Below are 230,686 nucleotides of genomic sequence, written 5' to 3' on the forward strand. Positions count from 1 at the left end.
CCCGATCCCGGCGAGGCCACGTGGAACACCGGCATTGGCTCGGCGGTGTTTGTCGCCCATGCCCGCGATGCGGCAGATTTATTTGGTAAGGTGGAGGCGTCTGGCGTAAAAGTCACCCGCGATCTGTTCAGCCGCGCGGTGCCCAAAACCGGCGGCCAGGGCGAAACCAAAATGCACTCCATGGGCTTTCACGATCCGGATGGTTTTGTCTGGGAAGTGAATCAGCGGGAGGCTTAGAGAGTCAAAATATGTCCAATAAATCTCCCCGCATCGAAGAGTTCCCCTGGGGTCGCATCGAATGGCTGGCGGATCACGCCTCTCATCCCGGCGCGAAAACCAGCCTGGCGAAAATGATCGTGAAGCCTGGCGCGGACACCCCGTTGCATCGCCACGATAACTGTTCCGAGGTCATTCATGTGCTGGAGGGCGCGGTCGCCGTTCAGGTGAGCACCTATGCGCCGGTCTCTCTGGGCGCAGGCGAAACCTACCTGTTTCCGGCCTACACCCCACACAGTTTGCAAAATGTGGGAGACGGCGAGGCCGTGCTGATGTTGTCGTTCTCCAACGCCAATCGCAGTTATAAAGCGATTGCGGCCTAGGCGGCTCCGGTGAGTCTGCGTTAGGGTTATCTCTCAAGAAACAGGGGATGACCGCTATGCGTTACACAGCAGCGTGTTTAACGGCCAGCACCAAACCCGCAGAGGGAAACTGGGCCGCGCGTATCGCAGACCTCGCTGCCGACTACGCTGATCTCAAGTTGGTTGCCGTGCCAGCCTTGCAGCAATCGCCAGAGACAGATGTTCACATCTTTGCAACTGCCGCGCAAAGTCACGGACTTCATATCGCCGGTGCCATAGGCACACAGGCGTTCTTGATCTCTCCTGAAGGAATCGACCTGTTGGTTGATGCGGTAGATGAAGATGACTTTCCCGTGGTGAAGTCCGCAATAGGTGATCTGGCGGTTGTGGTTGGTGATGATCTGCGCATCCATGAGGTGGTGCGCGGTCATATGTTTAATGGCGCCGAGATTATTCTCAATCCCATCTGCGAACGGCCTGACGCTTTATCATCACAGCGAGATTTAGCACGGTCCGCGCGCGCGTATGAAAACCTCGTTGCGGTACTCACGGCATCTGCGGGTGGTACATCAGGGGCGTGGGACTCGCGTGGGGAGTGCCTGGTTTCTGGCGGGCCAGAGCATGATGCGGTTTGCGCCAAGATTGATCTTGAAGCGCTGCGCGCCGAGCGCATGGTGGCGCCGCTCAATTTTCCGGCGCAATTGCGCACCAAACTGTATTCCAATGAATACCTTCAGGCCGCCGAACGGGCGCAGGGATGGGCCACGCGCAACACCCCAACCGTCGCTCCTTATCAGGCGCTGATTGTGCAAGCCCACATCACCACCGTCCCCAGCATTGAGCAGGCTGACGAAGTGATTACGGCCAACATGGACCGCAGCCTTGCACTGGCCGGGAAGTTTGCCGCCGGGCCGAACATCAAGTTGGTGGTGTTTCCAGAGTATTGGATGACCGGTGTGCCCTTCGGGCGCTCGGTGGATGACTTCTGGCCCAAGGTGGGGATTCGCATGGATGGGCCGCATTTTGCGCGCCTGCAAGAATTTGCCCAACAGACCAAAACCTATGTCGGCGGGGCCATGTTTGAATATGATCCCGACTGGCCGCGCCGCTGGTTTAACACTGCGTTTATTATTAATCCGTCCGGCGACGTCATTCTCAAGTATCGCAAAATTCAATGCGGTGACATCAACGGCATGCTCAACAACACCACGCCGGGCAATGTCTATTCAGACTATGTGCAGCGTTATGGCGAAGATGGCCTGTTTCCGGTTGTGGATACAGACATCGGTCGTCTCGCGGCCTGTGTCTGTTACGACACCAATTTTCCAGAGTTGTGGCGCGCGCTCACTTTGCGCGGCGCTGAGTTGATCGTTTACCCCACCGGTGAGCCTCATCATGTCTGCCGCACTGCCTGGGAGATTGCCAAGCAAGCCCATGCCGCTGAGAACCAGATTTATATCGCCAGTGCCAATGCGGGGTGTGAGGCGTCGGCCCCCGGATCGCCCACCACCTATTTTCATCGCGGATTTTCTAAGCTTGTCGGGCCGGATGGCCGCATCGCCGGTGTGGCAGATACAGCGGGTGAGGTGCCGTTGATCGTCAATGTGGATATTGAAAACCTGCGCCGTCTCCGGGCCGATGCTGATTTATCTTTAATAGATAAAATCGATTTTAATGCGGCAGCCAAAATCTACACCACGCACGATGGCTTCCCGCTGAATTGGGCTTTAGAGTCACCCACCGAGACCGCGTTCGAGGGGATTGGGCATGTCATGAAAACCATGGAACGCTATCGCGAAACAGGCGTGTACCGCGCACCGTCAGAAGCGGCCTAATACGCCAACATTAAACTTCCTCGCTTTATGATGACGAAAGCCGCGCACCGAGCGGAAGACATTTTACTTCTGTTGCGCGGCGAAGGCGGCTTTGGCGGCCATAATGGCACCATACAATTCCTGGGCACGTCCGCCGGCAGCCTCAATCACATCCTGATGCGTTGATAGGCCAACGGCGCGCCAGGCAGAAAGCTGTGCGTCCGTTGGCTCAATCAGCGTGACATGGTCTGCGGCAGCGGCGTTGAGAATACGATCTTCATCGGCGCGCATTGCTGCGGCCGCGTCGACCGCACTGGGATGAGACTTCAAAATCAAGTCCTGTTGCTGAGGGCTAAGGCTTTCATGCCATTGCTTGTTCGCCAACAGCGTAATCACACTCGGGGTGTGATGTGTTTGTGTGTAGTACGGAGCATCAATTGATGTCCCCGTCATCGCGTAGACAAAAGAGTTGGTTTCCCCTCCTTCAATCAGGCCAGTCTGAAGTGACGTCACAACTTCGGGCGATGCCACCTGAAAGGTGTCCGCGCCAAGGGCTTGGATGAACAGTTGTGAGGCTGGATCAATCAAAGCGCGAAAGCGTTTTCCGGATACGTCTTGCGGATGATGGATCGGCGCGTTGGCGTAAATGCCGTGCCACGCCGCCCCATAGAGACGCAAACCAATAACGCCGTGTTCGGCCAGCAGATCATTGCCAAAGGGTGTAATCACGGCTGTGTTGACGTAATCAAATTCTTCCCAGGAGTCGAACAGATAGGGCGCATTAAGGACTGTAAATTCCGGCACGGCTGTGGCGGCCGACTGCGCCCCGACAGCAGCGATTTGTATGCGCCCGCGTCGCAGGGCAAAAAAGTAGGATTCGTCTGACCCTAGCTCTCCTCTGACCATAAGTTTTACGTCAAATGGTTGACCTGGTGCCGCACTCAGAACTGCACCCATGTCCTGATAAAATTTGTCAGACGCAATGGCCGGGCTTGAAACGGCGCCCAAGGTCAGCGGAATTTTATCTGCCGCTGCGACAGGTACACACCAAAGCACCATCCATAGTGCAAGAAGTCTCAGAGTCACATTTTCTGTCCGGTTGTTTGAATCACGTCACGGTTCTCACAGTTGTTCCGATGTCTTCAAAGACTTCCAGAAAATACCCGTCCGGATCTTGCGCCATAAACAGTTTGGCCGGAACAAACGCGCCGCTTTCATCGCCGAGGTTCCGCGCTTCTGTGACAGGCATCAAGACGGTTCCCCCCAGTTCTTCGACCTGCGCAGCAGCCTGCTCCGCATTTGAGGTTGAGAGAACCAACGCAACACTGCCGATGCCGAGACGGCGGATGTCATGATCTGGCTCTGGCAGGGGCGGGTCACACAGTTCCATCAGGCCGATCATACCCACCAGTGGGTTCTCGCCTTTGAGGATCAGGAAACGCCCATTCCCACCGCGCGGTTTTGTGCCCACCGGAAAGAAAGGCACGCGCGCCAAATCCACACTCAACTCAGCATAGAGGGTGAGTCCAAACACGCCTTCATAAAAAGCCTGCGACCGGTCTAGATCACGAACCAACAGGGTTGCGCGCCGTAAAACGCTGGTGACGTCGCCCGGGGTGTCAACCATTCAGCGTGCTCCTCAATCGGCTTTCAATGGGCTGTTATCCTTCAAGGAAACTCAAAATCGTCCGCGCCCGGGCAGCTTGATCAGCAGGCCGCGCAGCAACGCTACTATTGGAGAGCATCTTTGCAGCTTCTCTGGCCCAGCGATAACGCACGTCATCTTCCGTTTCCAACACCAGGGTCGGCGCGGTAATTTTTGGCAATAGCGCGCGACCATCTACATCAATGGCGGCTGCAATGGCATCGCCCGCCGTCTTCCACTGCTTCAGGGTATCGATCAAACGCATGTGCAGGGTGTCGGTATCAAAGTCTGGTGAGATTTTGCGAATGGCTCCAACGCCGCCGTCATACCAGGGCCACTGCACCGATTGATCCCGCAGCATATGCCAGCAGCGATGTAGGTGGGTGCCGTCCAGTTGCGGTCGCAAGTCCGGTACGTAGTTCACCTTCATTTCAGACTGTAATTCCGGTTCGGGCAAAGCAACCGCGTCCAACACAAGCTTGCGCACCCGCGCACCATGACTGGCGGCGAGCGCCAGGGCAATCGGAGTGCTCAGGCCGTTCGCGACCAGATCCACCTGATCCAAGCCCAAGGCGTTCAGCGCAGCAACGAGACTCTGCACGTACGCGTCAGTTGTGGGTTTTTCTAAGGCATCAGAATCATTGCAGCCGGGCAGGTCCAAGCCAAAAGCTGGGCGGCCCCGGCCAAGGGACTTTAGGTAGGTTTCATCCGCGCGGGCGCTGCCGGGCAGATCATGGAGGAAGACGATGGGCGTGCCTGTGCCATGTCCCGCACGACGCACCAGAATCTGACCATGTCTGGTATCTACATAGCCGCGAGTCACACCAGAGCTAAGCGGGTTTTTCAGCGGATCAGGGGGTGAGAAATCACCCGCGCCCTCAAAGTCCGCATGGTCGCTGAACAATTCCTCAAGGCGCGCTTTCCACGCATCCCGATCCGGGCTCAAGCGTTCAACGGTGCTGCCGGCGGGTAGGGGGGTGGGCAAGCTATCGAGGAACGCATAGAGCACATCATCTTCGCGCGCCATAAACACGCAGCGGGCGGATAACGTTGGGATCACCGGCATGGCTTTGTAGCGCATGGCTCCCGAGTATGCGTCCGAGAAGTTGGGCCCGGCCATAAACAAATCCATGCTGTAGTCCTGCAAGTAGGTCATGTCGCGCTGGGCGGTTGGCATGCGCGTCGCTTTGCTTTTGGCAAACCACGGGAACCAGCGCTGAAAATCACGCACGCGGGTCCATTCTTCTGCCAGGTAACTGCCCGAAGCGGTTGGTTTGAAGGGGTGCATGTAGCTTTCAATAAACGCATAGTCGGTATCGCCAGGGGGTAAAGACAACCCATCCATAATGGCAACGGCCACCCGTTCTGGATGGTTGGCGGCAAACTCCAACAGAATTTTCGAGCTGGTATGAAAGCCATACACAGGACAGCGTTCAACCCCAAACCCCAGAATGGTATCGGCCAGAGCCCCGGCGAAGTCGCCAATTTCCGGACGCGGTTCAGAGGGCAGCGCGGTCGAATTGCCATAGCCCGGCGTGTCGATGGCAATCGCCGTGAAGCGGTCTGAGAAATGTTCCACCAGGGGAATATGCAGCACCGACGAGCGCGGAGAATCATGCAGCAAAATAACCGGCGGGCCAGACCCGGCTGCCCGGTAATGCACTTGGCCGTTGCCGGCGTTTACGAAGCCCTTGCGGATAGCTGCCGCCATATTTTCTCTCCCGAATCAAATGAGAAGAGAGATTAACCGTCTCAGGCGGCGGGCGCGAGGGTCGCTTTGCGTAAAATGCGAAGACACATCATCAAACTGATGAAGACGAAGAGACTGGACGCATAAAACGGGGCGCCGGGCACATACATCGGTGCGCCGTCCTCGGTAAACACACGAAACAACTGGGTCATTCCCAGCGGCGCGAGCATCGCCGTTAGGCTGAACAAACTGGTGATCGCCCCCTGCAACTCGCCTTGGGCGTTGGCGGGCACCTGATTTGAGACAATGGATCGCAGCGCCGGCATGGCCAGTCCCGTAAACCCAGCGGGAATCAACCACGCATAAATCATCCAGCCTTGGGTCGCGCTGCCAAAGCCGAAGAAGCAAATGGTACCCACGGTCAGGCCAATAAAGACCGCTTTTTGTTCGCCGATTTTCTTGACGATACGGCCAAGGGCAAAGCCTTGCACAAACACGGTCATGCAGCCGAAGACCCCCAAAGAAATGCCGACCTGCTGCACCGTCCAGTCAAACTTCAGCATGGTGTAAAACGACCATACGCTGGGGTGGGTAAACTGTGCCGTCTGCAAAAAGAACATAACGCCGATGAAAGAGATCACCACCGGGTATTGCCGCATCTGCATGACCGCGCCGAGGGTATTGGCGCGCGCCCAAGAGAACGCCCGGCGGTCGTCTTCCTTCAGCGTTTCGGGCAGGATAACAGCGCCATATACAAAATTCGTAAAGGCCAGACCGGCGGCAAAGAAGAAAGGGACACGTGGCCCGTACTCACCAAGAAATCCCCCAATCACGGGACCGAGAATAAAGCCAAGGCCACCCGCTGCGGTGATCAGACCAAAGTTCTTGGCGCGATTCTCCGCAGTGCTGATATCGGCCATGTAAGCATTGGCGGTGGTGATGGTGCTGCCGGCAATGCCGGCGATCAAACGCCCGGCAAACAACCACGCCAGGGTCGGAGCAAAGCCCATAATGATGTAATTGGTGCCGAGCACCAGCATGGACATCAGCAACACCGGACGTCGCCCATAACGGTCACTGACGTTGCCCATCAGCGGCGCAAACAGAAACTGCATGAAAGCATGGATAAACATCAACATGCCGCCATAAGCCGCGGCTTGGCCCAACCCTTCGCCGGTCAGGTCGGTGATCAGGGCGGGCATCACCGGCACAATGATGCCGAAGGTGATGGCATCAAGCAGAATACTGAACAGAATGAAGGCGACGGCATACCGCCCAGGTGCACGATCTAACAAAATAGAGATCCCCGCAGGAGAGAAGGGCGAATACCCTTTAACTTTATAGAGCGTCGCGTTTTGGCTGTGTATGCCCATTTCAGGTGGTTGCCACACAGCGGCTGTGCCGCTTTTCAAGACGGGGCTGTGCCGCTTCTCAAATAATCGGTTGAAATGCCTTTAATAGGGTAGGGTTAAATCAGGGTTCTCTTGCAGAGTGTCTGCCAGTCCCTCGGGGAGTTGCGGCGCATAAGGGGAATCCCAGGGCACCGGGTAGCTTTCCTCAGACCAGTCTGTTGTCAGTGGCCCACCTTTGCAGCGGAATAAACCGAGTGCGCCCGTTCGGGTGCCGACGGGGCCGTGGGGAATGCCGGGCGGACGCCAAAAATACGCGCCGCGTTTCAGCACACCCATGGGCATATGCATTTCACCGGATAGCAAAAAGACTTCCTCCACCACCGGGTGGGTTTCCAGGCGATTGACCTCGCCGGTCATGCCCGTCTCATCAATATCCAGAAGCCAGGTGCTGTCACCGGTTTTTGCGTCTTTGCGTAGACCCAGGCGTTTAACCCCGGGCGCGGCCACTTTAGGGTCGGTTGCGCCACCCCAGGGCACGGATTTTGTTGAAATACGTTCTATCAGGTTATCCGCCGTGTAAAAACCATCCGGCGCGGGGCCGGCAACGCGTTTGTGCGCGCCCTCATAAAAGGTCATGACGTCTGCGCCCTCTGGTGCGGTCATGGAATTGCGCTGATAACCTGCGGGCAAATAGGCGTAATCACCTTCACCATAGAGGATGTCGTTGATTTTCAGCGTGCCCGACAGCACATAAAATTCTTCGTCACTTTCAAGATGGTGCGCCTGATCTAAACGCCAGCCTGGGGCATAGCGTATAATCTGGGTGACGGCTTTGGAGTCCGGATCGTAACTGAGGGGTTTAGCAGCGGCACCGGGGCGAGAAGAGTTAGGCCCTAACGTGCGCCAATCCACAGCTTGCGCCTGAATGAATTCAATATGTGGCCGGGCCACCTAGGCGTCCGTCTCGTCGGATGCATGACCCTCAAGCGCCGTACGGGCTTCGCGTACGCTGCGGAACAAACGACGGATGAGCGCCTCTCTGTTCTCCCGTCGTTCGGCCCATTCGTCTTCATTGGGTTCCCAGTTCTCAATGTCGGCCCGTGTCAGGGTGCCTTTTTTATCAAGCACGCGTTCAATGGTGTCAAAGCGATCCGTCAATACAGACACTTCCGTGGCCAGCGCAATTATCATGGCGTGCATTTGATCCATGTTGGGATCATTGAAGTACTGAGGCCGCTTTCCTTTGGCGGGGCGGGGCGTGGATATTTTTTCGGTCATCAATCAGGCAATGCTATGCCGCAGGCTTGGTCATATGGGCGTACCACGCTTTGCCGCCGCCACGGGTAGACCCCATGAACTTTTTGTTCTGCACTTCCACAGCGCCGGTCAACGCGTTGGCTTCTGCAATGCCAGGACCTGTCCCTTGCCAATAGCTTTCTGGGTCAAACCCGGCGCTGGCTGCAACCTCTGCAAAGTCCATTTCATGCACCGTGCCCCAGAAGGGCTCGTTGTTATTATAGGTGTCCCAATCCCGCACAAACTGGGTCCACGGATCGTCGCCGTCATAGGGCGGCAATTCCGAGAGCAGGAAAACGCCACCGGGTTTCAGCACGCGACAGGCTTCTTTGAAAACGTTATAGACGGCGCTGCGCGACATTTCGTGCAGCGAGGCCGGGCAGTTGACCAAATCAAACGTGTTGTCGTCGAAGGTCATGGCTTCACCGCTCATCTGATGGAAATGGATGGCCATGCCCAGACTCTCGGCGCGGGCGTGGGCGTAGCGCAACACGGCGGGGCCAACGTCAATGGCGTGAATTTCAGTGTCCGGAAAGCCCATCTTCAGTCCTGTGGTCGAGCCTCCAGCGGTGCAGCCAATCTCCAGCATCTTCTTGGGTTTCAAATCTGGGAAGGTTGCCGCAATCATCAATGCGGTGGCCTTGCCGATGCCATCCATGCGCGGCCCAAACAGACCTTGCGTGTAAATAAATGCCCCTTTGTCGTAAAGCGCCCCCGCTGTGATGTCATCGTCGATCAAGTCGCCGGAGTATCCGCCGGGCATGCAATGGTGATCGTTTTCTGCGACGTAAGCGGGCACTACAAAATTTGGTTCAATATGCAAAGACCCGAGCGTTTTGCCCTCGCGAATGGATTTGGCTTTGGCAATCAGTTCCGGCAACTGGCGTTGAATCGTGTCATCCACCGAATTCCACATCATTTCCTGCACCGTGCGCTGGAAAGAACTGGTCATTTGATAATAGGGGTCGCGCACCATCTCTTTGCGAATTTCATGGCGGCTTTCCGGATCACGGCCTTTAGCGGCTTTGATCTTCGGCAGTACACGCTTTTGATACGCAGCGATGTTTCCGGGCGTGATTTCATTCAACACATGCTTGCCGAGCTGGTTGAGAAAATCTTGCCGCGCCTGCTCATTGACCGAGCTTTTTGGCAGAACCGCGTGTTGATCTTGTTTCAGCATGACGAAATCCCAAAGCCTTGGTGTGTTGTTAAAATCTTACCTAAAGACTACCGCCCGAACGCCCAACGGTAAAGCAGACTCAGGCTTTATGTTAAACACAAGTTCATTGAATCGCGTTGGCGCGTTCCAACGAGTCGATGAGTGACGACTCCCGCAGAAACGCTTTTGCCTTCATCGCGTCTTTGGCGATGTCCTGCATTTCTTTCAGGTTCGATTGACGTTTTGCGCTGTCTTGTTCGCGATGGCGTTTATAATTGGCGTCAGAGGTTTTTTGAATGTCCGCACTCGCCGCATAGTGCCGTTGCCGGGAATACAGGTCGAGCAAATGATCGCTTTCGCCGTGCCAGACCTTGATCAGTTTATCCGTCAGGTTAAACGCATCCTGCACGCCGCCATTCATACCAAACCCGCCGGAGGGGCTGTTCAAATGCGCCGCGTCGCCGGCCAGCAAAATGCGGCCCACGCGCATCCGCTCCACCAGTCGCCGGTGAACCCGATACAACCGTGCGGTAATCACTTCAAAGGGGCCCTGGGTTGGCAAAATCAAATTCAGGCGGCGTTGCACTTCTGCGTCAGAAACGGCAGCGTCATCGTCCAAATCCTCCGGCGGGGAATAGCCGACCCGCCACATGTTTTTGGTGTGGAACATGCTGAAAGACCAGCCCTCCGCCCAGAAGTAGTTAACTCCACAAATGCCGTCGATGTGTTTTTCAAACGGAAACGGCGTGCCAATGGAAATGGACGACGACGGATAGGTCTCTCCTTTAAAGCTTAAATCTAAATCACGACGCACAATGCTATTTGCGCCGTCTGCCCCAATCAGCCACCGGCCATGAAGGGTGAGGGTCTCGCCGTTAATCTCGGCGGTGACCGATGCACCGTCTTCATCTTGGTCGACCCCGGTCACGTTAACGTTAAACATCAGTGTGCCTGGCCGTTCCTGCTCCAGCATTTTTGCGGCTTCAATTACCAGGTTAAGCTGCTCACACTGCAGCCGGTAAGGATGGCGGGTTTCACCGGCCAACACACCCAGATCAAACACCGCCCGTTCACCGGACTCAAACATGCAATACTGCCAGGTGCGGGCCGGACGTCCCAAAGCCACCAGCTTTTCGCTCAGACCAAGCTCGTCCAGCAGGTCCAGTGTTGAAGGATGAAAGGTCGAAGCCCTCGGTTCCGCATGGGGTTCGCTAGCTGTTTCAAGCACAGTCACGGGAATACCGGCTCGCACCAGTCTCAGCGCAGCGACCAGGCCAACCGGCCCCGCGCCAACAATAATAACCTGGTCACGGTGATGGAGATCAAAATCTGTCATATTATAATAACCACGTAACTGTGAACGAAGAGCGACGGACAATGTTCATCTATTATGGAATATTTTAGTCTCTTCCGGGGCGCTAAATTATAAAGAGGTTTTTACGCAATGCTGTTCGCCCGTTTCCTGAAGCCGCTGATGAAGCGCGGCACCCTTGTCATTATCGATCATACCGGGCGCCGCTATGATGTGGGCACCGGTGAGGCGCCGACGGTGACGGTCACGTTTCATGATCCACAGCTGGGTACAAAGCTCTTTCTCAACCCGGCACTGCATGCGGGTGAGGGCTATATGAATGGCACCCTGACGATTGAAGATGGCGACCTTTACGACATGCTGGACTTGGTGATGTCCAATATTCGCGCCATCCACGGCCATTGGGCGGCGCGCACCCTAAAATCCATCGAGCGTTTTGGCGGGTTGGTGCGCACCTACAATCCGGTGTCGCGTGCGGCCAATAACGTCGCGCATCATTATGACTTGTCGGCCACCTTGTACGAGCGGTTTCTCGACGAGGATATGCAGTACTCCATGGCCTATTACCGTTCGCCAGACGACTCCCTGGAACAAGCGCAACGCAACAAGGTCGATCACATTGCCCGCAAGCTCTGTCTTAAACCGGGCATGCGTGTTCTCGATATTGGTTGCGGTTGGGGCGGGTTAGGTCTGGCCTTGCACCAACGCCATGGCGTTAACGTTACCGGCATCAGTCTGTCCGAGGAACAGCTAAAAGTCGCCCGCCGTCGCGCCGACGCGGCCAAGGTCGGCGAGGCTGTGCAGTTTCTGTACAAGGATTATCGTGAAGTCGAGGGCATATTTGATCGCATTGTCTCTGTCGGTATGTTCGAGCACGTCGGTCTGCCTATGTACCGGACCTTTTTTAAAACCATGAAAGACCTATTGTCCGAGGATGGTGTTGCCCTGCTCCATACCATCGGTCGGGCCGATGGGCCGGGGGCTTCAGATTCCTGGACCTTGAAATACATTTTTCCAGGCGGGTATGCCCCTGCTCTGTCTGAAATTGTGCCTCATGTGGAGCGGGCTGGGCTGTACATTACTGATGTTGAAACGCTGCGTTTGCATTACGCCTACACGCTCCGTGAATGGCGCAAGCGTTTCATGGCCCATCGTGATGAAATGGAAAAAATTTATGACGCGCGCTTCTGCCGCATGTGGGAATTTTTTTTGGCCAGCGCCGAATCAAGTTTTCATCACGCCTACCACGTGAATTTCCATATTCAGATGAGTCCAAGCCTTGAGACCGTGCCCCTCACCCGCGATTATATGTATGAGTCTGCCTAGGCCGCTTTGAAGGCGATGACCGCACCGCAGGCTTGCGAGGGCGGCACCCAAATCGTTTGTTTAGTGGTTCGCACCGTCACGCCATTGTCTTCAAGCCAGACGCGCGTGGTCTCAAGATCAGCTACGAACACGGTGAAGCCAGCCAGTGCTGGCGCTGACAGAGGGTCGATTCCTGGGTAGGTGTCACGAAACCCTGGATCATCCAGAAAAGTCAGCGTCTGATGATCGAAAGTCACGGTGTTGGCTTTTTTGACTGTCGCGCCGGGATAAGACGCAAACCGTGTCATCGCCGCATCTACGTTCTCGGCAAGAACGGTCACACCCGCAACGCCCAGCGCGCCGTTGGGGTGCCCCTGAGGTGGCGGCTGAAACACTAACTCTGGTGTGAGTTGCTCTACCAAGCATACAAAGCCTTCCTCGCCCAGGGCATCGGGGGCTTTGAACCATTTGAACTTGGCGTCGCCATGATTCTGCCCAGAGCGGACGTAGCGGCCTGCGTTTTGCACCGCTGGCACCTCTAATCCTTGGCTCGTTAGAGCCGCGTGGCTGGCCTCCGCATCTGAACTGCTGAACGCCAGAATGTGCAGCCCCTCATGTCGGGCGAGCCAGGGGGCCAGATGATGGGCGGGATCGGTCGACGTTACGCCCGTCAATTCTACGTAGCTGTCTTTAAAGATGAGGTGGGCTGAGTCCTGGCCGAGCGGCACAGACTTTCCGTCCACCATACCCATCAGGGGTTCCGGGTCGGTGGGTCGAAACCCAAGACGCGTATAGGCTGCGGTCATCTTGGCGATGTCCCGGCCAACCACGCCTAGGTGATCAATCGCGGCAGGTGTGATTTGTGGGGCCGACTTCATGACAGATTGGTGCCATACTTCACCCCGGATTGAAAAGGTTATGACGACAAAACCGAGACTTAATTAGAATTTAAGGAGGGAAACACAGCTATGGAAAAGAACGCCACTTATCCCGGATACATTGGAATCTCTGACGTGACCTCACAGTCTTTCGAGCAAATGCGCGTCGAAGGCTATTTTGAAGGTCAAACGTCGATCATGTACGACGAGCCCGAAGGCTTCGACATTGGCGACCCGCCGGATCTCCAGGGCCGGTCCCGCGGCTGGTCGCCGGTTCATGCGCAACTCAGCGCCCTGGTGGCCTGCACATCCATTACGGTACGAGTCGTCGCCCGCGATCAGGGATTTAAATATCAAGGTGTTCGGACTGATGTGCGCTCGCTCATTGATATTCGTGGCTTCTTTTTCGATCTGCATTTGCAACCGAAGTACGAGCAGATCAATTTTGATCTGTTTGTCGATAGCCGTGAAAAAGTTGAGCGGGTAAAGGAACTGGCCCGCGAGACCGACCGCCGCTGCCCACAAATCGGACTGTTCCGCTTGGCTGGCATCCCCATGGTGATGAGTTGGTATCGTGAAGGCAGTAAAAAGCCGCTGTTTGAAGAGCGCTTTCATATCGGGCGTGGTAAAACACCGGAAGAAAAATTGATCGAGACAAACAAAAAGCTTGCAGCCCGCAAAGCTAAGTCACGGGCGTGACAGTCGGAACGCCGTCGACCGTATCGCTTCTAAGACCGGGGCAGAAATACACTCTCTCCACAACTCAAAACGTAGCTTAACACCCACCCGTAGAGATTTATGGCGCTGTGGGGTAAAATCTTAAGCTCACCATCGGCTTTCTGAGAGTTTTTATGTCTCCTTCCTCTTCTGGCACTACGTCTGGTCACGACATTTACCTGGATCGCAGCGGTCCGCACGCCGTGCTGCGCCTCAACCGGCCAGAAAAGCGCAACGCTCTCACTCTGGCCATGTGGCAGCGCATGATCGAATTGTTGAAAGAAGCCGAGGCCGATCCCTCCATTCGCGTCCTCATTGTTGCCGGCGAGGGCAAGGCCTTTGCGGCGGGCGCTGATATTGATGAAATGAAAGCGGTCTTTGCAGATCCGGAGATCGCAAAAAGCATTGCCGAGATCACCTATGAGTCGCAAAAGGCGCTGCACCGTTTTCCCAAGCCGACCATCGCCATGATTCGCGGCGCTTGCGTCGGCGGCGGGTGCGGTATTGCGCTGTGTTGCGATCTGCGTTTCGCCGACACTTCAGCCAAGCTGGGCATCACGCCGGGCAAGTTGGGGTTGATCTATAGTCTGGCCGACACCAAACGGCTGGTCGAGGCGGTTGGTCCTTCAACGGCCAAGGACATTTTATACACCGGTCGCATTATTCCGGCGGCGGAGGCGCATGGCCTGCATCTCATCGACCGCCTGATTGAGCCCGACGCTTTGGAAGCGACCGTCCAGGCTTTTGCCGATGAAATTTGTGCCACGTCGCAGTTTTCAGCGGAATCCACCAAACGCATCGTGCATATGATTCTGGATGGCGAAGCCGATGACACCGCCGCCACCCGGGATCTGTTTATTCACTCTTTCTCGGGCGAGGACTTCCGCGAAGGCTTTACCGCGTTTACGGAAAAACGCGCGCCGAACTTTGACAAAACCTGATTCCGCCACGGGCTCCAAGTGTTGATGTGACCGCCTCTCTTGAAACAGCGTTCACCGCGGGCCTGGCGGCTTTGCAGCGGCGCGACTACGGCGCAGCCGTAAAACATTTCCAAGACGTGTTGGGGTTTGACCCACACCATCCCGCCGCCACCTATAATATTGGCGCATTGAAATATCAGGCGGGTCAGTCAACAGAAGCGCTTACATATCTTGAGCAAGCCGCAGTCCTGCGGCCCGACCATCTCGACACCCTGTCGTTGTTGGCGGCGGTCCTTGTTGATCTCAACCGTCTCCCCCAGGCCGTGCCATATGCCCGGACCATCACTGCCCACGCGCAGTCTGATGCGACCACTTTAAACACCGCTGGACGTGTGTTGGCCTTGGCCGGTTGGGCCGAAGAGGCCGAGAGCGCCTATCGCAAGGCGCTTGCCCAGGACGCCAGCTATCGCCCGGCGGCAGACGCTTTGGTCACACATCTTTTTGCCCGCCGAGCGTTCACAGACGCAACGGACGTATGCGACGCCGTATTGGCGCGGCACCCGACAGACCAAGAGTTTCATCTCAAGCGCTCTCAAGCGTTGTGGGAAAGCGGTCAGACCGCTGCCGCCTGGGACGCGCTGCAAAACCTGTTGGACTTTGCGCCCGATCACATCACCGCGCATCACAATCTATCTCTCATTGAGTCCGACGCGGCGGCGGCACCAACCTTTCAGCGTCTTGCCGCCTTGATAGCTGAGAACACGTTAGAGGCAGCCGATCTCATCAAGGCGTGGTTTGCCCTTGGTAACCGCTTTGCCCAACACCAGAGCTATGCCGACTCCCTCACCTGCTTTGCTGAAGGCAACCGCTTGCGTGCTCACGGCGCACACGCGGATCACGCCCGTTCTGCGGCAGCCTTTGAGGCAAGGGTTGAACACCTGCTTGGTGCTCCCCTTACGCCACCGCCCGCGCAAATGGGGGTGAATCACCCGACGCCGTTAATTATTTCTGGGCCGTCACGCGCTGGGAAGTCGCTGCTGCAATCTTGGCTGTCCGTGCATCCCGACATCGCCGCTGCCGATGAAGTGGGGCTTCTCCCGCGTTTGAACGATATTGATTTTTCAGCTGACCCGCATCGCTTGGCTGAGGCGGCTGACACCTACCGCACCACGCTCAAGCGGCTTGCGGGCGCAAAGGGACAAACCGCAAAATTTGTCATCGACACACATCCCACCAATGCCCTGTATTTTGACATTCTGCTCCGCCTCTGCCCGGATGCGAAGATCATTCAAATCCAACGCGATCCGCTTGATCTGGCGGTGAGCTTGTACGCCCGCAATTATGTTACCGGTGGGCATTGGGCGGACTCCTGGTCGGGCATAGCCAAGCGTCTCACATGTTATGATCGCCTCCGATATTATTACGCCACCTGGTCTCCGGTGATCGCGACCATCAGCTATGAGGATTTGGTCAACACCCCAGTTTCCCAATTGCAATCCCTTGTCGAAGCTCTTGGCCTGGTATGGACAGATGATCTGTCGCCGCCCGCTCCAGACCCTCAAGACCTCACACCTATGCCGTGGGCCAGCTTTGCTGATCGCCCACCGGTGCAGACTCACGGCATTGGTCTATGGCGCAGTTATGCGCCTTGGCTCGCCGAATTTGCTGATGCCTACGGGCGTTCCGCCCTGAAAACCTACGGGCGTTCCGCCCTAAAAACCTATGGCCGGGACGCGCTTCAGGAGGACAACGCCATTCCCGCGCAGGCATCGCACCTCTCCATGGAGTCTCTTGAAATTCTCAAGAAGGTGCCCGCATTTCATGCCCGTGTGGCGGCACAAGCCGAGACAGACGGCCACTGGGACGCGGCAGTATCTGCACGCTGGCGGGCGGTGTCGTGTCGTCCGTTCACCCATCACGTGCGCCACCATGCTGAAGCGTTGCAGCAAACTCTTCAGGCGTCACCACAGCACACAGACCTCGCGCATCTCCATCAAGAAATCGCCAAGCTCTGGGCCGCTTACCGGGAAACCCCCAACATGCGGTTCGGCGATTTTGGCCTGCCCTATCAAAGTTTCACACCGGCCTATATCGCGGGCAGCCGTGATACTGATGTTCGCGCTGCCGCTTATGATTTGGAGCATCTTACCAGCGGGCGGCGTGTGCTTGATCTTGGCGCCAACAGTGGGTTTCTGACTCTTGAAGCCGCGAAGTTTGCCCGCCAAACAATAGGGGTCGAACATGCGCAAGCACTCGTCGATATCGGCAGCCGTGTCCGTCAGTTTATGAATCTCGATACGTGCCAATTCCTCTGCGGCGATGCTGCGACATTCACCGCAGATGAACCATTTGATGTGGTTATTGCCACCGCCGTGCATGGCTGGCTTGATCTGCCAGTGCCCAACCTGGCCCGTCACCTGGCGCACCTGACTGCTCCAGGGGGGGCGGTGTTATTTGAAAGCCAGGGGCAGCGGTCCACGTCTAAAATCGAGCCGGGTTTTGACGCCACCGTAAAAGCGATTGCCCAAGGCGGATTTACGGTCGAACGCGATGGCACTCTATGTGATGATGCGGTCAACCTGCGCGCTTTTGTCGTGCTGCGTAAAACCCTATAGCGAAAGAACAGCTGATGGCCTCTCGCGGATACTGTGATCATGTGCTCGATCTGCTGTCCCATGTTGAGGGCGTCTCGGCGCGCGGCATGTTTGGCGGATTCGGTTTGTACAAAGGCAGCGTCATGTTCGCTCTCATTGCCGATGATGTGCTGTATTATAAGGTCGGACCGGCCAACCAACCGGATTATGAAGAGGCTGGGTCCGAGCCCTTCACCTATTCGGGTAAAGGCAAGCCCATTCAAATGTCGTACTGGCAGGTGCCGGAAGATGTTCTGGAAGATCAGGACGCCCTGCGCGATTGGACCCTGAAAGCCTTTGATGTCGCCCTCAAGGCCAAGAAACCAAAAAAGCCTAAAGCCAAAAAACTCTAGTCAGGCTCACTCATTCCCCATAGGGCGTCAGGCTGTAGACCTCGGTCATTTCAATAACGTTGCCGTCCGGGTCCTGAAAAAACATAATCGCACCTTCCTTGCGGCCATTGACGGAATTGGATGTATAGGCGCGCGGCGGTTTGAGTATGGTTGCGTTGATCGCCAGCAGGTTTTCATAAGCCTGCGCAATGTCGTTGGTCACAATCACCAGCACGGCGTCCGAGGTGCCGATGGTTGGGTTGTCGGGGTCACGGGTCCAGGGCAGGGGCGGGTTGTCGTACTGCAGCAGCCCAATCATGGCCCAGTCTTCATGCTGGCCCTGCATGATGGCGATTCGGGACTGTGTGGGCTTGGCATTCAAGGGCAGGTCGCCGCCCTCTGGGTCACGGTCTCCGCCACGGTCCAGCCAGACGGAAAAGCCAATGGCTTCGTAAAACACCATCGACTGTTCAATGTTCGATACCAGCAGCGTGGTGCGTTTGACCACAGACTCTAACGCCTGCGTTGGCGCGCAGAGCAATACGCTTGCCATTATAGAAAGGGCGATGGTCTTTCTTAAGCGGTTCAGGCGCATCACGTTGTCTCCTTATGAGGGGAGCGGTTACTCCGGGTCTTCCTCTTGGACCGCGAAGGCGGCTTTGCCGTCCTGTACTAAATCCCAGATGCGTTGGGCGTCGCCCCCAATGGAATCGATCAGTTGACGTGACACGGGCGCGGTTGCGTTTTTCCACATCGTGCGTTGCTCCGGCGTCAACTCATGGGTGGTGAATCCCCACTTTTCTTTTTCATCTAAAAACGTTTTCCACTCGTCGCGAGTCCACTGCCGTCCGTCATTCACATCCACGAAGGAGTCCAAGAGCAGCTTGCTTTGCGCATCGGGCAGGCTGTCTAACCAGCTTTGTTTCATCACAATAATTGAGGTGGCAAAGGAATGATTGGTCAGCGTCAGGTGCTTAGCCTCGCCGGAAATGCCCGTCGGCACATACATGATGATCGAACTTTCGCCCGCGTCCACCAGTCCGGTTTGCAGGCCGGTTACAATGTCGGTGAAGCCGAGCGGGATGGCATCCGCGCCTATGGCTTCGGCAAACAATCGTGCCGATTCACTAGACGAGGTGCGAAAACGTACACCGGTGGTGTCCGCCGGTGTAATCAACGGGGTCTTGCCGTAAACCTGGTTGAAGCCGATCTCGTCCCATTGAATAAACCGGATGTCCCGTTCCGCCAGTAGCGCCGCATAGGCGGCAAACAGGTAGTTATCCATAATAAAGTCGGCTTCGGCGTAACTGTCGAACAGAAAGGGCGTGTAGAGCATGGCCATTTCCGGCACCACGGTGGTGGTTGCCAGCCCCGACCAGTTGGCCACTTGAATCCGCCCCCGGCGAATGCCGTTGACCAAATTCTCTTCCGGCCCCAACTCGCCGTAGATCAGCATGCGCATCTCAATCTCGTCGGTGGCCGCTTCAACGTTGCTCTGAAAGGTCAGCCACTTTTTGTCCCCGGCGGTGTCCTTCACGCCGGTGCCGCCCACGGTAACTGTGACTGCCGCAGCTGAGAACGAGAGCACCAGTGCGCTCAATAAGCTTATCAAGACGGAGAGTTTTTTGATCATAGAGTACATGCGCCCTTAGGTTTTATAGCGTTGACCAATCTTAGCACATGGCCAGTAAGACTCCCTAAAATGGCTCAATTGTGGCTCACTCAGCCGGTTGCGGAACTTTGCGGCCAAACCCAAGACTGGCTTTCAAACCCAACGCCTGAATCATCGTCAGTGCCGGCACCAGCAGCAATTGCACCGCCGTGCCAAACAGCACTCCGAATCCAATACTGCACGCCACCGGCACCAGAAACTGGGCTTGAATGCTGCGCTCAATAATCAGTGGGAACACGCCCAAAAAGGTGGTCAGCGCCGTCAGCATGATCGGTCGAAAGCGCGACTTCGCGCCGTCTACAATCGCACGGCGGGCGTGCTTGCCATTGGCCCGTTCTTCATTAATGAAATCAATCATCACCAACGCGCCGTTCACAATTACCCCGGCCAGGCCAACAATGCCGAAGATGCCGGGCAGGGTCAGATTAATGCCCATAATCAAGTGGCCGATGATGGCCCCAATCGCGCCAAAGGGAATCGCCGCCATAATAATCAACGGTTGCATATAAGACCGGAACGCGATGGCCAGCAGTGCATAGATGGCGAACAACGCCAGTATGAAGTTGCGGCCCAGCACGGGCAGGGTTTCGCGTTGCTCACGCTGCTCGCCGCCGAAGTCATACTTCAAGCCCGGCAAAGCCTCTGCCAGGCGCGGCAGAATTTCAGTTTCCAATTGCGCGGTGACTTCCTGCCCGGTGATCGACACGTTGTCCACATTGGCGGTGATCGACACAATGCGCCGTCCGTTGCGGCGTTTGATCATCGACGGGCTCAGCCCTTCGGTCACGTCTGCCACAGCCCCCAGAGGCACAAATCCACTGCCCGGTACCTGCACGCGATAGTTCAGCAGATCGGCGATGGAATCCCGCTCCGACTTCGGCAGCCGCACATACACCCGCACTTCTTCCCGCCCGCGTTGCACGCGCAACGCTTCCGCGCCGAAGAACGCGCCGCGCACTTGCTGCGCCAGGCCGTCCAGTGTTAGGCCGTACACGCGTGCTTGCGGTTTGAGGCGCAGTTCCATCTCGCGCTTGCCTTCATCGCGGTCATTGCGCACATCAAACACACCGGCGATCTGGTTCAGCTGATTCTGAATCTCATTCACCGCCTGACCCAAGGTCTCGTCGGTGTCGGCGGAAATTTCCACCTGTACCGGCTCGCCCAAGTTGAAAAGTTGCGACGAGAAAAACAGACGCCGCATACCCGGTGGTTCACCGACGCGATCTCTCCAGGTGTCTTGAAATTCCTGTGCCCCGAACGAGCGCAGCTCCGGGTCAATCAACTCCATCACCACCGAGGCTTTGTTGGCATCGGGCAGAATGCTGACACCGCCAAACGGCGGTGCGGCAAAATCCTGACTGCCCACGAGAACGTATGTGGCTGTAACGAGTTTCTCGCTATCGTCCGGCAAGCGCGTTTGGAACTCGGCCTCAACCGTGCGGCCGATGTCTAAAATTTGCGCGGCCATGCGCTCGGTTTGTTCCAGCGGCGTGCCCGGCTTCATCTCCATAGTTGCCGTTACGTAGCGGCCTTCGACCACCGGAAAGAACTGAATTTTAACATAACCCCCGGCGACGAATCCCACTGACAGCAGAATCATCGCGACGCTGGCCGACACCGCCACCCACGGGTGCCCGGTGACAAACACCAGGGCGCGGTCCAGCGGTCCGTTGACGAAGCGCATCAACGCCTTGGAAAATTTTTCTTGTACGGTCTTAACGCGATTCAGAATCGAACCCGGCTTTGGTTTATCGGCGAAATTCTGGTGCGACAGGTGATAGGGCAGCACCAGCATGGCTTCCAGCAATGATAGCAGCAGCAGAATAATCACCACCGTTGGCATCTGGCCGAGAAACTTACCGCTGGTTCCGGGCACCAACAGCAGCGGCGAGAAGGCGGCAATGGTGGTTGCCACCGCAAACAACACCGGCACTGAAACCCGCTGCGCCCCCTTGATGGCGGCCTCCAACGGCGAACCGCCTTTCATGTTCTCTGAGTAAATATTTTCGCCTATGACAATGGCATCATCCACCACAATCCCAAGCGCCAGAATAAAACCGAACAGCGCAATCTGGTTGATGGAATTGCCGATCAAACTGATCACCGCAATGGCGGCGACGAAGGCCACCAGAATCCCCAGCGACGTCCAAAACGCCAGGCGCACATCCAGAAACAAGGTCAGCGTGACAATCACCAGAATCAGCCCCAGCGCGCCGTTTTTCAGCAACAGACTAAGGCGGCTCTCCAATTCTTCCGCGTCATTGCGCCACACAATGGCGGCAGTATCCGGCGGCAGCAAGGGGGTCAGTTCTTCATCCAGATATCTCTCAACGGCATCTACCACCGTCAGTACTTGTTCATCACCGGTGCGAAACACTTTGACGAACACCGCAGGCTTGCCGTCAAACAGGCTGATCAAATCCTGATCGCGAAATCCATCGTTGACCGTTGCAATGTCACTCAGCTTCACCTGCGCGCCGTTGCGCCCGGTGACCACCACAATCTCTTCGAAGTCTTTGCCGTCGTAGTTCCGCCCTAGCGTCCGCAGCACCACATCTTCATCCAGGGATTCAATTTCGCCGCCGGGCAGATCCAGACTTTCCTGACGTATCGTGTTCGCCAGTTGCGGCAACGACATCCCGTAAGCACGCAAGGTGGCGTTATCGACTTCGATGGAAACTTCGTAGTCCCGCACCGAACCCACTTCCACCAGCGAAATCGCGTCGCTCAGGCCCAGGTCGTCTTTGACCTTGTTGGCTAGTTCTTTCAGCGCCCGTTCACCGATGTCGCCCACCAGGGCAATCTCGATCACCCGCTGCCGGTTCGAGGCTTCGCTGATCTCGGGTTTCTCGGCCCCCGCCGGAAAGGTGGTGATGCGGTCGACCTCAGATTTTATTTCGTCCAGCTTGCGCGCGCTGTCTTCGCCGAGCGCCAGTTCGATGGACACCGTGCCGCTGTTTTCGATGGCGGTCGATGTGATGTTGCGCAGACCATCAATGCCTTCCACCCGCTCTTCGATGCGTTGCAGAATGGACTCTTCAATTTCTGCCGGAGACGCCCCCAGGTATTCCACCTTGATATTGACAGTCTCAAGTTTCAGTTCGGGAAACACCTCAACCGGAATGGTGAGGGCGCTGACCAAACCAACGGCGACCATGAACACCATGAGGAGATTGGGCGCGACCCCGTGCCGCGTCATCCATTCAATCGCGGTTTTCATGGTGAGTCCTGGTTGGGTGTGCTTCGGTCTTCTGCCACCTGCACCGGCAGCCCGGTGGTGCCGATGCTCAACTCGCTGGTGATCAACCGTGCCCCATTTGTAAGGCCCTCGCCGCTGATCACCACCGCATTGCCTTGGTCTTGCAACACGTCAACGTCAACAACCTCTAAGGTATCATCAGCGCGCGCCAGCCAGAGGGTGTTGCCGGTGCGCAAGCCGGCGCGGGGGATCACCGCATGGGGCATCACCACCCCTTCAATCTCGATGGCGGCGTAAGTGCCCGCCAGAAACGGTGGCGCATCTGCAATAGCGCTACCGCGGGGCGGCCCAATCAAACGGCCCCGTTGCAACGGGTTTGGCACCCGCACCACCACGTCGATGGTGCGCGTCTCCGCATCAATGCCAGCTTCCACCCGGTCCACATAACCGTCCCAGGTATACAGTCGGCCACGATAGGAAAGTGTGGCCGTGGCGGACGGGCGGTTGGTGATAACCGGATCCCAAATGCCAGGAATTAGCGCGGCGTCACGGTCGGACAACGGCACCACAATTTCATAGATGTCGGTGGCAAAAATACGCGCAATTTCCGCACCCGGCTGTACCACCGATCCTTCATCCACATTTTCCGACAGCACCTGGCCGTCAAAGGGTGCGGTCAGCGTTGTGCGTTCAAGGTCAATCTCCCGCAGAATAATTTGTGCCTTCAACCCGTCGATTTGCGCCTTGGTGCGGTCGCGTTGGTTTTGTGTTTCATCCCGCCGTCGCTCACTGGCTGCTCCGCTTTCGCTGAGTTGCTGATCCCGCTGCAATTGCCGATCGGCCAAATCTAAATCCGCTTGTCGTGCGCTGTGTTCGGCGTTGGCTTGCGCGAGAGCTGCTTCATAAGGTCGGGCGTCAATTTGGGCCAGCACATCGCCGTGTTTGAACGTCCCGCCGGTCACCAGAGCCGCACCGGTGTTCACCACGGTGCCGGACACTTGTGCGATCAAAGCCACTTGCGCCCGAGGACGCACCGGGCCGTCACCCTGCACGCGCAACGGCTCATCCTGAATCTCAATCGGCACCACCTGCACCAAGGGTGCGCGGGAGTCGCGGGCCACCTGCGCCGGGTCGCTGGAGAGGGCTTGCAGCAAAATGAAGCCGAGAATCCCCACGCCCAAAATACCACCAGCGATCAGGCCCCATTTGCCCTGTGGGTCCACTGGGGCGTCCAAAGCGTCCCGGCCTGAAATATCCTGCGGTTCAGTCGTGCGGGATGTGTCGTTCATACAGAATACCCTTTGTCGCGATAAGTTCTTGCTGACTGACTAGTTAGTCAGTAAAATAGCTCATATCAGTCAGAATGCAATGAGGAAGTTTCCAGAATGCAGACCAAGGCGAGGCGCAAAAAGGGCGTGCGCGCGGCCCAGAAAGAGGCGCGGCCTAAGGAAATCGTCGAGGCCGCCCTGGCTGTGTTCGCCCGCGATGGCTTTGCCGGCACCCGTCTGGAAGATGTGGCCGAGCGCGTTGGCATCAGCAAAGGCACCATCTATTTGTATTTTGAAAATAAAGAAGAGGTGTTTAAAGCCTGCGTGCGTGAAACCATTGGCAGCCATCTCAAAGAGACCATGGCGATGGCCACACGCTTTGAAGGATCAACCGCAGACCTCCTCCGGGAAATCTTCCGCCGCATCAGCTCTAGCTTATCGCTGCCCGCCTATCGCACAATTTTGCTGCTGCTGATTTCCGAAGGGCAACGTTTCCCCGAACTGGTGTCCTTCTACTATGAGGAACTGCTTGGCCCTGGCGTCGAAGGCTTAGGCGCAATTATTCAGCGCGGCGTTGATCGTGGTGAGTTTCGAGATACGGGCCTGGCCGCCTACCCCATGCTGATTATGAGCCCGGTCATCGCCTCGGTGATCTGGAACCACCTGTTCTCAGACAAAAAATCTTTTGCGCTGAAAGACGCCCTGCAGGCGCATCTGGATACCGTACTGGACGGTCTCGTGCAGAAAGCCTAACAGGACACAATCTACTGGCTAACATCTACAGCGTGTTCTGCAGCACCATCCAGGTAAAGCCATCCGGGGCGGCAAACGAAAACGCGGGCACGCCAAATTCATCGTTCATCACAGCCGTCACCTGTGTCGCCTCAGAGCCTGACACGCGCGCGTGCATGGCCTTCACATCTCTCACCCGCACGGAATATAGCGTATACCCTAAATGTCCTGGTTGCGCGCGCGCTAACCGGTCATCGGGCGCGGTGTTAGAGCGCATCAGAAAACAGCGCAAGCGTCCGGGCAGATGCTCGGTGGGGTGATCCCCGGCGTCTGGGTCGTCAAAGTCGACTTCCGAGAAACGCTCCCCTTCGCTCAACGCAAACATATCGCTGGGCATATACCCGGGTTGATAAGTCACATCGGCCTGGTGGTAGCGTTTGAAGCCGATGACATCTTCGTAAAAATCAAACACGGCCACGTCATCGCCCTGAAGGACGAGCGCCATATGGCAGCCTTCGGTTGTTCTTAAGGGTGCGCCTTCATGGATGGTGCCGTACTTAGGCACTGGGAAATTCATCCGCGTCATGGCCACCAGTTGTGCTTCCGGCTGAAACATCAACACATCACCGGACACGGGCAGGTGTTCTTCAAAGGGCTTCTTCTCGGTGAATTTACGCGCGAGATTAAAATTGTAATGGGGCCCCACCAGATAAATCGGCTTGCCCTGGCGTTTCAGAATTTCGCCATGGGCAGCGGCATTGGCGATGTTATCGGTGCGATGGACCGACCAACGGCAACCATGGGTGCGCAGCGGTGCCATGTTCAGGCCCGGTCCGATGGGCGTGTCCCATTTCATCAAACGGATCAATCCCGCCGTTGCGTTTTGATGCAGCAGGCGCACACAGGTTACGGCAGAGTCGACGCCATAGAGCGCTTTCGCCGCTGCAGCATCCAGTTTGCCTTCGGGGCCAGGACGATAGCCGCATGAGGCCCAAAAAGTTGTCGCGGCCTCAAGGTCACTCACCCCGACCCCAATGTCGTAAATCCCGCCCACTAAGTTTGACTGTGTCGTATTCATGAAACGCTCCTTGCTCTGACTGTGCGTTCCTTGGATGTAGAGTCAAGACTCACACACATAACCGACCCCTGTCTTGACAGGTTTCTTGTGGACCGGTCTGCTGCGTGATCAAAGTAAAGGACGTTTATGGTTTTTCCGGTCATTCATTCCACGCTTGATCCCGATGCGCTCAAAGACGAAGTGATGCGCCGCTATGACCTCCCCACGCCCGTGCGCTGTCAGTTGGTCAATCGCGGCAATAACGACTTTTATGAAATTCTTGCCGGGTCCGATCGTTATGCCCTGCGGGTGGCCAAGGCCAACTTCCGCACGCGCGAGGCTTACGTGTATGAAACCACCTATGTGCGCCACTTGCATACCCAAGGCTGTTTGGTTCCGGCTCCAATTCCAGCCAAAGATGGCCGTCTGTGTTTTGAAGTCGAGGCCCCGGAAGGCGTGCGCTCTTTGACGCTGATGCTCTGGCTCGATGGGGTCGTGTTCGACAAAGATTTAAGTGTGGATGATGCCCGGGATATCGGCGCGGCCTTGGCCGCACTCCACAGTGCGGGCCAATCGTTTACACCGGCCACACCGCGTCCTCTCAGGGCTACGGTGATGATCGATGAGCGTATGCCGCATCTTCTGAAGATGCTCGAGTCCGATCCAGACCAGCGTGCGTTTTATGAGCAGGCGACACAGGTGGTCAAAGCTGGGTACGCTGCGCTTGACGGCGCTGACGTCCCCCGTGGTCCGGTTCATGGCGATTTCCAGTATGCGAATGTCATGCGAGTTGCGGCAGACGCTTCGGGCAACAGCATCGCCGCGTTGGATTTTGATACCTGCGGCACGGGGTATCTGGCAGAAGATATTTTCACCTTCATGTGGCGCAGTGATCTCGACATTCAAAACGAAAACATCAACAGCGCTTTTTTACAGGGCTACACATCAACCCGGCCTTTGACACCCATCGAGCAGTCCAATCTGGGGCTGTTCCGAGTCGCGCGGGATTTAGTCATGTCCTCCACCTTCGCCATGCTCATCAATCGCATCGGGCCAGTGCCGGGGTTTGATGGCGACTTTGCGCCCTTCACAGCACTGGCCAAAAGCCATCTGGTGGAGTCCGGTCTGCAATGACCTTTCCCGTCAGCCAGTCAGTTCTGGACGCCGATGCCTTGGCCGCAGAGCTCAAACGCCGGTATGGGGTCCGTGGCGATGTCCGATGCAAGCTGCTCAGTCGTGGCATGAATGATATTTATCGTATTGAGCACGACGACGGACCCCATGCGTTGAAAGTGGCCCGCACGGGCAAAAGCACGGATGACGAATTTGCCTACGAGCAGGACTACATTAATCATCTTGCGGGCCGTGGAATCGAAGTGCCCACCGCCATTCCGTTGGCAGATGGGTCTTTGTTTTTTTCAGTCCAAGCACCGGAGGGTAAACGCCAAATCGTCATGATGCGGTGGCTCGAAGGTCAGCCTTACGATCTGGACGTCAACGCGCAAGACGCCCATCGTCTCGGCGCGATGCTGGCGCAGCTGCATCTGGTCTGTGCGGATTTCACCACATCCCACACCAAGCATGTGTCCTCTGAGCCTAAGTTGACGCGGCGTCTGCCGTTCTTGCTGGAGCTTGTCAAAGCGAACGACAGTAACCGTGAAGCTGACTGCGCTTTCTTAGAGCAGGCCGGAGCTAAGGTGCTCGCGCGTATGGCCGCGCTTGATCCCGTCGCTGTCCCATCCGGAGCCTGCCACGGCGATCTGCAATGTGCCAATGCCATGCGGTTGGCCGATGGCTCTCTGGCGGTGTTTGATTTTTCAGATTGCGGCACAGACTATTTTGCCAAAGACATCGCCGCTTTTTACTGGCGCAACGATTTTGACGGGCGGCCCGAGGCCATCAACCAGGCGTTTGTCGAGGGCTACGACAGCATCAGACCCTTATCGCCGGAGGAAAAAGCCGCGCAGCCGTTGTTTCGCCTGATGCGCCATTTGCTGATTACCTCCAGCATGGCCGAATTCGTTAACCGCATCGGCCCCGTGCCCGGCTTCGACAAAAACATCGATCATTATGTCGATATGATTCGCCGCTTCGCCGGTGAGGCGGGTGTGTAAGAAGCCTCGGTATCACGGTGAAGATGGTTTTCTGGTTACCAACAGGCATAACTCAGTCCACCCTCATCCATCCAGGCGAGTTTTCCGCTGACCATTGCTGTTTAGCTAACAGCAGATTTATGCCATAACGATTCAACATCACAGCTTTAGAGGCTGGTAAATTTCACTATGCGTGCGAGAAAGAAACAGCCTTGTCGTCTTTAACTAAAGAAATTGACACTGCGCTTACGGCGCGTGTTCGAGAGTCTCTCGACTCATCTTTGCGACCACCTTCGGTCCCCACGGTACCTTCGCCACATTTTTATCAGACCGGCGCCTTTCATCCAGACCTGTATTCGGACATTCGAAGCCACCTGCCGACCAGTAATTTATATGGCGGCGTTCATGGTCGAACAGGAAATGTACGTGCTAAAAAGTCTCGCTTGGCCCTGCCGCTGAGAAAAGAGACTCTCGAACGCCTTCCAGATGAGATTCGGTCGTTTTGGGTGAGCATGACTTCCTACTTTATGTCGGCTGAGTTTTTGAGACTTGCGCTCACCGCTTATCTGCCGCTCTTGAGCACCCAGCGCCCTGACTTGATCGGGCAGGACACGTTCGACATCAGATTTGAACTGCTGAGGGATTCCACCGCCTATGGGATCGGTCCTCACGCAGATAATCCGCGTAAAATCATGACCCTGCTGTTCTACCTGTCTGCGGGCGAGACAAGTGAGGCTCTCGGTACGTCTTTTTACACGCCAAAACAAAAAGGTTTTACGTGTCAGACCGGGCGGCATCACACCTATGAAGATTTTGATTTATACAAGACCTATGCTTACGCGCCGAATGCGGTGCTGTCCTTTTTAAGAACCGACACGTCATTTCATGGCGTTGAAGTGATCGAAGAACAAAACGTTCAGCGCGATGTTTTGCGTTGGATGGTTTGGAAACCGTGAGCCAATGACACAGCCGGAAGGCAAATAAAGACTCAGCATTCGACATGGTGATGTTTATCAGTTGTAAGGAAAGTCAAATGTCTAAAGAAGGTTATTACGACGGCAAACCTTCAGATATGCCGAGACTTGTCTATCGCAATCTGTTGGCAAGCCTTAATGAGCAAGATACGCCTGAGCAACGAACTGTCGTTATCTCTTCATTTCTAGAGAGTCTTAAGAAAAGTCATGGCAGCGGTGAATTTTTAAAAATGAAAATGACATTGCCCGAAGCTCTCTGTAACGCCCTTTCGTCGACAGAATTGGATGTGATAGAAGCGGAACTAGCTAAGCTAAGAGCTGTGCGTGGCTCAAGGCTTCATTCTGTTTTCCCCGTATGTTCAGACGAATTCAAATTTAGTCAGGATTTTTATTCTTCTGTTTTTCGAGGTGAGCCAGATCCAGCTTTTAATCGCAGCAGTCAAATATTTACGATTGGATCGTGCTTCGCTGTAAATATATCGAGATATTTGTCTAAGAAAGGGTACAACATTGAGGCGTTCCGCAAATCTGAGACTGTAAACTCCATTTTTGGCAATGCGCTGCTATTCGCAGTTTTGTGTGAAGACGATGCAACGATCCACGATTTCATTCATCAATCGCTTAGCTCTCTTTTCCCGTCTGATGTCACTGAAGCCCAATTCGATAATGAAATCACTCAGCTTAAAAATGTGAAGGATAGGTTGATATCAAGCGATGTCCTGATCGTCACGCTCGGCAATACAGTTGACGCGTTTTACGAGTCCACGACCGCAAAATTTTCTTGCCCAAAAGTTTTTCCGCGGTTCTTGAATGCGCTACAAGATACCTCTGTCAAAGGGCAAAGTAAAATCAGTGCAGCTTTACAATCACGTGGCGGCACTTTTAAGCTTGCCGGGGTATCTGATACTCTACCAGTTCTAAAACAAATGTTTTCGTCCCTTAGGTCATTAAACCCAAGCGCCAAAATTTTTACGACAGTGTCTCCGGTCGCTATTCACAATGCGATGGGTATATCTGATTATCTTAAGCGCGGACCAATAGAAGCAGATTGTGCTACTAAATCTATCTTAAGGGCCTGCATTGAAGACGTGTTGGTGTCAAATTCCGTCGAAAATCTGAGTTACTTTCCATCTTTTGAAATTGTTCGGTGGTTGGGGTCAACGATCGGCAAGGCCGCATATGGACAAGAAGATGCATCTTCTACTCATGTATCAGATGAAGTTCTGTCATCTATTTATGATTATTTTGAGCATCTTTATGCGGAGAAATAATTGAGAGCTAACCTGTTGGCGGCATAATTGGTGACTCGTTAAACTCGCTAAAATTGAACAACACTTATAATTTGCAAGTGGCCTGTATTTATCGGCGATTTCAACTGGTTGTAAGGTGCTTCCAAAATACAATCTTATCAGCACCGGCCTCATAAAACTCACGAATGCGGGCTTCCTCGGTGTAGCCGCTCTTTTTGTAGAACGCGCGGGTCCGTTCGAATTCTGGAAGACCCATGGTTTCTACCAGCAACACCCGCTGGCCCTCTGTGGCGAGGCGATCTTCTAAATACTGCATCATGGCTTTGCCCAAGCCCGCACTTTGGTGTGCGGGCAATACCCCAATGGCCAGCAAATTCCAGGTGCCGTCAGTCATGCGTTCCGGTTCACAAAATCCGAAGGCTACGGTTTTTCCATCCATAACGCCCACAAACCAGATGTCGCGATTGGACCCGTCGAGATATCCCGCAATCATATCGTCGAGCATGTTTGATGGAAACAAGTCAACCGCATCGGTAATCGCTTTGATGTCAGAAATGTCTTGCATTTCAGCGAGCCGAATGTGGGCAGCGGGGGACATATAGGGTTAGTACCCTCGCTCGACGTCAACGACCGAGAGCATTTTTTCGCCAGCCACATAGCGGCGGAGGTTCTCGCGCAGGATCACCCAGAACATATCGCGCCCGGCATCATTGAAACCCGAGATGTGCGGTGTGATCAACAGGTTGGGCGCCTCCCACAGTACGTGATCGGCGGGCATAGGTTCCTGGTCCTGCACATCCAAACCGGCGCCGGCCAGGGTGCCGTTTTTAAGGGCGGCCACAAGGTCCGCACTGACCACACTGCCGCCGCGCCCGACATTGAAAAACAACGCGGTGGGTTTCATGCGGGCCAACAGCGCGGCGTCAAACAGGTTTTCCGTGTCCGGGGTCAGAGGCAGGGCGTTAACCACCACATCCGCCTGACCCAATAATTCCGGCAACTCATCAGACAATCCCACATAGTCCACGAAATCAGGGCCATTGCGGCTGGAGTTGCGGGTGGCTATGACGCGCATGCCCAAACCCGCAGCCAGTTCTGCGGTTTGTGTGCCGATACCGCCCAAACCTGCAATCAGCATGGTTTTGGTGTTGATGGCCCATAGCTCATCGTTGGGGGCGGCGGCACGGTCCCATTTGCGGTCGCGCTGGGCGGCGGCGTAATGATCCAGGCCGCGCGCGAAATACATCATCATGGCAATCACATGCTCAGCGATTTGCGGGGCCGAGAGCCGTTGCATGTTGGTGATCAGATACCCGCCTGCAGCCACCTGCGGAATAGACACACACTGCGACACGCCGGCAAACGGCATATGCAGCCATTTGATGTTGGGGCCTGCATCCACAATGCGTTGGCTGCAAAAACCGACGACCGCCATCACGCTGTCTGCATTGGCGGCGGCCAGTTCTGCGGCTTCGCGGTCAGAGCGCGCAGGCAGGAGAGTTACATCATCGGGAATCACCTCCTGAAACCACGCGAGCCGCCCGTCGCCCTGGGCGTTAACGATCACCGCTGTGGGTTTTTGCCAGCCGGGCATGTCGCGCGCGACAATGTCACTTTCTTCCAGGCCGAGGGTTTTAATCACCTCGGCAGCGGTTGGTTCCGCCTGAGCCGACGTGAGCGGGGCGAAGGCGGCGGATGAAATGACAACCGCCACACCCAGGGCGTGACGTAAAAACATAACTGAGGGCATCAAAAACTCCGGCTATGGTGGGTCAGGGTCGGGTCCAGTCTAGGGACGCATCATCATAGTAAGCCTGACCCTTCCGGGCCACCGAAACCGGAGGCTCGGCAGGATACATCACAGAGCTGTCATGTTTTTCTGAACGCGCAGAAATTTGATGTTCGGAGAATCGTATGATTTTGCGCTCAGACGCCTGAACCCCCTTTAAAACGTCCAAAAAACCGTGATTTTCTGTCTGCTCTGAGGGAGACTTGTTACACATACCCCTAAGTCCTTGTTTTTAAAGGAAACTGAGGGTCGTGCATGGGCTCGTTCCGAGGTCATCCCCAGACAACAAAAAATCCATCCTGCTCAAAGTCGCTTTTATTAAGTGCAGCCTGACGTTCGAAAAGCGTGCGCCCGTCACAGCCCTTCTGTGAGCTCCACCAGTTCGTAGTGGGTTTGCATATAGCCATCGACCTGACCTTTGAGGAAAATGTAGTCGCCGTCTGTGGTGGTCCACACGTTGTAAATCGGGTGTTCCTCCGGCAGGCCCTCCACCGCAACGAATTGGAAGTGATGCGCTGTAAACGTTCCTGCGCCAACGGTGATCTCTTCATCGCCGACATAAATCACGCTGGGCCGCGCCTCGGCAATCATCGGTCCTGTCGCGCCACGATGATCAGTTGAGGAGATCAGTTGCACAAAAGTCTGTGGAATGCCGGGTTTGCTGAGTTCAACCGCAGCGCATACCCAGCCATCGTTTTGAATGGCATGTCCCCCGAAGCCTGGACAAATACCTGTGTAGGGCACGCGCTGTGAAATACGGCCTTCCAGCTTGGTCACGGTCTCGCATTCGGCCATGCCATCGGCAAAGCGGAACCAGCCCGAGCCCCGAAATTCATCGCCCACGGTGATGCGCACAAACGCATCCACCGGCGACCAGTCCGCGTTGGCGGTCACCTGCACGAAGCGCAACACGCTGGGACGATCATCAATCTCGCCGTGGGACATGATCGACCGTCGCCCGTCTTGATGCCGGGTCATTGTCCAGCGTTCGCGGCCCCGTTCTTCGTCCATGCGATCTGGCTTTTTGGAGGTGTACAGCAGGCGTCCGGTGCGCGTGATATGATCCCGCTGGTGATAGTCTTTAACCATATGAAGCTGTCCTGAACTGTGCGTTTAGCCGACCGTTTTTTCAAATTCGACCAATTCGTAGTGGGTCTGCATGTACCCTGCGACACCGCCTTTCAGGAAGGTATAGTCGCCGTCGGCTGTGGTGTAGACCTCATAGGGGGGATGTTCTTCGGGCAGGTCCGTGTTGGTCGGCACCTGAAAATGATGGGCCTCGAAGGTGCCAGCCCCGACCGTGATTTTTTCGTCGCCCACATAGGCCATATCCAGTCGCAGCGGATACAGCATCGGCCCGGTCGCGCCGCGATGATCTGGCGAGCACAGCAGCAGCTCATCAATGCTCTGGATGCCCGGACCTTTGCTCAGGTCGTAATGGGCGAAATGCCAACTGTCGCAGGCAATGGCGTGGTTCTGGAACGACTTTAACCGGCCATGCTTATGGTTCATGCGCTGTGAGATGCGTCCTTCCAGGGCGGTGAAAGTTTCGCATTCGGTGTAATCTTCGTGCATCTTGAACCACCCAGTGCCCATAAACTTATCCGCCACGGTCAGGCGCACAAAGCAATCCAGCGGATTCCAGTCCGCATCCACAGAATAGGTGGCATCGCGCATCACCGACGGGCGGTCATCGATTTCTGTATGGACGCCAATCGTCCGTCCCCCGGAGCCATATTTCGTGATGGTGTAAAATTCACGACCGCGCTCCTGATCCAGGCGCTCCGGCTTTTTTGAGGTGTAGGCAATGACGCCCCGAATAACGGTATGGTCGATCTGGGTGATCGGTAGATTTGGGTCGGCTTGTGACATCATGTCCCCCACACATATTGGCGTTACAGTTGAACAAGCTTATGGGGCATCATACGCTGGGTAAAGGTGTTGTTCACGCCAACATATTTGAACCGCAGACGGCCCCGAAGACGGCCCGAAGACGTTTCGTTTTGAAAGGATGCTGCATGGCTTATCTGTTGAAAAATCTCATCGTCAGCCTCGTCATCCTCTCTGCTGGCCCCGTTTTCGCGCAGAGTCCGCTGACCGGTCGCGCAGCTGGGAACGTCCCACAAGGGTCGATCTGGGAAGAGCACTGGCTGTTCCGCAAAAGCACGCTCACCGCCAATTCAGAGATCGATATGGAGTATTATCTCTATGGCGAGCTGGGCAATGAAGAAAACATGATCAACAGCCTGCGCCGCAACCGCGTGCAGATTTCGTCCGCGTCGCTGTGGGGGCTGTCGGCGACAATTCCCGAAGTGGCTGTGCTGTCTTTGCCCTACCTCTTCGAGTCTCCAGAAGAGGCAGATTACGTTTATGACTGTTGCGCGGGCGATTTGATTCGCCCTTATCTGGAACAAATCGGAATCACGTTTTTGGGCTGGTCAGAAGCGGGTTGGACCGGGTTCTACGGCCCGCAACCTTACCTTGACCCTGCTGCCGTCCAAGACCAAACCTTGCGTACACCCTCCACACCATCAGTGGCGTTATTCTTCCAGTCTTTGGGTGTTGATACGGTATTTCTCGGCATTCAAGATGTGGTGCCCGCCTTGCAAACTGGCATGGTCGAGGGCGGAGCCTCCAGCCTGCCGTGGTACTTAAATGCGTTTAAGGATCACGCACCGCACTACACGCTGACGGGTCACCATTATGAAACCACAGTGCTGATGGCGGCGAAGCCCTGGCTGGATGCCGCCACAGAAGCTCAACGGGCCGCGATTGATCAAGTCTTCAATGTGTTTCCCTCTCAGCGTCAAACCGTGCGGGAAGATGCGGCCCGAAAGATTGAGCTTTTGCGTGAGCAAGGCGCCTTTGTGTATGACCTCACACCACAGCAGCGGGCCCGATGGATTGTGGCCGCCCAGGCAGTTCATCCGGCTATCTTGCGGGATATCGGCGGCGACGCAGAGGCAATCTATGTTCAAATTCAGGCAGCAAAGGCGGAGTTTAAAAGTCAACAAGCTGGAACATCCTCCACAGATTAAACCCTTATGTCTGATACTCATACCGCAAAGCCAGATGTTATGATTTCCCGTCTTGCCGCCGCGCGGGTGTTTGTTGCCAATGTTGAGAAGGCGACGCGCTTTTATCGCGATACGCTTGGCCTGACATGTGTCGGACAGACCAAAGGCGCGGCTGTTTTCCGGATCAATGACATTGATTTCATTGTTGAACATGCCAATCCAGCAGACCCGGAGGCGGCAGAGATGATTGGCCGTTTTACAGCGCTCTCCTTTGCGGTCGAGGATTGCCTTGCTGCGGTTGGAAAATTGACCGGCTTGGGCGTACAGTTTTTAGGGCCAGCCCAGAAACAAGCATGGGGCGGCACGCTGGCGCATCTGTTAGACCCAGACGGCAACGTGCTGACCTTGGTTCAGTACCCGCAACCGACGTGATGTGAACTGCGTATGATTCCGGTGTTAGGTCTTCATTGAAACGTTTACTCTCAAATCTTCTGATCACACTGATTTCGCTTGGGCTGACGACCCTGGCGGGGCTGGTGGTATTAGAGCTTTTTCTGCGCAACGGTGGTTTTTCTCAAACGTCTGTGCTGTGGCAAACGGCAGAAGACGTGCAGAATGATCGCGTGATAGATCGTTTCAGTGCTGTGCTGTCTGATCTTCACCCTTATGGCTTCACAGACCTCATCGATACCCCCGCCCACGAGCCCAACGATGTGTATACCGTTGCGGTGATCGGCGATTCATTTGTGTGGGGCGATGGCCTTCTCCCGGGTGTAAGTTGGCCGCATGATGTTCGGCGGCGGCTTGTCGACGCGGGTGTTCCTGCGCGCATTCTGGCCTGGGGCATCAACGGCTGGTCGACGCAGGATCAGCTTCATTTTCTTCAAGCCATGGCCCGCGACAATAGCTTAGTCGGCGTTGACGAGATTTGGTTCGGTTTTGTCACCAATGATCCAGATGTCGGACGCATCGAGCAGAAAACCTCACCTGCGTTCCATTTTCCTATTCCGGCTTTGGTCGATGCATTTCCCAATGCGGATGGATTTATGTCCGGCCTATTGCAAACGCTGTATGAAACGCGGATTGATCCTGAATCGGGGTACGCCGCCTGGGAAGCGGCGCTCTGGACCAATCAAAACCTGGAGGCATATGCACGCGTTTTGGCGGAGCTTAAGTCGTTCTCTGACTCACAGGGCATTGCCGTTAAATTTGTTCTGACACCTCATCGCCCAGACGCCGCCTTTTTTGAGCCGAAGTATAAAGCGCTCAAGACGCTGCTAAATGACGCGGGCATACCCGTTGTTGATGTGTTGCCAGCCGTCTTAAAAGCATTAAGGGATAAGGGCACGCCGCCGCTGTATCGCGAATTGTGGGCCAACCCAGGGGATGCGCATCCAGGTCAACCTCTCATCAATGTCTACGCGCAGGAAATGACAGCGCTCCTCACAGAGCAACTCTCTACAATGACGGCGGGTTCCGCTCAGGAAAATTTGCCACGCTGTGCCTTTGGTGATGTTGTGGCCGAGGTGCCGCAACCGATTATGTTTGCCTTCGGTGACGAGTCCTATCTCCGTCTCAAAGGCCAGGTTACGCCGGCGGTAGGCTTGAACGAACAGTCTATCCGTTCCGCCTTTGTGACATGGCCGGGCGGGCGCAGACCGGTTTTTCAGCGTGACCTTTTTGCTGGCGACTCCTCCCGTGTTTACGATGCGATAAAATTTGAGCGCCGCGCATCCGCATCAACGTTCTGGGCTGATGTGCCAGACGGCGTTGATTTGGACCGCCTCACTCTTCAGCTGATCCTTGCGTCTGACTGTGTGCTGGACGCGCCGATTATCGTCAAGCAGTCGGCGACCTTTTTGCATGTTGCGGAATAAACGCAGTCTGTGATTGACGTTTTTTTGCATCCAAAGTGGCGTAGCTGTGCATCTAAGATGTAAGACGGTTGATCCCGAGCGGCTGTTGCCACTCATTAATCAGGAGCGTGCGTTATGAAATGGATATTGATTGTGGCAGCGCTGGCGCCCGGCAGCGATGAAAAAGGTGTGGACTCCCTGACCTTGCAAACCATCGGGTTTGGCTCTGAAGCGTCTTGTGAGGCCGCGCGAGAGGGTGTGATACGTCAGGTCGAAGAGGTGATGGAGCCTGACCTGATCAAGCAATTCGTGACGGAAGAAATTCGCAAGTCTGGTGATGTGGCTAATCCTGAGATGGTTGCAGATTTGTTCCTGGGTCGGGTCAGTGCGGCGTGCTATCGCGGCGACTGATATCAGCGCTTATCTCTCTAACGCAGCCCCAATGCGCAGTGCGGTCGCTTCTTCACGCTTTGGAGTGACAACCTGCACGCCCAGCGGCAGGCCGTCTTCGGTTTTGCCCACAGGCACCGACAGCGCCGGGCAGCCTGCGTAATTAGCGAACGCGGTAAAAGTTGTGATTGTTTTTGGCATGTCGGCATCAAACGAGAAGGCTGTGACCGGCGTCGTCGGTGTGATCAACGCTTGAACCTCTGAGAACATGCGGCGTGCCACGGGCCTGACTTCTTCTATCAGGCGCAGAGCCTTCGCCAACTTAGGTGCGGATTGGGAAGCGCCAAAAGCGATTCCGGCCCGGAACGTGTCGCTAAAGCCGTCCGGGTTTTGCGCAAGACCATCCGCATGCGTATTGGCGAGGTCGGCTTCGATCAGCAGCAGCGCTTTCGATCGCAGGCTGGCGGGCTCATAACCATCCCACCTGACACTGACCATGTCTGCGCCAAGGTTTCTCGCTCTATCGATGGATTTTGCGTAAGCCACTGAAACTGCAGGGTCAACAACGTCGCCGCTGACTTTGTTTAAGTCCGAAAAATATCCAATGCGTAACCCTGTCAATGAAGTGGGTTCATCCAAGGCGGTGGCGAACGTGGTTGGCCCATGACGACCCGCCGGATCGTTGGCATCAAATCCTGCCATCGCTGTCAGCAGTATGGTGAGGTCGTGGCACGACCTTGCCATGGGTCCCACATGATCAAGCGCATAAGCCAGCGGCATCACGCCGCGCGCGCTGATCAGCCCATAGGTTGCCTTCAGTCCGGCGACCCCACAGAACGATGCAGGGATGCGGACTGATCCTAAAGTATCAGTCCCCAACGCCCCAGCGCAAAGCCCTGCCGCAAGCGCTGCGCCAGACCCACCAGATGATCCACCCGGTGTGTAGCCAATTTTGTGTGGGTTCTGACAGAAGCCATAAACTTCGTTTGCTGTTGTCGCGCCGTGAGCGCCCTCATGCATATTCAGCTTACCCAAGATGACGGCCCCTCCGTCACGCAGGCGGCGGACCACATCGGCATCTTCATCGGCTGTGCGAGTCCGATAGGCTTCAATGCCGCCTGTGGTGGGCACGCCTGCGACGTCAATATTGTCTTTCAAGGCAATGGGGATGCCGTCAAGCGGCCCCAGACTCTTGCCGTTGGCACGGCGCTTATCTGACGCGAGGGCCGCCTGCCGCGCCGCATCTGTCATCACGGTGATAAATGCGTTTAAGGTTTCGTTCTGCGCAGCAATCTGACCAAGGTAAAAGTCTGTAGCCGCCATGGCTGTGGTGTCCCCGGACTCCAACGCCCGGCTGAGCCCGGCAATGCCGAGTGCTATGAAATCTGTCGCCATCTTCTAACCTGAAACATTTTGGGGCGTGTTATTTCGGAAGGGCCTTTCCAGAACCCTTGGTTGTCCATAGCACACTGTCTGGTCCATGGCGTCGCCAATCAACATATCGATCTGGCACGTCGACAATTTTGACGCTGTTGCCTGAATCGGCGGCGAGAAATTTATGCCGTGCGGCGAGCAACGCCATTTGATCTAGCGACCAATGAGCGGTGCCTTTGCGCTCAAAGTACTGAATATAGGCGGCGACAGCGTCGATATATTTTTGTGCTGCTGAAGTTGGTGCCAAGGTGAGAAAAGCTGCTGAGGCGCGTTGATTGAGGGAAATCTCATTCTTTTGATAGCGCATGGCGACATCAAAGGGCGGCAAACCTGTATTGGCTGTGGCGATATCTTTATTTGCGATGGAATCCATATCGATCAATACAAGAGGCCGGTCCATCACCCGCATCAACGCGGCAGCGCGCACAAAACGACGGGTCGAAAACGTGACGCGGTTTGCGTGGCGCTCAACTTCCCAGGTCAGGCTGTGTCCGGGCATGTCAGCGGGCAGGGGCGGCGGTTCCCCCTCCAGTCCTGGAATGACCACGTGCAGATGCAGGTCTGAACCCGGAGAATTGGCGGCGACGGAGCGCGCCAGCGCTGGTCCATACCGTCGCACGTACATCGGATCGCCACTGGCGACGATCAGTGGCACGCCCATGGCTGAGGGCAGTTTGCCTTGCAAGTCTGGTAGACTGCTCAAGTCTAAGGCTGATATGGCATCGTCAAATGCGTCCCCGAACAATCCGTTGACGCTGTCGTCCAGAGCTTCGAAGGCCGCTTCAATATTGCCCAGATCAAGCTGGGCTGCCGCTTTCATCAGCCCAATCTGTTTCCCTGTATCTTCTGAGTCGACAGCCTGTTGCCGGAATTCCGTCGCGTCGGTTGGTTTATGGCCTTCATCACAGGCCCGGGCCAATTGGCACAGGGCCTTCACATACCCCGGTTTCCATTCGATGGCTTGGCGCAGAACTGTCTCAGCTTCTTGAATACGATCCAACTCAAACAGAACGTCGGCAAAAATTGAGGCGCCGATGGGGTCTGAAGAATCCGCGACATGACGGCGGTACGTATCTGCGGCGTCAATGAGCTGGCCGCTGTCGCGCAACGCATGTCCCAGTTGCAATCGCACAGCGGGACGGCACTTCGGTTGGGCCAGAGCTTGCCGCAACAATGTAATGGCGGTTTTGTAATCGCCCTTTTTGTTGGCGCGTGTCCCAAGATAATCCAGCGCCAGGGGCTCGTTTGGTTTGGCTTTTAAGAGTTTTTCAAAAACGGCAGCCGCCCCGTCTTCATCACCTTGACGATGCAAGCTCATGGCATGCGCGACGACTTCCTTTATGGACGACATGACGATCGACTCTTTGTGTCATTTGGCATTAAGTAATCTGGGGTGCACATTGTGATCTGGCGGAAAGAATACGTTCAACATTTAAAGGTGAGCGTAGTATTCCGTATAGTGCTATGCAAACTCCACGTCCTAACGCGTGTATTGTTCGCTCAGTGAAGGATGTTGTTAGCTAAATCGCCGACTAAAACCGTTCGTCGCTGAGGCGCTTAGGCTTTTGTCGTTTATCCACTTCAGTCAAATCAGAGAGTCCACCCGGCTTGTAAAACTCTATGGGCATATCGACCCCAATGCGGGTCTTGATCAGTTCCTTGTAAGCTTTTTCTAAATCTGGCGAGGGGTCGGTATTGATCTCAACCATCACAATCATATCATCCCGGCCATGTTCATCACGAACCGCGCGGCAGAAAAACTCGCCGTCGAATTCAGGTCGTTCAAGCAAAACGCCGCCGATGCCATGAGGGAACACATTGATGCCGCGCAGCTTGACCATGTTGTCAGAGCGGCCAAAAATTCCCTGCATGCGTTTAAACACCAGACCGGTATCGTTTGCGCCTGTGTGCAACGCAGATACATCATGGGTGTTAAACCGGATCATCGGATAAAGATCATCTTTGTAGAGAACCGTGTCGATGACATCGCCCTGTTCACCGTCTTCTAGGGGTTCGCCGCTGTCGACATCCGTGATCTCGACGTAGTGTGCATCTTCCCACACATGCATGCCGGTGTGATCGGGGCCTTCGCTGCAAATGATGCCAGTGTCGCCAACGCCATACCAGTCGAAGCATTCCGCGCCGCCCCACAGGCGCGATATTTCATCGCGATCCTCACGGCCAAAGTGGCCTGAGATCATGCGGATGGGAATGTCTTTGCCGGGTTCTAGACCTTCCTCGCGTGCGACTGTGGCGAGGCGTTTGAGGTAATCGACAAAGCCAACGATCACGGTCGTCTTGAAGCGATTCATGATCTGCACTTGCTGGGCCGAGCGCGTCTCGACGCCTGTGCCTGCTGAGCAGAACATCGCGTTGGTAAAGTGCAGCACGGCCTCACGCATATAGTGTCCGGCGTTGACCATGCCGTGACCGTAGATGGAGTGAACTACGTCCGACCCTTTCAGGCCCTGGAAGAGGTAGGCCCGCGCCACCAGAAGGTTCTGCATCTCCCGGGTTTTGGGGCTGAACAACAAGACTTGCGGCGTACCTGTTGTGCCGGATGTGGTGTGCATCACCGCATGCCTGTGGTTGTCATCGGAAAAATCAGTGCCTGCAAAATCCCCGAATGGGGGATGGTCTTCAATCGACTTCATCAGGTCGGATTTTCCGAAGACCGGAATTTTCTTGATGTCGTCGAGCGAGGAGATGTCGCCGGGTTCCAAACCAACAGCGCCCCAGTGCCGTTGATAAAAAGGGATCTCCCAGGCCCGCTTTACGCAAGACATGAAGCGATCACTTTGCAGCGTATGGAGTTCGTCGCGGCTCATCTGTGTAAAGGTTGGCAGGAAGTCATCACCGATGGGGTGATCGGTCAACATCTGGTCGATGTCAAAACCAGCGAAGTAGGGCGGGCGTTTTGCCATGGGGCGGATCAGTTTCTAGTAGGAGCGTGGCAGGCCAAGGACGTTTTGCCCCAGGTAGGCCAAGATCAAATTTGTGGAGATCGGCGCCACTTGATAGAGCCGCGTTTCGCGGAATTTACGCTCGATGTCGTACTCTTCCGCGAAGGCAAATCCACCATAGGTTTGCACACACATTTCTGCCGCTTCCCAAGAGGCTTCAGAGGCCAGCATTTTGCCAATGTTGGCCTCCTCAGCGCATTTCTCACCGGCATCAAATTTTGTGGCGGCTTCGTTGACCATCAAAGCGGCGGCACGGTAAGACGCGTAGGCTCGTGCGATGGGAAACTGAACGCCCTGATTTTTGCCAATAGGGGACCCAAACACGTTTCTCTCATTGGCATAATCTGTTGCCTTTTTGATGAACCATTGCGCATCACCAAGACATTCAGACGCGATGAGCGTGCGCTCGGCATTCATGCCATCAAGGATGTAGCGAAAGCCTTTGCCTTCTTCACCAATGAGGTTGGTGGCCGGCACTTTGACATCATCGAAAAAGACTTCGGTGGTGGCGTGATTCATCATCGTGCGGATTGGGCGGATGGTCATGCCGTCTTTCAGGGCGTCCCGCATATCGACCATAAACACAGACAGGCCATCGCCTTTCTTCTCAATTTGATCTTTAGGCGTGGTGCGGGCCAACAGCACCATGTAGTCGGAGTGCTCGGCGCGACTGGTCCAGATTTTCTGGCCGTTGACGACGTAATGATCTCCACTTTTCACCGCCGTTGTTTGCAGCGATAAGGTGTCGGTGCCAGAGGTCGGTTCGGTGACGCCAAAGGCTTGCAAGCGAATTTCACCGGAGGCAACTTTCGGCAACCAGTCGGCTTTTTGCTCGGGACTGCCGTGCTTCAATACTGTGCCCATGGTGTACATCTGGGCATGGCAGGCGCCAGCGTTACACCCGCTTTTGTGAATTTCTTCCAAAATGGCGCAGGCGGCTTTGAGGCCCAGGCCAGACCCGCCGTACTCTTCCGGGATCAGCGCCGCCATAAACCCGGCTTCGGTCATCGCGGTGACGAAGGCTGTTGGATAGTCGCGTTTTTCGTCCAGCTCCCGCCAGTATTCGCCCGGGAAATCCTGGCACAGGGCGCGAACCGAGTCGCGAATGGCTTCGAGTTCTTCCTCAGAGAGGGTTGAGGCTGCGTGATCGTCCCGCATGGACAATATCCTTTTTTCACGATGATGGATCGTGTTTAGCAGCGATTGAACGATACTACACACACCAATAAGATAAGCTTTTGTGCACTTTAGTCAGCGTGCTCAGCACTTTAGTCATAGGGAGAAGTAGCGCAACGGCCTTGGTCGAGGTGCACGCCCAGCGGTCGCTGTTCATCACTGCTGTGACCAAGGACCGGACGTTCCAGCCCATATTCCGAGCTTCGTCGCAGTTAGTATGCGCCAGCGTTGATGGTTTCCGCGTAGGCTTTTGCCACATTCAAAATCGGGAGAGGTAAGTATGTCTAAGTCTTGGATCTCTGGTCTTAAATCTACAGCTGCAGCGCTTGCGGTTTGTGCCATGGTTACGCCAGCAAATGCGCATGTGATCATCGAAGGATTCGAAGGGCGAGCCAACTATAATGAATTCCTTAATCTGATGGTGCCGCATGGCTGCGGCCTTCTGGATACCACGGAAGTCAGAATGAAAATTCCGGCTAGCGTTCCCCTGTTTGCGCCGGAACAAAAAGACGGCTGGGAAACCGAACTTGTGATGCGTAAATTGGATGAGCCGATCAAGCGCGGCAACCAGACCATCACGGAAGTCTACGATGAAGTGATTTGGCGCGGAAACCTGCCAGCCTTACATCTTGGTGTATTCAAATTTCTGGCGCGCATCACAGGACCGATTGATTCCGTCGTGCCCTTTAAGGTGATCCAGACCTGCGGCGATAAAGAAGACCGCTGGGTTGACGTTGTCGACGACGGTGAACCGGGATGGAAAATGTGGGCTCTTGAAGCGCCAGCGCCATTTGTAGTGGTTGTTGAGGGAGATGGCCCGCAACTCGGCGCATCCATGCAAGACATTGGGGCCGAACGTCAACGTCTCGGCAGCGCCACAAAGCAATAGCGTTTTATTTCTCTGCGCTCCCCGTCTGGCTTTGCGTCATTGTGTCGTAGAACCAGGCGGGCGCACGTTCGAATGATCCGTCCAGTTTGTAAAGATCAACCCGGTCAATAGTGATGGCGTCGAACATGCCTGCCCGGGTGTAGGGGTCTTCATAGACAAATCGCGCCGCATTTTCCCAGGAGCCATAGTCGCCAATAGCCATGCTGCGGAGAGTCTTGCTGTTTTCATCTTTGACCGAGGCTGAGACGACATTGGCCCCATAGGTCCTTAGGTGTTCGTAGTGCGCGTCTTGCAGACGTTCAATAATGCCATCAACGACATCTCTGTCCGCATAGCTTTTCTGAATCAGATACATGACTGTGGCTGGCGCATTGCCAGTCGGCTTGACGGGGAGATCGTACCCGTTGGCTTTTTGACGGCGTTCAAGCTCTGGCGCAAACCATGCGGGTGCCCGGTTATAGCGGCCATCTATTTTATATACATCTAGCTGTTCGATGGTGATGTCTTTGTAAATCCCTCCCTGTGTGAAGGGATCGTCGTACACATAACGCTGAATGGTCTCCAAATCAGCGATGTCACTGATCGAGACGCTGCCGATCCGCGTGCCGTCATCGGCCAGCAAAGCGGATGAGACGATGGTTTGGCCGAATTGAAGAAGGTGCTTTTGATGACCCGGTTCGTTGGCCGCGCGAATGGCGGGAATATCTTTGGAGAAATCATACAGACGCCGCACCATCGACATACGCGTGACGGCAGCGGGGCCTGAGTTGGCCGCCAATGCTTGAGGTTCAGTGTTTAACGTATCGGCACCAACCTCAGCAGCAGGATGGACAATGATTGAGAGAAGGGTTAACGCCAAGAGGACTTTCATACTTACCAGCCTGTTTAATTCAAAGCGTTCGAATGACTAATATCCTGCCTTCTCTTCGACGTTATTGTCACGTCCCATCACCAGAACCGTACGCTCATACGTGCAAATGATGTCTTTATGTTGATTAAAGCCGGTGGTTTTAACTTTAACGATTCCCTGCCCAGGCCGGGACTTGCTTGGTCGTGTAGAAAGCACTTCTGATTCTGCGTAAATCGTGTCGCCTGCATAAACTGGGTGCGGCAACATAATGTCTGTCCACCCCAGATTCGCGATCGCCTTCTGACTGACATCTGAAACACTCATGCCAGTGATAATCGCTAGCGTCAGGGTGGAAACAATCAACGGCTGGCCAAATTCTGTGTGCTTGGCGTATTCGGCATCAAAGTGCACCGGGTGTGAATTCATGGTCAGCGTAGTAAACCAGATGTTGTCGGTCATGGTCACGGTGCGTCCAGGGCGGTGCTCATAAATGTCGCCCACTTTGAAATCTTCAAAGTAACGGCCACCACGTTCTCGGTAGCGGTTTTCTCCAACCTTGGCGGCTTCTACGACCATGTCATGCTCCTTAGTATCTGTGACGGATGTAAAGGGTTAGAATTTAAATGGGGGCGGGAACCTGCGCCGCGTAGGCATCAGCAATTTGGGCGCGGGTCGCAAACCAGACGTCTTTTTTGGATGCGGCGTGGGTGAGGAAGTTTTGAAACGCTTTCATGCGTCCCGGGCGCCCAACAATGCGCAGGTGCACGCCCACGGACATGAGCTTGTTTGGGGATACAGCGCCTTCTTCATAAAGCCAGTCAAAGGTATCGATCAGATAACGCTCCCACTGATCTGGTGTATAGGCCGGATCCATCCACATTTTCATATCATTGGTGTCCAGCGCATAGGGGGAAATCAAAATGGGTTTTCCATCCACAACATCCCAGCGCGGGATGTCGTCAGAGTAATCGTCCATATGATAGCTGTAGCCTTCTTCCAACAGTAGACGCCGTGTGTTCTCGGTCAGCACATAACGCGACAACCATCCCTGTGGACGTTTGCCACAGGTTTTTTCAATGGACTCGGCAGCCTTGCGGATGAAGTCGCGTTCCATGTCTTCCTTCATCCAATGCTGGTGGGCCCAGCGATAGCCATGCGCACATACTTCATGGCCGTCGGATACGATTTCTTTCGCGAGGTCTGGGGCGCGTTCGAGGGCGAGGGCGGCTGCGGTGAAGGTGGCGGTGATGCCTTGATCGCGTAGTAGTTTTAAAACACGCGGCGCGCCGGCGCGTATGCCGTATTGGTAGTTGGACTCGTTGCCCAGGTTGCGGCCTTTTTTCATGATGACTTGCAGCTCATCAACGGGCTCGGGCATGCGGTCGCCGTCGGCGATGCTTTCTTCTGCACCTTCTTCAACGTTCACAACAACAGAGACGGCCAGGCGTTTAGTGTCGGGCCATGTAAATGTAGGAGCTGACATGTTTAGTGATACTCCTCGCCGCCGGACACATTCATGGACTCTGCCGTGATGTAATCTGCTTGATCAGAACACAGGAACGCACAGGCGTTGGCGATATCTTTCACCAGGCCGACACGCCCCATGGGAATGCGGGCGCGCATGCCGTCTAAGTATTCCTCTTCAGTTTTGCCTTGAGCCTTCGACATGAAGTCGTTTTGCCAGGCACCGAGCCCAGTGGTGACGTGGTTTGGACAAATTGCATTGACGGTAATTTTGTGCGAGGCAAGCTCAATACCGGCCACCCGGGTCAGGCCGACGAGACCATGCTTGGACGAGGTGTAGGCTGCCGTGTTGCCAAAGCCCGACTTCGCAGCTTGACTGGCGATGTTGATGATGCGGCCGCCGTTGCCTTGTTTGATCATCTGCTTGGCTGCGTGTTTGATGCCAAAGAAACAACCGCGCAAGTTTACACCCAGCACGGCATCCCATTGCTCTTGGGTCATCTCGATCAACGGACCGAATAGATATCCAATCCCGGCGTTATTCACCAGAATGTCCAGACGGCCATAGGTCTTAACGGCAAAAGCGATCAAGCCCTCGACTTCGGATTCCACTAGCATGTCTGCGGCATATCCAACAGCATCACCGCCAGTGGCGTTAATGCCATCAACAACCTGGTCAATTTCGTCGGACGTTCCAACGCCGTGCTTCGGCGCGATGTCTCCTTTGACCTGACCAATATCGTGAATGACGACTTTGCAGCCTTCCTGGGCCAGGCGCACAGCCATAGCTTCGCCTAAACCTTGAGGGCGGCCCGCACCCGTGATGATCGCCACTTTGTCTTTAAGGTCGTACATACTTAGTCCTCCTTCGCGTGACTTGATCGTTTGCTTAGAACGGTTTCCAAAGACCAACTGCACCGGCAATCGCAACCAATCCCCAAATCATGAAAATGGGAATGCGGGTGGTGTAAAGCGCACTTTTCATTTGCGCTATATCTTCCGGCGTCTCTTTTTCATTCATGACCCGGCTAAACGCTGCACCGAAAGGCTTCATGGTATAGCGAGACGAAATACCGCAGAATACCGTGCCCGCCCAAATCAGGAGTTTAGCGGCCAGCCACTTGTCTTCGGTAATGCCGGTGCCCATCAAAGAGGTGACGCCGAGCGCGGTCACGGTCAGCGCGATCACCCACCGCATCGCTAAATCAACACGGCGGACCAAGGCTATAGTGTCCGGGTTGCCATTGCCGAGAAACAAATAAATGACAAAGAACACCCAAATGCCCGAGATCGCCCAGATCAACCAGAGCCAGAGACTGGCGATCTCGAACCAGAGCATCATGTTGCCCATGGTAAAGCCCAGCGCAATCACCAGTGGCATGCAGACCCGTGGGAATTGATCGAGCCAGTGCATCACTTTTCGCACATAGGTCCGAGCCTCCGGCGTTAAACCGGGTTTGATGAGAATGCCAGACGAGTAGTAGACTCCAAGATCACCCCCCAACCAGTAGACGAAGCACAACAGGTGCAAGTACACCAACACCTGATACAGATCGATTTCCAAGACTTTCTCCCCTCGGACGTTTAGGACGCAGCCGTTTGCGCAGGATTTTGACCCGGGGTATAGCATCCCCTCTTAGGGAGGACCAAGGTGCGACGGTTAAGTTACCTGATTTTATCTGCGTTTGTTTGGACGGCACCGGCCGCGGCCACGGATGTCACCTCAGAGGTCATTATTGGGTGTGATCGCCTGGCTGCGAATCCGCCAGACCCTGATCGCGTGACGGAAGGTGTGCTCCGGGTTGAGGTCGATCTCCCCGCAGCGATCATGGCATGCCGTTTCGCCGTCGCAACCTATCCGGAGGAGGCGCGTTTTTCCTATCAGCTGGCGCGGGTGCTTTTTTACGATGGTCAGACAGAGTTGGCTTTAGCGTCTTTCGAGCGCGCAATTCAGCAAGATTACCGGCAAGCTAAGTTTCTGCTCGGCTTAATCATGACGCGCGGCTATGCAGGCGTGCCGCAAGACATCTGCCGAGTCGAGCAGCTTTGGCGGGCTGCGGCACAACAGAATCACGCTAATGCTCAAGTCAGCTATGTCGATATGGCTGTTCAAGGCCGTTTTGATACCTGCGCGCAGCGTGTGTCTGAGGTGGCCATGTCTGCTTTTTTAGATCAGGCTGCCCCTCAATTAGACTATGTGGGTGGTTTGCTCATTGCCAATCTGCGTCAAGACCTTGAAACTATCCCCTAATTCACAATGACGCGCATTTACGCTAACGGGAGGGACATGATGCGACTGTTACTTACGACCCTACTGATGATGGTGGCGGCAGCTCCAGCCAACGCCGCACCAGATCCGGAGGCCGTGACTGAATGTGACCGTCTGGCATCGCATGGGTCTGATCCCGAACGGGTTGCACCTGGCATCAGCCAGTCAGACATGCGGAAAGCGGCCGCTATTGCCGCCTGCACCGCGGATACGGATATGCAGCCTGAAAATCGCCGGCTGCGCTATCTGTTGGGGCGTGCGTATTTTTATTCCGGCCGTGGTGAAGAAGCACTTCCGCATCTTATTTTTGCAGCAGACGCTGGGCATCGCCAGGCGCAGTTTGTGCTTGGCTACATCTATGGCGGCGGCCTTGGTGGCATTGAACAGGACCTCTGTAAGGCCGAGGAGCTTTGGCTCAGATCAGCACGCCAGGGCCGGTTTGCTGCTTTGGTCAGTTATCCTCATCACGTTGTGCGCGGCAGGTTTGACGACTGCACGGTTCAGGCCAGTGCCGATGAAATGGCAGGCTTTTTAGAAACAGCCAAAGGCATGGCCTCGGACTATTACCGCAGCATGTGGACAGCAGATGTCACAGAAGATTTCAACATTTATCGAGAAGGAAATTAAGTATGAAAGCTCTTAACTTTACGGTCGCAGCCGTTGCCCTTGCATTTGCCGCCCCAACGCTTGCGGAAGATGAAGTTGTCACTGAGTGCGATATTTTAGTGTCTCATCCGGAAGATCCTGAGCGTGTTGCGCCTGGCGTTGATGATGTGCTTCTTCTGGCCGGGCAGGCGGCCTGCGAAGCGGCGGTTGCTGCCGACCCAGAAAACCGTCGCCTTCGATATCAATTGGGCCGAGTTTTATTCTACAGTGGCGATGGCTCTCAGTCTCTACCGCACCTTGAGTTTGCCGCTGAAGCGGGATCGATGCAGGCGCAGTTTGTGCTCGGCTACATCACCGATGAAGCTTTTCAAGGCATAAAAAGAGATGCGTGCAAAGTTGAAGACCTTTGGGTGCGATCCGCCCGTCAGGGACGGTTTGCAGCGCGCGTGAGTTATCCGCGTCATGTTGCAAACGGCAAATTTAAAGGCTGTGATATTCAAGCCAGTTCTTCTGAAATTATGAGTTTCATTGAGTCTGCCCGCGGTCAGGCGGATGGCTACTACCAGCAAATATTGGTTGACGAAGTTGCGGCAACCTACGCGGCCTCTGACCATGCCAAATAAGGTGCGAACAACAGCATGTATTTTAACCGTCTGCGGTTTGGCCTTGGGCGGTGTTGCGCCGACAGCGGCAATGGCACAAGAGACGGTCACAACCTGTGATCGTCTTGCGTCCCATCCCGAAGACCCGGATCGTATTATTGCCGGTGTTGCAACAGCTGATGTCGATCAGCCAGCGGCAATTGCAGCCTGTGAAGCTGACCTCAAAGCCGATCCCGGCAATCCACGACTGACCTATCAGTTGGCGCGCGTCTATTTCTATAACGGCCGCAGTGCTGATGCAGTGGCGACGATGGACAAAGCCGCGCGGGCTGGCCACCGGCAGGCACAGTTTGTTATGGGCGCTTTGATTACCAATAATCGCCCGGATGCATCCGATGATATTTGTGATGCAGAAATGTGGTGGTCGAAGTCTGCCAAGGCCGGGCGTCTGGCGGCACAAGTCTCTTACGTTCGCCATGTCACGAAAGGGTTATTTGACGGCTGCGCGTTAAATGCTTCAAAAGAGGAGATGAGCTTTTTTCTGGACAATGTACGGGCCACGGGTGGCGGCGATTACTATTTGCGCCTGTTGCTTGCTGATCTGACCGAAGACCTAGCCGCTTACACAGGGGGATAAGGCTTAAGTGTTGCAAAGACTTACTTATGACAGAGTATAAATACACAACACTTATCAAATAATTTGCCAACGGGGATAACATGGCCACCAACAAACAAATTCAACTCGCCCGCCAACCAGAGGGTGAACCTAAGATCAGCGATTTTAAAATCGCGGAAATGGATATCTCCACACCTGGGCCAGGAGAATTTCTTGCCCGTAATATTTATCTGTCTTTAGACCCCTATATGCGCGGGGCAATCGCCGGGCGTCATATGGGGCATAGTCGTTTGAACCAAGGGGATTTGATTGGCGGGCGGTGTGTGGCGCAGGTCACAGACTCCAAACATGCTGATTATGCGGAAGGCGATTACATCGTCATCGAATCTGGTTGGCAGCAATACTGTGTCTCTGACGGTGGTGCGAAAGACGAAGTGCGCAAGATTGATCCAGACGCCGGTCCCTTGTCGTCTGCTTTGGGCGCGTTGGGCATGCCAGGCTTGACGGCCTGGGCTGGCGTTGAGCGTCTAGCTCAGCCTGGTCTTGGCGATACGTTTGTGGTGACGGCCGCCGCCGGGCCTGTCGGTGGGACAGCGGGGCAACTGGCGAAAGCTAAGGGCTGCCGTGCGGTTGGCATCGCGGGCTCTGACGAAAAGTGCCGAATCGTTGTTGAAGAATATGGCTTCGATGCGTGCGTAAACTACAAGAATGAAAATTGGGCTGAGGACCTCAAAGCCGCCTGCCCAGATGGCGTTGACGTCTATTTTGACAATGTTGGCGGACCCGTTCTCGACACCATCACACAGCAGCTTAACTTGTACGGCAAAATTGTGATGTGCGGTCTGGTGTCACAATACAATCGCAGTGACGATGGCGGCTGGAATGGTCACAATATGGGGCCGTTCGTTGGCAAGCGGGCGCAATTGCTTGGGCTCGTCGTGTATGACTATTACGATAAGATTGATCAGTTTCTGAAGGCCGCTGTGCCGTTGGTCAAGGCGGGCAAATTGCATTTTCATGAAGATTGTGTTGATGGAATTGAGAAGGCTCCGGCGCATTTTGCTAAACTGATGAGCGGCCAAAATGTTGGCAAAGCCATGGTCGCGATCGGTCCGGAGAAACTCTAACGCTCAGTGTTCGGGGTGTAGGCCAACTATGGCGGTGAACCTTCAAGTTCAATTGGCGCGGCAACGCGATGGCATGCTCGATGAGTCTGACTTTCGTGTCGTTGAAGCGCCCATGCCGCGCCCGGTGCCGGGGCAACTTCTGGTGCGGACGGTCTACTTGTCGCTTGATCCGTATGTGCGCAAGGCCATCCGTGGCGACCATCCCGGCCATACCATGCTCACAGAGGGTGATGTGATTTATGGCCGCAGTGTCTGTCGTGTGGTGCGCAGTCACGATGACACCTATCAAGCTGGTGATTATCTGGTCGCTGAAACGGGTTGGCAGCAGCATGCCGTGATTGGTCCTAAGAAAGTGGTGCAACGTGTTGACCCATCGGTGGGGCCGTTGTCCACTGCAGTTGGTCCTTTGGGAATGCCGGGCCTCACGGCCTGGGGGTCGGTTGAGCATCTTGGCAAGCCTATGCTCGGGGAAACATTGGTTGTGTCTGCGGCGGCCGGTCCGGTTGGCGGATGTGTCGGACAGTTGGCCAAGTTACGCGGCGCGCGCGTTGTTGGTATTGCTGGCTCGCAGGAGAAATGTGATCTCGTCACCAAGTCTTACGGCTTTGATGCATGTGTGAACTACAGAAAATCCGGCTGGCAAGATGCCTTGAAAGCGGCTTGCCCTGACGGCATCGACGTTTATCACGACAATGTTGGCGGGCCGCTTTTGATGGAGCTTGCGCCTCATTTGTCGCTGTATGCGCGGGTGGTTATGTGCGGGCGTCCAGCGGATTATCATTCTAAAACATTTCAGGGTATCGGACTGGGTCCGTTCATTGGGCGCAGAGCAAAAATGTTCGGCCTTGTGGTCTATGATTACGAAGGCGATTTAGAACGCTACTTGCATTTAGCGTCAGGTTGGATGCGCGCCGGGCATCTGAAAGTGAAAGAAGACCGGGCGGAGGGACTTGCTGCTGCGCCAGCGCAGTTCTTGAAACTTATGCGCGGCGAAAACGTTGGCAAAGCGATTGTCGCGGTGGGGCCGGAAAGGGCCTAGACACACAGTTATCATCTCAGACTTAGGAGAAAATTTATGACGGTTTATGTCATTGGTCAGGCGCGCGTTACAGACCCGGTCGGATTTAAAAAGTACTCGGAAACAGTCGCTGGTTTGGCAGAGCAGTTTGGCGGCAAGCTTATCGGGGCCGGTGGTCCGGATGAAAAAACCCTCATCGAAGGCGCGCAGTTTGAAAATGGCCGCGTTGTGATTTTTGAGTACCCGTCCTTAGAGGCGTATCAAAAGTATGTAGCGTCAGATAAATATCAGGAAGCAAAAGGTTACCGCATGGGCTGTGGTACGCTGGATGTGTGCGTTATTCCGGCTGTGTGAAATGAGGTAGCTCAACATTTTTAAGTGCGGTGGGTTTGCTGAAGGAGAAATCGTCAAGCGCCTTTCTTCGCCATCATATTCACTGATAATGGCGTGTCGTTCATCATAAGGTTGCTACTATCATCAAAAAGCTCGAAAAAATGCACTTGTTCAATATCTTCGAAGCCGGAGGTGTTCAGCAGAAGATGTAGGAGTTCCGGGTCAAATCCACACTTATAGAAATCATAGTGATCAGTCTGCCCACCATAGGTAAATTTAAGAAGTTCTAATCGCGCTTCCGCATTACTGCGTGGGTCATTATAAAACCGGAAAAGCACAGATACGTCTGGCACGCTCACGCGTAGAGTTCCGCCCGGCGCAAGCAAGCGATAGAATTCTTCTACTGCCTGGGTTAATTCACCTGCGAGCGAGAGGTGCTCTATGACATGTGAGCAGTAAATATCGCTGCAGCACCCATCTGGGAAAACAGACATATCTGCGCAGGTGCCAACGAAATCGACGATGGGTTTATTTTCAGCATCGAAAATAAACCCATCCTTCTTTGGCTTCTTTTCCTCCGACATGAAGTTTTATGAGTGCCTTGAAGTCGATTGTTGAGCTTCTACGACGGAAGGTGTTTTTCAGCGAAGAATGAAGTTGTTTGAGCGACATATGCTGATTGGTTTTTATCTGAGTGAATGAAAAGCCTAAAAATCTAATTCAGCGCGGCCGAAAATCTAAAGGCTTGAGCTGTTCTAGTTGTGCTCCGTCTCCAGTTTTAGGCAACTTTTCGATCAACCGCGCGCAATGACATTCAGTGAGATGTGTTGATGCAGGAGCACAATCTCGCTTGAATCGTTGAAGAGGCCAAAAGGTGTAACACGCATAAACTTTGGTCGGTTTCTAATCTATCAAGAACAGCGACAGAGATGGCACAAACATCACAATGATCAGACACAGCAGCATCAAGAGAATGAAGGGGATTACCCCTTTGACGATGGTCAGGAAATCCTCGCGGAAAGCTCCCATGGCAATAATGATGTTGAGTCCCATGGGCGGTGTGAGGTAGCCGATTTCCAAGTTCACAATCATCATGATGCCGAAGTGGATGGTATCCATGCCGTAATCTGCGGCCATGGGTGGCAGCAGCGGGCTCAAGATCAAAATGGCGGCGCCGATATCCAGGAACAAGCCAACAGCCAACAGCAACAAGTTAGTCATCAACAGGAAGAGCAGTTTCGAATCGATGAACGTGGTCATCACATCAACAATCCGGCCTGGCACTTGCTCGTAAGTCATGAACACATTTAACGACAGTGCAATCGCGAGAATGGGAAACAAGCTACCCATTAAGGTCGAGGTGTCTCCGACCACCCGCCACACCAACTTTCCTGCATCTTTGAAAGTTTGACCTAAGTCACCAAAGCGACCAGTGACCAGATGCATAAAGCCGTGTTTGTGAGCAAAGATTTCAACACTCAAGGCAGTGAGAACAGCAACGGCGGCTGACTCTGTGGGAGTGAAGTAGCCTGAGTAGATCCCGCCGAGAATCACCACAGGCGTCATCAACGCGAAGATGGCCCCTTTGAAGGTGCTCCAGATTTCGCTCAGTTCCCAGAGATCGCCACGTTTCGACCAATTCACCGTCATGGCGTAGAGGCTCAAGACGACCAAAATGAGGGCTGCGGGTCCGGTGCCAGCAAGAAACAGATCGGCAATGGAGGATTGCGTCATCACACCATACAAAATGAGCGGAATCGACGGCGGAATGATAATCCCAAGTGTGCCACCCGCGCACAACATACCGATGGAGAAGGGGCGGGAGTAGCCCTCCTGAATCAGGGCCGGATACATAATCGAGCCAACGGCCAACAATGTAACGGCCGAAGATCCTGAAATGGCGGCAAACACACCGCACGATAACAGACCCGCGATGGCTAGCCCGCCCGGAATAGGTTTGGTCAGCGAGCGCATCAACAGGATCAGGCGCTCAGCGATGGAGCCCTGTGACATGATGGAGCCGGCGAGAATGTAAAGTGGGATCGACAGCAGGACTTCGCGGTTAGAGGCGTCCCACATGTCGTAGACGACGTTCATCAACTCGCCGCCGCCCCAGAAGTAGTAGGCCCAGAACGTTGCCACCCCAAGGATGACGATGATGTTCATCCTTAAGATCAAGAGTGCGATCAGGATGACCGCCAGCAGCAAACCATTCATCGCTGCGTTTCCTGTTGGTAATCACGCTCGCCGTCTTTAATGCCTTCAGCCGTGGTGTCTGTTGCGATCTCCATACCTTCGACGGACTCCGGGGGGATCGGGCGCAATTCAAGAAAAATGCCGTATAGGGTGTGTCGAACGGCCACCAAGGCAAATCCAAGCACAATAAAGCCCTGCACCGGCCAGATAGGCCACCGCAATACGGCTGAGACATCTCTCAACTCGTAGCTTTCATAGGCAACGCTAAAGGCGATGTAGGCCAGAAAATAGCAGAAAACAGCAAAGCCCAGTTCGCCAATGCGATTGGCCAAGTCATCCCAGCGGCGCAAAACAATATCAGCAAAGCGCGGCCTGAAATGAGATCCGTTGGCAGAGGCCAGTGATACACCCATGTAGGCAACGATGATCATGCCGACCACGCCGACTTGTGGTGCGCCAAACCATCCGGATCCTGTGAACTCGCGACGCAACACGTCGCCCATCAGCGCGCCGGCCATCACCAAAAAGGCGATGAAGCACAGGCTTTGCTCAAACAGTTTCAGATAGTGCAGGAAGGCTTTTGCCTTTTGCAAAACGAAGTCCCCAAGCGATTCAAAAACGTTTCTATTGAAGCCATCTTATCGATTGGGCCAGAGGTTGCAATCGCATTACGGCAGAAACGCCTTATTCTGTCGGCGTGGCTATTCTACGGATGCAGATTGTGCAGCGAACGCGCGCTTGCCTTCTTGGATTGCGGCGTACACCTCTTCGGCCCGTCCTCCGATTTCATCCAGAATGATGCTGTGCGAGGGTGCTGTTGCTTCAACCCATAGGGCGCGCTGGTCTGGTGTCGGGGTATGAATAGAGATTCCTCGTTCCACCATGTTGGATTTGAGGTTGGTAATCAGGGTGCGGACGTCTTCACGGGCAGGGGCGATGGGGAAAAATGCATCTTTGATCACAGCGCGCTGCTCATCGGTTAAGCTATCCCACCACTGTTTGTTGGCCATCTGAATACCTTGATCGTAGGATTGGTTCGTCTCAGTGACGTCTGTCGCGAAACCTGACAGTCCGTAATAGAAAAACACCAAACTCGAAAGGCCACCATCCACGAGGCCGGTCTGGAGCGCTGGTGCAATGTCTGCTGTGCCCAAGGGAATCGAGTCCGCGCCGACAGATTGCAGGAAGGCTTGCGCCGCGAAATTGGGGGACCCACGAAGCTTCAACCCCTCTGCCGCCGCTGGAGTCAAGACGGGCTTATTGGCATAAAGCGTGTTCCAGCCAACCTCGGACCATTCCAGAAAAACCAAGCCCCGGTCTGCGAGAAAGTCCGTAAAAATGCTCTGAAGGTAGTTATCGAAGACAAAGTCGACTTCTTCTTCTGAGTCAAACAGGAAAGGGATCATCGGCACAGCGGCCTCTGGAATAATGCCAGCCAAGCCCCACATGGTGATGCCGCCAATCTGGATACGGTTACGCCTGAGCGCCGTCAGCATTGTTTCTTCTGTGCCGACTTCACCGCGGATGAAGTATTCCATTTCGACAATGGGAGACTCATTAATTTTTGCTTTGAAGTAGTCCCAGTGGTGGTCCCATGGGGAGTCAACTTGGGACAGGGCGGTCACTTTGCCGCGCGCGATTTCGTCCGCTATGGCGGGCGCGGTGAGCAGTAAAACAAATAACAGTGTGGCGATCCGGCCCATTCGGGTCTCCTTTGGTTTTAACCTTAATTTCAGTCTCTAAGCTGATTAAGGTTAGACTGTGACAGTCTTAAAGCGACATTGTACGACTTTGGCACGTTCAGTAAGGGCTATATAGGCATATGACCTCAAGACTAAAGATCGCATGTATCATTTTGGCGGCTTGGGTGCTGCCCGTGAAAGTGCAAGCGGAAACATTAAGCCAAGCTGATCTGGCTCAGCTTTTAGAGTGGGTGCAAGGCCGGTATTCCAATCAACAGCAATTCGACACAGGCGGGGTTACCAAAGCCTCTGATCTTTTGTTTCCGGTGTTTGAGCAAATTGATGTCCCGGCGTTTGGCGACTCTGTTATTTATCTTCAATGGCCTATCGGCAGCTCCACAGGTGATTTGCAACGGCAACGCATTTGGGTGTTTAACCTGAATGAAACGACCGGCAGAATCACAATGGATTTCTTCACTTTGAAGGAACCGGACGTTTGGTTGAATGCGCATTTATATCCCCAAAAGGTTCGTGGGATGACTCGGGAGGACACCATTGGCTATCCCGAAACATGTTTGCTGCCGGTGTCCCGAGAAGGTGACCAGTTTGTCGCGCGCATCCCAAAAACATGTGAAATCGTTTCACAGGGCACCCAGACGACGATGACGTTAGAGTCTCATATAGTGATTTCTAGCGATCAGCTGACGTATCGGGAAGCTGGCCTGAAGGCGGATGGGTCTGTGGTGTTTCGGGTTCCGGCCACAGGGGAATATGTGTTCGATCGCCTAATTGATTAAGCGCTATTCCTTCTATTCAACTGTCTGAGGGTGCGATGATGTCTTCCATCGGCTCTTTAAAAGGCCCGGAATAGGGTTTGGTTTTCCAGATCATCGTGCAGAAAAACGCATGAGACAGGCCAAAAAATAGCCACACGGGCCAGGGCGGCAACGCGCCTAAAAGAACAACCGTCATCGTCAAAAGGATAATCGCCACGGCGACGGTCATCCAGATAATCACGCGCTTGCGGTTCATCGGCGGGTTTGGTGATTTAGCCATACGCGCACCATAGCGTTTCGGGCTTTTACAGCCAAGAGTGCGCGGAGGGCGTTGCGGTTAAGCTTTGCGGCTGACAGGCGAGCTTGAATCGCTAGAATGTGCACCAATATCTGTGCTTCAGCATCTGCGTCTCCCCCGTTAGGGTTCCAGCACATAGAAAAGGGATATCTATGATCGATTTATACTACTGGCCAACGCCCAATGGTCACAAAATCCCCATCATGCTGGAGGAATGTGGCCTGGAGTATCAGGTCCACCCCATTAACATGCTTAAGGGCGATCAGTTCGAAGAGTCATTTTTGAAGATCAACCCCAACAACAAAATCCCAGCTATCGTTGATCAAGACGGCCCTGGGGGCAAGCCTTATAAGGTCTTCGAATCGGGCGCGATTCTGTTGTACTTGGCGGAGAAGACCAAAAAATTCATCCCCGAAGACCCAGCCGGTCGCTATGATACAATACAGTGGTTGTTCTTCCAGATGGCCAATGTTGGTCCGATGTTTGGTCAGTGTGGACACTTTTTACAGTACGCGCCGCAACGCATTCAGTATGGCATCGACCGCTATCAAGGCGAGACCAAGCGCCTTTATCGGGTGATGGATAAACGCCTGGGCCAGGTCGATTATCTGGCAGGTGATTACTCGATTGCCGACATGGCCACGTATCCCTGGGTAAAGATCAACCACTTTCATGAAATCGATATGGATGAGTATCTCAATGTCAAACGCTGGAAAGACGCTGTGGGCAATCGTCCGGCTGTTGTTGCTGGATGCGCGTTGCTTGAAGATGTTATGAAGCTTGGAGATCCAGACGACGAAGCGTTTGATAATCTGTTTAACAAGCAATCTGAAGACCGGAGGTAGCGCACTGTGATTCTCGACCGCGATAAGTCGCATCTGATTATCGTCGACGTCCAGGAGCGTTTGGTCCCGGCCTTGCACGATGGGGATCAGGCGATTGAACAATGTGCCCTACTCATGCGCGGTGCGTCTGAATTAGGTGTGCCTATTTTAATGTCTGAACAATATCCCAAAGGGCTGGGGCCGACAGTTTCTGTGCTGGAAGACTTAGCTGGGGATGCGGTGCGGCGAGAGAAAATGCATTTCTCCTGTGCAGCTGATCCAGATATTCTCGCCGATGTCGCCAATGCGGCCAATGCCGGGCGGCGTCAGATTGTGCTTGCGGGAGTGGAAACGCACGTTTGTGTTTTGCAATCTGCACTCGGCTTCAAGCAGGCTGGATTTGATGTGTATGTGGCGATGGATGCGACGGCGTCTCGTCGCACAGAGAGTGTCGATCTGGCCAAAGACAGATTGCTCGCCAATCGCATCACACCAGTAAATGTTGAAATGGTATTATTTGAATGGTTGCATGTGTCTGGCACGCCGGAATTCAAAGCCGTCAGCAAGATGGTGAAGTAGCCACGTCTGGTAGCCGTCGTAACTAGTGGCGCTGTCTAGTACATCTAAACAAACTTTAGGGCGCAGTTGGGTCTTTGATTCGGATTGTGAATCCAGCTTCTGTGAGGTGGCTGATCACCAGTTGCGCATGCTCTTTATCACGGGTTTCGATCGTGATGTTCAGTCGTGCGGCGCTGGCGGAGAGGTCCATGGCGAAGCGCGTATGGGCTACCTCCAACACATTGGCGCCCAGTTCAGCGCAAATGGTGGCCACCGCGTTCAGTTGCCCTGGCTTGTCCGGCATAGCAATAGACAATGTGAGGACTTGGCCAAGCCGAACCAGGTCGCGCATCAAGACTGAGGACAGCATTCGCGCATCAATATTGCCGCCGGAGAGTATCAACCCGACACGCTTTCCCGCAAACATCTCCGGATGTTCAAGTATGGCTGCCAGCGCAGCCGCGCCCGCGCCTTCGGCGACGACTTTGTCAATGGACAGAAACATAGACACCGCGCGTTCCATGCTGGTTTCACTCACGGTTACAACATCTTTTACATGCTGCTCGATCAGAGGAAGCGTATTGGGGCCCGGTGTTTTGACGGCGATTCCTTCGCCAAGGGTCGAGCCTGCGCAGGGGAGATTTGTTTGTTTGAGCGCATTGGTCAAAGACGGATAGAGTTCAGGCTCCACACCAATAATCTCAATGTCTGGCCTTAATCCTTTTGCGGCCACAGCACAGCCAGAGATTAGTCCGCCCCCGCCGACAGGTGCTATTAAAACATCAAGAGATGGGTCGTCTTCAAGCATCTCAAGGCCGATGGTGCCCTGGCCGGAAATGACCGCAATGTCGTTATATGGGTGCACAAAGGTGAAGCCATGCTTTTCGGCTAAGACGTTGGCATGAGCCGCAGCCTCTTCAAGCGTATCCCCTTCAAGCTCAACTTTGGCGCCATACCCAGATGTCTTGCGGACTTTTACAAACGGCGTGCCTTTTGGCATGACAATGGTCGCGGGAGTACCCAAACGTTGCGCCTGATAGGCGAGACCTTGCGCATGGTTGCCCGCTGACATGGTGACCACACCCGCAGCGCGTTGACCATCTGTCAAAAGAGAAAGCCGGGCGAGTGCGCCGCGCGCTTTGAAAGCACCCGTATGCTGCAGGTTTTCGTACTTCACAACGATCTGTGTTCTGAGGCGGCGCGAAAGCGCTTCAGACTCTAAGAACGGGGTGCGCACAATTCCGCTTTTGATGCGCTCAGCCGTCGCTTGAATATCTTTTAGGGTCAAGCTCATGATGCTCTCACCTTCAAAGAGCGTACAGGAAGCATCAGCGTTAATTTTTCTGGGACCATGATCGCCGGTCTCCTTTAACTTTATTTCATTTAGAACTCACGCAAGGCAGACGCCCGGATCTCCTTAGAGAGCCGGGATCATAATTCGTGCGATGATGGTCCTGACGATCATGGCTCAATGCTTAGCAGCCTGAAGGCTCAGCGTCCAGTGGAGGGCTTATGAAGGGGTCGTTTGGGGCAGAAAAATAAAGTTAAAAGTGTAGGATGGTTTCCCCACGGCAGTGCGGTGGTCGGCGTCCGGATCAAAGTTTGAGAGGGGCAGCAGCACGCCGCTTCTCATAAAGTGCGCCTCATAACCCAGTGCGACGATTTCCATGATGGAAGACTCGATAGGCCGACCTGTATGCCGCTCTTCAAGTTCAATCAGCAATGTCGGTTTGCAACGCTTTAATGTTTCTTTAGCGCCCCGCAGCACCTCGGCTTCAAAGCCCTCAACGTCGATTTTGATGAAGCCAACATTCTCAAAAGCGAAAGAATCTAATGTCTTCACGTCGACTGGAACAGTGGCGTGCGGGGACTCAGCCTTGTTTCTATTGAGGGACCCCATCTGATTTGAATAGCCACGTCCCCGCTGCGGCAAAAATAAAGTCGACTGCCCGTTCGTGTCGGACAGTGCCAGTGGGTAGGCGGACACGTTTTTTGGCAGAGACCGATCCAGCCATTGATAGGCTTTGGGGTTTGGTTCAAACGCGTGTACGTGCGACGCCAGATCAGCAAGTAACCATGTGTACACACCTTTGTTCGCACCCACATCCAAGGCAGCGCGGCCCGCGGGAACAATGTCTTTCAGGATGCGAAGCTCGGTCTCCCCTTTTCGGAGATTCTTACGCACTAGGTATTGTGCATAGAGCCGGGGTGGAATGCAGGTGAACTTAAGCCATTCATTAAAAGAGAACGACGGCGCATAGGGAGCAGATGTTGTCATATGAATTATGATAGCATGTCATGCGCGTTAGGGCACCGCTCAGGTGTCCTGAATTCAGGATATTGATGGAGAGAGCATGAGCCAGTCGATGGCCCCAATCGCCCAAGAAAACAAGACGTTTGGCATTGGCCTGATGATTGGCGCCATGCTGACCATGACGGCTATGGATGCGATTGTGAAATGGGCTGTGGCCGATTACAGCCTGCAGCAGGTGAACTTCATTCGCAGCATCACTGCGATGTTGGTCTTAAGTCCGTTGCTGATCAAAAACGGCGGGTTTAGGGCTTTATATACAACACGGCCTTGGGTTCATGTTTGGCGCACCTTGCTTATGGTAACCATTAGTTACACGTGGTTTTTTGCGCTTGGCCGGATGAAGCTGGCGGATCTTGGTGCTATTTTAATGGTCGCACCGCTCATCATTACGGCTTTATCTGTGCCGTTGCTGGGTGAAAAAGTAGGACGCCGGCGCTGGATTGCGGTGAGCATTGGCTTTGCAGGTATGCTGGCCATTGTCAGGCCTGGCATGGGTATCTTTAATCCAATTGCCGTGCTCGCGGTCACTGTAGCGTTTGGGTATGCCATGCTGATTCTGTCCAATCGCACTAATCGTGATAAAGAAAGCTTGGCCTCGCTTACGTACTATCCCCTGATCGGCATCTTTATTGTGTCTGGCCTTTTATCCCTATTGGACTGGACTCCTCCAACGCCGGTTGCCTGGTCGGCCATGTTGTTTGTGGGGCTGTGCGCTGGACTAGGGCACCTCTGCCTCACGTTGGCGTTCCGTTACGCCTCGCCGCCTGTTCTGGCCCCCTTGGAGTATACCGGCCTGATCTGGGCGGTGTTGTTTGGGTATTGGTTTTTCGATGAACTACCGGATCAATGGACCGTTCTGGGCATGCTCATGATTGCGGGCGCTGGAATATTTGTTGTGTATCGTGAAGCGGTAATGACCACGCAGCTTGTGCCGGAACCTGATTCTGAGTTGGGCTCTGATCTTCATCAGCGGGTTGCGAAAGCAGACTTACCTTCTTGAATGAGTTCGTATATCGCGGTGGCTTGGCCACCAATCTCTTCAACTAAAACCTGCTGATTGCGTTGGGCAAGAGTCTGGAACGCAGACCGCTGTATATCTGTCAGTGTGTGAATTCTGGCCCCAATCGTAGACAGCCTATCCGTTTCTTCACGCATCAATTCTAAAGCCATCTCTCGCTGCTCAGACTCTGGCCCAAAACTTGTGGCAATAATCTCTTGGAATTCAGGAGAGAGATTTTCGAACCATCGCCGATTGACGATGCTAAATCCGAATTGCCGAGCGTGTTGTGTGAGAGTCATGTGCTGGGCGTACTCTGCTTCACCGCCAGTTGCATACAGAACCAGCGACGACTCTCCGCCTTCCACCAATCCGGTTTGGAGGCTGGAGACTAAATCTGTTCGGGGAATATGAATGACGTCTGCACCGATGGCTTGTAAGAACAGTATGGAAGCCGTCGACTGCAAAGATCGCATGCGATAGCCCGCTGTATCAGCAGGTGTCAGCAAGGGCTTCGCGCCATAGATATTTAACCAGCCCACATCCTGCCAATTTAATATGGCAAAGCCTGTGTCTTTAGCGAGTTCCGCAAACGGCTCTCTCAAGAAGTTATCGACAACAAAATGAACTTCTTCCAGGCTTTCAAACAGATAAGGGGCGGTGAGAATGCCAAACTCCGGTACCACACGCGACATGCCCGAGTCACTGAAGCTTGAAATGTGGACGCGACCCCGCAGCAAGGCAGGCATGCGGCTCTCTTCGCCGCCAGTTTCGCCCCGGATCAGCATCCGCAACCGCGCTTCACCACCCGAGCGTTCCAGTACGGTTTTTTCGTAATCGAGCCAGATCTGCTCGCCGATATCGCCTGGGAACGTGGCCGCCCCGACCGTGCCAAGGTACTCATCTTCGGCGCTCTCGCTCGGCACCGATAATATGAGGACTAAGCCAAACAGAAGGGCCAATCCAATATACCAAGTGAATGAATTCATAAGTTCTTCTGTTTAAATGGAACAAGGGATCAAATCTGAGGAGGTTGATCTTGGCATGACGCGGTGAGCGTCTACAATGCCCGCCACACATGTATCAAAATGAATCGCAAAAACGCAAGGAGGCGACATGCAAATTAAGGCCGCAGTATTGCATGAGATGGGGGCGAAGACGCCATATGCAAAGAGTCAGCCTCTTAAAGTGGAAACTCTAGAGCTTGATGGTCCTGGGCCTGGGGAACTTCTGATCCAAGTGAAAGCTGCTGGTCTGTGTCATTCTGATCTGTCTGTGATCAGCGGCAATCGACCCCGACCAACGCCCATGGCGCTGGGGCACGAGGCGGCTGGGATCGTTAGAGAAGTCGGCAGCGGAGTCACACGCTTTGCTGTTGGTGATCATGTGGTGTTGGTGTTCGTGCCCAGTTGTGGACACTGTGTGCCCTGCGCTGAGGGTCGCCCGGCGCTCTGCGAACCCGGTGCGGTTGCAAATGGGGCTGGCACTTTGGTGTCTGGCGCGCGGAGGTTACATGCTGGCAAAGAAGACGTTCACCATCATTTAGGCGTCTCTGCTTTTGCAGATCATGCAGTCGTCAGTGAGACCTCATGCGTCAAAATAGATAAAGATCTCACCTTCGAAGAAGCTGCTTTGTTTGGCTGTGCTGTGATTACGGGTGTTGGTGCGGTTCTAAACACGGCCAAGGTTACACCCGGGGCGCGGGTTGCGGTCATTGGACTTGGCGGTGTTGGTTTAAACTCTCTCCTCGGTGCAGTATTGGCGGGGGCGAAACAGATCGTCGCTGTCGATCTTCGCGATGACAAATTGGCTCTGGCACGGCAGCTAGGGGCGACAGATACGGTCAATGCCAGCGATAAGGATGCTGTCGAGCAGATTAAAAAACTCACTGGTGGCGGTGTGGACTATGCCTTTGAAATGGCAGGGTCGGTTCCAGCTCTGGAGTTGGCGTGGGCGATTACCGCGCGCGGTGGTGAAACCGTGACGGCGGGTTTGCCGCATCCTGACAAACGCATGAGTCTTCCACCTGTCCAACTGGTTGGCGAAGAGCGCACCCTTAAAGGTAGCTACCTCGGCAGTTGTGTGCCCGTGCGCGATATTCCCACTTACATTGACCTTTATAAGAAGGGCAAGTTACCCGTAGATCGTCTGATGTCAGACCGGATCACTTTGGAAGACATCAACGTGGCCTTTGATCGTCTGGCGGCTGGCGAAACCGTACGGCAAGTCATTGTCTTTGATTCGTGATGTCTTTGACTGCTGATCAAGTCAGATTTTCATAAATCAAAGGCAAGATGCATGGCTGGGACGACCAAGAAAACCTCACGCGCTAAGTCCAACCAAGTGAATGGTGGAGAAGTTATTGCTAAGGCGCTGGCAGGTTATGGCGTGCGCACTGTGGCCTGTTTGTCTGGCACGGCGCATACGCACCTTCTGTTTGCCTTTGAGAACAACAACATTCGTATTGTCTCTGGCCGTCACGAAACGGCAACCGTTGCCGTGGCCGACGGCTATAGCCGAGTGTCCGGCACCTTAGGTGTGGCGTTGATCAAGGCGGACCAGGGGTTGCCGAATGCCATGTCCGGTATCATCACGGCCAATCAAGCGTGCTCGCCAGTGGTGGTTTTGGTTTCCATGTTGCCGGACCCGAAACGTGAAGCCGCAGATGAGTGGCCGAACGACTGGCTGGATATGGTGAAGCCCTATGCCAAATGGGTGCGCAGCGTCCCAGCAGCCGATCGTTTGGAAGAGTTCGTCCATGCCGCGGCGCGGCATGCCACAAGCGGACGCCCTGGTGTGGCTGTTTTGGGCATCCCGCAGCATTTCGAAGGGCAGGCGGTTGACGCTGTTCAAACGGTCAGTCCGGTGCCGATGGAACCTTCTGTGCCGAGCAAGGCTGCAATTGATCAGGCTGCAGATCTGTTGGCCCGTGCGAAGCGGCCCATGATTTTAGCAGGCACCGGGGCTGCCTTATCTGGCGCAGGGGATGCGTTACGGGAAATCTCTCAGGCTCATAACGTGCCGGTTCTGGCGAACGCTTTGGGCCGTGGGTTGGTGCCGGAAGACCTGAAATTGGGGTTTTCCTGGCCGCTGGCCCAGGTGGCCGCAAAAGATGCGGATGTTGTTTTAATTGTTGGTCTGCGTCTGACCGAACGCATGGGCTATGGTCTGGCGCCGAGGTTCAATGGATCGGCGAAGTTTATTCAAATTGATGTGGAGGCCGAAGAGATTGGCCGCAACCGGCCTGTTGATGTGCCGCTGGTCGGTGATGCACGATTGACGGTCGAGGCTTTGAGCAAAGCTTTACGTATACGAAAATCTGCCGCGAAAAAATTGCCGACCTGGGTCAACACAGCCATGAAAGCGCGGCTGGCGCGGATCGAAGAATTGGGCAAAGAAAAAGACGGCCCTGTGCATCCCTATCGCATTGGCCGCGAATTGATGAAACAGATGCCAGCCAACGCCATCTACGTTGGTGACGGCGCAGATATTCAAAATTGGATGCACGCCATTCTGCGTATTCGCAGCGCGCGCGGATTCATGGATCATTATCCGCTAGGGTCTATGGGAATCGGCACGCCCCTAGCCATCGGCGCTGCTGCCGCGGCTCGTGATCAAAGTGAAGCAACAGGCAAACCGCCACGCCCAGTTGTTCTTGTAACCGGCGACGGTGCGTTTGGCTTTTATGCTGCCGAGTTCAATGCGTTATCTCTCGCTGGTTTGAAGCTGGTGTGTGTTATTTCTAATGATGGCGCCTGGGGCACCGAAAAGCATGGTCAACTGAATGCGGTCGGCAAAGCTATCAACTGTGAACTTGGACAGTGGGATTACAATTTGATCGGGCAGATGTTCGGTGGACGCGGTGAGAGGGTTGAATCTCCATCTGATGTTGGAGCTGCATTAAAGCGTGCCTTTGCCGCTGATACTTTTAGTGTGGTGAATGTGCTCACTGATCCTATGGCAGGGCTTGTCCGCAAGCAGGACCCGCGGGTTCAAACCGTGGCCTTTGAAGACTTGGTTTCTAGCCTGAAAACTCATCACACCCCTGACGTCGCATAAATCAGACAGAAGTTTAGCAAAGGAAGACTCATGCCAGCGAAATCAAATCAGATGACTGGTGCGCAGCTTATTCTTAGGGCGCTTAAAAAATACGACCTCACAACCGCCTTTTGTCTGGCAGGGACTGCGCATGGGCCATTGTTGATTGAATTAGTGAAAGACAAAATCTCAGTCATCTCTGGTCGCAATGAGTCCGCAACCGTTGGCGCAGCGGATGGCTATGCACGTGTCACCGGCAAGCTGGGTGTAGCTTTAATCAATGCAGAGCACGGCTTGCCCAACGCCATGACGGGCATTCTGACCGCCCAGGAAGCCTGCTCGCCGGTGATAGTTTTACTCACGATGCCCTACGGCAATCGCGCCGATGCACAGGGCGGTTACCCGTCCAACGTGCTGAATATGGTGTCGCCGTTCGTGAAATACTGCCAACTGGTTCCCGATGCTGACCGGCTGCAGGAATATATTGAGGTGGCCGCACGGCATGCGCTGTCGGGCCGCCCAGGCGTGGCTGTGCTTGGAGTGCCAAATGGGTTTCAAACTCAAGCCATCAACTATGCTGAGGGTATCAACCCGGACGCCACCGTTGCGCCGACGTTTGAGCCGGATGCAGACGCCATCGCCCAGGCTGCGCTCCTACTGTCCAAGGCCAAGCGCCCTCTTATTCTTGCAGGGTCCGGCGCGGCTTTGTCGGGCGCCGGGGATGCACTACGCAAGTTTACGAAGGTCTTTAATATTCCAATCTTTGCCAATGCGCTCGGTCGGGGCCTCGTGCCGGAAGATGATGTGCTCAGTTATTCCTGGCCCTTGGCCAACGGGTCTGCCGCGCCGGCGGATGTGGTCGTGGTGCTGGGGATGCGCCTGACGCAACGCATGGGCTATGGCCTTGCGCCGCGTTTCGATAAGAACGCGAAGTTCATTCAAATTGATGTTCACCCTGAAGAAATTGGCCGCAACCGCCCTATTCATGTGCCTGTCGTCAGTGATGCCAAACAAGCCGTGCTGTTTTTGCATAAGGCGTTGAAGAAACTCAAAACCAAGCCAAAAGCTGCACCGGCGTGGATCAATAAAGCGATGAAACCGCGCTTGGACCGCATTCAAGAGTTGGCCACGAGTCCGGCCGGCGGGCCGATTCAGCCCTTTGATATGGCGCGTGCGGTCACGGCATATATGCCAAAAAACGCGATCTATGCGGGCGACGGCGCGGATACCCAAAACTGGATGCATGGATTCCTGCGCGTCAAAACGGAGCGCTCGTTTCTCGATCATTATCCGGTCGGTTGTATGGGAACGGTGCTGCCTTTGGCTGTGGGCGCGGCGGCTGCTGCGAAAGAGGAAGCAGAACACACCGGTAAAAAACCACGCCCCGTCGTGCTTGTGTCCGGAGATGGTGCGTTTGGTTTTTACTGCAGTGAGATCAACGGCGCGGTGCAGGCAGGCTTGCCGCTACTCACCGTCATTTGTAACGATGGCGCATGGGGCACGGAGAAACATGGACAGATCATGCAACTGGGCAAAGTGGTCAACTGCGAGCTTGGCCACAATGACTATCAGTTGATTGGCGAGGCTTATGGTGCTCTTGGCTTGAAGGTCGAAGATCCGGCTGAGCTAGATGCCAAAATGAAGAAAGCCTACAAGGCGGTATGCGATGGTCCAGTGGTTGTGAATGTCATTGTGGATGGCATGGCTGGTTTGGTACGCAAAAAAGAACCTTTAGTTCAGACGATTGCGTTCAGTGACTTGTTAGCCGGCCAAAGGGCACAGTACGATTTGGAGTAACGTCCTGTGCAGGCGAGCACTTATAACCAGGCCGAAGCTAGAACCCAGAAAATACCCACGGGGCAGACAAATCGCACTAGGAAGCGCCATGCTTTAAAGGCGGTTCCGCTCATGCCTAATTCTTGAGTCAGAACGTCCGATTTCATCCACCATCCCGCAAAAATAGCGATCAACATGCCACCTAAGGGCAAGAGCGCTTGGCCAGTGATATAGTCGACCAAATCTAAAATACCGGTTGTCTTAAAGCGTTCGATGAATCCTAACAGGTAAACATCAGCCCAGATGCTGGTGGATAGGGCAGAGCAAACCCCAACTGCCCAGACCGCCGCGCCGATGGATAGTGTTGCTCGCTTTCGGGTCCATCCCTGGCGTTCTTCAAGCCAAGAGACTGGCACTTCTAAGAGTGAGATCGCTGACGTTAGAGCTGCAAAAGCCAGCAACACAAAAAAACCTGTCCCGATGATCGTGCCGCCAGGCATTTGGCCAAAAGCTAAAGGCAAGGTCACGAACACTAGACCAGGCCCTGCTTCGGGATCCAGGCCATTGGCGAATACGATTGGGAAAATGGCGAGGCCAGCTAAAATAGCAACCACCGTGTCGGCAATCGCAATCAAAGCACAGGCCCGCGGCAGCGGAATGTTTTTGGGCAGATAAGCTCCATAAGTAAACATGATCCCAATGCCGACACTAATGGAGAAAAAAGCTTGCCCGATGGCAGCCAGAACCACGTCGGCGTCTATTTTTGAAAAGTCAGGGCTAAAAAGAAACGCAAGCCCCGCGGCAAAATCCCCAGCGGCAATGGCATAGCCAACCACTAGCAAAAGCATCACAAATAGGGCAGGCATCATAATGCTCACCGCCCGTTCCAAACCCGCTTTGATGCCACGGATCACGATGGCGACAGTCACAGCAATAAAGGCCGTATGCCAGAATAGAACGACGCCCGGGCTGCCCAGCAAGGTGTTGAAGTCTGCGTTTACGGCGGCAGCATCCATGCCGGTAAACGCACCGGAAATAGTTTTGGGCACATAGGCAATGACCCAACCGCCGATGACGCTATAAAACGATAGAATAAGAAACGCTGCAGCAACGCCAAACCACCCGACGACGCCCCAGTTTTTTGAAGCGCCGACTTCTTCTGCTGCCTTTTGCATCGAGACAGGGGCGCTCATATGGCCGTGGCGGCCAATCATGGTTTCTGAAATCAGAACGGGAATGGCAATTAGGATCACGGCGGCAAGGTAAATGAGAACAAATGCGCCACCGCCGTTGGTGCCGGTCATGTAAGGAAAGCGCCAAATGTTGCCAAGGCCGACGGCGGCGCCGACGGCGGCCATTAAAAATGTTGTGCTTGACGACCATTGCTCGTGCTTAAACGCCATGATCCATCCTCTTTTGATGCGCTATCATTATATGCTAACGAATATCAGTGTTAGGGCAATACATCCGCTAGGGCGCTCAGAATGCGCTGCGCTGTTGGTGCCGGGGCGTAATGTTCAATGGCCCAAGTTCGTCCAGCTTTAGCTATATTAGGCCACTCCGCACGACGTTCCCAAATCGCATCAGCTGACTCAGATAAGTCCGAGAGGTCTAAGGGGATATAATGGGTCCATGCCTTGGGCGTGATTGGCAGATTAAAACTGTACTTCTCAAAATCGAGATGGATGGGGATGCACCCGCAGGATAGGGCCTCCCAAAACCGCCAACTGTCCCACCTCAATACGGCTGCCGTTTCAATATGTTCGAAGGTGTGTTGTGCGAACAGAGTTGGCTGATGATTCTTAAACCAATGATTACCCATGATCGGACTGTAAAACTCGCCGCCATAGGCCAGGCACAGGGCTGTATTTTCCAGAGTCTTTATGTAGCGCGCCGGCGGCGCATTGAGCTTAGTGACCGGGATGCTCTTTGATAACACTGGCGTAAAGGCTAATTCCAATAGCGCCCGCACACCTTGGTGCAGGGTTGGGCGAAAGCTGTCGAGCACCACTTGATCGCGTTGGCCGGTCGGAAGAACATTCTTGGATGTATCGCATAGATGTTTAGGCAACCCGAAGGCGATTGGAATGCGCTGACCCGGTTTCACGGCAGCTGTGCTGTCATGGGCGACAAATACAATATGAGGGTTGGGCACCTCACTGAAAATACTGATGTCACTGGTGGTGATGTAAGCCACGGGCGCTGGCTCAACGCCTTCAAAGGTAATGAAGGTATTATGCGCTGAAATATCCACCAAATAAGCTGAGAACCCGGTAAGCGGTTCCGCGTGAATGGTTGAGAGATCAAAGTCTTTCAAAGGCGCGGAGGCCGGGCGTGACGTAACCTGTGTCGCATTGGTCTTTACGCCAATGCCGAGGTCCAACAAGCCCTCAATCAAGCAGCCCGAGAAATGCGTCAGCGTTTGATCTGGAGCATGAATATAAAGGCCACGTGAAAACAAAGATTTAAGATCAGTGTTAGGCATGTCACATTTTTGAGATTGCATCAGTATTGGTCATCCTGCACCATAACATCCAAGACGCAAACCTGAGGTCAGATTTTAGTCTATGGCTGTGGTGCATTTTACAGCACATCTGAGCACTGTCGCCCCACCTGATCCGCTGCAGGTGGGCGGAGGAACGGTGCGCCAAGTGCTTGAGTGCGTATGGCGCTCCCATCAAAAACTCAAAGGGTATGTGCTTGATGATCAAGAGCGGGTGCGCAAGCATATCGCCATTTTCATTGACGGCACTTTAGTTCGTGGACAGGCGGCGTTGGATTGTCCCGTTGGGGCCTCAACAGAAATTCATGTTCTCCAAGCGTTGTCCGGTGGGTGTTTGTAGCAGGCGAAAGGGGCGATCATGAACAACCGAATGTTTGCGGCCACCCGAAAAGGACTCATTGAGTATACGCGTCAAGACAATCTGTGGACTCACCGTTGTACGCATTTTTTGGGCGAGCCTGTGACCAATGTTCTGCACGATGCGCGGGATGGCACGCTGTACGCTGCTTTGGATCTGGGACATTTCGGCGTCAAATTACATAGATCGCAGGACGCAGGGGCGACGTGGCAAGAGCTCGAGCCGCCGAAATATCCCAAAAGCGATTGCCCTGATGCCCCGGCCTTGTCGTTGCTTTGGACTCTGGAAGCTGGCGGACCAGATCAACCCGGCCGGCTTTGGGCCGGAACTCTGCCAGGGGGGCTCTTTCGGTCCGATGATCACGGCGAAACCTGGGTTCTCAACGAGAGCTTATGGAACCGGCCCGAGCGGGAGAAGTGGTTTGGCGGCGGCATGGATGAGCCGGGGATCCATTCCATTTGTGTGGACCCGCGTAACAGCTGGCGCGTTGCAATTGCCGTGTCTTGTGGAGGTGTGTGGGTCACAGAGGATGATGGCGAATCGTGGCGGATCGGATCGCACGGCTTGCGTGCGGAATATGTGCCGCCCGAAGCAGAGTTTGATCCGGTGACGCAAGACCCGCACATCATGGTCCAATGTCTCAGTGCTCCGGATGTCTACTGGATTCAACATCACAACGGGATTTTTAAATGTGAAGATAACTTAGAATCCTGGACCGAAATCACAGATTTCGCGGTTTCAAAATTTGGGTTTACCGTTGCTGTCCACCCTGAAAACCCGGACATCGCCTGGTTTGCACCTGCGGTTAAAGACTCAGCGCGGTATCCGGTCGATGGCAAAGTGGTCGTCACACGCACCAAAGACGGCGGCAAATCTTTCGAAGTGATTCGCGATGGACTGCCGCAAGATCAAGCCTTTGATTTGGTGTATCGTCATGGCCTGGCTGTCAATGATACGGGTACGCAGTTGCTTATGGGTTCAACCACCGGCTCACTGTGGAGTAGCGATAGTTCAGGGAATAGTTGGGTGCTGGTAAGCGCCCACCTGCCGCCAGTCTATGCGGTTAAGTTTGCGTAGTTGTTGAGGGTGAAATTGGAGCATCAATTTTATCCCGGTCTAACGAATACTGCGACAAACAAAGACAACTCAGAACCAGCGTTACGGCCGGAACCAGCATCGCGATATCAATGGCCATCAGGGCTTGCGCGGATTGCGCTGCCTGCTGACCGCCTTGAGACTCAACCCATCCCATAAGACCCAGCAGCAAACCAAGAACGGCTGGACCAAAGGCAAAAGAGAATTTCTCAATGGTCGTGTAGACACCCGCAAATATGCCTTCGCGACGGAGGCCGGTACGGCGAAAATCATGTTCAATCGTATCGGGCAATAGCGATTGCCCGATCAATAACAAGCCGCCTGCACCTATGCCCGTAATGACAGCACGTAGTGCTATATACCAGTGAGGATCTGCTGCTGCGCCAAACACCCAGGAGGCAGAAGCGAGCGCGAAAATCGTTGATGTGAAGTAGTAGCAGTTGGTCTTGCCAAATTTTTTACTGAGTGCAACCCAAAAAGGCTGCGAGGCGATGGTTGCGCCCGCCTGGAACAAATAATACGTCCCAAGATCCGCGTAAGTTACGCCCAGAATGCGTGTGAACAGAAGCGGTAACGCCGCGATAAAAATTGAGAATCCGAACAGCTGGGTAAACTTGACCATAAGTAAAACGACGAAAGGTTTGTTGCCAGCCGCCAGTTTGATTTGATCGCGCAGGGAATGACTATGATCTGTTGTGTGTTCAGTGAATTTGGCATCATGAGTCGACCAGAAACAGATCGTGCACACCGCAATAACCGCAATGCCGACAACGACTGACATCACCGAATGGCCAAGCAGCCCACCGCCATAATACGCGATGACGGCCGGGCCGAGCACGGAGGACAATAACTGCCCTCCAGCGATTGCACCGACTCTGAAAGACATCAAGGATGTCCGTTCATCATAGCTGCTGGTCATTTCTGCGGGCATGGCCAGATAGGGAACATTGAATACGGTATAAGCGGTCGCATTCAGAAGTAGGGCAACAAACACATAGAGAAGAAGTGTGTTCTGAGACTCAAAAGCGGGGACAGTGAAAATCATCATGAACGACAATCCGGCCAATATACCTCCGAGCATCAGGTATGGCCGCCGTCGACCCCACCGGCTTTTGGTGCGGTCGCTTAAAACGCCCATTAAAGGGTCTGTCACGGCGTCATAAATTTTCGACACCAATATCAAAGCACCTGCTGTCACCGCGGGAATGCCAACGAATTCTATCAGGAAGGTCAACAGCAACAGACTGACCGCATTGAACATGGCCGACATGGATAGACTGCCAAGCCCCCAACCGAGTCTCAAACGCAATGGCATAGAATTGGCAGCGATTGGGGCGTCAGTCATAAGCGGTTATCCATCCCAGGGCATAATCGGGTTTATTGTTCCACAGATGATCGTTGAGGGCGATGATGCCGCGCTCACCTGTTGGCGGCTAGGTGAAATCAGGGCTTAATCATAACCAGATTCGGATTTCATAAAACAAGGTAACGGGCCGGATGAAAACCTGCGATACACTTCTATATGGCACAGTCATTACGATGGACCCGCAACGCCATGCTTATTTGGACGGTTATGTTGCGGTCAATGACGGCCTGATCGTTGAGGCAGGGCCAGCCTCTGACTGCGTCTATGAAGCCACTGAGACCCTGGGCGGGGATGGGCATATCGTCATCCCCGGTTTGGTAAACGTGCATGCGCATCTGGTGCAGGGCTGCATCCGAGGTATGGCCGAAGGCACCACATTCGAAGAACGGCTATTTGGCTTTTATTACCCGATGACCGGGGCGTGCGATGAAGAGCGATCTTACGTGTCTGCTCTGCCGCCGGTGTTGGATCTGGTGCGGCGTGGTGTGACGACAACAGCGGATGATCACTTCACCCACGCCCACAAACGCTCAATTGATGGTGTGTTGCGGGCGGTGCGTGACTCCGGCATGCGCTGTCGCATGGCGAGGCTGATCCTCAGTGACCCAGATAATGCACCAAAAGGGTTTAGAGAAGATTTGGATGTCGGCCTAGCTGAGACCGAGCGCGTAAAATCTGAATGGGAAAATGAATTTACCATGGTCACGGCATCAACCATCGGTATCACCTATTGCACACCAGATGAGTTTAAAGCCATTTGGCAATGGACGGTTGATAATGACCGCCAGTTTGATGTGCATGCCCCGTCGGTGCTGGATACGAAATATCTGGCCGAACGTCGCGGGTGGGAAGGTGGTTCTTTTGAGTGGATGGATCATGAAGGTATACTTGGCCCCAACGTGATCGCCGCCCATGCGCAAAACCTGCGCCCAGGCGAGGCAGACATGATCAAGGCGCGTGGGGCATCCATCGCGCTGGTGCCAGATATGGAGCAAGTCCTCGGCTTGGTCGACTTTGACTCCCGGGCCTTTCTGGAGGCCGGCGTGACCTGTGGCATTGGGCTTGATGGGCCGGTTGTGGCTTATGGTCATGATTTGTGGACGGCGCTTCGGGCTTTTCTCACGGCTCAACGCATGGGCGACCAGCACCGCAAACAGATGGGGGATACGGGAACGAAATGGACCGGCTATGAAATGTTGTTTGGCAGCGCAGAATTGGCGCTTGAATTGGCAACCATCGGCGGTGCGAAAGCGCTCAATATGGATGATAAAATTGGTTCTCTCGAAGCCGGTAAAGACGCGGACATCGTTTTGATTGACCGCCGTGGCGAGACACAGATGTCGCCGCCGGCGGCGCTCATCCCCAATCTCATTTATGGCAATGGCCCCTCCACAGACGCCGTGGCCCGGGTCCTGGTGCGTGGCAAAACAATTGTGCGAGACGGTGAGCATTTAGCGCTGGATCGCGTTGAGGCCATAAAAAAATCAGACGCGCTACAAGACCAACTTCTGGATGAGGTGGGGGCGCGCAAATTCGTCAGAATGAGGTCGCCTTACACTTGGGTTGGAGCGTAAGCACCGATGGTCATAGCCATAAAGGCACGCTATTAACGCTCATCGTTTCAATGCTTATCGTTCGTTAGTGAAAGTTCAATCATGGCTGTTAAACGCAATCCGCTGAAACTCAACGCCCTTCAGCTTAAAACATTGACAATCCTGCAAGCCCTCACTGAGCCGGAAGAGGGTGCGGCGACGGTCGGGGATAGACCCATCCCCATGCTGCCGTCTCCACATGGCAACCACTTTCATGTCGGACCGCATTTGGTCATGGGCAGTGATGCCACCGGGCTGCATAACCCAGCCGTGTGGACGGCCCTTGCCAGAAAAGGATTGGTTGCCGGCACGCCTCCCGGCGCTGTTTTGACGTCTGAGGGAGTTATTTATGAAACGGGTCTGGCGCAAAAAATACTTCACAGCCACGATCACTGACGAAATACAGCTTCGTATCGATCACCATACAGTGAGCGGCGGGCAGGCCTCTGGTGTTGCCCGCCGTATTGCGTTGTAATCACGACATTCTCATAGACCAACCAGCAGGTTGAGGCTTTCAAAGGTGATTCAAATTAATAGACAACTTGTCGGCGTCGCGTTCGCGCTTCTCAGTCTTTCGGCATTTAATGTAAATGCACAGGACCGTGTTTTAAAAATAGCGGTTGAGAGTCGCGCGCCTGCTTATGGCAACCCCTACACACAGGCTCTGCCGAGCATTTTGCATACATTGTTTCCGGTGTATGACGCCCTTACGGATTTGGGCGAGGGTGGAAAAGTACTTCCTGCTCTTGCCGAGTCTTACGAGCGCATTGACGACTTCACCTGGCGGTTCAATTTACGGTCTGACGTTAAATTCGCTAATGGAGAGGCGTTCAACGCGGAGTCCTTAAAGCGCAACATTGATTATTTGTTAAGCCAGGAAGGCCAAACCACTTATGCTGCTTCTTTGATACCGACGGTGGAAAGTATCGAGGTGGAGAGTGAATACGCCGTTCTGATTATCACGCAAACCCGAGATGCTATTTTGCCCCGCCGCCTGAGCACCATCATTGCTGTTCCGGCCCAGGCATGGGAAGATTTGGGGGCATCAGGATTTAGCCAAACGCCCATCGGGTCTGGCCCGTACCAGATTGCAGACTGGGGCGAGTCTAACGGCATTATAAAATATGAAGCCTTTAAAGACAGTTGGCGAGGTGCGCCCCACATCTCGCGTGTAGACTCTTATGTTCAGAAAGAGGGTGTCGCAAGAAGTCAGGCGTTGTTATCCGATCAGGTCGATATGGCGATGAACGTCGCCATTGATGAATTGGAGTATCTGGAAAGTATTGGTCAAACCGTGAAGGTTATGATCACGCCCGTGGTCGGTTCTTTAGCATTTTCAAATCAAGATCCAGATTCGCCGTTTACAGACATTCGCGTGCGTAAGGCTTTTAACTACGCCATTGATCGTGATGGTATCGCGAAATTTATTTATGGCGGTCTCGTCGAGCCCACGGGACAAGGTACAACACCTGACGTTTACGGCCACAACCCTGATGTAAAACCTTATCCTTATGATCCAGACCGCGCCCGAGCCTTGTTGGCAGAGGCGGGGTATGGGGACGGCATGACGTTACGGGCACTGGTGACCCCTGGCCCACCGGTGTTGAGCATTATGTATCAGAAGGTCGCGGCTGACCTTGCCGTCATCGGCGTGCAACTGGATATTCAATTTGCGCAGGGACCCAGCTGGGTGCAGATGTGGTTCTCGGGAGATTGGAACGACGCAGACATTATTTCTTCGGCCTGGTCAAACTCGACATTCATGGATGCGGCGCGCGGGTTTGAGACTTACTCTTGTCTCAGGCCAAACCCGTTTTTCTGTGAACCCAGTTTAACGCCTAAAATCGAAGCCGTTGCCGCAGAATTTGATGAGGCCAAGCGTTTGCAAATGCTGTTGGATATTTCCCAGGAGATGCATGACCTTGCGCCTGTTCTGTATCTTTTTCCCACCACCCAGAACCTCGTCTATGGCGACGACCTTACGGGTCTGGAGTTCATCGGTATTCGCGCACAACTCCATAAGCTGAAGTTTCAATAGTGCAACCTCAGCGTTGTTTTGTTGGGCATCGCCTTTAAAGCTCGCAGATAAACTGTAAACGGCTATTTCACGAATAGCCTTCGTGAGTCCGGTATGCTATCCGGACGGCCTTATGCTGACCTTGCAAGATATTACCGTTCGTTTGGGTGGAAACGTGATCCTGGATCGCGCGACCGCTGCGATTCCGCCGAAAAGTCGTGTTGGCCTGGTTGGTCGCAACGGTGCGGGTAAGTCTACACTTCTCAAAGTGATGACAGGCCAAATTGAACCCGATGGTGGTTCTTTTAGTTATCCGAACAGCACGCGGGTTGGTTATTTGGCCCAGGATGCACCTGGCGGGTCCGTAACGCCCATAGAAACAGTATTGGCGGCCGATAAAGAGCGGTTGGACCTTCTGGCGGAAGCGGAAACTGCGGAAGACCCTCATCGCATTGCAGACATTCATGACCGCTTGACCTTGATTGATGCCCACGGGGCACCTGCCCGTGCGGCCCGTATTTTGGCGGGCCTCGGATTTGATGAAGCAACCCAGAATCAACCCATGGATTCTTTCTCCGGTGGTTGGCGCATGCGTGTCGCCTTGGGGGCGTTGTTATTCTCAGAGCCTGAGCTTTTGCTGCTTGACGAGCCATCGAACCACCTGGATTTGGAAGCTGAGCTCTGGCTTGAGTCTTTCCTAAAAAATTATCCGGCGACTTTGGTGGTTGTGAGCCACGAGCGTGATCTGTTGAATAACGTGGTCGATCATATCCTGCATGTTCAAGGCGGTGTGGCGACACTCTATCCGGGCAATTATGATGCGTTCGAACGTCAGCGCCGGGAGCGGCAGGCCCAAGTCGAGGCAATGCGCGTTAAGCAGGACAGTAAGCGCAAAGAACTGCAAGCCTATGTGGATCGATGGCGTTACAAGGCGCATACCGCCAAGCAGGCCCAAAGCCGCATGAAGGCGTTGGCTCGTATGGAGCCCATTGCCGCCGCTGCTGAAGATCCGTCATTGAGCTTTAACTTTCCAAGCCCTGGCGAGTTGCGGCCCCCTCTGATTGCGTTGGATGATGCCAAGGTCGGCTACGTGGCTGATACCCCCGTTCTTTCAAACCTCAATCTTCGGATTGATCCCGATGATCGTATTGCGTTTGTGGGGCGCAATGGCAATGGCAAGACGACTTTGGCCCGCCTCCTGTCTGGCGAGTTAAAACCGTTTGAAGGTGAAGTTGGGCTGAGTGCCAAACTGCGTGTTGGCTATTTTGCACAACATCAGATTGAAGACCTGATCTCTGATCAGACACCGGTCCAACATATGCTGCGTGTAATGCCTGAGGCTAAACCCGGGGCCGTCCGGGCTCAACTGGGGCGTTTTGGGTTCTCAGGCGAGATGGCCAATCGTGAGGTTGGTAAAATGTCGGGTGGAGAACGCGCGCGGCTTTCGCTGGCGTTGATTACCCGAGACGCGCCACACATTCTTCTCCTGGATGAGCCAACCAACCACCTGGATGTGGATGCCCGCGAAGCTTTGGTGCAAGCACTGAATGCCTATAGCGGTGCCGTTATTATCGTCAGTCATGACCGCCATCTCTTGGAGCTCACTGCGGATCGGCTGGTTTACGTAGCGGATGGCACGGCAATAGAGTTTTCTGGATCTCTGGATGATTATCAGGACTTGGTGATGGGGCGCAACGTTACTTCGTCTCAGACGCAAGACTCAAATGACAAACCCAACGCCACAAACCTGAAGCCGGCAAACAAAAAAGAGCAACGTCGCTTAGCGGCTCTCAAAAGAGATCAAACAAAAAACTTGCGCAAAGCTGTTGCGGATGCCGAGGCTGAAATGGCCCACCTCAACGTGCGGCGCACTGCTGTCGACGAAGCACTCTTTAAACCTGAAAATGCCACTGGTGAACTTAAGGGCAAACCCATGTCGGACCTGATGAAGATTCGCGCTGATATAGAGCGCGGTCTTGTCGCCGCTGAATCCAAATGGCTCAAAGCCAGTGAGACCCTCGAACAAGCAGATGTGTTGTAAAAAATGATCTAAGCAGTAGGCTATTACTAAGTCACCTAACTGGGAGAGATCATGACAGCAGCACAGATGACCTATTGGCTGACCGTCTTAGTCGTTTTTGTTGGCCTTTATTGGCTGGGGACACGTAAAAACATCACGCTTTGGATGCGTGTTCTTTTTGCGTTGGCGGTCGGTATCCTGATTGGCTTTATCTTCGGAGATGTTGTTGAGACAACCAAGTGGGTCGGCGATATGTTCGTCCGGCTCATCAGGATGTTGGTTGTTCCGATTATCTTTACTACGCTGGTTGCCGGGCTTTTATCCATGGGCGATCCAAAAAAACTCGGGTCGATCGGTGGCAAGGCGATGGCGCTTTACATGGCGACCACGGCGATGGCGATCTGTGTTGGTTTGTTTTTAGGGGTCATATTTCAGCCCGGTGTCGGCGTTGAATTGGTTGAACCATCCTCACAGGCTATGCCGATTGCGGATAGTGCCGTTGACCGCTTCCTAGGAATTATCCCCATTAACCCTGTAGCTGCGATGGCTGAGGGAGATGTCCTCGCGATCATCTTATTTTCCTTATTGTTCGGAACAGGGATTTTGTTGGCGGGAGATAAGGGCAAAGCCGTTGGTGACGTTATTTCCTCTGCCGCTGAAGCCATGCTTAAAGTGGCCCACATGGTTATGGAATTGGCTCCTTACGGCGTGTTCGCTCTTGTGGCCTGGGTGGCTGGCACAATGGGGACGGAAACCATACTTAAGCTTCTTACGCTGGTGGTGGTTGTGTATTCCGCCTGCATTATCCATGCGGTGCTTGTTTACGGTGGATTGATAAGGTTTGTTTTGCGCTTACCGTTGGTTCGGTTTTTCCGCGGCATCATCGACGCTCAGGCGGTTGCTTATTCTACGGCGTCCAGCTCAGCGACCTTGCCTGTCACATTAACCTGCGTCGAACAGAACTTGGGTGTGAGGCCGACCGTAGCGTCGTCAGTTATTCCCTTAGGCGCAACGATCAATATGGATGGCACAGCGCTTTATTTGGGCGTTGTTGCTGTCTTCTCTGCGCAAGCCTTTGGTATAGAACTTGCCATGGTGGACTATATTATGATCGCTGTGACGGTGACGTTAGCCTCCATCGGCACGGCAGGTGTGCCCTCTGCGTCTCTGTTTCTATTGTCCACAATTTTACCGGTGATTGGCATTTCTGTTGAACAGACAGCGCTGATTGTCGGGCTCATCTTACCGATAGATCGCATTCTTGATATGGCCCGCACCGCTGTTAACGTTACAGGAGATGCGGCAGTGGCGGTCGCTGTTGCCAAGTTTGAAGGCGAGTTGGACGAAGAGACGTATCGAAAAGTTGCTACCGTTTAAATTTCTATTCTAACTATAATGCTTCAAATTTTTTCCACAGAAGGTTCTCGCTAGAATGTCTCTTATACGCTTAGTTCTCGTCTTAGTTTTTGTGATGTCTGTCGTATCGTCAGGGTATGCACAGCCACATTCGCCCGAAGAAATTGAGCAAGCCAAGAATGAAATTTGGGCACTTGAACAGTCAATTTATGCAAGCCGGGGCGAGGGAAATTTCCAACCTTATATTGATGGCGCGTCTGATAACTATTTTGCTCCACGCCCAACGGGCGGCTGGACTCCCGGCAAGGATGGCCTTCGCAGAACAGGTGAGCTTTTAAAGGGCAATAGCCAAGAAAAGCTCGATATGAACTTTAAGGCGTTTACGCTGCATGGGGATACGGCAGTGATTTACTATTTGAATAATCGCACCATGAGACCCGAAGGTGAGATTGTCGATGAATGGTACGAAGTTATACATGTGTGGGTGCGTGATAATGGCAACTGGCAAATCTTAGCCAGCATGCCCAGATTAGCGGCTGGCTATGAGCCGCCGAATGAAGATTAACAATTATTTCAGAGTTTGTTGCGCGATACGCGCTATAATTTCCTGATTTATGTCGATCAATGGTTCAACGCAATGACCAATAAAGGCGAGCGCACCCGGGTCAAAACCTTCTCCGCGGTCGCGTTCGAAAACGCGTTCGCCCGTAACGGATTCCCAAAATGCTCCGACAACTTCTACGAAAAAGGTGAGTCCGATGTCTGTGTTTTTGTCAGTTTTATCTGAAAGCGCTCTGAAGAAATCACTTTCGTAAGCCGTGATGGCAGAGAGAATCAGACCAATTTCATCAATCAAAATATCGCCGGCCATGAGTGGATTTTTTTGTGTATGAGGATCAAGGTTCTCTGTAATGGGGTGACCAGTGGTTTCAAGGCGTTTGTAAATTTTCCAACGGTCCCAGAAATCCAAATCTTCGAGTTCACTTTTTAGGCGCCGTGCAATTTCAGACGTTCGCGTAACCGTCCGGCACTTAGGTGATAAATCTGCTGCGCCACCTCCTTGCTCGCCGCTATAGCGTAGATACAGGGCACCTGCACTGATCAGCGTAGATTGGAGTGAATTGGCGACGGATGACAGGCCGTGGGTAAGTGCGATTTGGGCAATAACCTCAGCGCTGTAAATCTGGTTGAGTTTGTCGACAAACGTGGCGCGCGGCGCTTCTTGTTGTGTCGCTAGGTCTTGAGTATCCAAAGCAAGCAGCCAACGTTGTGAATGTTATAATTTGAATTAAGGTCACCAAATTATCTCAATCACAAAAAGGTAGCGTTACGGAATAATGACGGTTTGATGAAGCTTGCTAAAACTGACGACACAGCAGCTTCTTAGCGCTTCTATTGCATGTGGCGGACGTAAATATTTTCAATGTCTGTATGGCTGACTATGGAAGGGTCGATTTCCTCCAGTAGATGTCCGGCCCTCATGATGCCGATACGGTTGCCGACTTCTTTGGCGCGGAAGATGTCATGAGTTGCCATAAGAATGGCGGTTCCTTTGCGTTTCATATCTTTGAGTATTTGAGCAAATTCGTTGCTTGCTTTTGGGTCTAATCCGGAAAACGGTTCATCTAAGAGCAAGGCTTTTGCCTGCTTTGCAACTGCAACCGCAATACCAGTTTTCTGCCGCATGCCTTTTGAGTAAGTCGCGATCCGTCGGTCAGCGGCTTCAGCTTGAAGGCCAGCGGATTGCAAGATGTCTCTTAGTTCGCTTTCTGTGTAGCTGTGGCCGCCGAGCTTAGAGAAATACTTTAAGTTCTCCAGCCCGGTTAGTTCTGGGTAGAGCATCACAAGCTCTGGGATATACCCGAGGTCCTTTTTCGTTTCCATCGGATGCTCCGAAACGGTGTGGCCGTTGACCATAGCAGCTCCAGATGTTGGCTCAAAAAATCCTAAAAATAGCCTGATGGTTGTGGATTTTCCGGCACCATTTGCGCCCAACAGGATGTAAATCTCGCCTGGCGCAATGTTGAGGTTAAGATTTGTCAGAGCCTCGAGGTTGCCAAAAGACTTAGAGAGATTGTGTGCATTTAGCATTGTTTACTGACCACCTCAGTCTTAAGCGCGTAGCAAAACAAAATTTAAATCGATGTGAAAGTTCGCGACAAACGGGGCGGCTGTGGGCCGCCCCGAGCTGCATATTTTAGAGGCATGTTACCGTGTTATTTGGCCATCGCTTCTTGTTGCATGCTTTCACCGCGGGCTTGGGCAGGTGTCCATTCCCAGGGGTACTGTTTTTTCTCTGGTGCGCGGATGACCAAGAACGGGGCAGGTGTTGCAGTGGCCGTCATGAAAGCCCAGGATTTTTCGGCGAACTCTGGATCGTTAACATCCAGCGCTGTTTCTGGCATGTCGACGTAAGGGTCAGTTCCTTCTTCACACACAGTAATGTTCTGAACGTGGAAAACCTTGCCGGGTTCATCGGGCAGGGTCATGCGGAATTGGAACGGGTACCAACCATCGGCAGGGACCGTTTTTACGGGGTCTTTCCATATAATCTCCCCGACCACTTCATTGATGGGGCGTCCATGGGCCATAATTGGTGTCTCAAGGGTGCGCATTTTGTATTCGATGGTCCAGGATGGATCGAAGGCTGCTTTCGCATCGGTAACACCATCTGGGACCCGGATACGTAACCCAACGACCGGGCTGCCCTTGCAGCCATGGTTCACATTCAGAACCATCGGTGTTGAATATCCGGCATAACCTTCTTTTAGGTCTAAAGCGTTGTGGGCCGAGGCTGGGCTTACGAAACCCAAAGCGAGGGCCGCTGTCGTCAACAGTGCTTTCTTAAACATTTGAAATCTCCCCGTTGTATGAAACTGGTGGGCTCCAACTCATCGGAGCTATTGAAGCTCACGCGAGCCGACTCGCGATAGATTATTATTAACAGTTTTGGGGCTGTGGCGCCATACGCCGGGTATTGTGCAGTGCGGGGGCAACACCGCGGCGGTAGAGATGCCAGCTGGCATGGCCCAGTATTGGTAAAATAACCAAAAGGCCGACCAATCCTGACAAAAATGAAATTCCAATAAGGACGGCAATGGTTAAGCACCAAACGGCCATCACTATGGAGTTAAGAATCACAAAGCGCACACTCGTCAGCATGGCCGTAATGAAGTCAATGTCGCGGTCGAACAGCATTGGGAGAGAGACGACGGAATAGGAAAAGACACAAAAGGCAATCACTGCGCCTACAGTATTGCCGGTCAGTAAAAACAGCCACCCAGCCGGAGTGGTGAAAATCAGATTCCACAGTTCGGAAAAGCTGAACAGTTGAAAACCCATAAAGCCGAAAGACAATAGCGCCGCGATATCCATCCAAATAAATAGTGAGAAGCTGGTCACCAATGCCATCCAGCCCAGATCACGGTCAAACATTGATTTGAGCGTACCAAAAACGACCGACCAAGAAAGCGTCTGATCGCCGCTCGACTCCAGTCGTTGACTCACAACATAAAACCCGCTGGCGATAAAGGGAGCGATCAGCGCAAACCCGGCTGCAAGGGGATAGATCAGATAAGGCAGGTCAAAGTAAAGCAGCAGAAGGATGAGAAGCCAGCCGCCGAGCGCATAAATACTACTGAAGAACAGACCGTAAAGAGGTGCTGTCCGGAAATCTTTAAGACCTTTGCCAAGAACCTCAAGAAGGTCATTGAACGATATTTTGTTCACAGTAGGCTGCTCTGTCCCTGGTTGGTTCATAGAGTTAAAGTCTTCCAACGGCCCCTGTGTATTTACAGATTTATCTTCACTCACCTTAAAGAAAGCCCTGCGCCAGTTTAGGTCCACCCCAGCTTAGAAACCCCCTAGAAAGTTTCCTTGATCATTGTCAACTAAACTGTGCTTAAGAATAGATTTGCGCCAATCAAAATACGTCAGCGGAAAGCGGCGCGCGCGTTTTCGGGCATTTGTTGAAAACTGGTTGGCTGGGGGACGTGGATTCGAACCACGACCGACGGAGTCAGAGTCCGCAGTTCTACCGTTAAACTATCCCCCAGCAGAGGCCACTCTATTGTATCATTTTAAGTGACAGCGGCGCATCCTACTTAATCGCCTCCCATTTTCAAGACTGAAGCTGCATCGCGACGATATCTCTGGTCAGTGCGGCCTTAATAGGGCTTGGCCTGCCAGATCTTTTGGGGAGTGTCTTCGTGTCAGCTGTTCTCTGGCCTTGCCGGGTGCTGTTTGGCGGCGTTACGATAAGATATAACATTCATTCTGCATTGCGATGACGCGGCGCAGCCAAGCTGAGAGGGTTTCGTGGCCATAAGCCAAAATAGCGTGCGTAACCGGTCTCGTCCGATGGGAACCGGTGGCCGGAAGCAGCCAGGGGAAGGTGTTCGCAGTGGTCAGCAATACGCTGAAGCCGTTCTTGCGGCGGTCGATCTTGGGACCAATAATTGCCGTATGCTGGTGGCGCACCCGCAGGACGACAACTTTGCTGTTGTGGACTCGTTTTCACGCATAACCCGATTGGGTGAGGGGTTAAGCGCGTCTCGGCGGCTCTCCGAGGCTGCCATGGACCGCACAGTCGAGGCGCTTAAATGTTGCGCTGAAAAGATGGATCGTTGCGGGGTCACCGTTTCCCGACATGTGGCAACGGAAGCCTGCCGCCGAGCAGAGAACTGTGATGATTTTATTCATCGTGTTCGCGACGAAACGGGCATTTCTCTTGAGATTATTACGGCGGATGAAGAAGCTGGGCTCGCCCTTAAAGGGTGCGCGTCTCTGATTGACCCAAATATTCCGTATGCGGTCATCTTTGATATCGGCGGCGGTAGTACGGAAGTTTTGTTTGTGCGTGTTGAAGGCGCACTCAAGATGGAGGTTCTGGGGTGCATCTCTATGCCCTTGGGCGTGGTCACGGTGGCCGAAGATTGTGGTGGTGGCGACTTATGTGAGCGGACCTATGAGGAAGTGGCAACTCGTGTGCAGAGACTGCTCGACCCGTTTGAGAGTGGTCATGATATTACAGCTAGAATTGCCGCCGGGCAGGCACAAATGATTGGGACGTCTGGCACTGTGACCACGCTGGGGGGGATTCATCTTGGACTTCCACGTTACGACAGAACCGCTGTGGACGGCATAACCTTAGATTTTGAAACGCTATCCACCCACAGCCGCGCGCTGTGTCAAATGAGCCTGCAACAACGCGCTGCTGAGCCCTGCATTGGCTGGCAAAGGGCGGATCTCGTATTGGGCGGATGCGCTATTCTAGAAGCGATCTGCCGTTTGTGGCCGGTTGGGAAGCTGCGTGTGGCAGACCGTGGCCTGCGAGAAGGCATGTTGATAGATATGATGACTCACGTGCACATGCCGCAAAATGCCACAGTTGCAACGGTTTGATAAAGCAGTTCTGAGATGTCCAAAAAGCACAGTGAAGTGGGTAAATCCGGCAGCGGGCGTGGCCTGAGTGTTCGGGTTAAGACGGCGCGCGGTCGCAAGTCCTCCTCAACGCGTTGGCTCAAGCGCCAGCTCAATGATCCCTACGTGCGGCAGGCCCAGGCAGACGGCTATCGCTCTCGGGCTGCGTACAAGCTGATCGAGTTGGATGATCGCTTTGAGGTCTTAAAGAAAGGTGCGCGTGTGATCGATCTCGGTGCAGCCCCAGGGGGGTGGACCCAGGTCGCCCTCAACCGGGTTGGCCAGCAAGGCCAGGTGGTGGCGCTTGATATCCGCGAATGGGAAGAAGTTGCAGGTGCCACCTGCATGACCTTCGATTTTATGGAAAACGATGCGCCAGAAAAACTCAGAGAAGCCCTCGGTGGGCCCGTTGATGTGGTGTTGTCCGATATGGCCGCGCCAGCAACCGGCCATTCAAAAACCGATCACCTTCGGATTGTAGCCTTGGTTGAGGCTGCCTGGGCCTTTGCCGAAGAGGTGCTTGCCCCAGGGGGCGCCTTCGTTAGCAAGGTGTTCCAAGGCGGCACAGAAGATGAGCTGCTCAAGCAGATGAAGCTGCGCTGCAGCAAGGTGACCCATGCCAAGCCCCCCTCAAGCCGGAAGGAATCCGCAGAAATGTATGTGGTCGCGACGGGTTTTAAAGAATAGTGATTTCCCGTGCGTCCGTGCCTTGAGGGGTGCGCCGAAGTATGCGATAACCCGCCAACTTTTTCTGATGGCGCGTGAATTGGGATCCTATGACTTTTGCCGAAGCATACACGTTCGATGACGTGCTTCTGGTCCCCGGCGCCTCCACCGTGCTTCCAAACCAGGCGAATACCACGACGCGCCTGACCAAGACCATCACCCTTGGCATTCCATTGGTGTCTGCGGCGATGGATACGGTCACCGAGCATCGTTTGGCGATTGCCATGGCTCAGGCCGGCGGCATTGGGGTTATCCATAAAAACTTGACCGTCGAAGAGCAGGCGGCTGAAGTTCGCAAAGTGAAGAAATTTGAATCGGGTATGGTTGTCAATCCGTTGACCATCTATCCGGATCAAACGCTTAGCGAGGCCTTGGGCCTTATGACCGAGCATAAGTTCTCTGGTATTCCCGTGGTCGAACGTGAGAGCGGCAAACTGGTTGGCATTATCACCAACAGGGACGTTCGTTTTGCTTCAAACCCGGACGAGCCCGTCAGCGCTTTGATGACCAAAGACGATTTGATCACGGTCACCGAGTCTGTTGAGCGGGAAGAGGCGAAACGCCTGCTTCATAGACACCGTATTGAGAAGCTCCTGGTGGTCGATGATGCTTATCGCTGCATTGGGCTGGTGACCGTTAAGGACATGGAAAAGGCCCAGGCCCACCCTGATGCCTCTAAGGATGATCAAGGCCGCTTGCGTGTCGCTGCGGCGACTGGCGTTGGACAAGATGGTTTGGTGCGTGCCGAGGCGTTGTTGGATGCGGGCGTTGACGTCGTTGTGGTTGATACGGCGCATGGTCATTCCGCTGGCGTACTTAAGGCTGTGCAAGCCATTAAAAAGCTTAGCAATTATGCCCAAGTGATTGCCGGTAACATCGCCACGCCAGAAGGCGCAAAAGCCCTGATTGACGCGGGTGCCGATGCGGTCAAAGTGGGGATTGGCCCTGGCTCCATCTGCACCACGCGGATTGTCGCAGGTGTTGGTGTGCCGCAACTCACAGCCGTGATGGAAGTCGCTGAAGAAGCCCGCAAAGCGGGAATTCCGGTGATCGCAGATGGCGGGATTAAGCAGTCGGGTGATATCGCCAAGGCGATCGCTGGCGGTGCAGATTGCCTGATGATCGGTTCGCTGTTGGCGGGCACTGAAGAAAGTCCGGGCGATGTTATTCTGTTCCAGGGCCGCACCTATAAAGGCTATCGCGGCATGGGCTCTATTGGCGCTATGGCGCGGGGGTCTGCGGATCGTTATTTCCAGCAAGACGTGGCCGACAATATGAAGCTGGTGCCAGAAGGTGTTGAGGGACGCGTGCCGTATAAAGGCCCGGTACAGCCAGTGGTGCATCAGTTGGTGGGTGGGCTCAAGGCGGCCATGGGCTATACGGGCAACGCAACCATTGCGGATATGCAAACCAACTGTGTGTTCCGGCGAATTACCGCGTCCGGTTTCCGTGAAAGCCATGTGCATGATGTGGCGATCACGCAAGAGCCGCCGAATTACCGGATCGATTTTGACTAGGCAGGCGAACCTGCGTTTTAGACTAGGCAGGCGAACCTGCGTTTTAGACAAGGCAGGTTAGCCTGCTCTTTACACGCGGCAGGTGAACCTGCCCATTAGGATGATTATCTGATGACTCCCGGTGCGCGCCTTCAAGCAGCCATTGATGTGCTATCCGAGATGGATGCAGACCCCGCCTCAGGGGATGGCATTGTCAGTTCCTACTTCCGCAATCGCCGGTACATTGGCTCAAAAGACCGTCGAGATATTTCCACGCGTTTATGGCGCACTGTGCGTCACCGCAGCCGGCTCGGGTGGTATTTGAATGCGGATAAACCTGAGCCGCGCGCCTTGGTTCTTGCAGACAGCCTTCTAAATGATGATCATGATCTGGTGGCCCTGGACGCGCTTTGCAGCGGCGAAACCTATACGCCACAGGGTCTGACGGATCAGGAGCGTGCCGCTCTGAAAGGCATCTCAAGCCGTCCAAAGGAAGATATTCCTGCGCCGATTGCGACCGAATGCCCAGATTGGCTATGGCCTTATTTTACGGATTTGTTCGGCGATCAGGCAGAGGTTGAGTTGGCCGCGTTGACCGAAGAAGCCCCGGTCGACCTTCGCGTGAACACCCTAAAAGGCGACCGTGAAGCTGCCAAGGCCGCGTTGGAAAGCGAAGGTCTGAGCGTTGAGCCGACAGAATGGTCGCCCATCGGATTACGCCTGTCCGGACGCACAACCTTGGGCAACAGCAAGGCGTTCAACGAGGGTCTTGTAGAGGTTCAGGACGAAGGCTCGCAGCTGGCCGCGCTGCTTGTTGATGCCAAGCTGGATCACGATGTTCTCGATCTTTGCGCTGGCGGCGGCGGTAAAACCCTCGCCCTCGCTGCTGTGATGGGCGGACAAGGCCGTATTATTGCCACCGACAATGAAGCCCGGCGTCTCAACAAAGCTAAGCCCCGCCTCAAAAGAGCCGGGGTGTTTTCCGTCACCACCCGCGTGTTGGACCCAGAGAACACCAACTGGCTTCATAAAAAACGAAAAAGCTTCGACCGCGTTTTGGTCGATGCACCCTGCTCTGGCACAGGGGCCTGGAGACGTCAGCCAGACGCCCGCTGGGGACTGTTGCCGAAAGACTTAGATCGCCATATCAAAACCCAGGATTCGGTGCTCACTCAGGGCGGACGGATGACCAAACCCGGCGGACGTTTAATTTACGTCACCTGCTCGCTTCTGCGGCAGGAAAACGAGGATCGCGTCGAGCACTTTCTGGAACGGCATGATCATTTTAAGGCGCTGTCTGTTGGTGATGTCTGGAAAGCTGTTCTCGGCACGCGCTATCCTGGGCGCGGCAAGTATTTGCGCCTGTCGCCGCGCCGACATCAGACCGACGGCTTCTTTATCGCGGTGCTTCAGCGCAAGGTTGAGGGTTAATATAGTTTTGTTATGACAGATCGCATTCTCATCATCGATTTTGGTTCTCAAGTTACGCAGCTTATTGCGCGTAGGGTGCGGGAAAGTGGTGTGTACTCTGAGATTCATCCGTTTAATAAAGTGACGGAAGAGACGATCCGCGCCTATGATCCCAAAGGCGTCATTCTCTCGGGTGGGCCAGCGTCTGTGATCGGGGAAGACACACCGCGCACGCCTCAAGGCTTGTTTGAAATGGGGCTCCCGATCCTGGGTATCTGCTATGGTCAGCAAACGATGGTGGCCCAACTCGGTGGTCGAGTAGAAGACGCTGAACACCGTGAGTTCGGCCGTGCCTTTGTCGACGTCAGTCATACATGTGCGTTGTTTGATGGCGTTTGGAAACCTGGTGATCGTGAACAAGTGTGGATGAGCCATGGGGATCGTGTCAACGCGCTGCCCGAGGGATTTGAGGTGGTCGGCACGTCGGAAGGTGCGCCCTATGCAGCCATTGCAGATGAAACCCGCAAGTTTTACGGCGTTCAGTTTCACCCGGAGGTGGTTCATACCCCGCATGGTGCGGCACTGATCGAGAATTTTACGCATAAAGTCTGCGGCGCTGCCGGAGACTGGACCATGGCCGCGTTCAAAGATCAGGCGATTGCCGCCGTGCGCGAGCAAGTTGGCACAGGCCGGGTGATTTGCGGGCTGTCCGGCGGCGTGGATTCCTCGGTTGTGGCGGCGCTGCTGCACGAGGCCATCGGCGATCAATTGACCTGCGTTTTGGTCGATCATGGCCTGATGCGCGCCGGTGAAACCGAGCAGGTGATTGAGGTGTTCCGCGACCGCTTCAACATCAATCTGGTGCTGAATAATGCGGAGGATCTGTTCCTCGGCAAGCTGGCTGGAAAAACCGACCCGGAAGAAAAACGCAAAATTATCGGCGCAACATTTATCGATGTGTTTGAAGCTGAAGCGAAAAAAATCGGCGGTGCCGACTTCCTGGCGCAGGGCACGCTGTACCCGGATGTGATTGAAAGCGTATCTTTTGCTGGCGGGCCAAGCGTGACCATCAAATCTCATCACAATGTCGGCGGCTTGCCAGCGCGGATGAACATGGCGCTGGTCGAGCCTCTGCGCGAGTTATTTAAAGATGAAGTGCGCGATCTGGGGCGTGAGCTTGGTTTGCCGGATACCATGGTCGGGCGGCATCCGTTTCCTGGGCCGGGCCTGGCTATTCGAATCCCTGGCCAGGAAATCACCAAGGACAAGCTGGATACGTTGCGCAAAGCAGACGCGATTTATCTGGAAGAGATCAGAAACGCTGGGCTGTACGATGCCATCTGGCAGGCTTTTGCGGTGTTGCTGCCCGTACGCACTGTGGGCGTGATGGGCGATAGCCGGTCGTATGATTATGCGTTGGCGTTGCGGGCTGTGACCTCAACAGACGGCATGACAGCGGACTTCTTCCACTTTGATATGGCGTTTCTGGGCCGGGTGGCGAACCGCATTATCAATGAGGTCAAAGGCGTCAATCGCGTGACTTATGACGTGACATCAAAACCCCCCGGCACGATTGAGTGGGAATAGACCGGAGCCTGGCTTTGTGGAGACCAAGTTTAATGAGGCCCGGTTTAAAGAGGCACGGGCGCTTCATCTTCGCGGGCAATTGGCGCAAGCGAAGGCGATCTATCAAGAGATTCTCAAGGTAAACCCTGACCACGCTGACTCTTTGCATCTGCTCGGTGTGATTGCATCTCATGTGGGCAAGCACAAACTGGCCATCGACCTCATTGGTAAGGCCGCAAGCCTCGATCCTGAGAATGTTAATTACCTGTTGGATTGGGGCAATGCGTTGCACGTTTACGGTCGGCTAGACCTCGCCGTGAAAAGCCATGAGCGGGCAATTACGCTTCAACCAGACTACGCTGAAGCTTATTCTAATCTTGGTGCCGTGCTGTATGAGCAGGGAGATTTAAAGGCGGCACTTGCTCGCTTGGAGCAAGCGATAGCCCTGAATCCCAAGCATGACGGCGCGCATTTCAATCGCGGTAACGTTTTAACCGGCCTCACCAGATTCTTAGAGGCGGTAGAAAGCTATGATCGCGCGATAGCCCTGAACCCAAAGTATGCCGAAGCCTATGCCAATCGGGGAGTTGCTCTGTACGATCTCAAAAAATTGGACGCTGCGCGCCGCTCCTATGACACAGCGCTTCAGCTCCAACCCAATTACCCCGACGTCTATATCAATCGCGGAAATGTGCACCGGGACTTAAAAACCTTTGAGGCCGCGGCCGCTGACTACGCGCAGGCATTGGACTTAGACCCGGGTGCCGAATTTCTGTTCGGGTTGCTGTTGCATACCAAGTATCAGCTTTGTCAGTGGCAGGACTATGAAGCGGAAATCGCTTCTCTTGCCGCACAGATCAAAAGCGGTGCGCCAGCCTCACACCCTTTTCCGGTGCTGGCTCTGACGGATTCTCCGCACTTGCAGCGCTTAGCTACTGAGAAACTTATACAGGTGAAGTACCCGCTGAGAGCTGACCTCGGGCCGCTGTTTAAGACGCCGGTGCGTGACAAAATACGCCTGGGCTATTTTTCAGCTGACTTCCGCGAGCATCCGGTTTCGTACCTGACGGCAGAGCTGTTTGAGAGTCACGATAAATCTAAATTTGAGCTGATTGCGTTCTCGTTTGGCCCGCGTGAGGGTGATGATATGCGCCGCCGCGTGTCAGCGGCGTTCAATCACTTTATCGATGTCACTGACAGGAGCGATTTAGAGGTCGCACAGCTTGCGCGTGAGCAGGGCATAGATATTGCCATCGATTTGAGCGGTCATACACAACACGGACGGCCCGGCATTTTTTCCTACCGGGCGGCGCCCGTGCAACTCAGTTATCTGGGCTATCTCGGCACCATGGGTGCTGACTATTTCGATTATCTGATCGCGGATAAAACCCTCATTCCCAGCGGGTCCGAGGCCGATTACACCGAAAAAATCGTGACCCTTCCGAGCTACCAGGTGAATGACTCGCAGCGTCCCATCAGCGACAAAGTGTTCACGCGCGAAGAACTGGGGCTGCCCTCAGAGGGGTTTGTGTTCTGCTGTTTCAATCTCAGTTACAAAATCACGCCCCAGGTTTTTGAAGGCTGGATGCGGATCCTTAAGGCTGTTGACAGCAGTGTGCTGTGGCTGCTTAAGCATAATGCAACGGCGACAAAAAATCTCCTCGCGCAGGCGGAGCAGTGTGGTGTCAATTCGGCGCGTATCAAGTTTGGCAAGACGTTGCCCCGGGCTGAGTACCTGGCTCGTTTTCGTGCTGCCGATTTATTTTTAGATACCTTGCCCTACAACGCCGGAACAATCGCCAGTGATGCCTTGTGGGCAGGCTTGCCTGTTTTGACGCAAATGGGCGAGTCCTTCGCCAGCAGGGTGGCAGGCAGTGTTCTGAATGCCATTGATCTGCCCGAGCTTGTGACCCACACACAAGCGGACTACGAAGCGAAGGCAATTGAACTGGCCTCACATGCGACAGCGCTCACGGATATCAAACGCAAGCTGCAGGACAACAGACTGACAACACCGTTGTTCAACTGCATGCAGTTCACACAGCATATCGAGGCGGCCTACACAGCAATGCATGAGCGGGTTCAGGCTGGTCTGCCGCCTGCTGACATTGAAATTCTAAGCTAGGCTCGGAACGAGATTCTGGGTCAGGCTCGGAACGAGCCCATGCACGATAATGGCTTTCTTTTAAAATCAATGGGTTAGGCGATTTGGAACGAGTATGGATGAGCACTCGCCTGCAACCCTTTGACTCTCCATAAAAACATAAGGGCGCATAGCAACGTATGTATTTGCGGCGTGTTGTTTTTTAAAGCGCGGGTCTTGCTAACGCGGTTTGTGTTCCGTGCCTATGCCCGCAGTGATGAACAGCGCCGTGGCTTCGCCGGACACATCGGCGGTGTGCCAGACGCCGGGTGGGTTGATGGCATACTCGTTGGGGCCGAGCGTGATGGGAGTGGTCGACCCATCAGCTGTTTCTTGGATGAGGGTGATGGTTCCGCTGAGGCACAGCACCACCTCGTCGCCGTGAGGGTGCATCTCCCACCCGGTCCAGGATTCTGTAAAGGTGAACAGATTGACCAACCGCCCTTCTGCGCCATCGGCGGCGTTGCGTTCGCCATAGGCATTGTACCAGTCCATGCCTCCGGTGAAGGCGGGCTGAATTTTAGCCGTCGCGCCGAGGCCCAAGTGAATGGGGTGGGTGTTGAGGTTGGACGGCTTGGTGATGCTCATGTTGTTGATGTTCCTATGTTGGCCGGATCAAAGTTGACCTTAATGCACAAAGAAAGAATACAGGTTTCCTGTTTGTGATCACTATGTTGTTCGGGTCTTAGTATTGGTGCATTGATCGTCCGCGATGATAGAGTGATCGAAATAGAAACTGACAAGAGAAACGCCTTATGGAGCTAAGCATCAAGGAGTTGCGAGAAATTCTTCGCGATACCTATCAGATTGAAATGGTGCCAGCTGCAGAACTGGAAAGGCTATTGCTCAACCAAAAACAAGGCGAAGAAACGCCAACCCCTAAGGCACCGGCTCCGAACAAGCTGTTTCCTGTAGAATTCACCCCACGTGATATTGAAATATTTGAATACGTTACGGCCAACAAGCTGACCATGGTGCCAAGAGACGGCCTCATTAACACTATTCTATCTGCGCACTACGTCGTGAAGAACGATATAGACGGTGATTTTGTTGAATGTGGCGTGTGGCGTGGCGGCAATGCATTGGCGGCAAAGTTAGTGTTTGATGAATTGCAGTCCAACAAAAAAGCGTGGTTGTATGACACATTTTTAGGCATGACTGAACCCGAAGATCTTGATTTCCAACTTCAGTCGGGTAAGTCCGCGCATTCTGAATTTCTCAAACGGCAAAAAGAAGATCACAACGCTTGGTGCTATGCATCCGTTGAGGATGTGCAGCAAAACCTAACTGCTGCAGGTGTTGCGCTTGAAGGTGTCAGAATCGTTAAAGGCGATATTATTGAAACTTTAAAACACGCAGAAAATATTCCAGACAGCATCAGCGCTCTGCGATTGGATACTGATTGGTATGCTTCCACAAAAGTGGAAATGCAGGTTTTATATCCACGCCTAACGCTAAACGGCGTTTTAATTGTTGATGACTATGGCTATTGGAATGGCTCACGAAAAGCGATTGATGAATTCTTCGCTAACTCCGACTATGAGCGCCCTTTTCTTCAGGTTGTGTATGTGACTGGGACGAGGTGTGGAATCAAAACCTCGTAAGATATCACCTCGTGGCAAGGACCCGATCAAAGTTGACCTTAATGCATCTCACAAAAAAAGGGCGACCCGTGAGGGCCGCCCTTGCCTTAAGCCCGGGGAGAGCGTGGGCTTTTGGTTGCTAGATTTGTTTAGAATCTTAAAGTCGCGCCGACGTAGCCGGTCATGCCGTAGACCTCACGGCGGGTGATCCAGTCTTCCCGGTTCTGGTATTCGCCCAGCGCGGCATCGTTGATGTTCTGCACTTCCAGGAAGACGCCGTAGTTGTCGGTGACCTGATAGCTGGCCTTGAAGTCCCAGCGGCCATAATTGAGGTCGTAGAAATCCTGGTCTGCGGTGCCGCCGATACCAACGAGAATGTCATCGGCCCAATCGTAGGACACAGACGCTTCAAAGGCGTCCCACTGATAGAACAGGAACAGGCTGTAGACGGTGTCGGCTTGTCCGGCGAAGGGCACTTTGTCGGCCCGGCCTGCGACATCCAGTTCAGAGTCGACCAGGGTGAGCGAGGCCCCGCCGCCAAGACCGTTGAACGGTCCGGGCAGGAACGACCACACATCCTGATAGTTAAACTCAATGCCCTTGATCTTGCCATCGTTGGCGTTGATCGGGGTGTTGATGGTCAGCTGGGCGTAATCCCGGCCCTGGAAGCTGGTGATGGTCAGCACTTCATTCTGGTTGATGATGAAGCCGGAAACATCTTTGTAGAACGCCGCAGCTGAAATGATACCGGTGTCGCCCAAGTAGTATTCGACCGAGAGATCGAAGTTCATGGATTCAAAGGCTTCTAAATCCGGGTTGCCTTGACTGACCGAGCCGGTGAAGGTGCCGTCGCCATTGTCTTCCCGGTCGGTTTCGCGACGCGGGGAGATGTCGCTATATTGTGGCCGGCCGATGGTGTTGGTCCAGGCGGCGCGCACCGCGATGGGGCTGGCCTCGGGGCGGTATTGCAAATGCAGGTTCGGCAGATAGTCGATGTAATCGCCGTCGCGCTCGATCCCCACAACCGTGGTGCCGTTGAGCAGATCAAAGCCCGAGGCTTTGACATCGGTGTGCTCGATACGCAGGCCACCGATGACTTTGAAATCGCCGATGTCCACATTGGCCATCAGGTAACCGGCCAGCACGTCTTCCTCGACCGTAAAGTCAGCGAGGGTGGAATCCACCAGGGTGTCACCGGCATTCAGCACGAAGATATCCGGGTTGTTCAGGTTGGCCGCTGTGAAAGACTGCAACCCGTCGAGGTCGAGCTTGGCACCCGCCCAGTAGTACTGACCCTGAATAGAGCCTTCCACGGTTTCGCCGGTGGTGATGCCGGGCGTGCCGACGGTGAAGTTGACTGGACCGGCGTCATAAGCGGTGCCGTTGAGGTCTTGCGTGCGGTCTGACGAGCGATAGAGGAAGCCGGTTTTTAAGAAACCCGTGTAGTCGCCGGAAACAAAATCGTATTGCATGTCGCCTTTGAACTGGAGCCCTTCGTCATCCGTGTTGTTGTCTTGGAAAGACACGCCCTGAGATGGGATCTGATCCAGTTGAGACAGGACTTCCGCCTGGTTGGGACGGACTTCAAACAGTTCCGGCCCCATGTCGAACGTGCCGGTGAAGATACGGCCCGAGCGGAAGGCCCAGCTGGTGTTAGGCTCGGTGGTGTTGTTGTCGGTCAGGCTGGCGGCATATTCGAAGGTGAAATCGTCAACCTTGTTTTCGCCACCGATGGTGTAGTTGGAGATGCGCTTGTCTTTTTCTTCAAAGCGCAGTTCGTTGCGCAGGCGCTGCCCGTCGTAGGTGCCGGCGTTGCTGCTGGTGATCGTCAGGTTGGCTTCGCGCTCGCCGAAGTAATTGCGGTTGCGGAAGCGCGTTTCCAGCTCATCAAATTTGGAATACACGGCGCGGGCATAATACAGGCTGTGGTCATCCGGTTTGATTTCAAGTGCACCGGTGAAGCCAAGGCGTTCGCGCTCCAGGTCGTAGCGGTTGAACTTATGGCTTTCGGGCAGGCCACGGGGAATGCCGTCCACGTCGCGCCAGTCATCCACATACAAACCCTTGGTGTTGTAATCGCGCCAGGAATAACTGAGACCGGCCATCACGCCGATGCTTTGGTTAGATCCGAAGGTGCCACCGACGGTCAGGTCGGCCGCCCAGGGGTTGGTGCTGCTTTGCTCTTCCGCGCCGATTTGGGCTGACCCGAGGACAAAAAGCTCGCGGTCATAATCAAAAGGGCTGGCGGTCAGCACATTGACGAAACCACCGATGGCATTGGCTTCCAGGTCGGGCGTCACGGCCTTGATCACTTCAATGCCGCCGATGAGTTCGCTGCCGATGATATCCAGAGGTACCGAGCGGGAGTTTTCTTCAACAGACCCAACCGAGAGGCCGTTGATGGTGACAGAGTTCAGATTGGGTGACGCGCCGCGAATGGACACAAAGCGGCCTTCGCCCTGGTCGATGGAAATGGAAATGCCAGGCAAACGGTCAATGGCTTCCGAAGCGTTTTTGTCGGGCAGCTTGCCCAGGTCATCGGCGGAGACGGCATCGAGAATGGAATCAGACATACGCTTCCGCTCAATGGCGCGCTGTTGTGACAGCGCTGCGCCGCGCACGACGATTTCTTCGATGTTTAAGGTCGGCGTGTTTGAGGTTTGGGCCTGTGCCGGTGTGGCGAGCGTTGCAGCACCGAAGGTGAGGGCGGCAACAGACGCGGACATCAGAAGCCGGTCCGAAAAACGCGGGCGTGTGGATTCAGGGCGTGTGGACCGAAGGCGCGCGGATAAGGTATTTCGCATTAAAATCTCCAAGACTTTCGTGCCGTGCGGGCTTACATGCCGCAGGGCGATCTATCCGGCCCTCCCCCGTGGAGGACCATCTCTCCGCGCGGAGAAATGCGTGATAACCTTATCGAGGACAACGCTTTATCGGGCCTGTTTATGAAACTTCACAACACTGAAAAAGAAGTGCAAAGCGTGTGACGTAAATGGTTCACGCGACCGTCATAAAAATTAGGATGATTTTCTGTGCTCGGGCGATTCGTAACGTTACTCGTCAGAAAGCGGAAAATAATATGGTCCGCCGTTGCGGTAACTTTCCAGGCGCGCGCGTTCCAGTTTATCGATTTTACTTTCCCAGGACGTAACGCCGTTTCTAAGCTCGGACGCTTTAACGGTGACGGGCCAACGGGGCACGCGACCCTGGGTGTCCTGCACCAAATAGGTCAGGGTGGGGTCGTCGCGGCTGGTGTCAAAGTCGAGCAGGCCCACGTTGGCGGATTCAAACACCGGGTTGCGCAGGCGGATTTCCGGGCGGCGCTCCAGCCAGCTGTCGGTGGGGTTCTGCGCCAGGGGAGAGCTGGTCAGATCGTACAGGTCGTAACCGCCCTCGTCGGAGAACGGAATACAGTTGGCCTCGGCCACATGGGTGTCGCCAGATAACAGCACCACGCCGTCGATGGCGGTGTCGCGGATGAACGCGAACAGATCATTGCGTTCGGTCAGGAAGGCCGACCAGGCATCGCCGGTTGGGCCTTTGGCTTTGGTCCAGCCACTGCCGCTGACCAGAACCTTGAACGGTGCGCGGGAGGCTTTGAGTTCGGCCTTTAGCCACTCTAGCTGTTTGGTGCCGAGCATGGTTTTGCTGGCGCTATCGGGCTCTGCATTGGGGTCGCGGTAATAGCGCACGTCGAGCATGAAGAAGTCGATGCCGCCATAGCTGTAGGAAAAAAACACGCCAGGGGTGTCGGGCAGGCCGTAAGAGGGATTGGCCCAGTACTGTTTGAAGGCGTCCAGGCCGATATCCTTCACAGGGTTGGTGCGGTCGTGATCGTTGAGGCCGAAATCGTGGTCATCCCAGATTGCCAGATGAGGGATATTGCGCAGCACGGGTTGCAGGCTCGGCACCAGGCGCTGGCGGCGGTACTCTTCCTGAAAAATATCCAGCGTGCGGGTGTCGGCATAAATGTTATCGCCCAGCCACAAAAAGAGGTCCGGCTTGGCGTTATTCACAACCGTCCAAATGGGCTGGGTGGCATCTTCCTGAATGCGTGCACAAGAGCCGAAGCCGACGCGAAACGCACCGCGCCATCCGTCTGCGGGTGCGGTTTTGAAGGTGAAGGGCGGGAGGTCTTCTTGATAGTCATCCGGCTGACCTTCAATGATCAGGCGATAGTAATAGGCGGTGTTGGGTTTGAGACCGGTCACCACAACCCGCACCGTATGGTCGTCTTCCGGTTTGGCGGTGACGGCGGCACTTATCTGGGATGTTTCCAGCAAGGGCGTGTCGCCGTATTCCACCTGAACCTTCAGGGGATCACTGACCCGCGCCCATACCATGATGGATGTGGGGGTGACCGCACCCAGCATAGGGCCTTGCATGACCCGGCGCTTGCCGGTGCTGCTTTGGGCTGCAGCCTGTTTTCCGGTGTGCAGACCGGACCCGACCAAGGTCACGCCGGTGTATTTCAGGAACGTCCGTTTACTGATGTGCGGCATGCCTTTATGACTCCTGTGTGACGCGGCAAAGATTCACTGTCGTGCTGTAATCCGGCATAAGCGGCGGCGGCAAGAGGCACAGGGCAAGCGTCGCAAAAACTTCACGAGACGGATGTGAAACGGATGCCTAACTAGGGGTACAAGCTTGCCCTTTATTGAGATGAGAAGTGGAGTCACATGACGGATACGGCCCCAAAGACAGTTTCTAAGAGTGTTCCTGAAACCAGTGACGCGCCTAAGTATTTATCTGCTCTTGCGCCGAGCCCTACTCCGGCTGTGGCTCAAGACGCTGATTTTGCGACCTTGGCGCGGCGTGATTTGTTGCACGGCACGGCGGCGGCCATGGCGGTTGCGGCGTTGGCCCCCGAGGCCTTGCGCAGTGCCACTGCGATGGCCGCACCCGAGGGCGAGTCGCTCTATTTTAAGGAACTCACCCATGGCATTGATGACACCCATCATGTGGCGGAGGGTTATAACGCCGATGTGCTGGTGCGCTGGGGCGATCCGTTGTTTGTGGACGCGCCCGCGTTCACGCCGGACTCTTTGACCGGAGCCGCACAACTCAAACAGTTTGGCTACAACTGCGATTTTATTGGCTATTTTCCATTGCCCCTGGGCTCGCAAAACTCAGACCACGGTTTGCTGTGCGTCAACCACGAATACACTTCCAGCGATTTGATGTTTGGCGATGTGCGCGGGTCCAGCCCCTATCCGGCCCCGACCCGGCGGCACATGGAGGTTGAAATGGCCGCCCATGGGCACACGGTTGTTGAGGTGAAGCGGGCCGCCAACGGCACCTGGGGCTATGTGCAGGACAGTGCCTACAACCGCCGCATCACCGCCGGTGATACGGTGATGTCGCTCTCTGGTCCGGCGGCGGGACATGAGCGTTTGAAAACCACCGATGACCCGACGGGGCGCTCGGTCATTGGCACATTTAACAATTGTGCGGGCGGGCAAACGCCCTGGGGCACGTGCCTGATGGCCGAAGAAAACGTGCATTATTATTTCAGTGGAGATCCGCGCGGCACGGACGAAGCAGGCAACCATCTGGCCATGGGGATTACGCAAGAGTTGCGCTATTCCTGGAGCACATATATCGACCGCTTTAATGTGAAGAAGGAACCCCATGAGCCGAACCGCTTTGGTTGGGTGGTGGAGTACGACCCTTACGATCCCAATTCCCAACCTGTAAAGCGCACCGCCCTGGGCCGGTTTAAACATGAAGGGGCCACCACGGTCATCAGCAAAGACGGGCGCCTGGTGGTGTACACCGGCGATGACCAGTTGTTTCAATATATCTATAAGTTTGTGTCCCGCCGAAAAGTTGATCTCGAAAACCGCGATGCCAATCGTGATCTTTTGGATGACGGTGTTTTGTATGTGGCGCGTTTTGAAGAAGACGGCACTTTAGAATGGCTGCCGCTGATCTGGGGCGCTGGCCCGCTGACGCCGGACAACGGCTTTGCCGATCAAGGCGATGTGCTGATCGAAACCCGCCGGGCGGCGTCGTTTATGGGGGCGACCCCCATGGACCGGCCCGAGGATGTGGAAACCAATCCGGTCACCGGGTCGGTGTTTGTGGCGTTAACCAAGAACCAGTTCCGTGCGCCCTTCCGGGTGGATGCCGCCAATCCCCGGGCGCGCAATCGGGCCGGTCATATTATCGAGATGATCCCGCCTGGCGGAGAAGGTCCGGACGCAGATCATACGGCAAGCACGTTTTCCTGGAGTATCTTCCTGCGCGCTGGGGATGCGTTTGATGCCAAAGTGGGGGCGCACTATCACGCCGATGTCACCAAGAATGGCTGGCTGGCAAACCCGGACAATGTGGCGTTTGATCCGCAGGGTCGGATCTGGATTGCCACGGATGGTGCCCCGGATTTTGGCACCGCAGATGGCATCTGGGCGGCCACTGTGCGCGGCGCGTCAACGGCCTTAACCAAATACTTTTTCAAATGCCCGGTTGGGGCGGAACTGTGCGGACCGGCCTTTACGCCCAACGGTGAAACTCTGTTCTGCGCGGTTCAGCATCCAGCGCAAGGTGATGACTCGACCTATAATACGCCGTTAACGCGCTGGCCGGATTTCAAGGAGGATACACCACCCCGGCCCTCGGTTGTGGCGATCACCCGGGCGGATGGCGGAGCGATCGGTTAAGGATGGCGAGGGTCTAAAGATGGCGGGGTTGCCCTGAATTCCCTGAGAGTCGTGGCTTTTTGCCTGATTCCTGTTGAAACCGGGCGTTAAACCCACGATATAAGCGGTAGAATGTCGGCGCTTTTATGCGCCAGTCTGTCCGTTGATTGGAGTCTGCCATGTACCTGGAAGAAAAAGCCTCGGGAGAGCCTTTAATCCCCTCTATCGATAGCTTCGCCCAACCCACCCATGACGAAGCGTCGCGCCAAGGGTATGTGGCCCAGATGCGTAAAGTGATCATGGCGGATATGGCGCAGGAGATGCGCGCCGTCTACGAAAAATCTGTTGCGCCTGCGGTTAAAGCCAAAACGGGAAAGTCCCCTGAGGATGCCGTGGCCGTGCGCAAGGCGATGGAAGACAACACCTATTATCAGGTGTGGTCGTCGATGCGTTATAACGCCCAGGAAATGGTCTGGGGCTCCGTGCTGGAAGAGGTTGAGCGCGATCTGCCAAAGATGATTGAGATCGCCGATCAGGCGGAAGAAAAGTTGCCGGCCGGTGGCACGCTGCGTCTCAATCCTGGTCTGGAAATTCCCAAGGCTGTGAGTTCGCTGGATATTCACCTGATGCCCGGGTGTTTTCATACGGAGTTTACCGACAAAGATATTTCCGTCGGCGCGGTTTATGCGCGCGGCACCAACGTGTTCTCCGGTGGACTGAGAAAAAAGAAAAACCCCGGCAAAGGTGGCGTGGCCGATTCCATCGCCCATTACCTGCGTCTGAAGTATCCCAATTTTAAGCCCAAGCGTATTCTGGATTTAGGCTGCACCATTGGCGCCAACCTGCTGCCCTATCAAAAGGCGTTTCCGGACGCTGAACTATATGGTGTGGACGTTGGCGCACCGGTGCTGCGCTATGGCCATGCCCGCGCGCAATCCCGCGGGATGCCGGTGCACTTTTCGCAACAGAACGCCGAGTCCATGGATTTTGAAGACAACAGTTTTGACCTGGTGGTCTCCAGCTTCTTCTTCCATGAAATTGCGGTACCCTCGACCAAGAAAATCCTGGCCGAGATTCACCGCATTCTGGCCCCGGGTGGCGTCACCATTCATATGGAACTGCCCCCGTCCAACGCCATGGACCCGTATTACAATTTCTTCCTGGATTGGGACGCCTACCACAACCACGAGCCCCATTACGCGGCGTTCCGCAAGCAAGACCCGATTGAATTGCTGGCGGACGCCGGGTTTGCCAGGGACGCCTCCAGTCTGGTGCGCATCCCAGATCGCGGGGGGGTGACGGATCAGGAGTTTGAGGATTTCGCCCAGGGCAAAGGCGAAGCGCCGCAGCACAGCAATTTCTCCAGCTATTACCTGTTTGGCGCGAGCAAGTAGCCTGCTGTGGCTGCTGACGTCTGTTCAGCAGGGCCTGTTCAGCAGGAGAAGGTTGTGCCAACCCCCCTTGCGCGGCCTGGGGCTGGGCGAGATACTTGTGCTTATAACAGTCTGAGAATGGAGAACGGCCATGAATGCTATTCGTGACATCGACAGCTTGGTTGATCCGACCCATGACGAATTGGCGCGCCAGGGCTTTGTCTCGCGGTTGCGCAAGCACATTATGAAAGATGTCGCGGAGGATATGCGGCAAGCCTACGAGGGCGCAGTGAAACCCGCTTTTGTGGCGGCAAACGGACGTGAGCCCGAAAGTGGCGAAGAAGTCCGCGATGCCATTGAAGGTAACACCACCTATAAAATGTGGAGCAGCTTGCGCTACAACGCGCAGGAAATGGTGTGGGACTCTGTGCGTGAAGAAGTCGAGCGCCAGTTGCCGGGGATGATTTCCATCGCCCGCCAAGCCTCTCACTCCAACTCTCACGGCGGCTCACTGACGCTGAATCCTGATCTTGCCATGCCGGATTACGTCGATACGCTAGACGTGCATTTGATGCCGGGGTGCTGGCAAGACGAGCATATTGAAGATGATGTGGCCCAGGGCGCGATTTATGCCCATGGCGGCCTGGTGTTTCGCGGCTCACTGCTGCCCAGTAAAACCCGCAGCGGAGTCGCGGCCTCAGTCAGTAAATGGCTGTCGATTAAGTATCCAGCGTTTAAGCCCGAGAAAATTCTGGAGACCGGCTGCACCATCGGCAACAACATGTTCCCCTATCACGATATTTATCCCGATGCTGAACTCTACGGCGTTGATGTGGCGGCGCCGTGCTTGCGCTATGCCCACGCCCGGGCTGCAGCGCGCGATATCAGCGTCCACTGGTCACAGCAAAATGCCGAGAAGATGACCTTCGCTGACAACAGTTTTGATCTGATTGTCTCCAGCTTCTTCTTCCACGAACTGTCCGTTGAAGCCACGAAACGTGTGCTGTCCGAGTGCCGCCGTTTGCTCAAACCCGGTGGCATGATGATCCATATGGAGTTGCCACCCGCCTCGCAGGTGGATGCCTATTATAATTTCTATTTGGACTGGGACAACGAGCACAACAACGAACCCCATTATCGGGACTTCCGGGCGCAAGAGTCCGTCGACCTGATGACCAGCGCGGGATTTGAAGCGCAAGAATGCTTCACAACCTCCATTCCAGATGTGGGCGGCGTTGATGCGGAGCATTTTCGTAAGGTCGCCTTGGGCGAAGTCCCGCCACCGGCCCATGGCAACTACACGTCCTGGTGCTTGTTTGGAGCCACCAAAAGCACGTGAGGTCTTGGTATTCAGACCCTGATTTTTTAGCGAGATGACACTCAGGCGGAGGACTTGCTCCTGATCTTAATACAGTTCTGGGGGGGATTCTGAGCCAGACGCCCGGGGGGAGGCGTGTCTGAGGGGTCAGAGAACTGAAGATCAAGAGCAAGCCTGTTAGGCCTTTTGGGCGCCGATGCTGACGCTCTCTTTATTATTTGGTGTGCGTTTTAGGAAACAACCACTGAATTTAGAGAAGCGTGACAGCACTGGACGCAAAGATAATACCTGTGAACAGCACAGTCGAAATCACGACGGTGATGTGCAGGTAGTTCGATAAGCGATCCATGTCTTTTCTCCTTAACCGCGTCGCCAACTCATTATGTGTTGGTCTTCATTGCGGTATATGGACGAAATAATGTTTCGGACCTACGAAATAAATGAACGTTTATGCAGGGCAGTCATGCTAATGCTGCATAGCAGCATATTTTGAAGTCTGTTTTAAAAACAATACCTTATAAAATGACCTTCAGGCTTTAACTGAAACAAGTTTGGTTTTCGTGTCGAAAACCTGCAGGGCGTCCAAAAGGCTATGAGACTGCCGCAGAGTGCGGTGCCGGTTGGACACCACATAACGCCCTTTTTTGGCCTGAGCACTTTTGGCTTTGCCGGTGGTCGCGAGCTTGGTGATGGTGAAGAGAGGTTCTTCATGGCTGCTGCGATAGATGCAAAAGCGGGCAAATCCTGGGGATGCGCCGATGGAGTAATCGCGCCATTCGCCGCGGGACACGCGGGTCGAATACACGCCAAGCAGCTGGGTTAACTCAGATCGGTTAAAATGGAGGGCCGAAGGCCGCCGCCGGTAATCGGTAATACGTACCAACTGAGTCACAGGTCAGTGTTTCTCCGCGCATCGTAAAGAGAGTTATATCTTTTCACTGATTTTCCGAGCCTGCAAGGCTCACGGATTTCCCGGCCCTGCAAGGCTCACGGATTTCCTGGCCCTGCAAGGCAGCGCGGGAGAGAAGCAAAGTCTGGCCTTTGTATTTACCCGCCTGAACCCAGCGGCTGATTATTGCGGTCCGGGTCTGGCCGGTCGAAGCAGTTCACCCCGCCGAGGGTTTTGTAACAATATCGGCTAAGCGCCGGGCTGTTTTCCGGTGTGCCCGAGCAGAAAAACCCGCCGACAGCGCCTTCTGCGGCGGTGCAGTCGTATCCTGCGGCCTGGCGCATCATGAGGTCGCCATCGGTGCCGCACCCGGTCAAGCCCGCAGCCGAGGTGATAATAAGAGCGAAATATAGAGCAAAACGGACCATGGTGCGGGCTCCGGCGACAAGGAAGAGACGTTTAAGAGAATCCAATTCTGACCTTGAGCGCTTAAGAAAAGCTGAATCTTAAGAAGTTCCCAGGCTATAAATGCAGATCAGTCGTTCGGTGGTTTATCAAACGGCTCATAACAACGTGGACGTGCTCGATTTATCTTGAAATCCCAGCCTCATATCGCGAATTGCAACCGGCAAGCGGCCTAGGTAAGGTACCGCCCGATTCGTCTACTCTTGCTCCGGTGCGCCATGTTCTGGTGAGCACCGATGGAGATCCAATCAGTGACCAATAAAAAGGGTGGCGACCGTGCCGTCGCCAAACCGAAACGAAAGAAGAGTGATCCGCTTACGCCTGAAGAAGAGGCGGAAAAGGCCACGGATGCGTTTTTGACGGAGGTCGAGGCCGACCTGCGTGATGAACAAATCAAACAGCTCTGGAACACCTATAGCGGCTGGCTCATGGGAGCTGCAGCCGCCATTATTCTGGCTGTCGCTGCCTATCAATATGTCCAAGGCCAAGAGGCTGATCGTTTGGCCGCGCAGGCAGATGCCTTTGCCCGGGCCACAGAGCAACTGGCTGACGGCGATCAAGAGACGGCGCTCAACACTCTTAGCGGAGTTTCGCAGCAAGGCGGCGCCTATGGCGCGCTGGCGGAATTGCAACGCGCCGGCGTTCTGATAGAGCAGGGCGATAATGCAGGTGCTGTGGCGATTTACAAAGCGGTCAGTCAAGACGCCACCATAGAATTGGTGTTTAACGATGTGGCGACGCTGCTGTGGGCCATTCATGGCCTGGACAGCGAGAATCCTGCCGAGCTTGAAGCGGCCCTCGCGCCCCTCACTGATCCCAGCAACGCGCACAGTTATTCGGCTTTGGAATTGATGGCTCTGTTGGCGGTGCGGCAGGACCGGCCCGATGAGGCCAAGGCCATTTTGGCTCAGCTTATTGAAGATGCGAATACACCGGTTGGTTTGCGCAGCCGCGTGGTCGAGTTGAGTGCCGTGATCGGCGGTGCAGGCGGCTCCAGTTCTCAGGTGGATGCCCCGTGATGACTTTCAGCGCCTTTGGCCGGGTTGCGGCGGTGCTTTGGGCAGCGGTGCTGATCTCCGGCTGCGGCAGCCTCAATCCTTTCAGCGGCGGCGATGACGACGATATTTTGCCGGGCACGCGGGTGTCGGTGTTGGCGCTGGAACGTGCCTTGCGCCCTGATCTGAATGCGGTCGGCACCGACATTGTTTTGCCCGCGCCGGAAGATACGGAGACGTGGAGCCAGGCCGGCGGATTGTCGCATCATGCCATGCATCACATGGTGATTGGCCCTGCGCCGCGCGTGGTGTGGCGGGTCAGTGCCGGGTCTGGATCCGGTAAGCGCAACCGCACGCTGGGCGAGCCGGTTGTTGCCGGTGGCCGTGTTTTTGTTCTGGATGCCAAGTCCTATGCGTCGGCCTACAATGCCAATAATGGGGATCGGTTGTGGCGACGAGAACTGGTTTCTAAGAAAGAAGATGACGGCCATTTTCTTGGTGGCGGCATGGCCTATGAAGAGGGCTTGGTGTTTGCCACCACCGGCTTCGCCGAAGTGGTTGCGTTGGACGCGGCCTCCGGGCGTGATGCCTGGCGGGCCAAGGTGGATGCACCTGTGCGCTCTGCCCCAACGGTGAACGGTGGGCGCGTTTTTGTGACCACCGTTGATAATCAGGTCTTTGCGCTCTCCGCGGCTGATGGTCGGCGGCTGTGGACGTATTCTGGTGTGAGTTCTCAAACCATTTTGTTGGGCGGCGGCAGCCCGGCTGTCGATGGCGGTGTGGTGATTGTGCCCTTTACCAATGGTGAAATTGCGGCGTTGCGGGTGGACAATGGTGCGGTGCTGTGGAGCGACTCAGTCATCGCCGTGCGGCGCACGGAAGCGGCGGCCAGTTTGACTGATATTCGTGGACGTCCGGTGATTGACCGTGGCCGTGTCTATGCGGTTGGGCACTCGGGTATTTTGGTTTCCATTGATTTGCGCACCGGGCAACGGGTCTGGGACGTGCCTGTGCCAGGCGTGTATCAGCCCTGGATTTCAGGAGATTTCCTATACGCAACGACGATTGATTCAGAGGTGGTCTGTATTGACGTGCGCACGGGTCAAATTATGTGGGTGACCCAGCTGCGCCGGTTCGAAGATGAAGACGATCAGGAAGACCGTATTATTTGGACCGGCCCGTCTTTGGCCAGTGATCGCATACTCTTATTCAATTCTTTTGAGCAAGCGTTGTCGTTATCGCCTTACAACGGTGACGTTCTGGGTGAGATGAAACTGCCGGCGCCGGTGACCATTTCACCGGTATTCGCAAATTCAACCATGTATGTTTTTGATGATGCGGGCGATCTGCTGGCGTATCGCTGACTTTTAAACCAAGAGATTCGTTCTCAAACTAAGAGCTTCACCCTTAAACCTCATGGCCTGTGCCTGATGTCTTTTACTTTGGTTATTGTCGGACGCCCCAATGTGGGTAAGTCCACGCTTTTTAACCGGCTGGTTGGCCGGCGCTTGGCGTTGGTGCATGACCGGCCTGGTGTGACTCGAGACCGGCGCGAGGGTCAAGGCCATTTGGCTGACTTGACGTTTCGCGTCGTCGACACCGCCGGTTTAGAAGACAGTGAAAGCGGCACATTGGAAGGCCGTATGCGCGAACAGACCGAGCGTGCCGTGGCAGAAGCGGATGTGGCTTTGATGGTGATTGATGCCCGCGTTGGTATCACGCCAATTGATGAATATTTCGCCGATCTGTTGCGGCGCAGTTCTACGCCGATCATTCTGGCGGCGAATAAATGCGAGGGTAATGCGGCGCAAGCCGGGCTGTTTGAGGCATTTTCTCTCGGTCTCGGTGATCCCATCGCTTTATCGGCTGAACATGGCCAGGGCCTGGATGAGCTGTTTGAGGCGCTGCTGCCGTTTGAAAAAGAAACTCCGAAAGAGGAACAGTTGATCGCCTCAGAACATCGGGGCCAGGGTTCTGTGCCGGATCACGGCGCACCCGGTGACGATATGTCACTGGTTGACGACGACAGCTTTGATGACGACCTGATTGAGCTTGAAGACGGCGAGACCTTTGAGGAAGAAGACGGAGATGGCGACGATAAGGGCCGTCCTTTGCAGTTGGCTATTGTTGGGCGTCCGAACACGGGCAAATCGACGCTGGTTAACCGGCTGCTGGGCGAAGACCGTGTTCTGACCGGCCCTGAGCCCGGCGTGACTCGCGATGCCATTCCCATCGACTGGGACTATAATGGGCGTCCTGTTCGTCTGGTTGATACGGCGGGTCTGCGGCGCAAGGCGAAGGTCAGCGACGTGGTTGAGAAACTCTCCGCGCTGGATACCTTGCGGGCCGTTGATCTTGCCGAAGTGGTTGTGTTGGTGCTGGATGCGGATGCCATTCTCGACAAACAAGATTTAACGATTGCATCGCGTGTGATTGAAGAAGGCCGGGCGCTGGTCATCGCGGTTAACAAATGGGACATCGCCTCCGATCGTCAGGGATCTATTCTAAGATTGCGTGAAAAGCTTGAACAATCCCTTACACAGGTGAAGGGGGTGCCCACAGTGACGTTGTCTGCTAAAACCGGTCACCGGGTTACAGATCTCATGGAGACTGTGTTCAAAGTCCATGCGACGTGGAACAAACGCATACCGACGGCGGCCCTGAACAAATGGCTGGATGACACAACGCAACGCCATCCCCCACCGTTGTCAAAACAAAAAAGACGCATCCGTATTCGCTACATGACTCAGGTGAAGGCCCGGCCACCGACCTTTGTCATGTTCACCTCTCGTCCGGTTGATTTGCCGAGCAGTTATCACCGTTACTTAATGAATGACTTGCGAGAGACCTTTGATTTTGACGGTGTGCCCTTGCGCTTGTTTGTGCGCAAACCGGACAATCCCTACGATCCATAAAACAATACTCGTTGAGGGTGCGCTAAGCCTGCTGTGTGATTTTACTGGTTAAGGCTAATCCGCTGTCCTGTTTTTTCCTGTGCTGGGTCGGCCAGATCCACAAAGCTGTCTGTAATATCTTCGGGCTTATTGAGTTTGGCCTGGTCTTCTCCAGGGAAGGCTTTGAGCCTGAGGGCCGTTGCCACTGGGCCAGGGTCGATCAGATTGGCGCGGATAGACGTTTCACTCATCTCCGCCGCATAAATTTTAACCATCTGTTCCAGCGCGGCTTTCGATGCGCCATATGCGCCCCAAAAGGGGAGCGGCAGAGCGCCTGAACTGCAGGTCACAAAAATGGCGCGTCCTGCATCAGACTGGCGCAAGAGGGGGTCGACGGATCGCAGCAAGCGCCAATTCGCTGTCATGTTTAAGGCGAACACCTGGTCCCAGGTTTTTGGCGGAATATGCCCAACCGGGGAGAGTTGCCCCAAGGTCGCCGCTGCACCGACCACGATGTCGAGTTTTTTGTAACGCTCGAATAGGGCCAGGCCCACCTGGTCGATGGTTTCAAACTTGCTCAGGTCCTCGTCCACCAGCACAGCAGCTTGGCCCGTCGCGGCTTTGATCTCGTCGTCCAGGGTGAGAAGTTTTTTCTTGCTGCGGGCGATGGCTATGATGGTCGCGCCTTCGTTGGCAAACCGTTTTGCCACCGCGCGGCCAATGCCTTGAGAGGCCCCTGTGACAAGCGCAATACGTCCGGCCAGGCGTCCGGTTTTACTGTCACCGCCCGTGACGCTCATCAATCTTACGCCCGGCCTTCTGTCAGGAGGGACAACTGATGCGGCAGGGCTTCTGCATTGAGGTCCGTCAGGGGTGATGGATAATCGCCGGTAAAGCAGGCATCGCAGTATTGTGGATTGTCCATGTTGCGTTTTGCTTCGCCAACCGCGCGGTACAGGCCATCGACCGAAATGAACGCAAGACTATCAACGCCCAGACGCTTGGCCATGCCATCAACATCAAGCTGGGCGGCGAGTAATTGTTCCCGCTCCGGCGTGTCGATGCCGAAATAGCAGGGGTGGGCGGTCGGCGGTGATGAAATGCGTAAGTGCACCTCGGTGGCACCAGCTTGGCGCACCATATCAACAATTTTGGTCGAGGTTGTACCGCGTACGATGGAGTCATCGACGAGAACAACGCGTTTGCCCTCGATCTGGGCGCGGTTGATGTTGTGTTTGCGCTTCACACCCAGGTGCCGGGTTTTATCGGTGGGCTGGATGAACGTGCGTCCGACATAGTGATTACGGATGATGCCGTATTCAAAGGGGACTTTGACCGCAGACGCGTAGCCCAGCGCTGCGGGCACGCCGGAGTCCGGCACAGGAACCACCACATCGCAAGGCACGTTGCTTTCTTTGGCCAGTTCTACGCCGATGCGTTTGCGGACTTCGTAAACACTGGAGCCTTCGCACACGCTGTCGGGCCGGGCAAAATAAATAAATTCAAAGATGCAGAACCGTGGATCGGACTTCGGGAAGGGCCGCACCGAACGCAGGCCGTCTTGATCAATAATGACCATTTCGCCGGGTTCAACGTCGCGGACAAATTCAGCACCGATGATGTCCAGGGCGCAGGTTTCAGAGCACAGAATGTAAGCTTTATCCAATTTGCCGATGACCAGAGGGCGCACGCCCAGGGGGTCGCGCACACCGAACATGGTTGTGTTCGACATTGCGACCATGGAGTAGGCCCCTTCAATCTGTCTGAGGGCGTCAATAATCCGCTCTTCGAGGGTCGCTTTACTGCTGATGGCGATGAGGTGAATCACCACTTCTGTATCGGAGGTGGACTGGAAGATACAGCCACGGCGCACAAGCTCCTGCCGGACAGTCAGGGCGTTGGTGAGGTTGCCATTATGGCCAAGGGCGAAGCCGCCAAATTCTAAATCTGCAAATAAGGGCTGAACATTGCGCAGGATGGTCTCGCCGGTGGTGGAATAGCGATTGTGTCCCAGCGCCATGTTGCCTTTGAGGCGCGACATCACCCGCTCTGATTTGAAATTGTCAGAGACATGACCAAGCCCACGATGGCTGTGGAAGTGCTTCTGATCGAAACTCACCAAACCCGCGGCTTCCTGGCCACGATGCTGCAAAGCATGGAGACCGAGCGCTGTATGAGAAGCGGCGTCTGCATCCCCGTATATGCCGAAGACCCCGCATTCCTCGTGCAAAGTATCGCCGTCGCAGTCCGCGTCTCGGATCTGATCCGATGCGTGCTCGCTGCTGGTGGTGTGGAAGGGGTGTGTTGTCAGAGGCGGGTCAAAGGAGGTCATGCGCTATTGATCGTCCTGATTGGTTTGGAATAGGCGGTCCATCCCACTGCGTTGATCGTCTTCATAGGCGCCATCTGGTGTTTTTGGCGCATCTGGATCACTGCCTGGCGGCGGCTGAGTCAGTTTATCCAGGGTCTCTTTCAATTCGATCGCGTCCTTGGCGGTGTCTGACGCATCTTTAGCAGCATCTTCCGCAGCCATAAAGGCTTCAGGTGCGAGTCCAATCATGAAATCTGCTGTTGCTTCAATGATCGGTACGGTTTTGGCGTTGTTTACCCAGGTGGGGCGCTCATCGCCCGCAATCACCCAATCTAATATAAGTAAACCCAGAGCAAAAACGATCACCCCGCGCAGTAGCCCGAAGATAAACCCGAGCGAGCGGTCGAGGTTGTTAAGCGCGCTGGCCTGGATTGATTTCGACAACATTTTTGTCAGAATCGAAAGCACCACCAGGACGGTCAGAAAAATGACAACACTCGTCACGCCATCTGCAATCAGGGTGTTGGGGATGATGTCGCGGGCAAAATGACGGAGTTCTGGTACGCCATAAATCACCGCAAACACAGCCCCAATCCATCCGGCGACCGACAGCACTTCGTGGACAAAGCCACGCATAAACGCCAGAAGACCGGATAACATCATGATAATGACGACGGCCAAGTCCAACCCGTTTATGGGAAAGCCTTCCATTTAATGGTGTGTTCCAAATGTTGGCGTCATGATGAAAATTTTTCGACCAAGTCTTGAACGTGCCCCAGCGATGTCAGTGTGACACCGTTTGGCGTGTCCATGTTTGATGTGCGACGTCCTGCATTTTTGGGCATCCATGCGTCGGTGAACCCTAGCTTTGCTGCTTCCCGCAGGCGTTGATCCATTTGTGTGACGGCCCGGAGTTCCCCGGACAGCCCAATTTCGCCGAACACAACCGCTCCTGGCGGCACCGGAGCATCCCGCAAAGAGGACACCAGCGCCGCCGCGACAGCCGCATCGGCCGCCGGCTCAGAAATCCGTAAGCCACCGGCCACGTTCAAATAAATGTCATGCCCGCTCAGTGCAAGGCCGCATCTTGCTTCGAGGACGGCAGCAATCATCGAGAGGCGGCTTGAATCCCATCCAACGACCGTGCGCCGGGCGGTGCCGAGGCTGGTGGGGGCCACCAGGGCCTGGATTTCAACCAGCATGGGACGGGAGCCTTCGAGACCTGCGAACACACAACTGCCCGAGACATTGCCCCGCCGCTCGGCCAAGAAGAGTGCCGAGGGGTTCGGCACTTCGGCCAGGCCCGCATTTGCCATTTCAAACACGCCAATTTCATCAGTCGCGCCAAAGCGGTTCTTGACCGCGCGCAGAATACGAAAATGATGACCGCGCTCGCCTTCGAAATACAGCACCGTATCTACCATATGCTCCAGCACGCGGGGTCCGGCCAGGGTGCCTTCTTTGGTGACATGCCCCACAAGAAACAAGGTAAAACCGCGCTTTTTTGCGATGCGGATCAATTCGTGGGAACAGGTGCGGACCTGGGTCACGGTGCCCGGTGCAGAATCAATCGCATCTGTATACATGGTCTGGATGGAATCGATGACCACCAAGTCAGCCGCGCCTTTGGTGTCGAGAGTGGCAGCAATATCTCGGACATTGGTGGCGGCGGCCAACTCAACGGGGGCGTTTTCCAGCCCAAGACGAGCAGCTCTTAAGCGCACTTGGTCCACCGCTTCTTCGCCGGTGATGTAGAGACACTTTGCATTGGCCGCCAAAGCGCCACAGGCTTGCAGCAGCAGGGTTGATTTGCCGATGCCCGGATCGCCGCCGACCAGGACCGCCGATCCTGCGACCAAGCCACCGCCACAGACGCGGTCGAGTTCGGCAATGCCGGTGTGCAGGCGCGGCGGTGCGGCGGTTTCGCCTTTGAGGGGAACAAAGGAAATCGCGCGCCCACCTTTGCCACCACTAACGCCTTTCGGCAGAGTGGCGGACCCGGCTTCTTCGACGAGGGTGTTCCATTCGTTACAGGCTTCGCATTTTCCGGCCCATTTCGGGAAGTGCGCGCCGCAGGACTGACAGACGAATTCTGCTTTTGATTTTGCCATTGATGCTGTTATCGGCGCCTACCGGCGAAGCTCCATCTGAATCGGCCCCTCGGCGCGGCCATGAACGAACTGGTCAACATAATCGTTACCCGAGTTATCAACATCAGTGGCTGGTCCGACCCAGATCAGTTTGCCGTGATAGAGCATGGCGATGCGGTCGGCGATTTTCCGGGCTGAGGCCATGTCATGCGTGATTGATATGGCGGTAATGCCTTGGTCTTTCACACAGGTCACAATGAGATCGTTGATGACGTCGGCCATAATGGGATCGAGGCCGGTTGTGGGTTCGTCAAAGAACACGATCTCAGGAGAACGGGCAATGGCGCGGGCCAAGCCGACACGTTTTTGCATGCCGCCGGACAGTTCTGCAGGTGACAATGCGCCCACGTCCTCGGACAGCCCAACTTTTGTAAGGGACTCAAGCGCGTGTTCCTTGGCATCGGCCCGACTCAAATGCCGCCCTTGAATCAGACCGAAGGCGACATTTTCCCAGACCGGCAGGCTGTCAAACAGGGCGCCGCCCTGAAACAACATGCCGAATTTTTCATTGGTTTCATCCCGGTCATTAGCGGCGATCTTGGTGACATCTGTGCCATCGACTTCAATGGTGCCGGAGTCGGCGAGCATGAGCCCGATGATACATTTCAGCAGAACAGACTTCCCGGTGCCCGAACCGCCAATGATCACAATGGACTCGCCCTGTGCCACATCGAGATTTACCCCGGTCAGAATTTTTTTAGGGCCAAAGCTCTTGCACACATCGGCAAGGTGAATTTTGGGTGGCTGGCTCATACGGCGAAGAACAATTCGGTAATGATGTAATTAAAGATCAGGATCAGAATTGAGGACGACACAACCGCATTGGTGGTGGCACTGCCAACGCCCTGCGCACCGCCTTTTGAATGAAAGCCGTTGTAGCAGCCCATCAGCGTAATGATGAAGCCGAAAGCGGCGGCTTTGACCAAGCCTGAAATCACATCCAGAGGTTCTAGAAAATCTATTGTGTTGGAGATGTAAACGTTCGGGTTAAAGCCGAGTTTAAAGACGCCGACGAGGTATCCGCCGAAGACACCAATGATATCGGCGATCAAGACTAACAGCGGCAGCATCAATACACCGGCGATTAAACGTGGCGCGATGAGATACTTATAAGGGTTGGTGGACAGTGTGGTCAGAGCATCCACTTGCTCTGTGACCCGCATGGTGCCGATTTCGGCCGCCATCGACGCGCCAATGCGCCCCGCCACCATCAGGCTGGCAAGAACCGGTCCCAGTTCGCGGGTCATGGACAGAACGACAACGTTGGCGACAGCGCTTTCTGCATTGAAGCGCGCAAAGCCGGTGTAGCTTTGCAGCGCTAAAACCATGCCGGAGAAAATCGCGGTCAGGCCGACGACGGGCAGGGAGTAATAGCCAATGTCGATCATTTGCCGCCCGATCAAGCGGGGGTAAATGGGGGGGCGGACACAGTGAGAGAGGGAGGTCAGCGTAAAGAGGGTCAAGCGGCCAATTTGTGCGACGAAGCGCAAGACCACGCGGCCGATCACGGCGAGGAAATTCACGATGTCAGCCCAGGAACGTTGGCCGGAAGATATCGGCGGGCATAGCGCTGGCCCAGACTGGTGAGGATCTCGTAACCGATGGTGCCGGCTTCTTCGGCCAAGTCATCAACCGTGTGCGCGTGAAACAGAACGTCAATCATCGCGCCGACCCGGGCGCTGGAGTCTGGGACGTTGGTGATGTCGAAGGTCAGGAGATCCATGGAGACTGTGCCAGCCACTTTAATTGGGATGCCGTCTAACGTTGCGGTTCCGGTGTTGCTCAGTGAACGCAGAACGCCATCGGCATAACCTATTGAAACTGTGGCCAATTTTGTTCCATCAGCGGCCTTGAAGGTGGCACCGTATCCAACGGTCTGGGTACTGTCAACGCGCCGGAGCTGGAGGATTCTGGCCTGCAAGCGAACCACCGGCAGCATGGGGTTGGCCCCACCCGGGTGCGGGTTGATGCCATAGAGGGCGGCTCCGGGCCGCAGGTAGTCGTAGTGCCAGGCTTCTCCTAAAAAGACACCCGCGCTGTTGCTCAAAGAGGCTTTGACGTCAGGATACTTGGTGCGGAACGCGCTTAAGGTGCTGGTGAAGCGTTCCAACTGCATTTTATTGTAGGGATGCTCTGGTGTGCTGGCGCAGGCAAGATGGCTCATCAGCGCAAGCGGTGTCAGCCCCTGTAAGGCGTCCGCGTCATTCAGATGGTCTGTGAACTCCCGCTCACTGAGGCCGAGCCGGTTCATGCCTGTGTCGACCTGAACAATGGTTTCTTGAAGGACATCGGCATTCGTCGCAAAGGTACGCCAGGACGCAATTTGTTCTGGTGTGCTGAGAACGGGGATCAAGCCGTGTCGAAACACCTCGGGTTCCAGACCAGGATTCACGCCGTGCATGACCACGATGCGCGGGCCGCGTCCCAACACTTTTCGGAGTTCTATGCCTTCGTTGAGGTGCGCCACATAGAAGGTCTCGCATCCTGCGCCGGCCAAAGCTGCGGCCACATTGTCAGCGCCTAATCCGTAAGCATCGGCTTTAATCACCGCGCCACAGTCTGCGTTTGGTTTAAGTTTGCGTTTTAGGAGCCGCCAGTTTTCGCAGATCGCCGCAAGGTCAATGGTGAGAACCGCACCCGCCCGCTCGACCGAGGCCGGTATTGGAGAGGGCGTCGCAGAACCGGGTGGCACAAAATTGGTAGACACGGGGCGTTAGCCCATTTCTTCCGGCAGGTGACTTGCCTCGGCAAGATCGTCGAAGTGGGTGAAGCTGGGCTCGAACAGGAGCTTCACGGTGCCAATGGGGCCGTGACGCTGCTTGCCGACAATAGCTTCGGCAACGTTGTGCACGGCTTCCATATCGTCTTGCCACTTGAGCATCTTTTCTTGGAATTTGTCTTCTGATTCATAGCCCTCACGCTGCGGCTGTTTGCGCTCCAAATAATACTCTTCCCGATAAACAAACATCACCACGTCAGCGTCTTGCTCGATGGACCCTGATTCACGCAGGTCAGACAGTTGCGGGCGCTTGTCCTCGCGTTGCTCGACCGCACGCGACAACTGAGACAAAGCCAACACAGGCACATCAAGCTCTTTGGCCAGCGCTTTAAGGCCACGGCTAATGGCGGAAATTTCCTGCACGCGGTTTTCACTCGCCTTGCCGGTTGATCCATCCAAGAGTTGCAGGTAATCGACCACGATCAACCCCAGGCCATTGTGTTTTTCTGTTCTGGCTTGCCGGGCCAAGCGGCGGCAGCGCGTACGCATGGCCGAGATGGTGATGGCGGGGGTGTCATCGATAAACAGCGGCAGGGCATGTAATTCCTGGCTGGCGGAGACCAATTTGCCGAAATCTTCATGGGCCAGACGTCCGGTGCGAATATCGTGGGAGCTGAGGCGTGAGCGCTCGGCCAGAATACGTGTGGCGAGCTGCTCTGAACTCATTTCCAGCGAGAAAAAGGCGACCAGTTTTCCGCGTTCTAGGTCGTTGTCGGTATTCTGAAAATGTTGTGCGGCGTTAAAAGCAATGGTGGTGGCGAGCGCGGTTTTGCCCATGGCAGGGCGACCGGCCAAGATAATAAGATCGGACGGATGCAGCCCTCCGAGCTTGGCATCCATGTCACGCAGACCTGTGGTGGTGCCGGACAGAGCTCCGTCCCGGCGATGGGCGGCTTCTGCCATATCAATGGCATTGGTCAGCGCGATTTCAAATCGTTCAAACCCGCCTTCCGTTGCGCCCTTGGACGACAAATCAAACAGCTTCTGTTCTGAAACCTCAATCTGACTCAGTGCCGTTTGATCAAGATCGGAATCAAAGGCTTCGTTGACCATATCCTGGCCAACGTTAATCAGTTCCCGGCGCAAGTGTAGGTCATAGATCAGGCGGCCATAGTCTGCGGCGTTGATGATGGTGACGACCGAATTCACCAAGCCGGTGAGATAGGCCATGCCGCCAGACTCTTGGACCAGGGGATCTTGTTCCAGATAGGTCTTCAGGGTGATGGGATTGGCCTGGTGGCCTTGTTCCAACAGTCGGGATGCCGAGTCGTAGACTTTGGCGTGGACCGGATCGGAAAAGTGTTCGCCCCGCAGGTAATCGGATACCGCTTCATAGGCGCGGTTGTTTAGCATAATGGCGCCCAGCAAGGCCCGCTCGGCCTCCAGGTTGTGGGGCGGCGAGCGAAACAGACCGGATTCTGAGGAATCTGAGGAAATAATGTTTGAAGCTGGCAAGTTCATGGGCACACCGTATCAAACATTCACGCGGAGCGGCACCGTCCATCTCGTGTGAAACAGGTGGAACATGGGGATAAAAGCGAGTCGGTTAAAGTTAGGCCGACAAAAAGAAACGCCGACCCCCAGTTTATCACCAGGGATCGGCGTTGCTATAGGTATACAAAGCAGAACTTAACCGGCGGAACCATCAGCCTGGCGGGCATCGGCTTCCGTATCGAGTTCTTCATCGCGGGCCTGCTCAGCTTCTTGTTCATGAGCAACAGCTTTAGCCGCGTCTTCTTCCCGCTCAAGCAGGTTCGAGGCAGCGTCGATGTCAGCCTGATCTTTCGACCGAGATACAGTCACCGTGATGTCCACAACCACTTCAGGGTGCAGTTTAACCGGCACCGTGTATTGGCCGAGTTCCTTAATGGCGGCGTTCAGTTCAACCTGACCGCGGTCCATTGTGACACCTTCTTCTTTAAGGCTGTCTGACACGTCGCGTGCTGTGACGGAGCCATAGAGCTGACCCCCCTCACCAGCTTGACGCACCAATACCAGATGCAAGCCCACCATCTTCTTGGCAACGGCTTCGGCTTCGCCGCGACGCTCCAGGTTGATGGCTTCCAACTCGCTCCGGCGGCTTTCGAAATAAGCCCGATTGGCGTCTGTCGCCCGAAGAGCTTTTTTCTGCGGCAGCAGGTAGTTACGGGCATAGCCGGTTTTTACACCGACGACATCACCCATTTGACCGAGCTTGTCGATCCGCTCCAATAAAATTACGTCCATGATGTTCTCCTTTGCCCCTCTACTCGCTTAGCACGTAGGGCAGCAAAGCTAAGAAGCGGGCGCGTTTGATGGCGCGCGCCAATTCACGTTGTTTCTTTGCTGAGACCGCAGTGATCCGGCTGGGCACAATCTTGCCACGCTCGGAGATGTATCGCTGCAGAAGCTTGATGTCTTTATAGTCAATCTTCGGTGCATTTGACCCGGTAAACGGGCAGCTTTTGCGGCGGCGGAAAAAGGGTTTACGTGTCATCGCCATTAGCTTTCTCCTCTAGGAGCAGCACTTGCATTGTCGTCACGCGGGGGGCGACCGCGACCGGAGTCAAAACGACCACCGCCTCCGCCACCACCGCCACCCGTGCCACCTTCACGGCGTCCGGCAGGACGGCCTTTGTTGGTCAGAATGGAGGATTGACCTTCTTCGTGCTCTTCCACACGAATGGTCAGGTAACGCAAAATGTCTTCGTTGATGCGCATCCGGCGTTCGTATTCGCTGACCGCTGCGGGCGGTGCATCGACATTGAACAGCACGTAATGGCCTTTGCGGTTTTTCTTGATGCGGAACATCAGGCTGCGAAGGCCCCAATGCTCGCGCTTGGCGACTTTGCCGCCGTTTTCTTCTAAAATCTGGGTCAGTTCGTCTGCCAGAGTATCGACTTGAGCTGCCGAAATATCCTGACGCGCAATGACCACGCTCTCGTAGAGTGGCATGTATATGCTCTCCTTTTGGCTTCTCTCGTCCCAAACATCACATGATGTCCAGGCATAGCCAGCTTGGCTGGCAAGGAGCTATGAAGTCGCGGAATATACACATTTACTGCGGGTCAGCAAGGCAAGTTTCTTGATCATCCTGCGTTCGTCCTAAAGCTTAAGAGGCGAAAAATGAGGGCGTTGTGCAAGACAGTGTTTCGTCATTCACCCGAAAAAATCGCGGTGTACTGGGATCTATAAGAGATATGACGTTGCGGTTGCTTGACAGCGCTGCTGATTCCTGGCCTTAAACCGTTAGCTAAGATGCAGATTTAGCTGCGAAAACAAGCAGTTCAGGGGGTGCACATGAGTTGGGCATACGTTTTTCCAGGGCAAGGATCTCAGGCCGTTGGCATGGGCAAAGAGCTAAATGATACTTTTGCAGAGGCCAAAGAGGTCTTTCAGGAAGTTGATGAAGCGCTGCAACAATCTCTCTCAAAGTTGATGTTTGAAGGGCCAGACGATGATTTGACCCTCACTGAAAACGCTCAACCAGCGCTGATGGCCGTCAGTCTGGCAGTGATCCGGGTGCTGGAGCGTCAGGGCAATGTCTCTATTAAAAGCACCGCCCGCTATGTGGCGGGGCATTCGCTTGGGGAATACTCTGCCCTTGCAGCGGCTGGTGCTTTGTCATTGTCTGACACCGCGCGTCTACTGAAAATACGGGGCCAGGCCATGCAACAAGCTGTGCCCGTTGGCGAAGGGGCTATGGCGGCTTTGATTGGCCTTGATCTGGATGTGGCGCAAGAAGTGGCTTCAGAGGCTGGGCGCAATGGTCAAGTGTGCGCGGCGGCCAACGATAATGCGCCCGGCCAAGTGGTGGTCTCAGGTCATGCGGAGGCTGTGGAGCGGGCCGTTGAACTGGCGAAGGCGAAAGGGGCCAAGCGCGCATTAATGCTGACCGTCAGCGCGCCATTTCATTGTTCTCTGATGCAGCCGGCGGCCGATGCTATGGAAACGGCTTTGGCGGCGGTGGACGTTAAATCTCCTGTGGTGCCTTTAATCGCCAATGTAACAGCGGCCAGTGTGATTGACCCTGACGATATTCGCCGTCTGCTGGTTGCCCAGGTCACCGCCATGGTCCGCTGGCGGGAGAGTGTCGGGCTCATGCGTGAAGCCGGTGTTGATACGCTTATTGAAGCTGGTGCCGGCAAGGTTCTGACGGGCTTGGCAAAGCGGATTGATCGCGACATCACGGCGGTTAGCTTGCAGACTCCGGGCGATATCGAAGATTTTCTGAAGACCATTTAAAACGTTCGGGTTTACGGGAGCGGTTATGTTTGATTTGACAGGTAAGACAGCCCTGGTGACGGGGGCGACAGGCGGGATCGGTGGGGCTATCGCGCGATCTTTGCATGCACAAGGCGCGACGGTTGTGGTTTCTGGAACCCGCGAGCCACTGCTTGCTGAGTTGGTCTCGGCCCTTGGCGCGCGGGCCCATGCTGTGCCCTGCAATTTGTCTGATAAGGACGCGGTTGAAGCGCTGATTGGCCATGCGGAGTCTGCCGCTGGGCCTTTGGATATTCTGGTCAATAATGCCGGCATCACCCGTGATGGCTTGATTATGCGCATGAAAGATGAAGACTTCACGGATGTGATTGGTGTCAATCTTGAGGTTGCATTCAGGCTGGCGCGCTCAGTTGTGAGAGGCATGATGAAACGTCGCTCCGGGCGCATCATTTCTATCACGTCTGTGGTTGGCGTGACTGGTAATGCGGGGCAGGTGAACTATGCCGCCTCTAAAGCTGGCCTGATCGGTTTTACAAAATCGCTTGCCCAAGAAGTGGCCAGTCGCGGCATTACGGCAAACTGTGTGGCGCCCGGGTTTATTTCAACGGCGATGACAGAAGCGCTGAGTGATGCCCAACGCGACACCATGATGGCGGCGATTCCGGCGGGCCGATTTGGTGAAAGTAAAGATGTGGCCGCAGCCGTAGCGTACCTTGCCTCAAACGAGGCCGCTTATGTGACCGGTCAGACTCTGCATGTGAATGGCGGAATGGCGATGGTTTAACGCTTTGCAGCGATGGTCTAAAGCCGTCGAGAGCCAGTTTTTTCCCAGATTGAGCGGATTTATGAAAAGATTTTTGCTGGTTTGAGGGGGTTTCTGAGTGGCTTTCGTAGACCTAGCGTTCCCAATTGAAGTATGCTACCTAACCGCCACTTCGGGAGGGAAGGCCACATTATGGGCTCTCTTTCACGTTTAACTACAATCCCTAGGATAATGTGAGGAAGGACGCCATGAGTGACGTCGCGGATCGCGTAAAGAAAATTGTTGTCGAACATCTCGGCGTTGAAGAAGCCAAGGTGACAGAAACCGCCAGCTTCATTGATGACCTGGGGGCTGACAGTCTTGATACCGTTGAATTGGTGATGGCCTTTGAAGAGGAATTTGGGTGCGAAATTCCTGATGATGCCGCTGAGAAAATCCTGACGGTTAAAGATGCCATTACCTTCATCGAAGCCAACGCATCTTAAGGCTTTGACTGCCCCCCTATTGCGGGTGCAACAAAGCGATATGGGCATAGGTTTTGGCCATGAAAACATAGGCATTGGTTTTGGCCATGAAAACATGGGCATGGGTCTTACCATGATCAGATCATGACACGGATTGTTATCACTGGCCTTGGCCTGCTCACGCCGCTTGGCCGCGGCGTCGAGGGCAACTGGAAATCTTTGACAGAGTCGAAGTCCGGTATTCGGGCTATTGATGCGTTTGATGTTTCAGATTTGCCCTGCCGCATTGGTGGACAAGTTCCTCAGGAAGAGGGGCATCCCTATCGGTTTGATGTTGATTCTCTGATCTCGCCTAAAGAACGTAAGCGGATGGATGATTTTATCGTCTTTGGCCTGGCGGCTGCGGACGATGCCATTGCTGATTCTGGTTGGGTGCCTGAGACCGATCATGACCGCGAACGGACCGGTGTTATCATCGGGTCGGGGATCGGCGGTCTTCAAACCATTTACGAGAACTCTCTGACGCTGTTGGAAAAAGGGCCGCGGCGGATTTCGCCGTTCTTTATTCCATCAAGTTTGATCAATTTGGTCTCCGGTCAGGTTTCTATTAAGCACGGCTTTAAAGGCCCAAATCATGCCATTGTAACGGCGTGCTCTACGGGGGCGCATGCCATTGGTGATGCTGCCCGTATGATCAAATACGGTGACGCTGACGTGATGGTCGCAGGTGGCGCAGAGGCGGCCCTCTGTCGCCTCGGGCTTGCTGGGTTTGCCGCCGCAAAGGCTTTGTCGACGGGCTATAATGACACCCCAGAAAAAGGCTCCCGCCCCTGGGATAAAGGCCGCGATGGTTTTGTCATGGGCGAAGGCGCTGGTGTTGTGGTGGTCGAGAGCTATGAACACGCCAAAGCGCGTGGGGCAAAAATATATGCCGAAGTGCTGGGCTATGGTTTGTCTGGCGATGCGTATCATATTACCGCACCAGCGGATGATGGGGATGGTGGGTTCCGGGCTATGCGCGGGGCCATTGCTGATGCTGGTTTGACACCAGGCGATATTGATTATGTGAACGCCCATGGCACTTCGACGCCAAAGGGAGATGAGATTGAACTTGGCGCTGTGAAACGCCTGTTCGGCGATCAAGCCTATAAACTCTCTATGTCCTCTACTAAATCGGCCATCGGCCACTTACTGGGCGCCGCGGGCAGCGTGGAAGCCATCTTCTCGGTGTTGGCGCTCAAACATCAGATGGCTCCGCCAACCCTGAACCTCGACGACCCGTCGGACAGTTGCGATATCGATTTGGTGCCACATACCGCCAAGTCCCGAGATATTCGCTTCGCGCTGTCTAACTCTTTTGGGTTTGGCGGCACGAATGCCTCCCTGGTTCTTGGCCCGGCCCCGTAACGGCGCCTTAAGCGCCGCCGTCTGACATGAAACGTTTTTTTGCCGTTTGCGGTCTTGCGGTGGTTTTGGGATTGGCCGCGATTGGTGGTGGATGGATCTGGTTACAAAACCAGGTGCAATCTCCAGGGCCGTTAAAGAATTCAAAAGAGGCGGTGATCGCAGCGGGCGCAGGCCTTGGGCAGATTGCAACCCAGTTGCAGAGTGACGGAATCATAGAGTCGGATCTCGTTTTCCGAATTCAGGCGCGCATCACAGGGTTGGCCGGCCAATTGAAGGCTGGCGAGTACCGCTTCTCGGCGGGTGCAAGCGTGTCGCAGATTCTGGCGAAGATTGTTGCACACGATGTGATCGTGCGATTTTTGACCATTCCTGAAGGTTTGACGTCATCGCAAATTCTGCAACTTGTGGAATCTGCTGACGGTCTGACTGGCCCTGCGCCGTCAGATATTCCAGATGGCACATTGCTTCCTGAGACGTACGGGTATGAACGTGGGGAAACGCGGGCGGCCCTCGTGCAGCGTATGGCAGCCGCAATGTCTCAAGCTCTCGAAGATCTTTGGTTCGGGCGCGCCGCAGACCTTCCTTTTGACTCCCCTCAAGAGGCCCTTATTCTGGCCTCAATTGTCGAGCGTGAAACATCGGTACCGTCAGAACGCGCGCGTGTTGCCGCGGTTTTCGTCAATCGTTTAAACCGGGGTATGCGGTTGCAATCTGATCCCACGGTTGCTTATGGCGTTGATCCCTCGGGTCCGTTAGGCCGACCCTTGCGGCGCTCGGATTTGGATCAGGAAACGCCTTACAACACCTATCAAATACCCGGATTGCCTCCCGGTCCGATTTGTCACCCCGGTCGGGAATCCATTGCGGCTGTCTTGTCGCCAGCCCAGACCGATGATTTGTTTTTTGTCGCCGATGGCAGCGGCGGGCATGCGTTTGCAAAGACGTTGAGGGAGCACAATCGCAATGTGGCCGCATGGCGTCGGATTCAGCGTGAGCGCGGGGACCGTTAAGGCAAGCGACTCGTTTTTTGAAGGTGATTAGGGGACTGCGGACTCTGCTGTGCATGCGGGTGAGGCATGGTCGATTTTCGATTTTGGAACAGTGATGACGAAGGTTGTACCGACACCTGGTGTACTCTCAAATTCTAGCCGGCCTCCGAACCGTTTGATGATGTCTAAAGAGATCGACAATCCAAGGCCGCTTCCTTTGCCAGCTTTTTTTGTCGTGAAAAAAGGTTCGAACAGTCGGCGGCCAATGTGTTTAGGAATGCCGCATCCGGAATCAGAAACCGAAATGAAGATGTTGTCGCTGTCCTGATCGGCGTCGATAGATATTGTTTTGCTGTCTGATGTTTCAACCGCGTGGCTGGCATTGATCATAAGGTTCAGTACGATCTGTTCCAAAGCATCAGCACTGATTGCAGCCAGGGGCAGTGAGCTTTTGACGTGGTTCTCAAACATAATGCCGGCGGTTTGATAAGAGGATGCCGTTAAACTCGACGCGCGATCCAGGGCGTCATTGACGTTGGCATGGGCGCTCAAGTCTTCTTTGAACCGTGAGAAAGACAGCATGTCCTGGACAACGCGGATGACCCTTTTGATTTCGGACTCGGCTTTCATAAGAGCCTCTCTGGCGCGGGCATTCTCCGTTTTGCGGAGGGCATACGCCACATAGTTGACGCACCCCATGAGCGGGTTATTCAGTTCGTGGGCAAACCCGGCCGACAGCGTGCCAAGGGTTGATAGTTTCTCTGCCCGGCGCCGTTCGGTGACATCTTGGTTGATGCCGATCATTAGCGTTTTTTCCGCTTGCGGGGCTTTAATCACGCGGGCTTTGCCGTAAATCACACGAACGGTACCGTCCGGTTTGAGAATGCGGAAGTCCTCTTCAAAATCGCCATATCCATTTAGGGCATGATTTACAGCCTGTTCAACGCGCGGCAGGTCTTCCGGAAGAACGACTTTTTTAAAGGACTCGTATGTTCCCTGAAATGTCTGTGATGTGAAGCCAAACAAGTTGAGGCTTTGTTGGTCAACATCTAGTTGTCCGGTTTCGGGATCCAAATGCCAAGTTCCTGTTCCACCCGCGCTGAGCGCGAGATCCAAGCGCTCCCGGTCGGTGGTGATCACGGCCTCTGTTTTGCGGCGTATAACGATTTCTCTTTCTAGGGCGTTCTGAACCTGCTGTCTGGCATTTACCTCTGCTTCCAGTTGGGCGTTGGCTTTGGCCAATGCTCTGGATCGTTTGAGGCTTGTTTGCACTGTGAGGACGGAACTGTAGAGCAGAAGGGTCAGAATGACCCCAAGGGTGACGGCGATGTGAGGAAGAAAACGGCTTGCCCCGTTCAGCAAGTTCTCAGTCTTTGTGGCTGTAACGGTCCATTCTACTGCGCCGGACTTAATCGTGACCTGTGTTTGCAAAGCGTTGGATATGTCAGGCAACTCATTATCGTAGACGGCCCCGGTGCTATCTGTGACGACGATACCTATGGCTTGCTCTGCACTCTTAACTTGAGCGCCATAAAGCGCACTTCCTGTAATCCCGCTGACCGTTAACCCGGCGATAAGCAGGCTCAGTGCCAAACTGGTATAAGTCCGTTGTCTTGCGCTGTTGTCCGACCCCAACACGACGTTAATCATCCCAAGCCCCAGCAGTACGATAGCGAAAGATGTCATCAGGCTCATCGGGACCGCCATCGACCAGGCATAGGTGTAAGGAATGCCTGTGATGTAACCGGTCAAGGCAATCAGTCCGAGGGTTGCAGTTGCGGCCCCGGACACAGCCGGAATGTATCGCTTGGCGATGCGGCGCGTTGCCAACTGGTCTGCGCCTGTGCGAATACCTGTTCCTAGGGCAAAAATAATGAGTGCAAGGCCCACATTCGGCGGCATGAGGACATAGCTACCAAGCTCAACCGGCCACCTCCCCCCCATAACAAAGACAGCGGGTAAACTCCCGAGTATCGCAATGGTGGCTATTATTACACTGAGTGCCAAGGAGATGCGGCGTGATGCGCGGAGGAGTGTTTTAAAGGATGACAGCAGAAGGCTGAGCCCGCACAAGACGAGACCCAAGGTGGTCCCGGTCTGGAGGGGTAAAGCTGTGATCGAATTATAGGTCTCAATCACTGTCAGGCCGGCAAAGAATATGGTGATGAGCGCGCAGATTGCAGTTGATGCATGTATCGCCGACAGCCAGTTAGACAGCTCGGGACCTGCGGTGGGGAATGCTCTGGCGCTCTTTACCCGTGGTGCCGAGCGGCGCAAATATGATGTGATTGCCACCATGCCAGCCCGGCCTCAAGATACCATGCCGAGAAGGAGTCCAACCTCTACTTTTTCGACTGAGGAGAGGTCGCCAATCAATCGTCGCTCCTCGCCTTCACCTATTTTTATCAAAGTTGGTGTGGCAAAAACGTTGTCGACAACAGCCGCTTGCGGATCTGCAAGTACATCAATCACCTGAAGGTGCAAGTCTGCACGGTTTTGCGTTTCGATGAGCTTCTGTAATGCGCTTCTTGCACGCATAGCACTCGGTGTGCGCCCTGTGACGAACAATTTCAGGATGACCCCTGGCCCTGTTTCAGTTCTGAGGCGAGGATCAGCCATGGTTCAAGCTTGTGCTTTCGTTGCACCGACGACGCTGTCGACGATGGCTCTGATTTCATCCAACGCCAAAGGCTTGCGCGCGAGGTCAAAGGGAATGCCTTCATCTTGAATGGCACGCAGGGGCTCCAAGAATTCACCGTAAAAGGCGGTGACAATGTAAACTGGGATGCCAGGGCAGTTTTTATGGAGCTCGCGTAACGTTTCAACGCCATTCATTCCGGGCATTTTCAGATCAAGGAGAATTAGATCGGGTTGGTACATACGGGCCAGTTCAAGACCCGTTTGCCCATCTTCTGCTGAAACGACGTCATAGCGCGTGTCTTCAAGCGCCATACTGAAGGCGTCACGGACTCCATGGTCGTCATCTATGACTAAAACACGTCCCACGGTCTCAATTCCCTTGCCCAATTTCTCGCGTGTTTACCTTAATTAACGAGACGTATTCTTCGGTCTTTATGGTTGTTGTTGACGCTGACCATCTATAATGTTTCGATTAAATACAATATACACTCAAAACAAAATAACAACATACATTTGGGATGGGACTATGAATACGGACGCACGCACTTTTGAGCCAGCTAGCAGCGCGTTTGAAAAGTCTATGGGGCTCAACCTCCTGGATTGTGTCTTAAGTGGAACCACGGTTGCTGCTCTGGTGATTGATGAGTCCCACAAAGTTATTTGGGCCAACCGTGCGTTCGAAAAACTGACCGGATTTGGGGCTGCAGCGACTCTGGGCCATTCAATAGAACGCTTTGGCGCTGGCCGCGGAACACCGACCATTGCTGACTGTGCTTGGAGCGCTAGCCAGTTGGGACGAACAGCGGCCTGCAAAATTTATTTACCGACCGCCGGTGGCGATGACGTGCCTGCGCTGTTGGAAATGTCTTCTTTGACAAATTTTTCTGGGCAAAGTTGTCTTGTCGCGACGCTCACGGGTGACTCAAAAGCTAACAGCGCCGCATCTGATCGAGACGCAAGCGCCGTTCATGACATCGTAGCGAAATGTCAGGACGGTTTGCTGGTGATCGACAAGCGCGGTGCGATCGCATTTTGCAATGCCTCTGCAGCGGCTTTATTCGGTCGCAGCGAACAGGGCATGGTTGGTACACCGTTTGGATTTCCGTTCACCACTGGGGATGAATGGACGAGTCTTGAAATGACGCGCCGGGGTAAGCCCGTTTATATCGATATGCAGACCAGGGCTGTATCGTGGCAAGGCGATGATGCGACTTTAGCCACCTTAAGGAATGTGACGGAGCGACATGAAGTAGAGGTCATCGTCGCGATGCAGTTAAAAGCAATGGAAGCGACGGCGAACGGTATCTTTATCACAGATGCAAAAGGACGGATGAAATGGGTCAATGATGCGATCACTCGTATATCGGGATACGGACGCGAAGAGTTGATCAGTCAGCCGGCGGATCTTTTGAGGTCAGACACACATGACACTGCGTTTTTCGAGGACATGTGGGCCAAGATAACATTAGGTCAAACGTGGCGTGGACAGATCACAAACCGTCATAAAGAGGGGCACACATATACAGCCGAGCAGAGCATCACTCCTATTCATGATAAGGCGGGTCGTTTAACTCACTTTGTCGCCATTCAAGAAGACGTGACAGCGAAGCTTAAGGCGCAGGAAGATATTGTACGGCTGGCTGAAATTGATTCACTCACCAATCTGCCGAACCGGGATTTGTTTATGGATCGTGTTGGCACAGCGCTTGAGCGTGCGGCACGTAGTGATCGTCAGGTTGCTGTTATCGTGATGGACCTTGATCACTTCAAAGACATTAACAACACGCTGGGCCACGATGTTGGCGATGACATAATTATTAGTGTGACCAAGCGTGTCAAAGATCTGATGCGCACGACAGACACGATGGCCCGCCTAGGTGGCGATGAATTTGGCGTTTTGATTGAAGACTTGGAGAATATGAATGCTGCTAGCCGAATGGTGAGACGCATTCTTGACACCTTTGACGAGCCGCTTGTCATTAATCAGAGAGTTATAAAATTGACGGCGAGTATAGGCATTTCAGCTTATCCAGAAGATGACGTCGATCCTCTTAATCTGATGCGTCATGCTGAACTTGCGATGTATAGATCAAAGGCAGATGGGGGGCACGCGTTCCAGTATTTTGATCAGGCTATGGATGATGAGATTCGGTCTAGGGTTAGTCTGGAACGCGACTTAAGAGAGGCCATTAAAGAACAACAACTCTGGCTCGCCTATCAGCCCCAAATTAATCTGAAGACTGGAGAAGTGATTGGCGCGGAAGCGTTGTTGCGCTGGTCCCATCCTCAACTTGGATTTATTTCGCCTGGCGCGTTTATTCCTATTGCAGAAGCCTGCGGTCTTATTTTGCCGATTGGGGATTGGATTATAGAGGAAATTTGCCGCCAGACTTCAGTTTGGCGCGCTGCGGGCATGCCGCACATACAAATTGGTATCAATATTTCTGGTCACCAATTTAAGCAGCGGGAGTTGGCTACACAGGTGTTGGGGCAGTTGAGTCGTAAGGGCCTTGATATCGATGCTGTTGATCTTGAAATTACAGAAACCGTTGCAATGGAACGCACAGAACAAGTTACGCGCAATGTCGATCAGCTTGTGGAGGCTGGTATCAGCATTTCTATGGATGATTTTGGAACCGGGTATTCGTCGCTCTCAAATCTTCAGGCATTTCCTGTGCGGCGTCTAAAAGTTGATGGGTCATTTGTGCGTGGAATTGGATCCCATCAAGGCGATGAAAAAATCATAGAGGCTGTTGTTGGGCTCGGACACTCAATGGGACTAACTGTCATCGCCGAAGGTGTGGAAACAGAAGAACAAGTCGCGTTTCTCAAAGACCGGGCGTGCGATGAAATACAGGGGTATTTGATCAGCAAGCCGCTGCCAGCTGTTGAGTTTGAGGCTTTTCTAGCAAACCGCACTCAACACGCGGTGCATTAACGAATTTTTCCATGTATTGCGAATAACGGGAGCGTGAGCGTTGATGGTCGTTCATTAGCAATTTCGTAGCGGGTTTTAGAGTTGGGCCCGTGCGACAGGCGCCTGCGCCGGTCTTAATATAGGTCTGAGCACAAAAGCTGTGAGCAGACTGGCATGATTGCGCCTGAGCCCCTATAAAAGTCCGTTTTTTGAACTTCAGCAGGGGTGACCGGTGGGCATCAACAGTATGACCGGATTCGCGCGCAGCGAGGGTGTCGCCCTGGATGGCGCTTTGTCTTGGTCCTGGGAGGTCCGCAGCGTCAATGGTAAGGGGCTTGATGTCAGATTGCGTTTGCCATCCGGTCTTGAAGCTTTGGAGCCTGCCGTCCGCAAGGGCGTCGCCCAACATCTGACCCGTGGCAATATCAATCTCACGCTCTCGGCGACATATACGGATGAGTCCTCCGGTTATCAGGTTAATGAAGCTTTTCTGGATGCCCTGATTGACCTTTCTGCCCGTAAGGTTGCGGCGCATGAGAATAAAGTCCGTGTGGCTTCTATTGATGGGCTTTTGGCGGTGAAAGGTGTTGTTGAGGCCGCTGATCAGGATCTCAAGTCAGAGCGTGACCGTGCGGCGCGATCTGAGGCCCTGTTGTCAGGGTTGTCCAGCGCCTTGAGTGCCGTGGTGGACGCGCGGGCCGCGGAAGGAGCGCACTTGGGTGCACTGCTGAATGATCAACTTGACCAGATTGATGCTTTGGTCGTCCGGGCGACAAATCTTGCTGCGGTTCAGCCGGCTGCGCTGAAGGCGCGCCTCAAAGCCCAGGTGGATGCGCTCTTAGAAGCGTCCCCTGCATTATCTGAAGAACGCCTTACACAAGAAGCAGCGTTGTTGGCAGCGAAAGCAGACATCAGAGAAGAACTGGACCGCCTCGTCGGACATGTGGCCCAAGGGCGTGACATGCTGGCAAAAGGTGGCGCCTGTGGGCGCCGCTTGGAGTTTTTATCTCAAGAGTTCAATCGTGAAGCCAACACGTTGTGTGCTAAGTCGTCGGACTCTGATTTGACCAACCTCGGCCTGGAGTTAAAGGCTGTGATTGATCAATTTCGAGAGCAGATACAAAATGTTGAATAGACCAAGGGCAGGGGGATTCAGCCACAATGGCACAGTCACCTATCGAACATAGGGGCCTCATGTTGGTTCTGTCTTCACCCTCTGGTGCCGGCAAGAGCACCATTGCCCGTGCGCTCTTGGAGCGAGAAGACGACCTATATATGTCTGTCTCTATGACCACCCGTGCAGCACGGCCCGGGGAAGAGGAAGGGCGCGACTATTTCTTTGTCTCTGAGGACGATTATAAGCGCAAAGTAGAGGCCGATGACTTGCTGGAACATGCAGAAGTGTTCGGTAACTTTTACGGCACACCGCGCAGCTTGGTTGAAAACCACCTTGTGGCTGGCAATGATGTCATGTTCGATATTGATTGGCAGGGGACGCAGCAGTTGCGTGAATCCGCACGCGACGATGTGGTCAGTGTCTTTGTATTGCCGCCATCCTACGAAGAGTTGGAAAAGCGTTTAACGGGACGCGGTCAAGATTCAGAAGAGGTCGTGCGCAAGCGCATGGCAAAAGCTTACGACGAGATGAGTCATTGGCCAGAATATGACTACGTAATCGTCAATGACGTGATAGAAGAAAGCATCCAAAATGTGCAGGCCATCTTAAAAGCGGAGCGGTTACGGCGTTCGCGCCGCCTTGGTTTGGGTGACTTTGTAAATTCCATGCGGCGTAACGGATAGAGCGTGCCTGGGTGCGCTGGAAAGTGGCTTGATGACTCGATTAATAATTATAGGTGTTTTGGCTGTCGCATTAATAGGCACAGCCTATGTCTATTTAGGGGACGGTGGCGGCGATGACCGTGTTGGACGCCCAACGGGTCCACGCCCTGGTGTGCCCGTTGAGATGATGACCGTCACGACACAACGCTTCATTGAACTCGAGACGGCTGTGGGCTCCCTGGCCTCTGATGAGGCGGTAATCCTTCGTTCTGAGATTGCGGGACGGGTGGAAGAGATTGGCTTTATCGAAGGTCAACCGATTGCCAAGGGCGATTTGATTATCACCATTGATGACGATATTTATCGCGCCGAGTTTAACCAGGCAGAAGCACGGCTCAAGTTGTCGCAGGCCAATTATGATCGTGCGGTAGACCTGGAAAACAGAGGTGCAGGCACGCAGCGCGCTTTAGATGAAGCGTCGTCAAAATTACAGGAAGACCGTGCCACACTTGATTTGGCCAAGGCCCGTCTTGAGCGAACAGAAATTCGGGCGCCGTTTTCTGGTGTGATTGGCATTCGCCGCGTCAGCCCGGGGGATTATCTCACCGCAGGGCAAGAAATCGTCAATCTCGAGGCGATTGACCCCATTAAGGTGGCCTTTGCGTTGCCCGAGGTTTTGTTGTCGGTGGTGCAACCAGGTCAAAGCGTGCGTGTCTCTGTTGATGCTTTTCCCGATGAGACGTTTGAGGGTGAAGTCTATGCCATTGATCCCCGGATTGCCGCTTCAGGGCGCAGTGTTACCTTGCGCGCGGTCGTCCCGAACCCGGACGGTCGTTTGCGCCCAGGTCTTTTTGCGCGGATTGCGATTATTTTTGGCACGCGCGAGAACGCGATTATGATTCCAGAAAGAGCTTTGGTGCCTGTTCAGGGTCGTCAAACACTTTTTGTGGTCGAGAACGGCGTGGTCAGTTTGCGCGATGTGGAAACGGGCAGTCGCCGCAATGGTCAGGTTGAAGTGACCTCAGGTCTTGAACCAGGGGAGCAAATCGTGACGGCAGGTCAACTTAAATTGCGCGAGGGTTCGCCCGTGGTCGATGTCAGCGCCATGACGGAGTCTGGGGCATGAGCCTCACGGAGCTTTGCATACGGCGTCCCGTTCTGGCGACGGTCATCAATCTGGTGATCGTATTGATCGGATTAATCTCGTTGCAGTCGCTGTCGATCCGTGAGTACCCAAATATTGATTCTCCGGTGGTGACCGTCTCCAGTTTCTATCCCGGTGCCAGCGCAGCGATTATGGAAACCCAGGTGACGAATATCCTGGAGGATGGGCTCTCTGGTATCGAAGGCGTAGACTATGTGAGTTCGATCAGCCGGTCTGAGCAAAGCCAAATCACTATTCGGTTTTTGTTGGATCGCGATCCCGATGCAGCCGCGTCAGATGTGCGCGACCGGGTGGGTCGCGCGCGCGGCTTACTCCCGAGTGAGGTTGATGAACCTGTCATTGCCAAGGTTGAGGCCGATGCCAGCCCGATCATTTATCTCGCATTCTCAACAAACCGGCACTCAGCCCTGGACTTAACCGAGTTCATCGAAACTTTGGCTGTGGATCAGGTGCAGGCATTGCCAGGTGTTGCAAACGTCCAGTTGATTGGATCACGTCGTTACGCGATGAGGATTTGGTTGGACCGGGCACGGATGGCCGCCTTTAGTGTAACAGCGCAAGACGTCGAGCAGGCGCTGCGAGAGCAGAATATTGAGGTGCCGTCTGGGCGCATTGAAAGTATCGACCGCGAATATTCTGTTGTTGCTCAGACAGACCTGACAACACCGGATGAGTTTTCGCAAATCATCTTGCGGGATGCCAATGGATATCTGGTACGTTTACAAGACGTTGCACGCATCGAACTTGGCCCAGAGGAAGAGCGACAGTACAGCCAAATCAATGGCCGTCAGGCCGTCGCCTTTGGGGTCGTCAAGCAATCTACGGCAAACCCGCTTGATGTGAGTAAGGTCGTCACAGAAGCGCTTCCGGATATTCTTGCTGGCATGCCAGAAGGCGTGGACGCGCGGATTGGGTATGACACGACCGTCTTCATTACAGAGTCGATCAAAGCGGTGTATTTTGCGATTGCAGAAGCCATCGTGCTGGTGTCGATCGTCATTTTTGTGTTTTTACACACCGCCCGTGCGACGATTATCCCACTGGTCACGATTCCTGTTTCCCTGATTGGCTCAATGGCGATCATGAGCTTATTTGGTTTTAGTATTAATACGCTGACCTTGTTGGCCTTTGTCTTGGCGATTGGTTTGGTGGTGGATGATGCCATCATCATGCTGGAAAACATTCACCGTCAAATTGAACGTGGCATGGCGCCTTTTGAAGCGGCGGTAAAGGGCTCGCGCCAGATTACTTTTGCCATCATTGCCATGACCACAACGCTTGCGGCAGTGTTTTTTCCCGTCTCATTCGCGTCGGGTACGATTGGGAAGTTGTTTACAGAATTTGCGCTGACTCTCGCCGGCGCGGTTTTGGTGTCGGGCTTTACGGCGTTGACGCTCACCCCGATGATGTGCAGCCGCCTTTTGCGTCCTGAAAAAGAAAAAGGCAGGGTTGTTGGTTATTTTGAATCCGCAATGAATGGTATGTCGGCAGCCTATCGGTCGTCATTGTCACGCGCGCTCAAAGCGAGAGTTTTGGTGGTGATCACGATTGCGGTGATTGCGGCTTCGGGCGGGTTTATGTTTTTGAATCTCAAGCAGGAACTTACGCCAATTGAGGATCGCGGCCTGATGATTATTGCGCAAGTTGGGCCGGAAGGAGCAACGCCGGATTATATGTCGCGTAACGCGCAGCATGTTGAAGACATCGTAAAAGATATTCCAGAAATTGAGAATTTCATGACGATGGTTGGCTTTCCGGTTTCAACCATCACGTCGACCTTCTCGACCTTAATTCCTTGGGATCAGCGCGACCGGAAGAGTTACGAGATTTCCGAGATTGTCAGCCCCCAGGTTTTCGCCATTCCAGGCATTTTTGCTTTTGCCACCGTGCCGCCCACCTTTGGCTCAGGTGGTGGGGGAACAAAACAAATTGAACTCGTGGTGCGCACCACAGGCACTTATCAAGACCTTGATCAGTTGTCTAATGATGTGATTGCCCGGCTTGGGCCTGGATCTGGAATTCGTGACCTGGAATCGAACTTAAAACTCAATAAACCTGAATTAAAAACCACCGTTAGCCGTGACAAAGCTGTCGATGTTGGAGTCTCAGTGGCAACGATTGGCCGCACGCTTGAAACCCTTTTGGGCGGGCGTGATGTGACCCGGTTCAAGCGGGCCGGAGAGCAGTACGACGTTATTGTTCAGGTTGAAGAGTCGGAACGGGCTGACCCTCGTGACTTGGCGCGATTGTTTGTGCGTGGCAACGATGATGCCATGATTCCTCTAGCCAATTTGGTGCAGTTTGAAGAGACCGTCGCGCCACGCGAGTTGGTGCACTTCAATCGGCTGAGGGCGGTGACCCTCTCCGCCAACGTTGATCCGACTCTCAGTCTTGGAGAAGCCTTGACCTTGATGGAAAGCACCGTGCGTGATGTGGCTCAGGTCCCTGTGCAGATTGATTATAGTGGAGTTAGCCGTGAGTTTAAGGATGCTTCAGGTCGTTTGGCCCTCGTGTTTATCTTGGCGATTGCTTTTATCTATCTTGTGCTCGCAGCTCAGTTTGAAAGCTTCGTAGATCCCTTCATTATTCTGATCACGGTCCCTTTGGCTATCGCCGGCGCCTTGCTGACATTGACGCTGACCAATGGATCGCTCAACGTTTACAGTCAGGTTGGGTTGATTACCCTCATTGGTTTGATTTCTAAGCACGGCATTTTGATTGTCGAGTTTGCGAACTCCCGGCGCGCCCAGGGTATGGATAAAATGGAAGCCGCCCTTGAAGCGGCTGTGTTGCGTTTGCGGCCCATTCTTATGACCACAGGGGCTATGGTTTTGGGGGCTGTACCGCTTGCTCTGGCGACTGGCGCGGGCGCTGAAAGCCGGCAACAAATCGGTCAGGTGATTGTGGGCGGGCTGTTGTTCGGGTCTTTCTTCACACTCTTTGTTGTGCCCGTTGTCTATACGTTCTTGTCGCGTGAGCGACGTAACCTAGAAGGCCATGCGACGGCTCCTCTCGCTCAGCAGGGTGCGCCCGCGGAGTAAGGAGTCTCGTGAGAAGAATCAGGGCGTGTTCTAGAAGTTGTCTTTGCGCTGCCGGACTTCGGTAAAAACGTCGACAGGGCTGGCACCCACCATGCCGATGGCCTGCTGCAAATCAGCTTGATCTGCGCGTAAAAACGGGTTCACCGCGACTTCGTTGCCCAAGAGCGATGGGACAGTGGGTTGGCCTTTGTCGCGCTTGGTTTTCACCTCAGCTTCGCGCGCTCTGAGTGCCGCGTTGTCAGGGTCTACACTGACGGCAAACTTGATGTTGCTTTGCGTATATTCATGGGCGCAGTACACACGGGTTTGCGGCGGCAACGCGCGCAATCGACTAAGGCTTGACCACATTTGATCCATGGTGCCTTCAAATACGCGACCACAGCCTACTGAAAACAATGTGTCGCCACAGAACAGCGCGTCAGAGTCCTCAAACCAATAAGCAATATGACCTCGGGTGTGGCCGGGCACAAAAAAGATCTGCGCCACGCTATCGCCAAACGCGAAGGTATCAGTATCGTTGACTTCAATGTCGATCCCCGGGATGCGATCTTTGTCATGCCCAGGGCCAACGATGGTGCAATTGGTCTTAGATTTAATTTCGAGATTAGCCCCGGTGTGATCACCGTGATGATGGGTATTAAAAATGTGAGTGATGACCCAACCCAGATCATCTGCCTGCTTTAAAACCGGAGTCGCAACGGCGGGATCGACGACGCCGACCTTTCCGCTGTTTTGATTTCTGATCAGATACACGTAATTATCATTCAGAACGGGGATCTGATGAATATCCAAAGGCATGTGTGACTCCTGCATGTCGGTGCTTAAGGTGTGTGGTCAACCACACAGTCAAGTAAGTCTATCGCGTCTTCAGATAATAAAACCAGCATCGGATAGCCCATGCTCTAAACACCGGTTTTTTTTGTGACGTTTGCAGATTAGTGGCCACTTGGTTAGGTTTACCTCTATGCGCAGCTTTATTTTTGTCTTCGTCGCACTGTGTTCTATTGGACCCGCTGCGGCTTGTGAACTCAATCGCCCTATCGTGTTCGCGGGCATGGATTGGCAATCCAACGCGTTTCATACCGCTGTCGCCCAGTTTATTCTTGAAGAGGGCTATGACTGTGAAACTGATGTTTTGCCGGGCACAACGATTCCACTTCTGCAGGGCGTTGCCCAGGGCGATATCGATATCGTTATGGAAGTCTGGAAAGACAACGTCACTGAAGTGTGGAATCGCGGGTTACGCCGTCGTCAAGTGGTTGAGGTTGGCACGAATTTTCCAGATGCGGTGCAGGGGTGGTATGTCCCACGCTATCTGGTGAGCGGCGAAAACGCTCCCGCGCCCGGCTTAATAGATGTGTCTGATCTGCCCAACTACAAGGCGCTGTTCTCTGATCCCGAGGAGCCAGACAAAGGACGCTTTTACAATTGCATCGCAGGTTGGAATTGCGAAGTGATCAACAGTGCGAAGTTAAAAGCCTATGATCTTGAAGAGCACTACACAAATTTCCGACCAGGCACGGGCGCTGCTTTGGCGGCAGCCATTGCGTCGGCCTATCTGCGTCAGCAGCCCATTTTGACATATTACTGGGGCCCAACTTGGGTGCTTGGGAAGTACGATATGGTCCAACTGAGCGAACCTGCCTATGACGCGGAGGTTTTCATGGCTTTGGCGACGGATGCGCAACCGACTCAAGCCACGGCTTACCCGGTTGTGGAGGTGGCCATTGGTGCCAACCGCCGGTTTTCTGAGTCTGCCCCAAACGTGATCGCCTTTTTAGAGCGTTATGAAACAGATTCGGCGCTGGTCAGTGAAGCGCTGGCCTATATGGAAGAGACCGGTGGACGTGCGGGGGACGCAGCGGAGCGCTTTCTGCGCACGCGTTCAGACGTGTGGTCAGAATGGGTAGACGCCGCGCGTAAAGCAAAAATTGACGCGGCACTATCTGACTCTGCCAGCTAGTTCAGACAGTATTTCGCATATTCAGATGTTTTCGTGCACACTGTGCTTCTGATTTAATTGCGGCATATAGGGCATCATGTTCCCAGATTTCTTTGAAATCTCCATTGCACCGCCGATCAACGCGTTCGTCGATTGGTTGATCATCAATTATGGCGATGTTTTTGAGGTGTTCGCTGATGGTCTGCTCGGCCTGTTAGTGGCCTTCGAAAGTTTTTTTCGCGACGCGCCTTGGTGGTTTGTATTGCTGCTCATCGGTTTATGCGCCTATGGGGCAAGCCGCAGTCTGAGATTGGCAATCGGGTTAATGGCTCTGTCATTTTTAATGGGTGTGCTGGGGCTGTGGGACGAAGCTATGCAAACCCTGGCGCTGATGATTGTGGCAACCACTTTAGCCGTCATTATTGGATTGCCCGTTGGCGTGCTGCTGTCCCGGTCCAATAAAGTCAGGTTTATTGGCTTACCGATTTTAGATGCCATGCAGACCTTGCCAAGTTTCGTATATCTGATTCCGGCTCTAATGTTGTTTGGTCTTGGCAAAGTGCCAGCCATTATTGCGACTGTTATCTATGCTGTGCCGCCGGTTATTCGTCTGACAGACCTTGGTTTGCGTCAGGTCAATAAAGAGGTGCTCGAGGCGGCGAATGCCTTTGGGGCAACCCCCGGTCAACGCCTATGGAAAGTCGAGTTGCCGCTTGCACTGCCATCTATTATGGCCGGGATTAACCAGGCGACGATGATGGCTTTGTCTATGGTTGTTATCGCCTCAATGATCGGTAATCGCGGGTTAGGTCAGGAAGTGCTGCTGGGAATTAACACGCTTGATGTCGGACGGGGGGCTGCAGCAGGTCTCGCCATTGTGGCAATGGCCATCGTGTTGGATCGTACGACGCAGGCTTATGCTCGCCGCATTCAAATTCATCGCGGCGCTTCATGACGCTGATCACGTTAAATCACGCCTCTAAAGTATTTGGAAAAGATGTCGAGCAGGCATTGGCCTTGAGCCGTGATGGTGTGGAGGTTGCAGATATTCGTGAGCAGACCGGCTCCACGGTCGCTTTGGCAGAGACCTCCCTGCGTATCAGTGATGGCGAGGTCTTTATGATTATGGGGCTATCCGGCTCTGGCAAGTCCACTTTGTTGCGCCTCATCAATAGATTGATCTCGCCGACCAGCGGCACGGTATCCATTGACGGCGTCGATTTGACCACCCTGTCTTCCGCTGATCTCCGGGCTTTGCGCCGGAAACGCCTGGCGATGGTGTTTCAGGGGTTTGGCTTGCTCCCGCATCGTTCTGTTCTTGAAAATATTGGTTTTGGATTAGAAATCCAGGGATGCGGAAAAGCGGAACGGCTGTCTAAAGCCGAGACCTGGATTGAGCGCGTTGGCCTTACAGGATTTGCCGAGTCTCTGCCCCATCAACTGTCTGGCGGAATGCGCCAGAGGGTTGGCTTGGCGCGGGCGCTGGCGTCGGGTGCAGATATTTTGCTGATGGATGAGCCGTTCTCGGCTTTAGACCCTCTCATTCGCCGAGAAATGCAGGACCTGCTGTTGGAACTGCAACGGGACCTAAACAAAACCATCGTGTTTGTGACTCACGATCTGGCGGAAGCTGTAAAGGTGGGAACGCGAATCGCCATTCTTCGCGATGGGTCAATTGTCCAAATTGGGTCTGGGCGGGATATTATAGATCATCCTGCAGATGCCTATGTGCGCGCTTTTACTGATGACCTTCGGCTGCCGGTCACGCCGTAGCCCGCTCTGGCAGCTTTTTTGAACCTTTTAAGCCGAAATAAAGCCACGTTTGAGGCGCAGGTATGTTATGTGACCTTAGCAACATAGAAATGGACACTTCAGAAAGCGGTGCACACCATAAGCTTTACTCTCCGGCAACATTATAGCTGGGCCACGCTGGCCTTAGCCGCCTTTGCCGTGACTCTGGCCCTAACGATGATCGCGCCCGGCCCGTCTAAGGCGCAAGACCTCAACATCGTCCGCATTGGAACCGGCTCGACGGCTGGAACATATTTTCCAATCGGCGGCCTGATCGGAAACATCATTTCTAACCCGCCCGGGTCGCGACCCTGTGAAAGGGGTGGTAGCTGTGGCGTGCCTGGGTTAATCGCTGTGGCGCAGTCAACCGGCGGATCCCTCGATAACATCAAGGCTATTGATGCCGGCACGATGACGATGGGGCTGTCACAAGCGGATGTTGCTTACTGGTCTTATTATGGAACGGGTGCATTTGTAGATGAAGCCCCTCGAGGCTCAATCAGAGCGATTGCCAATTTGTACCCTGAAAATATTCATCTTATTGCGCGCGCGGATGCGGGCATAGACACGGTCGCTGATTTGAAAGGAAAACGCGTTTCCATCGGTGGCCCCGGTTCAGGCTCTCAAATCAATGCCCGCCTGATCCTCCAGGCTTTTGGTGTTCGGTTTGAGGATGTGAAACTCTTAAACCTAAACCTTGAACCTTCGACCGGGGCCTTAGTGGCCGGCGATATTGATGCGTTCTTTCTGGTGAGTGGCGCTCCGGCCCTGGCTATTCAGGATCTTGCGGAGCGTGTCCCACTTTCATTCGTGGCTATTGATGGGCCAATCGCCGAACAACTGGCTAGGATTTTCCCCTTTTACTCTATGGGAACTATTCCTGAAGGTATCTATGGCGACAACCCTCCGACAAAAACTCTTGATGTTGGCGCCGTGTTGCTCGTGAAAGACGATATGCCAAACGAACTGGCGTATGGGATCACGCGTGCGATCTGGCATCCTAATACGGTGCCTTTGCTGGCAAACAGTCATCCCCGAGCACGATTGATGGATATCTCGCGCGCCATCAAAGGGATTGGCTTTCAAATACATCCTGGCGCCCGACAATATTATATCGAGCAGGGCACTCTGGTAGGCCAGGCCGCTGATGCGACCGCAGACGCTGAATCTCTGCGTTCCATACGGTAAATGTGCTTCGCTTCACACCAGGTTTATATAGCGGATTCATAAAGCGGTTTATTAAAGAAGGACGTTTGACCACATGATACATCTTCCTCTTGTTGAGGCGGCCTCTCAGGCTGTGCCCGTCACCGCTGTTACATCCGAAGGTTTAGAGGCTTGGAAAAATACTCAGCCAGAGTCTGTAAAGGCGTGGCTGACGACGATGTCTTTTAACGCCGATGCAGGACAAGTCTGCGTTATCTCTAGTGCTGAAGGTACATTGGCCCGGGCTCTTGTCGGGCTTGGCAATGGGCAAGACGGTTGGGCCGCTGGCCGGTTATCGACGGCCTTGCCAGTCGCGACATATTCTCTGGATGAGATTGCTGGTGTTGACCAGGACCGGAAATCTTGGGTTGCAACATGGCTGGCTCTGGCATGGACTCTCGGTGCCTATCGCTTTGATCGGTATAAATCGAAAGACGCCGAAAAATTGGCAGAGCTTGTGTGGCCGGAGCACGCAAACCGCGCCTATGTGGAAGGGGCGGCCTACGCCGCTATTTTAACGCGCGATTTGGTGAATACGCCGGCGGAAGATATGGGGCCTGGCGCGCTCGCCGCCGTTGCGAAAGATTTGGCAGATACGTACGGCGCTGAGCTTGAGGTTACAGTTGGTGACGACTTGCTCTCAAAAAACCTGCCGGCCATACACGCCGTGGGTCGGGCGGCTAATTTCGCTCCACGGTTGATCGACCTGACGTGGGGTGATGTGACGGCCCCAAAGGTGACGCTAGTGGGCAAAGGGGTATGCTTTGATTCCGGTGGTCTAAATATTAAGCCGAGCAGCGGTATGCGCCTTATGAAAAAAGATATGGGCGGCGCGGCGACGGTTCTTGGTCTGGCCGATTGGATCATGCGTGCACAGTTGCCCGTTCGCCTGCGCGTTCTGATTCCTGCCGTTGAGAATGCTATTTCCGGGAATGCGTTTCGGCCTGGTGATGTTGTCGCCACGCGTTTGGGGCCGACCATTGAGGTTGGAAATACAGATGCGGAAGGGCGCGTTGTGCTGGCGGATGCTTTGGCCTTGGCCTGTGAAGACTCTCCTGACGTGATTATCGACTGTGCGACGTTGACAGGGGCGGCACGCGTGGCGCTTGGTGCTGAACTTCCGGCACTCTTTTCATCTGACGATACGCTTGCCCGAGACCTTATAGAGGCGGGTACACGCACTCATGATCCCATGTGGCAGTTGCCCTTGTGGAGTAATTATCAGAGATTGATTGAGAGTAAGATCGCTGACGTTAGCAATTCAGGCGAATCGGGTTTAGCCGGTGCCATTACGGCGGCGCTCTTTCTTAAGACCTTTGTCAAAGACGATGTATCATGGGTCCATCTGGATTTGTTCGGATGGAATCCAGACGACAAGCCGGGTCGCCCAGTTGGTGGAGAAGCCTATGCCCAGCGCGCCATTTTCGATGTTTTTCAACAGCGTTATGGCTGATGCGCTGGGATAACTCAGTCTTGGTGTTTAGGCTTTTTTCTTATCTTCTTTTGTATGCGGCGCATCGCGATTCACCGGAACCTCGAGTTTATTAAGCATCTCTTTTGGTACGACTTGCCAAAAATTCCGCACTTCGCGATCCCAGTTGACGAGGATTTGTTCCGCCCAGGCTGAAGCGGTTTCTTTGTGATGCTCAGTGACGAGATTTCTGAGCAAAGCTTCGTAATGTCCGACTTCAATGCGTTGGTAGATTACTGAATCCGTATTGACGCGATGCTCAAAGTCTTTGTTGCTATCGTATACGAACGCCATGCCGCCGGTCATGCCCGCGCCAAAGTTCGGTCCGACGGGGCCAAGAATAACAACCTGGCCGCCGGTCATATATTCACAGCCATTGGATCCACAACCTTCAACCACTGCAATTGCGCCTGAGTTGCGCACACAAAAGCGTTCAGCGGCTTGTCCAGAAGCAAAGAGTTTACCCGAGGACGCGCCATACAACACGGTGTTACCGATGATGGTGTTGAGGTGTGAAGGGAACGTTGAGGAGGTCGTCGGCCGAATCACAATGGTTGCACCCGACAAGCCTTTGCCGACGTAATCATTGGAATCACCGAGCACTTCAAGCTTCAGACCTTGAACACCAAACGCGCCAAGAGATTGCCCACAACTGCCACGCAGGCGTACCGTAATATGGCCCGGTTGTAAGCCGGTCATGCCATACTTGGTTACGATCTTATGGGACATCTTTGTGCCAATGGCGCGCTGCGTATTGTTGACGTTGTAGGTCAACTGCATTTTTTCACCATCTTCAAGCGCCGGTGCCGCATCCCGGATCATCTGTGCATCCAGGGTTTCTGGAACCTCATTGCGCCCTTTGGTCATGTTGCGTGTTGGCAACCCGCCGGAGTCTGGCCTGACCAACAGAGGGTTCAAATCCAGATCGTCCAGGTGGGCTGAGCCGCGGCTGACTTGCTGGAGCAAATCTGTGCGGCCGATGATTTCGTCCAAAGTCGAGAAACCAAGCTCACCCAATATGTCGCGCACTTCTTCTGCCAGGAAAGTCATCAGATTGACAACCTTTTCTGGTGTGCCCGTAAACTTCTTACGCAACTCGGTGTCTTGTGTGCAGACCCCAACAGGGCAAGTGTTGGAATGGCACTGGCGCACCATAATGCAGCCCATGGCAATCAAAGAGCTGGTGCCGATGCCAAACTCTTCAGCCCCCATCATGGCCGCCATGACAATATCGCGTCCAGTTTTGAGGCCGCCATCGGTGCGCAATAGCACGCGGTGGCGCAAGCGGTTGAGCGTCAGAACCTGGTGGACTTCTGTTAGCCCCATCTCCCAAGGAAGACCTGCAAATTTGATAGAGGTTTGGGGACTGGCACCGGTTCCGCCTGAGTGACCGGAGATCAAAATGACATCAGCATTGGCTTTGGCAACGCCAGCGGCAATGGTGCCGATGCCTGTGCGTGAAACGAGTTTAACGGTCACGCGTGCTTTCGGATTGATTTGCTTTAGGTCGTAAATGAGCTGTGCCAAATCCTCGATGGAATAAATATCGTGGTGCGGTGGTGGCGAAATCAACATCACACCGGGCGTCGCATGTCTCAGTTCTGCGATTTCCAAAGTGACTTTAAAACCGGGTAGTTGCCCGCCTTCTCCTGGCTTTGCGCCTTGGGCAACCTTGATCTCAATCTCGCGGCATTGGTTTAAGTATTCTGCCGTCACACCAAACCGGCCCGACGCAATTTGTTTGATCGCGGAATTTGCGTTGTCGCCATTTGGAGCTGGTTTGTAGCGTTTACGGTCTTCGCCCCCTTCGCCAGAGTCCGACTTTGCCCCGATCCGGTTCATGGCAATATTCAGTGTGCCGTGTGCCTCGGGTCCAAGGGCTCCCAGCGACATGCCTGGGGTCACAAACCGTTTGCGAATTTCTGTTGTAGACTCCACCTGTTCTGGGGGGACGGGCTCATTGATGCGGCGAAAATCGAGCAGATCTCTCAAACTGATCGGCGGGAGTTTTCTAAGACCTTCGGAATAACGCTGGAATATCTGATAGCTGTCTTTCTCAACAGCAGCTTGCAGCGTATGGATGAGGCGTCCGTCGAAACTGTGGGCGTCGCCGGACTGCGCGCGATAGCGGTAGAACCCCCCTACGGGCAGAGTAATAACACCTGGCTGATACGCTTTTCTATGCTGGGCTTTGATCTTCTTCTGAATGCCGGGCATCCCGATTCCAGAAATTCTGGAGGTCATGCCAGGGAAGAATTCAGCGACCAAAGATCGAGATAACCCGACCGCTTCGAAGTTGTAACCACCGCGATATGAACTGATGACCGAGATGCCCATCTTGGACATGATTTTTCTCAGGCCTTCATCAATGGCTTTTTTGAATCGCGCCATGGCTTCAGCCAGCGGTATATCGCCAAACAAGCCTTTGCCGTGCCGGTCTACAATCGCTTCTTGTGCCAGATAGGCGTTAACGGTTGTGGCCCCAACGCCAATGAGGACGGCAAAATAATGGGTGTCGAGACATTCCCCTGAGCGCACATTCAATGACGTGAAGGTTCTGAGTTTTTGCCGGGTCAGATGTGTATGCACGGCACCGGTTGCCAAAATCATGGGGATCGGTGCTTTGTCTTGTCCAATATTGCGATCAGACAGCACAACGTAAGTGCTGCCTCCACGGACGGCATCTTCCGCTTCTTTTTGAATGCGGGAGATCGCTTTACGCAGGGCGTTCTTGGTTTGACCTGTCGCGTCGAATGAGCATTCAATATCGACGGCCTTGTCGCCCATGTGCTCACGCAGCACTTTGTACTGACCATTGGTCAGGACGGGGCTGGGAAGCTGCAATACATCACACTGACTTGGGTCTTCATCAAGGATGTTGCCAAGATTCCCAAGGCGCGTGTTCAAGGTCATGACCCTGGTTTCACGCAGGCTGTCGATGGGTGGGTTTGTTACCTGACTGAAGTTCTGCCGGAAGAAATTGTGCAGACCACGGTAATTGTCTGACAACACAGCTAATGGTCCATCGTCGCCCATAGACCCCGTGGCTTCCTTGGCATCCATTACCATCGGATGCAGGATGAGCTCTAGGTCTTCCATGGTCATGCCATAGGTGACTTGGCGACGACGTAACTCTTCGATTGTCATCTCACCTGTTTCAGGCGCGTCTTCTGTGACTTGTGTGTCGAGTAATTTGGTTTTTTTGATCCACTCTTGATAGGGATTGGCAGCGGCCAGCATGTCTTTCAGTTCGAGATCACCAAAAAACTTTCCTTCTTGCAGATCGACAGCAATCATTTCGCCAGGTCCGACGCGGCCTTTTTCTTCAATCTCAGCATTTGGAACGCGTACCATGCCGGTTTCCGATCCCACAATCAGAAGACCGGTTTTGGTGAGGGTGTAGCGCATCGGGCGCAGACCGTTACGGTCCATACCGGCGATAACCCACCGACCGTCTGTGGCGCAAATCGCGGCTGGGCCATCCCAGGGCTCCATCACGGCATTACAATACGCAAACAAAGCACGGTGGTTGTCTGGCATGACAGCATTCTGGCTGATGCTTTCAGGTATCAGCAATGACTTGGCCATCGGCGCACTTCGCCCGGCGCGGCAGACCAATTCGTATACGGAATCAAGAGCGGCAGAATCCGAACTGCCGCTTTGAATGATCGGCTTTAAGTCTTCAATGTCATCTTCGAAAAGGTCTGATTCTAAACGGCATTCATGGGCTTTCATCCAGTTGACGTTGCCGATCAAGGTATTGATTTCACCGTTGTGGGCCAGCATCCGGAACGGTTGGGCCAGCCGCCAAGTGGGGAAAGTGTTGGTGGAATACCGCTGGTGATAAATCGCAAAGGAAGACACAAAACGTTCGTCGAGAAGATCTGGATAGAACGTCGTCAGTTGTTCCGCGAGGAACATGCCTTTGTAAATGATCGAGCGGCAGGATAACGAGCAGATATAAAAGTCATTTGTTGCTTCGTCCTTGACGCGCTTTTCGATTCTGCGGCGCACGACAAACAAATCGCGCTCAAGTGCTTCCGTATCCATGTCACGTGGATTGGACAACATGATTTGTTCGATTTCAGGCCGCGTTGCGTTGGCTTTTTCACCGATAACCGAGATTTCGACGGGGACCTGACGCCAGCCATAAATGGTATAGCCCGCGGCTAAGACTTCGCTTTCAACTATGGTGCGGCAGACTTCTTGCGCCCCTAGGTCAGATTTAGGTAGGAACACCATGCCGACGGCTAGTGTTTCGTCTTCAGCCAATTCATGACCGGTGCGGACAATATGTTCGTGAAAAAAGTCCTGCGGAATTTCAACGTGAATCCCGGCACCATCGCCGGTTTTACCGTCGGCATCCACAGCGCCACGGTGAAACAACACTTTAAGGGCTTCAATACCGGCAACCACAACTTCGCGTCTCGGTTTACCATCTATGGCGACCACCATGCCGACGCCGCAGTTGTCGTGTTCCCAGGCGGGGTCGTAAGCGCCTGCTTGCTGCAAAATCTTGGCGTTTTCTGTCCAGTTGCGAACGAAGTCTGCGCCGGACTCTAAGCCGAATTTTGCGGTGGAGAAGTTTTGAATGCTGTCTTTAGGGGCCATGTCGGTCATCCTCAGCTTGCTTTACGAAGGGGTGCAGTCGCGCCCGCGCCCGCTTTTTGTTCAGTTAGATACTTGGTGATGCTGGCCGCGACGTCGCGGCCATCTCGGATCGCCCAGACCACCAGAGATGCACCACGCGCGATGTCGCCACCCGCGAAAACGCCGTCCATGTTTGTCATCAAAGTCCGGTAATCGATTTTGAGTGTGCCCCAACGGGTAACGCCCAACTCCGGCTCGCCGAAAAGGTGCGGTAAATCTTCAGGATCGAAGCCAAGCGCTTCAATAACCAAATCGGCAGGGATCACGAATTGAGATCCCTCAATGACTTCAGGTTTGGCGCGACCGCTGGCGTCCGGGGTGCCGAGGCGCATCCGCACAGCGCGAACGCCTGTCGCCACATTGTCTTGATCGTGGAGCACGGCTTCGGGGGCCGAGAGCCAGACAAATTCAACGCCTTCTTCAATAGCGTTGCTCACTTCGCGCTGTGATCCGGGCATGTTGTCGCGGTCGCGGCGGTACAAGCATTTCACCGACTTCGCACCCTGGCGAATGGCGGAGCGTACGCAATCCATGGCGGTGTCACCACCGCCAATAACCACAATATTTTTGCCTGCTGCGTCCAAAGTGCCATCTTCGAAGGCAGGCACGGAATCGCCCAATCCTTTGCGGTTGGAGGCGGTGAGATAGGTCATGGCCGGGAACACGCCGTCTGCGCCCACACCTGGGACGTTGAGCGCGCGGGCCTTATAAACGCCTGTCATAACAAGAATCGCGTCATGTTTCTTGCGCAGGTCTGCGAAACTAATGTCTTCGCCGACGTTGACGTTCATGTGGAATTTCACACCGGAGTCTTCGAGCAGTTTTACGCGGCGCTGGACCACTTCTTTCTCAAGTTTGAAGTTGGGGATGCCATAAATGAGTAGACCGCCGACACGGTCGTATCGGTCATAAATCTCAACCGCATACCCGCGTTTACGCAGTTCTTCAGCGGCGGCCATGCCACCCGGGCCAGCACCGATAATGCCGACACTTTGATCAAGTTCCTGAAGTGGTTGAACTGGTTTAACCCAACCATTTTCCCAGGCGGTATCGGTGATGTACTTCTCGACAGACCCAATCGTAACGGTGCCATGCTTGGATTGTTCTAAGACACACAAGCCTTCACACAGTCTGTCTTGCGGGCAAATCCGCCCGCAGATCTCTGGCATATTGTTGGTTTCAGAGGAAACGGCATAGGCTTCTTCAAGGCGGCCTTCAGCTGTGAGTTTCAGCCAGTCTGGAATGTTGTTCTGAACGGGGCAGTGAACCTGGCAAAATGGAATGCCGCACTGCTCGCACCGCGAAGCCTGATCAGCAGCTTCATCATCCGAAAACTGGTCGTAAATTTCGCCGAAGTCTTGGCGGCGGGTTTCTGGGGGCCTCTTGTCAGGAAAAGCCTGATTGAGATTTATAAACTGAAGCATCGGCCTGGATTTTTTCTGGTTCGATTTTTTCTGGCTCATGGTCGAATACCTCCTCTCGGCTGGTCACGAAGACCAAGCCGGTTACCGCCATGTTCGGATATGGCGCTTAACTTTGAACTGTGGATCGAACGCTGGCCGATTCTCGGCCTGTCCCTTGTGAAGGTCTGTTACGTCAGACTTTTATATTGTGATGATTATAATGGGCAGAATGGCGTTTGGCCATGAAAAAGCCACCCATTAAGTCAGCTTTATTGACTTAATTATCATGAGGCCGCCGGAGGATGGGCATTTTCAAGGGTGAGTTCTTGCTTTTGGCACTCTATTTAGTAAACATATGATTACTAAAGTGGTGCTGTTTGGCGAATCGAGCCCATGCTATAAGAATCCAATTGCCTTAACTCCGAGTATGCCGTGGCTCTGACCCAAATTATCGTACTGGCCATTGTCCAGGGCATAACAGAATTCCTGCCGATCAGTTCGTCGGGACATTTGGTTTTGGTGCCTATCCTTGCGGGCTGGCCCGATCAAGGGCTTATGCTGGACGTGGCCGTCCATGTCGGCACGTTGGGCGCGGTTATGATCTATTTTTGGCAAGATCTTATGGCCATGATCACGGGCGTTTTTCGCCTGTTCAGAGGGCGTCGTGACCCCGGCGCGCGTCTTGCGGGCCAAGTCATCGTCGCGACACTTCCTGTGCTACTCGCTGGTTATGTTTTTGATCAGTATGTGGGTGAGGGGCTGCGGTCGATCCAGGTGATAGGATGGGCCACGCTTGGTTTTGGCCTCTTATTATATGTTGCAGACCAAATGTGTATGACAGTCAAACGCCTGGATCATTCTACGTATCTTGATGTGGTCATCATTGGTGTAGCGCAGGTGCTGGCGCTGATCCCTGGCACCAGTCGCTCTGGCATTACAATGACGGCGGCCCGCTTTCTTGGGTATGAACGGTCTGAAGCCGCGCGCTTTTCAATGTTGCTCTCCATTCCAACCATTGCAGCCTCAGGGCTGTGGTTAGGCTTGACGTTACAGAAGGTCGACGACGTCCAGATGACCCAGGGCGTTGTCGCCGCAGCGGGCCTCTCCTTTGTGGTCGCAATATTCTCAATCACGGTACTTATGGCTTGGTTACAGCGGGCATCGTTCACGCCGTTCGTGATCTATCGTGTGATTTTAGGTCTCGCGCTGTTAGCGGTTGCCTATGGTTGGGTCTAAGAAGAGGGTTGCATTCTTTTTTGGAATTGGTAGCCGATACTCTTACATTGCCGCCACTCAGATGCCGAGGCTTCAGAAGGAAACCGGGGTAAACATTGCGTGGCACCCAGTTATGAGTTCCTGTTTAGTTCCTTCAAACGACTATGCCCCATTTAAGTGGGATAATGCTGCTGAAGATTGGTGGGGTGCCCGTGTGTCAGGTCACTATAAAGAGAGCTATAGGCAGGCAGATTTGGCCCGCTGGGCCGACTTTTACACTGTTCGTTACAATGAGCCCAAGCCTCCCTTAATGTTGGCGACACGGAGAACGCTTTATGCGGTGGCGGCGACAATGCTAGGAGTAGGCGAACAGTTCAGTTTGGCACTTTTTGATCACATCTATGTTCAAGGCGTCGCGACAGCAGAGGATGACTGTCGTGCTTTGGCGCGTAATCTAGGAGTGAACCTAATAGATCTCGCGGATTTACTTGAATCGGGTTCTGCTCAGGCAATGCATGACGATTGGGTTAAGGCCGCAAAGCAAGCTGGTGTTTTCGGCGTCCCATCTTTCACGCTCGCTCAAGAGTTTTACTGGGGTGTGGATCGATTGCCCCTTCTCGAAGTTGCCCTAAAAAGTTAACGGGCGTTTAGCCTGATCTTCTTAAGCTGCTGATAGGGCCGAAAACGCCGAAGGTATGTCGGCACAATGGATTCTACAGTTTCTGGTGCGATGCCAAAAGCCTCCAAGCCGGGCTTGCTGCCGTCTGCGATGTTATCAACCCTTAATAGTTTAACTTGGTCTGGCGTGAGTAGGGGGGTGGGCAAAAGCTGCAAGAAGACCGCCTGAATCCGTGCCACCCAGAACGGCAGTCCACATATCCAAGTGGTGCGGTCCGTGTAGCGGCAGATCATTTCAAGAATTTCGCGCATGGTATAAACGGTCGGCCCAACCAACTCGTATGTCTTGCTTTCGTAGCCATTCTCCGTGAGGGCGCTAACAGCGGCTGCCGCAACATCGCCCACATATACGGGTTGAAACTTAGTGCCGCCGCCGCCTTCTGCATGGGGCACAATAGACGTGAAGTAAGGCAAAACAGGCGACATACGCGCTAGTTCAGCAAACATATTAAAAAAACCATCTTCCGGTCCGAATATGACACTCGGTCGTAAGAGTGTTGCTTTAGGGAAAGCTGCCAGAACGGCCTGTTCGCCAGCCGCTTTCGAGCGCGCATAGGCGGATTTAGACTCTGCATCGGCCCCTAAAGCTGACAGCTGAACAAATCGCTGTGCACCTGCTGCTTTTGCCGCCTTGGCCACGCGCGCAGCCCCGTCGACATGAATGGCGTTGAAAGATCGGGCGCCCCGTTCAAATAGGATGCCAACACAGTTGACCACAAAATCAGCACCATCGACGGCTCGGTTCACTTCGGTGTCTGAGGTAATGGATGCTGGAATGAAACTGATTTGGCCCAGATCACCGCATGTTTTCAGAAAATCAGCCTCTTCCGTGTCGCGCACGGCCACGCGCACGCGCGCTCCGGCCGCGGCTAAGCGCTGGACGATATACCGTCCGACAAATCCAGAGCCTCCAAAAACCGTGACCAATCGGTTCTTCATTGCGGGTCCTCTCCGACTTCAGCCAGCACGTTATTATACGCCTTTCCAGCCGTGTTTCTATGATGCTGGAAGCTCGCATAATTGCTCGGTAATGGCAATGAATCCGCGCGAGACTCATGCCAAGCATAAGTGCTCTTCAGAGCAGACAGAGCAAGGGTTTCGTTGACAAAGGCTGGGAGATGGCTATATCCCTTCCCGCTCAAAGTCCGGACGTCCATGCATGGACGCTCGTCTGTGCCCAGGTGGCGGAATTGGTAGTCGCGCTGGCTTCAGGTGCCAGTGGCCGCAAGGTCGTGGAAGTTCGAGTCTTCTCCTGGGCACCATTTTGGGGCATCCGATGCCGCACCTGTTGGAAAGCCGGTGCATCTCAATACTTCACCGCCGGGGGCGCTTGTGGCCAATCATGTACATCAAGGTGACCTACCGTCTGACATTACTTTTTCTGGTGCCGTTGCGGTCGATACGGAAACCATGGGCCTCAGTATTGCCCGAGACAGGCTGTGCGTTGTGCAATTGTCTGCGGGCGATGGAGAGTGCCATCTGGTGCAAGTACGCGCGCCCTATGATGCCCCAAACCTCAAGGCGATTTTTACCGACAAAAGCCTGACAAAGATCTTTCATTTTGCGCGCTTTGATCTGGCTATGATCCTTAAACACTTGGGTGTGCGATGTGAACCGGCCTTTTGCACCCGCACAGTGTCCAAGTTGTGCCGGACAAACACGGACAGGCACGGGTTGAAAGACCTCTGTCGCGATTACCTTGGGATTGAAATCTCAAAACAACAGCAGTCTTCGGATTGGGCCGCAGAGACGCTCAAACCAGAGCAGATCGAATATGCGGCGGCTGATGTTCTATATCTCCACAAATTAATGGCTGAAATGAATTATTTGCTTGATCGTGAAGGCCGTCGTGATCTGGCAGAGGCGTGTTTTCGGTTTTTGCCTGATCGGGCGGCTTTGGACGTGGCGGGCTGGCCAGACGAAGACATATTTGCCCATTAATTAAAACTCCTTCAAAGCCTTGCGTTGACCGGATTCTGTCGAGTCGCCATACTCTTATCCTGAGTTCAACGATTAGGTGTGTTGGTCAGTCTTTGACAGAACGGTCTTGGTGCCCCACATCAATCTCTTGGATCTCTTAATTGACGGGTCAAACGTCTCGCATGCATCGTAATCGGACCGCCTAATGGCTTCTCCCACATCTAAACGCACAACACCTGAGACTGTTGATCCTGGGGCCAGTGATCTCGCTGTTGCCCGGCGTGTCATTGCGCAAGCAGTTACAGGCTTGTCGGCGATGGCAGCAGACCTGGGAGACGAGTTCGCTCAGTGCGTCACGTTGATCGCATCACTCAAGGGTCGCGTGATCGTGTCGGGCATGGGAAAGAGTGGCCATATTGGTCATAAAATCGCAGCGACGCTCGCCTCAACGGGCACGCCAGCTTTTTTTGTACACCCTGCCGAAGCCAGTCATGGCGACCTTGGTATGATCTCAGATATTGATGCCGTTTTGGCGTTGTCAAACAGCGGTGAAACGGCTGAGTTGTCCGATCTGGTCTCCTATACACGCCGGTTTGGTATTCCGTTGATCGGCATAACGGGGAAGCGTGAGTCGACCCTGGCAGAGCAATCGGACATCGTTTTGTGTTTGCCAGATGTTGAAGAAGCCGGGCCGCACGGCGCGCCAACAACATCGACAACACTGATGATTACACTCGGCGATGCGATTGCCGTTGCCTTGTTGGAAAGCCGTGGTTTTACAGCCGACGATTACAGGGTCTTTCACCCAGGCGGTAAATTGGGCAAAAGTTTACTCAAGGTCACTCATATTATGCATACGGGGGATGACATTCCTTTAACGCATCCGACGTCGCTGATGAGTGATACCATCATCACTATGACCAATAAAACGTTTGGTATCGCTGGCGTGGTTGATGACACTGGCGTGCTAGTCGGTATCGTCACAGATGGTGATTTGCGCCGGCACATGGCGGATCAGCTTATTGGTATGGCGACCGTCGATGTTATGACCACAAAGCCAAAGACCATTAAGTCAACAACACTTGCGGCAGAAGCCTTGCGTCTCATGAACGAATGGAAAGTCACATGCTTGTTCGTTGTCGATGACGGCAAGCCTGTGGGTATCGTGCGTATGCATGACGTTCTCCAGGCAGGTGTTGTATGACGACGGATGGCCCTCAAACGACGACAAGTCCACAGTCGCGCGAGGGGAAAACCTCTCGTCGCGCATGGCCGGCTCAAGCCACAGACATTCGCGCGTCCGTTGAGAAATACAGCCGGTTCGTCACGACGATGAAGATTGTTTTGCCGACCGTCGCTGTTTTGCTATTAGCGCTTGTTATTATTCTCCCCCAGTTGCGTAGTAAGCCGGAACAAATCGCTGCTGAACTTGATATTTCCAGCGATGCCTCTGGCACCACCCTCAGCCTTGTCAATGCCCGCTATTTTGGCACGGATACATCGGGGCAGCCGTTTTCAGTGACGGCTCAATCCGTGCGTGAATCGCCGTCTGATAAAGACAATATTAATTTAGATGCACCGCAAGCGGACATCAGTCTTAATGATGGTTCCTGGTTGATGGTGGGCGCTGATACCGGACTCTATCATCGCAAAAACCAAACCTTAGATTTATCCGGTGCTGTGAATTTATTTCAGGATCAAGGCTACGAACTGCACACTGAGTCTGCGACCATTATGTTGGAACAGGGCAGCGCGACAAGCTCCTCCCCCGTTCGCAGTCAGGGGCCCTTTGGGGTGCTGGAATCGCAAGGGTTTGAATTGGAAGAAAAAGGCAAGACCGTGCACTTTACCGGCCCGGCCCGCTTGGTGCTCAACACTGGTGGTGGAAGTGCACGCATACCATGAGGCCAATTTTTAAATACATTTCAGTCCTGTGTTTACTTCCGTTGGTAGCGCAGGCGCAAACACTTTCATTTAAGTCGGATGACCCTGATAAGCCAATTGAGGTGGTCGCTGAACGCGGCATTGAATGGCGTCAGGATGAAAAGCGATTTATCGCTCGCGGTGACGCCCGCGCCACCCAAGGTGATGTTGAAGTGGTGGCAGACGAGTTGATCGCCCATTACCGTGAGACCGATAATGGCGGGACAGATGTTTACCGGGTCGATGCAATTGGGTCTGTGACCATTACCTCGGCTGGCGAAACGGCAACGGGGTCTGCTGCTGTCTACGACTTTGAGCAGGCGGTTCTTGTGATGGAAGGATCCCCCGTTCGGTTGGAAACATCCGATGGTGTGGTCACAGCTTACGATACCATTCAATACTGGGAGCAGGAAAATGTCGCTGTCGCTGAAGGCAATGCGATGGCCGTGCAAGGTGGTCAAAAGCTCACGGCAGATACACTAACCGCGCGCTTTAAGGAGCCTGTCAGTGGTACTGGCGCTGTTGCGCCGCGCAGCAGTGAATTGTCACGTATAGAAGGTTACGGCAATGTCAGACTGGAAAGTAAAGGCGACATCATTCTTGGTGATCGCGGTCGCTATGACCTTGCCAGTGGTATTGCCACATTGGATGGAAATGTTCGCATTACCTCAGATCGAAATCAGTTGAGCGGCGGCTTTGCCGTGGTCGATACCAAAAAGGGAACAAGTACCTTGTTTGCTAATGCGACAGAAGCCGGGGTGCCGGGGCCGGGTCCCGGGCCGCGTGTGAGGGCCTTGTTGGTGCCGCGTCCAAAAGGGGTCACAGACTGAGCGAATTCAGACTAGACTGTAAAAAATAATACCATTCGATTATCCGAATGGCAGAGGAAGAATTTTATGGCGCCGGATACGGTGGAGAACAGCGAGACCCAAGAGGCGCAGGCGGATGGTGCAGAGCCGTCAGCACAGGAAGGTCTCAGAGTAGATGATCTTGGCAAGTCCTTCAAAGGACGTCCGGTTCTTAGGTCTGTCAGTTTATCGGTTCATCGCGGTGAAGCGGTCGGACTGCTTGGTCCCAATGGGGCTGGTAAAACGACGTCTTTTTATTGTGTGACAGGGTTGATCAGTCCTGATGAAGGGCAAATCTATCTTGACGGTGAAAACATCACGCCCTTGCCGATGTATCGGCGGGCCCGCCTCGGGATTGGGTATCTTCCGCAAGAAGCCTCGATTTTTCGCGGCATGACCGTGGAAGCCAATATTCGCGCGGTTGCTGAAGTGATCGAGTCAGATAAGTCTGCCCAGGATGAGTTGGTGGAATCGCTGCTTGAGGAATTCAACGTCACGCACCTGCGTCAATCACCTGCCATTGCGTTGTCAGGAGGGGAGCGCCGTCGGGTTGAAATTGCCCGTGCGTTGGCGTCGCGCCCGAGCTTCTTGCTGCTGGATGAACCCCTTGCCGGTATTGACCCCATTGCGGTTGCCGATATTCGTGATCTGGTGTCGCACCTGAAAGACCGCGGATTAGGTGTTCTGATAACCGATCACAACGTACGCGAAACCTTGGACATTATTGATCGCGCTTATATCCTTCATGAAGGCACAGTACTGATGGAGGGCGCGCCTTCAGAAATCGTCGCTCATGAAGGTGTGCGACGGGTGTATCTTGGAGAGCGGTTCAGCCTCTAACGGAGGACCCCTTGACGCCATGGCCATCGGCCCTCGCTTAGACCTCAGGCAAACACAAAGCCTCGTGATGACACCGCAGCTGCAGCAGGCTATTCGCCTGTTGCAGCTCTCGGCGGTTGAGCTTGTGGAATATGTGGATCAGGAGCTTGAAGCAAATCCCCTGCTGGATCGTGATGACTCTGGGGGCGATGGCACTCTCAAAGAAGCCATGGGCAATGAAGATGATCGCTCAGAGGATGGTATGAGCGTGGTCGATTCTGTTGATAACCAAAGCGACGCGCCTATGGATATTGACGCTGGCTTTACGGAAAATGATGCTGCGTTTGACACGCACGCCGACGCTCTTGGCTCGTCTGCTGGATCAGACTCTTCAGGAATGACAAGTGGTGGTGGCAGCTTTGATGAGATGCGCCCGGATTTGGAACAGACGCTGTCTGAAGCCCAAGACCTCAGAAGCTATTTAGAGGAGCAACTGAATTTATCTGTGATGGCCGGTGGAGATCGTCTCATTGGCCGTGCACTCATCGATTGTATTGATGAAAGTGGCTATGTTGTTGGTGGCCTTGATTTGCTTGCAGATCAGCTTGGGGCTGACGTGCAGGCTGTGACCAAGGTGTTAGAGGTCCTTCAAACATTTGACCCTCCTGGCATATTCGCCCGCGACCTTAAAGAATGTCTGGCACTACAACTCCAGGATCGTAACCGTTACGACCCAGCCATGGCCGCTCTTGTTGAAAACCTTGAGCTGCTGGCAAACCATGATTTTGAAAAACTTAAATCTATTTGTGGTGTGGATGGGGAAGACTTAACAGAAATGGTCGCTGAAATCAGGGCGCTTGACCCTAAGCCAGCCCTGAAGTTTGAGCGTTCTGTCAGCCAAACAGTTGTTCCTGACGTGATCATGTCGCCGGCACCGGAAGGAGGGTGGCGCGTCGAGTTGAGTTCCGACACGTTGCCGCGTGTACTTGTGAACAATCAATATTATGCTGAACTCAACAGCCCTACGGCTGATAAAGCACAAAAGACATTTGTGGCCGAGCGGTTTCAATCTGCAACGTGGCTTGTACGTGCCCTTGAGCAGCGCGCGACCACTATTCTGAAAGTGTCAATTGCGCTGGTTCAGAAACAAGACGCTTTTTTTCGCAAAGGGATCGCGCATTTAAGGCCTCTCGTTCTGCGTGATATTGCCGAAGCGACAGAGCTTCATGAAAGTACGATCAGTCGCGTCACGACAAACAAGTTCATCGCGACGCCGCGCGGAATCTATGAACTGAAGTATTTCTTTAGTCATGGGTTGTCCCAGGCGGGCGGTGGAGAGGCGACATCGGCTGAGTCTGTGCGCCATAGGATTAAGCAGTTGGTTGATGAGGAAGCCTCTGACGCGGTTCTTTCAGACGATCAAATCGTCGAATTATTGAAAGCTGAAGGTATTGCGGTGGCCCGGCGAACAGTTGCTAAGTATCGGGAATCATTGAAAATTCCATCATCGGTGCAGCGCCGTCGTCAAAAGGCTCGCAACCTTTCTGTGATCTCTTAACCTGCCTTCCTTGACTTGAGATTTCCTGCTGCATAAGGTGCGGCGCATCAGGCTAAGAGAATGGCAAAAGCACTGGAAAACCGGTGTATAAATAGGCCGAATGCGACCTTGTATAGAAGCGCAGTGCTAGAGCAACGCGAACCTAATTCGTTAGTCCCTAACTTAATTCAGCCGGGAGATTTCCCATCGAATAAAACATACAACGACAGCCAGGCTTTCATTCCGCTCTTGTGAGTGGCCGAATAAAAGTCGTGTGTTGCGAGTGGTGTTCGATGGGATAAGTTCATATATGGAAATTAGTGATCTGTTGCAATCGGACTCGGTTGTGATCTTAAAAGCATCAAGTAAAAAACAGGTGCTGCAAGAGCTTGCCAAGAAGGCTGCGTCTCTGACCGGTCTGAGCGAACGGAAAGTTTTTGACACGTTACTCGAACGTGAAAGATTGGGAACCACAGGGGTCGGCAATGGCATTGCCATTCCTCACGGAAAGTTGCCTGAACTTAAAAGTCTGCACGGTGTGTTTGCACGCCTTGAGAAGCCGGTTGATTTTGAAGCTATTGATGACCGGCCCGTTGATTTGGTTTTTCTGTTGCTTGCGCCCGAGCAGGCTGGTGCAGATCATCTTAAGGCTTTGGCCCGCGTCTCGCGTTTATTGCGCGATTCCGATAACTGCGAAAAATTACGTGGTGCTGTAAACACAGATGGGCTTTATATGTTGCTCATTCAAAATGAGGCGCAAGCGGCTTAGCTTTGCACGGGATGGTTGCGGGCTTTTTATCGCCCTGTGTTCTTTATTTCCCTCTGCCAAACGCGACGTATGCCTGAGCAATACGCATGCCCACTGTGATCCAACACAGGGCCATGAAAATGACTGAGGCTGGTACAAACCAATCTGGCCGGAGGCAAATAACGCCAAAAAACAAAATGGTCTCTGTGCCTTCGGCAAGTCCGCCGGAATAAAAGAAAGATTTTTGACCCCGGGTTGTCGTTTCCACACCCCGTTTTGCGGCCACAATGGCGTAGCCTAAGAATGAGGTGCCTGTGCCGATAAAACTGGCCAGCAGCAGCAGTGAGATCACGGTATTGTCTTCATCAAACAAGGCAAAGCCAACTACAACGGCGGCGTAAAAGATAAAATCCAATACAATATCGAGGTAGGCACCAAAGTCTGTGGGGCTTGAGGCCCGGGCCACGGCACCGTCCAAGCCATCAAAGATGCGGTTGAGCACAATAAACGCTAAGGCCGAGGTTGGCGCTTGCAGAGCCAGGGCGGGAAGAGCGCACAGACCGAGGGTAAAACCCAGCACCGTTATGCTGTTGGCCGTCACGCCACGTTCCGCCAGAGTGCGCCCTAAGCTGTTGATCGGAGGCGCAATCAGACGCACCATTAAGGGGTCAAGCATAAGCAATCCAGGATATTGAGAACGTGAGAGACAAATCCTACACTAACACAAGGCCCACCATCTGCTTTGTTCTGTGTTTTGTTGTGTTACTTTTCGACGGTGTTCGCGTTGAGGCGCAAGACCTTCAGTTCAAGCCCGACCTCAAGGCGGCGGGGTGGAAAATACATACGCCACGCGGCAAAGCCGCCGCTCAATTTGAAGTCCTCGAAGAGGGCAGTCTTAAGATTACGGCGCGTCAAGCTGTCGCGTTTTTGTACCGCTTCATCTCCAAAGATCAAGGTGCCGCTAGTTCACTGAGTTGGGACTGGCGCATCAGTCAGTCTTTTCCTGCGACGGATCTTTCCCGTCCGGGACAAGATGACAGACCGCTCGCCATTCATGTGTATTTTACGGATCAGGACGTAGGTGTGTTGAGCCGTCTCGGCAGTGGCCTGGCCGGATTTTTCGGTGTGCCTGTGTCTGGTCGGGCGATCACCTATGTATGGGGCGGGCTGCAACCAGAGCAGACCATACTTCCCAATCCATTTATGGATGAGGGAGACGGCGTTCTTGTTATCCGCAAATCAGGACTGCAGATCGTCACAGATGAATGGGTTACAGAAACCGTTGACCTGGCTGCTGACTATGAACAAGCGTTCGGTGAGGCAGTGCCACCGGTGAGTGTTATAGCGGTGTCTGCAGATACTGACGATACGGGCGCAACCTCACAAGCGTTGGTCCGCCACGTGCGATTGACGCCAGCGCCTATTTCGGGGCGTTGAGCGCCCAATCGTAGTCTGTCTTTATAAGCCCGATGCGCTGGTTAATGTTGCGCGCCAATGGCTTGCGTGCATATTGCAGGATGTGCTCAAGCACGCCTTCATCCGTCCCACCAAAATCTTCATCATACCATTCATAAATTTTTGACAGCGTCACACGCCCGCCAACAACAGTAACGCCGCGACCGGCATTGATGTATTTTGTTGCGGCAGCATCTAAAGCCGCATCCATGTTGTCCGGTGTGAACACGTCTGGCCACAAATCGGGGCAGCCCATGGAAGCGCAGTTCACGCCGTAATGGATACGGTTGTCATTCCAGATCGGGCGCAAAATACGATGCTCAATGTCATCTAAACTGAGGTCTACACCTTCCACTGTGACCAGCTTTTTGCCCCAAGGCCCTGACGAAAAGAATCCAGGTGAAATTTTGATGTCTCGAATGCTCCGCACCGGGTAGTGATCCAGCACGGTTTGCACGGTCAAAGCATTGTAAAAATTGATCCAGTAGGCTTTTTGTTCGTTTCGGTTGTAGGAGGTGATGGCCATGGCTTCGAGGCTTGCGATGTAGGCGTCCAGGCTGGCCCGATCTTCGCTTGATACGGCACCGTAGCGAAATAGGTTGGGCTCTTGATCGTCTGAAATCAAATAGGCATCGAGCAAGCTTTGCCAGCGATTATGACCAATGGTCTCGCGTGATTGGGGGTTTGAGCCTTCAAACTCTGTCATCAGGTCTGGCTTGGCCGCGAACCGTGAGTCCAGTGTGCCCGTAAATGCTGTGGCACTGCTCACCCAGACAAAGAGTGTGAGGAAAGTGGGTATAAGGCCGGCGAGCGCACCACCCGTGAGCGTAAGACTGCGGATAGAGGACATGAAGGTCTCCGGTCTTTGTGATTTTGAGTATTAAGCATATGGTCTGACAGAGGGCAGGCCAACCCTTTGGCATAAGCTGAAACGTGACCCTACCATATCTGAATGAATCTGGAGCGATTCTAATGTATCTAAGAGCCAGAATTCTAGGCGTTTCTGCGGTGGCCATCGCGCTGGGTTGGTCGGTTACCCCTGCGCACGCGCAAGGCAATCCCCTCGAGGCGATCTGCCAAGGGTTCTTGTCGTCATCGGGGGTGCCGGCTCCCGGCAATGCAAATATCTTGTGCTACTGCTTGGCGCAGGAAGTGCAGTCCAATCTCACCCGGACCGAAATGCAGTCGTATCAATCCTCGGTCGAGGCTGGCCGCCCTCTTCCCAAAGCGCTCGAAACCAAAATTATGGCAGTTGCGGCATCATGTTTGACGCAGGCTCAATAGGTTAACGCGTCGGCTGAAACAGTTCGTATAAAACACCATCTGGTGTTTTGACACTGCACATCAACACAGCCCCATAGGGATGAAGAGTCACGGTTTGTGGGAGGCTGTTGAGAAGATATCCAGCTTCAGTAATCCGTTTTGCAGCAGCGTTCACATCATCCACCACCCAGCGCAGACCCATGTGACCGAGGTTCGGAGGTGTGGCGCGCTCTGATAGGTCGCGTCCCTCTAGGACACCCCATTCGATCAGTTCGACGCGGCCATTTTCGCGTACTTTTGCACCTGGTATGCCGCGCGGATGCATGATCGCGGCCTTGGTTTCTATTTCGGTCGTCAGATTGCGTGGAAACCCAAAGTTACTGTCGTTGGGTTCCGCATTACGGGTGTCGTTGTCCACAAAAGCTGTAAACCCAAGGGCGTCACGGTGGAAGTTGCGGGCTTTATCTCTGTTGCGCACAATCTGCATACAGTTGAACGGCTGGCTCATACGCGAGATGTGGTTCCAACCCGTCAGCGGCGGATCAACCCGCTCATACATACCAAAGGAAATGCCATCAGGACCTCTTAGTATGACGTTCGACAAAATCAGATCATTGTAGCCAAAGGTCAGCGGGTCCGCGATGGCTGTCCAACCATGGTCTAATGCCGTCTTAAAAACGCTTTGCAAATCTTTGGACCGGACCATCAAAGAAAAAATGCCACCCGTATCCCAGGGCATGGCCCCGGCCCGTATACGCTGCGGCTTGCCTGCGTTGTTAAGGCTGATAAACCTCACAAATCCCTGGGCTTCGTCGCCACAGTGAAACAGCGCTTCCTCGCCCGTTGACCTTGCGGGGAGATTCCAGACCGATAATACGCTTTGATCGACCGCGCCGCGATGGCCCAGAGTCCAACCGCACACGTTTTCGGCCAGGGAGCACCACAGATCTAAGTTGGACACGAGTGTGATGGCCTCTTTCCAGCCCCCGCCTACATCTAGCGATGTATCCATAAGTCTCTATCCAATTTTCTTGTTCCGGCTAGTACCAATCTCAGTGTGCCTTGAGAGATGCAGGGGATCGACCTTTTTTATCTCCACGAGTGTCTGGTAGAGTGGTGTGTACAAAGTTAGGTTTTTCAACGTGCCTCCTAAGTCCTCTCAGTCTTCACCAATGCTAGACGAACAACCTCCGTTATCCCGTGATGGTTTTAAACCCATTGCAATGTCGCTTGGCGTCGGTGCGATCGGCGGGGCTATTTTTTCGGTGATTGGCGTTCCCTTGGCTTGGATGCTCGGGCCGATGATTGTCAATATTATCGCCTCTGTGCGGGGCGCGCCGGTTTTGGTGCCGCATGGGGCCCGCGTTGTCACCTTATGCATCATTGGCGTTTTTCTTGGCGGATCGTTTTCACCGGATCTTTTGTCTCGTGCCGGTGAGTGGGGCTTAAGTCTCAGCCTGATGGTTGTTTTTATTCCGCTGATTACCGTGGTGGCCGGGTACTATTACCGAAGGTTTGCGCAGTTCGATGGACCGACAGCAATGTTTTCTGGAGCACCTGGAACCTTAACGGCGATGGTCATTATTGGCGGCGAGTCCGGTGCAGATGAACGCATGATCGCGTTGACCCAAGGTTTGCGTGTCGTCGTCGTCGTGTTTCTCATGCCTTTGATTGTGACGGTTGCCACGGCGGTAGGCCCGATGTCGGGATCAGTACTGCCAGATGGTGGGCCTTTTCAATGGCGTGATGGTGGGTTGCTTATGGCTGCGGCAGGGCTTGGATTTGCGCTGGCGCATGTCTTTCGTCTGCCGGCGTCTGCAATGACCGGTGCGATGTTGGCGTCAGCGGCCTTGTATCTGTCAGGGCTTGTGTCCTGGCGTCCCCCCGATGCCGCCCTTTGGGTGTGCTTATGGATTTTAGGATCAGCGATCGGCTCACGCTTTTCAACTGTGACCGCCCAAACCTTTTTCCGGGTGAGTCGTCACGCTTTTGCGGCCACTGCTATAGTCATAAGTGTATCAGCACTTTTTGCAGCAGGTGTGAGTGGTATAACCGGTGCACCATTCTTAACGACACTGCTCTCTTTCACACCGGGTGGTGTGGCGGAGATGTGTTTGATTGCTATCGCTTTTGATATCGATCCGGCGTTCGTCGCCGTGCATCATCTTGTGCGCATTGTGATTCTTATTTCTCTGGCGCCGTTTGCTGCGAAATGGATTGTTGCCCGATCAAGCCGCGTTTAGGACTTACCCGCCTCCCAAGCGGTGCGGGCTACTCTGTCTTCAACACGATGGGTCAACGGATCATCCGGATTGTAGGCTTTTCGTTCCTGAAATCCGAACACATGTCCTTCCGGGTCGGCATAATAATTTAACGACCCAGCCCCCAACGTTAAGCTGTTGATTAAAGGCGCTTGAGCGGATTCCATCTTTGAAGCAAAGGCGTCAAAACCGTATCCCCGCAGTATCCAAACGTCTGGCACGTCTTTGCGATCTTTCGGGATGGAGCGCGCTGAACCTCCGGGCTTCAGTTCCAACGATGCCGTGCTGCCCAAATGCAAGCTAACGCTGCCATCGTTATTATTCTCAAGTAGATCCAGGCCGACGATGCGGCAATAAAAAGGCACCAGAGCCTGCGGGTCAGCGACATGAAGTTGTACCCAACCAATGTCTTGCACGTCACTCGGCATGGACGGTGTGTTTGGCAGGTTAATGCCCCCGTTACGCCATATGTCTTCAGCTTCCATATCAGGTGCCAAGTCAGAACCCGCCGTTGGAGTGCGCAAACCAAACACGAACCCATCTGGATCTGTGAAATACATGGTTTCAGTATCGCCAGAGCGTGACGGAATACGCGGCGCGCCAGACTCCTCAAGTCGTGCTGTCACAGTGTCCATGTCCCGCACCCTGAACACCGGCACAACTTCAGCCTCTTCTGCAACCTTAACAGGCGGGTGGGGCTTGCCTTGCCATATGGTTTCCATCACCGAATACATGCCGCTCCAGACCATGATGTTACGACCGCGTTCATTGTCGCGTTGCCGCAGTTGCGGGAGTCCCAGGATGTCACGATAGAATGCACCTTGCGGCATTGGGTCTTCGGTGCGCCGGACGACCCAGCCCAGGCTTTGGATGTGTTTACTCATGATGCGACCCAAGGGGTTAGAGTTTGGAACATTGTCTGCTTCTCATTTCAAAGTGTCATGCGTTTGAAGGTGTCATGGGTTTCAACGGTTTTTCTGAGGGAATCCCTGCACCGATGTCGATCCATTCCTGACGCTCATAAACAGTAACTTTTTCAGAATGTTCTCCGTCCTCTAGCGGATCAATGAGCCATGAATAATTGACCATGCGGGGAGATTTTCGAGCTGGTGTTGAGAGGGGAAGTCCAAGGGTTTCGATAATCAGTTTTCGTCCACCAGAGGTTTCAGTCTTGTGGACAGAAAGTAAGCCGCAGGGCTGTTGCATCAGACGTTCAACATTTTTGAGCATGTCAGGTTTGTTCATCGGCAGGGAGGCATTAAACATACTCTGCCCCGTCAAATCGACACCCCAACGCTCGACCAATTCTGTCGCCTGTAAGCGAATAATGAGATCATCGTCAAAAACGTCGAGAACCAGGATGTTGGGCGCAAACAAGGGATTGGGTTTATCTAAAAAAGCTTCAGACGTTGGCAACAGGGCTTCGACACCACGCAAGTCCATCCAATGGCTGAGAAATAAACGGTGATCGGCGATAGGCTTAGTCATAGACAAAGGGTTGCATCAATCGGACCCTGATGCCCAGAGTTTTATCAGGTTTTTAAAAACCGTATTCCATGTACGGTTAAATTGCAGATAACTAGGCAGATAACTAGATAGAGACTGAGCGCCACAAGCATGGGATTCGCGTGGCAGTTGAGGCACCATAGCGTCTCAGGCATTTTGGGGAGACCAACGTGAATTCGGTTTATCTGTTTTTTTAGCCTCCTGGCTGGTGCAATTTTACCATTGCAGGCCGCCTTGCACTCAGGTCTTGCTGGACGGACCACCGGCCCTTTATTCAGCACCTTTATTAATTTTTCATCGGACCTTGTTGCGATTATTCTCGCGCTGATTGTTTTTCGTGTTCCTCTGCCGTCTTTCTCAACATCCACATCAATCCCATGGTGTGATTGGTGTGGCGGATTGCTCGGAGCCTTCTTTGTCATCACCACCATGATGTCAGCGCCAAAGCTTGGCGCGACTCTGATGATTGGAGTCATTATCGCAGGCCAAATTGGCGCGTCTTTGGCTTTTGATTATTTTGGGTGGCTGGGCTACTCCTTGCATGAACTCAATCTGGGTCGTATGGCCGGTGCAGCATGCCTTGTTGCGGGGGTGTACTTGGTCTTCAGATACTAGAACCAGAAATTCAATTGGCGTTAAAGGCAACGCTGAGCTGATAGTGCTCACCCTGCCGTACAGGAGGCTCAAACTGCCACTGCTGCAGGGCCATTACCGCTGAAATATCAAACACATTTGCAGGCTCTGCCGCCAGGATAAACACATCTTGCACACGACCATCGGGCCACAACCGGTAGTCCAGTAAAACCCAGCCACTGACTCCATTCAGAGATTCATCGGGCGGATAAATTGGTGGAATTTGTAACGTTGGTTTGGGCTGTTGGGTCGTGCTGGCACCAACGTTTGCGGCTGCGGTTTGCGCCGCTTCAACAACGGCATCGCCACCTGCTGTCTGGAGGGTGGTGCGAATAAAATTCGTATCCGCAGAGAGCCGCTTGAAGTTAGGCTCAAGACCGATGAACGCTTTTGTGAGGGCGTCGACTGCAGCGGCAGTGTTGTCTGCTGCGAGGTGCGCAAGACCCAACTCATATTCGGCAACCGCCTTGCGCAACTGCGCTGGATCACCAATGTCATCATAAATACTCAAGGCGCTTTCAATCAAGGGGATCGCGGCTTGATGTTGCGATGTACGGTTCAACGCCCGCCCAAGGTTCACGGCCATATCGGCGGTGCGGCCATTCGTTGCGCCATAACTGCGCATCGCCAGATCAAACGCTGTTTGTGCATCAGTGACGAGTTTGCCCGTGGGGCCAACAGACAACGTGCGCAAGTAAACGCTTTGCACGACCTCTGTATTGCGTTCATCTAACTCTGATTGCGCGTGAGCAAAACCGAAGCTGCCCAATGCGATAGACAGTGTGACGAGTATCGCAAAAAGGAGTCGCTGCATTTTTGTGGTCCTTCCTAGATAAGCTAAACCCTGGCTGTTTTCTTAGCTGGGTGTCATCTTAGACGTGGACGCGCGTAAATGTCATGAGTTTCGCTATTCGGCAGCAATCCTCAGAGGATTGGTTGCGCCAACCTGTTGCACAATCACATCCGCGACGGCGTCGACCACCGCATCCGTATCGATGCCATATTCGGCATACAGTTGGGCGATATTACCAGCCTGACCAAAACGATCCACACCAAGGGCTTCGCAGCGCTGTCCCAAAACGGAGCCAAGCCAGCCGAGGGCCAGCGGGTGTCCGTCCTGCACCGTCACTAAAGTGGCGTCTGGCGAGAGATCAGACAGCAGCTTTTCGATGGGGCTACGCACACCCTGTCGCCCGCCCTTCCGCGCGCGCGCTGCAGCCGTCCAGCTGGCATAGAGACGATCTGGTGAGGTGATTGCGAGTAACCCCGCGCCAGGAACGTCTTCTCTGATAATCTCAAAGGCCGCCTTGGCTTCTGGGGCGACCACGCCGCAATAGGCGATAGCGACATCCGCACCGGGCTCAGGCTCGACAGCCCAATAAGCCCCGGCCAGAATGCCCGCTTCTAGGTGGGAGTCCATGTCGCGCTTGGGCTGCTCCAGCGGTCGTGTCGACAGCCGCAGATAAACCGAGCTGCCCTCGGGTTTTTGCAGGTGTTTAAAACCCCAATGCATGATTGCAGCGAGTTCGTCTGCATAGGCGGGTTCGAAAGACGCCAGATTGGCGTGTCCCATGCCGATCAAGGGCGTGAAAATAGATTGGTGCGCGCCACCTTCCGGGCCTAATGAGATCCCGCTCGGTGTGGCCACCAACATAAACCGTGCATCCTGGTAGCAGGCATAGGTCATGGCATCGAGACCGCGCGAAATGAAGGGGTCATACAAAGTGCCAACGGGAATAAGGCGTTGGTCAAAAAGATCATGAGAGAGGCCAAGGGCACCTAGCAGCAGAAACAGATTGTTTTCGGCAATGCCTAACTCAATATGTTGCCCCTTTGGTTGCTGACTCCATTTTTGGGGCGAGGGGACATGCATCTGACGAAAGATGTCGTCACGATTGGTGATGTGAAAAGGGCTGCGTTGGTTCACCCAGCCGCCCAAATTGGTCGAAACCGTAACGTCGGGAGAGGTCGTTACAATACGCGACGCCAAGTCCGACGTGCCTTTGCCCAGCACGTTCATGATTTTACCAAAGGCTTCTTGGGTCGACTGTGAGGCGGACTCGGGTGCGGGCAGATCTGGGACATCAATAACAGCAGGTGTCGTTGTTTTACGTTCGCGTGTTTCACGTTTGGCAAAAGGAACATCCGCCAAAAAGGCTTCAAGCTCGGCCTCGGGGATGTCCATGCCTGCGAACTTTTCCCATTCCTTGCCCGGCTCGACATTGAGGGATTTTTGGTACTCTTCAATTTGACCGGCGTTCAGAATTCCGGCGTGATTGTCTTTATGTCCGGCGAGGGGCAGGCCGTAGCCCTTAATGGTGTACGCGATAAAGCAATGAGGTTGCGTTTTGCCTTCTGCGTCTTTGAAGGCTTGCAAAATGGCCTCCATGTCATGACCGCCAAGGTTGGTCATCAGGGTATGGAGGCTGTCATCATCGTGCTCTTCCAAAAACGCTTTAAGGCCTATTGCACCCTTAAGGTCGCGTTCCAATGCCGTGCGCCACGCTGCGCCACCTTGAAAAGTAAGTGCTGAGTAGATTTGGTTTGGGCAGTCATCAATCCACTTTTGAAGGGCGGGGCCAATCGGGGTTTTAAAAGCGGCCTGAAGTTTTAAACCGTACTTCAAGGCCACCACATTCCAGTTTACGGCAGAGAAAAAGCCCGTGATGCGACTGAACAACTGGTCATTGACCACGCCGTCCAGACTTTGGCGGTTGTAGTCGACAATCCACCAGCAGTTCTGAGCTTCGTGTTTCCAGCCTTCAAGCAAGGCTTCAAAAATGTTGCCTTCATCCAGTTCAGCGTCACCCAGCAGGGCAATCATGCGTCCTTTCTCTGTGCCAGGTGCGACCAACTCATGACTGTGCACATAATCTTGAACCAAAGAGGCAAACAGAGTCTCTGCAACGCCAAGCCCGACAGAGCCGGTCGAGAAATCCACGTCCGCTTTATCTTTGGTTTTTGACGGGTAGGGCTGCACACCGCCAAAGCCACGAAAGTTCTTCATTCGGTCCAGAGTCTGATTTCCAAGCAAATACTGGATGGCATGAAAAACCGGACCGGCATGAGGCTTTACGGCGATGCGGTCTTGCGGCTTTAAAGTGTGGAGATACAGCGCTGTCATAACCGTGACGATGGACGCGCAAGACGCCTGATGGCCACCGACTTTTACGCCATCGGCTTTTGAGCGGCTGGTGTTGGCATGATGAATCATCCATGTCGCGAGCCATAGAATCTTCTTTTCGAGACTCTGCAGGGTGGCAATTTCTGGGTTCCGGGCCATAGCACTCTCCATTAAATTAGGTGGCCAGATTAGCGCAGGGGCTTTGACAGGTCCTTGCGAATACTTGCTTCTTTCCTCTCATTAACGCGATAATTCATCTTTTATTGTGTATGTAATGGTGAATTATGCCAAATGAGGCCCTAGATGAAATCGATCTGCGTATTCTTGAGCATATGCAGAAAGATGCCCGTCTCACCAATGTCGAATTGGCAGAGCGCGTCGGCCTGTCGCCCTCGCCCTGTCTGCGGCGCCTGCGCCGGTTAGAGCGCGACGGTGTGATTAACGGCTACATGACCTTTGTTGACCAAACCAAAGTGGGGCTGCCCGTCAGTGTTTTTGTCAGCGTTGCCTTGAAGGAGCAATCCGAGTCCGCGCTTGAAGAATTCGAGGCTGCAGTTTCTGTCCTCCCAGAAGTCATGGAATGTTACTTAATGACCGGGGCAAGCGATTATCTTCTGCGCGTGGTGACCCGTGACCTTGCGGATTATGACCGGTTTCTAAAACAGCATCTGACCAGCATTCCGGCTATTGCCAGCATTCAGTCCAGCTTTGCGCTCAAGCAGGTCACGTATAAGACGGCCTTGCCCCTGGTTGCGACGGACGCGCGGAAATAAAAGGCGTTCGTTTTTTGCTGCCGAGAGGTGAAAAACCATTAGTATCTAACCTCCGCATTTTATCGAAGGGAGATCGCAATGTATGGATTGATGATGACCACACCACTCGTGATCACATCTTTGATCCAATTTGCGGCCAGATATCACCACGATACTTCGGTCGTGACTCGTGGCCTAGAAGGCGAAATTCGTCGCACGTCTTACAACATGATTTATAAGCGGGCGCAGAGACTCGCCAATGCGCTGAAGGATTTTGGCATTCAACCAGGCGACCGGGTTGCGACACTGGCGTGGAACACCGATCGTCACCTTGAACTCTACTATGCCATTTCTGGTATGGGCGCGGTCTGTCACACGATTAATCTTCGTCTGGCTGACGAGGAACTTCTCTATATTCTTAACCACGCTGAAGACCGGCTGTTGTTTTTCGATACTGACATGGCAGAAACCGTTGCGCGTCTTCAGCCGCGTCTCCCGACACTGCAACAGGCCATCACCTTAACAGATGCAGTCCACATGCCAGCAGAAGCCATGCCAGGTATGCAGGACTATGAAAGTTTCATTGCTGGGGCGTCAGATCATTTTGATTGGCCTGAGCTTGACGAGAATACAGCCGCGTCATTGTGTTACACTTCAGGGACCACCGGTGACCCAAAAGGCGTGCTCTACAGTCATCGCGCAACAGTGTTGCATGCTATGGCGAGTTGTTTTGCTAGCACACTCGATTTGCGCACCGAAGATGTCATTTTGCCTGTGGTTCCCATGTTTCACGTCAATGCTTGGGGTATTCCGTATTCAGTGCCCATTGCCGGCTCAAAATTAGTGATGCCAGGCCGCAAGCTCGATGGGGCGAGTTTGTTTGACCTCATGGATGCTGAAGGCGTGACCATTGCGTTAGGTGTGCCGACAGTTTGGCTGGGGCTGCTTGATCATATGGATCAGGTTGGACGCAAACCCTCAGCATTGGATCGCGTGATTATCGGCGGCGCTGCTGCTTCCGAAGCGATGGTTGACCGGTTTGAATGTGATCACGGCGTTGCGGTGCATACGGCGTGGGGCATGACGGAAATGAGCCCTGTTGGCGTGGTCAATTCTTTGAAGCCAAAGCATCAATCCCTAAGCCGTGAACAGCAGATGCCGATTAAACTGAAACAGGGCCGCGCGATCTACGGGGTTGAACTGCGTGTTGTTGACGATGACGGCAACGTCCTGCCGCGCGATGGCAAGAGTTCCGGCAGGTTACTGGTCAAGGGGCCCTGGATCATGCGGGAGTACTATAAGACCGGCAGCTCAGCTTTAACGCCCGACGGCTGGTTCGATACGGGCGACGTCGCAACACTCGACTCTGACGGATATATGCAGATCACGGATCGCGCGAAGGATATTATTAAGTCAGGAGGAGAGTGGATCAGTTCTGTCGGATTGGAAAATGCGGCCGTAGGTCACCCTGCGATCAACGCGGCTGCAGTGATCGCTGTGCCGCATCCGAAGTGGCAGGAAAGACCTTTACTGGTGTGTGTGGCACGTGGTGAGGAGCGCCCATCGCTGTCTGAAATTCGTGAGTATCTGGCTGATAAAGTGCCAAAACTCTGGCTGCCCGATGCCGTCGAGTGGGTGGACTCTTTGCCTTTGGGTGCAACGGGTAAGGTTTTAAAGTCAACTCTCCGGTCCCGATTCGCTGACTATCGGCTTCCTGCTTAGGCGGTCCTGCCGCCTTTTAAACCACCTAGTTCTGCGCGGAACCTGTTGTGATTGCTTCAAGAATCGTATTTTAAGAGAATTGTTACTACAGTAAGGCATACTCACAGAAAGTGGGGTATTGACCGGACGTTACAAAGACGACGGTCAGCGAGCAGAGGACGCCGGGGGCAATCAGAAGACAATGTTCGGTCGCGCGACATTTGAAATTCAGCTTTACAAGGATGGCCGCTGGGCCATCAATGAAGTGTGTAAAAGCGAGACGGTCGCACGCAAAAAAGCGTCAGACCTGCTGGCGCAAAAAACGGTCGCGGGTGTCCGGATTGTAAAGGAATCCCACTTCGGGAAGGACAATCATCGCGAGAGCGAAATTTTCAAAGAAATAAAACAAATCAAAGAAGAAGAAGACTTGTCGATCACGCCCGTTGATCAAGCTCCTTTGTGTGAGAAGGTCACGGATTTTTATAAGACGGCCAGCCGCAGCACCATGGCCCGGCTGTTTGCAAAATACCTTGAAAAATTTGAGATGACCCCACTTGAGATGTTGCACAACCATGCGAATCTCAAGCGCATGATTAATTATCAAACCATGGTGCCGTCCGCGGTCGATAAAATTGCAACCTTACATGCGCGTGCGACAGGCACAGGCGCAAAAGAACGCCGTGACGTGATCTTTGATGCTGTCGATGCGATAGCAGCCAAGGCCCGGGAAGTTGAGTCCAAGAAGCTGCCCAAATTAGAAGACTCCTGTCTGGACGATATGCTGCAACGTCTCGACGTGAAGTTCTCTGACGAGGAAGAGCGCGCCTATATGGCCAATGTTGCGCTCACCCGTGAGTCCATCAATTGGCGCGGTTGGCTTGGTAAGATGGCTAAGCTTTTGCCGATGGCGCAATCCCAGAAGGATCAGCGCGCGCGCGACATGGTTGATGAAATGTTGTCTGACATCTTTAATTCCAAGACTGTCATCAAAGATGTCATTGGTATATCCAAGCATTTAGGCGACGCCATTATTCGTATGGTGGACTTGTTGGGGGGCGAATGTAAGCCGACAAAATTTGCAGCCGAGGATTTGTTAGCCCTTCTCAACCCGCTTTTTGCTGCGGGCGTGTTGCCGCGCTCTCAGCAGGTTATTTTTGATCGCATGGAGCGCGATTTGGCTGGGCCGATCCGACTCACCAATAGCGAGGATAAAGCGGCAGATAAAGCGTTTTTTGACCAGTTGGTTGATCGCATCATTACCCATGATCATGTCATCGGTGGTCGCGCCATGGCGGCAGGGCTCACAGAGCGCTGGGCACGGCTCGACAACATCGGTGGTGCTTCAGGGCGCAATAAAGCCATGCAGGGACTTTGCGGCAAGCTCTCCAACGGCAAGCGCGTTTTCGTATATTTGCTGGCCCTTTATGACCCGCAGTCAGAACCCAGTATGCGCCTGGCCATTGAAGAACAACTCAAACGCAAGGGATTGGAGCTGAACACTATTCAAAAAATTGCTCCGGAAGCCCGCACTGAACGTGCTCGCCTGACACAAGTGGCTGCTATTCAGCAGTTGGTCCTGCAATCAAAGTTGGAAGACGGCCTCAAAGCATCGATGGCCAAAAGATTTGATGACATTGTTGTCGATTACATTGTTGGTCAAAAAGTCATTGAGCGGATCGATAACAAAGAGTTGTCCTTTCGAGAGCGCGCCGGACGATTGGTCACCTTCTGTTCATCAGGTATGTTGACGGAAGGGCGTGCAACCGAAATTGCACGCGAATCCATTACCAATTACCTCAAGCGCAAAGATTTTCTGTCTGAGTTCACGGCAGACATTCCTGACCCACAGGAAAAGGAAGTTGCAATTCGGGACTTCTATAAACTTCTCGCGCAAACCGGTTTTAAAGTTTCAGCTTAAGCGCCGTCGCGCATAAATTTCTGCCGCAGCCAATGGTCTACCGAGATTACGCCAGGACCACGGGCTATAATGACCAGCAGAAAAGTCATCCAGGCGAAATGATTGAAATCGTTATAGGCTGGATTGTTTGCGCCAAGCACAAATTGAATGACCAGGGCCATGCCCAGCAATGGAATGGACGCCAAACGCGCCGCCAACCCGATGAACAGAAAAACAGGCATCGCAAGTTCAAAGGCTGTGCTCATGTAGGCTGCAATTTCAAATGGCAGAATGGGCACAGCGTACTCATACTCGAATAAAAAGAGTGTGCTTTCCCAATCATCAAGTTTTTGTAATCCGGATCTAAAAAACACGAGCCCCACCCAAAACCGGACGGCGAAGTCTGTTAACGGTGCGCCCAAAACTTCAAGTTTTTGGAGGACAGTGCGATAGAAATTAGCCCCCCTATCAATCACGTTAGATGATTCAGTCATAGCAATGATCCTTGAGCTTTTGGCGTGATTTCACGAAATGGGTTGCAGGTGGATCGTGTTGAAAGCCCCATCAGCTAGAGCCTGACGCAACATGTTTTGGACGTCGAAAGTAGGATCTTCGTTAAGCGCTGTATCGACAGCAGCACCAAGCGCACGGCCGTCACGCAGGGCGACCAGCCACGCATATTCGCCTACGGTCAGATCGCGGTGGAACACTGCGCCGCCGCGCCTTAAAACCAAAGCGCGTTGAGGTGCTGAAAAGTCAATTTTTGGAACGCTGGTCTGTGTCGGCTGATTGACCTCCCAAATCTCAATAATCGGAAAGGACGAATGCACCAGTCGCAGGGACGGATGAGCCGAAAACGTAATGTTCTCAAGGTCATCTGCTGCAACATCAGATAAACGTGCTGGATTAAGGGCGTCTTGGTCCGCTGCGAAATACGATTCAATACGCGCCCATTCAAGGGTTGCGACGTCTGCTAGGTAAGGCAGTTCTTTTGCGGGTTCGAACGTCATTATAAATTCGGGCAGTTCACCACCGTATCTAAACAAGGTTGGCTGTTTGGGTGGGCAGGTTTCGATAAAGGTTTGTGCCAGGGCCCGGAAGAAGCGGTCGCCGACAATTCTTTGCACCACAGGGAACGCCGCGCTCAACACATCGGTCAAGCTGTTGATGGTATTGGTGCGATAGACACCCAAGCGCCGTTCTTTGCTGCCCCGTGCAGCGGTCACGTAGTCAAGCAAAGGGGATAGCGTGTTCGAGAGTGACACGCCGGCAAAATCTTTTTGCAGATTATGCAACATGAGAAGCGTTTATAGGTGGGCGCGCGGCATCCACGTTCAGGAGTGCCGCGTCTAAATGCTTTTGCGCGGTGTGCGCTTCGTTTAACAAAACCTCAAGGCTAGGGATGTCTGTATCCCATTCAATCAGCGTTGCCCGTGGACCGAATTTCTCTAAGGCTTGCTGATAAAGACTCCACACGGCATCAGCGACGATATCTCCATGGGTGTCGATCAGGAGGCGCTCGTCACCATCGCCATCAATTAAGTGCCCTGCAAGATGAATTTCTCCAATGGCTGCGCCAGGGATGCCCTCTAAATATGTTGCAGTATCGAAGTCATTGTTGTGGGCACTGACATAGATGTTGTTGACGTCCAGCAGCAGTCCGCAGCCCGCGCGCCGACACAACTCAGAAAGAAAATCCCATTCCGTAAGGTGCGAGTCTGCAAACTTTAGGTAAGATGATGGGTTCTCAACAAGAACTTGCCGGCCCAGCGCGGTCTGAGCTTTATCGACGTTGTTTACAACGACGGCCAGAGCTTCTTCGGTGTAAGGTAAAGGCAGAAGGTCATTAAGATACAGACCCTCAACAACGCTAAAAGAGAGGTGCTCCGAGACCAGGATAGGGTCGACGCGCTGGACCAGCGCGCTCAAGCTCTCAAGGTGCCTGTTATCAATGCCCTCTGCTGTTCCCAAAGATAGTCCGACCCCATGACAGCTCACGGGATAATGCGCCCGCACTTGATCGAGTTGCGCCATCCGAGGGCCGCCGTCGGCAAAAAAGTTCTCGCTGTGAATTTCAACCCAGGCGGCATCGGCGGTGCCAGAGGCAAAGTTAGCCATGTGAAGATGACGGAGTCCGACTCCCGCCTGTGCGGAAATCGGACTCTGCCGTGCAGAGCGTATCGAAGGTTTGGGTTGTTGGGGAGGGGGGGAGATCACCTTCGACGCTCGCGTGTCTTAAAATGGGCTTGTGCTTAGCCAGCCTTCATTTTTGCTTCTTCGCTCGTTCCTTCAAAAGGCTCCAGTTTGCCGCCCATTTCCATGCAGCTGCCTTCTGCAACCAGTTTCCATTCGCCACCATCAAAGCTGACAGTGGACTGACCAGCGCAAGAGTGCGTGCCGGCTGCGTTTGCGCAGCCGTTTTCACCGGCTTTGGCAACGCCGTAGCATTTTTCTTTGCCAGCAGCAGACGCTGTTGACGGAACGGTCATGGCGGCCATTGAAACGGCGCCGGCGACAGCGGCTGCGAGAGAGAACGTGGTGAGCTTGTTAGACATTAAGTGTACTCCGTGTGTGGTGCCGCAAGAGCGGCGAAATAGGGGTCTTACGTTGCGTTGACCTCTAAAGACCAATCAACACACTCATCATAGGGCTGCTAATGGGATACGCCAGTCACACACGCGTGAAGCGCCTTCACAGAAAGGTGAGGATTACGGTGCGCCGCCGAAGGGCTCATGAACCATATGATTTTATGTGATGTCCAGGGTCAGGCCAAAGTCTTTGCCCATCCCGTCTAAGTAGAAGGCCATCAATCCCGCAATTCCGTTCATCGCAACAATCGGCGACTCGTAAGCCCACACAGCATTCTCTGCCACTTTGTCTTCGGACACTAAAGACCAGTAGCAGGCATCTCCTTTGTAAGGGCAGTGGGTGGCATGATCTGTGCGGATCAACAGGTTGGTTCGAACATCTTCTTTGGGAATGTAATACACAGGGTCATGTTTGCGCTCGTGCAATGCGATTGCATGATCGCTTTCTGCAATGACCGCTCCGTTCCAAAGAATGCGAATGACCCCATCATGCGGGTGCAGGGTAATCGTATGCTCTGGGTTCAGTTCATAGGCTGCGAAGCGCGCGCGTTGCGCAGCAGCATTACTCTGCCATCGTTGTTCCAAGCTGACGTTATTCGCCATATCATTCCTCCACGCGCTGCAGTGCCTAACCGTACCTGAGTTAAGGTCATAATGTCTTGGTCCGTAATCGTGTTGCAGTGGAAAAATAAAGATTGGCGCGTTAGAAGTTAAGTGACGTCAGAGCACAACATGAAGTGAATTCATTATGCCGAAACGACTCAGATTGGTTGTCTATAGTGTATTGCTGACGCTCGCCTTGTATATGTATTACGTGTCAGGCCAGCGCCCCGAGCAACCGGTAACAGGTGGTTCGACAGCCGTTATAACCGCTCCTGTTAATGATCCGTTTCCGCGCTACGGCAGTTTAGATGTGCGCCGAGATGCTTTGACACAGCGCTTTGAGAACACGCCGTTTAACCTAACGTTCGATTTTGTTCCATTAGAGGATGGCCGGTCGCGTGTGATCGGTCGTTCAGAGGATGGCAAAACCACTCTTGAGTTGATCGGGCGTCCTGAAGCCGTTACGTCAGCCAACTTGATGGCGGCACTTCCCGAGAACAATCCTCTTGTCCGGTTGCGCAATCTGAATGCAATTTCTGCCCTTGTTGAAACCTCACTGACCGATTGGCCGGGTGCGTCCACCTGGGTCAGTGAGAATATTGATCTCGCGTTTTCGGGGTCCGGAGTAAGTCAGCGATTAGGCGAAAAAGTTGTGATGATGAAACGGACACCCAGAACAGAGACCCTGGTTGTGACGATCACAGGGCCGAAGTTGTAGGCGTCACGTTTTACCCAGCAGAGACTTTAGGCTTTATCCAAAAACGTAATAATATGTTCGGCCTTGGTACGAACACCGTCTTTACTGCGCTCAGCGGGCAAAATCATTTGTTCAGAGTTAGGCACTAAAGCTGCGGCCTCTTCCACGCCGGCTTTCAAGGGGTCGTCTTCAGACGCCGCACATAACGTTGGGTGAGGGATCAGCGGAAGACGTTCCCGGTCAGGGTGCCGAAAGGCAGCGCGATAGCCTTTGTGATAGGTGGTCAGTCCTTTGAGCACTTCTAAAACAACGCGCTGTATGGCCTCAGGGGACGGCATGGACTCTTCATTTCGACGGAACGCGGGCGTCCGCCGGAAATACGGAAAATGCAGAACCTGATCGCGCACGAAGTTCCACGCCCAAATCAGGTGTTGCCCAAATTCATCGGGATGCATTTCTGGGGCGTAATGGGCCAGAAAATCTTCTTTATCAGCTGGCGAGAACATCCCGATCCCGTCGAACACCATTTTACGCACCCGGTCCGGGTAATGAATCGCCAACTCACAGGCAATATGCGCGCCAGTGTGGCTGCCATACACATCACAGGTTTCGAGGTGCAAAGCGTCCATAATACGCACCACGTTTTCAGCATAGTCTTCGGCGTTCGGAATGTCTTGTGTGGGGGCAGGGGAATCGCCAAAGCCCAGCGTGTCGGGCGCAATCACACGCCGCGTTTCACCGAGGACTTCCATCATCGGGACCAAAGTCATCGAAGACGCGGGCGAGGCATGAATCATGTAGAGCGGCACGGCTGTTGCCGCGGTATCGTTGCCGCAGGTCCGGTAATGCACTTGACCTTCTGCAATTCTGACAAAGGCACGATCAACGATAACAGACATGGTGTTCTCCCAGCACGCACACGCAGACCGAATGTGACCTCAAGTGACGGGTCGTTGAATCGACAGGGTGCTTAATCGTGCGTCCATTGAATTATTAAGCAAGACCAAAAGGCACGCGTGCAACAACGTTCATTGGCTCTTGGCGGCTTTCTTGCGCCAGGACGGTTAATTCACGAATGATGCAATGCTGCGTAATGGCTGGTTTCGCCAATTGGGCAACTGTTGCTGTGATTTTTTCCCGTTCCTCATCGTCTTCAATACGATCTGTCAGTGGCACAAAGAACTGGAACTCTTCCATCACATAAGGATAGCCCCAGTGCTTCAGCATGCGCCGTTGGTAGACTGTTAACTTATCGTTGCGGTAGCGGTTATCCATGTTGATCGGCAACGGACGCCGATAACCTTCGAACACCCGCACACATTCTGATGCTAAACTGACCAGCTCGCGCGAGGGGACGGTGGTCCCGAGGGCGACAAACTTTCCAATGATATTGATTTCTAACTGAGGGATGTCGACCGGTCTAAGGTTCTTGGCAAACAGGTGTACCGTATCCATGAACCCGTTGAAAGAGGCCACGGTGTTGAGCTGGAATGGCGGTTTAAGCGTGCCGTGCAAGCCATCCGAGCGGCGCCAATGGGTTAACTTTTTTAAACGCTCTGGCGTAATGCCGGGCACTTCAGGCTGTTCAAAGGTCTCGGACGACTCAATATCGCGCCCTAGCCAAGTTCTGCCGAAATCTGCGAGGGCACTGCCATTTTCTGGGACATAGCTTAAAGCATAACGTGCGGGCATTCGGTATTTCCAAGCATAGAGGGTGTCGACAGATTAACCTGAACTGTTGAGAGTGGAACCCTTAAAGCGCTTTTTTACAGGCTTGAAGGGCAATAAATCATGGTTTCTTGACCCAATATTGAGCGCTTTCCGGAACAGACCATTGATGTGATGATGTGACAAACTTGTTGCAAAGGTTGATTTGACCAGATCATTTCTGCGTGTAGATAAGTAAACTCATTATGTAAGGTTTCGCCGGACTCGCTATGTCCTCAAACACGTCTCCCCCTATAGTGACAGAAGTTCTGTCGCCAACGCCAACTGATAATCGTGATCTCCAGAAGCGGTTAGCAGATTTTCCAACCTTACCCGACGCCCTCGACTACGCGGCTCAGGGTGAAACCGGTTTCAATTTCTATTCGTCTAAAGGCGTCTTAACTGATGTTCTGACGTTTGCATATCTCAGAGCGCGGGCGCGCGTCGGGGCAAACTGTCTTGTCGGCGGTGGTGTGAAACCCGGAGATCGTGTGGCACTGCTGGCTGAGACAGCCCCTGGGTTTCTCACTGCCTTTTTTGCTTGCCAGTACGCGGGCGCGATTCCCGTTCCCATGCCCACGCCGGTCGCGTTTGGACGGCGTGATGCTTACGTCAGCCAGATCGCCAATCAGATCACGTCCTCGGGCGCCGTCATGGTGATCGGCCCGAGAGATTATTTGCCCTTGGTGACGGAAGCGACAGCAGGGCTTGACCTCCTCATGGCTGGCACGGTCGATGACTTGATGGCTCTGCCACAGGGTCAAGGCGCTGCACCCGGCGGGGCGCAGGATCTGTGTTATCTTCAATACAGTTCTGGCAGTACACGTTTCCCCAAAGGGGTTGCGGTCACGCATCATAATTTGATGGTCAATTGCGCAGCGATGAATGTCGCGGTTGGCAATGCACCCGGTGAGCGCGCTGTGTCTTGGCTACCGTTCTATCATGACATGGGTCTTGTGGGGTTCATGCTTGGCTGTCTCACAGCGCAGACCACGGTTGACTATCTGCCCACTGAAGACTTTGCCCGTCGGCCTTTAACCTGGCTGCGCATTATCAGTGAGAATAAGGGCACCATGTCCTACGGTCCCAGTTTTGGGTACGAGCTATGCAGTCGTAGGTTTGCTTCTGCCAGCGCCAGCGCACCTGATCTTGATTTGTCCAGCTGGCGCGTTGCTGGCATCGGGGGCGAGATGATCAAGCCGCAGGTCATGCGGGCGTTCGCTGATGTGTTTCGCCCTTGCGGATTTTCTGATCTTTCGTTCAATGCCTCTTATGGGCTGGCGGAATGTGTGCTTGGCGTCAGTTTCAGCACGCCTCAGACGGGTATGCGGTTGGATCATATTTCCAAGCAGGAACTGGGTGATAACCATCGTGCTGTGCCGGTGCCCGATGATGGCACGGGGGTTGGCCGTACCTTTGTGGCTTGCGGTTTGGTGATCCAAGGCCACACCGTTGAAATTCGCGATGAGGCAGACAACGCCCTGGCAGAACGCGAGGTTGGCCGTGTGTTTTTCTCCGGCGAGAGCGTCATGCAGGGCTATTACGGTGACCCTGAAGCGACGGCGGCGAGTATTCACGAGGGGTGGCTCGATACCGGCGATCTTGGATACTTCATTGGCAACGAATTGGTCATCGTTGGGCGCTCCAAAGATATGATGATCGTCAATGGGCGTAACTATTGGCCGCAAGACATTGAATGGACGGTCGAACGCATGGAGGGCATGCGCTCCGGTGATGCAGCGGCGTTCACGCTTGAAAATGACGATGGCAGCGAGACGCCAACGCTGCTGGTACAGTGCCGACCATCTGCGGAAGAGGTTCGCATTGCTCTGGCGGCGGAGATTAAGGCGCGGGTGCAAGATCAAGTTGGCTTGGCTTGTGATGTGATTCTTGTGCCGCCACGGACTCTTCCCAAAACCTCTTCCGGTAAACTTGCACGTGGCAAGGCTAAAGCAAACTTTCTCAAGGGTGAAATTCAACCGCTTGCAGATGGCGCGTAGCGTCTGCGTGTCCGAATGACCACTCCTCTTACCATAGCCGTGACTGGTGCGACGGGGTTTCTAGGTCAGCATCTTCTCCGCCATCTCAGTGCAACAGGGCATATTGTCAGAGCTTTGACCCGGCGAGCCAAGCCGGGGGATGCTGATGCGAACCTGACTTGGATTAAGGGTGACCTTGAAAACGCTGAGGCGCTGAAAAACTTACTCACCGATGTTGATGTGGTTGTGCACGCTGCGGGTGCGATCAAAGCGCTGAACCGGGAAACGTTTTTCAAAATCAATCGCGAGGGCACCCGCGCGGTGTTGGCGGCGGCAAAAGCGGCAGGTGTACCAAAGTGCGTTCTGGTGTCGTCTCTCGCAGCCCGCGCGCCTGATCTGTCTTCTTATGCTGCCAGCAAGCGTGGTGCGGAACGCGTGGCTGAGGACTACGCGAATAACCTAGAGGTTGTGATCCTGCGGCCACCGGCCATTTATGGGCCGGGTGATGACGAGACCGTCAGGTTGTTTCAAATGGCGGTAAACGGGTTTGTTTTGGCACCGGCGTCCAAGGCGTCCCGGGCCTCGTTAATTCATGTGGGCGATGTAGCAACGGCCATTCTTGTCTGCTGCGAGCAGACGCAATCTCAGCTTATTTTGGAAATTGATGATGGCACGCCGGGCGGTCATACTTGGCATGATCTCGCTTTGGCTGCGGGTCTGGCGACCGGGCGCTCGGTCAAAATCGTTCATCTACCGGGTATTTTTGTGTGGATAATGGGTTTTTTGGGCACGCTTAAAGCTGCAATTACTAGGTCCCCCGCGATGTTAACCCTATCAAAAGCGCCCGAACTGCTCCATCAGGACTGGGTTGTGACCGAGTCAGGGCCTCACGGATGGCATCCCAAATGGACGCTGGAAGCTGGCTTTAAGGACGCAATCGATTGGTATCACTCACAAAATGTTTTGAAACGTTACTTTTAAAGTTACTTGTCACGGTTCTGTCATCCCACTTAAAAGTATACGTTGGACTGAAATGGGATGCGGGACTCAGGGCGTCGCCTAATCCCCAAATGCTAGAGGACTAATGAAATGTCGGCTGAACCTAGCGACGGCGCGTCGCAAGACGTGCGAGCTTCGGTTCTGAAGGTTTTACAACCTTTTAACAAAACCGGCGTAACGCTTAAGGATGGGACTCGATTTACGGAAGACCTGAATTTCGATTCCCTGTTGGTCATGGAGTTCATTGCAGCTCTTGAGGATGAACTTGATATATCGGTGCCATTGAACGTGCTTCCGGATATCGAGACGGTGGGGCAATTGGTCGTCGCGACCGAACAGATTGTTAGGGAAGAACATGGCTGATTTGTTTGATCGATTTGCGCCGCTTCTGGCGCGCCGCGAGGCGCTGGTGGGTGACGGCGGTCATGATCCGTTTCAGGTCCAGATGGACGAAATTCTGTCCCAGACCGAAGCCATGATTGGTGGCCGCCATACGATTTTAGCCGGCACCAACAATTACCTTGGTCTGACGTTTGCCCCTGAAGCGTTGCAAGCTGCGCATGATGCTTTGGATGCGGCAGGCACTGGCACCACCGGCAGTCGTGTCGCCAATGGCACCTACAGCGGTCATAAGGAACTTGAGCAAACCCTGTGCTCATTCCTGGGTAAAGCCCACGCCATCGTGTTCTCCACGGGGTATCTTGCCAACCTGAGCATCTTGTCCACCTTGGTCGGCCCGGAAGATTACATCCTCATGGATGCCGATTGCCACGCCAGCATTTACGATGGTGTGCGCATGGGGCAGGCTCAAATTATCCGCTTTAAGCACAATGATGCGGCTGATCTGGATAAGCGTTTGGCGCGCCTGTCCAAGAAACCGGGCAATAAACTCATCGTGGTTGAGGGCATTTATTCAATGCTCGGCGATAAAGCGCCTTTAAAAGAAATTGTCGACGTTAAAAAGAAATACGAAGACACCTACGTGTTGAGTGATGAAGCCCATTCTCTCGGTGTGCTCGGTCGGTATGGCCGTGGCTTGCCGGAAGAGTTAGGTGTTGAAGATGATGTCGATTTTATCGTCGGCACCTTCTCCAAGAGTGTTGGCACTGTTGGCGGCTTCTGTGTTTCCAATCATCCGCAGTTCGACCTTCTGCGTCTCGCCTGCCGCCCGTATATTTTCACTGCGTCTTTGCCGCCCTCCGTGGTGGCTTCGGCGCGCGTCGCTTTAGGCTTGGTCGAGAATGGTGGTGCCTTGCGCAAGCGCTTGATGCGCAATGCCGAGCGGTTGCACACCGGTCTTGCAGCCCTTGGCTTTACACTTGGCGGTGAACTCAGCCCCGTGGTTGCCGTGGTCGCCCCTGATGTTGAAACCGGTGTTGCCTTCTGGCGCGGCCTGATCGATGGTGGCGTCTACGTGAACCTCGCATTGCCACCGGCCACGCCGCACAATTACACGCTGTTGCGCTGCAGTCTGAGTGCAGTGCATACGCTTGAGCAGGTTGATCGCATCATCGAAGTGTTTGCCGGTGTGGCGGCTGAGCTCGGTGTCTTGCCTCCTCAGGCCAAACAGAAGGCTGCGATCGGTTAACGCGCTGGGTTATGTCGCTCGCCTAACTGCATCGGCTTAATTTAAGCCGCCCTGCTGTTTTGTTTGCAGCAGTAACCTTAGTCCTGTACGCACCGGTGTGGCCCGTTCGCGGTCGGTGAGCTCTATTTTGACTCCCGAATGCCGTTCTATTTTCCATACCGCGTAGTCCAAGCCGCCTTTAAATGTGAAAGCGGCTTTGATCAGACGTGCGGCGTTCAAAAAGCGTCCCCACCAGCGCCGCAAGCGCCAGTCCCAAGGCCAACCCCAAGGCCAACCCCAATGCATGTGAGGTGAGGCTTGGCGTTCTGCTGCAGCATCAATGTTTAGATCGCGCAAGGCGGCCTGGCCGATTTTGATGAACCGGGCCTTTTGCAGATCAACAAGCTCGTTGGCTTTTGAGGGTGGCTCCGGGCGCAGTTCGGATTTATAGGTCGCGCGGAACGCTGTGATCCATAGATCCTCAACCTCAAACGGCCCACCCATCAGGGGAACGGTTTTGCTCAAGAGTGTTCTCACCGCGCGGGCCAGGGCTTTTTCAACTGCCGTGCGTGCGCCTGCGGTGGCGGCGTAAACAAGGCCCGCCGGTTGCGCAAACCTTGCCCACAGCGCCGGAGCAAACGTTGTTTCTGAGGTGCCTCGGACGAAGGCTCCAAGGGTCATGACGGCCACTTTCGCGCGCACCACCCGGCCCTCAAAATCACATTCATGGTAATAGACGTTGGGCGGCAGAATTGTTCCGAAGGTGGCGCTGACCGCGCTGTTTAAGGCGGGCCGTAAAGCCTCAACCAACACATAAAAGTCGAGCATGAGGTCTTTGTCGGTGCCCAGTCGCAGGCACGATCCGTAAAACACAACAGCCTGTACGCCGCTTCCGTAAGTTTGTTTGAGGTGCTCAACCATTGCAGCCGCTGCCGGAAAGGGTGTGATTTTGCTTTCTTCCGCAATGAGGCTGTCGAGGGAGGATGTGGTCATTTTTCTACTATCTTCCTACCATCGCACGAAGGTCAGGGCTTGGCTGCTGTCCAGCCGGATCGGTGTGTCAGTATCCGTCTCGTAGATCTCGCCATCCAAGGTGTACGTCCCATCAAAAGAGAATGACACAGACTGTGTGCGGCGCACCGTCCGGTGCTTGGTCGCCTTAAATCTCCGCCGTAACAGTCCGGCAAAGGTCGAGAGCACAGGAATCGCCCCTGGGCGCAAACTGATATAGTTCATCGGGCCCCCGCCTCCGGAAGGGTGTGCACGCATGCCCAGCAGCATTTTATCCATGGTCGTGGCCATCACCACAAAGAAACGACCGTCTTCTGACCATCCTCCGTCTTCCGTGGTCACCCGCACCGTCCCACCCTGTGGCCCGGACCTCAGGGCCCGCCAAAGTAATAGGCACACAGCGGCGCTGTGAGAGAGCGTATTGGGCCACCCCAGAGGATAAATCTTGCGGCGGCAGTACAAAATACCGTCGACCACGTCTGCGCCGCCAAAAAACGCACCATGCTTTGGTGGGGCAGAGCCATGATACAGCGTCAGAATCGCTTGCGTATGCTGGGTACGCGGCAATGTGCCCTCGCCGCAATGCACCAATAACGCGGCCAAAGCCTCTCGCCGATCCCCCGTTAAACTCCAGGCCGCCGCAGTCATGTTGGTTTTGCCCGAGGGCAGCAGGGCGAGCGCGGGTAACGTGGTGTATGGTCCGTCATTTAACAGGCCGGAAAACACCAAACCAGCGGTGCCATCGCCGCCATCAATCGCTAACGTCTCAATGCCTGCCGTGGCGCAGTCTCTAAGGATGACGGGGATGTCCGCAACCTGATCGATCACATAGTGACGCACCCAGGTATGACCCGCGATGATATCCAGCAGCCAGGCGCCGTCAGCCTTATTCTGGGTGCTGAGATGATTGCTGATGATGGCGAGGCGGGGGGTGGTCAAAGCAGCGGAGCCTTAAAATTGGAGGAGGTCTCGAACCCATACATAATGTTTCAAAAGCTTTGATTTGACGATATTGCATCCTGCCGCCATGTTGCCGTTGCTTGAAGATTCCCTACGAAAAACCGGAAACAACCGGTTACGGGCAATTTTCTGGCGCTGACTCAGGGACCTGAAGGGCAAAGGCCGTCTGTAAGGACGGTCATAACGACCATGTTCAAAGCGCTCGACATTTATCTCCTACGGCAGATTATGCCAACCCTGCTTGTAACATTGCTGATCGCGGCGGTGATTCTGCTGCTCGAGCGCATGCTGCGGCTCTTGGATATTGCTGTTGGTAATGGCGTATCGACCCTGGTTGTTTTCCAGATGTTGTTTAACCTGATTCCCCATTACATCGGTTTGGCCTTGCCAGCGGCCCTGTTTTTGGGTGTGCTTCTCGCCTTTCGCAAGTTGTCGTCACAATCTGAACTGGATGCCATTCAATCCTCGGGGATTGGGTTGAGCCGTTTTATCCGCCCCGCCGTCATTCTTGGCCTGTTCATGATGATCTTTAATTTGATTCTGGTGGGGTATTTGCAGCCGTTCAGCCGTTACGCCTATCGCGCGCTTCTGTTCAATGTCACCAGCGGTGTGCTGGAATCCGGCATTGGCGAAGGCGTCTTTATGGACCTGCCCAATGGCTACACCTTACGTGTCGAACAATCCCGTGGCGCTGGGCGCGAGTTGTACGGTGTGTTTGCCCACCAGCAAAAAGACGATGGCACCATCGTTACGTTAACGGCCAAGCGGGGCCGGTTGGTGTCAGGCGGTCCAGATAACCCAACCAGCCTTAGATTGTTTCAGGGCAACCGGTCTGAGTGGTCTCCGGGGGCGAGTTCGGCCAATACCGTCAGCTTTGATGCCTTTGACTGGCCGCTCAACCTTGATCAACTGATACGCTTTCGCATGCGTGGAGGTGATGAACGCGAGTTAACAATTGACGAGTTGTTGCGTGGCTACGTCAAAAACATGTCGGTCGATGAAAATGGGGTGAGGCTTGTCGCGGCCAATCCGGAGATCTATCCGGAGGACCGTGTGCCGCCCGCTGCCGCTGCCGCTGAACTGCATGGCCGTATTGTCTTCTCGTTATCGATTTTATTTTTACCGATGCTGGCGGCCCCGCTTGGCATCATGACTCACCGTGCCAGTAAATCCTTTGGTCTGGTCATCGGCTTGTTGACGCTGGTGGTCTACCATAAGATTCTTGAGTTTAGCGAAGCCTATGCGACGGTGGGCGGCGTCGCGCCTGGGCCAGCGCTGTGGGTGCCCTTTGCCATATTTATTGCCGGCACATCCTATTTATTTCTCAAAACAGAAGCGGTCGCAGGGGCAACGCCCATGCAGCGAATGGAAGACCGGTGGTCTGGACTGATCATCAGTATCATGCGTCTGTTTCGTAGAAGCCGCAGCTAGTAAGCTTATCCTATGATTCTTTCTTGGTATTTGACGAAAGCGTATTTGACGCGTTTCTTTGCCTTGCTGTTTGGCTTGGTCGTGTTCTTGCAAATGCTCGACCTGCTGGCCAACGCAGACGCGGTGCTGGAAGGTGGCGGGCAGCCGGTCAGCGCCCTTGGCCGCTATATCATCTTGCGCGTGCCGTCGATCATCGAAACAGTCGCGCCTTTGGCGGCGTTGCTGGGCGGGCTCACAGCCTTGGTTGTGCTGGCCCGCAACAGTGAAATTATTGCCATGCGGGCGGCTGGCCGGTCGGTGTTGAGTTTGGTCGGTGGTCTGGTCGCTGTTGGCATGATCTTGGCGCTTGTGTTGTTCGTGTTCTCCGACCGTGTGGTTGTGCGCTTTAACGCCCAACTTGAAGACTGGAAAAGCACCGGCTATCAACCCGGTGGCGAAATCATAGATGGCAGTGAAACCTGGGTGATTGAAGGAAAGACCATCATCCGCGTCGGGCATGTGTTGAATAACGGGTCTGTACTCAACGACATCAGGTTGTTTCGTCAAAATGAAACCGACGCCGTGACCGATATTATCAATATTCGCCTCGCCATATGGGAAGAACAGGGCTGGACTTTTTTTGGCACGGCGCGCGTTGGCGGGGATTCCGTTGCCACGCCTCTGCCTAAACCGGCTTGGGAGACCAAACTCACTCCGGATGATTTCAATAAATTGGCAAACCCGCCCAGTGAACTGACGTTTGATGAACTCGAACATTATGTGCGCGAGTTGGCGCTCGGAACGCGACCGGAATACTATTATGATACCTGGTTGCAGCGTAAATTGGCCGGTCCGGCTGTGCTCGCCTTGATGCCGCTTCTGGCCGCCATCGCCGCTTTTGCTCATCACCGCCAGGGCAGTGCGATCATGGTGATTGTCTATGGCATCTCACTTGGGTTTGTCTTTATCGTGACCGACAATCTCTTGTTGGCCATGGGTCAATTCGGGGCTTTGCCGCCCATTGTGGCGGCCTGGTTGCCTTTGGCGCTGTTTGGCACCATAGGCTTATGGATTGTGGTAAACTTAGAAAATAAAGGCGCATAACGTCTCTTTGCGCTAACGCGAAAAACAAAAGAAGGGTTGAGACTGTGAAAATCGGATTCTGGTCGGATCGAGAGTACCACTTAGATCGCATGAACCTGAGTCAGCTCGCGGCAGCTTATTTTCAGTACTACGCCATTGCTGCGTATTTTGCGTTTGCCGCCTTAACCGCCAGCTACGCGGCTTGGGCCTGGGCGAATGGTCTGGCGTCATTCACGGGTCTGGCCGCTTCTGTTTTGGCAACCGTTCTGATCTATCCGCTGGTTTGGTACGTTCTGCATCGCTGGGTGCTACATTCTAAGTGGATGTGGAAAAGCAAACTCACCGCCCCGGTGTGGAAGCGCATCCATTACGATCACCATTCTGATCCCAATAACCTCAAAGTCCTGTTCGGGGCGTTGTACACCACCCTTCCTACTGTCGCGCTCGCCACCGTGCCGGTTGGCTATGCCCTGGCCGGCTGGCCCGGGGCCGCCGCTGCGTTATGTGCGGGCGTTCTGCAAACCTGTTTTTATGAATTCATCCACTGCATTCAGCATTTGGGCTATGTGCCCCAATGGGCCTGGGTTAAGCGCATGAAGAAGCTTCACATGGCGCATCACTTCCACAATGAAAACGGCAATTACGGCATCACCAATTACATGTGGGACCGTATTTTGGGCACCATGTACGAGAAAATCAAAATGCGTCCCAGGTCGGCCACCGTGTTCAATCTCGGCTACGACGAGGACGTCGCGAAGACTTACCCCTACGTTGCAGAGATGACCGACGGCTGGCCGCATACGGCAAACCCAGTGCATCGCCAGCGGGAAGCGCTTGAGGAGTCTGATGGGTCTGTCGACGATGGCAAGCTCGCCCCTTCGGCGTAGCCCGCGCTTTTCTTCGCTATGACGACGCCTGCCATCACTGTTCGCCCGGTTACCAGCAAAGCCGACCGTGAGACGTTTATCGCGCTCCCGGCGGCGTTTTTGGAAGACGACCCCGCATGGGTGCCCCCGCTCAAGATGATGGTGCGTGACCAGCTCAACCCCAAAAAAAATCCCTGGTTCAGTCACGGCGAGGCCCAGCTGTTTCTGGCCGAACGCAACGGCGCGCCCATTGGCCGCATCTCGGCACAGGTGGATCGCAGCCACCTGGAACGCCATGGCGATGACGTTGGTTTGTTTGGCTTCTTCGATTGCGTCGATGAACAGCCGGTGGCCGACGCCTTGTTCGAAGCCGCAGGCGCGTGGCTCAAAGAACGCGGTGTGAAACACATACGCGGGCCGTTCAGCCTCAACATTAACGAAGAGTCCGGCTTGCTGATCGAGGGCTTTGAGAGCCGCCCCCGCATGATGATGGGACACGCTAGGCCCTATTATCAAACTCTGGTCGAAGGTGCTGGTTTTGCGGGCGTGCGCGATTTGCTGGCCTATCTCACACCTATGGATCCAGCGGTGCCGCTGAAGCATGTGAAAATTTTGCAGCGCTCGATTGATCGCAATCCCGGTCTTTCGTTACGTCATCTTGACCCCAAAAATTACGACGCCGATATTCGTATTCTGGTCGATCTGTTCAATGCCGCCTGGGCCGAAAACTGGGGCTTTGTCCCCATGACGGAAGCCGACGCCCAGCACATGGCGAAAGAACTCAAGCCCATCTTGATTCCCGAATTGGTGTGGTTTGCCTTTTACGAAGGTCAACCGGCGGCCATGGCGGTCGCGCTGCCCGACCTGAACGAAATGATCGCCGACCTCGGGGGCAACCTGTGGCCAACCGGCTGGATGAAACTGGCCCGGCGCATTCTCACCCGGCGCAGCTGGTCGTCCGGCACACGGGTGCCGCTGATGGGCGTCGCGCCGCGCTTTAAACAAAAGTCTTTGGGTTCGGTTCTGGCGTTGATGGTCATTGGTGCTATTCGCACCGAATCGCTCAAGCTCAATCTCCCGGTCTGCGAAATGAGCTGGATCTTGGAAGACAACACCCCCACCCGCCATTCCATCGAAACCATTGGCGGACGGGTCTATAAAACCTACCGCGTCTACGAAAAAGCACTTTAGGCCTTATCTGGTCCAATCTGTCGACGGGGCTGGACTCGTCCCTTAATTGTCCATACAAATCTAGCCACCATGGAAGATGTCTGGATTCCCTTGTTGATTCGCATGGCGGTCACCGCAGCGGTTGTGGTCACGGCCACGCTTGCGGCCGAGCGCGCCGGGCCGTTTTATGGCTCGTTGATTGGCGCGTTTCCCACCTCGGCTGGCCCCGCTTATGTGATGCTGGCCATGAAAGAAAGCGATGCCTTCGTTGCTGCCAGCGCGGTCGCCAGTATGTCCAGCATGGCGGCCATCGCGCCCTTTGTCGCTGTCATGGTCTGGTTGGCGCCGCGCACCAATGTGGTGACCACGGTCGGCAGTGGCGTGCTGGTCTGGGTGCTGTTCGCCTTGCCCATCAGTCAGGTGGGGTGGACGCCGTGGACAGCCCTGGCGCTGAACCTGGTGATGTACCCCGCGTGTTTCTGGATCACCCGCAACATGGGCAAAGCGCCCGACAATCCAAAGCGTGCCCCGGGCACTTGGTATGATGTGCCGTTGCGCGCCTTGCTCATCGGCTTGTTTGTGGCGATGGTGGTGACCGGCTCAAACCTCATCGGCCCGGTGGTGACCGGCTTAGCGGCGGTGTTCCCCATTGTCTTCCTCAGTCTGACAGTCATCCTGCATCTGAGGTTGGGTGGCGCTGCTGCTGCCGCGACCATGCACAGCGCCATGCGCGTTGTCTCAGGTATGGTCTTGTCGTTGATGATTTTGCACTACGGCGTGGTCTGGTGGGGCGAGGCCATCGGCCTCAGCCTGTCGTTGCTCGCCTCAATCCTGTGGGCGCTGTTTATGATCATGTTGAACAAACGGCGTATGGCTGTGCTGGCGGCGGCGGCCTAAAAACTCAGCACAGTTTCCGGCGGCTGAAATGCCTTCACCGGCGGGGCATCGCCTTCAAACTTTTCGATCTGCACCAAACAGGTTTGCGCGCTGGTGCCTTGAGCGATGGTTGACGTGCCGTGGTCGTGGGTCAGCACATTGGGGTTGCCGTGCACGCAGGTGGCGCCAATTTTGCCCGGGGTGTCGGGGTCATACCAGGCGCCCGTTGCCAGCTGCACGACGCCCGCGCGCACATCCGGCGTAATCACCGCGCCCGCCAGACATGCCCCCCGGTCGTTAAACAGGCGCACGATATCGCCGTCCTCAATACCCCACGCTGCCGCATCGTCAGGGTTGATCCAGACCGGCTCACGGCCCTGCACTTTGGAGGCTTGGGAGTATCCACCGTTGTCGTATTGGCTGTGCAGGCGGGTCGCCGGTTGGTTGGATATCAGATGCAGTGGATAGGTTTTGGCTGTCGCGCCGCCCAGCCATTCGCTGGGTTCATGCCACACCGCGTGGCCCGGCTGATCCGGTTCATTCCAGCCGGCGATGGTCTCAGAAAATAATTCCAACTTGCCCGAGGGTGTGTTGAGTTTGTGCGTTTCTGGGTCTGCCCGGAAATCTTCAAACAGTGTGCGCTCGTCCCGCGACGGCCATTCCAACATGCCGGGTGCCGCTGCATTGGTTTTACCATTCCAAAACGTCTCGAAGTCCGGTGTGTTGAGGCCCTGGTCTGCTGCCCGCTGGCAGGTGGTTTCATACAGCCACTTCACCCACTCCATCTCAGTGCGGTTTTCCGTAAAGGCTTCGGCAACGCCCAACCGTTCGGCCAGACCTTTGAAAATATCGTGATCCGAGCGCGCGTGCCCAAACGGTTCAGCCGCTTTGTGCATGGCCATAATCTGCAGCGACAAGCCCGACGCCGTCACATCGTTGCGCTCCAGGGTGGTCGTCACTGGCAACACGATGTCCGCATGCCGCGCCAGGGGGTTCCACCAGGCTTCGTTGACAATAATGGTCTCGGGCTGCTGCCAGGCGTGCACCATCCGATTAAGATTTTGGTGATGATGGAACGGATTGCCGCCACACCAATACACCAGCCGGATGTCCGGGTAGGTCAGCGTCTGGCCGTTAAAGCGCACGGTGCCAGCCGGGTTCAACAGCAGGTCGGAAATTCGTGACACCGGAATATAGGTGCCGATGGGGTTTTCCCCCTTTGGCAAATGCGTGGGAGCCACCGGAGTCCCCGGTCCGCCGATGCCCGCCGCGCCCGCATAGGCAAAGCCGAAACCGCCTCCGGGCAAGCCGACTTGTCCCAACAGGGCCGCCAGCGTGATTGCCATCCAATAGGTTTGTTCGCCATGATCAGCGCGTTGGAGCGACCAACTGACCGTGACCAGCGTTCGCTTCTGATGCATCAGGCGCGCCAGGTCTTTGATCGTCTCGGCGCCGAGGCCTGAAATCGCTGCGGCCCATTCTGCCGTTTTGGCAACGCCGTCTGCCTGCCCCAGAATGTAAGCGATGGCTTTTTCGCCGCCCACGCAATAGCTGTCGAGGAACTTTTGATCGTGCAGGTTTTCCGCAATCAACGTGTGGGCCAGGCCCAGCATCACGGCCACGTCAGAACCCGGATGCGGGCTCAGCCAGGTCGCGTCTAAAAAATCCACCACATCGCTGCGGATCGGGCTGACGTTGACCACTTCAACACCGGCTTCTTTGCAACGCTGCAACGCCTCTTTGGCAATATGCCGACCGGTGCCGCCACCATGTACTTGTGAATTCTTCAGCGCCAGTCCGCCAAAGGCGACCACCAGTTCTGTATGATCGGCGATGGTGCCCCAGGTGGTGTTGGCATTGTAGCACACGGCCATCCAGTCGCCCGCAATATGCGGCACAATCACCTCCGCCGCACCCGAGGAATAGGTGCCCACCGAATAGGTGTTGCCGCCAAACAGATTCAAAAACCGTCGCATCTGACTTTGGGCATGGTGGAATCGTCCCGCCGACGCCCAGCCGTACGAGCCCGCATAAATCGCTTCATTGCCGAAGCTCTCTTTCACCCGAGTCAGTTCGTTTGCGACAATGTCCAGCGCCTCATCCCAGGGCAGAGCGACAAAGGGCTCAGCTCCGCGTCCGGTGACGTTTTTCTGAGGCCCGCCGTTTTTCAAGCGCTTCAGCCAGCCTTTGCGCACCATCGGCTGGGCGATTCGCACCGCGTCGTGTTGGGCTTCAGGCATCCCCGGTCCAATGGGCGAGGGGTCCGGGTCGCTGGCCACCGGGGTCAGGGCGGTCACTTTGCCGCCGTCCACGGTGGCCGTATAGGCGCCCCAATGGGTTGCGGTCGGCAGGTATTTCACATCATCAGGCATACACTCCTTATAGCCGTTCAACCTTTAGCCGACTATGGTGAGGGCTTCATAAAAAGGAGATTGATCCATGCGTCGCCTGATTTTTGCTCTCGCTGTTCTGCTCGCGCCCAGTTTTTTAGCATCTCATGCTGCCGCGCAAGAGGCTGAACCCGGCTATGCCAGTTTTGCGCGCACCACCATCATGGGGCGGTTGGCGGACCTTGAGCCCTCCATCACCTTCTGGCGCGATGTCATGGGGTTTTCCTACATGGGTGATCCAAGACCGACGACTGGAGATTCCAGTCCCATCGGTTGGGATGAAAACGCAACGCGCTACTTCACCGCGTTTACCTCCAAGGAAGGCTCCACCGTTGCGCTTCTGATGGTTGAAGACGCGCCAAACTTTCCGTCGCTCGACTTGCCCGATGAAGGTGCGGCCTACGGTGGCGTCATTTTGGTGCACACCGCGAAAAATTTGGAAGATGTCTACAATCGTGCGGTAGCCAACAATGTGGAGATCATCAAACCCTACACCCCGTCAGCCACGGGCCGCTCCATGCAGATTTACCTGCGCGCGCCCACAGGACAGATGGTCGAAATTTACGAGATGATCCCGCAGCCTGACGACGAGTAAACTGTATACGATAAAACTTTCTGTCACCCTCGGACGTGTTCCGAGGGTGCAGGGTAAAGCACGCGCACAGTTTTGTTGCCCTGGATGCGCGGAACAAGCCCGAGCCTGACGACTAACTTGCGATTGCTCTCGCTTCCCGCCGCCGGTTGATTCCCGCCAGCACAGGCACGGCGATATAGTCATACACCAGGGCCGCGACCTCGCGCAGGCCGGGCAGACGCACCACCTTGGCCAGCCCCCGGTACCAGGGCAGGCGTTCCCAAATGGCGATGAAGGAGTCGATGCCCGACAACAAAGCCTCCCCTGCGGTCTCCGCATACAGCCGCCGTTTGGCTTGATCGGCACGCAGGCTATACCGGGATAAAGCGTCGGGGTGTAGCGCCAAATCCGTAAAGGCCAGGTTGGTGATGCGGTGGTGTTCTGTCAGTTTCATATAATGGCTGATTTCAACCCGGCAGACCGGGCAGGCCCCGTTATAGAAAACAGTAAGGTGAGGATGTATGTTCATAGCTCTTCTTACGGCAAAGAGTGCCCGATAGCTCACTCTTTTTCGCACGCCTTTTTTGAACCAATACGCGTCCCCTGCGTACAAAGATTAAGCTGAAAAATTTAGGAGTCCGCGCCATGCGCTTTCTGCCCCTTGTTCTTATGGTCGCCCTCGCCGCCTGTGACTCGCCCAGTCCCACTCACGCTCAGGCCACGGCAACAGAGTCTGCTACGCCCTGGTATGAAACCCAGCGCGCCAGCCGCGATGGCATCGGCAAGGTCTACATGGGCCGGGAGATCTCCCACGTCATGGGGCATCTGGGGGCGGGCTGGTTGGAGCGTCCCGAGCGCGAGCGCGAAGAACGCACCGACCTGCTGATTGATAATCTCGACCTGGAACCTGATTTCGTGGTCGCCGACATCGGCGCGGGCACGGGCTACTTTTCGTTCCCGGTCAGTGCGCGGGTGCCCCAGGGCAAAGTGCTGGCGGTGGATATTCAGCCCGAGATGCTGGCGATCATCGCGCAACGCAAAGCCGCGGGCCTCAGAGATAGCAGCTGGCAAAACATCGAGACGGTTTTGGGCACCGAAGACAATCCCAATTTGCCTGATGGCGCGGTGGATCTGATCTTTATGGTCGATGCCTATCACGAGTTTGCCTATCCCCGCGAAATGGGCGAGGCCATGGTCAAGGCGCTCAAGCCGGGCGGTCAGATTGCCCTGGTGGAATACCGCCTGGAAGACCCCAGTGTGCCCATTAAGCGCCTGCATAAAATGTCAGAAGCCCAAGCGCGCAAAGAAATGGAAGCACTCGGTTTAAAGTGGGTGCAAACCAAAGATATTCTGCCGCAACAGCACCTGATGTTTTTCCAGAAGCCGAACCCTTAAACCGCCACGCCGTGTCGTCACCCTGCATGTCAGGGTGACCCATAAACACGGGCGGGGCGTGAGGGCTCTACTCTTAAGGTTGCCAGGCTCCGTTCATAACGCTGCCTTCTGAGATTATAGATTACCCGGTCTCACGCCGGGTAATGACAGTGTGAGTAGGTGACACTACTCTCTGTCATCATCCTGCTTGACAGGGTGACCCATAAACACCGCCCGGGCGCAGGTGTTTGGCTGTCACGTTTGAAAGCCCTTCCCTAAAACTCCAGTTTCAGGCCGATCTGCGGAAACACACTCAGGTCGCCAAACACATTCACGCCCCGGCGTTCATCAAACTCCAGGGAGTCGATGTTGGTGCGGCCATAGGCGTTGATCACATCCAGGAAGGTGATGACGCTGACACCGCCAATCTGCCGCCGGTAATCGATGCGAATGTTCAGGGCATGAAAATCACGCAGCCGTTCTGTGTTGGTGGTGGTGATCTCTTTTGAGAATCGCACGTTGTTCGGGTCGTTAAAAATATCCGCGTTGATGATGAAGGCATCTGTGGGGCGGCCCGAGGCGTATTTCCATTTCGCGGCCACGGCCCAGCGGTCATTGGGTTGCCACGCGGCGGCAAGAGTCAACACATGCGGGCGATGGAAGTCGGCGTCATATTCGCCTTCGCCCAGATTATCATCCCGTTTGGCGCGCGCGTACGAGTACGCCAAAGACGCCGACCATTCATCCGACATGCGCTTTTGCACACTCAAATCAAGGCCCGCGCCGTCGCCGGTGCCGCTGTTAAACGCCAGGCCCGAGGTTTTGTCGCCAGGCACCACCAGATTTTCCAGATCCTGATAATACACTTCCCCGGCCACCTTAAGATCAGGCGTCAGGTAATGCTCCAGCCCCAGGCTGACTTGGTTGGTGCGCTCGTTTTCCAGGCGGTTGTTGGCCGGGTCGGCGGCCAGTTCCAGCACGCGGGGGGTCTGATAGTAAATCCCAGCGGTGGCAGACAGACGTGTCGCGGCCCCCAGTTGCCAATCGGCGGACAGACGGGGTGACCACAGGGACTCCTCTGAAAACCCATCCCGGTCGAAGCGCACGCCTGGGCGTAGGGTGAAGTCCCCCAGGTAAAACGCGTGATCGATGTAGCCCGCGATCCGCGACTCTTTGGCCGTAAAGGCGGAATCAATGCGCCCTGGCGTCAGCACAATAAATTTTTGGCTCGGGTCAGACCGGAAATCATTCTGGTCATACACATAACGAATCCAATCGCCGTCCAGGCGTGTGTCGAAATCCAATTCAACGTAGGAATAGCGCGCCCCGGCCGACAATACGCCCCACGCTGTGGGGGTGGTGTAATCGCCGCGCCAGCCGATTTCCTGTTCGGTCTCCGTCAGGTTCAGGATGTTCTCGCGCACGGCCACTTGGTCGGCGGTTTGTTCAACGCCAGTCAGATCGGGGAACGCTTCACCCAGGCGACTGGTTTTATCGCTGTCGCGCACGAACAGCGCATTGGTCAGTTTGCCTTCATTGCCCACCAACCAGGTCCAGGTTGCGCCCAGCAGCAGGCTGTCTTGTTCGGTGGTCAGCAGAGAGGTGTCTTCGAAGTCGTCGGACTCCAGCACGTTGTCCACATCGCGGGTGTAGTCCTCCGGGGAATACAAGGCGAGTAGGGATACGCTGTGGCGGTCGTTGAGGTCGGTGACAGACTTGAACAAAAAGTCCCCAGACTCCGGATCGCCAATGTCTTTCTGACCAATCACTTTGAACAGGTTGCCGAAGTCAAAGTAGCGTGCGGACAGCAACACGCTGGTGTTGCCCGCCACATAACTGGGGCCATCGTAGGTGATCTCGCCGCCGGCGATATCAAGCCGCGCGCTGACCGATGGATCGTCCGGGTTGCCTTCCGCAATGTCGAGCTTGAGCAGCGAGCCACTGCGACCGCTGTAGGCGGCGTTCCATCCCCCCGCTTGAAACTCTGCGCCGCCGATAATGTTGGGCGCAAAGATCGAGAAGCGTCCGCCGCCGCCAATGTCTTCTTCATCACCAAGGCTGCGGTCGAAGTGCACCACTTTGTCAAAGGGGATACCGTCAATCAGAATCAGGTTGTCGCGGGGGCCGCGTCCGCGCACGGTGAAGTTGGAAAACTCGCCCGTGTTGGACACGCCGGGCAAAACATCCAGGCCGCGAAACACATCACCGGCCGTGCCGGCACCGCGCCGGATTTCTTCACGGCCCAAGCGCGTTGCCGTGACAGAGCCAAATTGCGTGATACCGACCGCTTTGGCGGTGACCAATATCTCATCGATGGCCAGGGCCTGCCGCGCCAACTGAAAATCCGCGCGGGTCACGCGGTCGCGCACCACACGCACGTCAATCTCCACCGCATCCACATATCCAGGCTGGGTGACTTGCAGGGTGAACAAACCTTCCGGCACGGCGTTCAAGGCATAGCTGCCATCGCTGCCGGTGACCGCGCGTTGGTCGATCGCGGGTCCATCAATGAGTTTCACTTGCGCCCCAGCGATACTGCGGCCTGACACGGCATCACGAATGTCGCCCCGGATGGTGCCAATAGTGTTGTCGGGGGTTTGAGCCTGCGCCTGACCTGTCCCGACGGACAGCGCCGGTGACAGAAAAACCAGTGCCAGAAAAAACAGTGTCAGAAAAAGCAGACCAACGGTCCGGAGCAACATAGAAACACGCATAACACTAAAAACTCACAGATCGTGGGGGGTAAAGGGTGATGCAAAGTTTATCATGAACGCATGGTGCCGTCCGGTATTTGACCATGCTCAAACGTTCTAACTTAATCCCTTATGTAATGTTTTGTGTCCCGAAATCCAAGGTGGTGAGGCGGGAAGACCGCGTGTGTTTGTGAAATAAAACTGTGCATGGGCTCGTTCCAGGGGGGTACCGAAATGTAGTTCCATGGGCTCGTTCCTCCAATCATACGTCCATGGGCTCGTTTGGGGGGAACCAGTCGTGCATGGGCTCGACCCAAGGTCGAGCCCCCCAAAAAAGACTCTCGACCCAAGGTCGAGCCCCCAAAAAACAAAACCTTGTCCCTCGGACAAGCCCACCACAAAAAACCTCAAACCAAGGTGATTTCGTAAATGCGCGCATTTAGGGCACACTCCAGTTATGGATATTCTGAGTTGGAGAGCCTTATGAACCGCATCGTTATGACTACCGTGTTGTCCTGCGCCCTCTTGTCCTTTGCTTTGGCGTTTAATGCTCAGGCTCAAACCCGCCCTGATCTCAATGCGGTCCTTGTCCGCGATGCGGAGAATCTCAGCGCCCTGTGGCAAGGCCAGTTCGACACCGCCAATCAGGTTAATTTCCAAGAGCGGTTTAATTTGCCGGAAGAGGGCTGGGTTGCCCGCCAGCATAAGATTTTCAAGCGCGTCGATCTGCCTGCATTCGGTGATTATGTCACCTATGTCGAGCAGTATCAGGGCTCTCCGCCCGATCAGTTGTTCCGCCAACGGCTGTATGTGCACAGCGTCGATTCTGAAGCCGGAGCGGTCAAAACCGACATCTATGCCTTCAATGAGGCCGATGCGGCCAGAGTTGCCGGGGCCCATGAAGATTCCGAGAAGCTCTCAGGGATAACGCCCCGTGATATGGAAAAACTGCCCGATGGCTGCGCCATTCGCTGGCAGGCGTTGGGCGATATGTTCCTCGGCACGCAAGCGCCAGATGATTGCCTCTATACGCCGCAGGGGTTTGATCAGCAGGTGCGTCTGCGCGACACCATCACTCTGACAGACACCTCAATGACCACGCAGACCGAAATCCTCAGCGCTGACGGCACGCCGTTGATGGCCAATGATCTTGGTGTGCCGGAAGTGGCCCGCAAAGCGCGGCCCTTCACCTGCATGATGCTGGCGCGCAACCCGAATAAGGAACAAGGGTTTGAACGCTACGTTGGTTTTAGAACTCATGACCAGGGCGGTGAATTTGAACTCTCGACAACGCATAACCCGCCTAAGGTGTTGCATGTTGAGCTCTTGAATATCGTGCCGCCTGCGGGCACGAGCCGCAACACGTTCATTATGACGCTGACGGAGAAGAACGAGATTTTTCCGCTGACGCGGGCCTTTGCTGAACCTGATGCCAAACGCATCGCCATCAGTACGTCTGGTGTTGAAGCCAACTGCACGGCGGATGATGGCGAGGCCGCTCGGTTTTAAATATACGCGCTTAACCGTTCGGCAGAATCACAATTTTGCCTTGGCGATCAGTGCCTGTTTTAGCCTGAAGCGCAAAGGCCTCTTGGGCTTCATCTAAGGTAAACGTTGCCGCAATTTTGGCTTTGAGCGTGCCTTCTGCCGTCATGGCAGCTAAACGCTCCAGAACCTGTTTTCGTTCCCAGGCATCGCGGCTTGTGCGCATGCTCATGCCTTCAAGGCTGACTTTTTTGCCGAACAAATCCTGAAAGGCCATCTCGGCGTTTTGCCCGCTCATGAAGCCGTAATTGATGACGGTGCCTTCATCGCCCAGGCAGCGTGCGATGGTCACGGTTCCTGTTGCCGCAACACAATCAAATCCGAACCGGATATTTGCGTTTCCAGTGGCCTTTTTGACCAGTGCCGCCGTGGCATCCGGGTCGCCCGTATCGACCATCACGACATCCGCACCGGCGTCTTTCAGTTCAGCAATCAACTCCGGTCGGCGCACGATGTTGACGGTTTTTGCGCCGCGGTCTTTGGCCAAGGTAATCACGAAACGCCCGCAGGATGAGTTGGCGCCATTTTGGATAATCCAATCGCCGTGTTTCGGTTGTGCGATATCATCCACCAAAATGAACGCGGTCATGGCGTTGAGAGACGTCAGAGCAAGCTGCAAGGCATCTCCGTCTGGGGCTGGGGTGCAATCTGCGGCTTTGGCCGGAACCCTCTGCCGGAACGTGCCAGAGCCGGTTGGCAGGAAAACGCGGTCTCCCGTCTGAAATCCCTCGACCTGATTTCCCATGGCGACAATCTTCCCGAGACCTTCATGTCCGGGCCAACGCGGCATCTCAAACCAGCGAAAACCGGGGTCCCCGTTAATAAACTTGAGGTCGGCCAGGTGCATCGCAGCGGCCTCTACTTCGACCACAATTTCGTCTGATTGAGGAACAGGCTCCTCAACCTCAACCAGCGACACCACATCACGCGGCGCGCCGTAAGCAGTTTGTTGTAAGGCTTTCATGGGGGCTCCTGTCGTTGACGGTGTTGGTTTAAGTGTTGGGCAGCAGTATGACCTTTCCCTCCCGCTCTGCACCAGCTTTTGCGGCGTGGGCAAAGGCTTCAGCATAGTCTTCAAAAGCATACGCCCCGGCTATAGGGATTTTCAGCTTATCCGTCGCAATCAAGTCATTGAGGTGGGCATAGATGCCGCGTTTATTTTGCGGGGTGAGTTTCTTTTCGAAGGTTGATTTTCGATAGCCGGAAACGTGAATCCCTTTGCGGGACAGGTCGCGGAAAATAAAGCTGCACGGTTGGCCAGAGAGATCGCCGTAAACGATCAGTTTGGCCTCGACGCTGAGACAATGCGCCATGCGGCCCGATGCCTCCCCAGCAATTGTGTCGAACCCCAAGCGCATGTCCGCGCCTTTTGTTGCGGCCTTGACGCGCGTCGCCAGAATATCCGGATGATCGCCGCCCGTATCCACAAGGCACACGTCTGCACCAATCTCGTACAAGCTTGCTGCAACCGCCTCGCGGCGGATTAAATTGACGCTTTTCAAGCCGGCGTCTTTTGCCAGAGCAATCAGCCAGCGTCCGCAGCTTGAGTTGGCGGCGTTGTGAATCATCCACTCGCCAGGCGACAGTGTGTTATGCGCTTGAAACAACAGCGCCGAGGTCATGCCGTTGATCAGCACGAAAGCCAGTTGCTGCGGGTCGGCTTCGGGCGGGGCCGGATAACAGTCAGCGGCGGGAGCCAAGATATACTGACGATAAGTGCCGCAGCGCGGCGGCGGCAAGGCGAGGTCACCAACAGCAAACTCGGTCACATCAGACCCCACCGCAACAACCCGCCCACAGCCTTCCAGGCCCGGCGTTTTTGGCAGGCTGGTTTTAGGCACGCGGCTGGGGTCGATTGCATCGCGCACTTCCAGCCCATGCACCGGCACGGCGAGCATTTCCAGCACGATGTCTGACGGTCCGGGCTCCGGGTCCGGCAGGTCAACCAACCGGAACGCGTCTTTCGGATCGCCATAACCAATTTGCTGAAGCGCTTTCATGCCTCCACTATAGCGAAAGACTTAGCCGTTGGGATGCAGGATCACCTTGCCTTTGCGATCATCGCCACTGCGCTGGGCATGGGCAAACGCGTCGGCAAACTGATCGAGGGTGTAGGTGCCTGCAATCGCGGCCTTTAGCTCTCCCGTGCCAATTTTTCCGGCCAGCATTTCATAAATGCGGCGAATTTCGGCCATATCGCGCTTGGCCAATCCGCGGCCGGTGCTCATGCCGGTCAAGGTGATGTTGTTGAAGAACATGTCGTTGAACGACAGTTTGCAGGGCTCACCGGAGATGAAGCCATAATTCACAACCTTGCCGCCGTAGTTCAGGCAGCGGGCGATCCGCGTTGTGGCATCGCTCGCCACCAGATCAAACCCAATGTTCAAGTCAGCACCGCCAACTGCGGCTTTCACTTTTGCGGCCAACGCGTCGGCATCGTCTTCGTCTGTGACGCAAACATCAGCCCCAATCTCATAGAGTTCATCGAATAGACTTTCACGCCGCACGATGTTGCAGGTTTTAATGCCACGCTCTTTGGCGAGTACGATTAGATACCGTCCGCAGCTTGAATTGGCACCGTTCTGCAAAATCCAGTCGCCTTCCTTCAGGTCGGCAAAATCTTCCAGCAAACAAACTGATGTCATGCCGTTGACCATCATCAGCGCCAGTTGATCGGCCTCGCCGCCAGGTGCATGCAGTGTGGTTTCCGCCTTAACGCAAACTTTTTCCGCAAAGGCTCCAGCGCCCCACCAGGGGAACACCCGATCACCAACTTTGTAGGAGGTAACGTCCGCGCCAACTTTGGTGACACGACCGACGCCCTCATAGCCGGGTTGGCTGGGCAGGTCGTTAACCTTGAATCCTTCGTCGCCACGAAAGCGCTTAATATCGGCCAGGTGAACCGCAGAGGCTTCCATCTCAATGACAAGTTCATCTGCGGCTGGTGAAGGCTCGGGCAGATCGATAATTTTTACGACTGTTGCCGGATCGCCGTGGTCGAACTGTTGTAACGCTCTCATCAGTCACTCCGTGCGGAAACTCACCTTTGTCTGGACAACACTTAGCACGATATCCCCGGCGTGGTGACAATCGTTATATGACATCCAACTGGTGATCCAACGCCCGGTTGAAGGTGTCTTCGTCAACATTGCCGCCAGATAAAATAACGCAGACGTTGCGACCCTGAGCGCTGTGTCGGCCCGACAAGACAGCTGCCAATGCGATCGCGCCGCCCGGCTCCAACCGCAGGCCAAGATGCCAGTGGGCAAAGGCCATTGCCGTCAGCACATCGTCATCGGGCACAGTGTACCCGCCTGTCATCTGAGTACGATTAAGCTGCCATGTCAGCGCGCCTGGAGTTGGCGCGAGCAAGGCATCGCAGAGCGACCCCGTTGCTGTTATGTTGGTCTGAGGGTGACCAGAGGTGAGAGATCGGCAGTGATCATCAAACCCGGCTGGCTCGACGGCGTAAAGTTGAATGTCTGGAAAGTGGTCTTTCATGACGAGGCCGATACCCGCAGCCAGTCCTCCGCCGGAGACCGGCACCAACACGTCATCAAGCATTACCTTTAAAGCTTCAGCCTGTGCGATGGCTTCCAAACCGACCGTGCCTTGGCCGCAGATGGTATCCGCATGATCATAGGGCGGGATGATAATGCGACTCTCTTCAGCAGCGATGCGTCTGCCGATTTCTTCTCGATTTTCACGTGCCCGGTCATAAAAAAGAATTTCCGCGCCAAGGGCCGCTGTGGCTTCAATCTTTGCGCGCGGAGCATCGACGGGCATCACAATTTTTGCGGATGAGTCGAAGTGCTTTGCGGCAGCGGCAACGCCCTGAGCGTGATTGCCGCTCGACCAGGCAACCACGCCTTTGGCGCGGTCTTCAGGGCTCATCTTCGCAAGGTGGTTCATCGCGCCACGAATTTTAAACGAACCGGTGTTTTGCAGGCATTCGGCTTTCAGAAAGATCTGTCCACCGGTCTGTTCATCCAGCTTTAAACACCGCAACAGTGGTGTTTTCGTCACCAGATCAGCTATGCGATCAGCAGCTTTGTGAACATCTTCAGCGGATGGAATCGGTGTCATGAATTCAGTCTATCTGTGTTGTCCCTAAAACGGCCAGCTTGACGGCGCAATATCCTCGCAGTAGGTAGGGCTGTAGTGAAGGTGTGCGTGTTTGTGCTTCGGCAGAGGCACGCCAAGAGGGAATTCGGTGTGATACCGAGACTGCCCCCGCAACTGTAAGCGGCGAGCCCTCCACCAGAAATGCCACTGAGGTTTTGGCCTTGGGAAGGTTGGTGGAACGGCCATGACCCGCAAGTCAGGAGACCTGCCCTCACAGCGTCATCTACCCTTGGACGGGGTGTTCCACAGGGGCGGTAAACCGTAGCGGTGACGCGCACGAGTTGGTGTCGTCGCGCTGGTTACCGGTCTTGGTGTCACAACCTACAGGTCGATTTCCGATTTCGGCGGCGCCTCATGCGTTGAACCGGAACGGAGACCAAATGTGACCAAAATTTCTTGCCGCAGCCTGGCTTATGCAGGCGTCATTTTCTTACCGGCACTGGCCGGTGCTGCTGACAAACCCCGCATTGACGATGAAATCGTTGTTACTGCCAGCCGTGTGCCGCAGGCCCGTCTTTCGGTTGGCAGTGCGCTTGATGTGTTGACCGGCGCAGATATCAAAACCCGCCAGCAGGCGTTTCTCGGCGATCTGCTGCGTGATCTGCCTGGCCTGGCGGTCAATCGCAGCGGCCCGGCGGGGGCGTTTACTCAGGTGCGTCTGCGCGGCGCTGAGTCCAGTCATACGCTGGTTGTGATTGATGGCATCGAAGCCGGTGATCCGTTTAATGCGGGCGAGTTTGAGTTCGCCCATCTGATGTCCAGCGGTGTTTCCCGCATAGAGGTGCTGCGCGGCCCACAAAGCGCCTTATGGGGGTCTGAAGCCATTGGCGGCGTGATCAACGTCACAACTGGCCCCCCTGAAACACCTGATGGTGCCTCTGAGGGGGCGTGGGCGCATGGCTTTGCCGAAGGCGGCTCTTTTGCCACGGCCCGGGGCAGCGTTGATGCCGGCACATCCGGCGCTTGGGGCGTGGTGAGGGGCAGCATCGGGTACTCGGACATCGGCGGCATTTCAGCCTCGCCCACGGGTGCGGAGAAAGACGGTTATGATAATCTCACCGCGTCTATGTTCGCCGCTTTCAACACCTCAAAAATTTTGACGCTGTCTTTATCCGGGCGGCATGTCAGTGCCTCAGCCGCAGAGGACGAGCAGGACTTTACGTTTGGCTCACCCACCCAGGGTTTGGTCATCGACTCTGACGGCGCGCGCAAGTCTGATCGGTGGTATGGCCGGGCTGCAGCGGACGCATCGTTGCTGGATGGTCGTTGGACTCACCGCCTCAGCGCCGGCATCACAGACACACAAAACGAGTCTTTTTCGGGTGGCCTGTTCAGCTTTGGCTCAGAGGGCCAGAAGTGGGATGTGGAGTATCAGTCCGATTTTACCTTCCAAACCAGTGAATCGGCTGAGCATGCTGTGAGTGCCCTGGTGGAATACGAAGCTCTCTCTTATGAAAACCGGGGCGCTGGCGGCGGGCCGGAAAACCAAAGCCAGACCGGCGAGCAGATTTCAGCCGCCCTTGAATATCGCTTGGCCATGGCTGAACAAATTTTCCTCAGTGGCGCTCTGCGCCATGATGACAACGATCGTTTTAAGGATGAGACCACCTATCGTTTAACGGCGGCCTGGGCGGTGCCCGAAAGTGGTATTAAACTGCGAAGCAGCTATGGCACAGGCGTGGCTCAGCCGAGCTTCTTTGAGTTGTTTGGATTTGATCCAAATTTCTTTATTGGCAATCCCGATCTGCAACCTGAGTCCTCAGAGGGCTGGGACGTTGGACTCGATTATACCTTTGCCAATGATCTTGGGTTGCTCTCTTTGACGTACTTCGAGTCCAATCTGAAAGACGAAATCTTTACGGACTTCGGTGTTTTCCCGTTCACGGTGGATAACCGGGCCGGGACCAGCACCCGGGAAGGACTTGAAGTCTCGCTGCGGCTTGATCCCATGGCGGCGTTATCTTTGGCGGTCGCGTATACCTATACCGACGCGAAAGACGATGCGGGCGTGCGGGAATTGCGGCGTCCAAAGCACAGCGGTAGCACCAATGTGACCTATCGTTTTTATGATGACCGCGCCGTTGTCGACCTCGGACTGAACTACAACGGCGAAATGCAGGACAGCGAATTTATTTTCGCAACCCCCGAGACGGTTGTAACTCTGGACGATTATGTGTTGGCCACGCTCGCCACGTCATTCGATCTCAATGAGTCCGTTCAACTGATCGGTCGTATCGAGAATGTGTTTGACGAGGACCACCAGGATGTCTTTGGTTTTCAATCTCCCGGCATCGGGGTCTACGCGGGCGTGCGTATGCGCCTGGGGCAGAGATAGCCCGGATGACACAGGTGCGCCTCCTTCAGCTTCTGGCCGTTACCTTATGCGTTTCAGCGCAGACCGTAACGGCTGCAGAGGTGCCGCGCCGTATTGTTTCGACAAACCTCTGTACCGATCAGATGGTGTTGTTGCTGGCAGAACCCGGCACTGTTGCGTCTGTCAGTTTTCTCACCGCTGACCCGCATGAGTCGCCGGTCGCGCATTTGACCGACGGTCTTGTTCTCAATCATGGGCAAGCCGAAGAAATTATTACGCTGGAGCCCGATGTGGTTGTTGCCGGCCGGTACACCACGACCGCAGCCAAGGTGCTGCTGCGGCGGATTGGCTACACCATCATTGAGATTGATATTCCGCCCAATTTTTCTGGCGTGCGTGAGGCATATTTGGAGTTAGGCGCGGTGTTGGGCCGTGATGCGCAAGCGCGCGCTTTAGTAAACAGTCTTGAGCGGCGTTTTACGCAACTTGAACAGCGTGTGGCGGGGCGCTCGTTTGGGTCCGTGCTGATTCTGGATGCCAACGGCTTTACGGTTGGGCGACCGAGCCTGATTGATCAACTCTTGAGCCGCATTGGTTTGGTGAACGTCGCCGCTCAACTGGGCATTGGAGATTTCGGACAGGTGACCATGGAAGCCGTGTTGCTGGCCAAGCCCGACCATATGGTGCGTATGCTCTATCGACCTGATGCGCCCTCTCTGGCCAATCAGACCTTGAACCATCCCGCTTTGGTCAGATTTCTTGGCGATCAGCCGATGATTTCAGTGCCTCAGTCCTGGGTCAACTGCGGTGGCCCGTATCTTGCGGACGCAGCGAGTTTGGTGCTGGATGCTGTCGATAGGCGGCGCACACCATGACGGTCGGATCTTCTGCGTCCTCAGTCGGGTCTCGTGAGGTTTCGTCGATGCTGCTTCTTTCAGGGCTGGCTGTATTGGTGTTGGTGCTGACGATCACCTCTCTGTTTGTCGGACGCCTCGGCATTGGTGGTGTCGCTGATCTTCTGACCGTGCGCGGTCAAGATCCGGAAACCTTCCGCATTTTGCTCATTGAGGTCCGATTGCCGCGCACCGTATTGGCGCTCACAGTCGGTGCGACGTTGGGTTTGTCCGGGGCTGTGCTTCAGGGGTTGTTGCGTAATCCGTTGGCTGAACCGTTCATACTGGGGGCGTCGAGCTCTGCGGCCCTCGGTGCCGTGATCGTCTTCTATTTTGGTGTTGCGGGCGGTACGGCGTTGGCAACGCCGCTGGGCGGTGTGGCCGGTACGATGATTGCGACAACGCTTTTGCTTATTCTCGGGGGGCGAAATCAGGAGCCGTTGACGCTTATTTTAGCTGGTGTTGCGCTGAATGCCTTAACCGCAGCGTTGACGTCGCTGGCCTTGAATCTCGCACCGAGTCCCTATGCAGCCTTGGAAATTGTTTTTTGGATTCTTGGCTCCTTCGCAGATCGCAGTCTTGATCACCTGGTGTTGGCGTTGCCCCTCATGGGTATTGGCTGGGTGTTGCTGTTTTCTACATGGCGTTGTCTTGATGCTTTGACCTTGGGCGAAGATGCCGCGGCATCCTTAGGGTTCAATCTTGCGGCTATAAAAATCCGGGCCATTTTGGGGTGCGCGTTTGCGGTTGGCGCGGCAGTTGCAACAACAGGGGTGATCAGTTTCGTTGGTCTTGTGGTGCCGCATGTTTTGCGACCTTTTGTGGGGTATCGGCCCAGCCGCCTCTTGCCCGCCAGCTTTCTCGGTGGGGCCGCGCTGATGCTGGCCGCCGATATTGGCGTGCGGTTGATCGACACCCAGTTGGAACTGAAAATTGGCGTGCTGACCGCGCTGATCGGAACGCCGTTCTTCTTTCATTTGCTTTATGTTCTGCGGCGGAGTGGCCAATGAGCGCGCGCCCTAAATTTTCGGCTACGGGCGTCAGTCTGCGCTATGATGAGGCGTTGATCGTTGATGATGTTTCTTTTACGGCGCGCGGTGGTCAGTTGGTTGGATTGATCGGCCCTAACGGGGCGGGGAAAACCACCTTGATCAAAGCTATGGCGGGATTATTAAAACCTTCTAAAGGGGCTTTAGCCCTTGATGGGCGCGATCTTACCGCGTGGCCGAAATCTGCCCTTGCGCGACATATTGGCTATCTCTCGCAAACCCGAGCGGTGCATTGGCCAGTTACGGTTGCGCGTCTGGTCTCGTTGGGCCGGATTCCACATCGCGGGCCTTGGGACTCTTTGTCAGAAGACGACCAGACGGCAATAGACGCAGCCCTTACACTCACTGACAGCACAGAAATTAAAGACCGCACCATTACCACTTTGTCGGGCGGCGAGTTGGCGCGGGTTCTTCTGGCCCGCGTGTTGGCTGGTGAGCCGCAGGTGATCCTGGCAGACGAACCCGTGTCGGGCTTAGATCCAGGGCATCGCTTGCAGGTTCTTGGTGGTCTTAAAGCCTTGGCGGAAAGCGGCAGGTTGGTCGTGGTTGTTTTGCACGACCTGACTCTGGCCTCACGTTTCTGCGATCGGTTGATTTTGATGCATCATGGCCGCGTTGCCGCTGATGGTGCGCCCAAGGATGTTCTGACACCCGAGAGGCTTTCAGCGGTCTACGGTATTACCTCTTTGCAGGTCTCTGACGGCGATGAGGCCGCTGTCTTGCCCTGGGCGACCGTCACGCGTGCAAAGACTATTTCAGACGCCTAAGAGGTTTCCAGCCAGCGCCATGCGGACGGACCGCTTTTGGTTACGCCTTCCCACATGATATCGGCCAACATGGCGGCGCTTTCCACCACGGCAGGGGACGGGCGATTGATATAGCGGTTGCCATCCATCACGGCGACTTTTCCGGACTTTACAGCGCGCAGACTGTTCCAGATCTCATGAGAACGGAGTGTTTCCATTTCTGTGATGGTGCGTTTCACATCAAAACCACACGGAGCCACCACAATCAGGTCTGGATCGCAGTCTGAGATGTCTTCCCAGGATACATAGCGGGAGGGCTCGCCCTCTTTGGTGATCAGGTTGCGCCCGCCTGCCGCCTCGACAAGGGCTGGTATCCAGTGTCCTGCGGCCATTGCTGGCTCGATCCATTCCAATATGAACACCGATGGCGCTGACTGTGACGCGGTTGAAGACGAGACAAGCGACTCTAGTTTTTCCGTCATCTGCTGCGTCAATTCAGCGGCAGCGCCTTCGCGCCCGACCGCCCGGCTCACTTTGTGAATATCTGCGAAAACGTCTTCCAAGGTGTTGGGGTGCAGAGAAATGATTTTGATATCGTGCTCGATCCACTCACAGAGTGCGGCCTCAACATCATCCAGGCTCGCCGCGCACACCTCGCATTGGTCCTGGGTGACAATCACATCCGGTACAAGGGCCTTGAGCAGAGCACGGTCTACGTCATAAACGGATAATCCCTCTTTGACGATGTCTTTGACGGCTCTGTCGATCTCTAAACTGTTCTGTTTGGTGTCAAAACGCGCTCGGGTGAGGGCGGGTAAACCTTCGACCCTAAAGGGCCAATCACATTCGTGGCTGCGACCCACCAGGTCGTTTTGTGCGCCGAGGGCCGAAATGATCTCGGTTGCGCTGGCAATAAGCGAAACAATACGCATAGGGTGAAAGGCCGACGGCTTAGCCGGCTCGTTTTTCGTGTTTGGCGATGGCCAGTTTCAATGACTTGTATAACTGTTGCCCGATTTCGCCGCCATCACCTTGAATGTCTTCTCTGATCACAGCGCGCATGGTGTCGATATGAACTTTGGCAATATCCAAAGCCGCATCATCCTCCTTACGGGGCGTCTTTGTCGCTTCATATAGTGACTTGGCAAATAAGGTGATCAAAGGATAGCCAAACGTACCGCCTTGCCCGCGCAACTCGTGGGCAATGATATTGATCTCGTCGAAATGCTGGTGGCGGTCTGTGCTGAGGGTTTTGGCCGCAACAACTTCCTTGGACAGATTATCCAGGTACTGCTTAGCCCAATGGATAAATCCAGCAGCCTCGCGCTTCAGCGCTGACTCCGCTTGAGCCAGAATGTCATCGGGTACGATGAATTCTTGCCGCATCGCGTTCGAGCCCATTTTCTCTTTGAGATAATTGGGCAGCTTGAACAACCAAACATCACTAGGCTTTTCTGGCGTTGCCACTTTGTCTTTTGAATAGACAATCGTTGCGTGGCTTTCATCCTCAGCCCGCAGGTCTCTGCCGCCGGGCGGGTCCAGCTTGCGGCGGCGGCGATCAGGACCATAGTAATTCTGCGTGACCACAAACTGACGCGGCTTATCCAACATACGCTGAATGGTTTTGTACATCGCTTCCACCGAAAACGGCTTCGCCATAAATTCGTGCATGCCTTGGTCGCGAGCGGCCTGTACGTGGTGGGCATCTGCCGCACCCGACACCATAATGAACGGCATGAAACGGTTAGGCGATTCTTTGAATGACCGCAGCCACTGCAAAAGAATGAGGCCGTTAATCGGTGCCATGATCAGGTCAGACACAACAAAATCTATCGGACGCGCAGCGCCGATACTCGGGTGTGTCATTTTGAGAATCTCGATGGCTTGTTTGCCGTTCTTGGCTTTTTGAATCTGCTCAAACCCAAGGCGGCGCATGGCTTTGACCATGATATCAAGCATATACTCATTGTCCTCAACAACAAGAACATTGAGCCGGTCCTGACCTAAGTTTTCCTTTCTATTCAACGGTTCTTCCTTCGCTCAGCTTTATGCTCAAAGCTGATAAAATGCGTCTCTGAATCAAAATAAATATCATAGCTGGGGATTGCCTGAGCCTCTCTGACTCATTCAGCAACTTCCTTTAAGTCTTCTTCTTTTAAGCCCTGGTTGAGGCGCTTATCCTTAGCTCCGGCTGTCTTGCTGGCGGTTTTGATCTCAGCAAAAATAGTATCAAATTTATCCAGAAGTTCCTTGGCTCTCGCTGTATCATCGCCAACGCCAGTGCGATCTATGAAGCGGCCAACAATATGTTTCGTGATGGCTACGTTATCTAGCGTGTCCCGAAAACTACGCCCCCGTTGGGTGTATTTTTCGTGCGCATCCCGCAAATTATGTACAGATGTCAGGAGGATGCTGCGGATCAGCTTATCGCTGCCCTCCATTTTCTGTTCAAGCAATTCTTTGGACACCAGCGAGAGTGTGGTGTCTTCCAGAGCAACCGCATTCGCGCGCCGGTTAGAGCCATCTAATATGGCCATCTCGCCGAAAAACTCACCTTCGCGGATTCGCCCAACGGGTGAGGTTTTTCCATCGACCGAGCGAAAGATACCGATACACCCAGCCGCGACAACATAAGCGGCCTTCGCTTCTTCACCTTCGCGGAACAAGTACTGGCCCTTAGGAATAAATTGAATTTCGAGTGCGGGCTCATCTAACTCATCCGCAGGCGAGGCTGTTTCAGCATCGCTATTGGCGGCATCAAAATCGACAGCTACGCGGGTCTTTGCGGCAATGGCCACTGCTTCGGCCAGTTTGCGCAGCAAGTTAATGTCTTGCTCCGTTGGTTGTGTGTAGCGCTCTGCAAAGTCTTCCACTTTGGCCTTTAACGAGAGGCACAGGTCTACGACATCTTTTTGCTTGAGTTGTTTTGCTGTTGACGATGCGTCTTTCAGAAGATCTCCCAGCGCCATAAGCCGTTCGCGGATCAGGGGCGTGATCTGGCTGCTTTGATAGGCGGCTAACAATTCTTTGCATACGACGGCAAGGCGGCCACTTTGACTATAAAGCCGTGTCTGCAGCATATCTTCCATGAGCGGGACGATTTTTTTTGCAAATTCTTCGTAGTTCAAAGACTGACCACGCAGCTTCGCTTGCAAAGTTTGGGGCACGTTAAAGCGGCGAATGGCGCTGGTGCGATCTGCAGCACGCCGGTCGGGGCCGATGTATTCGCTGGTCACAACGTAGGTGGTATGTCCACGCCCGACCTTGCGCACACGATCAGTCACTTCTTTTGCTGGCACAGGTTGAATGAGAATACTGTCCACACCTGCCCGCAAAGCCAATTTTGCGCCGTCTACATGTTCAGGGGCCAGGGCGCAAAACAACGTCATGAACGGGTTTTTACCGACCAGCATATGCCGGACGCCCCGAATAAGCTTGAAGACATTGCCACCCAGGGTGTCTGCCAAAATAGCGACATCGACGCCGCCAGCCTCCAGCTTGGCAATGGTCTCTTTGTAACTCAGGGCAATAATCGTTTCCCCAAATCCGAATTCCCGCAAGCCATCCGCAAGCGTGGACGCGCGCGCCGCCTTGGTGTCACCAATCAGCACGGTGACGTTGCTCAACATTTCTACTTTTGTTGGCGCCACGGTATCCGTTCCATTCCCCTCAGGTTTGGTTGTATGACCAAACCCAGAACCGAGAGATTGCCGCGCTTCGCCGCAACCTCTTGTTTCCACCCCTTTTTTAATACCCGAAAACGCTTTTAAGCCAAAACGTTAATGCCTGTTGGTGCCGTGTGACGAAAGATAATTGGCTGGAGGAGCAAAGGCTTGGCCTAGCAGGAAGTGACAGTAGAGCAACCCACGCCTAGCCTTTTCGCGAGGGTTAAGCTGTCTCTTGAGAAGACGAATGCCAGAATTGGTGGAGCCGGACGGAATCGAACCGACGACCTCTACAATGCCATTGTAGCGCTCTCCCAACTGAGCTACGGCCCCATGTTTGCTTGTTTCGGACGACCGAAGGGATTTGATCGTCCAAGCGGGGCGGACCTTATGCAGTTCGCCTGTGCCCTTCAAGGGAAAAATATAAACTCTCACAGACTAGGCACAGTTTAATGTTTTTTGGTCAGTGCCTAAAATGTGGGCTGTCAGGTGTCGGTATCGCTGTCTGAGTCGATCGGCCCGATAACGCTATCCACATCGTCATCATCATCAAGGTCGTCATCGTCCTCAATTAGATCGTCGTCATCATCGCTGATGTCATCAAGATCCAGATCATCATCCTCGTCTTCTTCATCACCGTCCAACACAGCCTTCTTGGGGGCTGCAGTTTTCTTGACGGGCTTAGGAGCTGCCTCAGCTTTTTTGGCTTTGAACGCCTTAGGGCGCTCGTTCTCAGTGCCACACTTGGGGCATGCCGCGGGTGACTTTTTGAGATCGTAATAGCGTGCTCCACAACTTGAGCAAGTCAGCTTTTCGCCGAGGTCAACCTTACCCAATTTCAAAACCTCCTCGTATCGCAATCTAATGATATCCAGGAGTGAACCCCAGAATGCTCAGGGTGACCCCAGGATACTCAGGGTGAACCCCGAGATGCTCTGGAATGGATCTGAAAGATAGCCCAGGGCCAGAACCCCTTTTCGCTATTTAAATCAAATCCGATAAGAGGCATTTGCCAAATTCGGAGAGCCCTGTCAAAACCTAATATGCCTTAATCCAAAACACTTTTGTTTTCTGTCGCGGCCTGAGGGCATTTTCGGCCCGCCAATAGGGAGCCACCTGCTAGGATTAGTTTGTCCTCTATGGTATGACCCCGCGCCCTAACTTGCGATGTATTTACGCAGGGACAGACGTTCAATTAACCCAGAGACTTTATGTAATCCTAATGTCAGAGCCGCGCTTGATGACCACAAATAATGCTTACATCGCAACGTCTAAACAGGTTCAAGGTCTGTCTGGGCGTGTGCGCGTGCCAGGGGACAAATCTATTTCGCATCGCGCGCTTATGTTCGGTGCGCTGGCCATTGGCGAAACCCGCATCGAAGGCCTGCTGGAGGGCGAAGATGTGCTCAACACGGCCAAGGCCATGCGCGCGCTGGGGGCTCAGGTTGCGCGGCACGAAGACGATACCGGTGCTGGAATATGGGTGGTGCATGGCCGCGGGGTAGGTGGACTGACTGAACCGGACTCAGTGCTCGATATGGGCAATTCCGGCACGGGCGCGCGTTTGCTGACCGGGCTACTGGCGAGCCACCGCATGACAGCGGTGATGACCGGGGATGCGTCCCTTAGATCAAGACCGATGGACCGGGTTGTTTATCCTTTGTCTCTGATTGGAGCGAGATTTGAATCCCGCAGCGGTGGTCGTTTACCCTTGACCGTTATTGGCACGGGTGAGCCCTTGCCCCAAGTGTATGAGAGTCCTGTGGCGTCTGCCCAGGTTAAATCAGCTGTCTTGCTGGCGGGAGTGCAGGCCAGAGGTGCGACCACCGTTATTGAGCCTGCGGCGACACGAGACCATACCGAACGGATGCTGCGTTATTTTGGGGCCGAGGTCACATCTGAACCCGTGGGAGACAAGGCCGGGGCCATCGCGGTTACGGTCATCGGTCAGCCTGAATTACACGGTCGTCATGTCATTGTGCCGGGTGATCCGTCTTCTGCGGCCTTTCTGGCGGTTGCGGCCCTGATTACCAAAGGGTCGGACATCACCCTGCTCAATGTTGGCCTCAATCCACAGCGCACGGGGTTGTTCGATACCCTTGTGGAAATGGGGGCTGATCTCACACTTGAGAACCAGCGCGACGAGGCTGGCGAGCCGGTTGGCGATTTGCGAGTTAAATCAAGCACTCTGAAAGGCGTCTCTGTGCCGGCTGAACGCGCGCCTTCAATGATCGACGAGTATCCTATTCTTGCCGTGGCGGCGGCTTGTGCTGTGGGCGAAACACGCATGAACGGACTGGGCGAACTGAGGGTGAAGGAAAGTGACCGTCTTGCGGCCATCGCCCATGGCCTGTCAGCATGCGGGGTCAGCAACGCCATTGAAGGCGAGTCTCTGGTGGTTGCTGGCGGCGGTCACGCTGTGCCTGGCGACGCGGTTGTGCCGGTTCATCTTGATCACCGCATAGCGATGTCGTTTTTGGTGCTGGGGATGGCCGCGCAAAACCCGGTTTCAATCGATGATGTCCGTGCCATTGCCACCAGCTATCCAGAATTTATGGCCCATATGACGGCTATTGGGGCTGATATTTCTTCTGCCGCAACGTCGGACTCTGGAGCATGACGGCCTCTGAGAAGCTGCTCATTGCTATCGATGGCCCTGCAGCCTCTGGAAAAGGCACTTTAGCCCGTAAGCTGGCTGATATCTTAAACTTAAAGTATCTGGATACGGGCAGTCTCTATCGTGCCACCGGACTATCAGTCTTACGGGCGCAGGCAGATCCGACGGACGAGGTGGCGGCTGTGAAAGCCGCAGAAACCTTAGACTTATCACAGTTTACGCCAGAGGATTTGCGCACTGAGGAAGCCGGGGTTGCGGCCTCTCATGTGGCGTTTCTGCCGTCGGTGCGGGCCGTTCTTCTTGATTTTCAAAGGACCGTGGCGCGCCAGCCGGGACCGGAGTTTCAGGGCGCAATATTGGATGGCCGGGACATTGGAACCGTGGTCTGTCCAGATGCCCCGGTTAAGATATTTGTAACGGCTGATCTGGAAATGCGCATTAAAAGGCGCCTTCAGGAGTTGAAGGACCGGGGGGAAACCGTTATAGAGGCCCGCGTTCGTGCCGATATGACGGCCCGTGACCAGCGTGACCGGGATCGAACGGTCGCTCCGCTTAAGCCTGCGGAAGACGCTTGGCTGCTGGATACAACGGACATGAATGCAGATGAGGCCCTAGCCGCAGCGCTGGACCACATCAGGGGAACCGGTCCCCACTAAGATTGTTTTCCAACATCCCACCGGCTGATTAAGGCGCGATAAACGCGCCAACAAGCCTGTGTGATGCATAAAAAGCGTGATCAAACACGCGATAGTGAGAAATGCGGCACACCCAGAATGGTCTGGGCCCGTATGAAAAGACCGCCGGATCCAACCGGCTGGCAAGGCGCAGAACGAAAGGGATACACTCCATGTCTGAACCTGCACTCGCAGCGGCGAGCGAAGATTTTGCCGCACTCCTAGAAGAATCATTCCAAGGTAACGATGGCATCGAAGGCGCTGTGCTCAAGGGCACCGTGTTGCGCGTCGATGGTGATTACGCTTTGGTCGACGTTGGCCTCAAATCAGAAGGCCGCGTGCCGTTGCGCGAATTTGGCCGCGGCAACGAAGATGCACCCGCTCCTGGTGAGAGCGTTGACGTTTATGTCGAGCGTTATGAAGACAAAGATGGAATGATCCTGCTGTCCCGCGACAAAGCCCGTCGCGAAGAGGCTTGGGACGTTCTTGAAAAGCAATTTGATAAAACCAGCACTGTTGAAGGCGTTATCTTTGGGCGTGTTAAGGGCGGCTTTACAGTTGACCTTAATGGCGCTGTGGCCTTCCTGCCGGGCAGTCAGGTCGATATTCGTCCGGTGCGTGATGCGAACTATCTGATGGGCGAACCCCATGAGTTCCAAATCCTGAAAATGGACCGCGCGCGCGGCAACATTGTTGTATCCCGCCGGGCCGTTCTGGAAGAAACCCGTGCCGCCGAGCGTTCAAAGCTCATGGAAGATTTGGCCGAAGGTCAAATTCTCGACGGTGTGGTCAAAAACATCACCGATTACGGTGCCTTCGTCGATCTTGGTGGTGTCGATGGTCTGCTTCACGTCACGGATATTTCCTGGAAGCGCGTCAATCACCCAACCGAAGCCTTGTCAGTTGGTCAGACTGTTAAAGTCCAGGTCATTCGCTTCAATGCAGAAACGCAGCGCATCTCGCTTGGTATGAAGCAACTCGAAACTGATCCATGGGATGGTGTAGCGGCGAAATACCCGGTTGGCACAAAGTTCTCAGGCCGCGTCACCAACATCACCGACTACGGTGCATTTGTTGAGCTCGAAGCTGGTATAGAGGGCCTCGTCCACGTCTCAGAAATGAGTTGGACCAAGAAAAACGTTCATCCTGGAAAGATTGTCTCCACCAGCCAGGAAGTTGAGGTTATGGTCCTCGACGTTGACCAAGAGAAGCGCCGTATTTCCTTGGGTCTCAAGCAGTGCATGGACAACCCATGGACCGCCTTTAAGGACAAATTCAAGGTCGACACCATTGTCGAAGGTGAAGTCAAAAACATCACCGAGTTCGGATTGTTTGTTGGTCTCGACGGAGACATCGACGGCATGGTCCACTTGTCAGATCTGTCGTGGGAAAAGGATGGCGAAGAAGCTGTTGCAGATTTCAACAAAGGCGACATCGTCAAAGCCAAGATCCTCGATGTCGATATCGACAAAGAACGCATCAGCCTGGGGATTAAGCAACTCACAGAAGATCCGTTTGCGGAGGCCATGGGTGACCTCAAGCGTGATCAAATCGTTACCTGTGTTGTTAAAGCCGTGATGGATGCCGGCCTTGAAGTCACCATCAGCGAAGGCATTACCGGGTTCATCAAGAAGAACGATCTGGCCCGTGAACGCTCTGAGCAACGGCCTGACCGCTTTGCGGTTGGCGAGAAGGTTGATGCCCGCATCACCAGCATCGACAGTAAAACCCGTAAGCTCAATCTCTCCATCAAGGCGCGTGAAGTGGCCGAAGAGAAGCAGGCCATGGCTGATTACGGCTCCACCGATTCGGGGGCCTCGCTTGGTGATATCCTGGGCGCAGCCCTCAAACGCAAGCAAACAGAGGGCGATGATGATGCCTCTGACGCGCCGACCGCTGAGGAAAAGTCTGAGTAGACTAAGTCTCCGAAAAGGCTGATATACACTGGAAAACGCGCCTCTTTATGGGGCGCGTTTTTCGTTTGGTTAGGCGAAAAAACGATTTCATATGAATGACTTAGGCTTGACTCTCTCTTGGGCAGTTCGCATGCTTGCCCTTCGTAACCGGTCATAAAGGCCGGAGGGGTCGACAGGGAAGCTTAGGGGATGACCAAGTCAGAGCTCATCGCGCGTATTGCGGAACGCAACCCGCATCTTTTTCAGCGTGATGTCGAGCGGATTGTGAGTACGATTTTTGATCAGATCTCTGCTGCTTTAGCGCGTGGAGACCGGGTTGAATTGCGTGGCTTTGGTGCCTTCTCTGTAAAGCATCGTGACTCTCGCGTTGGTCGCAATCCGCGCACGGGTGAAGCTGTGAAAGTTTCAGAAAAAACCGTGCCCTATTTCAAGACTGGCAAGCAACTACGTGATTTGCTCAATACGCACGAACAGCAAGATCCAGCGCCGTCGCCGGCGTCAACACCTGCGCCATAGTGCTGGCTCCGTAAGTGCTGACATTAAAAATAGCACAGGCCCAAGAGAAGCTTAACCCATGCGACTCATAACTTGGCTCATTGGTGTCGCCGTCGCGATTACGACCATCCTTTTTGCTGTCTCAAACCGTGAAACAGTATCCATAACCTTATGGCCGTTTCCCTTCGCCCTTGATGTCGGCGTTTACATCGTCGTCCTGGCCGGTGTGTTTGCCGGGTTTTTGGTTGGGGCTCTGGTCACCTGGCTTGCAGGCGCCAAGCACCGTCGCCGCGTCCGCCTGCAACGGGCTGAAATCCGCACCCTAGAAGGTGAATTGGCCGATATCCGGTTACGTCTGGCTGAGGCCATAAAACAGCGCGCAGCCTAACCAAGTTTCTTTGATATAGCGTCCTGCCTTGCGTCCCTATAATGGTCCAGAGCATAGTGTTGTCCGATTATGACTGAGCCCAGTCAGACCATGCCGTTATCGCCCCCAGAGTTTAAGAGAAAACCTGAGCTAAGAGAAATACAGATGCCATCGTCAGATCAAAAACTTCGCAACCCCATTTTTTGTGCCATCGACACACCAGATCTTGGCCTGGCGACCACATGGGCTGCCAAGATTGGGGATCATGTCGGCGGCATAAAGCTGGGCTTGGAGTTTCTGTCGGCACACGGCCCCAAGGGTGTGGCGCAAGTCATGAAGGCTTCAGACTTACCGGTTTTCCTTGATGTGAAGTTTCATGACATCCCCAACACGGTCGCGGGTGCCGTGCGCGCTATTGCGGCCATTAAACCCTTTATGATCAACGTACATGCGAGTGGTGGTCGTGCCATGATGAGCGCCGCCGCTGAAGCCGCTGCCGAGGCCGCCTATGAGCATGTAACACCCCGTCCTTTGGTGATCGCCGTCACAGTGCTGACCAGCATCGGGGACGACGACCTGGAGGAGACAGGCGTGTCTGCCAGCGCGCCTGACCAGGTGCTCAGGCTTGCGGTCTTAGCCAAAGAGTCTGGGCTTGATGGCGTGGTATGCTCGGCACTGGAAGCCGCGCGCATCCGTGCAGAATGTGGCGCTAACTTCAAGCTCATTACGCCCGGTGTGCGTCCAGAGTGGGCGGTCGCCAACGATCAAAAGCGCATTATGACTCCTGAGAAAGCGCTTGCAGAAGGCGCAGACTATCTGGTGATCGGACGCCCAATCACAGCCGCGGACGATCCGTCTGCCGCCGCCCAGCGCATTGCCACAAGCCTCAACACGACTTCGAAGCCTGCGTGAGCCGATGACTGTTGCTGTCAAAATTTGTGGTCTTTCTGACCAAGAGTCGGTTGATGCGGCGATTGAAGGCGGTGCGGATTATCTTGGCTTTATGTTCTTCAAGCCCTCACCGCGAAATGTTTCAGCCGATCATGTGGCCCTGTTAACTGAAGACATTCCGGACGATGTTTTTAAAGTTGGGGTGTTTGTTAATCCGACCGACGCGGCTTTGGATCAGGTCCTGAGTCAACTCCGCCTGGATTATCTGCAACTCCACGGAGATGAATCCCCAGAGCGCATTGATGCCATCCGCCTGGCCTTTGGCCTGCCTGTGATAAAGGCCATCGGCGTTGCCGAGGCGCATGACGTCGTTCGCGCCTCCCAGTTCAATGCACATGCCGATATGCTGCTGTTTGATGCCAAGCCGCCTGCAGACGCGGACCGGCCTGGGGGCAATGCTGAGGCTTTTCAATGGGACCTTATGCCCAAATACCGTGGCGCGTTGCCCTGGCTTTTGGCGGGGGGATTAACCTCTGAGAACGTCGCGCGGGCTATAAAAACGGCTCATGCCCCAGGTGTGGATGTGTCCTCTGGCGTCGAGTCGGCCCCAGGCCAAAAAGACCCAGACCTGATTAGAACCTTCATTAAAGCCGCAAAAGGCCTCTAACGCGCTGTTTTGGGTTAGTTTTTTTTGCTCATCCGGGTGGGCTGCGTTATAAGTCCGGCCAATCTAAAGACCTATAAGTCTTAGGTCATTCACATAGCAGGATTAACGCATCATATGGCGGAAGCCCGGAACACGTATCGCAAAGGCCCAGATGAGGTTGGGCATTTTGGCCTTTTTGGCGGGCGCTATGTCGCTGAAACGCTGATGCCACTGATTCTTGAGGTCGAGCGCGCTTACGCCGCAGCGGCTTCAGACCCAACCTTTGCCGCTGAATTAGACTCATTTCGCACCCACTACGCCGGACGTCCAAGCCCGCTCTATTTTGCGGAACGCCTGACCGCGCATTATGGCGGTGCCAAAGTTTACTTTAAGCGCGACGAGCTCAATCACACGGGCTCGCACAAAATCAACAATTGCCTGGGCCAAATCCTGCTGGCCAAACGTATGGGCAAAACCCGGATCATCGCCGAAACCGGGGCCGGTCAGCACGGTGTGGCAACAGCGACGGTGTGCGCACGCTTTGGTTTGGACTGCGTTGTCTACATGGGTGCCAAAGATATCGAGCGCCAAAAGCCCAACGTCTTTCGCATGAATTTGCTAGGGGCCGATGTTCGAACCGTCGACAAGGGCTCTGCGACCCTCAAAGAAGCGATGAACGAAGCACTTAGGGATTGGGTCGCCAATGTTGATGACACGTACTATCTGATTGGCACAGCGGCGGGGCCACACCCTTACCCGACAATGGTGCGCGATTTCCAATCCGTGATTGGGGAAGAACTCAGAGATCAAATGCAAGCCGCTGAAGGCCGCCTGCCAGACACCTTGGTGGCGTGTATCGGCGGCGGCTCAAATGCTATTGGCTTATTCCACCCCTTCTTGGACGACGCGGATGTCCGCATGATTGGTGTTGAAGCCGCTGGCAAAGGTCTGGAGACGGGCGAGCACGCCGCCTCGATCTCGGGCGGCAATCCGGGCGTGCTCCACGGCAACCGCACCTTCCTGCTGCAGGAAGATGGTGGCCAGATCAAAGACGCGCACTCCATTTCTGCGGGATTGGATTATCCCGGCATTGGCCCCGAGCACGCGTGGCTCCATATGCAAGGCCGCGTGGATTATGTCTCTGCCACTGACAAAGAAGCGCTTGCCGCGTTTCAGCTCTGTTCAAAGTTGGAAGGGATCATTCCGGCACTGGAGCCAGCGCATGCGCTGTCTTATGTTCAGAAAATCGCCCCAGAACTGCCTGAAGACCATTTGATCGTCATGAACATGTGTGGTCGTGGCGATAAAGACGTCTTCACCGTGGCCGACGCGCTTGGCACGGAACTGGATGGCGCATCATGAGTGCATCCGTGACAGAAAGTCGGTTGACCCGGCGCTTTGCAAAACTCAAAGAACAAAACAGATCTGCTTTTGTGACCTTCATCACAGCCAATGATCCCAATCCAAGTTTCTTTCGCGAGGTGCTTGAGGGCTTGCCCACGGCTGGCGCTGATATCATTGAATTGGGTATGCCCTTTTCTGATCCGATGGCGGACGGCCCTTCCATCCAGCTGTCTTCTCAGCGTGCCCTAAAAGCGGGCGTGACCATTGATGACGTTCTCGATGCCGTGAAAGACATGCGTGACTGGGAAATGGATACGCCGGTTATTTTGATGGGCTATTACAATCCTATTTATCGGTATGGTCCGGAAGAGTTTTCGCGCGCGGCGGCTAATGCCGGAGTTGATGGTGTCATCATCGTTGATTTGCCACCGGAAGAGGCCGAGGAGCTGAACCAGCACCTCAGAGCCAATAACCTGCATATGATTTTTTTGGCTGCCCCAACAACCGATGAAACGCGTTTGCCACGCGTCCTCGATCACGCCAGCGGTTTCGTTTACTACGTTGCAGTCAAAGGTGTGACGGGTACCAAGTCAGCAGACATGGCCGAAGTCGGTCAACGGATCGCAGCCATGCGCAAACAAACCGATCTTCCGCTTGGTGTCGGCTTTGGTATTCGCACGGCCGCGCAGGCGGCTGAAGTGGCTGAATTTGCCGACGCCGTAGTGGTGGGGTCCGCCATTGTTGATATCATTGCAGAGGGGCTGGATGATCACGGTAAGCCTGAGGTTGGGCTTTCCACTCGCGTGCTGGATGCGGTCAAAGATTTGGCAGTTGGTGTTCGGTCTGCCCGTGGGGGTGAGGCTATTCCGGTGGCGGCTCAAGGAGCGCCCACATGAATTGGTTAACCAATTTTGTCCGGCCACGCATCAAGCGCTTGGTCCAACCGCGTGAAGCCCCAGACAATTTATGGCTCAAATGCCCTGGCTGCAGCGAGATGGTGTTTCACCGCGAACTCGAAAACAATCACCGCGTTTGTCCTCATTGCGATCATCACCTGCGCTTGGCCGTGAAGCAGCGTTTAGAGCTTTTATTTGATGATAAGAAATGGACAGAAATAGAACTGCCCTCTGTTCCGGTTGATCCACTCAAGTTTAAAGACCGCAAGAAGTACAGCGATCGTCTTAAAGATGCACAAAGCAAAACGGGCGCCAAGGATGCCATCGTTGTGGCTCATGGCACCATGGGTGGTGTGAACGTCGTCATAGCTGCCTTTGAATTTGGCTTTCTGGGTGGCTCTATGGGAACGGCCGTCGGTGAGGGGATTGTTGCGGCGGCTGAACTGGCTGTGCTGCAAGAAGCGCCGTTGATCGTCATTCCGTCATCTGGTGGCGCACGTATGCAGGAGGGGATTCTGTCCCTGATGCAGATGGCGCGCACGACTGTTGCGGTTGACCGCGTCCGTGAAAAAGGTCTGCCTTATGTCGTATTGCTCACCGACCCGACCACAGGTGGGGTGACGGCGTCATTTGCGATGCTGGGCGACATTCAGGTGGCTGAGCCAGGGGCTATTATTGGCTTCGCTGGCGCGCGCGTGATCGAGCAAACCATTCGCGAAACGTTGCCGGAAGGCTTTCAGCGCGCTGAATATCTGCTTGAGCACGGCATGGTTGATATGGTGGTGCATCGCGCTGACTTGCAGCGCACCCTCGCTCAGTTGCTCAGCTTGTTGCAGCACAAAGATCCTGCCGCCCCGTTGTTGCTGATGGATAAAGAGGATCGCAGCAAGCGCAAAGGCAAAACGCCGCAAGACCCGAAGCAAACCAAACTTCCTCCTGATCCTTCCGTGCCCGATGCCGAGTTGTTTGATGCTGTAGACGAAGATCAGTCAAAGAAATCCTGACACCCTCAATGCGCGTTGACCCTCCTGAATTGATTGCAGCGCTTGATCGCATCAAGTCTTTTCATCCTGTCGTTATTGATCTCTCTCTTGATCGTATTGAACGCTTACTGACTGACCTCGGCTCGCCCCATCTCAAGCTGCCACCGGTAGTGCATGTTGCCGGAACCAACGGTAAGGGCTCTGTCGTTGCGTTGATGCGGGCCGTTCTTGAAGCGTCTGGGTACAAAGTCCATGTCTATACGTCGCCGCATCTGGTTTCGTTTACAGAGCGCATCCGGCTGAGTGGTGATCTGATCGACTCCACGTTGTTGATTGAATTGATTGCCTACGTGGAATCGGTGAATGGCGATGCGCCCATTACGTTTTTCGAAATGATTACGGCAATCGCATATCAAGCGTTTGCTCAAATTCCCGCTGATGTGTTGTTGCTGGAAACGGGGTTGGGGGGACGTCTCGACGCCACCAATGTTGTGCCCAATCCGGCTGCAACAGTGCTCACTTCCATCGGCATGGATCATATGAGTTATCTTGGCAATACCCTGGGTGCTATCGCGTCTGAAAAAGCAGCCATCATGAAATTTGGCGCACCTTGCATCAGCGCCAGTCAAAGTCCTGAAGCCGCCCAGGTCATTTCTGACACGGCCCAGCAACGCGGCGTGGACGTGGCGTGGCAGGGGCAAGACTGGACCGTCGAGGAAGATCTTTTTGGGACCGTCCAATTCAACGATGGCGATACGCATTGGTCAATGCCAAGTCCGGCTCTGCCTGGGCCGCATCAAATTGGCAATCTCGGGGTGGCCTTGGCGACTCTCAACCGCTTGCCCTTTGCCATCCCGCCATTTGGGCTGCGCGCCGGCATGCGTCAAGTGGAATGGCCCGCCCGCTTACAACGCCTGAAAGACGGCCCGGTGGTGGCCCGCGCACCCAAGGGCTGGGATGTCTGGCTGGATGGCGGTCATAATCCACCGGCGGGAAAAGTTCTGTCAGACTGGCTGGCCGCTGATCCCGTGCCCACGGTTGTCATTTGCGGCATGATGGCCACCAAGGACGCACGCGGATTTTTCGCGCCATGGTCGTCGCAGGTTGAGGCGCTGGCAACAATCTCGATACCAGGGCATGAGAACTGTGCGTCATCACAAGATTTAGCTGATGCGGCTGACAGCGCTGGCATTGCTCGGATCATTCAGGCAGATGATGTGATGTCGGCTCTAGTGCATTTACAACCGCATTTAACCGGTCAGCGCGGTCGTATCCTGATTTGCGGCTCACTCTATCTGGCGGGTGAGATTCTTAAAGTCCACCGTTAATCAGCAAGCGCGACGACGCCAACCTCTAACAGTTTTGCCAGTTGCTTCCTGTGAATATGCTCAATGCGATGATTCAGGTGCGCCTGTACTTCGGGGCGTGACAAGGATCGTCCGCCCAGAATCACTTCGCCATCATCACTGCCGATCACTTTTGCCACCATCTTCACCGCACCGTCCCAGCCTTTTTCACAAATGGCCAGGAGCAACATGGCATCAATGTTACTCAGGTCAATAGCAGTCCCGGCGGCTGGCGCGGCGAGGGGGAGTCGCGGTAGCACCATGCCAAATTGTTTAACCAAACCGCGGTTAAAGGCGGTTCCGATCTGAATTTTTGGTTTGCCTTCAAACGCCACAGCATCTGTTTCCTGCGCAAAAGCAATAATTTCTCCACCGGCAGACAACAGGCGCGCGGCATCCACGCGTGTGGCCGCTGATATTGTGTCTAATCCTGGAATGTGTTCGAGCGATGCGATGCTCTTGGCGCCATTAGTGATCACATCTATCAGGCTGTCGAACGGCTCTCCCGCGTAAGAGATTTGCACGTCTCCAAAGGCGACTTCTTTGTCCATCTCCTCTGCGGTCACAAGCGAGCCGAAAATCAGGTCTTCGTTAATCTTTAGCCACTCGTCTTCGGTTTTGATCGGCTCGCCTTTGACCCACACATCGCGGCGAAAGGTTTCGTTGCGGATGAAATCCCGCTTGGCTTCCAATTCCGGGCGGCTGGTGATATTGCGAAAATCTTCGTACAGGTCAGGCGGAACCGACAGGTCAACCATGTTCAGGAACAGAGTCGCGCAACCGGCAAACTTCAGACCCGCTTTTTCCATGGTCTGCCGGACTTCGGCAAAATGAAACGCCCGCAGATTGGTATTAAAGTACTCGTGCGCCATGTAGCGCAGATCCAGCTTCTCAAGTTGTTCAACCGCTTCGGCTAACGCCGGGTGATCTCGAAAATACTTAGTGTTGGCGTTCTTCAGCTTTACCAACCACTTCAAGCCGGCCTCTGCCCGGTCCATGGAATTCATGTCATCGGGCGTCAGTGAGTAAATCATGTCGCGCATGGGCAGCTTGGTGGCCCACCCCGGCATAGCGTTGTAGCCCGTTAACAGAATGCCGCCCGGCTTCAACCGTTTCACAGCATCCTCAAGCAGCGCGCTTCGTGTGGCTTCATCGACCCACGACAACACGCCATGCATCACCGCAAAATCCAGGGGCGGAAGGTCTTTTTCTTCGAGTTGGGTAAAACTCTTACAGAGAAAAGATGTGTTTTGCAGGCCGCCCCTTAAGGACAGAGTTTCTGCTGTTCTGATGTGGGTGTTCAGGAAATCCACGCCATAAAACTGCGCGTGCGGATAACAGGCCGCCAGCACATTTGCCGTGACACCGTTGCCACAGCCGTAGTCGCACCAGGTAAAGGGCTCATCCAAGGGGCGCGGCCTGAAGCCATTGAAGGCACAGGTCAGGTTCATGTGCGCTGGCGCATGGTCTGGGTAATACTCGGCCACGTAGGCTGTATCTGTGACGTACCCGTCGCTCATAAAATCCCCATGATCTGCAGTTCAGAGCTCTGTTTTAGCCTGCCTGTCTTCTGGAATCAAAAGCCCTGCCACGGTGTACGCGGCAGGGCTTAGAATTTTGATGCCGTCTTCGCCCTTGATTAGATGGAAGACTCAACCCACTCCACCAGTTTACTCTTTGGCAGGGCACCGACTTTGGTTGCGGCCACTTCTCCATCTTTGAACAGGATCAAAGTGGGGATGCCACGCACGCCATACTTGGTGGGTGTGTCTGGATTATCGTCGATGTTTACTTTGGCGATGGTGACTTTCTCACCCATCTCCTTGTCCATTTCGTCAAGAATGGGGCCAATCTGTTTGCACGGGCCGCACCACTCAGCCCAGAAATCGACCAGCACTGGTCCATCGGCTTTAAGCACGTCGGACTCGAAGGAATCATCAGATACATGTTTCATGGAAACTCGTCCTTTTGGTTGAAGTCTGAAGCCTCAATAGGCCCTTTGATGTCTCAATCTAGGAACGCTGACAGTTTCGGTCAAGCAGTCCGGATCACACAGCACCATGAAGGCTGGCGCAAGCCACTCTGTGACGCCTGTTGATAACGTCCACAACGGGCCGTTTAGCTACGCCAGCGCAGTGTTGTCGGCTGAATGGGGTTCTGAAAAGGCCGGTTTTCCGCCTGTGCCAGCTGCCATTCCCGTTTTAGACGATAATACCAGCGAATTTGCCTGTCTGCGTCTTCCACCAGCATGGTTGTGGGCTTAAAAGCCTGGCCATCGCGCATGTCTTTCACGGCATTTGCATCTTGGCCTAAAAACCGGTTCGCGACCCACCGCACCAAGCCCCGCAGAGCCCCGCCACCGGGCACGTCCCAATACATGAAGTGGTGCACATCCGTGGTGTGTGCGTCTATCGGCGTGCAGGCCGTGAGCCCACAATAGGTCACCGTGCCGGTGGTGGCGTGCTCGATGCGCACACCCGGCAGGGTGTAGGTAATTTCGGTTTCCGGTGCGCCGCCTAAAAACAATCGATACGCGCGGGCATTGCCAGAGGCCGTGTGACGGTCCATGCGCCAGCCCAGCGGGGTGGGTGAAAAGGTCTTTTCCTTGTCGCGCACATCGCGATGTCCACGCCAGAGCGACGACGCATGCACGAACGCACCATGCGCGGGGTCCATCAATCCGGTGATGGCGAGGTCGCTGTTGCAGTCGAACGTTTTGCGCAGATGCAATTGGAAGCGGTGCCCAATATCCGGAACAGTAGGAATGTCTGACAGGTTTGCCGCTGATCCTTTAGTCCCAATGTAAATCCAGATGATGCTGTTTTGCTCCGCCACGGGGTAACTCTGTGTTCGCACATCACGCGCCTGTGGGCGTTGGCCGTCCTGCTGCGAGGGAATGGCAGTGCATTGGCCATTCGTTCCAAACCGCCAACCATGATAAGGGCATTCCACTTCGGTGCCGTCGAACGCCCCTCGGGACAATAATGTGCCCCGATGTGGGCACGTGTCTTGAAGGGCAAAGGCCACGCCCGCTTTATCCCGGCCAATCAGAACCGGTTGACCCAGTATAATGCGATGAAGGGTCTTGGCGGTTTTGAGGTCGCGGCTGGCGCAGGCCACATACCAAAAGCCTTTCAGATAGGCGTCATCTGGTGTTGCTGTATCAGGTGCAGCAGCTTTTAACTCTTCAGGCGAATGTGTCATGGCAGGATCGTGGCCATTACGAGCGGAAAATCAAGCCTGATCAATGGACACGCAGGTCTCGTCACAGGTCTAGTCATTGTCAGATTCGGCGCTCCAGGCCGCGTCTAACATAGCTTCGGGGAGTTCAGTGATGAATGGGCCGTCTGTCCACAGCAAGACGCAGCGTATGGTTTTGCTCGGATAAATCTCAGACAGGGCTGCGCGGTAGGCGGCCATTTGAAAACGATACGCCGGGTCAACGCCTTCCGTTGTTTGCGGCGGCGGGCGGTTGGTTTTGTAGTCCACAATGATGATCTCCCGCTCAGAAACCACCAAGCGGTCGACTTGACCGGAGAGGACATGGCCGTTTAACAAACCAGTCACTGGAACTTCTGCTTTAGAGCCTGTGCCAAACACCGCTGCGAAATCTGGATGGTTTATAACCGCTAAGGTTTCGTTTGTGATGGCTTCTACGGTGTCAGACTCTAACGACCATACTGGGCGCGATAGAAATGTTTGGCTGGCCGCCCGGCGCCGATCTGCTGGTAGGTCTGGTAAGCTTTGCAGCAGGCGGTGAATCAACAGACCACGTTGGAAGCGTTGCGTCGCATTTTGTGCAAGCGGCGGCGTAACCGTTGGTTCATCATGCGTGGGTCTTGAGGGGGCCAAGGGTTGCGGGGGGGCCGGTTCCCGGCGGGCTGGCTCTTCGGCAAATTCTGGAATCTCGGGAATTTCAGGGCTCGTGTCCGCGGGGGCGCCTTGGTTGTTAGGCTCTGCCGTCTGCGGGTCTGACAAGCGCAACACCGTGACGCCGCCAGTGTCCGAAGCCTTAACCGATCCTAGTCCTGTCTGTGCAAGAACCGGATCTGCAATCTCCTCAGCAATCGGCTTCAGCGCACTTTCGATCAACGCGTACCAACAGGCGCTGGAGGCGCTGCGGCTGGTGTTCCACCCGCAGACATACAAGCGGTCCTCGGCCCGGGTCATCGCCACGTACAACAGGCGCCGGTATTCACGATCTCGGCTGGCATCTGCTTCAGCTTTGGCGGCACTGGTCAGGCTGTCTCTTGAGGCTGCGCTGGGAGCCCACAACATCAGCGGTTTACCTGCGGCGTCTGTTGTCCAAAGCAGAGGGTCACCTTGGGTTGGGGTCTGCAAGGTATCGGGCATAAACACAATCGGAGCCTGCAACCCTTTGGCCCCGTGAACCGTCATAATGCGCACCGCGTCTCGATTGGCCTGTTCCAGATCCCGTTTCACTTCCAGTCGCCCGTGTTCGAGCCAGTGCAAAAATCCTTCAAGGCTTGGCGCATGGCGTCGTTCGTATTCCAAAGCCTGGGCCAGAAACTCATCAATGGGATCATCGGCATCCATCCCGAGGCGGCTGAGCAATTTTCTGCGTCCGTCATGGGCCGTCAGCACATGAGCAAACAACGCAAACGGCCCCAGAAAATCCGTCTGCGCTAAAATCTCAAACAGCGTGCGATGGGCTATACCAAAAACAGAATCCGCACCGGCATGTATGCTGAGCGCCTCCCACAAAGAGGGGTCTCCCCTGTTGTGTGCCAGCGCGAACAACTGGTCTTCATCCAGGCCGATGAGCGGGCTTTTTAAAACGCTGGCCAGAGTCAGATCATCTTGCGGCAGCAGTAAAAAGCGTCCCAAAGCGACCAGGTCCATGACTGCCATTTGCTCAATCAGGATCATACGATCGACCCCCGCGACAGGGATGGATAAGTCCTTTAAGGCCCGGACCAGATCCTCAACAAACCCGGTGCGGCGGCGCACCAGCACCAGCACGTCACCGGCATGAATCGGTCGTCCTTGTGAGGGCAATTCCTCTTTATTATTAATCATGGCTGCAATCCGTTGCGCCATGATGCGGGCCAGCCGGGCCTGCGCAGACTCGCCTTTAAGCCGTTCTATTGGCGGCTTCCACGGCGCAGGATCATCGGCCACATCCGGGTCCACGGGGGGCCAAAGCTCAACCAGGCCCGCGTGGCCTTGCCGCGCCGCCAAGTGAGTGAGCGTGTCTTCAGGTAGGCGGACGCCGTCCCGTGCGCTGTCTTGCGCAAACACGGCATCTACCGCACGCAGGACGGCTGTGGTCGAGCGGAAGGACACGCCCAGATCAACATCTGCCCACTCTAGGTTTGCTGCCTTTGTGCGCTCTGTAAAAAAGACGCGCATGCGGTCAAACCCATCCGGGTCAGCGCCCTGAAAGCTGTAGATCGACTGTTTGCGGTCGCCCACCGCAAAAACGGTGCGTACGGTTTCAGGAGACTTTTCATGTCGGCCTTCGCCCGCAAAAAATTCTTCCGTCAGCGATTGCACAACAGCCCATTGATCCGGGCTGGTGTCTTGCGCTTCATCAATCAAAAGGTGATCCAATCCGCCATCAAGCTTGAACAACACCCAAGCGGCCACGCCGGGGCGTTCCAGCAAGGCGCGTGTGTTTTGAATAAGATCGTCGTAATCGAGACGGGCAAACGCAGCTTTGCGTTTTTGATACTCAAACAGAAAAGCCTCGCCGAGCGTCAGCAAAGCCTCTGTCGCTTCGGCCACGTCTGCGGACCGAAGCTTATCGAACAGCTGAAGCAATCGCTCGGCTTCGTCATATAACGCCGTCACACTGTCTGGGTTGGCCTCCTCAATTTTCTTGGTTGCCAGCTTTGCCCGTATCGTTCCTGCGACGGTCAAAAACGCGAGCCCGTAGTCTGCAAGGGTTTCAACACGATCTTCCGCGCTTTTTGAAAGCCAGTCTGCCAGCGTTGCGGCACGTTCTTGGTCGGTTTTCGTTCCGCCGGAGAGGACTAAAACGGTCGCCCGCAGCGCATCGGCTTCAAAGGCTTGGTCCTCACAGGCAGCACGGCGAATAGACTCTGGGGTGTCGTCTTGGGATAAATCTAACGTCTTGCGCAGTGCTGATGCGGCGGTCACTAAATCACCATGCAGCGCAATAACCTGCGCAATCTTTGCGCGCGAAAAGGACACAGCCCGCATCAGATCAGGAAACATCTGTTCGTGGACGCGCCGGACAATGACCGACAACGCCCGCGCGAGTTGTTCATCGCTGCCCCGGTGCGCCCGCGTGATGACAGTCTCCTGTGCGGCGTCTAACAGGTCTGTGGCGTCCTGATCGGTCAGCAGGTCAAAGTGCGGGGCCAGGCCGGCTTCCAGGGGAAACCTTCGCAGCACCGACTGACAAAAGGCGTGAATGGTTTCAATCTTCATCCCGCCGGGTGTTTCAAGCACGCGGGCAAACAACCGCCGGGCTGTTGTGAGGTCTGTCTCCTCGGCCGTGCGGGCGAGCAGGCGCTCAACATCGGGGCGCAGTTTTTCCTCGGGTGCGATGACCCAGGCGCTCAATGTTTCGGCAATGCGGTTCGACATCTCTGCTGCCGCCGCTTTGGTGAAGGTCAGACACAAAATACGATGGGGGGAGGTGCCTGACAGCATCAGTGCGAGCACGCGGTCGGTGAGGACCTTGGTTTTACCTGTTCCAGCCGAAGCCGATACCCACACTGAGGATTTTGGATCGGCGGCGCGGCCCTGCTGACGTGTGGCGATGGCAACCGGGGAGAGGTCGTTCATCCTTCGCTCCCTTCCGCTGCGGCCCATTCTTTGACCCGGGCAAGATGCTGGGTGTCGCCATAGCGCGGTGCCATGGCTGGATGCGGACGCGCGGCATAGGCCGTGGTCTTGTCATCAAACGCGGCAATGAGATTTTGCAGTCCCTCTAAAGCTGCAGCGCGCAATGCCTCTGCATCGTCGCCGGCGGAGCGGACTTCTCCGCCTGAGTCCCGACCGCTCAGCCGCCAGTAGGAGAGTTCTGAAGTGCTGCGTTCCGGAATACCTTTAAACCCGCCGGTCGCGGCAATCACGGCCTCCAAAGGCAGTTGAGGTGCGTAGCCTGCCGCCACTTCTTTGGCTGAGGACACAGAGCCGGTTTTATAGTCGATGATCGCCAATGTGCCATCAACCAGTTCGTCAATACGATCTGCCCGCGCCACGATTTCAAAGGGCCCGGCGGGACCTTGCACGATGAAGGAGCCCTTTACTTCCGCATGTGCGGTTTTAATGAGGGGGCGTCGCGCGGCTTCTTGAACGGCAAACCAATCGGCGATGCGTT

Annotated in this window: 209 protein-coding genes, 3 tRNA genes and 1 riboswitch (2 of these 213 only partly in view); of the genes, 113 read left to right on the top strand and 99 right to left on the bottom strand. The window is 54.5% G+C overall.

Annotated features, from left to right (window positions below):
- The 3 genes in view from RIC29_12370 to RIC29_12380 are tightly spaced (at most 56 nt apart) and all read left to right on the top strand, a layout consistent with a single transcriptional unit that may run on beyond the window.
- Positions 1 to 237: the final stretch of a VOC family protein gene (locus tag RIC29_12370; protein ID MEQ8735712.1), read on the top strand. Its footprint begins 723 nt before the window's first position; 237 of the gene's 960 nt are visible here — the last part of the coding sequence; the start codon falls outside the window, past its left edge; the stop codon is at positions 235 to 237.
- Positions 238 to 248: 11 nt separating this feature from the next.
- Positions 249 to 599: a cupin domain-containing protein gene (locus RIC29_12375; GenBank protein MEQ8735713.1), complete on the top strand. Its 351-nt coding sequence runs from the start codon at positions 249 to 251 to the stop codon at positions 597 to 599.
- Between the two features lie 56 nt (positions 600 to 655).
- Positions 656 to 2,413, top strand: coding sequence for a nitrilase-related carbon-nitrogen hydrolase (locus RIC29_12380; protein ID MEQ8735714.1), 1,758 nt, complete (start codon positions 656 to 658; stop codon positions 2,411 to 2,413).
- Positions 2,414 to 2,476: 63 nt separating this feature from the next.
- On the opposite strand, the gene dctP (RIC29_12385) is transcribed toward RIC29_12380, so the two are convergent.
- The 8 genes from dctP (RIC29_12385) to RIC29_12420 all read right to left on the bottom strand — a co-directional run bounded on the left by dctP (RIC29_12385) (position 2,477) and on the right by RIC29_12420 (position 10,870).
- Positions 2,477 to 3,478, bottom strand: coding sequence for a TRAP transporter substrate-binding protein DctP (gene dctP / locus RIC29_12385; GenBank protein MEQ8735715.1), 1,002 nt, complete (start codon positions 3,476 to 3,478; stop codon positions 2,477 to 2,479).
- 22 nt (positions 3,479 to 3,500) lie between these two features.
- Positions 3,501 to 4,019 carry a VOC family protein gene (locus RIC29_12390; GenBank protein ID MEQ8735716.1) on the bottom strand — a complete coding sequence of 173 codons (519 nt, stop codon included), beginning with the start codon at positions 4,017 to 4,019 and terminating at the stop codon, positions 3,501 to 3,503.
- A gap of 34 nt (positions 4,020 to 4,053) precedes the next feature.
- Positions 4,054 to 5,748: an alpha/beta hydrolase gene (locus RIC29_12395; protein MEQ8735717.1), complete on the bottom strand. Its 1,695-nt coding sequence runs from the start codon at positions 5,746 to 5,748 to the stop codon at positions 4,054 to 4,056.
- A gap of 41 nt (positions 5,749 to 5,789) precedes the next feature.
- A complete protein-coding gene (locus RIC29_12400; GenBank protein ID MEQ8735718.1) occupies positions 5,790 to 7,022 on the bottom strand; it encodes a TCR/Tet family MFS transporter in 1,233 nt (410 codons plus the stop codon).
- Positions 7,023 to 7,181: 159 nt separating this feature from the next.
- Positions 7,182 to 8,030 (bottom strand): cupin domain-containing protein, encoded by an 849-nt coding sequence (locus RIC29_12405; protein MEQ8735719.1) that lies wholly within the window; start codon positions 8,028 to 8,030, stop codon positions 7,182 to 7,184.
- Positions 8,031 to 8,357: a hypothetical protein gene (locus RIC29_12410; protein ID MEQ8735720.1), complete on the bottom strand. Its 327-nt coding sequence runs from the start codon at positions 8,355 to 8,357 to the stop codon at positions 8,031 to 8,033.
- 13 nt (positions 8,358 to 8,370) lie between these two features.
- The gene (locus tag RIC29_12415; protein ID MEQ8735721.1) at positions 8,371 to 9,555 is read right to left on the bottom strand and encodes a class I SAM-dependent methyltransferase; all 1,185 of its coding nucleotides are present in this window, start codon (positions 9,553 to 9,555) and stop codon (positions 8,371 to 8,373) included.
- A 103-nt stretch (positions 9,556 to 9,658) separates the two neighbouring features.
- Positions 9,659 to 10,870 carry an FAD-dependent monooxygenase gene (locus RIC29_12420; protein MEQ8735722.1) on the bottom strand — a complete coding sequence of 404 codons (1,212 nt, stop codon included), beginning with the start codon at positions 10,868 to 10,870 and terminating at the stop codon, positions 9,659 to 9,661.
- 108 nt (positions 10,871 to 10,978) lie between these two features.
- Here RIC29_12420 and RIC29_12425 point away from each other — a divergent pair, with 108 nt between their 5' ends.
- Positions 10,979 to 12,172, top strand: a complete 1,194-nt coding sequence (locus tag RIC29_12425; GenBank protein MEQ8735723.1) for a cyclopropane-fatty-acyl-phospholipid synthase family protein — start codon at positions 10,979 to 10,981, stop codon at positions 12,170 to 12,172.
- Here RIC29_12425 and RIC29_12430 read toward each other — a convergent pair.
- Positions 12,169 to 13,029 carry a VOC family protein gene (locus RIC29_12430; GenBank protein ID MEQ8735724.1) on the bottom strand — a complete coding sequence of 287 codons (861 nt, stop codon included), beginning with the start codon at positions 13,027 to 13,029 and terminating at the stop codon, positions 12,169 to 12,171. The genes RIC29_12425 and RIC29_12430 overlap by 4 nt on opposite strands.
- Positions 13,030 to 13,119: 90 nt before the next feature.
- On the opposite strand from RIC29_12430, the gene RIC29_12435 reads away from it, so the two are divergent.
- The 4 genes from RIC29_12435 (at position 13,120) to RIC29_12450 (ending at position 17,652) form a co-directional block, all read left to right on the top strand.
- Positions 13,120 to 13,728: an OsmC family protein gene (locus RIC29_12435; protein MEQ8735725.1), complete on the top strand. Its 609-nt coding sequence runs from the start codon at positions 13,120 to 13,122 to the stop codon at positions 13,726 to 13,728.
- A gap of 152 nt (positions 13,729 to 13,880) precedes the next feature.
- Entirely contained in the window at positions 13,881 to 14,687 is an 807-nt protein-coding gene (locus tag RIC29_12440) for an enoyl-CoA hydratase-related protein (protein ID MEQ8735726.1), read from the top strand.
- A 26-nt stretch (positions 14,688 to 14,713) separates the two neighbouring features.
- Positions 14,714 to 17,281 (top strand): sulfotransferase, encoded by a 2,568-nt coding sequence (locus RIC29_12445; GenBank protein MEQ8735727.1) that lies wholly within the window; start codon positions 14,714 to 14,716, stop codon positions 17,279 to 17,281.
- 14 nt (positions 17,282 to 17,295) lie between these two features.
- Positions 17,296 to 17,652 carry a TfoX/Sxy family protein gene (locus tag RIC29_12450; GenBank protein MEQ8735728.1) on the top strand — a complete coding sequence of 119 codons (357 nt, stop codon included), beginning with the start codon at positions 17,296 to 17,298 and terminating at the stop codon, positions 17,650 to 17,652.
- Positions 17,653 to 17,662: 10 nt separating this feature from the next.
- Here RIC29_12450 and RIC29_12455 read toward each other — a convergent pair whose 3' ends face one another.
- The 4 genes from RIC29_12455 to RIC29_12470 form a co-directional block, all read right to left on the bottom strand.
- Positions 17,663 to 18,226: a VOC family protein gene (locus RIC29_12455; GenBank protein MEQ8735729.1), complete on the bottom strand. Its 564-nt coding sequence runs from the start codon at positions 18,224 to 18,226 to the stop codon at positions 17,663 to 17,665.
- A gap of 27 nt (positions 18,227 to 18,253) precedes the next feature.
- Positions 18,254 to 19,264, bottom strand: a complete 1,011-nt coding sequence (locus tag RIC29_12460; GenBank protein ID MEQ8735730.1) for a TRAP transporter substrate-binding protein — start codon at positions 19,262 to 19,264, stop codon at positions 18,254 to 18,256.
- An 85-nt stretch (positions 19,265 to 19,349) separates the two neighbouring features.
- Positions 19,350 to 22,523, bottom strand: coding sequence for an efflux RND transporter permease subunit (locus RIC29_12465; GenBank protein ID MEQ8735731.1), 3,174 nt, complete (start codon positions 22,521 to 22,523; stop codon positions 19,350 to 19,352).
- Positions 22,520 to 23,791 (bottom strand): efflux RND transporter periplasmic adaptor subunit, encoded by a 1,272-nt coding sequence (locus RIC29_12470; protein MEQ8735732.1) that lies wholly within the window; start codon positions 23,789 to 23,791, stop codon positions 22,520 to 22,522. The genes RIC29_12465 and RIC29_12470 overlap by 4 nt, the downstream gene beginning before the upstream one ends.
- 96 nt (positions 23,792 to 23,887) lie before the next feature.
- Here RIC29_12470 and RIC29_12475 point away from each other — a divergent pair, with 96 nt between their 5' ends.
- Positions 23,888 to 24,523 carry a TetR/AcrR family transcriptional regulator gene (locus tag RIC29_12475; GenBank protein ID MEQ8735733.1) on the top strand — a complete coding sequence of 212 codons (636 nt, stop codon included), beginning with the start codon at positions 23,888 to 23,890 and terminating at the stop codon, positions 24,521 to 24,523.
- 25 nt (positions 24,524 to 24,548) lie between these two features.
- On the opposite strand, the gene RIC29_12480 is transcribed toward RIC29_12475, so the two are convergent.
- A complete protein-coding gene (locus RIC29_12480; protein ID MEQ8735734.1) occupies positions 24,549 to 25,580 on the bottom strand; it encodes a hypothetical protein in 1,032 nt (343 codons plus the stop codon).
- Positions 25,581 to 25,706: 126 nt separating this feature from the next.
- Here RIC29_12480 and RIC29_12485 point away from each other — a divergent pair, with 126 nt between their 5' ends.
- From RIC29_12485 to RIC29_12500, 4 genes are all read left to right on the top strand, one after another.
- Positions 25,707 to 26,693, top strand: coding sequence for a phosphotransferase (locus RIC29_12485; GenBank protein MEQ8735735.1), 987 nt, complete (start codon positions 25,707 to 25,709; stop codon positions 26,691 to 26,693).
- Entirely contained in the window at positions 26,690 to 27,673 is a 984-nt protein-coding gene (locus tag RIC29_12490; protein ID MEQ8735736.1) for a phosphotransferase, read from the top strand. The genes RIC29_12485 and RIC29_12490 overlap by 4 nt, the downstream gene beginning before the upstream one ends.
- Before the next feature lie 191 nt (positions 27,674 to 27,864).
- Positions 27,865 to 28,608, top strand: a complete 744-nt coding sequence (locus tag RIC29_12495; protein ID MEQ8735737.1) for a hypothetical protein — start codon at positions 27,865 to 27,867, stop codon at positions 28,606 to 28,608.
- A gap of 77 nt (positions 28,609 to 28,685) precedes the next feature.
- Positions 28,686 to 29,897: a GSCFA domain-containing protein gene (locus RIC29_12500; GenBank protein ID MEQ8735738.1), complete on the top strand. Its 1,212-nt coding sequence runs from the start codon at positions 28,686 to 28,688 to the stop codon at positions 29,895 to 29,897.
- Between the two features lie 100 nt (positions 29,898 to 29,997).
- Here the strand turns inward: RIC29_12500 and RIC29_12505 are convergent, their stop codons facing one another.
- The 4 genes from RIC29_12505 to RIC29_12520 all read right to left on the bottom strand — a co-directional run bounded on the left by RIC29_12505 (position 29,998) and on the right by RIC29_12520 (position 33,540).
- Positions 29,998 to 30,474, bottom strand: a complete 477-nt coding sequence (locus RIC29_12505; GenBank protein MEQ8735739.1) for a GNAT family N-acetyltransferase — start codon at positions 30,472 to 30,474, stop codon at positions 29,998 to 30,000.
- A 6-nt stretch (positions 30,475 to 30,480) separates the two neighbouring features.
- Entirely contained in the window at positions 30,481 to 31,626 is a 1,146-nt protein-coding gene (locus RIC29_12510) for a D-2-hydroxyacid dehydrogenase (protein ID MEQ8735740.1), read from the bottom strand.
- 393 nt (positions 31,627 to 32,019) lie between these two features.
- Entirely contained in the window at positions 32,020 to 32,754 is a 735-nt protein-coding gene (locus RIC29_12515; protein MEQ8735741.1) for a hypothetical protein, read from the bottom strand.
- Positions 32,755 to 32,778: 24 nt separating this feature from the next.
- Entirely contained in the window at positions 32,779 to 33,540 is a 762-nt protein-coding gene (locus tag RIC29_12520) for a hypothetical protein (protein MEQ8735742.1), read from the bottom strand.
- Between the two features lie 143 nt (positions 33,541 to 33,683).
- Between RIC29_12520 and dctP (RIC29_12525) the strand changes: the two genes are divergently transcribed.
- The 4 genes from dctP (RIC29_12525) to RIC29_12540 all read left to right on the top strand — a co-directional run bounded on the left by dctP (RIC29_12525) (position 33,684) and on the right by RIC29_12540 (position 36,949).
- The gene (dctP, locus tag RIC29_12525; GenBank protein MEQ8735743.1) at positions 33,684 to 34,703 is read left to right on the top strand and encodes a TRAP transporter substrate-binding protein DctP; all 1,020 of its coding nucleotides are present in this window, start codon (positions 33,684 to 33,686) and stop codon (positions 34,701 to 34,703) included.
- A gap of 6 nt (positions 34,704 to 34,709) precedes the next feature.
- Positions 34,710 to 35,114, top strand: a complete 405-nt coding sequence (locus RIC29_12530) for a VOC family protein (protein ID MEQ8735744.1) — start codon at positions 34,710 to 34,712, stop codon at positions 35,112 to 35,114.
- 35 nt (positions 35,115 to 35,149) lie between these two features.
- Complete coding sequence (locus RIC29_12535; GenBank protein ID MEQ8735745.1) at positions 35,150 to 36,559, top strand: hypothetical protein; 1,410 nt, start codon at positions 35,150 to 35,152, stop codon at positions 36,557 to 36,559.
- A 114-nt stretch (positions 36,560 to 36,673) separates the two neighbouring features.
- On the top strand, positions 36,674 to 36,949 hold the full coding sequence (locus RIC29_12540; GenBank protein ID MEQ8735746.1) for a hypothetical protein: 276 nt from the start codon (positions 36,674 to 36,676) through the stop codon (positions 36,947 to 36,949).
- Between the two features lie 9 nt (positions 36,950 to 36,958).
- On the opposite strand, the gene RIC29_12545 is transcribed toward RIC29_12540, so the two are convergent.
- The 4 genes from RIC29_12545 to RIC29_12560 all read right to left on the bottom strand — a co-directional run bounded on the left by RIC29_12545 (position 36,959) and on the right by RIC29_12560 (position 42,483).
- Positions 36,959 to 38,323: an amidase gene (locus tag RIC29_12545; GenBank protein ID MEQ8735747.1), complete on the bottom strand. Its 1,365-nt coding sequence runs from the start codon at positions 38,321 to 38,323 to the stop codon at positions 36,959 to 36,961.
- Between the two features lie 28 nt (positions 38,324 to 38,351).
- On the bottom strand, positions 38,352 to 39,713 hold the full coding sequence (locus RIC29_12550) for a hypothetical protein (protein ID MEQ8735748.1): 1,362 nt from the start codon (positions 39,711 to 39,713) through the stop codon (positions 38,352 to 38,354).
- A gap of 181 nt (positions 39,714 to 39,894) precedes the next feature.
- The gene (locus tag RIC29_12555) at positions 39,895 to 41,286 is read right to left on the bottom strand and encodes a phenylacetate--CoA ligase family protein (GenBank protein ID MEQ8735749.1); all 1,392 of its coding nucleotides are present in this window, start codon (positions 41,284 to 41,286) and stop codon (positions 39,895 to 39,897) included.
- 15 nt (positions 41,287 to 41,301) lie between these two features.
- Positions 41,302 to 42,483 (bottom strand): acyl-CoA dehydrogenase family protein, encoded by a 1,182-nt coding sequence (locus tag RIC29_12560; protein ID MEQ8735750.1) that lies wholly within the window; start codon positions 42,481 to 42,483, stop codon positions 41,302 to 41,304.
- Positions 42,484 to 42,781: 298 nt separating this feature from the next.
- Here RIC29_12560 and RIC29_12565 point away from each other — a divergent pair, with 298 nt between their 5' ends.
- The gene (locus RIC29_12565) at positions 42,782 to 43,390 is read left to right on the top strand and encodes a YcnI family protein (protein MEQ8735751.1); all 609 of its coding nucleotides are present in this window, start codon (positions 42,782 to 42,784) and stop codon (positions 43,388 to 43,390) included.
- A gap of 4 nt (positions 43,391 to 43,394) precedes the next feature.
- Here RIC29_12565 and RIC29_12570 read toward each other — a convergent pair whose 3' ends face one another.
- Genes RIC29_12570 through RIC29_12590 form a run of 5 tightly spaced genes read right to left on the bottom strand, consistent with a single transcriptional unit; the run spans position 43,395 to position 47,268 of the window.
- Positions 43,395 to 44,261, bottom strand: a complete 867-nt coding sequence (locus RIC29_12570) for a hypothetical protein (protein ID MEQ8735752.1) — start codon at positions 44,259 to 44,261, stop codon at positions 43,395 to 43,397.
- Between the two features lie 36 nt (positions 44,262 to 44,297).
- Positions 44,298 to 44,816 (bottom strand): MaoC family dehydratase, encoded by a 519-nt coding sequence (locus RIC29_12575; GenBank protein ID MEQ8735753.1) that lies wholly within the window; start codon positions 44,814 to 44,816, stop codon positions 44,298 to 44,300.
- Between the two features lie 43 nt (positions 44,817 to 44,859).
- Positions 44,860 to 45,723 (bottom strand): polysaccharide deacetylase family protein, encoded by an 864-nt coding sequence (locus tag RIC29_12580; GenBank protein ID MEQ8735754.1) that lies wholly within the window; start codon positions 45,721 to 45,723, stop codon positions 44,860 to 44,862.
- Positions 45,724 to 45,725: 2 nt separating this feature from the next.
- On the bottom strand, positions 45,726 to 46,559 hold the full coding sequence (locus RIC29_12585) for an SDR family NAD(P)-dependent oxidoreductase (GenBank protein ID MEQ8735755.1): 834 nt from the start codon (positions 46,557 to 46,559) through the stop codon (positions 45,726 to 45,728).
- A gap of 34 nt (positions 46,560 to 46,593) precedes the next feature.
- Positions 46,594 to 47,268, bottom strand: a complete 675-nt coding sequence (locus RIC29_12590; protein MEQ8735756.1) for a hypothetical protein — start codon at positions 47,266 to 47,268, stop codon at positions 46,594 to 46,596.
- Positions 47,269 to 47,355: 87 nt separating this feature from the next.
- On the opposite strand from RIC29_12590, the gene RIC29_12595 reads away from it, so the two are divergent.
- The 7 genes from RIC29_12595 to RIC29_12625 all read left to right on the top strand — a co-directional run bounded on the left by RIC29_12595 (position 47,356) and on the right by RIC29_12625 (position 52,296).
- Positions 47,356 to 47,955 carry a hypothetical protein gene (locus RIC29_12595; GenBank protein MEQ8735757.1) on the top strand — a complete coding sequence of 200 codons (600 nt, stop codon included), beginning with the start codon at positions 47,356 to 47,358 and terminating at the stop codon, positions 47,953 to 47,955.
- Between the two features lie 36 nt (positions 47,956 to 47,991).
- Positions 47,992 to 48,600, top strand: coding sequence for a hypothetical protein (locus tag RIC29_12600; protein MEQ8735758.1), 609 nt, complete (start codon positions 47,992 to 47,994; stop codon positions 48,598 to 48,600).
- Between the two features lie 2 nt (positions 48,601 to 48,602).
- On the top strand, positions 48,603 to 49,202 hold the full coding sequence (locus RIC29_12605) for a hypothetical protein (GenBank protein MEQ8735759.1): 600 nt from the start codon (positions 48,603 to 48,605) through the stop codon (positions 49,200 to 49,202).
- Positions 49,192 to 49,818, top strand: a complete 627-nt coding sequence (locus RIC29_12610; GenBank protein ID MEQ8735760.1) for a tetratricopeptide repeat protein — start codon at positions 49,192 to 49,194, stop codon at positions 49,816 to 49,818. Before RIC29_12605 ends, RIC29_12610 begins: the two co-directional genes overlap by 11 nt.
- Before the next feature lie 80 nt (positions 49,819 to 49,898).
- Positions 49,899 to 50,924 carry an NADP-dependent oxidoreductase gene (locus RIC29_12615; GenBank protein MEQ8735761.1) on the top strand — a complete coding sequence of 342 codons (1,026 nt, stop codon included), beginning with the start codon at positions 49,899 to 49,901 and terminating at the stop codon, positions 50,922 to 50,924.
- A 28-nt stretch (positions 50,925 to 50,952) separates the two neighbouring features.
- The gene (locus tag RIC29_12620) at positions 50,953 to 51,963 is read left to right on the top strand and encodes an NADP-dependent oxidoreductase (GenBank protein MEQ8735762.1); all 1,011 of its coding nucleotides are present in this window, start codon (positions 50,953 to 50,955) and stop codon (positions 51,961 to 51,963) included.
- Between the two features lie 36 nt (positions 51,964 to 51,999).
- Positions 52,000 to 52,296, top strand: coding sequence for a DUF1330 domain-containing protein (locus tag RIC29_12625; GenBank protein MEQ8735763.1), 297 nt, complete (start codon positions 52,000 to 52,002; stop codon positions 52,294 to 52,296).
- Positions 52,297 to 52,349: 53 nt separating this feature from the next.
- Here the strand turns inward: RIC29_12625 and RIC29_12630 are convergent, their stop codons facing one another.
- From RIC29_12630 to dctP (RIC29_12645), 4 genes are all read right to left on the bottom strand, one after another.
- Positions 52,350 to 52,859 (bottom strand): methyltransferase domain-containing protein, encoded by a 510-nt coding sequence (locus RIC29_12630; protein ID MEQ8735764.1) that lies wholly within the window; start codon positions 52,857 to 52,859, stop codon positions 52,350 to 52,352.
- Between the two features lie 319 nt (positions 52,860 to 53,178).
- Positions 53,179 to 54,492, bottom strand: coding sequence for a TRAP transporter large permease (locus RIC29_12635; protein ID MEQ8735765.1), 1,314 nt, complete (start codon positions 54,490 to 54,492; stop codon positions 53,179 to 53,181).
- Complete coding sequence (locus RIC29_12640; GenBank protein MEQ8735766.1) at positions 54,489 to 55,064, bottom strand: TRAP transporter small permease; 576 nt, start codon at positions 55,062 to 55,064, stop codon at positions 54,489 to 54,491. The genes RIC29_12635 and RIC29_12640 overlap by 4 nt, the downstream gene beginning before the upstream one ends.
- Before the next feature lie 108 nt (positions 55,065 to 55,172).
- A complete protein-coding gene (gene dctP / locus RIC29_12645; GenBank protein ID MEQ8735767.1) occupies positions 55,173 to 56,174 on the bottom strand; it encodes a TRAP transporter substrate-binding protein DctP in 1,002 nt (333 codons plus the stop codon).
- A gap of 119 nt (positions 56,175 to 56,293) precedes the next feature.
- Here dctP (RIC29_12645) and RIC29_12650 point away from each other — a divergent pair, with 119 nt between their 5' ends.
- The gene (locus RIC29_12650; GenBank protein ID MEQ8735768.1) at positions 56,294 to 56,950 is read left to right on the top strand and encodes a CpcT/CpeT family chromophore lyase; all 657 of its coding nucleotides are present in this window, start codon (positions 56,294 to 56,296) and stop codon (positions 56,948 to 56,950) included.
- Between the two features lie 16 nt (positions 56,951 to 56,966).
- Here RIC29_12650 and RIC29_12655 read toward each other — a convergent pair whose 3' ends face one another.
- Positions 56,967 to 57,209 carry a hypothetical protein gene (locus RIC29_12655; GenBank protein ID MEQ8735769.1) on the bottom strand — a complete coding sequence of 81 codons (243 nt, stop codon included), beginning with the start codon at positions 57,207 to 57,209 and terminating at the stop codon, positions 56,967 to 56,969.
- A gap of 170 nt (positions 57,210 to 57,379) precedes the next feature.
- Between RIC29_12655 and RIC29_12660 the strand changes: the two genes are divergently transcribed.
- Both RIC29_12660 and RIC29_12665 read left to right on the top strand, forming a co-directional pair.
- Positions 57,380 to 58,072: a glutathione S-transferase N-terminal domain-containing protein gene (locus tag RIC29_12660; GenBank protein MEQ8735770.1), complete on the top strand. Its 693-nt coding sequence runs from the start codon at positions 57,380 to 57,382 to the stop codon at positions 58,070 to 58,072.
- 6 nt (positions 58,073 to 58,078) lie between these two features.
- Entirely contained in the window at positions 58,079 to 58,630 is a 552-nt protein-coding gene (locus RIC29_12665) for an isochorismatase family protein (GenBank protein ID MEQ8735771.1), read from the top strand.
- Between the two features lie 55 nt (positions 58,631 to 58,685).
- On the opposite strand, the gene RIC29_12670 is transcribed toward RIC29_12665, so the two are convergent.
- Positions 58,686 to 59,903, bottom strand: a complete 1,218-nt coding sequence (locus RIC29_12670) for a threonine ammonia-lyase (protein MEQ8735772.1) — start codon at positions 59,901 to 59,903, stop codon at positions 58,686 to 58,688.
- Between the two features lie 216 nt (positions 59,904 to 60,119).
- Positions 60,120 to 60,887: an FkbM family methyltransferase gene (locus RIC29_12675; protein ID MEQ8735773.1), complete on the bottom strand. Its 768-nt coding sequence runs from the start codon at positions 60,885 to 60,887 to the stop codon at positions 60,120 to 60,122.
- Positions 60,888 to 60,963: 76 nt separating this feature from the next.
- On the opposite strand from RIC29_12675, the gene RIC29_12680 reads away from it, so the two are divergent.
- On the top strand, positions 60,964 to 61,923 hold the full coding sequence (locus RIC29_12680) for a DMT family transporter (GenBank protein MEQ8735774.1): 960 nt from the start codon (positions 60,964 to 60,966) through the stop codon (positions 61,921 to 61,923).
- Here RIC29_12680 and dctP (RIC29_12685) read toward each other — a convergent pair.
- Positions 61,890 to 62,909 (bottom strand): TRAP transporter substrate-binding protein DctP, encoded by a 1,020-nt coding sequence (gene dctP / locus RIC29_12685; protein MEQ8735775.1) that lies wholly within the window; start codon positions 62,907 to 62,909, stop codon positions 61,890 to 61,892. The two genes, RIC29_12680 and dctP (RIC29_12685), sit on opposite strands and share 34 nt — an antisense overlap.
- A gap of 127 nt (positions 62,910 to 63,036) precedes the next feature.
- Here dctP (RIC29_12685) and RIC29_12690 point away from each other — a divergent pair, with 127 nt between their 5' ends.
- Genes RIC29_12690 through RIC29_12700 form a run of 3 tightly spaced genes read left to right on the top strand, consistent with a single transcriptional unit; the run spans position 63,037 to position 67,755 of the window.
- Positions 63,037 to 64,167 (top strand): zinc-dependent alcohol dehydrogenase family protein, encoded by a 1,131-nt coding sequence (locus RIC29_12690; protein MEQ8735776.1) that lies wholly within the window; start codon positions 63,037 to 63,039, stop codon positions 64,165 to 64,167.
- Positions 64,168 to 64,218: 51 nt separating this feature from the next.
- Entirely contained in the window at positions 64,219 to 65,979 is a 1,761-nt protein-coding gene (locus RIC29_12695; GenBank protein ID MEQ8735777.1) for a thiamine pyrophosphate-binding protein, read from the top strand.
- A gap of 30 nt (positions 65,980 to 66,009) precedes the next feature.
- Positions 66,010 to 67,755, top strand: a complete 1,746-nt coding sequence (locus RIC29_12700) for a thiamine pyrophosphate-binding protein (protein ID MEQ8735778.1) — start codon at positions 66,010 to 66,012, stop codon at positions 67,753 to 67,755.
- Between the two features lie 20 nt (positions 67,756 to 67,775).
- On the opposite strand, the gene RIC29_12705 is transcribed toward RIC29_12700, so the two are convergent.
- Positions 67,776 to 69,137, bottom strand: coding sequence for a sodium-dependent transporter (locus tag RIC29_12705; GenBank protein MEQ8735779.1), 1,362 nt, complete (start codon positions 69,135 to 69,137; stop codon positions 67,776 to 67,778).
- A gap of 50 nt (positions 69,138 to 69,187) precedes the next feature.
- The gene (locus RIC29_12710; protein ID MEQ8735780.1) at positions 69,188 to 70,240 is read right to left on the bottom strand and encodes a hypothetical protein; all 1,053 of its coding nucleotides are present in this window, start codon (positions 70,238 to 70,240) and stop codon (positions 69,188 to 69,190) included.
- A gap of 61 nt (positions 70,241 to 70,301) precedes the next feature.
- Here RIC29_12710 and RIC29_12715 point away from each other — a divergent pair, with 61 nt between their 5' ends.
- Both RIC29_12715 and RIC29_12720 read left to right on the top strand, forming a co-directional pair.
- A complete protein-coding gene (locus RIC29_12715) occupies positions 70,302 to 70,577 on the top strand; it encodes a MoaD/ThiS family protein (protein ID MEQ8735781.1) in 276 nt (91 codons plus the stop codon).
- Positions 70,578 to 70,595: 18 nt separating this feature from the next.
- Positions 70,596 to 71,672, top strand: a complete 1,077-nt coding sequence (locus RIC29_12720; GenBank protein ID MEQ8735782.1) for a hypothetical protein — start codon at positions 70,596 to 70,598, stop codon at positions 71,670 to 71,672.
- Here RIC29_12720 and RIC29_12725 read toward each other — a convergent pair.
- Entirely contained in the window at positions 71,659 to 73,035 is a 1,377-nt protein-coding gene (locus RIC29_12725) for an MFS transporter (GenBank protein MEQ8735783.1), read from the bottom strand. The two genes, RIC29_12720 and RIC29_12725, sit on opposite strands and share 14 nt — an antisense overlap.
- 152 nt (positions 73,036 to 73,187) lie before the next feature.
- On the opposite strand from RIC29_12725, the gene RIC29_12730 reads away from it, so the two are divergent.
- The 6 genes from RIC29_12730 to RIC29_12755 all read left to right on the top strand — a co-directional run bounded on the left by RIC29_12730 (position 73,188) and on the right by RIC29_12755 (position 80,606).
- Positions 73,188 to 74,630 (top strand): amidohydrolase family protein, encoded by a 1,443-nt coding sequence (locus RIC29_12730; protein MEQ8735784.1) that lies wholly within the window; start codon positions 73,188 to 73,190, stop codon positions 74,628 to 74,630.
- Positions 74,631 to 74,711: 81 nt separating this feature from the next.
- A complete protein-coding gene (locus RIC29_12735; GenBank protein MEQ8735785.1) occupies positions 74,712 to 75,044 on the top strand; it encodes a hypothetical protein in 333 nt (110 codons plus the stop codon).
- Between the two features lie 124 nt (positions 75,045 to 75,168).
- On the top strand, positions 75,169 to 76,686 hold the full coding sequence (locus tag RIC29_12740) for an ABC transporter substrate-binding protein (protein MEQ8735786.1): 1,518 nt from the start codon (positions 75,169 to 75,171) through the stop codon (positions 76,684 to 76,686).
- 112 nt (positions 76,687 to 76,798) lie between these two features.
- Positions 76,799 to 78,706: an ABC-F family ATP-binding cassette domain-containing protein gene (locus RIC29_12745; protein MEQ8735787.1), complete on the top strand. Its 1,908-nt coding sequence runs from the start codon at positions 76,799 to 76,801 to the stop codon at positions 78,704 to 78,706.
- A gap of 51 nt (positions 78,707 to 78,757) precedes the next feature.
- A complete protein-coding gene (locus tag RIC29_12750) occupies positions 78,758 to 80,062 on the top strand; it encodes a dicarboxylate/amino acid:cation symporter (protein MEQ8735788.1) in 1,305 nt (434 codons plus the stop codon).
- Between the two features lie 55 nt (positions 80,063 to 80,117).
- Positions 80,118 to 80,606 carry a nuclear transport factor 2 family protein gene (locus tag RIC29_12755; GenBank protein ID MEQ8735789.1) on the top strand — a complete coding sequence of 163 codons (489 nt, stop codon included), beginning with the start codon at positions 80,118 to 80,120 and terminating at the stop codon, positions 80,604 to 80,606.
- A 3-nt stretch (positions 80,607 to 80,609) separates the two neighbouring features.
- Here the strand turns inward: RIC29_12755 and RIC29_12760 are convergent, their stop codons facing one another.
- The 5 genes from RIC29_12760 to RIC29_12780 form a co-directional block, all read right to left on the bottom strand.
- Entirely contained in the window at positions 80,610 to 81,293 is a 684-nt protein-coding gene (locus RIC29_12760; GenBank protein MEQ8735790.1) for a hypothetical protein, read from the bottom strand.
- 140 nt (positions 81,294 to 81,433) lie between these two features.
- On the bottom strand, positions 81,434 to 82,132 hold the full coding sequence (locus RIC29_12765; protein MEQ8735791.1) for an ABC transporter ATP-binding protein: 699 nt from the start codon (positions 82,130 to 82,132) through the stop codon (positions 81,434 to 81,436).
- Between the two features lie 125 nt (positions 82,133 to 82,257).
- On the bottom strand, positions 82,258 to 82,893 hold the full coding sequence (locus tag RIC29_12770; GenBank protein MEQ8735792.1) for a DUF1775 domain-containing protein: 636 nt from the start codon (positions 82,891 to 82,893) through the stop codon (positions 82,258 to 82,260).
- Positions 82,894 to 82,981: 88 nt separating this feature from the next.
- A complete protein-coding gene (locus RIC29_12775; protein ID MEQ8735793.1) occupies positions 82,982 to 83,854 on the bottom strand; it encodes a DUF2189 domain-containing protein in 873 nt (290 codons plus the stop codon).
- 167 nt (positions 83,855 to 84,021) lie between these two features.
- Positions 84,022 to 84,095: transfer RNA gene (locus RIC29_12780), tRNA-Gln, on the bottom strand.
- 263 nt (positions 84,096 to 84,358) lie between these two features.
- On the opposite strand from RIC29_12780, the gene RIC29_12785 reads away from it, so the two are divergent.
- From RIC29_12785 to RIC29_12810, 6 genes are all read left to right on the top strand, one after another.
- Positions 84,359 to 85,444, top strand: a complete 1,086-nt coding sequence (locus RIC29_12785; GenBank protein ID MEQ8735794.1) for a Ppx/GppA phosphatase family protein — start codon at positions 84,359 to 84,361, stop codon at positions 85,442 to 85,444.
- A gap of 15 nt (positions 85,445 to 85,459) precedes the next feature.
- Positions 85,460 to 86,149 (top strand): RlmE family RNA methyltransferase, encoded by a 690-nt coding sequence (locus tag RIC29_12790; GenBank protein ID MEQ8735795.1) that lies wholly within the window; start codon positions 85,460 to 85,462, stop codon positions 86,147 to 86,149.
- 89 nt (positions 86,150 to 86,238) lie between these two features.
- Positions 86,239 to 87,705 carry an IMP dehydrogenase gene (gene guaB, locus RIC29_12795; GenBank protein ID MEQ8735796.1) on the top strand — a complete coding sequence of 489 codons (1,467 nt, stop codon included), beginning with the start codon at positions 86,239 to 86,241 and terminating at the stop codon, positions 87,703 to 87,705.
- Between the two features lie 111 nt (positions 87,706 to 87,816).
- Entirely contained in the window at positions 87,817 to 89,115 is a 1,299-nt protein-coding gene (locus RIC29_12800) for an RsmB/NOP family class I SAM-dependent RNA methyltransferase (GenBank protein ID MEQ8735797.1), read from the top strand.
- 12 nt (positions 89,116 to 89,127) lie between these two features.
- Positions 89,128 to 90,681: a glutamine-hydrolyzing GMP synthase gene (gene guaA, locus RIC29_12805; protein ID MEQ8735798.1), complete on the top strand. Its 1,554-nt coding sequence runs from the start codon at positions 89,128 to 89,130 to the stop codon at positions 90,679 to 90,681.
- A 16-nt stretch (positions 90,682 to 90,697) separates the two neighbouring features.
- Positions 90,698 to 92,785: a tetratricopeptide repeat protein gene (locus tag RIC29_12810; protein MEQ8735799.1), complete on the top strand. Its 2,088-nt coding sequence runs from the start codon at positions 90,698 to 90,700 to the stop codon at positions 92,783 to 92,785.
- Positions 92,786 to 92,983: 198 nt separating this feature from the next.
- Here the strand turns inward: RIC29_12810 and RIC29_12815 are convergent, their stop codons facing one another.
- Positions 92,984 to 93,391, bottom strand: coding sequence for a cupin domain-containing protein (locus tag RIC29_12815; GenBank protein ID MEQ8735800.1), 408 nt, complete (start codon positions 93,389 to 93,391; stop codon positions 92,984 to 92,986).
- Positions 93,392 to 93,558: 167 nt separating this feature from the next.
- On the opposite strand from RIC29_12815, the gene RIC29_12820 reads away from it, so the two are divergent.
- Positions 93,559 to 94,407: a TylF/MycF/NovP-related O-methyltransferase gene (locus RIC29_12820; protein ID MEQ8735801.1), complete on the top strand. Its 849-nt coding sequence runs from the start codon at positions 93,559 to 93,561 to the stop codon at positions 94,405 to 94,407.
- A 128-nt stretch (positions 94,408 to 94,535) separates the two neighbouring features.
- Here RIC29_12820 and RIC29_12825 read toward each other — a convergent pair whose 3' ends face one another.
- Entirely contained in the window at positions 94,536 to 97,112 is a 2,577-nt protein-coding gene (locus RIC29_12825) for a TonB-dependent receptor (protein MEQ8735802.1), read from the bottom strand.
- Positions 97,113 to 97,439: 327 nt separating this feature from the next.
- The gene (locus tag RIC29_12830) at positions 97,440 to 98,888 is read right to left on the bottom strand and encodes an alkaline phosphatase D family protein (protein ID MEQ8735803.1); all 1,449 of its coding nucleotides are present in this window, start codon (positions 98,886 to 98,888) and stop codon (positions 97,440 to 97,442) included.
- Positions 98,889 to 99,065: 177 nt separating this feature from the next.
- On the opposite strand from RIC29_12830, the gene RIC29_12835 reads away from it, so the two are divergent.
- The 3 genes from RIC29_12835 (at position 99,066) to RIC29_12845 (ending at position 103,739) form a co-directional block, all read left to right on the top strand.
- Positions 99,066 to 101,048: a PhoX family phosphatase gene (locus tag RIC29_12835; protein ID MEQ8735804.1), complete on the top strand. Its 1,983-nt coding sequence runs from the start codon at positions 99,066 to 99,068 to the stop codon at positions 101,046 to 101,048.
- A 158-nt stretch (positions 101,049 to 101,206) separates the two neighbouring features.
- The gene (locus RIC29_12840) at positions 101,207 to 102,421 is read left to right on the top strand and encodes a methyltransferase domain-containing protein (protein ID MEQ8735805.1); all 1,215 of its coding nucleotides are present in this window, start codon (positions 101,207 to 101,209) and stop codon (positions 102,419 to 102,421) included.
- A gap of 130 nt (positions 102,422 to 102,551) precedes the next feature.
- Entirely contained in the window at positions 102,552 to 103,739 is a 1,188-nt protein-coding gene (locus RIC29_12845) for a methyltransferase domain-containing protein (GenBank protein ID MEQ8735806.1), read from the top strand.
- Between the two features lie 508 nt (positions 103,740 to 104,247).
- On the opposite strand, the gene RIC29_12850 is transcribed toward RIC29_12845, so the two are convergent.
- Together RIC29_12850 and RIC29_12855 are read right to left on the bottom strand one after the other, a co-directional pair.
- Positions 104,248 to 104,610: a DUF2794 domain-containing protein gene (locus RIC29_12850; GenBank protein ID MEQ8735807.1), complete on the bottom strand. Its 363-nt coding sequence runs from the start codon at positions 104,608 to 104,610 to the stop codon at positions 104,248 to 104,250.
- A 155-nt stretch (positions 104,611 to 104,765) separates the two neighbouring features.
- Entirely contained in the window at positions 104,766 to 105,035 is a 270-nt protein-coding gene (locus tag RIC29_12855) for a hypothetical protein (protein ID MEQ8735808.1), read from the bottom strand.
- Between the two features lie 288 nt (positions 105,036 to 105,323).
- On the opposite strand from RIC29_12855, the gene RIC29_12860 reads away from it, so the two are divergent.
- The 3 genes from RIC29_12860 to der all read left to right on the top strand — a co-directional run bounded on the left by RIC29_12860 (position 105,324) and on the right by der (position 108,982).
- A complete protein-coding gene (locus RIC29_12860; GenBank protein ID MEQ8735809.1) occupies positions 105,324 to 106,091 on the top strand; it encodes a tetratricopeptide repeat protein in 768 nt (255 codons plus the stop codon).
- On the top strand, positions 106,091 to 107,431 hold the full coding sequence (locus tag RIC29_12865) for a PQQ-like beta-propeller repeat protein (protein ID MEQ8735810.1): 1,341 nt from the start codon (positions 106,091 to 106,093) through the stop codon (positions 107,429 to 107,431). Before RIC29_12860 ends, RIC29_12865 begins: the two co-directional genes overlap by 1 nt.
- Before the next feature lie 66 nt (positions 107,432 to 107,497).
- Complete coding sequence (der, locus tag RIC29_12870) at positions 107,498 to 108,982, top strand: ribosome biogenesis GTPase Der (protein MEQ8735811.1); 1,485 nt, start codon at positions 107,498 to 107,500, stop codon at positions 108,980 to 108,982.
- Positions 108,983 to 109,023: 41 nt separating this feature from the next.
- Here der and RIC29_12875 read toward each other — a convergent pair whose 3' ends face one another.
- From RIC29_12875 to rpsF, 11 genes are all read right to left on the bottom strand, one after another.
- Positions 109,024 to 109,761, bottom strand: a complete 738-nt coding sequence (locus RIC29_12875; protein ID MEQ8735812.1) for an SDR family NAD(P)-dependent oxidoreductase — start codon at positions 109,759 to 109,761, stop codon at positions 109,024 to 109,026.
- Positions 109,762 to 109,766: 5 nt separating this feature from the next.
- Positions 109,767 to 111,293 carry an amidophosphoribosyltransferase gene (gene purF, locus RIC29_12880; protein ID MEQ8735813.1) on the bottom strand — a complete coding sequence of 509 codons (1,527 nt, stop codon included), beginning with the start codon at positions 111,291 to 111,293 and terminating at the stop codon, positions 109,767 to 109,769.
- A 3-nt stretch (positions 111,294 to 111,296) separates the two neighbouring features.
- Complete coding sequence (locus RIC29_12885) at positions 111,297 to 111,983, bottom strand: CvpA family protein (GenBank protein MEQ8735814.1); 687 nt, start codon at positions 111,981 to 111,983, stop codon at positions 111,297 to 111,299.
- Positions 111,984 to 112,009: 26 nt separating this feature from the next.
- A complete protein-coding gene (gene radA, locus RIC29_12890; protein MEQ8735815.1) occupies positions 112,010 to 113,383 on the bottom strand; it encodes a DNA repair protein RadA in 1,374 nt (457 codons plus the stop codon).
- An 18-nt stretch (positions 113,384 to 113,401) separates the two neighbouring features.
- Positions 113,402 to 114,175, bottom strand: a complete 774-nt coding sequence (locus RIC29_12895; protein ID MEQ8735816.1) for an ATP-binding cassette domain-containing protein — start codon at positions 114,173 to 114,175, stop codon at positions 113,402 to 113,404.
- The gene (locus RIC29_12900; GenBank protein ID MEQ8735817.1) at positions 114,172 to 114,948 is read right to left on the bottom strand and encodes an ABC transporter permease; all 777 of its coding nucleotides are present in this window, start codon (positions 114,946 to 114,948) and stop codon (positions 114,172 to 114,174) included. The genes RIC29_12895 and RIC29_12900 overlap by 4 nt, the downstream gene beginning before the upstream one ends.
- On the bottom strand, positions 114,942 to 116,129 hold the full coding sequence (alr, locus tag RIC29_12905) for an alanine racemase (GenBank protein MEQ8735818.1): 1,188 nt from the start codon (positions 116,127 to 116,129) through the stop codon (positions 114,942 to 114,944). The genes RIC29_12900 and alr overlap by 7 nt, the downstream gene beginning before the upstream one ends.
- Before the next feature lie 6 nt (positions 116,130 to 116,135).
- Positions 116,136 to 117,662, bottom strand: coding sequence for a replicative DNA helicase (locus RIC29_12910; GenBank protein ID MEQ8735819.1), 1,527 nt, complete (start codon positions 117,660 to 117,662; stop codon positions 116,136 to 116,138).
- A 168-nt stretch (positions 117,663 to 117,830) separates the two neighbouring features.
- Positions 117,831 to 118,427, bottom strand: a complete 597-nt coding sequence (rplI, locus tag RIC29_12915; GenBank protein MEQ8735820.1) for a 50S ribosomal protein L9 — start codon at positions 118,425 to 118,427, stop codon at positions 117,831 to 117,833.
- Between the two features lie 19 nt (positions 118,428 to 118,446).
- Positions 118,447 to 118,677 (bottom strand): 30S ribosomal protein S18, encoded by a 231-nt coding sequence (rpsR, locus tag RIC29_12920; GenBank protein MEQ8735821.1) that lies wholly within the window; start codon positions 118,675 to 118,677, stop codon positions 118,447 to 118,449.
- Positions 118,678 to 118,682: 5 nt separating this feature from the next.
- A complete protein-coding gene (gene rpsF, locus RIC29_12925) occupies positions 118,683 to 119,135 on the bottom strand; it encodes a 30S ribosomal protein S6 (GenBank protein ID MEQ8735822.1) in 453 nt (150 codons plus the stop codon).
- A gap of 345 nt (positions 119,136 to 119,480) precedes the next feature.
- On the opposite strand from rpsF, the gene fabD reads away from it, so the two are divergent.
- From fabD to mltG, 5 genes are all read left to right on the top strand, one after another.
- Positions 119,481 to 120,425 (top strand): ACP S-malonyltransferase, encoded by a 945-nt coding sequence (fabD, locus tag RIC29_12930; protein MEQ8735823.1) that lies wholly within the window; start codon positions 119,481 to 119,483, stop codon positions 120,423 to 120,425.
- A 25-nt stretch (positions 120,426 to 120,450) separates the two neighbouring features.
- Positions 120,451 to 121,188: a 3-oxoacyl-[acyl-carrier-protein] reductase gene (gene fabG, locus RIC29_12935; protein MEQ8735824.1), complete on the top strand. Its 738-nt coding sequence runs from the start codon at positions 120,451 to 120,453 to the stop codon at positions 121,186 to 121,188.
- 227 nt (positions 121,189 to 121,415) lie between these two features.
- Positions 121,416 to 121,652 (top strand): acyl carrier protein, encoded by a 237-nt coding sequence (locus RIC29_12940; GenBank protein ID MEQ8735825.1) that lies wholly within the window; start codon positions 121,416 to 121,418, stop codon positions 121,650 to 121,652.
- 123 nt (positions 121,653 to 121,775) lie between these two features.
- Positions 121,776 to 123,038, top strand: coding sequence for a beta-ketoacyl-ACP synthase II (gene fabF, locus RIC29_12945; protein ID MEQ8735826.1), 1,263 nt, complete (start codon positions 121,776 to 121,778; stop codon positions 123,036 to 123,038).
- Between the two features lie 26 nt (positions 123,039 to 123,064).
- Positions 123,065 to 124,048, top strand: a complete 984-nt coding sequence (gene mltG, locus RIC29_12950; GenBank protein MEQ8735827.1) for an endolytic transglycosylase MltG — start codon at positions 123,065 to 123,067, stop codon at positions 124,046 to 124,048.
- Between the two features lie 27 nt (positions 124,049 to 124,075).
- On the opposite strand, the gene RIC29_12955 is transcribed toward mltG, so the two are convergent.
- Genes RIC29_12955 through RIC29_12965 form a run of 3 tightly spaced genes read right to left on the bottom strand, consistent with a single transcriptional unit; the run spans position 124,076 to position 127,033 of the window.
- Positions 124,076 to 126,325: an ATP-binding protein gene (locus tag RIC29_12955; GenBank protein MEQ8735828.1), complete on the bottom strand. Its 2,250-nt coding sequence runs from the start codon at positions 126,323 to 126,325 to the stop codon at positions 124,076 to 124,078.
- 12 nt (positions 126,326 to 126,337) lie between these two features.
- Positions 126,338 to 126,646: a circadian clock KaiB family protein gene (locus RIC29_12960; protein MEQ8735829.1), complete on the bottom strand. Its 309-nt coding sequence runs from the start codon at positions 126,644 to 126,646 to the stop codon at positions 126,338 to 126,340.
- Positions 126,647 to 126,649: 3 nt separating this feature from the next.
- Positions 126,650 to 127,033, bottom strand: coding sequence for a response regulator (locus RIC29_12965; protein ID MEQ8735830.1), 384 nt, complete (start codon positions 127,031 to 127,033; stop codon positions 126,650 to 126,652).
- Between the two features lie 160 nt (positions 127,034 to 127,193).
- Between RIC29_12965 and RIC29_12970 the strand changes: the two genes are divergently transcribed.
- The 5 genes from RIC29_12970 to RIC29_12990 all read left to right on the top strand — a co-directional run bounded on the left by RIC29_12970 (position 127,194) and on the right by RIC29_12990 (position 135,569).
- A complete protein-coding gene (locus tag RIC29_12970; protein ID MEQ8735831.1) occupies positions 127,194 to 129,605 on the top strand; it encodes an EAL domain-containing protein in 2,412 nt (803 codons plus the stop codon).
- 226 nt (positions 129,606 to 129,831) lie between these two features.
- Positions 129,832 to 130,719, top strand: coding sequence for a YicC/YloC family endoribonuclease (locus RIC29_12975; GenBank protein MEQ8735832.1), 888 nt, complete (start codon positions 129,832 to 129,834; stop codon positions 130,717 to 130,719).
- Between the two features lie 26 nt (positions 130,720 to 130,745).
- Complete coding sequence (gmk, locus tag RIC29_12980) at positions 130,746 to 131,384, top strand: guanylate kinase (protein ID MEQ8735833.1); 639 nt, start codon at positions 130,746 to 130,748, stop codon at positions 131,382 to 131,384.
- A gap of 31 nt (positions 131,385 to 131,415) precedes the next feature.
- On the top strand, positions 131,416 to 132,489 hold the full coding sequence (locus tag RIC29_12985) for an efflux RND transporter periplasmic adaptor subunit (protein ID MEQ8735834.1): 1,074 nt from the start codon (positions 131,416 to 131,418) through the stop codon (positions 132,487 to 132,489).
- Positions 132,486 to 135,569 carry an efflux RND transporter permease subunit gene (locus RIC29_12990; GenBank protein MEQ8735835.1) on the top strand — a complete coding sequence of 1,028 codons (3,084 nt, stop codon included), beginning with the start codon at positions 132,486 to 132,488 and terminating at the stop codon, positions 135,567 to 135,569. The genes RIC29_12985 and RIC29_12990 overlap by 4 nt, the downstream gene beginning before the upstream one ends.
- Before the next feature lie 30 nt (positions 135,570 to 135,599).
- Here RIC29_12990 and gloB read toward each other — a convergent pair whose 3' ends face one another.
- Positions 135,600 to 136,367 (bottom strand): hydroxyacylglutathione hydrolase, encoded by a 768-nt coding sequence (gene gloB / locus RIC29_12995; protein ID MEQ8735836.1) that lies wholly within the window; start codon positions 136,365 to 136,367, stop codon positions 135,600 to 135,602.
- Positions 136,368 to 136,533: 166 nt separating this feature from the next.
- Here gloB and RIC29_13000 point away from each other — a divergent pair, with 166 nt between their 5' ends.
- From RIC29_13000 to RIC29_13020, 5 genes are all read left to right on the top strand, one after another.
- On the top strand, positions 136,534 to 137,532 hold the full coding sequence (locus tag RIC29_13000; protein ID MEQ8735837.1) for an ABC transporter substrate-binding protein: 999 nt from the start codon (positions 136,534 to 136,536) through the stop codon (positions 137,530 to 137,532).
- Between the two features lie 76 nt (positions 137,533 to 137,608).
- Positions 137,609 to 138,466: a proline/glycine betaine ABC transporter permease gene (locus tag RIC29_13005; GenBank protein MEQ8735838.1), complete on the top strand. Its 858-nt coding sequence runs from the start codon at positions 137,609 to 137,611 to the stop codon at positions 138,464 to 138,466.
- Positions 138,463 to 139,284 (top strand): betaine/proline/choline family ABC transporter ATP-binding protein, encoded by an 822-nt coding sequence (locus tag RIC29_13010; GenBank protein ID MEQ8735839.1) that lies wholly within the window; start codon positions 138,463 to 138,465, stop codon positions 139,282 to 139,284. The genes RIC29_13005 and RIC29_13010 overlap by 4 nt, the downstream gene beginning before the upstream one ends.
- Positions 139,285 to 139,392: 108 nt before the next feature.
- Positions 139,393 to 140,490, top strand: coding sequence for a TAXI family TRAP transporter solute-binding subunit (locus tag RIC29_13015; protein MEQ8735840.1), 1,098 nt, complete (start codon positions 139,393 to 139,395; stop codon positions 140,488 to 140,490).
- A 73-nt stretch (positions 140,491 to 140,563) separates the two neighbouring features.
- Complete coding sequence (locus RIC29_13020) at positions 140,564 to 141,961, top strand: leucyl aminopeptidase family protein (GenBank protein ID MEQ8735841.1); 1,398 nt, start codon at positions 140,564 to 140,566, stop codon at positions 141,959 to 141,961.
- Positions 141,962 to 141,988: 27 nt separating this feature from the next.
- Here the strand turns inward: RIC29_13020 and gltB are convergent, their stop codons facing one another.
- Both gltB and RIC29_13030 read right to left on the bottom strand, forming a co-directional pair.
- Positions 141,989 to 146,590: a glutamate synthase large subunit gene (gene gltB / locus RIC29_13025; protein MEQ8735842.1), complete on the bottom strand. Its 4,602-nt coding sequence runs from the start codon at positions 146,588 to 146,590 to the stop codon at positions 141,989 to 141,991.
- Between the two features lie 11 nt (positions 146,591 to 146,601).
- The gene (locus tag RIC29_13030; protein ID MEQ8735843.1) at positions 146,602 to 148,092 is read right to left on the bottom strand and encodes an NAD(P)-dependent oxidoreductase; all 1,491 of its coding nucleotides are present in this window, start codon (positions 148,090 to 148,092) and stop codon (positions 146,602 to 146,604) included.
- 372 nt (positions 148,093 to 148,464) lie between these two features.
- On the opposite strand from RIC29_13030, the gene RIC29_13035 reads away from it, so the two are divergent.
- Together RIC29_13035 and RIC29_13040 are read left to right on the top strand one after the other, a co-directional pair.
- Positions 148,465 to 149,268 carry an undecaprenyl-diphosphate phosphatase gene (locus tag RIC29_13035; GenBank protein MEQ8735844.1) on the top strand — a complete coding sequence of 268 codons (804 nt, stop codon included), beginning with the start codon at positions 148,465 to 148,467 and terminating at the stop codon, positions 149,266 to 149,268.
- Positions 149,255 to 149,887, top strand: a complete 633-nt coding sequence (locus RIC29_13040; GenBank protein ID MEQ8735845.1) for a DsbA family protein — start codon at positions 149,255 to 149,257, stop codon at positions 149,885 to 149,887. Before RIC29_13035 ends, RIC29_13040 begins: the two co-directional genes overlap by 14 nt.
- Here RIC29_13040 and RIC29_13045 read toward each other — a convergent pair.
- Entirely contained in the window at positions 149,884 to 150,864 is a 981-nt protein-coding gene (locus RIC29_13045) for a complex I NDUFA9 subunit family protein (protein ID MEQ8735846.1), read from the bottom strand. The genes RIC29_13040 and RIC29_13045 overlap by 4 nt on opposite strands.
- A gap of 236 nt (positions 150,865 to 151,100) precedes the next feature.
- Between RIC29_13045 and RIC29_13050 the strand changes: the two genes are divergently transcribed.
- The 8 genes from RIC29_13050 (at position 151,101) to ptsN (ending at position 157,741) form a co-directional block, all read left to right on the top strand.
- Positions 151,101 to 151,187, top strand: a tRNA-Leu gene (locus RIC29_13050).
- 70 nt (positions 151,188 to 151,257) lie between these two features.
- Positions 151,258 to 151,866, top strand: coding sequence for a ribonuclease D (locus tag RIC29_13055; GenBank protein MEQ8735847.1), 609 nt, complete (start codon positions 151,258 to 151,260; stop codon positions 151,864 to 151,866).
- A 184-nt stretch (positions 151,867 to 152,050) separates the two neighbouring features.
- Positions 152,051 to 153,049, top strand: coding sequence for a KpsF/GutQ family sugar-phosphate isomerase (locus RIC29_13060; GenBank protein ID MEQ8735848.1), 999 nt, complete (start codon positions 152,051 to 152,053; stop codon positions 153,047 to 153,049).
- A complete protein-coding gene (lptC, locus tag RIC29_13065; protein MEQ8735849.1) occupies positions 153,046 to 153,750 on the top strand; it encodes an LPS export ABC transporter periplasmic protein LptC in 705 nt (234 codons plus the stop codon). The genes RIC29_13060 and lptC overlap by 4 nt, the downstream gene beginning before the upstream one ends.
- Complete coding sequence (locus RIC29_13070; protein ID MEQ8735850.1) at positions 153,747 to 154,598, top strand: LptA/OstA family protein; 852 nt, start codon at positions 153,747 to 153,749, stop codon at positions 154,596 to 154,598. The genes lptC and RIC29_13070 overlap by 4 nt, the downstream gene beginning before the upstream one ends.
- A 66-nt stretch (positions 154,599 to 154,664) precedes the next feature.
- Entirely contained in the window at positions 154,665 to 155,456 is a 792-nt protein-coding gene (gene lptB, locus RIC29_13075) for an LPS export ABC transporter ATP-binding protein (GenBank protein MEQ8735851.1), read from the top strand.
- Positions 155,457 to 155,475: 19 nt separating this feature from the next.
- Complete coding sequence (gene rpoN, locus RIC29_13080) at positions 155,476 to 156,993, top strand: RNA polymerase factor sigma-54 (protein MEQ8735852.1); 1,518 nt, start codon at positions 155,476 to 155,478, stop codon at positions 156,991 to 156,993.
- 289 nt (positions 156,994 to 157,282) lie between these two features.
- Positions 157,283 to 157,741, top strand: coding sequence for a PTS IIA-like nitrogen regulatory protein PtsN (ptsN, locus tag RIC29_13085; protein MEQ8735853.1), 459 nt, complete (start codon positions 157,283 to 157,285; stop codon positions 157,739 to 157,741).
- Positions 157,742 to 157,784: 43 nt separating this feature from the next.
- On the opposite strand, the gene RIC29_13090 is transcribed toward ptsN, so the two are convergent.
- Complete coding sequence (locus tag RIC29_13090; protein MEQ8735854.1) at positions 157,785 to 158,396, bottom strand: CDP-alcohol phosphatidyltransferase family protein; 612 nt, start codon at positions 158,394 to 158,396, stop codon at positions 157,785 to 157,787.
- A 23-nt stretch (positions 158,397 to 158,419) separates the two neighbouring features.
- Between RIC29_13090 and RIC29_13095 the strand changes: the two genes are divergently transcribed.
- Positions 158,420 to 159,157, top strand: a complete 738-nt coding sequence (locus RIC29_13095) for a DUF3047 domain-containing protein (protein ID MEQ8735855.1) — start codon at positions 158,420 to 158,422, stop codon at positions 159,155 to 159,157.
- Here the strand turns inward: RIC29_13095 and RIC29_13100 are convergent.
- Complete coding sequence (locus RIC29_13100) at positions 159,141 to 160,025, bottom strand: DUF547 domain-containing protein (GenBank protein ID MEQ8735856.1); 885 nt, start codon at positions 160,023 to 160,025, stop codon at positions 159,141 to 159,143. The genes RIC29_13095 and RIC29_13100 overlap by 17 nt on opposite strands.
- 122 nt (positions 160,026 to 160,147) lie before the next feature.
- Here RIC29_13100 and RIC29_13105 point away from each other — a divergent pair, with 122 nt between their 5' ends.
- Positions 160,148 to 160,459, top strand: coding sequence for a hypothetical protein (locus RIC29_13105; GenBank protein ID MEQ8735857.1), 312 nt, complete (start codon positions 160,148 to 160,150; stop codon positions 160,457 to 160,459).
- 1 nt (position 160,460) lies between these two features.
- On the opposite strand, the gene RIC29_13110 is transcribed toward RIC29_13105, so the two are convergent.
- Positions 160,461 to 161,450, bottom strand: a complete 990-nt coding sequence (locus RIC29_13110) for a hypothetical protein (protein MEQ8735858.1) — start codon at positions 161,448 to 161,450, stop codon at positions 160,461 to 160,463.
- Positions 161,451 to 161,580: 130 nt separating this feature from the next.
- Here RIC29_13110 and RIC29_13115 point away from each other — a divergent pair, with 130 nt between their 5' ends.
- Positions 161,581 to 162,681 carry an AbrB family transcriptional regulator gene (locus RIC29_13115; protein MEQ8735859.1) on the top strand — a complete coding sequence of 367 codons (1,101 nt, stop codon included), beginning with the start codon at positions 161,581 to 161,583 and terminating at the stop codon, positions 162,679 to 162,681.
- On the opposite strand, the gene RIC29_13120 is transcribed toward RIC29_13115, so the two are convergent.
- Together RIC29_13120 and RIC29_13125 are read right to left on the bottom strand one after the other, a co-directional pair.
- Positions 162,678 to 163,583: a VOC family protein gene (locus RIC29_13120; GenBank protein ID MEQ8735860.1), complete on the bottom strand. Its 906-nt coding sequence runs from the start codon at positions 163,581 to 163,583 to the stop codon at positions 162,678 to 162,680. The two genes, RIC29_13115 and RIC29_13120, sit on opposite strands and share 4 nt — an antisense overlap.
- Positions 163,584 to 163,638: 55 nt before the next feature.
- Entirely contained in the window at positions 163,639 to 164,187 is a 549-nt protein-coding gene (locus RIC29_13125; GenBank protein ID MEQ8735861.1) for a hypothetical protein, read from the bottom strand.
- A gap of 201 nt (positions 164,188 to 164,388) precedes the next feature.
- Between RIC29_13125 and RIC29_13130 the strand changes: the two genes are divergently transcribed.
- Complete coding sequence (locus tag RIC29_13130) at positions 164,389 to 164,820, top strand: DMT family transporter (protein MEQ8735862.1); 432 nt, start codon at positions 164,389 to 164,391, stop codon at positions 164,818 to 164,820.
- 10 nt (positions 164,821 to 164,830) lie between these two features.
- Here RIC29_13130 and RIC29_13135 read toward each other — a convergent pair whose 3' ends face one another.
- Both RIC29_13135 and RIC29_13140 read right to left on the bottom strand, forming a co-directional pair.
- On the bottom strand, positions 164,831 to 165,652 hold the full coding sequence (locus tag RIC29_13135; protein ID MEQ8735863.1) for a TonB family protein: 822 nt from the start codon (positions 165,650 to 165,652) through the stop codon (positions 164,831 to 164,833).
- 93 nt (positions 165,653 to 165,745) lie between these two features.
- Complete coding sequence (locus RIC29_13140) at positions 165,746 to 168,121, bottom strand: transketolase (protein ID MEQ8735864.1); 2,376 nt, start codon at positions 168,119 to 168,121, stop codon at positions 165,746 to 165,748.
- A gap of 125 nt (positions 168,122 to 168,246) precedes the next feature.
- On the opposite strand from RIC29_13140, the gene RIC29_13145 reads away from it, so the two are divergent.
- The 3 genes from RIC29_13145 to RIC29_13155 all read left to right on the top strand — a co-directional run bounded on the left by RIC29_13145 (position 168,247) and on the right by RIC29_13155 (position 172,333).
- Positions 168,247 to 168,735 carry an Lrp/AsnC family transcriptional regulator gene (locus tag RIC29_13145; protein MEQ8735865.1) on the top strand — a complete coding sequence of 163 codons (489 nt, stop codon included), beginning with the start codon at positions 168,247 to 168,249 and terminating at the stop codon, positions 168,733 to 168,735.
- A 93-nt stretch (positions 168,736 to 168,828) separates the two neighbouring features.
- Positions 168,829 to 170,436 (top strand): long-chain fatty acid--CoA ligase, encoded by a 1,608-nt coding sequence (locus RIC29_13150; GenBank protein MEQ8735866.1) that lies wholly within the window; start codon positions 168,829 to 168,831, stop codon positions 170,434 to 170,436.
- Positions 170,437 to 170,554: 118 nt separating this feature from the next.
- A complete protein-coding gene (locus RIC29_13155) occupies positions 170,555 to 172,333 on the top strand; it encodes a hypothetical protein (protein ID MEQ8735867.1) in 1,779 nt (592 codons plus the stop codon).
- Here RIC29_13155 and RIC29_13160 read toward each other — a convergent pair.
- The 5 genes from RIC29_13160 to RIC29_13180 all read right to left on the bottom strand — a co-directional run bounded on the left by RIC29_13160 (position 172,330) and on the right by RIC29_13180 (position 175,503).
- Positions 172,330 to 172,806: a DoxX family protein gene (locus tag RIC29_13160; protein ID MEQ8735868.1), complete on the bottom strand. Its 477-nt coding sequence runs from the start codon at positions 172,804 to 172,806 to the stop codon at positions 172,330 to 172,332. The genes RIC29_13155 and RIC29_13160 overlap by 4 nt on opposite strands.
- A 30-nt stretch (positions 172,807 to 172,836) precedes the next feature.
- Positions 172,837 to 173,610 (bottom strand): DNA-binding domain-containing protein, encoded by a 774-nt coding sequence (locus RIC29_13165; GenBank protein ID MEQ8735869.1) that lies wholly within the window; start codon positions 173,608 to 173,610, stop codon positions 172,837 to 172,839.
- A complete protein-coding gene (locus RIC29_13170) occupies positions 173,600 to 174,529 on the bottom strand; it encodes a DUF692 domain-containing protein (protein ID MEQ8735870.1) in 930 nt (309 codons plus the stop codon). The genes RIC29_13165 and RIC29_13170 overlap by 11 nt, the downstream gene beginning before the upstream one ends.
- Positions 174,530 to 174,564: 35 nt before the next feature.
- Entirely contained in the window at positions 174,565 to 174,867 is a 303-nt protein-coding gene (locus tag RIC29_13175; protein MEQ8735871.1) for a DUF2282 domain-containing protein, read from the bottom strand.
- Between the two features lie 192 nt (positions 174,868 to 175,059).
- On the bottom strand, positions 175,060 to 175,503 hold the full coding sequence (locus RIC29_13180; protein ID MEQ8735872.1) for a DUF427 domain-containing protein: 444 nt from the start codon (positions 175,501 to 175,503) through the stop codon (positions 175,060 to 175,062).
- A gap of 145 nt (positions 175,504 to 175,648) precedes the next feature.
- Here RIC29_13180 and RIC29_13185 point away from each other — a divergent pair, with 145 nt between their 5' ends.
- Positions 175,649 to 176,221, top strand: coding sequence for a hypothetical protein (locus RIC29_13185; GenBank protein ID MEQ8735873.1), 573 nt, complete (start codon positions 175,649 to 175,651; stop codon positions 176,219 to 176,221).
- A gap of 26 nt (positions 176,222 to 176,247) precedes the next feature.
- Here RIC29_13185 and RIC29_13190 read toward each other — a convergent pair whose 3' ends face one another.
- Positions 176,248 to 177,099 carry an alpha/beta hydrolase gene (locus tag RIC29_13190; protein MEQ8735874.1) on the bottom strand — a complete coding sequence of 284 codons (852 nt, stop codon included), beginning with the start codon at positions 177,097 to 177,099 and terminating at the stop codon, positions 176,248 to 176,250.
- 94 nt (positions 177,100 to 177,193) lie between these two features.
- Positions 177,194 to 177,892, bottom strand: coding sequence for a DUF1045 domain-containing protein (locus tag RIC29_13195; protein MEQ8735875.1), 699 nt, complete (start codon positions 177,890 to 177,892; stop codon positions 177,194 to 177,196).
- A gap of 245 nt (positions 177,893 to 178,137) precedes the next feature.
- On the opposite strand from RIC29_13195, the gene RIC29_13200 reads away from it, so the two are divergent.
- The 4 genes from RIC29_13200 (at position 178,138) to RIC29_13215 (ending at position 182,473) form a co-directional block, all read left to right on the top strand.
- Positions 178,138 to 179,907, top strand: coding sequence for a fatty acyl-AMP ligase (locus RIC29_13200; GenBank protein ID MEQ8735876.1), 1,770 nt, complete (start codon positions 178,138 to 178,140; stop codon positions 179,905 to 179,907).
- Between the two features lie 15 nt (positions 179,908 to 179,922).
- Positions 179,923 to 180,867 (top strand): SDR family NAD(P)-dependent oxidoreductase, encoded by a 945-nt coding sequence (locus tag RIC29_13205; GenBank protein MEQ8735877.1) that lies wholly within the window; start codon positions 179,923 to 179,925, stop codon positions 180,865 to 180,867.
- 108 nt (positions 180,868 to 180,975) lie between these two features.
- Positions 180,976 to 181,248, top strand: a complete 273-nt coding sequence (locus tag RIC29_13210) for a phosphopantetheine-binding protein (GenBank protein MEQ8735878.1) — start codon at positions 180,976 to 180,978, stop codon at positions 181,246 to 181,248.
- A complete protein-coding gene (locus RIC29_13215) occupies positions 181,241 to 182,473 on the top strand; it encodes an aminotransferase class I/II-fold pyridoxal phosphate-dependent enzyme (GenBank protein MEQ8735879.1) in 1,233 nt (410 codons plus the stop codon). Before RIC29_13210 ends, RIC29_13215 begins: the two co-directional genes overlap by 8 nt.
- A gap of 36 nt (positions 182,474 to 182,509) precedes the next feature.
- On the opposite strand, the gene RIC29_13220 is transcribed toward RIC29_13215, so the two are convergent.
- Both RIC29_13220 and RIC29_13225 read right to left on the bottom strand, forming a co-directional pair.
- Entirely contained in the window at positions 182,510 to 183,445 is a 936-nt protein-coding gene (locus tag RIC29_13220; GenBank protein MEQ8735880.1) for a hypothetical protein, read from the bottom strand.
- A gap of 15 nt (positions 183,446 to 183,460) precedes the next feature.
- Positions 183,461 to 184,402: a diacylglycerol kinase family protein gene (locus RIC29_13225; GenBank protein MEQ8735881.1), complete on the bottom strand. Its 942-nt coding sequence runs from the start codon at positions 184,400 to 184,402 to the stop codon at positions 183,461 to 183,463.
- Between the two features lie 210 nt (positions 184,403 to 184,612).
- Here RIC29_13225 and lptF point away from each other — a divergent pair, with 210 nt between their 5' ends.
- From lptF to RIC29_13250, 5 genes are all read left to right on the top strand, one after another.
- Positions 184,613 to 185,854 (top strand): LPS export ABC transporter permease LptF, encoded by a 1,242-nt coding sequence (gene lptF, locus RIC29_13230; protein MEQ8735882.1) that lies wholly within the window; start codon positions 184,613 to 184,615, stop codon positions 185,852 to 185,854.
- Positions 185,855 to 185,866: 12 nt separating this feature from the next.
- A complete protein-coding gene (lptG, locus tag RIC29_13235) occupies positions 185,867 to 186,937 on the top strand; it encodes an LPS export ABC transporter permease LptG (GenBank protein MEQ8735883.1) in 1,071 nt (356 codons plus the stop codon).
- A gap of 44 nt (positions 186,938 to 186,981) precedes the next feature.
- Positions 186,982 to 187,803 (top strand): sterol desaturase family protein, encoded by an 822-nt coding sequence (locus RIC29_13240; protein MEQ8735884.1) that lies wholly within the window; start codon positions 186,982 to 186,984, stop codon positions 187,801 to 187,803.
- Positions 187,804 to 187,821: 18 nt separating this feature from the next.
- Positions 187,822 to 188,973, top strand: coding sequence for a dATP pyrophosphohydrolase (locus RIC29_13245; protein MEQ8735885.1), 1,152 nt, complete (start codon positions 187,822 to 187,824; stop codon positions 188,971 to 188,973).
- Positions 188,974 to 189,042: 69 nt separating this feature from the next.
- On the top strand, positions 189,043 to 189,849 hold the full coding sequence (locus RIC29_13250) for a hypothetical protein (protein MEQ8735886.1): 807 nt from the start codon (positions 189,043 to 189,045) through the stop codon (positions 189,847 to 189,849).
- On the opposite strand, the gene RIC29_13255 is transcribed toward RIC29_13250, so the two are convergent.
- Entirely contained in the window at positions 189,846 to 192,200 is a 2,355-nt protein-coding gene (locus RIC29_13255; protein MEQ8735887.1) for a molybdopterin-dependent oxidoreductase, read from the bottom strand. The two genes, RIC29_13250 and RIC29_13255, sit on opposite strands and share 4 nt — an antisense overlap.
- 67 nt (positions 192,201 to 192,267) lie before the next feature.
- Between RIC29_13255 and RIC29_13260 the strand changes: the two genes are divergently transcribed.
- Positions 192,268 to 192,813: a hypothetical protein gene (locus RIC29_13260; GenBank protein MEQ8735888.1), complete on the top strand. Its 546-nt coding sequence runs from the start codon at positions 192,268 to 192,270 to the stop codon at positions 192,811 to 192,813.
- A gap of 112 nt (positions 192,814 to 192,925) precedes the next feature.
- Here the strand turns inward: RIC29_13260 and RIC29_13265 are convergent, their stop codons facing one another.
- Positions 192,926 to 193,321, bottom strand: a complete 396-nt coding sequence (locus RIC29_13265) for a DUF393 domain-containing protein (protein ID MEQ8735889.1) — start codon at positions 193,319 to 193,321, stop codon at positions 192,926 to 192,928.
- 116 nt (positions 193,322 to 193,437) lie between these two features.
- Between RIC29_13265 and RIC29_13270 the strand changes: the two genes are divergently transcribed.
- Positions 193,438 to 194,187 carry a class I SAM-dependent methyltransferase gene (locus RIC29_13270; GenBank protein MEQ8735890.1) on the top strand — a complete coding sequence of 250 codons (750 nt, stop codon included), beginning with the start codon at positions 193,438 to 193,440 and terminating at the stop codon, positions 194,185 to 194,187.
- 254 nt (positions 194,188 to 194,441) lie between these two features.
- Here RIC29_13270 and RIC29_13275 read toward each other — a convergent pair whose 3' ends face one another.
- On the bottom strand, positions 194,442 to 196,868 hold the full coding sequence (locus RIC29_13275; protein ID MEQ8735891.1) for a TonB-dependent receptor: 2,427 nt from the start codon (positions 196,866 to 196,868) through the stop codon (positions 194,442 to 194,444).
- Positions 196,869 to 197,342: 474 nt separating this feature from the next.
- On the opposite strand from RIC29_13275, the gene RIC29_13280 reads away from it, so the two are divergent.
- The gene (locus tag RIC29_13280) at positions 197,343 to 198,368 is read left to right on the top strand and encodes a chromophore lyase CpcT/CpeT (protein ID MEQ8735892.1); all 1,026 of its coding nucleotides are present in this window, start codon (positions 197,343 to 197,345) and stop codon (positions 198,366 to 198,368) included.
- Between the two features lie 10 nt (positions 198,369 to 198,378).
- On the opposite strand, the gene RIC29_13285 is transcribed toward RIC29_13280, so the two are convergent.
- The 4 genes from RIC29_13285 to RIC29_13300 form a co-directional block, all read right to left on the bottom strand.
- Positions 198,379 to 199,368 carry a zinc-dependent alcohol dehydrogenase family protein gene (locus RIC29_13285; GenBank protein MEQ8735893.1) on the bottom strand — a complete coding sequence of 330 codons (990 nt, stop codon included), beginning with the start codon at positions 199,366 to 199,368 and terminating at the stop codon, positions 198,379 to 198,381.
- Between the two features lie 28 nt (positions 199,369 to 199,396).
- Positions 199,397 to 200,404: a zinc-dependent alcohol dehydrogenase family protein gene (locus RIC29_13290; protein ID MEQ8735894.1), complete on the bottom strand. Its 1,008-nt coding sequence runs from the start codon at positions 200,402 to 200,404 to the stop codon at positions 199,397 to 199,399.
- Between the two features lie 21 nt (positions 200,405 to 200,425).
- On the bottom strand, positions 200,426 to 201,424 hold the full coding sequence (locus RIC29_13295) for a zinc-dependent alcohol dehydrogenase family protein (GenBank protein ID MEQ8735895.1): 999 nt from the start codon (positions 201,422 to 201,424) through the stop codon (positions 200,426 to 200,428).
- 73 nt (positions 201,425 to 201,497) lie between these two features.
- Positions 201,498 to 202,490, bottom strand: coding sequence for a threonine/serine dehydratase (locus RIC29_13300; GenBank protein MEQ8735896.1), 993 nt, complete (start codon positions 202,488 to 202,490; stop codon positions 201,498 to 201,500).
- Positions 202,491 to 202,552: 62 nt separating this feature from the next.
- Positions 202,553 to 202,757, top strand: a riboswitch (cobalamin riboswitch).
- Between the two features lie 154 nt (positions 202,758 to 202,911).
- Between RIC29_13300 and RIC29_13305 the strand changes: the two genes are divergently transcribed.
- The 4 genes from RIC29_13305 to RIC29_13320 are packed head-to-tail and all read left to right on the top strand — an operon-like array spanning position 202,912 to position 207,552.
- Positions 202,912 to 204,864 carry a TonB-dependent receptor gene (locus RIC29_13305; GenBank protein MEQ8735897.1) on the top strand — a complete coding sequence of 651 codons (1,953 nt, stop codon included), beginning with the start codon at positions 202,912 to 202,914 and terminating at the stop codon, positions 204,862 to 204,864.
- Between the two features lie 5 nt (positions 204,865 to 204,869).
- Complete coding sequence (locus RIC29_13310; GenBank protein ID MEQ8735898.1) at positions 204,870 to 205,718, top strand: ABC transporter substrate-binding protein; 849 nt, start codon at positions 204,870 to 204,872, stop codon at positions 205,716 to 205,718.
- Positions 205,715 to 206,746, top strand: a complete 1,032-nt coding sequence (locus RIC29_13315; GenBank protein ID MEQ8735899.1) for an iron ABC transporter permease — start codon at positions 205,715 to 205,717, stop codon at positions 206,744 to 206,746. Before RIC29_13310 ends, RIC29_13315 begins: the two co-directional genes overlap by 4 nt.
- Positions 206,743 to 207,552, top strand: coding sequence for an ABC transporter ATP-binding protein (locus RIC29_13320; GenBank protein ID MEQ8735900.1), 810 nt, complete (start codon positions 206,743 to 206,745; stop codon positions 207,550 to 207,552). The genes RIC29_13315 and RIC29_13320 overlap by 4 nt, the downstream gene beginning before the upstream one ends.
- Here RIC29_13320 and RIC29_13325 read toward each other — a convergent pair.
- The 5 genes from RIC29_13325 to RIC29_13345 form a co-directional block, all read right to left on the bottom strand.
- A complete protein-coding gene (locus tag RIC29_13325) occupies positions 207,549 to 208,463 on the bottom strand; it encodes a cobalamin-binding protein (GenBank protein ID MEQ8735901.1) in 915 nt (304 codons plus the stop codon). The genes RIC29_13320 and RIC29_13325 overlap by 4 nt on opposite strands.
- Positions 208,464 to 208,482: 19 nt before the next feature.
- Positions 208,483 to 209,556 carry a response regulator gene (locus RIC29_13330; protein MEQ8735902.1) on the bottom strand — a complete coding sequence of 358 codons (1,074 nt, stop codon included), beginning with the start codon at positions 209,554 to 209,556 and terminating at the stop codon, positions 208,483 to 208,485.
- A gap of 98 nt (positions 209,557 to 209,654) precedes the next feature.
- Positions 209,655 to 211,181 carry a cyclic nucleotide-binding domain-containing protein gene (locus RIC29_13335; protein ID MEQ8735903.1) on the bottom strand — a complete coding sequence of 509 codons (1,527 nt, stop codon included), beginning with the start codon at positions 211,179 to 211,181 and terminating at the stop codon, positions 209,655 to 209,657.
- Positions 211,182 to 211,453: 272 nt separating this feature from the next.
- A tRNA-Ala gene (locus RIC29_13340) sits at positions 211,454 to 211,529 on the bottom strand.
- 152 nt (positions 211,530 to 211,681) lie between these two features.
- Entirely contained in the window at positions 211,682 to 212,032 is a 351-nt protein-coding gene (locus RIC29_13345) for an FYDLN acid domain-containing protein (GenBank protein ID MEQ8735904.1), read from the bottom strand.
- Between the two features lie 404 nt (positions 212,033 to 212,436).
- On the opposite strand from RIC29_13345, the gene aroA reads away from it, so the two are divergent.
- From aroA to RIC29_13400, 11 genes are all read left to right on the top strand, one after another.
- Positions 212,437 to 213,816, top strand: a complete 1,380-nt coding sequence (gene aroA / locus RIC29_13350; protein ID MEQ8735905.1) for a 3-phosphoshikimate 1-carboxyvinyltransferase — start codon at positions 212,437 to 212,439, stop codon at positions 213,814 to 213,816.
- A 14-nt stretch (positions 213,817 to 213,830) separates the two neighbouring features.
- Positions 213,831 to 214,469 (top strand): (d)CMP kinase, encoded by a 639-nt coding sequence (cmk, locus tag RIC29_13355; protein MEQ8735906.1) that lies wholly within the window; start codon positions 213,831 to 213,833, stop codon positions 214,467 to 214,469.
- A 191-nt stretch (positions 214,470 to 214,660) separates the two neighbouring features.
- Entirely contained in the window at positions 214,661 to 216,403 is a 1,743-nt protein-coding gene (rpsA, locus tag RIC29_13360; GenBank protein MEQ8735907.1) for a 30S ribosomal protein S1, read from the top strand.
- Positions 216,404 to 216,592: 189 nt separating this feature from the next.
- Positions 216,593 to 216,919 carry an integration host factor subunit beta gene (ihfB, locus tag RIC29_13365; protein MEQ8735908.1) on the top strand — a complete coding sequence of 109 codons (327 nt, stop codon included), beginning with the start codon at positions 216,593 to 216,595 and terminating at the stop codon, positions 216,917 to 216,919.
- 58 nt (positions 216,920 to 216,977) lie between these two features.
- Entirely contained in the window at positions 216,978 to 217,286 is a 309-nt protein-coding gene (locus RIC29_13370) for a LapA family protein (protein MEQ8735909.1), read from the top strand.
- A gap of 144 nt (positions 217,287 to 217,430) precedes the next feature.
- The gene (gene pyrF / locus RIC29_13375; GenBank protein MEQ8735910.1) at positions 217,431 to 218,177 is read left to right on the top strand and encodes an orotidine-5'-phosphate decarboxylase; all 747 of its coding nucleotides are present in this window, start codon (positions 217,431 to 217,433) and stop codon (positions 218,175 to 218,177) included.
- A gap of 4 nt (positions 218,178 to 218,181) precedes the next feature.
- Complete coding sequence (locus RIC29_13380; protein MEQ8735911.1) at positions 218,182 to 218,823, top strand: phosphoribosylanthranilate isomerase; 642 nt, start codon at positions 218,182 to 218,184, stop codon at positions 218,821 to 218,823.
- 114 nt (positions 218,824 to 218,937) lie between these two features.
- Positions 218,938 to 220,164: a tryptophan synthase subunit beta gene (gene trpB, locus RIC29_13385; GenBank protein ID MEQ8735912.1), complete on the top strand. Its 1,227-nt coding sequence runs from the start codon at positions 218,938 to 218,940 to the stop codon at positions 220,162 to 220,164.
- Complete coding sequence (gene trpA, locus RIC29_13390; protein MEQ8735913.1) at positions 220,161 to 221,042, top strand: tryptophan synthase subunit alpha; 882 nt, start codon at positions 220,161 to 220,163, stop codon at positions 221,040 to 221,042. The genes trpB and trpA overlap by 4 nt, the downstream gene beginning before the upstream one ends.
- Positions 221,039 to 222,046 (top strand): acetyl-CoA carboxylase, carboxyltransferase subunit beta, encoded by a 1,008-nt coding sequence (accD, locus tag RIC29_13395; protein MEQ8735914.1) that lies wholly within the window; start codon positions 221,039 to 221,041, stop codon positions 222,044 to 222,046. The genes trpA and accD overlap by 4 nt, the downstream gene beginning before the upstream one ends.
- Positions 222,047 to 222,054: 8 nt before the next feature.
- Entirely contained in the window at positions 222,055 to 223,353 is a 1,299-nt protein-coding gene (locus RIC29_13400) for a folylpolyglutamate synthase/dihydrofolate synthase family protein (GenBank protein ID MEQ8735915.1), read from the top strand.
- Here RIC29_13400 and RIC29_13405 read toward each other — a convergent pair.
- From RIC29_13405 to addB, 5 genes are all read right to left on the bottom strand, one after another.
- Complete coding sequence (locus RIC29_13405) at positions 223,350 to 224,891, bottom strand: class I SAM-dependent methyltransferase (protein ID MEQ8735916.1); 1,542 nt, start codon at positions 224,889 to 224,891, stop codon at positions 223,350 to 223,352. The genes RIC29_13400 and RIC29_13405 overlap by 4 nt on opposite strands.
- A gap of 119 nt (positions 224,892 to 225,010) precedes the next feature.
- Complete coding sequence (gene trxA, locus RIC29_13410) at positions 225,011 to 225,325, bottom strand: thioredoxin TrxA (GenBank protein MEQ8735917.1); 315 nt, start codon at positions 225,323 to 225,325, stop codon at positions 225,011 to 225,013.
- A gap of 164 nt (positions 225,326 to 225,489) precedes the next feature.
- Positions 225,490 to 226,575 (bottom strand): aromatic ring-hydroxylating dioxygenase subunit alpha, encoded by a 1,086-nt coding sequence (locus tag RIC29_13415; protein ID MEQ8735918.1) that lies wholly within the window; start codon positions 226,573 to 226,575, stop codon positions 225,490 to 225,492.
- Positions 226,576 to 226,644: 69 nt separating this feature from the next.
- Positions 226,645 to 230,148: a double-strand break repair helicase AddA gene (addA, locus tag RIC29_13420; GenBank protein ID MEQ8735919.1), complete on the bottom strand. Its 3,504-nt coding sequence runs from the start codon at positions 230,146 to 230,148 to the stop codon at positions 226,645 to 226,647.
- A protein-coding gene (gene addB / locus RIC29_13425) for a double-strand break repair protein AddB (GenBank protein MEQ8735920.1) crosses the window boundary here: on the bottom strand, positions 230,145 to 230,686 show its final stretch. Its footprint extends 2,467 nt past the window's final position; the window shows 542 of its 3,009 coding nt (coding positions 2,468-3,009); the start codon falls outside the window, past its right edge; the stop codon is at positions 230,145 to 230,147. Before addB ends, addA begins: the two co-directional genes overlap by 4 nt.

The organism is Rhodospirillaceae bacterium (assembly GCA_040219235.1).
Classification (GTDB): Bacteria; Pseudomonadota; Alphaproteobacteria; order Rhodospirillales; family Rhodospirillaceae; genus WLXB01.

What these genes read in the sequence shown, in the direction of transcription:
- RIC29_12375 (MEQ8735713.1), top strand. Translation starts at nt 249, where the DNA reads ATGTCCAATAAATCTCCCCGCATCGAAGAGTTCCCCTGGGGTCGCATC.
- RIC29_12380 (MEQ8735714.1), top strand. Translation starts at nt 656, where the DNA reads ATGCGTTACACAGCAGCGTGTTTAACGGCCAGCACCAAACCCGCAGAG.
- RIC29_12390 (MEQ8735716.1), bottom strand. Translation starts at nt 4,019, where the DNA reads ATGGTTGACACCCCGGGCGACGTCACCAGCGTTTTACGGCGCGCAACC.
- RIC29_12395 (MEQ8735717.1), bottom strand. Translation starts at nt 5,748, where the DNA reads ATGGCGGCAGCTATCCGCAAGGGCTTCGTAAACGCCGGCAACGGCCAA.
- RIC29_12410 (MEQ8735720.1), bottom strand. Translation starts at nt 8,357, where the DNA reads ATGACCGAAAAAATATCCACGCCCCGCCCCGCCAAAGGAAAGCGGCCT.
- RIC29_12415 (MEQ8735721.1), bottom strand. Translation starts at nt 9,555, where the DNA reads ATGCTGAAACAAGATCAACACGCGGTTCTGCCAAAAAGCTCGGTCAAT.
- RIC29_12420 (MEQ8735722.1), bottom strand. Translation starts at nt 10,870, where the DNA reads ATGACAGATTTTGATCTCCATCACCGTGACCAGGTTATTATTGTTGGC.
- RIC29_12425 (MEQ8735723.1), top strand. Translation starts at nt 10,979, where the DNA reads ATGCTGTTCGCCCGTTTCCTGAAGCCGCTGATGAAGCGCGGCACCCTT.
- RIC29_12430 (MEQ8735724.1), bottom strand. Translation starts at nt 13,029, where the DNA reads ATGAAGTCGGCCCCACAAATCACACCTGCCGCGATTGATCACCTAGGC.
- RIC29_12435 (MEQ8735725.1), top strand. Translation starts at nt 13,120, where the DNA reads ATGGAAAAGAACGCCACTTATCCCGGATACATTGGAATCTCTGACGTG.
- RIC29_12440 (MEQ8735726.1), top strand. Translation starts at nt 13,881, where the DNA reads ATGTCTCCTTCCTCTTCTGGCACTACGTCTGGTCACGACATTTACCTG.
- RIC29_12450 (MEQ8735728.1), top strand. Translation starts at nt 17,296, where the DNA reads ATGGCCTCTCGCGGATACTGTGATCATGTGCTCGATCTGCTGTCCCAT.
- RIC29_12455 (MEQ8735729.1), bottom strand. Translation starts at nt 18,226, where the DNA reads ATGCGCCTGAACCGCTTAAGAAAGACCATCGCCCTTTCTATAATGGCA.
- RIC29_12460 (MEQ8735730.1), bottom strand. Translation starts at nt 19,264, where the DNA reads ATGATCAAAAAACTCTCCGTCTTGATAAGCTTATTGAGCGCACTGGTG.
- RIC29_12465 (MEQ8735731.1), bottom strand. Translation starts at nt 22,523, where the DNA reads ATGAAAACCGCGATTGAATGGATGACGCGGCACGGGGTCGCGCCCAAT.
- RIC29_12470 (MEQ8735732.1), bottom strand. Translation starts at nt 23,791, where the DNA reads ATGAACGACACATCCCGCACGACTGAACCGCAGGATATTTCAGGCCGG.
- RIC29_12475 (MEQ8735733.1), top strand. Translation starts at nt 23,888, where the DNA reads ATGCAGACCAAGGCGAGGCGCAAAAAGGGCGTGCGCGCGGCCCAGAAA.
- RIC29_12480 (MEQ8735734.1), bottom strand. Translation starts at nt 25,580, where the DNA reads ATGAATACGACACAGTCAAACTTAGTGGGCGGGATTTACGACATTGGG.
- RIC29_12485 (MEQ8735735.1), top strand. Translation starts at nt 25,707, where the DNA reads ATGGTTTTTCCGGTCATTCATTCCACGCTTGATCCCGATGCGCTCAAA.
- RIC29_12490 (MEQ8735736.1), top strand. Translation starts at nt 26,690, where the DNA reads ATGACCTTTCCCGTCAGCCAGTCAGTTCTGGACGCCGATGCCTTGGCC.
- RIC29_12500 (MEQ8735738.1), top strand. Translation starts at nt 28,686, where the DNA reads ATGTCTAAAGAAGGTTATTACGACGGCAAACCTTCAGATATGCCGAGA.
- RIC29_12505 (MEQ8735739.1), bottom strand. Translation starts at nt 30,474, where the DNA reads ATGTCCCCCGCTGCCCACATTCGGCTCGCTGAAATGCAAGACATTTCT.
- RIC29_12510 (MEQ8735740.1), bottom strand. Translation starts at nt 31,626, where the DNA reads ATGCCCTCAGTTATGTTTTTACGTCACGCCCTGGGTGTGGCGGTTGTC.
- RIC29_12515 (MEQ8735741.1), bottom strand. Translation starts at nt 32,754, where the DNA reads ATGGTTAAAGACTATCACCAGCGGGATCATATCACGCGCACCGGACGC.
- RIC29_12520 (MEQ8735742.1), bottom strand. Translation starts at nt 33,540, where the DNA reads ATGATGTCACAAGCCGACCCAAATCTACCGATCACCCAGATCGACCAT.
- dctP (MEQ8735743.1), top strand. Translation starts at nt 33,684, where the DNA reads ATGGCTTATCTGTTGAAAAATCTCATCGTCAGCCTCGTCATCCTCTCT.
- RIC29_12530 (MEQ8735744.1), top strand. Translation starts at nt 34,710, where the DNA reads ATGTCTGATACTCATACCGCAAAGCCAGATGTTATGATTTCCCGTCTT.
- RIC29_12540 (MEQ8735746.1), top strand. Translation starts at nt 36,674, where the DNA reads ATGAAATGGATATTGATTGTGGCAGCGCTGGCGCCCGGCAGCGATGAA.
- RIC29_12545 (MEQ8735747.1), bottom strand. Translation starts at nt 38,323, where the DNA reads ATGGCGACAGATTTCATAGCACTCGGCATTGCCGGGCTCAGCCGGGCG.
- RIC29_12550 (MEQ8735748.1), bottom strand. Translation starts at nt 39,713, where the DNA reads ATGTCGTCCATAAAGGAAGTCGTCGCGCATGCCATGAGCTTGCATCGT.
- RIC29_12555 (MEQ8735749.1), bottom strand. Translation starts at nt 41,286, where the DNA reads ATGGCAAAACGCCCGCCCTACTTCGCTGGTTTTGACATCGACCAGATG.
- RIC29_12560 (MEQ8735750.1), bottom strand. Translation starts at nt 42,483, where the DNA reads ATGCGGGACGATCACGCAGCCTCAACCCTCTCTGAGGAAGAACTCGAA.
- RIC29_12565 (MEQ8735751.1), top strand. Translation starts at nt 42,782, where the DNA reads ATGTCTAAGTCTTGGATCTCTGGTCTTAAATCTACAGCTGCAGCGCTT.
- RIC29_12570 (MEQ8735752.1), bottom strand. Translation starts at nt 44,261, where the DNA reads ATGAAAGTCCTCTTGGCGTTAACCCTTCTCTCAATCATTGTCCATCCT.
- RIC29_12575 (MEQ8735753.1), bottom strand. Translation starts at nt 44,816, where the DNA reads ATGGTCGTAGAAGCCGCCAAGGTTGGAGAAAACCGCTACCGAGAACGT.
- RIC29_12580 (MEQ8735754.1), bottom strand. Translation starts at nt 45,723, where the DNA reads ATGTCAGCTCCTACATTTACATGGCCCGACACTAAACGCCTGGCCGTC.
- RIC29_12585 (MEQ8735755.1), bottom strand. Translation starts at nt 46,559, where the DNA reads ATGTACGACCTTAAAGACAAAGTGGCGATCATCACGGGTGCGGGCCGC.
- RIC29_12600 (MEQ8735758.1), top strand. Translation starts at nt 47,992, where the DNA reads ATGATGCGACTGTTACTTACGACCCTACTGATGATGGTGGCGGCAGCT.
- RIC29_12605 (MEQ8735759.1), top strand. Translation starts at nt 48,603, where the DNA reads ATGAAAGCTCTTAACTTTACGGTCGCAGCCGTTGCCCTTGCATTTGCC.
- RIC29_12610 (MEQ8735760.1), top strand. Translation starts at nt 49,192, where the DNA reads ATGCCAAATAAGGTGCGAACAACAGCATGTATTTTAACCGTCTGCGGT.
- RIC29_12615 (MEQ8735761.1), top strand. Translation starts at nt 49,899, where the DNA reads ATGGCCACCAACAAACAAATTCAACTCGCCCGCCAACCAGAGGGTGAA.
- RIC29_12620 (MEQ8735762.1), top strand. Translation starts at nt 50,953, where the DNA reads ATGGCGGTGAACCTTCAAGTTCAATTGGCGCGGCAACGCGATGGCATG.
- RIC29_12625 (MEQ8735763.1), top strand. Translation starts at nt 52,000, where the DNA reads ATGACGGTTTATGTCATTGGTCAGGCGCGCGTTACAGACCCGGTCGGA.
- RIC29_12630 (MEQ8735764.1), bottom strand. Translation starts at nt 52,859, where the DNA reads ATGTCGGAGGAAAAGAAGCCAAAGAAGGATGGGTTTATTTTCGATGCT.
- RIC29_12635 (MEQ8735765.1), bottom strand. Translation starts at nt 54,492, where the DNA reads ATGAATGGTTTGCTGCTGGCGGTCATCCTGATCGCACTCTTGATCTTA.
- dctP (MEQ8735767.1), bottom strand. Translation starts at nt 56,174, where the DNA reads ATGGGCCGGATCGCCACACTGTTATTTGTTTTACTGCTCACCGCGCCC.
- RIC29_12650 (MEQ8735768.1), top strand. Translation starts at nt 56,294, where the DNA reads ATGACCTCAAGACTAAAGATCGCATGTATCATTTTGGCGGCTTGGGTG.
- RIC29_12655 (MEQ8735769.1), bottom strand. Translation starts at nt 57,209, where the DNA reads ATGGCTAAATCACCAAACCCGCCGATGAACCGCAAGCGCGTGATTATC.
- RIC29_12660 (MEQ8735770.1), top strand. Translation starts at nt 57,380, where the DNA reads ATGATCGATTTATACTACTGGCCAACGCCCAATGGTCACAAAATCCCC.
- RIC29_12670 (MEQ8735772.1), bottom strand. Translation starts at nt 59,903, where the DNA reads ATGAGCTTGACCCTAAAAGATATTCAAGCGACGGCTGAGCGCATCAAA.
- RIC29_12675 (MEQ8735773.1), bottom strand. Translation starts at nt 60,887, where the DNA reads ATGACAACATCTGCTCCCTATGCGCCGTCGTTCTCTTTTAATGAATGG.
- RIC29_12680 (MEQ8735774.1), top strand. Translation starts at nt 60,964, where the DNA reads ATGAGCCAGTCGATGGCCCCAATCGCCCAAGAAAACAAGACGTTTGGC.
- dctP (MEQ8735775.1), bottom strand. Translation starts at nt 62,909, where the DNA reads ATGAATTCATTCACTTGGTATATTGGATTGGCCCTTCTGTTTGGCTTA.
- RIC29_12690 (MEQ8735776.1), top strand. Translation starts at nt 63,037, where the DNA reads ATGCAAATTAAGGCCGCAGTATTGCATGAGATGGGGGCGAAGACGCCA.
- RIC29_12695 (MEQ8735777.1), top strand. Translation starts at nt 64,219, where the DNA reads ATGGCTGGGACGACCAAGAAAACCTCACGCGCTAAGTCCAACCAAGTG.
- RIC29_12700 (MEQ8735778.1), top strand. Translation starts at nt 66,010, where the DNA reads ATGCCAGCGAAATCAAATCAGATGACTGGTGCGCAGCTTATTCTTAGG.
- RIC29_12705 (MEQ8735779.1), bottom strand. Translation starts at nt 69,137, where the DNA reads ATGGCGTTTAAGCACGAGCAATGGTCGTCAAGCACAACATTTTTAATG.
- RIC29_12710 (MEQ8735780.1), bottom strand. Translation starts at nt 70,240, where the DNA reads ATGCAATCTCAAAAATGTGACATGCCTAACACTGATCTTAAATCTTTG.
- RIC29_12715 (MEQ8735781.1), top strand. Translation starts at nt 70,302, where the DNA reads ATGGCTGTGGTGCATTTTACAGCACATCTGAGCACTGTCGCCCCACCT.
- RIC29_12720 (MEQ8735782.1), top strand. Translation starts at nt 70,596, where the DNA reads ATGAACAACCGAATGTTTGCGGCCACCCGAAAAGGACTCATTGAGTAT.
- RIC29_12725 (MEQ8735783.1), bottom strand. Translation starts at nt 73,035, where the DNA reads ATGACTGACGCCCCAATCGCTGCCAATTCTATGCCATTGCGTTTGAGA.
- RIC29_12730 (MEQ8735784.1), top strand. Translation starts at nt 73,188, where the DNA reads ATGAAAACCTGCGATACACTTCTATATGGCACAGTCATTACGATGGAC.
- RIC29_12735 (MEQ8735785.1), top strand. Translation starts at nt 74,712, where the DNA reads ATGGCTGTTAAACGCAATCCGCTGAAACTCAACGCCCTTCAGCTTAAA.
- RIC29_12745 (MEQ8735787.1), top strand. Translation starts at nt 76,799, where the DNA reads ATGCTGACCTTGCAAGATATTACCGTTCGTTTGGGTGGAAACGTGATC.
- RIC29_12750 (MEQ8735788.1), top strand. Translation starts at nt 78,758, where the DNA reads ATGACAGCAGCACAGATGACCTATTGGCTGACCGTCTTAGTCGTTTTT.
- RIC29_12755 (MEQ8735789.1), top strand. Translation starts at nt 80,118, where the DNA reads ATGTCTCTTATACGCTTAGTTCTCGTCTTAGTTTTTGTGATGTCTGTC.
- RIC29_12765 (MEQ8735791.1), bottom strand. Translation starts at nt 82,132, where the DNA reads ATGCTAAATGCACACAATCTCTCTAAGTCTTTTGGCAACCTCGAGGCT.
- RIC29_12770 (MEQ8735792.1), bottom strand. Translation starts at nt 82,893, where the DNA reads ATGTTTAAGAAAGCACTGTTGACGACAGCGGCCCTCGCTTTGGGTTTC.
- RIC29_12790 (MEQ8735795.1), top strand. Translation starts at nt 85,460, where the DNA reads ATGTCCAAAAAGCACAGTGAAGTGGGTAAATCCGGCAGCGGGCGTGGC.
- guaB (MEQ8735796.1), top strand. Translation starts at nt 86,239, where the DNA reads ATGACTTTTGCCGAAGCATACACGTTCGATGACGTGCTTCTGGTCCCC.
- RIC29_12800 (MEQ8735797.1), top strand. Translation starts at nt 87,817, where the DNA reads ATGACTCCCGGTGCGCGCCTTCAAGCAGCCATTGATGTGCTATCCGAG.
- guaA (MEQ8735798.1), top strand. Translation starts at nt 89,128, where the DNA reads ATGACAGATCGCATTCTCATCATCGATTTTGGTTCTCAAGTTACGCAG.
- RIC29_12815 (MEQ8735800.1), bottom strand. Translation starts at nt 93,391, where the DNA reads ATGAGCATCACCAAGCCGTCCAACCTCAACACCCACCCCATTCACTTG.
- RIC29_12820 (MEQ8735801.1), top strand. Translation starts at nt 93,559, where the DNA reads ATGGAGCTAAGCATCAAGGAGTTGCGAGAAATTCTTCGCGATACCTAT.
- RIC29_12825 (MEQ8735802.1), bottom strand. Translation starts at nt 97,112, where the DNA reads ATGTCCGCGTCTGTTGCCGCCCTCACCTTCGGTGCTGCAACGCTCGCC.
- RIC29_12830 (MEQ8735803.1), bottom strand. Translation starts at nt 98,888, where the DNA reads ATGCCGCACATCAGTAAACGGACGTTCCTGAAATACACCGGCGTGACC.
- RIC29_12835 (MEQ8735804.1), top strand. Translation starts at nt 99,066, where the DNA reads ATGACGGATACGGCCCCAAAGACAGTTTCTAAGAGTGTTCCTGAAACC.
- RIC29_12840 (MEQ8735805.1), top strand. Translation starts at nt 101,207, where the DNA reads ATGTACCTGGAAGAAAAAGCCTCGGGAGAGCCTTTAATCCCCTCTATC.
- RIC29_12845 (MEQ8735806.1), top strand. Translation starts at nt 102,552, where the DNA reads ATGAATGCTATTCGTGACATCGACAGCTTGGTTGATCCGACCCATGAC.
- RIC29_12855 (MEQ8735808.1), bottom strand. Translation starts at nt 105,035, where the DNA reads ATGGTCCGTTTTGCTCTATATTTCGCTCTTATTATCACCTCGGCTGCG.
- RIC29_12865 (MEQ8735810.1), top strand. Translation starts at nt 106,091, where the DNA reads ATGACTTTCAGCGCCTTTGGCCGGGTTGCGGCGGTGCTTTGGGCAGCG.
- der (MEQ8735811.1), top strand. Translation starts at nt 107,498, where the DNA reads ATGTCTTTTACTTTGGTTATTGTCGGACGCCCCAATGTGGGTAAGTCC.
- RIC29_12875 (MEQ8735812.1), bottom strand. Translation starts at nt 109,761, where the DNA reads ATGAGCGTCACGGGCGGTGACAGTAAAACCGGACGCCTGGCCGGACGT.
- purF (MEQ8735813.1), bottom strand. Translation starts at nt 111,293, where the DNA reads ATGACCTCCTTTGACCCGCCTCTGACAACACACCCCTTCCACACCACC.
- RIC29_12885 (MEQ8735814.1), bottom strand. Translation starts at nt 111,983, where the DNA reads ATGGAAGGCTTTCCCATAAACGGGTTGGACTTGGCCGTCGTCATTATC.
- radA (MEQ8735815.1), bottom strand. Translation starts at nt 113,383, where the DNA reads ATGGCAAAATCAAAAGCAGAATTCGTCTGTCAGTCCTGCGGCGCGCAC.
- RIC29_12895 (MEQ8735816.1), bottom strand. Translation starts at nt 114,175, where the DNA reads ATGAGCCAGCCACCCAAAATTCACCTTGCCGATGTGTGCAAGAGCTTT.
- RIC29_12910 (MEQ8735819.1), bottom strand. Translation starts at nt 117,662, where the DNA reads ATGAACTTGCCAGCTTCAAACATTATTTCCTCAGATTCCTCAGAATCC.
- rplI (MEQ8735820.1), bottom strand. Translation starts at nt 118,427, where the DNA reads ATGGACGTAATTTTATTGGAGCGGATCGACAAGCTCGGTCAAATGGGT.
- rpsR (MEQ8735821.1), bottom strand. Translation starts at nt 118,677, where the DNA reads ATGACACGTAAACCCTTTTTCCGCCGCCGCAAAAGCTGCCCGTTTACC.
- rpsF (MEQ8735822.1), bottom strand. Translation starts at nt 119,135, where the DNA reads ATGCCACTCTACGAGAGCGTGGTCATTGCGCGTCAGGATATTTCGGCA.
- fabD (MEQ8735823.1), top strand. Translation starts at nt 119,481, where the DNA reads ATGAGTTGGGCATACGTTTTTCCAGGGCAAGGATCTCAGGCCGTTGGC.
- fabG (MEQ8735824.1), top strand. Translation starts at nt 120,451, where the DNA reads ATGTTTGATTTGACAGGTAAGACAGCCCTGGTGACGGGGGCGACAGGC.
- RIC29_12940 (MEQ8735825.1), top strand. Translation starts at nt 121,416, where the DNA reads ATGAGTGACGTCGCGGATCGCGTAAAGAAAATTGTTGTCGAACATCTC.
- fabF (MEQ8735826.1), top strand. Translation starts at nt 121,776, where the DNA reads ATGACACGGATTGTTATCACTGGCCTTGGCCTGCTCACGCCGCTTGGC.
- mltG (MEQ8735827.1), top strand. Translation starts at nt 123,065, where the DNA reads ATGAAACGTTTTTTTGCCGTTTGCGGTCTTGCGGTGGTTTTGGGATTG.
- RIC29_12955 (MEQ8735828.1), bottom strand. Translation starts at nt 126,325, where the DNA reads ATGGTGGCAATCACATCATATTTGCGCCGCTCGGCACCACGGGTAAAG.
- RIC29_12960 (MEQ8735829.1), bottom strand. Translation starts at nt 126,646, where the DNA reads ATGGCTGATCCTCGCCTCAGAACTGAAACAGGGCCAGGGGTCATCCTG.
- RIC29_12970 (MEQ8735831.1), top strand. Translation starts at nt 127,194, where the DNA reads ATGAATACGGACGCACGCACTTTTGAGCCAGCTAGCAGCGCGTTTGAA.
- RIC29_12975 (MEQ8735832.1), top strand. Translation starts at nt 129,832, where the DNA reads ATGACCGGATTCGCGCGCAGCGAGGGTGTCGCCCTGGATGGCGCTTTG.
- gmk (MEQ8735833.1), top strand. Translation starts at nt 130,746, where the DNA reads ATGGCACAGTCACCTATCGAACATAGGGGCCTCATGTTGGTTCTGTCT.
- RIC29_12985 (MEQ8735834.1), top strand. Translation starts at nt 131,416, where the DNA reads ATGACTCGATTAATAATTATAGGTGTTTTGGCTGTCGCATTAATAGGC.
- RIC29_12990 (MEQ8735835.1), top strand. Translation starts at nt 132,486, where the DNA reads ATGAGCCTCACGGAGCTTTGCATACGGCGTCCCGTTCTGGCGACGGTC.
- gloB (MEQ8735836.1), bottom strand. Translation starts at nt 136,367, where the DNA reads ATGCCTTTGGATATTCATCAGATCCCCGTTCTGAATGATAATTACGTG.
- RIC29_13000 (MEQ8735837.1), top strand. Translation starts at nt 136,534, where the DNA reads ATGCGCAGCTTTATTTTTGTCTTCGTCGCACTGTGTTCTATTGGACCC.
- RIC29_13005 (MEQ8735838.1), top strand. Translation starts at nt 137,609, where the DNA reads ATGTTCCCAGATTTCTTTGAAATCTCCATTGCACCGCCGATCAACGCG.
- RIC29_13010 (MEQ8735839.1), top strand. Translation starts at nt 138,463, where the DNA reads ATGACGCTGATCACGTTAAATCACGCCTCTAAAGTATTTGGAAAAGAT.
- RIC29_13020 (MEQ8735841.1), top strand. Translation starts at nt 140,564, where the DNA reads ATGATACATCTTCCTCTTGTTGAGGCGGCCTCTCAGGCTGTGCCCGTC.
- gltB (MEQ8735842.1), bottom strand. Translation starts at nt 146,590, where the DNA reads ATGGCCCCTAAAGACAGCATTCAAAACTTCTCCACCGCAAAATTCGGC.
- RIC29_13030 (MEQ8735843.1), bottom strand. Translation starts at nt 148,092, where the DNA reads ATGAGCCAGAAAAAATCGAACCAGAAAAAATCCAGGCCGATGCTTCAG.
- RIC29_13040 (MEQ8735845.1), top strand. Translation starts at nt 149,255, where the DNA reads ATGGTTGGGTCTAAGAAGAGGGTTGCATTCTTTTTTGGAATTGGTAGC.
- RIC29_13045 (MEQ8735846.1), bottom strand. Translation starts at nt 150,864, where the DNA reads ATGAAGAACCGATTGGTCACGGTTTTTGGAGGCTCTGGATTTGTCGGA.
- RIC29_13060 (MEQ8735848.1), top strand. Translation starts at nt 152,051, where the DNA reads ATGGCTTCTCCCACATCTAAACGCACAACACCTGAGACTGTTGATCCT.
- lptC (MEQ8735849.1), top strand. Translation starts at nt 153,046, where the DNA reads ATGACGACGGATGGCCCTCAAACGACGACAAGTCCACAGTCGCGCGAG.
- RIC29_13070 (MEQ8735850.1), top strand. Translation starts at nt 153,747, where the DNA reads ATGAGGCCAATTTTTAAATACATTTCAGTCCTGTGTTTACTTCCGTTG.
- lptB (MEQ8735851.1), top strand. Translation starts at nt 154,665, where the DNA reads ATGGCGCCGGATACGGTGGAGAACAGCGAGACCCAAGAGGCGCAGGCG.
- rpoN (MEQ8735852.1), top strand. Translation starts at nt 155,476, where the DNA reads ATGGCCATCGGCCCTCGCTTAGACCTCAGGCAAACACAAAGCCTCGTG.
- ptsN (MEQ8735853.1), top strand. Translation starts at nt 157,283, where the DNA reads ATGGAAATTAGTGATCTGTTGCAATCGGACTCGGTTGTGATCTTAAAA.
- RIC29_13090 (MEQ8735854.1), bottom strand. Translation starts at nt 158,396, where the DNA reads ATGCTTGACCCCTTAATGGTGCGTCTGATTGCGCCTCCGATCAACAGC.
- RIC29_13100 (MEQ8735856.1), bottom strand. Translation starts at nt 160,025, where the DNA reads ATGTCCTCTATCCGCAGTCTTACGCTCACGGGTGGTGCGCTCGCCGGC.
- RIC29_13105 (MEQ8735857.1), top strand. Translation starts at nt 160,148, where the DNA reads ATGTATCTAAGAGCCAGAATTCTAGGCGTTTCTGCGGTGGCCATCGCG.
- RIC29_13110 (MEQ8735858.1), bottom strand. Translation starts at nt 161,450, where the DNA reads ATGGATACATCGCTAGATGTAGGCGGGGGCTGGAAAGAGGCCATCACA.
- RIC29_13120 (MEQ8735860.1), bottom strand. Translation starts at nt 163,583, where the DNA reads ATGAGTAAACACATCCAAAGCCTGGGCTGGGTCGTCCGGCGCACCGAA.
- RIC29_13125 (MEQ8735861.1), bottom strand. Translation starts at nt 164,187, where the DNA reads ATGACTAAGCCTATCGCCGATCACCGTTTATTTCTCAGCCATTGGATG.
- RIC29_13135 (MEQ8735863.1), bottom strand. Translation starts at nt 165,652, where the DNA reads ATGCAGCGACTCCTTTTTGCGATACTCGTCACACTGTCTATCGCATTG.
- RIC29_13140 (MEQ8735864.1), bottom strand. Translation starts at nt 168,121, where the DNA reads ATGGCCCGGAACCCAGAAATTGCCACCCTGCAGAGTCTCGAAAAGAAG.
- RIC29_13145 (MEQ8735865.1), top strand. Translation starts at nt 168,247, where the DNA reads ATGCCAAATGAGGCCCTAGATGAAATCGATCTGCGTATTCTTGAGCAT.
- RIC29_13150 (MEQ8735866.1), top strand. Translation starts at nt 168,829, where the DNA reads ATGACCACACCACTCGTGATCACATCTTTGATCCAATTTGCGGCCAGA.
- RIC29_13160 (MEQ8735868.1), bottom strand. Translation starts at nt 172,806, where the DNA reads ATGACTGAATCATCTAACGTGATTGATAGGGGGGCTAATTTCTATCGC.
- RIC29_13165 (MEQ8735869.1), bottom strand. Translation starts at nt 173,610, where the DNA reads ATGTTGCATAATCTGCAAAAAGATTTTGCCGGCGTGTCACTCTCGAAC.
- RIC29_13175 (MEQ8735871.1), bottom strand. Translation starts at nt 174,867, where the DNA reads ATGTCTAACAAGCTCACCACGTTCTCTCTCGCAGCCGCTGTCGCCGGC.
- RIC29_13180 (MEQ8735872.1), bottom strand. Translation starts at nt 175,503, where the DNA reads ATGGCGAATAACGTCAGCTTGGAACAACGATGGCAGAGTAATGCTGCT.
- RIC29_13185 (MEQ8735873.1), top strand. Translation starts at nt 175,649, where the DNA reads ATGCCGAAACGACTCAGATTGGTTGTCTATAGTGTATTGCTGACGCTC.
- RIC29_13190 (MEQ8735874.1), bottom strand. Translation starts at nt 177,099, where the DNA reads ATGTCTGTTATCGTTGATCGTGCCTTTGTCAGAATTGCAGAAGGTCAA.
- RIC29_13195 (MEQ8735875.1), bottom strand. Translation starts at nt 177,892, where the DNA reads ATGCCCGCACGTTATGCTTTAAGCTATGTCCCAGAAAATGGCAGTGCC.
- RIC29_13200 (MEQ8735876.1), top strand. Translation starts at nt 178,138, where the DNA reads ATGTCCTCAAACACGTCTCCCCCTATAGTGACAGAAGTTCTGTCGCCA.
- RIC29_13205 (MEQ8735877.1), top strand. Translation starts at nt 179,923, where the DNA reads ATGACCACTCCTCTTACCATAGCCGTGACTGGTGCGACGGGGTTTCTA.
- RIC29_13210 (MEQ8735878.1), top strand. Translation starts at nt 180,976, where the DNA reads ATGTCGGCTGAACCTAGCGACGGCGCGTCGCAAGACGTGCGAGCTTCG.
- RIC29_13215 (MEQ8735879.1), top strand. Translation starts at nt 181,241, where the DNA reads ATGGCTGATTTGTTTGATCGATTTGCGCCGCTTCTGGCGCGCCGCGAG.
- RIC29_13220 (MEQ8735880.1), bottom strand. Translation starts at nt 183,445, where the DNA reads ATGACCACATCCTCCCTCGACAGCCTCATTGCGGAAGAAAGCAAAATC.
- lptF (MEQ8735882.1), top strand. Translation starts at nt 184,613, where the DNA reads ATGTTCAAAGCGCTCGACATTTATCTCCTACGGCAGATTATGCCAACC.
- lptG (MEQ8735883.1), top strand. Translation starts at nt 185,867, where the DNA reads ATGATTCTTTCTTGGTATTTGACGAAAGCGTATTTGACGCGTTTCTTT.
- RIC29_13245 (MEQ8735885.1), top strand. Translation starts at nt 187,822, where the DNA reads ATGACGACGCCTGCCATCACTGTTCGCCCGGTTACCAGCAAAGCCGAC.
- RIC29_13250 (MEQ8735886.1), top strand. Translation starts at nt 189,043, where the DNA reads ATGGAAGATGTCTGGATTCCCTTGTTGATTCGCATGGCGGTCACCGCA.
- RIC29_13255 (MEQ8735887.1), bottom strand. Translation starts at nt 192,200, where the DNA reads ATGCCTGATGATGTGAAATACCTGCCGACCGCAACCCATTGGGGCGCC.
- RIC29_13260 (MEQ8735888.1), top strand. Translation starts at nt 192,268, where the DNA reads ATGCGTCGCCTGATTTTTGCTCTCGCTGTTCTGCTCGCGCCCAGTTTT.
- RIC29_13265 (MEQ8735889.1), bottom strand. Translation starts at nt 193,321, where the DNA reads ATGAACATACATCCTCACCTTACTGTTTTCTATAACGGGGCCTGCCCG.
- RIC29_13270 (MEQ8735890.1), top strand. Translation starts at nt 193,438, where the DNA reads ATGCGCTTTCTGCCCCTTGTTCTTATGGTCGCCCTCGCCGCCTGTGAC.
- RIC29_13275 (MEQ8735891.1), bottom strand. Translation starts at nt 196,868, where the DNA reads ATGTTGCTCCGGACCGTTGGTCTGCTTTTTCTGACACTGTTTTTTCTG.
- RIC29_13280 (MEQ8735892.1), top strand. Translation starts at nt 197,343, where the DNA reads ATGAACCGCATCGTTATGACTACCGTGTTGTCCTGCGCCCTCTTGTCC.
- RIC29_13285 (MEQ8735893.1), bottom strand. Translation starts at nt 199,368, where the DNA reads ATGAAAGCCTTACAACAAACTGCTTACGGCGCGCCGCGTGATGTGGTG.
- RIC29_13290 (MEQ8735894.1), bottom strand. Translation starts at nt 200,404, where the DNA reads ATGAAAGCGCTTCAGCAAATTGGTTATGGCGATCCGAAAGACGCGTTC.
- RIC29_13295 (MEQ8735895.1), bottom strand. Translation starts at nt 201,424, where the DNA reads ATGAGAGCGTTACAACAGTTCGACCACGGCGATCCGGCAACAGTCGTA.
- RIC29_13300 (MEQ8735896.1), bottom strand. Translation starts at nt 202,490, where the DNA reads ATGACACCGATTCCATCCGCTGAAGATGTTCACAAAGCTGCTGATCGC.
- RIC29_13310 (MEQ8735898.1), top strand. Translation starts at nt 204,870, where the DNA reads ATGACACAGGTGCGCCTCCTTCAGCTTCTGGCCGTTACCTTATGCGTT.
- RIC29_13315 (MEQ8735899.1), top strand. Translation starts at nt 205,715, where the DNA reads ATGACGGTCGGATCTTCTGCGTCCTCAGTCGGGTCTCGTGAGGTTTCG.
- RIC29_13320 (MEQ8735900.1), top strand. Translation starts at nt 206,743, where the DNA reads ATGAGCGCGCGCCCTAAATTTTCGGCTACGGGCGTCAGTCTGCGCTAT.
- RIC29_13325 (MEQ8735901.1), bottom strand. Translation starts at nt 208,463, where the DNA reads ATGCGTATTGTTTCGCTTATTGCCAGCGCAACCGAGATCATTTCGGCC.
- aroA (MEQ8735905.1), top strand. Translation starts at nt 212,437, where the DNA reads ATGACCACAAATAATGCTTACATCGCAACGTCTAAACAGGTTCAAGGT.
- rpsA (MEQ8735907.1), top strand. Translation starts at nt 214,661, where the DNA reads ATGTCTGAACCTGCACTCGCAGCGGCGAGCGAAGATTTTGCCGCACTC.
- ihfB (MEQ8735908.1), top strand. Translation starts at nt 216,593, where the DNA reads ATGACCAAGTCAGAGCTCATCGCGCGTATTGCGGAACGCAACCCGCAT.
- RIC29_13370 (MEQ8735909.1), top strand. Translation starts at nt 216,978, where the DNA reads ATGCGACTCATAACTTGGCTCATTGGTGTCGCCGTCGCGATTACGACC.
- pyrF (MEQ8735910.1), top strand. Translation starts at nt 217,431, where the DNA reads ATGCCATCGTCAGATCAAAAACTTCGCAACCCCATTTTTTGTGCCATC.
- RIC29_13380 (MEQ8735911.1), top strand. Translation starts at nt 218,182, where the DNA reads ATGACTGTTGCTGTCAAAATTTGTGGTCTTTCTGACCAAGAGTCGGTT.
- trpB (MEQ8735912.1), top strand. Translation starts at nt 218,938, where the DNA reads ATGGCGGAAGCCCGGAACACGTATCGCAAAGGCCCAGATGAGGTTGGG.
- trpA (MEQ8735913.1), top strand. Translation starts at nt 220,161, where the DNA reads ATGAGTGCATCCGTGACAGAAAGTCGGTTGACCCGGCGCTTTGCAAAA.
- accD (MEQ8735914.1), top strand. Translation starts at nt 221,039, where the DNA reads ATGAATTGGTTAACCAATTTTGTCCGGCCACGCATCAAGCGCTTGGTC.
- RIC29_13400 (MEQ8735915.1), top strand. Translation starts at nt 222,055, where the DNA reads ATGCGCGTTGACCCTCCTGAATTGATTGCAGCGCTTGATCGCATCAAG.
- RIC29_13405 (MEQ8735916.1), bottom strand. Translation starts at nt 224,891, where the DNA reads ATGAGCGACGGGTACGTCACAGATACAGCCTACGTGGCCGAGTATTAC.
- trxA (MEQ8735917.1), bottom strand. Translation starts at nt 225,325, where the DNA reads ATGAAACATGTATCTGATGATTCCTTCGAGTCCGACGTGCTTAAAGCC.
- RIC29_13415 (MEQ8735918.1), bottom strand. Translation starts at nt 226,575, where the DNA reads ATGACACATTCGCCTGAAGAGTTAAAAGCTGCTGCACCTGATACAGCA.
- addA (MEQ8735919.1), bottom strand. Translation starts at nt 230,148, where the DNA reads ATGAACGACCTCTCCCCGGTTGCCATCGCCACACGTCAGCAGGGCCGC.